We start from the raw sequence: 226,691 nt of genomic DNA, 5'->3' as shown, positions 1-226,691 counted from the left end.
TCGGCAAAGGCTTCCGCCAACCGGTCTGCCAGGGCCTTGACCATGATGGCATTGTAGTCATCATTGGCGTCCTTAAACTCCTGGGAGAATTCCTCGGCGCCGACGCCGGCGGTCACCGCGAAGCCGCCCACATAGTCGCACTGGTCCGACCCTTCCGGCATCACGAAATCCGACAGCGCCCGCATGGCCTGGCCCGAGGCCTTGTCATCCTGCTGGCGCAGGTGATGGAGGACTGTCAGCTCCTCGCGACAGCTCTCGTCCCGGTAGACCACGATATCGTCACCACGGCGGTGGGCCGGCCAGAACCCGATAACGCCCCGGGCCTGCACCCGCTTCTCGTCGATCATCCGCCGCAGGATCTGTTGCGCGTCATCGAACAGGGTGCGTGCGGCTTCACCGCGCTTGGGGTCATCGAACACGGCGGGATACTTGCCGGCAATATCCCAGGAAATAAAGAACGGCGTCCAGTCGATGTAGTCCAGCAGTTCGTTGAGGTCGTAGTCATCGAAGGCGCGAACGCCGGTGAAAGCGGGCTTCACCGGTGTGAATCCGTCGAAGCCGATCTCCGGCGCGCGCTCCCGGGCTTCCGACAGGGATACCAGCTTGGTGCGTTCCCCCCGGTTCTTGCGGCGTTCGCGGATTGCGTCGTATTCCTTCCGGGTTTTCTCCACGTAGTCGGGCTTGCCGTTGCGGCTGAGCAGGGTGGATGCCACGTTCACACAACGGGAGGCGTCCGATACGTACAGTGCCAGGTCATTCTTGTACTGTGGCTCGATCTTGACCGCGGTATGGGCCTTGGACGTGGTGGCGCCGCCGATCATCAGCGGAACCTGGAAGTCCAGGCGCTGCATCTCCCGGGCCACATGGACCATTTCATCCAGGGATGGGGTAATCAGCCCGGAGAGACCGATAATATCCACGTTTTCGGCTTTGGCTGTTTCCAGGATCTTCTCGCAGGGCACCATCACGCCCAGGTCAATGACCTCGTAATTGTTACATTGCAGTACCACGCCGACGATGTTCTTGCCGATATCGTGGACATCACCCTTTACTGTGGCCATGAGAATCTTGCCCTTGGCCTTCTGGCCCTCGGACTTTTCGGCCTCGATGTAGGGGATCAGGTGAGCTACTGCCTGCTTCATGACGCGGGCACTCTTGACCACCTGGGGCAGGAACATCTTGCCGTCGCCGAACAGGTCGCCCACTACGTTCATGCCATCCATCAACGGACCTTCGATAACCTCGATGGGGTGCTCCGCCCGCTGACGGCACTCTTCCGTATCGTCAACAATGTAGGTGGTCACGCCCTTGACCAGGGCATGTTCCACCCGTTTCTCCACCGGCCATTCCCGCCAGGCCAGGTCTTCCTCACGGGTCTTGCCGCCCTGGCCCTTGTAGCGCTCGGCAATCTCCAGCAGGCGATCGGTGCCATCGTCCCGGCGGTTGAGGACCACGTCCTCCACCAGTTCCTTCAGCTCCGGGTCGATCTCGTCGTAGACCACCAACTGGCCGGGATTGACGATGCCCATGTTCATGCCCGCCTTGATGGCGTGGTACAGGAAGACGGAGTGGATGGCCTCGCGCACCACGTCGTTGCCCCGGAAGGAGAAGGACACGTTGCTCACACCGCCGGAAATGGAGGCGTGGGGCAGGTTGTCACGGATCCAGCGGGTGGCGTTGATGAAATCCACCGCGTAGTTGTTGTGCTCCTCAATGCCGGTGGCGATGGCGAAGATGTTGGGGTCGAAGATGATGTCGCCGGGGTTGAAGCCGATGCCCACCAGCAGGTCATAGGAGCGCTTGCAGATCTCGGTCTTGCGCTCGAAGGTATCCGCCTGGCCGTCCTCGTCAAAGGCCATAACCACCACGGCGGCGCCATAGCGCATGCAGTCCCGGGCCCGTTTGAGGAATTCCTCTTCGCCTTCCTTGAGGGAGATGGAGTTGACCACCGACTTGCCCTGGACACAGCGCAGACCTGCCTCAATCACCTCCCACTTGGAGGAATCCAGCATGATGGGCACCCGGGAAATATCCGGCTCGGAGGCCACCAGATTCAGGAACGTTACCATGACGTCCTTCGAATCCAGCATGCCCTCGTCCATGTTGATATCGATGATCTGGGCGCCGTTCTCCACCTGGTCCCGGGCCACGCTGAGGGCTTCCTCGTACTGCTCCTCCTTGATCAGGCGCAGGAATCGCTTGGAACCGGTAACGTTGGTGCGTTCACCCACGTTGATGAAGAGTGTGTTCTCGTCGCCGGTAAAGGGCTCCAGGCCGGACAGGCGCAGGGCCTTGGGGCGCTCGGGAATCTGCCGGGGCGGATACTTGGCGACGGCGTTGGCAATCGCCTCGATATGATCCGGGCGTGAGCCGCAACAACCGCCGATGATGTTCAGGAAGCCGTCCCGGGCGAAGCCTTCAATAACGTCCGCCATTTCCTCCGGGGTCTGGTCGTATTCACCAAACTCGTTGGGCAGGCCGGCGTTGGGATGGGCGCTGACGTAGGTTTCCGCCTTGGCGGACAGCTCCTCCACATAGGGGCGCAGGGCGTCGGCGCCCAGGGCGCAGTTCAAGCCGACAGTCAGTGGCCTGGCGTGGGCGATGGAATTCCAGAAGGCCTCGGTGGTCTGGCCGGACAGGGTGCGGCCGGAGGCATCGGTAATGGTGCCGGAGATCATCAGCGGGAGTTCGATACCGGAATCCTCGAAATACTGCTGCACCGCGTAGATGGCGGCCTTCGCATTGAGGGTGTCGAAGATGGTTTCGATCAGCAGCAGGTCACAGCCCCCTTCGGTGAGGGTCTGTGCCGCTTCGTAGTAGTTATCCACCAGGGTCTGGAAGTCCACGTTCCGGTAGCCCGGGTTGTTGACGTCCGGGGAAATGGAAGCCGTGCGGGAGGTGGGGCCAATGGCGCCCGCCACAAAACGGGGTTTGTGGGGCTCGCGGGCGGTGAACTCATCGGCGATTTGCCGGGCCAGGCGGGCGGATTCCCGGTTAAGTTCCGGCACCAGCTCTTCCATGCCGTAGTCCGCCTGGGACAGACGGGTGGAGTTGAAGGTGTTGGTCTCGATGATATCTGCGCCCGCGGCCAGATAGTCGCCGTGGATACGAGTCAGCAGGTCGGGCTGGGTCAGGCAGAGCAGGTCGTTATTGCCCTTGACCTCCCGCTCATAATCCCGGAAGCGCTCGCCGCGAAAGGCGGCTTCATCCAGTTGCTGATTCTGGATCATGGTACCCATGCCGCCATCAAGGACAACAATACGTTCCTTGAGGGCCTGGTGGAGCTGGGCAAGTCGGGTCGCGCGATCGGTCATGTTCTGGGTTGTCCGGGCATAATGAGTGTACGGTTTCGAGCCGGGCATAATACCAGAATTGACCGATCGAGTCCTGCCGGGCGCGACCGGGGTCATTCGATCCCGGGCCTTGAAAACCACAGGCCGGGGCCTTATTGACTTAAAATCCGACCAAAATACTTGGTCTTTCAGGAACCCGGGTTCTCCGTTAAAATGGACCCACACTTACTGACAGGTTGAAGAAATGGCATTGGTAACCGTTACCGACTCCGCAAGAGACTATCTTGCCGAACTGATCAACAAGCAGGATGTGGAAGGCATGGGCGTGCGCATCTTCGTGACGCAGCCGGGTACCAAGCATGCCGAAACCTGCCTGGCCTACTGTCCGCCCAATGAAGTGGTCCCCACCGATGAGCAACTCGACCTGGGCAAGTTCACCCTGTATCTGGATCAGAATTCTGTCCCGTTCCTGGAAGAGGCCCATGTGGACTACGCCAAGGACCAGATGGGGGGGCAGTTGACCATCAAGGCACCCAACGCCAAGGTGCCCAACATTGACGAGGATGCGCCGCTGCCGGATCGCGTGAATTATGTGCTGGCGTCGGAGATCAACCCCGGGCTGGCGTCCCATGGTGGTGATGTTCAACTGGTGGAAATCGTCGACGAGTCCGTGGCCGTGCTCCGCTTCGGTGGTGGTTGCCAGGGCTGCAGTGCCGTCAGCCTGACCCTGAAGCAGGGCGTCGAGTCCACCCTGAAGGAGCGTGTTCCGGAGATCAGCGCAGTACGCGACGTCACCGACCACTCCTACAAGGAGAATGCCTACTACCAGTAAAGAGCCCGTCAGGGCTGATAGCTGGCGGTACCATGACCCTACAGTTTTCGGGCTGTGGGGTTTTTTATGGCCTACAGGCAGTTGGTGGGGCGGGGCAGCCCGGCAATACGGCAGGCGGTCTTGGCCGGGGCGCCGGAGAAGAGCTGCATCAGGTAGATGCTGTTGCCCCGGTCTTCTCCCAGGGTTTCCCGAACCGCCTTGACGAACAGCCGGTTGGAAGGGGGCGCCATTTCATGTTCCCTGTAAAAATCCCTCAGCAACCATATGATTTCCCAGTGTTTCTCCGTTAGCTCAATACCGGATTCATCAGCGATGGCCCTGGCCACCGCTTCGTCCCATCGCCAGGCGTCCTCCAGGAAACCTTCATTGTTTCGTTCGGGTAGTGCCACGGATGCCCCCTACCAGCTGATAATACGTGAGAAACGGTCGGTGAGTTGGACCATGCCCCGGTAGTCTACCAGCGGTATGCCACCGCCAACGCCCCGGGCCTCGCAATCGGCGGCGAGCGCCTGGGTTGATTCCGGTAGTCGGATATTGTCGTCCACCAGGGCGAGCACGGCATTTTCGGTCAGCAGCAACAGGTCCCCCTCAGCCATACCCACGAAACAGGCGGTAAATCGGGGATGTCCCGGTGTCTTGTTGAGGATATGGAGCGTGGGCGTGTTCTCGGTCTGGTTGCTCATAACTGCACTACCTGAAGGAACTGCCGGTAGAAGGCTGTATCCGGGGTGACGGACACGGCCTCCGGGGTCGGCTCGTTGAGGTCGAAACGGGCCATGGCGGAGGCGTCGGCATAGAGCTCCGACACCCCGAACATCCTGGCCGCTCCCAGGTTGCGGCTCACGGTCTTCTGCCGGATCGCATCACCGTCCTGGCCAGGGCGCAGCCAGTTAACCCCTTCACCGCGAAACAGCAGAGCCACCGGTCGGTCAAAGGCAGCCAGGGAGAAAGCCATGTCCAGCGTCTCGCGGCCATGCCAGTCGCCGTAGGGTGCCCGGTCGATCACCATCAGCAGCGTATCGTCCATCTCAGACGCCTCCGTGAAAATAGATAACGCGATCGGATGAGGTCTGGGCCTCCACCCATTCCCCAAGGCCGGCGATAGAGAAGCCGCTGGCCAGGTTGGAGGCCGGCCGCTCATACCGGGAGGCTTCCTGCTCATCCAGCAGGCCCCGGCGCAAACAGGAGGCTATGCAGGCCACGGCAGGAATCCGGTGTTGCGCCAGCAGGGCCTGCCACTCGGCGGTCCAGTCGGTTTCGTCCGATGGCGGGGTATTCAGGGCGGATGAAAGGTACACCCCATCACCATAGAGGAACAGGCGGTCACAGGTATGGCCAGTGTCGAGCAGGGCCTGACAGAAGGCGAGCGCCGTTGCCGGGGCCTGGCTGCTATACGGGGCACCGGTCACGACCAGGGTATAGCCGGGTGCCTGGTGTTCCTCGGTGTGGGGCATGGTGTGTCTCCTGGGATCCATGGGCGTTATTGTGCCATAAAGCGGCTGGTAGCAGGATTTCGGCCGGGCTGACGAAAAAGGCCCCGCGTTGCGGGGCCCTTAAGCGTACGAATAATGGCGCCGGAGCGTTTATTCGTTGAATGCCCCAAGGAGGTGGAGCAGGGACACGAACAGGTTGTAGATGCTGAGGTACAACCCAACCGTCGCCATCACGTAGTTGGTTTCGCCGCCGTTCACGATACGACTGGTGTCGTACAGGATGAAGCCGGACATCAGCAGCACGATGGCCGCGCTCAGGGCGAGGCTGAACATGCTGATATCAACGCCAAACAGGCTGGCGACCAGGCCACCCAGCATGGCAGCGATCACCACAACCATGCCTGCGACCAGGAAGCTGCGCATGAAGGAGAAGTCCTTCTTGGTGGTCAGCACGTAGCCGGACAGGGCAAAGAACACCAGGGCCGTGCCGCCCAGGGCCTGCATCACGACGGTGCCGCCATTGGACATGGCCAGGTAGTGGGACAGTAGCGGCCCAAGAGAAATGCCCAGCAGACCGGTAAAGGCGAATACCACACCGATGCCGGCGGGGCTGTTGGCGGTACGGGGAAGTACCAGCCAGATCAGCGCCAGGGCGCCGAGGGAGCACATCAGGCCGATGCCATGGCTCAGGTTGAGCGCCATGGCCACGCCCGCCATGACCGCACTGAATACAAGCGTCATGGCCAGCAGCATGTAGGTGTTACGTAGCACCTTCATGGCATCGGTGCTGATTCCGGTACCAGCACCGGCACGGGTGGCCGCGTAGGTACCCTGATTCTGGTTGACGTTAAAACGCCTGTTATCCATGTTCATCTCCGTCATCTGATCGATCGGTGTTACATCCGTACCGCCATAGTAATGGTCGGTGCTTAACTTTCAATCCTCAACATTATGCCATTGAGACATTTCACAGCGGAAATGGTTTCATGACATCTGCCTGATTTTTGTGAGTTGTCGTCTGTCCTCATTTTCAAACTGATAATGGGGGCAGGCGGCCAGTTTATCAATAGGTCAGACCACCAGGGTGGGGCACCTGGCCATGCTGGCCACCCGCTGGGAGACACTGCCCAGTATCATGCCATCCTTGTCGCTATGGGTACCACGGGAACCCACCACAATCAGGTCCACATCATGCTGTTTGGCAAACTTGACGATGGTCTTGGATGGCCTGCCGCCCTTGACGAAGCCGCGGACGCTCGGCGCGCCCGCCTGTATGGCATACTGCTTGGCATACTCAACCACATCCCTGGCGTACTCGGACAGGGCCTCATCCGGAATCTGAAGCTCCTGCGGGCGCACCATGGACAGTGACGCCTCAAACAGGCTGTGGTGTTTGTAGACGCAGATCAGGTACAGCTCGGCGCCGGTCAGTTTCTGGAACTCCACCGCCTTCTCAACCGCATCCAGTGCCGGCTTGGAGCCGTCCACGGCTACCAGGATTCGTCGAAACATGATCACCTCCTCAGCGCAAACCAGCGCTTTTTGATCAGCGGAATGCCACGTCCCGTAGGAACAGCGCGATTTGCGGGAAGGCAATGATCAGGCCTGCCGCCGCTATGAGCATGATGACAAACGGTGGCGTCCCTCGGATAACTTCCCAGTAGGGGCGTTTGAAAATCGCGATGGCCGTGAAAATATCGCAGCCGAAAGGCGGTGTGGCGGAGCCAATAGCCACCTGCAGCGTTATCAGCACACCCACCAGTACCGGGTCGAGCCCGGTGGCCTGGATGGCCGGTGCGAAGATGGGCGTCAGCACCAGGATCACCACGATAGGATCCACAAACATACAGGCAATAAAGAACGACACGCAGATTGCGATCAGTACGCCCACGGGACCGGCTTCGTTGACACCAACCGCTGCCAGAATGGCCTGTGGAATCTGGGCGAACGAGATGATATAGGAGAAGCCGTTACCGGCGGCCACCAGGATAAAGACCACGGCGGTAATCAGGCCGGTGGACTTGGCGATGCGGTAGATATCGATGGTCTTGAGAGAGCGGAAGATCACGAATTCCAATAGCAGGGCGTAGAGCACACAGACCGCTGCCGCCTCGGTGGGACTGAAGATACCGCCATAGATACCACCCACGATAATCACCGGGAAGAACAGTGGCCAGAGGGCCTCCCGTACGGAGCGGGCCCTGTCGCCCCAGCTTGACTTATCTTCAGTGGGCACCTTGTTGCGGATGGCATAGAACAGACAGTAGGCAGAGAACATCACAAGGATCATGATGCCCGGGCCGATACCGGCAATGAACAGTTCGGCAATGGAGGTTTCTGAAATAACCCCGTAAATAATCATGCCGATACTCGGGGGGATCAGGAACGCAATATCACTGGCGTTGATGATCAGGGCCAGTGTAAAGGAGTCCGAGTAGCCGGCCTTGAGCATCTTGGGTCGCAGGGGCGAGCCGATGGCCACCACGGTGGCCTGGGTGGAGCCGGAGACAGCGCCGAACAGGGTGCAGGAGGTTGCCGTGCTGATGGCCAGGCCGCCTTTCACATGACCAATGAAGGACATGACCATGGCGATCAGCCGGTCCGCCGAGTGGCCGCGGGTCATGATGTCCGCCGCCAGGATAAACATGGGTACGGCGATCAGGGAGGCAGGCCGGATGCCGCCCATCATCTGCTGGACCAGGGTGGTCATCTGGCCAAAACCATTGAACATTTCGTAGAAGCCGACCAGTGCCGCGGTCAGCAGGGGAATCATCATCGGGAAGCCCAGCAGGAGCAGCACGATCATGATCACCAGTAGTAACGTTGCCATGTGTGATTCCTTTTTTCTTGCTCTTGCGGTGGTCAGACTTCGGTTTCAGTATCGGCGTAGCCGTCGAGCACCGACGTCGACAGGTAGACGTCCTTGGACACAAGGTTCTTGATGGCGGTCAGAACGTACTGCACGCCCGTGATGGCAAAGCCTATGGGAACCCATACATAGATGATCCAGATGGGGATCCCAAGGGCAGGCAGGACGCGACCACGGTCATACAGGTTAAGGATGTACTCCACCGAGTAGTAGCAGAGAAAGAACATCACCATGGAGGTAAACAGGGCGATGACAATCATCAGGATCTTGCGGCCCTTGGCGGGCAATGTGTCGTAGATGGCCGACATACGTATGTGACGCCCGTGGCGGGCGGCATAACCGAGGCCGGCAAAGGTAATCAGTATGATCAGGATGCGGTTGATCTCACCGGAGAAAAACAACCCCTCTCCGAAGGCAAACCGGGCAACGACGTTGATACAGGTATTAAGGGCCATCAATAGCACCCCGATGGCGAGCATCACGGCCTCTATCTTGGCTATTATCAGGTCGACAACGCCCAGTGGGCCAGGCAGGCCGGATTTGTAGCCTTCCGCTTCGTCCGGTTCAGTGGCTGAATTGGTCATGGTGAGAACTCCGTTTTAAATCCAGAAGAAAAGCCAGCCCCGGGGCACTACCCCGGGGCGGCTCAAGGATCAGTTGCTCTGGACCTCTTCCAGGTCTTCCTTGAATTGCTCAAGCAGTTCCTTGCCTCTTTCGCCGGTCATTTCGATAAAGGTTTCCTCTACCTGCGGCGCACGCTTGCGGAAGGCTTCGATCTGCTCGTCGTTCAGTTTGGTGACGGTCACGTCATCGCTGGCTTCCTGGATCTTCGCAAGGGATTCGTCCGCCAGACCGTCGATATGAGTGATGATCTTGTCGAACGCATAGTCCGCTGCTTCCTGAACCAGTTTCTGGTCTTCCTCGGACAGGCCCTCATAGAAATCCTGGTTGGCCATGATGGCGGTGGTGAACCAGCCGTGACCGGTAAAGATCAGGTTGGGGGATACTTCATACAGGCCGCCGGACTCAATCCAGAAGATGGGGTTCTCCTGACCGTCGATCATATTGGTCTGCAGGGCGCCGTACACCTCACCCCAGGGCAACGGTGTCGGGGTGGCACCGAACGCCTCGTAGGTGGCCGACAGCAGCGGGTTGGTCATGACGCGGATCTTCTTGTTCTGCAGATCTTCGGGTGACGTGGCCTGCTCGTCCAGGGTGATGACCATCTCCCCTTCGGGGTACATCTTCAGCAGTTCCAGGCCCTGTTCCGAATAGAGCTCGGGAAAGTCCTCGTTGATGGCCTCACTGGTGCGGAAGAACTCAACAACGGTCTCCATGTCCGTGGGCATCAGATACGGAATGAAGAAGATCTGCGCTTCGGGAATCAGCGAACCGGTAAACCCGGGGGACTGGTTGACGAACTGCAGGATGCCGTTCTGGGTCTGCTCCATGATGTCGTCAGACTCACCCAGCTGTCCGAACTCGAAGATCTGGATGGTGTGATCGGAATTCTCTTCGACATAATCCTTGAAGTGTTCGGCGTAAACGTCCTGAACGTCTCCGTCGTATTCTTCGTGGGCATAACGCCAGGTTGCGGCGTTAGCGACACTGGTGGCGGCGATGGCCGTTGCCAGGGTCAGGGAGGATGCTCCTACGACTTTTCGAAACATTGTGCTCTTGTTCATGCCTTTCTTCTCCATCGTCCTCAAGAGGCACGGCTGGGGTATGACCGGCTTTATTATTGTATTAAGTGGGCCTGGATATCGGGCGCGAGAAACCCGAAGCCAGCCGTGGCAGTTTTGATTAACGCCTATTTAGACTGGCAAAACATTGATAATAAGGCAAGAAAACCACTGCAAAGGAAACGCAACTAATTGCTGTTTTGTGCTTGAATGGGCGGTTCTCAGGGGCCGTTATGGCATACCCTTGACGTTGCCGGAATGCCGTTATGGCAGCTTTCGGGGCGATGCGGCCTGGATGGTTCGGCGACAGTCTTCAGAGTGGGAGGAACGTTTGTGACGAGGTGGATTGCGATACTCTGTACCGGTTTTTTCCTGTCGGTGGCAGTGAATGCCCAGGCGCTGACAGGGGATACGGTGAGCCGTTTTATTGCTTCCATGGAGGAGCTGCAGACGGACGAGTCCTTCTCCGGCCAGTTTATGGAAGCCTGGGAAGCGAGCCGGGAGGCACAGGATGATCCACGGTCACTGCTGTTGTCGGATGCGGTCGCGTTCATGGAGGGCTCGGAAGGTTATGCCACCCTGCAAGCGGTGGTGAAAGAGCACGGTTTTGACAGCCCCCAGGCCTGGGGGCGGGCAGGGGACCGGGCCCTGTTGGCACTGACGCGGCTGGATATGGCGGACAGCATCTCCGAGATGCAGGAACGACTGGTCGGTATGCGTCGGGAGGTGAACAATAGCACCCAGTTCTCCGATGAACAGAAACAGCAGATGCGGGCCATGATTGAAAGGACCGCCAGGATGCTTGAGCGCATGGAGCAGGTGCCTTCGTCGGACCTGGAAGCCGTCGAGCCACACCGTTCCGAACTGAAGCGGGTGCTGGAATACGATCTGGGGAACTGAGTTGCTGTTAGGTGTTCGAGGGAAGCGTTAAAAAAGAAGGAAAGAAAAATGGCGGTGGGCCAGGGATTCGAACCCCGGGAAGGCTACTAACCTTCGGCGGTTTTCAAGACCGCTGCATTCAGCCACTCTGCCAGCCCACCGTTTATCCATATTGTCACTGCCATTGCGACAGCGACGTGCATGATACCGGAATGTTCTGATGTGTCAACGCCCGGCCATAACGGCATTTTCCGCTTCCCGTGGACGCTTTGACCGTTGGTTGGGCGCCCTGTATCCGGGGGGCTGAGTCGATTTGCGCCATTGGCTCAGCCCGTCCAGCGGCAGTGCAGCGTGCCGTCGTTCCGCCATTGGCTGGTTGCCAGCAGCCGTTCGAACAGCATCCGCCCGGACTGGCAGTCGGCAACGTCCGACCACTGGAATTCGATCTGCTCCCCTGGACGTTTCTGGGCCAGCCTGCCGCAATCCAGTGCCGGAATAATCCCCGGTACCGGATAACCGCCAATGGTCTGGCGATCGTTGAGCAACACCATCGGCTTGCCGTCCCCGGGGATCTGAATGGTGCCACGGCAGACCCCACGGGAGGTGATGCCCCCCGGGGATTCCAGGGCGGGGCCCTCCAGCCGGTAGCCCATACGGTCGGACTGCTGGCCGATGGTGTACCACCCGTGGATGAAGCGGGCCAGGTCGGTGTGGGAAAAGGCGTCCCGTTCAGGGCCCGGCATCACCCGCAGTGGAGCATCGGCGGTCAGGTTCGGCCTCAGGTTGGCGGGCACCTCCCGTGCCCGGTAGTGTTCGGGGGCGGTGATGGGGCCTGACGCCATTACCGGCAGGTCGGCGCCGTCCTCCAGCAGACCCAGTCTCGCCAGGCCCTCCCGGGCAACGGCGGAGCGGCTGCCACAGAAAATGCGGGTCTGCCAGCCTCCGGCAACCGCGAGATAGGTGAGCAGGCCCGACCGTGGCCTGTCCAGCCGGAGCCGGTCCCCGGGCGCCATGGTAAAGGCCCGCCAGTGGCCCACTGGCTGGTCGTTGATCGTCGGCCCGCAGTCGGCGCCGGTGATTGCCAGCAGTAATGGCTGACGGGCGGTGGCGGTGAATCCGCCAAAGGTGATTTCCAGGCAGGCCGCATTGGGCGGGTTGTCCAGCAGGTGGTTGGCCCAGCGGTAGGAGGCCAGGTCGGCGGCCCCGCCGGGCGACAGTCCCTGGTGCTGATAGCCATGGCGCCCCAGGTCCTGGACCGTGGTTCGTGGCCCGGCGTGATCGATACTCAGGCCTGTCATGGCGTCGAATCCTCCCTGAAGGGGGTGTCGTCCCCGCCCAGGGACAGGAAGGTCTCCCGATCGACGGGCCGGAAGCGCACAGAGTCTCCCACGGTCAACAGGGCCAGGTCTTCCTCACTGAACAGTTGGGTGGGGCAACGGCCAATCAGCCGCCAGCCTCCGGGGGACGATGACGGATAGACTGCGGTTTGCCGGTTGGCGATGCCGACGCTGCCGGCGGGTACTTTCACCCGCGGTCGTTCCAGCCTGGGTTGCGCGATCCCGGGGTCTACCAGGCCCATAAACCCGAACCCCGGACTGAAGCCCAGCGCGTAGACCTGGTAGGTGCCGGCCGTGTGGCGTTCGATGACCTGGTCCACGGTCAGCTCACAGGCGCTGGCAAGGGCTTCCAGGTCGGGGCCCACCGACGGGTGGTACCAGACCGGCAATTCGATGTCCCGGCCACTGGTGGCCTCCGGTTTCGCTGGCAAGGTGTCGGGAATCGAGCGCAGGAGGTGGATCATCCGCCGGAAGTCGGCCAGCCCCGGATCGTAGTAGACCGTAATGGAGGTATAGGACGGAACCAGATCGGTGAGCATATCGCCCAGCCTGGTTCCTATGGCGTCACACCAGACCCGGATGACGGCGGTCAGTGCGGGATCAATGGTGTCGCCGAAGGAAACCAGTACCGCATCCTCTGAGATCGCCTGGATCGCTGGAACCGGGCCGGTCACCATGGGTCAGATGTCGGTGCTGGCCCGGTGAAGGGCCTTGCGGATGGCCCGGGTGGCGGCCAGGGCATGGACGTTGTCACCGTGCACGCAAAGGCTGTCGGCCTTCAGGTTCAGCCACTGTCCGGTGAGGCTGTGAAGGCCGCCGTTGCTGGCCAGGGTCATGGCCTGGGCCAGGATCGTGTCCGGATCCTCGTGGACCGCGCCGGGCTGCTTGCGGGAAACCAGTCTGCCGTTATCGTCATAGGCCCGGTCGGCGAAGGCCTCGAAGATCAGGGGCAGGCCCACCTGCTCCGCCAGGGCCCGGTGGTCAGCAGCGTGCACGGACACCGGCATCATCAGGGGCAGCCCGTCCTGATAGGCGGCAACCGCCTCCATCACGGCCCGTAAGGTGTCCTGGTCTTTCATCATGTCATTGTTGAGGGCGCCATGGGGCTTGATATACTCGACCCGGCCTCCCTCGGCGCGACAGATCCCCTCCAAGGCGCCCACCTGGTACCAGATCAGGTGGCGGATCTCCTCGGCGGAGTGGGGGATGGAGCGACGGCCGAAGCCCACCAGGTCATGGTAAGAGGGGTGGGCGCCGATCTGGACGTTGTGGGAGAGGGCCAGGCGAACGGTACGGGCCATGATGGAGGGATCGGACGCGTGGAAGCCGCAGGCGATGTTGGCCATGTCGATGTAGGGCATGACCTCCTCATCCTGGCCCATGGTCCAGGCGCCAAAGCTTTCGCCCAGGTCGCAGTTCAGTTTCATGGCGACAGTCCCTTCCTCTTATGGGAGATTCCAGTTCCAGTTTACCACCCGAGCTGTTTCCTGACTGCCTCCGCACGTTGCTGGCGGGCATCCAGTTCGTCCGGGTCATTGGCTGGAGGTTCCCAGCCCTCCAGGTTGTTTTCGATCAACTGGACCAGGGCATCGATATGTCCCTCGGTGGCATTGAGGGCGGGAATGTACTCGAAGGCCTTGCCGCCGGCCTTCATGAAATACTCCCGGTTCTCCTCGTTGATTTCCTCGATGGTCTCCAGGCAATCGGCGGAGAAGCCGGGGCAGAATACGTCCACGGACCCCACGCCCCGGGACGGCAGGGATTTCATGGTTTCGTCGGTGTAGGGTTTCAGCCATTCCTCCCGGCCGAACCTGGACTGGAAAGTGGTCATGTAGTCATCGGCGGAGAGTCCCAGCCTTTCCGCCAGCAAGCGGGAGGTCTTGTGACACTCGCAATGGTAGGGATCCCCCCGGTCCAGGTACTTCCGGGGAATACCGTGGTACGAGAGGATCAGTCGGTCCTGACGACCATGCTGGCGCCAGTGCTCCTCGATATGTCGGGCCATGGCTTCGATGTAGGGGGGGAAGTCATGGTAGTGGCTGACAAACCGGAAGTCCGGCAACCAGCGCCGCCGGGTGAAATCCGCCGCAATGGCATCGAAGGTGGACGCCGATGTGGATGCCGAGTACTGGGGGTAGAGCGGCAACACCAGCAGCTTGCGGACCCCCTGCTGCTGCATCTGGTCCAGCACGCTGGCAATGGAGGGATTGCCGTAGCGCATGGCAAAGCCCACCACCAGGTTGTCCCCGTACTTCTTCTGCAGGGCGGCGCGGATACCTTCGCACTGGTTGGCGGTGTGAACCAGCAGGGGAGAGCCCTCCGGCTGCCAGACCGAGCGGTAGGCCGCCGCGGAACGCGCTGGCCGGATGCGGAGGATGACACCGTGCAGGATCAGCCACCACAGCGGCCGGGGTGCTTCCACTACCCGTGGGTCCCACAGGAACTCGCCCAGGTATCGGCGAAGGGCACTGGTGGTGGGGGCGTCGGGTGTGCCCAGGTTGGTGACGAGTATACCCAGCCGTGAGGGCTGGTTGTGGCGGAATTCTTCCTCACCCTTGAAGCTCATGGGGCTGGTGGTCCTCGGCAAACGTGTTGGTCGGTTCAGGGCATGACAGCGCCCGGTTATACGGCGCGTCGGCAGGCCGGGATCAGTTCTGGTGGGTCTCGGCCTGTTGCTGTAGTCGCGGAATCAGGCCCCGCAGGTCGTAACCGGCCTGGCCGGCCCGCTGGATGATCGGCTCAAGGGGCATATGGCGGGCGGAACTCAGGGCCCAGAGCACGCTGCAGCGGGTACCGGAGCGACAGAAGGCCAGCACCGGCTTCTCGGCCTGCTCGAACATGGGGGCGAAGGCATCCACGTCCTCGTCCAGGATATTGCCGGACTCCACGGGCAGGTAGACCCAGGTGATGCCGTGATCACGGGCGGCCTGTTCCAGTTCCGCCATGGCGGGCTGGCCGGGTTCCTCGTGATCCGGACGGTTGGCCACCAGGGTGCGGAACCCAAGCCGGGCGATGTTGGCCACGTCGTCCGGGCTTATCTGCGGCGCGACGGAAATGGAGTCATCAATCTTGCGTATATTCACGGGCACTCGTCTCCTGGTTGATACCGGTGACAGGACCAACGGTCACTGGGCTTGACTGTGACAGGAATTCTACAGAAAACCATGGGGCAGCACAGCCAGCGGCGCCGCTAATAGTGCCTATCGAAGTGATTGGTCAGGGCTTTCATACCATGTCAGACAAAAAAAGGCCCGGCTCAAAGGCCGGGCAGAGGCGTGCGAGTAGTATCCATGAAAGACTTCCAGACAAACCGACATCAGCAGGGATGCCGGTCAGTTTCAGTATTGACGATATTTTGAACAGTTCAAGGAAAGACTTGGCTACTTTCAAACTGTTTTTGAATATAAATAGCACTCTTATAGTTAAACTGTATGGCGCCACTGGCACCGGCATGGTCACTGATTTGTGCGGAGGGATGTAATACACTAATCCAATTGGATTCACTCTGAAGGAAGTCGTGTTTATGACCGACCGCAAACGTCCCTCCCGGGAACCCCGGACATCGGCCCCGAGGACCGATGAAGACCCGCAACTGGCCGGACGCATCCGTGACTCGGCGCGGCAGATCTGGCTGGCGGGCCTGGGCGCCTATACCAAGGCGGAAGAGGATGCCGGCCGGTTCTTCGAGCGACTGGTGAATGAAGGCGAGGAACTGGAGAGCAGGACCCGTGGCCTGGTGGAACGCCAGGTGAAGGCGGTGGAACACCGGGTGGAGGATGCCCGTGACCGGGCCACCGGCACCTGGGACCGCCTGGAAACCCTGTTCGATGAGCGTGTGGCCGGTGCCCTCCGGCGCCTGGGCATTCCCCGCCGGGAGGATATCGAAGCCCTGGAGCAGCGGGTGGCGGAGCTGGAGCAGGAACTGTCCGAAATCAGGAATGCTGGCGGCAAGGATGCTGCTCCTCTGCGTGGAAGCCTGGGGGCCAGGGACGAGGAAGAATAGGCTCCGCTCAGTCCCGCCGGTAGTCTCCGGCCAGCAGCCGTAACTCGTCGGCTGTCTCCTTGTTCAGGTAGGGCATGAGCAGGTAGAACACCTGGTAGACGCCCCGGGCGGGATCCATCCCATTACGATTGCCCAGTTGCTTCAGGCTGTCGAAGCTTTCCCAGTAGCACACAGTGAGGGTCAGTTGCTCGCACAGGGCATCCCGGGCATCCCGTTCTATGGACATCAGCCCCTGCCGGCTCAGGCTCTCACACAGGATGTGGAACCCCTTTTCCTTGCGTTGCAGTATCCGGCGGAAGGCCTTCTTCAGCTCCGGGTAGCGGGACAGGATGTTGACCAGGTCGTGGTACAGGAAGCGGTAGTGTTCCAGGGTCTCGAACAGCAGGTGCAGGAAGAAACCGAGCTGGTCCAGCCCCACGTCCACATCCGGCGGAATCGCCAGCAGGTCATCCATGGCCGCGCGGTAATGGCTGAACAGCTCGTCGACGATATCCGACTTGCTGCGGAAGTGGTAATAGAGGTTGCCGGGGCTGATATCCAGCTCATCGGAAATCAGCAGGGTGGTGACGTTGGGCTCGCCCAGCTCGTTGAACAGGGTCAGGCTGGTGGACAATATCCGGTCACGGGTCTTTACCTTCACCGCCGTCTCCCTGGCCCTCGGGTTCTAGAGATCAAAGCACGCCCAGACCGGGCAATGATCCGATGGTCTTTCCATGCCCCGTATCTCGTAGCTGACGCCGGCAGAGCTGGCTCTGGGCAGTAACCACTCGCTGGCCATGATCAGGTCAATACGCAGGCCGCGCCTGGGATCACGCTCGAAACCGCGGCTGCGGTAGTCAAACCAGCTGAAGGTGTTGTCCTCGTCCGGATGCAGGTGACGGAACACATCCGTGAGCCCACGACTCTCCACTTCCGACATCCAGCCACGTTCCTCCGGCAGGAAACTGCATTTGCCGGTACGCAACCAGCGCTTGGCGTTATCGGCGCCGATGCCAATGTCCAGGTCCGTGGGGGAGATGTTCATGTCACCGATAACCAGCAGGTGCTCGCCCCTTGCCTTGAGCTCATCCACCAGTCGCATCAGGTCGTGATAGAACTTCTCCTTGGCGGGGAACTTGACCGGATGATCACGGCTTTCGCCCTGGGGGAAGTAGCCATTGATCACCGTCAGGGGCTCGCCGTTTACCGTGAAGCGCCCGCGAATCAGGCGTCGCTGGGCGTCCCCGTTGTCCCAGGGATAGCCCTTGTGGACCTCTTCCGGTTCCTGCTTCGAGAGCAGGGCAACGCCATAGTGGGTCTTCTGGCCGTGGAAATGGACGTGGTAGCCCATGGCTTCCACCTCGGCGACGGGAAACTGGTCATCATTCACCTTGGTTTCCTGCAAGCCGATAATGTCCGGGCTGAACTGGTCGACAACCGCCTGTAGCTGATGCAGTCGTGTTCGTATGCTATTGACGTTAAAGGAAACGACTTTCATGGATTCGGTTCTGCCATTCGTGGGGAGTGCTCGCGCAAGTCTACCATAGCCACGACAATCGCCAAGGTGGCGGTCAGGATCGGGGCAGCAGGGCGCAGCCGGGGCGGGTGGTGGCCTGGTACTGTATCGATACCCGGTAGTTTTCGTCCTGGTTGCGTCGGATATTGCCCAGACCCTGGTAGTGGGTGAGCAGGCCGTCGTCCCCGTAGCCCAGGCGGATGGGATCCACGGCCAACCGCATGATCAGGCCTTCCGGGCGGATGCGGAAGCTGTGGTGGGCGCCGTTGATGGCTTCCGGTGCCGGTTCGACGACGAAATCATAAGCCTCGCCCCGGGTAGGCGCCAGGAACCGGAAAGTCACCGAATCGCCGGTGGTGAGGGTGGTCCAGTTGGCGCGGATGAAATGGTCGAACCCGGCATCGATCACCAGATCGGGGCCCGGATTCAGGGTCCAGCTTCCGCCTTCCTCCCCTTCAATAGACCAGTCTATGGCAAGGGTGTCGCCCTTCCGGACTATGTTGAGACGTTCGCCAAACGAGGGCTGGCGGAAGTCCACATCCGGGGTCTGCAGGCTGTTCGGGTAGGTCAGGGCCTTGGTGGCGAATGCCTTGTCGTCCTCGGGGCGGACATAGCGGACATCCTGCCGGTCCGGCTGCCACCACCCATCCGTGCAGGTGCCGGAAACCTCATGGAATTCCTGATAGATGACCCGGTTACTGTCAGGGGCCGTTGCCGTGCCCTTGAAGGCCAGGCCGGGGGCTTCGTCCGCCAGGGAATGGGTGGTGGCTATCATCACCGCCAGGGCACCGGCGGCTGCAAGAATACGCTTCATATCAGTGTCTCCCTGAAGTACCGCCGCTGGATAGACATCAACAGCGGGAAGATGACACCCCAGCCCAGTGCGAGGACCGCCAGGGTCAGGCCCGGGTCCGGCATGTCAACGGCGCCCAGGCGGCTGGCGGCGTAGTAGGCCATTGGGCCGGCAACCGGCGCGAATATTAGTGGCAACCAGGTCCGCTGGTGCATCCAGGCCAGGGAGTGGGCCAGGGTGGTCATGAACATGGCCCAGATGGCTACGAGCCAGAGCGGCGTCCAGGCGCTGCCGGCACTGTCCTGGAGGATGCCGGTGCGGAACCAGAGCCCGTCGAGCAGTGAGCCCAGGACCACCCCCAGCAGGATAAAGCGTCCCTCGGCCCGGGCATGGTCGCTCACCACCGCCAGGTGGAAGGCTACGATGGCCACGGCAATGGCCACTGCCCAGGGGTTGGTGAGGATCACGCCCGCCAACCAGCCCGCCTGGAACAGGAGGAAATTGACGAGCTTGAACGCGGTGTCACGGGACATACCGGTCAGGCGCGGCCCGGGTCCGCCAGCAGGTGGGGGCGTTTGTTCTCCGGCTTGGCCAGCAGCAGCTGGTTGACGCCGATAGCCCGCTCGTCAAAGCCGGCCTCGCAATAGGCAAAGTAGAACCGCCAGAGTCGACGGAAGGACTCGTCGTAACCCAGTTCGTCCAGGGTGTCGGTTTGTGCCAGGAACCGGTCCCGCCAATCCCGGAGCGTGCGGGCATAGTGGAAACCGAAGTCCTCGGCGTGGGTCATGACCAGGTCGGTTTCCCGGCGCATGGCATCCAGGATGGCGCCGAAGGACGGGATGAAGCTGCCGGGGAAGATATAGCGCTGGATAAAATCCACATTCCTGAGGGCCCGCCGATAACGCTGCTCGGGCATGGTAATGGCCTGCACCAGGGCCAGTCCGTCCGGTTTCAGCAGACGGCTGATCTGACCCAGGTAGCTGTCGAGGAACTGGGGGCCCACCGCCTCGATCATCTCGATGGACACCAGTTTGTCGAACTGGCCCTCAAGGTCCCGGTAATCGTCGAACAGCAGGGTGATCCGCTCCTCCAGGCCTTCCCGGGCGACGTTTTCCCGGGCCAGGGCGAGTTGTTCGCTGGAGATTGTGGTAGTGGTGACATGGCAGCCATAGTGTTTGGCGGCGTGGATGGCGAAACCGCCCCAGCCGGTGCCGATCTCGATCACCCGATCTCCGGGTTTCAGGTCCAGCTTGCGGCAGATCAGGTCCAGCTTGTAGGTGGCGGCCTCGTTCAGGAAGGCCTCCTCGCGGGGATAGACCGCCGAGGAGTACATCATGGTCGGGTCCAGGAACAGCCGGAACAGGTCGTTGCCCAGGTCGTAGTGGGCGGAAATGTTCTTGCGGGACCCCTCCCGGGTATTGCGGTTAAGCCAGTGCAGCGCCTTCAGGGCTGGTTTGCTGAGCCAACTGAACCGATCCTCGAAGGCATTCATGCGATCCACGTTTCGGGTGAAGAACCGGAGCAGGGCGGTCAGGTCCGGGGTGCTCCAGTCGCCGGCAACGAATGCCTCGGCGGCACCTACGCCGCCACCGGTGAGCAGGTCCCGCCAGACCGAGTGGTCATGCACATCAAGGCGGGCCACCGGCCAGCGTCGGTCGCCGTCCCCAAGCACCTGCTCCTGTTGCCCCGGTTCCCGGATCACCAGCTCACCGGAACCCAGTTGCCGGAGCTGACCCAGAACCAGGTGACGGGCAAGGCGGCTGATGACCGGCGGTCTTGCCTCGACGGTGTCCGGGGAAATCTTGTCTATGTTCTCCATGAACTGATCCTCGTGGAACCTGAATCTTTCGAACTCTTGGCCGTTGCTTCCCTTCCACGATCCTCCCGGCCCTGGCCCCGGTGGGGGTGATCCCCCGGGAGCTTGTCCGGATGGGTATGGAAGGGGACGCCCTTGAGCCGGAGCCTGAGGGCATGCCAGTAGATGCCGGCGATCACCCTGAAGGACTCCAGGGGAAACTGCCTCAGGCTTCGGTGGATACTTTTACGAGTGACCGGGGTGCGTTGGACCACCAGGGTGGCGTCGAAAACCCGTTGACGGGTGTCGTCTTTGCCGGAAGGCCGGTTAACGTTCATGTGGATACGCAACTCTGGGCCCCGGAAGCTGAAGGTCCACCGGTAGTCCTGGTCCATGGGGTTGAACGGGGAGACATGGAAACGCTTGGCGAAATTCGCCTTGATGGTGCGCCAACCCTGGTTCGTGGTGGTGACATCCGCCACCTCCAGGCAGTAGACATGCCGCTGGTGCCAGGGGGTGTTGGTGATCTGGGCCAGGATCACCGCCGGTACGGCCCCTTCCGACGGGGTGTCCCCGGCCCGGTAGCAGAAGTAGAAACTGACCGGGTTGAACACGTACCCGAAATACCGGGGGTGGGTGATCAACTCCACGGGGCCGTCCGGCCGCCAGCCGGTGGCCCCCTCGACACGGTCAGCCACTGCCTGGCGCAGGTCGGGATGGCCCGGGTCCAGGTAATCCCCCCGCCGGAGGGACATCCAGTTGAAGCGTCCCACCGATACCAGCGGGCTGACGTCTCCAAAACGGGACCACTCGTCCAGGTCCAGGGCCAGCATGCCTGTGTGGTAACGGAACTCGTGCCCCACCGGCGAGTGGCGGCGATGGCGAACGGTGCCGCTCAGCCAACTGCTGGCGTAGTGCCCCGGTGTTTTCACAGGGAGACTCCAAAAGCGGATGTCACCCGCAGGGCGCTCTGCACGCCATCTTCATGGAAACCGTTGAACCAGTAGGCGCCGCAGAAGTGGGTGCGGTTGCGGTTACCGATCTCGTGGTAACGCTGCTGGGCCGCGACGCCGTCCAGGGAAAACACCGGATGGGCGTAGGTGTAGCGCTCGATGATGCGGTTTTCATCAATGTCACGGCTACGGTTCAGGGTCACACAGAAGGTTTCCGGTGCCTCATGGAAGTTCTGAAGGATATTCATGTTGTAGGTCACCGACACCGGCTGGTCCCCCCGCTCAGGCAGGTAGTAGTTCCAGGCGGCCCAGGCCCGGCGGTTTGAGGGCAGCAGGGTGGCGTCGGTATGCAACACCACATCATTGTTCTGGTACGGGATGGCCGACAGGATCTCAGTCTCTGCCGCTGAGGCATCCCCCAGTAGGGCCAGGGCCTGGTCGCTGTGACAGGCCAGGATCACCTGGTCAAAGCGCTGATTCTCGCCCTTCACCCGGACGGTCACGCCGTCATCATCCCGGTCAATGCGCTCCACGGGGCTATCCAGGTGTGTCCGCTCGCCCAGCCGGTCCATCATGCGATCGATATAGCGGGCGGAACCGCCGGAAATCACCCGCCACTGGGGACGGTCGTCCACCGACAGCATGCCGTGGTTATTGAAGAACTGCAGGAAGAAGCGTACCGGGAACCGTGTCAGCACCATCTCCGGGGCGGACCAGATGGCAGCCCCCATGGGCACGATGTAGTGATCCCGGAAATAGCGGGAGAAGCCGTGGCGGTCCAGGTAATGGCCCAGGGTTTCTGTGTCGTCCAGTGAGTCCGTCTGCAGGTCGGCCCGGGTCTGGCGGTTGAAGCGCAGGATTTCCCGGATCATCCGCAGAAAGGGCGGATTGACCAGATTACGGCGCTGGGCGAACAGGGTGTTGAGGCTGGTGCCGTTGTACTGCAGCCCGATGGTGGGTGCATTGACGCTGAAGCTCATGTCGCTGTCTTCATAGGCCACCCCGAGCCGGTCCATCAGCCTGATAAAACCGGGGTACGTCCAGTCATTGAAGACGATAAACCCCGTGTTGACCGGCCAGGTCCGGCCGCCAGCGGTTACGGGGCGGGTGTTGGTGTGGCCGCCGGCCTGTCTGCCAGACTCGAACAGGTGTACGTCGTGGTGCTCCGCCAGCAACCAGGCGGCTGTCAGCCCTGAAACGCCGGCGCCGATAACGGCAATACGCTGGGATATCTGGGTCATGTCTGTTGTTGGTTCCCGGAAGTGTCGCGTGCCATGGCCGCGGCCATGCGGTCAACCAGCGCCTGGGGCAGGTTGCCGAGCAGTCGCAGTGTCCACGTAAATTTACGTGGAAATTCAATGTTGCAGTGGCCTTTTTTAAGGCCGTTTATAATCCGCTTGGCGGCATTGTCCGCCGTGACAAGGAAGGGCATCGGAAAGTCGTTGCGGTCTGTCAGCGGCGTCTTCACGAATCCGGGTGACACCAGGAAGACGTCAATGCCTTCCCGGGCCAGATCCGCCCGCAGGGAATGTGCCAGATAGGCCAGAGCCGCCTTGGATGCGCCATAGCCTTCCGCCCGGGCGAACGGAAACCACCAGGCCGATGACCCGACGATGACCAGGGCCGCGGGCCTGCCGAGCCGCCGGGTCCGCCGGAGCCGGGGCAGGGCCTGTTCAATGCTGCGTACCGTACCCATGACGTTGGTTTCGATGTTGCGGCCAATCAGCTCGCTATCGAAGTGTTCAATATCCAGGTACTCGCAGGTGCCGGCGTTGAGGATGGCAATATCGACCGGCTCGCCGCTATCGAGTATCGAACCCACCCTGGCCAGCTCCCCGGCATCCGTGGTATCGGCAGGCGCGGTCCTGACCCGGTCGGCATCAAGCCTGGCCAGTTCGTCCAGGGCGGATTGGCGACGACCGGTGACCACCAGTGAATGTCCCTCCCGGATCAACTGACGGGCCAGGGCCTCGCCAATGCCCGAGGTGGCGCCGGTCAGCCACACGTTGGACGCTTTCCCGAGAAACCGGCTCATGACGCAAAGCTCCGGACCAGACGAACGGCGGAGCCCAGCAGGGGCAGGTTCTCGTAGAGCAGTTCACCGGCGTCAAAATAGTCCCGGTGGTAGCGCACCCGGCCTTCGGCAATGGTCAGCCGGCTGATGCCATGAACGGCCAGTTCGCGGCCACGGCGCAGCCTGGGGTGTTGCAGGTGCATGGTCCATTCAATGCAGGCCTGGTCACCGGACACCAGGGTATCGTCGAATTCGAACCGGCAGGCGGTAACATTGGTGTAGACCTTGTCTAAGTAGGCCTGTAGTTCCTCCAGCCCCTCCACGGAGGAAAACGGATCGACAAACCGGACCTGTTCGCTGTAGACCTCAGCCAGGCCGGTGACCCGACCGGCTGAGAGCGTATTGAACAGGCGCTGGAAGCGTTCCACCGTAACCGCAACAGACTCGTGCTGGCGGATATCGGTGGCGGCAGCGGATGAGGGGTGCCTGGTCATAGGATCCTCCGTTGCTGATCAAGGCGACGGGCTTCTTCCCGGACGCGCTCTGGCAGGGGCTTGAGCCCATGGATAATACCGGCTTTGGAGAGTAACCATAGCCCGTAGTAGGTCAGGTCGATTTCATACCAGCGAAAGCCCTGACGGGCCGACTGGGGGTAGCGGTGGTGGTTGTTGTGCCAGCCTTCGCCAAACGTTACCAGTGCCAGCCAGAAATTGTTGCGGCTGTCATCCGGAGTATCGAAACGGCGCGATCCCCAGACGTGGGACAGGGAATTGATGGACACCGTGGCGTGGAACAGCACCACCGTGGACACGAAGAAACCCCAGACCAGCAGTTGCAGGCCGTTGGTGCCAAGTCCCGGGGCCCAGGCAGCGAGCGCTTCACCAAGTCCGTAGATGGCTAAGGCACAGGCCGCCGGTACCAGGGCATCGAAACGGTTGATGAATCGCAGTTCCGGATAGCGCAGCCAGTCTTTCACCCGGCGCTCATCGGTGCGGAAGCCGGCATCGCAGGTAAACCAGCCGACATGGGACCACCAGAACCCGCCATGGTGGGGGGAGTGCAGGTCGTCCTCAAGGTCGGAGTGCTGATGATGGTGGCGATGGTGGGCGGCCCACCACAGGGGACCACGTTGGGCGGCGGAGGCTCCCAGCAGGGCAAACACAAACTGCCATCCACGGCTGGTGCGGAAAGTCTTGTGGGAGAAATAGCGGTGGTAGAAGCCGGTAATGGCGAACATGCGGATGGCGAAGAACGCCAGCGCGAACCCCAGGGCGAGGGCGCTGACACCCGTCAGGAAGGCCAGGAGGCAGGCTGCATGCAGGGCAATGAAAGGCAGTACCCGCACCAGGTTGAACTGTCGTGATGTCTGGTCGAGCTGATCCGAACCGGCTTCGGAATCGAACCATCTCAGGATGTTATTGAGCCAGGAATGCACTCTGGTCATGCTGTTACAACCTTGTCCGGTACATTGATACGATGGCAGCGAATGCTGCGCCCTTAACTACGTTGGTTACCAACGTTCTGGATGTTCAGGAAACCATGTTTGATTCCCACAAGACCCAATCCGTAATACGTCGTGTCGCGATTGTTGGTTCAGGGCTCGCCGGTCTGGTCACTGCAACCAGGCTTCGTGCCGCTGGTGTCGAGGTGACACTGTTCGAAAAGAGTCGTGGCCCCGGTGGCCGCATGGCCGCCAAGCGATTGCCGGAGCCCGCCGGTGGTTCGGCGGACATCGGCGCCCAGTACTTCACCATCCGCAACCCGGAGTTCCGGCAGTTCCTGGACCAGTACGCCGGACCGTCCGCCTATGGTGAGTGGAATGGTGTTTTCCGCTACCAGGACAGTGAGCAGGGCTGGCAGGATATGCGGTCGGCCCAGCGCTACGTGGGGATTCCCAGAATGTCCGCGATTACACGGGCGATTTCCCGGGATCTCGACGTGCGGTCCGGCATTCGTATCGCCCGGCTGAAACGGGACAGCGATGGCCTCTGGCAGCTCCGGGATACTGACGGCAAGGTCTATGAGCGGTTTGATGCGGTGGTACTGACGCCGCCACCGGCGCAGACAGTGGAATTGCTGTCCGGCAGTGGCCTGGCGGAGCTTGCTGGCGATCTGAACATCCGGGTCAGCCACATGCAGGCCTGCTGGACGGTAGTGCTCCATTTCCCGGAGGGTGCCGGAGCAACCTTCCAGGCGTTGATGCCGGACAGCCGCCGGTTGCACTGGATTGCCAACAACTCCAGCAAACCCGGCCGTGACGACGAGGGCGAGTGGTGGGTGCTTCACGCGGACCCGGACTGGTCCGATGCCCATACCGATACGGCCCCCGAACAGGTCCGCGAAGAGTTGCTGGAAGAGTTCCGGGCCTGCAGCGGCATTACCGCCCTTCACCGGGAGTCCCTGGTGCACCGCTGGCTTTATGCCCGCCCCCGGGCCCGCACCACGCCGGGACACCTCTGGTTTTGCGACAGTCGCCTTGCCATTGCCGGCGACTGGCTTGAGGGTGGTCGCGCGGAGGGCGCCTACAACAGCGCCTCCGGGCTGGTCGGCCGGCTGGAATCGGAAGGCCTTATTCCGACGTCCCGGTAACTTCCCGGGGGCGCAGGTAGAAATGGGTGATGGTGCCATCCGCAAATTTACTGAAGAAGGCGCTCACATCGGTGATCCGTCGCAGGCGCCGGGTGCGGGAAATCGGGTCACGGACCAGCACCTGGATGCCGTCGAAGCTTTCTCCGATGCGGGAGAATTTGGCCCGCATGGTGCACGTCACCACATCCCCGGGTGGCAGTGACAGCTCCCGGGCGAGCCAGTGCCGGTGGGCGCCCAGTTCGTCCGGCTCCAGGTTCTCCCGGGTGTCCAGGTGGTGCAGCTTGACCCGGTCCACGATGCACCGGGAATAGCTGGCGGGCCGTCGCCGGGCGATGCGCCGGAAGGCCTCCCAGAAGAAGCTGTCGGTGAGATCGGAAAAATAGCCGATGTCACTTAGGCAGATGTTGATCCAGTCGAAAATCTCCGGATCTTCCAGGGCTTCGTTGATGGCCTCCCGCAACAGCCAGTCAAAACCCAGCGCCGTCTTGTGGGCATAGACCTTGCGGTACATCTGGTAGCGGCTGTAGACGAAATCCTCCAGCGCCCCCAGCCCCTTGTGGGTGATGGCCAGGCCCAGCCAGGGCGTGCGGGTATCCCAGCCGAACCGCAGGTTGCTCAGCAGGTGATCCAGGTTGAACCCGCCGATGGTCACCGACGAATGGAAGCCGTCCCTCAGCATGTAGTCGGCCCGGTCAGCGTCGATCTCGCCGGACACAATGGACGACAGCATCCCCATCACCAGCTTCGGAATATCGGCGTTACGCAGCCGGCCCGAATCCGAATCTTCGCCGGCAATGAATTCCCAGAAGGTGTGGGCATGGCGGCAGAACGCCTCGCTGGGGGTGACCTCGGTGGTCTCCATGATGCCCATCACATCCTCCAGGTATAGCCCCGCCTGCTCCAGGTCAATGCTGGTCAGGATCTCGTGGGCAACTCGTACTGAATAGTGCTCATGTTCCAGCTCCGCCGGAGGCTCCCGGAAATACCGCGTGAAATCCGCCCCTTCCCAGAGCTGTTCAAACCGGTTCGGCTGGGCCATCAGTTCATGGATGCGCCGTGCCTGGGTGAACTGGTGAGAGAAGCTGGAATGGCCGCTGTCATGGAGCAGACAGCCCAGCCGGATGGTCTTGGAGAGGTAATCGATGGCGTCAAGCTGGCTGAGGGTCAGGTCCACCTGTTCACTGAGCTGACGCTCCCGCAGATAGGCATCAATCATGGCGCGGAACATGCGCCCGCCCACATGCATCACGCCCACGCTGTGCAGGAAGCGGGAATGGGTGGCGCCGGGAAAGACCAGGCTGAGGATATCGTTCTGGCAGATATTGCGCAGGCGCTGGAACAGGGGATGGTCGATGACCCGTATTTCGTGGCGGTAAAGGGGGATGCCGCCGTGAACCGGATCCATGATGATCTTGTCATAAGCACCGAGAAGGTCATTGACCGCCTTGCGCATGATTAAACCTCGCCGGGAAAACAGGTTGGGTACTTGTTATATCACAGCACCATGCCAGAATACCCAGTATGCGGTAACCGGTGATCCCGGCATAATTGAAACAATGAAGGTCGAAGCATGGCAGCGCGCACCGAGCGCATACTGATTATCGATCCCGACGAATCCGCTCGTGGGGAGCTTGACCGCTATCTGGTCTCCCGCGGTTTCTATGTACACGGTTACGGCAGTATATCCGGTGCCCGTCAGCTCTTTGACGACCGTCCTCCGGACGTCATCTTTGCGGACCTGCCTCCGTCTACCATCCGGGAACTGACCACCTGCCTGCGCAGCGACGGTGCCTTTATCCCGCTGATTGCCTGCTCCCACGCCACCGATGCCGCCGAGGTTATCGAGGTGCTGCGGGCCGGGGCGGTGGATTTCATCCTCAAGCCGGTAACGGACCGGTCGATGGTGGAGGAAGTGCTGGGGCGCATTTTCGATCGGGTTCGGGTGCACCGGCTCAACCAGCTTTACCGTCAGGAACTGGAGGAGGCCAACACCGACCTGCGCGAGGGGATCTCCGAGCTCAGGGCCGATCAGCGGGCCGGGCGCAAGGTCCAGCTCAAGATGTTGCCGGATCACCAGGTCATGCTCAATGGCCTGGCCATTGACCACCTGATCAAGCCGTCCCTGTTCCTGAGCGGCGATTTCCTGGACTATTTCCGGATCTCCGAGGACCTGACCCTGGTGTACATCGCCGACGTTTCCGGCCATGGCGCCAGTTCCGCCTTCGTCACCGTATTGCTCAAGAACCTGACCAACCGGCTCCAGCGCAACCTGCGCCGGGGATCGTCGGACGACATCCTGTATCCGGAGCGCTTCCTGCAACGGATTAACTCTGAATTGCTGGATACCGGGCTGGGCAAACATGTCACGGTATTTGTGGGGCTCATCTCATCCTCGGCCAGAACCCTGCGTTACGCTGTAGGTGCGCACTTTCCGATGCCCATGATCTCGTTCAGGGATGGGGAAACGCGGTTCCTGGAAGGGTCCGGCCTGCCGGTGGGGCTTTTCGATGAGCCGGAATGGGAGGAATATGAAATCCCCCTGCCGGGGCCGTTTCACCTGTTCCTGTTTTCCGATGGCATCCTTGAGGTTCTGAAGGCGGAGAATCTGGATAAAAAGGAACAGCTATTACTTGAACTCGTATCAGGAGGCCGTCACACTATCGCATCGCTGAGCGACGCCCTGCACCTGGAAGGGACCGCAGAGCTCCCAGACGACATCGCGATCGTGTCGGTATCCGATATCACAGTGACCGATTCCGATTTGCATGGCGTATCTGTCACTGATGCCGGGAAGCCGGCGGGTGTCGGGTGAGTCAAGCTCACCGGGCGTTTCCGTTTTGTCGAATGACTGGCAGTAGAAGACATGGCTGGCTATAAGATTCTGCAGGCTGAGAAGCAGGGGATTTACGTCCTCAAGTTTATCGGTGAAATCCGTCTCAACCTGTGCTCGACGCTGGATAACCTGGTGGAGTCCATCACTTCCGATCCGGCGTTCAAGACCGTGGTGATTGATCTGACGGAAACCGAGGTGATCGACAGCACCACTCTGGGGTTGCTGGCCAAGATCGCCATGGCCGCCAAGAAGCAGAGTCATTTTCTGCCGACGCTGATCTCCACCAATCCGGACATCACCCGCATCATTACGTCGATGGGGTTTGACCGGATTTTTATTATTGTGCGGGAACCGGCGTCGCGCATCGAAGAACTCGAGGAGATTCCCGTACTCCGTGCCAGTGAGCAGGAAGTCCGGGACAAGGTACTGGATGCCCACCGCGTACTGATGGGCCTGAACAGCCGTAACCGGGAGGAGTTTCACAACCTGGTACGCGCCCTGGAGTGCGAAGACACCGGCTGATTCAGCGTGACATGCCCCAATCAGCCACGCGCGGGCCGAAACGGAAGCTCTATGTCTGAAAACAACCCGCCCGGCGACGGGCAATCGTCCCCCTCATCCCCACAGGCATCACCCGGGGGCAAACGACACGTTGCCGTCCTGGGCGGCGGCAGCTTCGGCACGGCCACGGCCAAGGTGCTGGCGGAAAACGGCCATACCGTCCACTTCTGGATGCGCGACGAAAACCAGGCCCGGGAGCTGGCGGAGAAGCGCACCAACAGCCGCTATATGCCAGGCGTCGAGATTGAAGGCGACCTGCAGCCCACCACTGATTTCGCCACCGCCGTTGCCGCCGCGGACACGGTGTTCGTGGCCATCCCCAGTAAGGCCTTCCGAGAGGTTATCCGGACCCACGCCGGCGAGTTCCGCCCCGGGCAGATCGTGATCAGCCTGACCAAGGGTATTGAGCGGGAAGGGTTCAAGCTGATGAGCGAGATCCTCCAGGAGGAAATCCCCCGTACCCGTATCGGTGTCCTCAGTGGTCCCAACCTGGCGGCGGAGATCGTCAACCGGGAGCTCACCGCTACGGTGATTGCTGCCAAGGATCCGGACGTCCGTCGGGAGGTCCAGGCCCTCCTGGGCTGTGAGTATTTCCGGGTCTATGCCAATGTCGACGTCTATGGGGTTGAGCTTTCCGGCGCCCTGAAGAACATCTACGCCATCGTCGCCGGGATGGGCGCCGCCCTGGACCTGGGGGAGAACGCCCGTGCCATGCTGCTGACCCGTAGTCTGGCGGAGATGAGCCGTTTCGCGGTCAGTCTGGGGGCCAACCCCATGACCTTTATGGGGCTGGCCGGTATCGGTGACCTGGTGGTGACCTGTACATCGTCTAAGAGCCGCAACTACCGTGTCGGCTACGCCGTCGGCAAAGGCACGGCACTGGACGACGCGGTGGCCGAGCTGGGGCAGGTGGCCGAGGGCATACACACCCTGCTGCTGGTGAAGGAAAAAGCTGAGTCTGTGGGGATCTACATGCCCCTGGTGAAGGGGCTATACGATATCCTGTACGGCGGGGCCTCCATCAAGGCCGTGATCAGCGGCCTGATGACTGCGGTCCAGAACTCCGATGTGGAGTTCATTCTGCCGCGAACCCTGGCGGGGCAGGGCTGACCATGGACCTGCTGGTGATGCGCCATGGTGAGGCGGGCTGGCATTCCATCGACCAGGAACGGGAGTTGACCGAGTCCGGCCGCAAGGGGTGCGCGCTGGTTGCCCGCCAGATCGCCAGGTCCCACTGGCGCCCCCGGGAGATCTGGGCCAGTCCCCTGGTACGGGCGCGCCAGACAGCCGCCATTGCGTCGGAGATCCTCAATTGCCGGGTCACGGAGAAGCCCTTCCTGACCCCCGAGGACGACCCCGGTCTGTGCCTGGATGCCCTACTGGAGGAGCCGGTAGCCAACCGGATCATGATCGTGTCCCACATGCCCCTGGTAGGTGCCCTGGCAACGCTGCTGGTAGACGGTCATCGCCATGGTATTCCCTTTATGACCAGTCAGGCGGTGGCCCTGGACATGCCGGTGGTGGGCCCGGGCTGCGCCGACCTGCGGGAGCAGTTTCTGCCCTGACAGCCCGCCCTTTGGCTTCGGGCCTTGTAACCCACCACAAAAAACCCCATTTCCACATCATGTCGTACCCCATACTTACGTATCCCTATGATCAGGAGGACACCCATGAGCCAGGATCCCAAGCGTCTGGAGGAGCAGGTGAGGGCGGCCGCCGTTGAAGCCGGCGATCTCCCGCCCATTGAAAAATGGCACCCGGACCTGTCCGGTGACATTGATATCCGTATCGCCCGGGACGGTGCCTGGTATCACGAGGGAGAGCCGATCCAGCGCGAGGCGATTGTGAGGCTGTTCTCAACCATCCTGCGACGGGAGGAGGACGGTCACTACTATCTCGTGACCCCGGTCGAAAAGTGGCGCATCCGGGTGGAGGATACGCCATTGCTGGCCCACACTCTTGAGAAGGAGGGAGAGGGCGAGCGGCAGACGCTGGCGGTAACCACCAATGTGGGCGAAAAGCTGCTGCTGGGCACCGAGCATCCGCTGGAAGTGGGGCAGTACGAGGATGGCAGCCCCCGTCCCCTGGTCCGGGTTCGCCGGGGCCTTGAGGCAAGACTGGTCACCGCGGCCTATTATGAACTGGCAGACCTGTTGGTCGAAAACGAGGCAGCCGGAGGGGCGCCGTCACTCGGTGTCTGGAGCGGTGGGGAATATTTTCCGGTGGGTAACGGTTGAAAAGCTGTCCGGCGTCTCCAACATTGGGGGTAACACGGTAGAAATGGCCGTCTGACACTTGTTAGACTGGTATTTCTGTTTTGTTATCGAACCCGGCTCTCACATGAGAGACCCGGTTGTCGTTAGTTCCTCTGTGCAGTCCGACTGTTCAAGATCACTTTCGATCAACCGAATACACATTTTACAGTCATTACGACATGCAAGGAGAAACCATGGCCCAACCTCGCGTTGTTACCATTCATTACACACTGACCAATGATCAGGGAGAAGAGCTGGACTCCTCCCGCGTGGAAGGTCGTGAGCCACTGTCGTATCTGGAGGGTGCACAGAACATCATCGGCGGTCTCGAGAACGCGCTGAATGAGAAGGAACCTGGCGACCAGGTCAAGGTTTCCGTTGACCCCGCAGAAGGTTACGGCGAGAAAAATGACGAGCTGATCCAGCCGGTTCCCCGCTCCGCTTTCGAGGGTGTGGACACCATCGAGCCGGGCATGCAGTTCCAGGCGCAGACCCCAGGCGGTCCCCAGATCGTTCGGGTGGTCGAGGTAAACGACGAAACCGTCACCATCGACGCCAACCATCCGCTGGCCGGTGAAACCCTCCACTTTGACGTGGAAGTGGTTGAAGCCCGTGACGCAACGGATGAAGAGCAGGAGCACGGTCACGCGCACTAAGCCGGACCCGGTTTCCTGTACAGAAAGCGGCCTTATGGCCGCTTTTTTTATGCTTTTTCAAAGGCACAAAAAAGGACCCCCGAAGGAGTCCTTTTGGTTGCCGAACCGGTGTTACATGTTCGGGTAGTTCGGACCACCGCCACCTTCCGGTGTTACCCAGGTAATGTTCTGGGCCGGGTCCTTGATGTCGCAGGTCTTGCAGTGGACACAGTTCTGGGCGTTGATCTGGAACGTCTTGCCACTGCCATCTTCCGCTTCCACCACCTCGTAGACACCCGCCGGGCAGTAACGCTGTGCCGGTTCGTTGTATTTCGGCAGGTTCTGCTGGATGGGGATATCCGGGTCCGTCAACTTCAGGTGGATCGGCTGGTCCTCTTCATGGTTGGTGTTGGAAATGAACACCGAGGACAGCTTGTCGAAGGTCAGGGTATTGTCCGGCTTCGGATAGTCGATCGCCTTGCACTGGTCCGCCGGCTTCAGGGTGGCGTAATCCGGCACGGTATCGTGGAACGTCATCGGCAGCGGGCGGCCCAGGATATTCTGCTCGATAAAGGCAATGGCACCACCGCCAACCATGCCGAATTTATGCATGGCCGGACCGAAGTTGTGCTCCTTGAACAGCTCCTTGTACAGCCAGCTGTTCTCGAAACGCTCCTGGAAGCTGCTGATCTCCTCACCGGCCTTGCCTTCCTTGAGCGCTTCAAAGACGGCTTCTGCACCCAGCATGCCGGACTTCATGGCAGTGTGGGAGCCCTTGATCTTGGAGAAGTTCAGGGTGCCGGCATCACAGCCCAGCAGCAGGCCACCCGGGAAGCTCATCTTCGGCAGCGAGTTCAGGCCGCCCTTGGTGATGGCGCGGGCGCCGTAGGACACGCGCTTGCCGCCTTCCAGATACTTCTTGAACTCCGGATGCGTCTTGAGCCGCTGCATTTCATGGAACGGGCTCACGTGGGGGTTGCTGTAGGACAGGTCGGTGATCAGGCCAACATACACCTGGCCATTTTCCAGGTGGTACAGGAAGGAGCCGCCGGTGGTGCCGGACTCGTTCAGGGGCCAGCCGGTACTGTGAACCACCAGTCCCGGCTCGTGTTTCTCCGGATCGATATCCCACAGTTCCTTGATGCCGATACCGTAGTGTTGTGGGTCCTTGCCTTCGTCCAGCTTGAAGTCGTTGATCAGGCGCTTGCCCAGGTGGCCGCGACAGCCCTCGGTGAACAGGGTGTACTTGGCGCGCAGCTCCATGCCCGGCATGTAGCCTTCCTTCTCGCTGCCGTCGCGGGCAACGCCCATGTCACCGGTGATGATGCCCTTGACCTGGCCATCCTCAACGATGGTTTCGGCTGCCGGGAAGCCCGGGTAGACCTCAACGCCGAGTCCTTCGGCCTGCTCGGCCAGCCAGCGGCACAGGTTGCCCAGGCTGATGATGTAGTTGCCTTCGTTGTGCATGTTCTTGGGCACAAAGGCATTGGGGATCTTGGTGGCCTTGTCCTGACTCTTCATCAGGAAGATGTCGTCACGGGTGACCGGCGTGTTCAGGGGCGCACCTTTCTCTTTCCAGTCCGGGAAGAGTTCGTTCAGGGCGGTGGGCTCGAATACGGTACCCGCGAGGATGTGGGCGCCGATCTCGGAGCCTTTCTCCACCACGCATACGGTCAGTTCCTCGCCGGCTTCCTGCGCCAGTTGCATGGTGCGACAGGCTGCCGAAAGGCCCGCGGGCCCTCCGCCGACGATCAGAACATCAAATTCCATGGATTCGCGTTCCACGTTGGTCTCCTCAAACTTCTCATCAGTTGAACAGAAGGAATCTGGCACGTTCGGGTGCTGACCGAATTCAGCCCAGGGCAGGTGGCGCTGGGCGCACGCTGCTCGCAACCCTTCATCTTTTATTAAAGCAGAACCACAGACCTGACGGCTTCTGCCGTGGCCTTTGCCCTCAGGGCAAAACGCCTATGATACCGGACACCCGGCTGTATAACGACAGTTTACCCCGCATTTCATTCAGTTCAAACGACCGTTTGAATGCGGGAGCCTTTTCTGGCATGTTACCACCGCATTACCGAATGGGGCGCAGCTCTGCCAGGGAAAGGTCGCAACCGGATAGCTAGTAAAGGGAACTATACCATATTTTGCGAAACAGTGTTTCGAAAACAGGCCCGAAAATGCCTTTCAGGCCTCAAAATCAGAACAGGTGGTAGCATTATCCGGATGTGAATGCGTCTCAATACGGCATTAACTATTGACCCGCCCGGTCTTTGCCGTCAGTATTATGGCGCCCTGACAGCAGGTCCCATGGAGTTTTTGCTGTTTGAATCAACGTTCGGGCGCCTTTTCCAGGCGTTCGAAGCGACAGGAATCATGAATACTCTGGTGTCGCCCCAGGCGGGTTAGTCGAGAGTCTTTCTGATTACGAGTCATTAAACCCATCGTAGAAGAACGAGGAATCTATGAAGGTTCTGGTCGCGGTAAAACGAGTTATCGACTACAACGTGAAGGTACGCGTCAAGCCGGACAACTCCGGTGTTGATCTTGCCAACGTCAAGATGGCGATGAACCCTTTCTGTGAGATCGCGGTTGAAGAAGCGGTCCGCCTCAAGGAAAAGGGCGTTGCCAGCGAGATCGTCGTGGTTTCCATTGGTCCCAAGGCTGCTCAGGAGCAGATCCGTACAGCCCTGGCACTGGGTGCGGATCGCGGTATCCACGTTGAAACGGACGAGGAAGTCCAGTCACTGGAAGCTGCCAAGCTGCTGAAGGCGGTTGTCGAGAAGGAAGAGCCCAAGCTGGTTATTCTCGGCAAGCAGTCCATCGATTCCGACAACAACCAGACCGGCCAGATGCTGGCCGCGCTGACCGGAATGGGGCAGGGCACCTTCGCTTCCGAGGTTGTTGTTGAGGGCGAAAAGGTCAACGTCACCCGTGAAGTGGACGGCGGCCTGATGACCCTCTCCCTGAACCTGCCGGCGGTTGTAACCACCGACCTGCGTCTGAACGAGCCGCGTTACGCTTCCCTGCCGAACATCATGAAGGCCAAGAAGAAGCCGCTGGATGCCACCACCCCGGCCGACCTGGGTGTTGACATGGCTCACCGTCTGGAAACCGTCAAGGTTGAGGCTCCGGCCGCACGTCAGGCTGGCATCAAGGTAGAAGACGTAGCCCAGCTGGTCGACAAACTGAAGAACGAAGCGAAGGTGATCTAAATGAGCATCCTGGTATTTGCTGAACACGATAACAGCAGCCTGAAGCAGGCTACCCTGAGTGTCCTGGCCGCGGCCAAGGAAATCGGCGGCGATATCGACGTTCTGGTTGCCGGCGAGAACTGTGGTGCGGTTGCCGAGCAGGCTGCCAAGGCCGATGGCGTCAACAAGGTACTGGTTGCCGACAACGCGGTCTATGGCCACAACCTGGGTGAGAACCTGGGTGAGCTGGTCGCCGAGGTAGGCAAGGGCTACAGCCACATCCTGGCCGCTGCCGGCACCACCGGCAAGGACTTCATGCCCCGCGTTGCGGCGCTGCTGGACGTTGCCCAGGTTTCCGACATCATGGGCGTTGTAGACGCTGACACCTTCGTTCGTCCGATCTATGCCGGTAACGCCATAGCGACCGTCAAATCCAAGGACGACACCAAGGTGATCACCGTTCGTCCGACCGCGTTTGATCCGGTTGCCGGCGAGGGTGGTTCCGCTGCCGTCGAGAACCTGGATGTGGTCAAGGACGCTGGCGTTTCCTCCTTCGTGAGCGAAGAGCTGGCCCAGTCCGACCGTCCTGACCTGGCAAGCGCTGACATCGTGATCTCCGGTGGTCGCGGCATGCAGAACGGCGAGAACTTCAAGATGCTGGAGCAGGTTGCTGATCTGCTGGGCGCTGCTGTGGGTGCATCCCGCGCCGCCGTTGACGCCGGCTTCGTGCCCAATGACATGCAGGTTGGTCAGACCGGCAAGATCGTTGCCCCGCAGCTGTACATTGCCGTGGGCATCTCCGGTGCCATCCAGCACCTGGCGGGTATGGGCGACTCCAAGGTGATCGTTGCGATCAACAAGGACGAAGAGGCGCCGATCTTCCAGGTAGCCGACTACGGCCTGGTTGCCGACCTGTTCGAAGCTGTACCCCAGCTTGAAGAGGAATTGAAGAAAGTTCTGTAAGAACCTGCTTCAGAAAGAAAAAGGGGCACCTGAGGGTGCCCCTTTTTTGTGTCTGGTCCTGCTATTTTCCCGTGGTTGTTGGAACCCGCTCTGCTATGCTGGGATGCTCTGGACCAGGCCTGACAGCTTGCACCCATACCCCATCAGCGACAGGAGAATCGCATGGAACCCCGGTACGATATCGTACTCTTCGGCGCCACCAGTTTTGTGGGCAGGATACTGACGAGACGCATGGCGGAGCGTCATGGTTTCGGATCACTGGACGATAACGGCGGCGTTCGCTGGGCCATAGCCGGTCGCTCCAAGGCAAAACTGGATCAACTGAAGGACGAGCTTGGCCCCGGCGCCGTGGACCTGCCCATGGTGATTGCGGATGCGGCGGACGAAGACTCCCTGGCCGCCCTGTGTGAACAGACCCGGGTGGTGGTCTCCACGGTGGGACCGTATGCCCTGTATGGGGAGCCCCTGGTCCGGGCCTGCGTGGACAGTGGCACCGATTACTGCGACCTGACCGGCGAGGTGCAGTGGATCCGGCGGATGATCCAGCTCTACGAGGACCGGGCCAAGGCCTCCGGCGCTCGTATCGTCCATTGCTGTGGCTTTGATTCAGTCCCGTCGGACCTGGGGGTCTGGCACCTGCAACAGGAGGCTGTTGCCCGCTTCGGGCAGCCCTGCCAGCAGGTGAAGATGCGGGTCAAGGCGGCCAAGGGGGGCCTCTCCGGCGGTACCGTCGCCAGCCTGATGAACGTGGTGAAGGAAGCCGCCTCCAACAAGGCCCTTCGCAAGGAACTGGCCAACCCGTTCTCGATCTGCCCGCCGGACCATCGCTCTGCCGTACGCCAGCCCAACGTGAAGTTCGCGGAGTTCGACCCGGAACTGGAATCCTGGGTGGCACCCTTCCTGATGGCGGCGATCAACACCCGGGTGGTGCACCGCTCCAACGCGCTGCAAGATGCTCCCTACGGGACAGAGTTTCTCTATGACGAGGCCACCATGACCGGTCGGGGGCTGAAGGGCAGGGCCACGGCCATGGCCCTGGCCGGCGCCATGGGCGGGTTTGCCCTTGCCACCGCCATCAAGCCGACCCGCTGGGCTCTGGAGCGCTTTGTGCTACCGGAATCGGGAGAGGGCCCGGACGTGAAATCCCAGGTGCAGGGCTTCTACGATCTGCGTTTTATCGGCCTTACCGAAGGCGGCCAGACCATCATCACCAAGGTGACCGGCCAGGGCGACCCGGGGTATGGTTCCACCAGCCGTATCCTCGCCCAGGCGGCAGAGTGTCTGGCGTTCGATGTACCCGAGGATGCCCCGGGTGGTTTCTGGACACCAGCCAGCCTGCTGGATGGCAAGCTGCTGGAGCGACTTAAAAACAATGCCCGGATGACCTTCGAGGTATTGTCAGCCAGCTAGTCCAGGTTGATAGCCATGTCGGCATCGGGCAGTGTGTCGGTGTCGTGGGCGGCCAGGATGCAGGTTCGATTGGCCAGCCAGGGCTCAATCCGGACCTTGATCCGTTCCCGGGTCGCCTCGTCCAGGCCGGTAAAGGGCTCATCCAGTAATAGCAACCAGCCGGGGCGGAGCAGGGCCCTGGCCAGGGCCACCCGACGGCGCTCACCGCCGGACAGGTGCCGCCCCTGGTCGCCGATCCAGGTATCCAGCCCCCGGGGCAGCCGTTGCACCAGTTGTGTCAGGCCGACAGCCTCGATGATGGCCCATAGTTCCTGTTCCGTGGCATCGGCCCGGGCCATCAGCAGGTTGGCCCGCAGACTGTCGCTGAAGAAGTGTGTGCGCTGGCTCAGATAGCTGACACCGCCACGCCAGGATGGCAGCGTCGCCGGATCAAGCGGTTCACCGGCCAGATGCACCTGGCCCTCCACCGCACCGGATACCCCCGCGAGATAGTCCAGTAGCGTCGACTTGCCGGAACCGGACCGACCCACCAGTGCCAGTCGCTGCCCGGGCTGTAGTGTCACCGTCAGCGGCGGGAACAGGTGCTCGTTATTGCGCACGGCAACCGGCGACGACAGGGCGACCACTCCCGGTGATACGGGAGGTACGCTTTCCCGTGGCTGGGGCCGACCTTCCCCGTTCAGGCGGGTGGCCGCCCCCAGGGTGGCGCCCAGTCGCCCGAAGGCGGCCGGCAGCCCGGTGAAGGCCTCGCCAAGACCGAGCACCGCCAGGGTAAACAACAGCGCCACCGGCCCGCTTAATGCCCCATCACGCCACAGCGCCAGACCGGTCCAGAGCGAGAGGACCACCGCCAACTGGATGGCCAGCAGGGTGATGCCATTGGCCACGGCGGTGCGGGACTCGATGGACTGCCTTGCCCGGTCCAGGCGGCGGCTGCGGTCCAGCAGGGAGCGGGCCTCATCGGTCCAGTGATGGGCGGCCTGCAGTTCCGCCATCCCCTCGATGGCATCCACCAGTTGGCCTCGGAGCGCTTCTTCCTGATATCCCTGGCGGCGGCTGATCCCCAGGGTGGATCGCGCCAGCAGCCACAACACTGCCGGCAGCAGGGCCAGCGGAACCAGCGCCAGCAGCAGAGGCGGCGCCACGGCCACCATGACACCGGCCAGCAGCACCAGGCCTGCCAGTGCCATGGCCGGCGGCGCCACCAGTTGCAGGTAGAGGGTATCCAGGGTATCGATGTCCCGAGTCAGGCGATTGAGCCAGTCCACCGCCCGTTTCCGGCCCAGGGTGTCCGGTGATGAGGCTGCCAGACGCTGGAAGAACACCACCCGGATATCCGCCAGTAGCCGCAGCACCGTATCGTGGTTGTAGAGGCGTTCCAGGTAACGGGACACCGTCCGGCCCAGGGCGAAGAACCGGATACCGCCGCCGGGGGCGTAGATATTCAGATAGGCGCTTCCCCCGGAGGCCAGGATCAGCCCGGTCAGGGCCGTGGCGGTGATGAACCAGCCGGAAAGCGCCAGCAGGCCAACACCGGCGAGTATGGTGGCGAACATCAGCAGCCCACCGACCAGCAGGCGCTGCCGATGCCGCAGGATCAGCCGCAACCAGGGATAGAGTTCAGCCATCGGCCAGCCTCCCGTCCGCCAGTGCCAGCCGCCGGTCCGCCACCGCCTTGAGGGCCTGGTGATGACTGGCGATCACGATGGTGATGCCGAGGTCCCGCAGTGACCGGATGGCGTCGATGACCTGTTGCTCACTGCGGGCATCCAGCCCGGCGGTGGGTTCGTCCATCAGCACCAGCCGGTGGCGGGCCAGGAACAGGCGCGCCAGGGCCAGGCGCCGGGCCTGCCCGCCGGAGAGGCCAGCGCCGCCCTCGCGGATGGTGGTATCGAGGCCGTCGGGGCGATTCCTGACCAGTTCCCCCAGACCCACCCGGGCCAGGGCCTCCAGCAGTTCATCGTCCGAGGCATCCGGTGCCCCCAGTCGCAGGTTGCCGGCCCAGGAATCAGCGCGGACAAACGGCGTCTGACCCAGCCAGCCGAAGGGTTCCCCGCCCGGTTGCTTCCCGAAGGTACTGACATAGCCCGCGGACGGCGCCAGGAAGCCCGCCATGGCATTCAGCAGAGTGGTCTTGCCGCTGCCGGAGGGACCTTCCAGAAGCACCAGTTCCCCCGCCCTGATCTCCAGAGACACCCCAGCCAGCCCCGTGCGGCCATCCGGATAGGTGACGTTAAGCTGGTGGACATGGACCGCCGTATCGGGAGCTGTACTGGTGCCTGGCTCCACCTCCGGTGCCGGGTGAGGGCGGTCATCCAGCCGTGCCTGGAGCTGCGCGGCGGCCCCGAGGGCGGTGGCCCGGTCGTGGTAGTGTTGGGCCAGTTGCCGTAACGGCTGGAAGAACTCCGGCGCCAGCAGCAGGATGAACAGCCCGGAGAACAGGGTCAGGTCCGGGGAGGGGCCATACTGGATATATCCCAGCAGCCCGAAGCCGATATAGATGGCGATCACTGCGATGGCCACCGAGGCAAAGAACTCCAGTACGGCGGAGGACAGGAACGCCACCCTCAGGGTCTTCAGGTTGATCCTCCGGTACTCGTCCGTGGCCCGGGCGATCCCTTCGGTGGCCGGTTCCGTGTACTGGAACAGTTGCAGTGTGGTCAGCCCCCGTAGCCGGTCCAGGAAGTGACCCGACAGCCGGCCCAGGGTTTCCATGTGCTGCTGGTTCAGCTTTTCCGCCCCCATGCCCACCAGCGCCATGAACAGGGGGATCAGTGGTGCGGACAGCAGCAGGAACAGCGCCGCCAGCCAGTCCAGCCAGACCACGGTAGCCAGGATCATCACCGGCACCACCACACACAGGATCATCTGGGGCAGGTAGTGGGCATAGTAACCGTGGAGGGCATCCACCTGATCGATCCATTCCGCCGCCAGGGTACCCGCTGACTGCCGGGCAAGCTGCACCGGGCCTGACGCGCCCATGTGGTCCAGCAGTTCCTGCCGCAGGCGGCCCCGCACCTCGTCGCTGGCCCTTGCCGCCAGGTGGTTCTGGTAACCGGTGGCCACCGAACGCACCAGCAGGGCCACCAGTACCACCCCGACCACCGGGAGCAGTTGGCCGGTACTGGCCTCCTCCACCAGCGTGCCGTGGGCAATCCACGCGATGCCCGCCAATTGGACGATGGTCGCCAGTGCCGCAACGGCCCCGGCCAGGGCGGCCAGGCGAATGGAGACCAGGGCGGGGCGCTGGCGTTCCTTCAGCCAACGCGCCGCCTCACGGGGAGAGCCAGATGCCACCTAGTGGTAGCCTTCGCCAGCCTTGACCTTGCCCCGGAACACCCAGTAGGTCCAGGCGGTATAGCCCAGCACCACGGGAATCACGAACAACAGCCCCAGCAGCAGGAACAACTGCGAGCCGTAGGCGGATGAGGCATCCCACAGGGTGTAGTCCGGCGGCACCACGTAGGGCCACTTGCTGACGATCAACCCCAGGTAGGTGAAGATAAACAGGCCCATGGTGGCCACAAAGGGCATGCCATCCTGGTGGCGTCGGGTGGAGCGGAAGATCATGTACGCGCATACCAGCCCCAGGGCCGGGAAGATCCAGATCAGCGTCAGGTTGTTGAACCAGCGGTCACGGACGAACTCATCCACAAAGGGTGTCCAGATGCTGATGATGGCAAACACCGCCAGTACTGCAACCAACAAGGGGGTCACCAGCCCGCGGGCCCACTGCTGGATGTAACCCTCGGTCTTCAGCACCAGCCACGTGGCCCCGAGCAGGCTGTAGCCCGCCAGCAACCCAAAGCCGGTCAGCACGCTGAAGGGAGTCAGCCAGTCCAGGGCGCCGCCGACATAGACACCATTGGCGGTCTCGAAGCCCTCGATATAGGCCCCCACCACAACGCCCTGGGCGAAGGCGGCAATGGTGGAACCACCGGCAAAGGCCCAGTTCCACAGGTAGCGGGAGGTGTTGGCCTTGAAGCGGAACTCGAAGGCCACGCCCCGGAAGATCAGCCCCGCCAGCATCAGGAACACCCCGATATAGAGCGCCGGCAGCAGGATCGAGTACACCATGGGGAAGGCCGCCAGCAGGCCGGCACCACCCAGCACCAGCCAGGTCTCGTTGCCGTCCCACACCGGGGCCACGGAGTTCATCATCACATCCCGGGCGTCCTCGTCCGGGGCGAAGGGAAACAGGATGCCCACGCCCAGGTCGAAGCCGTCCATCAGCACATACATGATCACGCCAAAGCCGATGATAAAGGCCCAGATCAGGGCCAGATCGAACAGTTCCATATCAGTATCCCCCCTGGCGGACGACGTCCTCGTTGAACTCGAATGGCACATGGGCGGCGGACAGCGGTCGCTTGGGATGATCGGATTCGTGGGTATCATCCTTCGCTTCCATGCCGTCGTGGAGCACCCGCATCAGGTAGTAGACGCCGGCGGAGAACACCAGGGCATAGACCACGATATAGCCAATCAGGGTAAACAGCGCCATGCCGCCGGTGAGGGACGGCGTCAGGCCCTCGGCGTGGGTCATCATGCCGTACACCAGCCAGGGCGCCCGCCCGGTCTCGGTCACGAACCACCCCGCCAGTACCGCAACGAACGGGGTGAAGGACATCAGACGCAACCCGTTCAGGAACCAGCGGTTGGTGGCATAGCGCCCGCCGGGGCGCAGGAAAAGACCGGCCAGGGTAAAGGCGATCATCAGCACACCAAGCCCGACCATCACCCGGAAACTCCAGAACACAAGGGCCACGGGGGGCTGTTCCTCCGGCGGAGCCAACTCCAGCCCGGGGACCTCACCCTGTACGTCATGTTTCAGGATCAGGCTGGCCATACCGGGAATGCCAACCTCGAAATGATTGGTCTGGCTGTCCTGGTCGGGCAGGGCGAACAGCAACAGGGGAACGTTGGTATCCGTCTCCCAGTTACCCTCCATGGCGGCCACCTTGACCGGCTGGTGCTCCAGGGTATTCAGGCCGTGGAAATCACCGATAACCGCCTGCAGGGGCGCAACCAGCAGGAGGAACCACAGGCACATGGACAGCGCCTTGCGATTGGTTTCCACCTCACGGCCCCGCAGCAGGTACCAGGCACTGACCCCGGCCACCACAAAACTGCCGGTCAGGAACGACGCCACCACCATATGGGCGAAGCGGTAAGGGAAGGACGGGTTGAAGATGGCCTCGGACCAGGACAGCACATGGAAGACCCCGTCCCGGAATTCCACCCCCTGCGGGGTGTGCATCCAGCTGTTGGCCGACAGGATCCAGAACGAGGAGATGAATGTGCCCACCGCCACCATGATCGCCGCCAGCAGGTGGACACCCGGTGGCACCTTGTCACGCCCGAACAGCAAGACCCCCAGGAAAGCCGCCTCCAGGAAGAAGGCCGTCACCACCTCGTAACTGAGCATGGGGCCGATGAAGTTGGCGGTGGCCTGGGCAAAGTTCGACCAGTTGGTGCCGAACTGAAACGACATCACGATCCCGGACACCACCCCCATGCCGAACACCACGGCAAACACCTTGGTCCAGAAGGTGGACAGTCGCGTCCAGACCGGATTCTCCGTCTTGAAGGCCAGGGCCTCCAGGGTGGCAATGAACGACGCCAGGCCGATGGTAAACACGGGAAAGATCGCGTGGAAGGAGACCACGAACGCGAACTGGATTCGCGATAGCAACAGGGGATCGAGCTCCATTGGAACCTCCGGTAACCACAGTAGTGAGGGAAGAATACTTCCACCCAAGCAAACCGCCCGATGATTGTGCAGTTCTTGTTGTACCGGCAGATGCTTACGATGCTAACCCAACCATAGCTCAATCCCAATGGGACGGAATGTCGCAGGGGTTGATATACCGCAAGATCGTGGTGGAATGCCCCCCCAGGGGCGGATGAGGTGAACGGGGCCACCGGCGAGTCCAGCGTCACCGCCCCGGAATTGCGTTGATCCGCAAGGCCTTATACAATCCCGCCTCCAGCATTCCTTCCCCCTGCCCGGGTGGTGAAATTGGTAGACACTGGAGACTTAAAATCTCTTGACCGTTAGGTCGTGCCGGTTCGAGTCCGGCCCCGGGCACCATTCGAGCACTCAATACAGAAGAAAAAAACTTCTATCAGTTCCAGGGCAACTGTTAGTCGGATCGAGTAGCCACCTTCTCGGGCGGCGACTACCCGATCAGGTAACGGGCAAGCGGTTAAGGGGCTCTAAAAGGCAATTGCTTCAAGCAACCTCTTCCACCGCCGCATCAGGCGCATGGTTTTGCACCGACTTGGCACCGCTTTCAGCCCCCTGTTTTGATGAGTATCCCTGGCTGGCAAGGATGACTTCCTGATTACCAGCTTTGAGGTTGAAGTACCATTTCCCTCCATTGCCCTCGAAGACGGTAAAGCGTTCCTCAATTGCGGCGTTCTTTTTTACGGATTCGATACCGTTGGCGGCGCCAGACTTCGATTTATAGCCCTGGGAGGCGCCGATGGTCTCGCCGTTACCAGCTTTCAGGCGGAATCGATATTCTCCTGCCTTATCTGTGTACAGCTCGAACTTTCCGTTTGCCATTTTGTTGTCCTTATTGGTTTGATCAAGCTATTTCGGTTGGGATGTGGTAAGCGGCCATGCCGCTTCATTTGATGCTAGCACACGATTCCCAGGTTTCGAGTTTGCGGCTCAACGGCACTTCCCTTAAGGATAATGAAGGATGTTTCGATGGACAGGGAGGCCAGAAATAAGAGTGCAAGAACCGTCTCGTCGGAATGGACGATTTTTGACCAAACAGTTGATTGGTCACGTGGCCGGATCTAATGTGTCAGGGTACAACCGGTTTCGGAGTGAAACGCTCCGTGCCCCTGCTTACGACAACAATAACGCCCAGGGAGTCGTGCCATGTCCAAACCAAGCCTTTTCTGTACCCTGTCTGCCAGCCTGTTGATGGGGGGAGCCGCGTTGGCGACCACTGCCCATGCCGAGACACTCAGCTATGCCCTGGGTTATCCCCCCGGGAGTGATTCGGCCAAGGCCGCCCAGAACTATGCCGACCGGGTGGAGGAGTTCTCCGGCGGCTCGCTGACCGTCAAGGTGTATCCGCTGTCGCTGCTCAACTTTGCGGAAACGTCCGCTGGTGTCCGGGATGGTATGGCGGACATTGGTTACCTGCTCAGCCCGTACTTCCCGTCCGAATATCCCCACACCAACCTGTTGGCGGAAGCGGCGATGCAGCTGCAGCTTTTCGGCAAGGAGATACAGGGCAAGGAAGGGCCTGCCTATATCGGCGCCCTTGCCGAGTACATCTTCTTCCAGTGCGAGGAGTGCCTGGAGGACTTCCATGCCCAGAATCAGGTCATTACCGGCATCGCCTCAAGCTCCAACTACATGCTCAACTGCAGTGAACCGGTAACCAGCCAGGAGGACCTGGAAGGCAAGCGGCTGAGATCGTCGGGTTCGCAGTGGTCCCGCTGGGCGGAGCGTTTTGGCGCCAGTCCGGTCACGCTTTCCGGCAACGAAGCCTATGAGGCCCTGGACCAGGGCGTTGTGGACTGTGTGGTTATTTCCGCGCCGGACCTTGAGAACCTTGGCATCATCGAGGCGACCACGGATATCACTACCGACGTACCCGGTGGCGTGTTTGCGGGGGCTGAGATCACCAATACCAACCGGGACCGCTGGCAGAGCCTGACCGACGAGCAACGCAAGGCCATGCTGCATGCCGGTGCCTATATTTCCGCGGAGATTCCGTGGGTGTATCACCAGCGGGAAGCTGAGGTGCTGAAGCGGGCCCGGGAGGAACTGGGCATCGAGCTGCACACCGCGTCGGAGGACCTGGCCGCCACCACCCGGGAGTTTGTACGTGAGGATATGGAGGTGATCGCCCAGTACTACGCCAAGACCTATGGTGTGGAAAACGGTGCCGAGATGCTTGAGGAATTCCGGCCGGTACTGGAGAAATGGGTGGACCTGGTGAAGGACGTGGATAGCCAGGAGGAACTGGCGGAACTGTACTGGGAAGAGGTCTTCTCCCGGGTCGATCCTTCCACCCACGGGATGTAACGACCGACCAGCCTGCATAAAAAAGCCCCGGCGTGTCGCCGGGGCAGCATTTCTCTTTCTCAGACCGAGTTGTTGTTGTACCTGCGGATAGCACCACCTCCCTGTGGCGCGCAGTACCATTCTAGGCCAGCAGGCCGGGCAGGCCGCCGGTGCCGTGGCCGGTGTAGCCGAAGCTGTCGATGTTGACGTCCAGCATGTTGGCGATGGACACCAGCAGCTTGCTGTGGGCGTCGCCGGCAAAGTCCACGTAGCGGCCGGTCTGCAGCGCCCCGCCGGCGTTGCCTGCCAGGATGAACGGCATGTTCCGGTGGTCGTGGGCGTTACTGTCGCCCAGTTCCGAGCACAGGAAGATGACCGTGTTGTGGAGCAGGCTGTTGCCGTCGGTATCCGTGCGGCTGGCCAGGTTCTCGATCAGGTAGCGGAACTGGCGCATGTGGTACTGCTTGTACTGCACGAACTTGTCCGCGGTGTCGCTGTCCCGGTTGCCGTAGTGAGAGGTGTCGTGGTGGCCCTGGTCGATGCCCTCCACCCGCAGCGGACTGACCGGGTGGGACCACATCAGTGAGGCTACCCGGGTCATGTCGCAGGAGAAGGCCTCGGTGATCAGGTCCATCTGCAGGCGCCCGATGGTCTGGTAGTGCTCGTCCAGGTGGATCTTGGGCGGGTAGCCGTTCCAGCCCTCGGGCACGGTGAAGTTGTCACTGTTGAAGCCCCCGGTGTTGCACACGCCGGCTTCCGCCCCCGCATCCAGTATCCGGGATTCCACCTCGCGCAGGCTCTGGGTGTGGAACTCCAGTTTCTCCCGCTCGTTCTGGCCCAGTTTGCTGTTCATGGCGTTGAGGTCCGCCAGCACCCGGTCGAGGATGCTGCGTTTGCGGCGGTCCGCCAGCGGCTCGCCACCCCCGTTGCCACCGCCACCGAACATGGTGTCGAAGGCGTTGATGGGGTTGTCGTTGGGGGTGATGGGCACGTTGCCGGAACTGAAGTTGAACACGTTGCCTTCACCGTTCTGGAAGGTGGCGGCGACCCCCAGGTTCATGGACTTGAACGGTGTGGCGGAGCCAAGGCGCTGGGCCAGGAAGTAGTCCAGCGACTCGGTGTGGTTGCCGGTGAGTACCTTGGCAACACCGCCCTCGTGGGTGTGGCCACCTTCGTACATGTTCAGGCCGCTGGCGAACAGGCAGTGCTGCCGCACGGACTCCAGCGGGCTGGTCATCTCGTTAAGCTGGAAATCAAACTCGCCGCCGGTGGGGTGGAACCGCTCGGGGATACACCCGTCCGGGATGTACATGAAGACGGCACGCTTGGCGATGGCGCCCTGCGCTGTCGCAACCCGGGCCCAGGGCATCGTCGCCAGGGGCAGCGCGAGCGCGCTGCCACCAAGGCCTTTGAGAAACTGACGTCTGTTGGAATGCATGACGATCTCCTTATTGATCTCTGCGCAGGGCAAAGGTCTGCAACTGAGTGATGCCCACCATCAGATCCTTCAGCCGGTAGTCATTGGCTGCGAACAACCGGGTCAGGTTATCGATGGTGTTTTCATCCGATGACGTTTCGATATAGCCACGGGCGAACCGGTAGAACTGGGTGGCCAGGCAGCTCTTGCTGCTGTCGGTCTGGGCCAGCACCTGCTGCATCTCGCGCACGCCGTCGTAGGCCACGCTGGACTCCTCGAGCAGGCTTTCCAGGCCGTAGATCTCACCGTAGGTGTTGACCTGCTTGCCGTTGTCGGTGGTGCGATAGCCACCGGCACCGTCAAAGGCGGCGAAACCGAAACCAACGCCGTTGATGTACAGGTGACAGGTCTGGCAGTCCGGGTCGCCGGTCTTCTCCTCAAACCGCTCGCGGGTGGTGTAGTTCGGGTCCGGGTCCGGGAAGCTGGTGTCCAGTTCCTCCGGGGGCGGTGGCAGCTCCTGGCACATCAGGCGCCGGCGCACGAAGTTGCCCCGGGGAATGGGGGCCGACTCGTTGGCGTGGCCATGGGAGGCCATGACCGCACCGGTGGCAAGGATGCCGCCACGGGTGCCGGTGGTGTCGGTTACCTTGCGGATGTTGTCACCACTGACGCCGGACAGGTTGTAGTAGTTGGCCAGGGCCTGGTTCACGAACACATAGTCGGCGTTCAGCAACTCCTGGAACTGGCCGGTGGAGTCGTACATCACGTGGGTGAAGAAGGCACGGAGCTCCTGGTGCATGGCATCGCGAACCTGGCCGTTGAAGCGCGGATAGATGTTCGGGTCCTTGCTACCCATGGAGGCCGGGTCGGACTCCAGCCACTGCTCGGCGAAGTGCCCCATATGCACGCGGGCCTGCTCGGTTTCCAGCAGCCGACGGGCCTGGGCGGCCAGTTGTTCCGGGGTTTCCAACTGGTTGCTGGCCGCCGCGGACAGCAGTGTGTCGTCCGGGATGGTGCCCTGGAAGATGAACGACAATTGCGACGCCAGCTCGTACTGGGTCAGCTTGTAGACACCATTGCCCTGGGCTTCGCCCAGCTCGCTGATGTAGAGGAAGTTGGGTGAGATCAGCATGGCCTCGATCACCGCGGTCATTCCGCTGTTGAAGTCGCCCTGGTCCTGGAACAGGCCCAGGTAGCCGCTACGTTCCTCGTCGGTCAGCGGACGGCGGAAGGCTTTCAGGCCGAAGTTGTCGACAAACTGCTCGTCGCAGCCGTCGGCGTTCTCGTCACAGGGGAGCAGGGTGCCCTTCTGGTTGCTGACGGCGTCGTCGGCCAGTTGTTCGGCGGCCCGCATGTACTCGTCGAAGTGACGGGCGCTGACGAAGTTCTTGGCGGCGTTGTTGCTGAAGCCCTTCACCCTGGCTTCCGTGGGGAAGTTGTTGGTGATGTTGGCCGCATCAATGCCCAGAAGGTCGGATACCGCGTTCTCGTACTGGTAGCGGGTCAGCAGGTTGAGCTGGCGCGGGCCGGCGGTCTCGTCTTCCAGGTTGACCGGATCGCCATCACCCTGGTCGCTCCAGAAGTTGTCGGCGATGTGCTCGCCCACGGCCTGGGCGCAGTCACCCACGCAGCGGCCGGCATTGCCCAGGGGCATGGTGCTGTCGATATAGCTGACCAGGGAGTCCAGTTCGGTGGACTGGGTCAGCGAGACACCGACAGCGCCACCGGTGCCGTCAGCCCCGTGACAGGAAGCGCACTGGGTGGCATAGATCTCGGCGCCGTCCAGCTCATTGCCGTCGTCTCCGCCATCATCGTTGCCACTGCCGTTGTCGCCCCCGTCATCGCCGGAACCATTGTCTCCGCCGTCGTCGTTGCCGGAACCGTCATCGTTGCCCGGATCGCCGCCATTGTCGTTGCCGCCGTCATCGTCGCCGGGGTCATCGCCCGGATCGGTGCCGGGATCATCGCCGCCATCATCCCCGGGCATGTCGTCGGACGGCTGGGCGTTGACGATGACATTGCCGGAGGACATGGATGGCACGCTGTCGTTCACCGCGATCACGCGGTAGGTGTAGTTGCCCTCGGCGTCAAGCTGTTCCATCCATTGGGTCTGGTTGGCATCCACGGCGTCCCGGGTTTCCCAGTAGCCATCGCCCTGGCGACGCTTGATGACAAAACCGGTTTCGTTGCTGCTGAGGTCCTGCCAGCTTAGGGTCACCGTGCTGTTACCTTCGGTGTAGGACGCATCCACGATGGACGGCGCTGCCGGCGCGTCACCGACTTCCACCGGCATCAGGTTGTCGGCGTCGTCGCCACTGATGGCCGAGAAGCTGAGGTTGAAGTACACCGGTACGGTCTGCCCGATGGCGGACAGGCCGGCAAGGCTTCGCAGAGTCTCGATACCGCCGACCAGCTCGAAGTCACCGCCCTGGATCATCACCGGGCGTGCGGAGCGTACGGCCACACGGTCGTCGGCGGTGCGGATCACCATGACCTCGGCGGTGGTGTCCTGGCTGATGCCGTTCAGGCTGAGCCGGCCGTCCAGGGTCATCATTTCCGCCTCGCCCGGTTGCAGGCTGGTTACCGTCGCCATATCCACCTGGGTGGTGAAGGTCAGGGTGGGCAACAGGCCGCTGGCAAACAGGTGATCACGGATACGTTCATCCCGTATGTCGATACCGGTGTCCACCGTGTTCAGGTCAATGGCCAGGGTAGCCTTGCCGCTGGTGTCCACGAAGGCCTGCAGGTTCTGGAAGCTCTGGGCCTCGGCCACATCGGTGTTCTTGACGGTGACGAACGAGAAGTCGGATTCGGCTCCGTTCAGGGACCAGCCCATGACCGGCTCGTCCGGTGAATCATCTCCGGGCGAGTCATCGCCAGGGTCTGACCCGCTGCCGTCCGCCGGGCTGCCGCAGCTTTCCCCGTTGAGGAAGAACTCGGTGGGCAGGCTGCCGGACGGGTTCTCGATATTGAAGCCGAAATCAAACTGGCCGCCGCTGGTGACCGTGCCGTTATAACCGGCATCGATCACGCCGATCTGCTGGCCCTGTTGCTCGAAATGGCCTTTCCAGAGGTTGGCAATGGTTTCGTTGCCGGGGAAAGTCCAGGACAGGTCCCACTGTTCAATACGCGGCCCGTTGTACTGCACGGTCACCTGGTGGGTGGCACCGTTGCCCCAGTTGTTGATTTCCTGATAGTCCACGGTACAGAGCTCATTGGCCAGCGCGGCATTGCCGGCCATCGCCCCCGCGGCCAGTGTCAGCAGGTTTCTTAGTAAGGGTTTCATAAAAGCCTCTCTCATGCGGTGTCAGGAGCGCGTCACGGGGTGGTGGGCTCGTCGGCTTCAAAGAACAGGGCGAAATCCACCGGCACGGCAATGCTGATGGAATCCAGGCCGGCCACTTCCCGCAGTGCCTCCACGCCGCCCTCAAGGCCGAACTGGTCGGCGGTAATGATCAGCGGTTGGGCACTGCTGACGAGGAACCGCTGGCTGCCCAGGTGCTGGACGCGGAGCTGGCTGTTGATGTCACGGGTTTCACCGCTGATCTGTACCTGGGCCGGAACATCCAGGGTCATCACTTCGCCGGCGGACAGGCCCTGCACCTGCGAGAGGTTGTCGCCCAGCTCGATGGCCACCGTGGCGGTGGGCGTCTGGCCGGTGTTGAACAGCATCTCCTTCAGGCGCTGGTTGCGGATATCGATACCGGTTTGGACGGTGTTCAGGTCGATATCCAGGGTGGCGGTACCGTCGTCGGTCACGGAGCCGGAGATGGTGCCGAAGCGATGGCTTTCCACGGTGTGGGTATTCTTGGTGGTGACAAAGCCGAGGTAGGAGTCGCCGGTATCGAGGGTCCACGCAGTGGGTTTGGCCGGATCATCGTCGCCGGGATCACCGCCATCGCCGGGTTGGTCGCCGCCGTCGCCCGGGTTGTCACCGGGATTGTCGGGCTGGTCGGGGTCGTCCGGCTGGTCCGGGGTGTCGTTGAGCTCCTCGTCGCAGGGCTCTCCGTTGAGGTAGAACTCCACCGGCACCTCACCGGACGGGTTACGCACGTTGAAACCAAATTTGATCTCCCCACCCTCGGACAGGCGGGCGTTCCATAGCAGGTTTTCGACAACGACGTCCTGTTCGTTCTGGGTATGGGTGACGTTGAAGATGGAATCGATGGTATCCCCGCCGGGGAACGTCCAGCTCAGCTCCCAACCGGTGACATCCGGGCCGTTGTAGGTCATCTGTACACGGTGTACGGCACCGGTCTGCCAGCTATGCTGGATCCTGTAGTCGACCTCGCAGAGCGAGTCGGCGACGGCTGTGCCGGTCATCGCCGTGCCGCACAGCAGTAGTGCCAGTCTGGATTTAGTCTTCATAGCGCACGTTTTTAATCCTGTACCTGGTGGTTAAACACGACTACCGCGATAACGCGGGTAGCAAACGTTGGCCCTTACTGCCGGAACAGGCCCTGGAAAACTGCAGGGGGTACTGCGTCTGCAATTGAATTCGGGTTACAGCGTGGGCAGGACTTGCGCCCGCCCTACGACCTGACTTCCCGCCGGCGGGCGGGACGGTCAATAACGAAATACTTGATGGGATCCAGAAACAGCTTGAACACCAGTAGCATCAGCAGGCAGGTGCTGCTGAGCATCAGGAAATAGAACGCCAGGATGTTTTCCATACCGGTGTTGAAGTTGAGGGACCGGGCAATGCCCAGCACCAGGGGGAAGCCCCAGGAAATGATGGAAATGCTGGAGAAGGTGAACATCATGGCCTTCTCGTCGACGGTGACCCGGTGGAACATCTGATGCCCCAGGTTCCGGTCAAGGATGGGGAATACCTTGTGGTGCAGGAAATAGCCGTTGACGGTCAGGACCACCACAATGACCAGTTTTGCCCAGATCTTGGGGTTGCCCAGCAGTTCGGGCTGGTGCTGCCAGTAGATCCAGAGGAAGGCCAGGCCGGTCACCCACAGGATGAACAGGCCGGTACTGACCAGGCGGGCGATAAAGTGGAACAGCACCAGCTTCTCCCGGGTGATGCGCTCCAGGTAGAAGTAGCGGAAGGCAATGATATCCAGGGTCAGGGCGCCGCCGACGCCCAGTGCAAGACCAATCAGGTGGCCGGCAATGAACAGGGTTTTCAGCGTTTCAACGGAGGGCAGATCCATCTCGCGACATCCTTGGCTTGACTCCCTTGGCCCGGGACATCCTTCTCCGGGTCGACCTGGCAACATTCACATAAATGAAATATTATTCATTAATGACAGTCACTTACGACCGGTCAGCAATAAAAACCGCGGGAAGTATAAGGATATACGCAAGAGCAGGGACAGGGGAGAAACCGGAGGCTGTGAGACTGTTCAACCGGGCAGCGGGAAAGTGATACCTAATCAACCGTGGGACAGGTCGTATGGTCGTTCAGGTTTGTGATTAACCTGTCTCCGATATTTACATGATTTTCCTCGAAAAAGTCGGCGTTCATCTCCAGTACGTTCCGGTGACCGACCCCGGGAATCCAGCTTGGGCACTGAGTGGCGGATTCGGTCTCGCAGGGCACCATGGTGTCCATGGCCACGATGACACCGTCTTCATCCAGCCATGCGATATCCAGGGGGATCAGGGTGTTGTACATCCAGAAGCCCGCCCTGGGGCCCCGGTTCTCCTGGTAGACGAACAGCATCCCGCCGTTGTCCGGCAGGGAGGTGCGCTCCATCAGTCCGAAGCGATGCTGGAGCGGTTCAATGGCCTGCTCCAGCTTCACGGGGATGGCTTCGGATTCGGTGACCAGACAGGCCTGGTAGGGTTCCAGGAACTGGGGAGGCGGGGCCTGCTCCGCCATGGCGACAGGGGTAGCCAGCAGCATTGTCGCTATCCAGGTTGTCCGCCAGTTCATGAGCAGTCTCCGGTCAGGGTTTGAGTCGGTAGCCGGTACGGAAGATCCAGGCAATCAGCACCATGCACAGAGTCAGGAAGACGATGATCATGCCGACACTGATACCGATATGGATATCAGAAACACCATAGAATGCCCAGCGGAACCCGGAAATCAGGTACACCACCGGGTTGAACAGGGTGATGGTCTGCCAGATCTCCGGCAGCATGTCGATGGAATAGAAGGTGCCGCCCAGGAACACCAGGGGCGTGACGATCATCAGCGGAACAATCTGCAGTTTCTCGAAGCCGTCAGCCCAGACACCGATGATAAAGCCGAACAGGCTGAAGGTGACCGCCGTGAGCACCAGGAAGGCGATCATCCAGAACGGGTGCAGCACGCTGTAGTCCACGAACAGTCGTGCCGTGGCCAGGATGATCAGCCCCAGGATAACGGACTTGGTGGCGGCGGCCCCCACGTAGCCAATGACCACCTCGATATAGGATACCGGCGCCGACAGCACCTCGTAGATGGTGCCGGAGAAGCGGGGCATGTAGATGCCGAAACTGGCGTTGGAAATGCTCTGCATCAGCAGCGTCAGCATGATCAGTCCGGGGATGATGTAGGCGCCATAGCTGATGCCGTCGATATCGCCCATCCGTGACCCGATGGCGGAACCGAACACCACGAAGTACAGCGACGTGGAGATGACCGGGGACGCGACACTCTGCATCAGGGTGCGCCACATGCGGGCCATTTCAAACTTGTAGATGGCGAGGATGCCATACACGTTCATAGTGATACTCCAGTTCTGTCACGGGGCCGGTTCAGTCGTGGTGAACCAGACCGACGAAGATTTCCTCCAGCGAACTCTCCCGGGTCTGCAGGTCCCGGTATTCCACACCCAGTTCGCCCAGGGACCGAAGCAGCAGGGCAACCCCCGTCTGTTCCCGTTGGCTGTCGAAGGTATAGATCAGCTCATAACCGTCCTCGGACAGTTCGATGGGCTGGTCCTTCAGTTCCGGCGGAAGCTCATCCATGGCGGTCTGCAGATGCAGGCGCAGTTCCTTGCGGCCCAGCTTGGACATGAGCGTGCTCTTGTCTTCCACCAGGATCAGCTCACCATTGCGGATGACGCCGATGCGGTCGGCCATCTCCTCCGCCTCCTCGATATAGTGGGTGGTGAGGATGATGGTGACACCGCTTTCCCGGAGTTTGCGGACCATTTCCCACATATCCCGGCGCAGTTCCACGTCCACCCCGGCGGTGGGCTCGTCCAGGAACAGGATGTCGGGTTCATGGGACAGGGCCTTGGCAATCATCACCCGGCGTTTCATGCCGCCGGACAGGGACATCACCCGGTTGTTGCGCTTGTCCCACAGGGACAGGTCGCGCAGGATTTTCTCGATATGGTCCGGGTTGGGGGCCTTGCCGAACAGGCCGCGGCTGAAACTGACGGTGTTCCAGACCTTCTCGAAGGAGTCGGTATTCAGTTCCTGGGGCACCAGGCCGATCTTGGTGCGGGCCTCGCGGAATTCCTTCAGGATGTCGTGGCCCGCCGCCGTCACGGAACCGTGGCTCGGGTTGACCAGCCCGCAGATGATGCTGATCAGTGTGGTCTTGCCGGCGCCATTGGGGCCGAGCAGGGCGAAGATCTCACCCTTCTGGATCTCCAGGGTGACGTCCTTCAGGGCCTGAAAGCCGTCACCGTAGGTCTTGCTGAGGTTCTGGACCGATAATTCCGGGTGCACAGCGGGTACTCCGTCAGCAGGTTTGGAAAAGGCAGGCATTTTCGCACGTTATGGGGTATCAGGGCACCCCGTATAGCCCCTTATAGTTTTGCATGCTATGGGACTTGTCGTTCCGTTGGTGCATTCCGGGCCGAAAGGGCATAATGCCGTCGCCGGGCCCTCCCTCTGTCGGCCCATTGGTGTTAATCGGGATCCTGAATGATACGTGGTCTGTTGATGGTAGTGTTGGTAATCGGGCTGGGAGCCCTTGCCGTTATGGGCCCGCGCTGGTTTGAGTCCAGGTCGGCGGGGGCCAGTGACGCCGGCGACAGACCCGACTGTCATCCGCTACAGGAAGCTTGCCGCTGGCAGACCGATTCCGGCCAAGCCTCTGTCCGCATAGAGCGCCTGGCGGGCAATGAACTGGAACTGACGGCTACCTTGCCGACCGCCCCGGACCGGGTCATGGTCCTGTTGACCGGGGAGACCATGTACATGGGCGAGTATCCCCTCAGGATGGAAACGACCGATGAAACAGGCCATTACCGGCTTCGTTTTGTTCCTCCTTACTGCACCACAGGCGATGCCATGACATGGCGAGCAAGCCTGCGTGCCGACGGCGCTCCCATGGGCATACCTTTCAATGTCCTGTTCTAGCCCACAGAGTAACGGCTTTCAGCAGGTGGGCATGGTCTGCAGGGCCAGTCTACCGCGGATCCTGCGGGACAGGGAGTCGATGCCGATGTTCAGTAGCGCGGTCACCAGGATCAGGATCATGGCCTTGTCGAACTGGATGTTCTGGATCGCGCTGTCCACGTAGAAGCCCAGGGTGTAGATCCCCAGGATGCCGAGGATGGCGGTTTCCCGCATGATGATTTCCCACCGGTAGAACAGGAACGCCAGGAACGACGGGTACAGTCGCGGTACCAGCTCGTAGCCGTAGCGGGTGATGCCACGGGGCGCATCCGGCCTCAGGTACAGGCCACTGGACTGACGGCCGATCAGGTGCCCGATGATACCGCCGTTGTGCAGGGACAGGGCCACCACCGCCGGCAGCATGGATGGTCCCCAGAGCTGCAACAGGATGTAGGCCAGGATGTACTCGGGGGTTGAGCGGGCAATGACCAGCAGCACATGGCCGCCCGTGCGGCTCACCCGGTTGCCGAAGTGCCTGGAGATCAGTGGGAAGGCTGCCAGCGCCACCAGTCCGGTCGCCACCAGGGCCATCTGGGTCAGCAGCAGGGTGTTCCAGATGCCCGGCAAGGCCTGGTCGATCACCAGTTCCGACAGCCACGGCCAGAGTTCATCGCTACCCACGCCTTCCCTCAGTGGCGCGGGCACGATGTCCTCGGTAAAGAACCGTTTAACGTTGCCCCACACGATGGGCAACCCGTCCCCCAGGAAAAAGGGCGCGGCGACAATGTAGAAGGGCAGCAGGCGGGGACGTACCCACAGGGGAATGGTGGCAATCAGCCCATAGAACAGCAACAGCACCGCGCCGGCCTCGGAATAGTGCCCCTGGGAGAAGGACGATTCCAGGAAGAAGCCGAGGGTGGGCAGTCCCACGAAGCCGAGGATGGCACTGGAGCGCAGGCCACATTCCAGGCGGTAGGAGGTATAGGTACGCAACTGGTCCCAGCAGTCCGGGATACGGGCATAGACAAAGGCTGATAGTGCGCCCACGCCGGGCGGCAACAGGGTCCGGGGCTCGGGATCGGCCTCGTCCAGGATCTCGGAGTACACCTTGGCGAAGATGCCGGAGTAGGGGATGGCGATGGCCAATACTCCGGTGAGCGGGTGGAAACCGAAGAACTGCAGGAAAATCAGCGCCCAGAAGAGTTCGTGGATGGCCCGGATAAAGGCGCAAAAGGTGCGTACCAGCCGGATCCGGTAGATCAGCGCCAGCCCGAAGCCGCAGATGCTGCCAATGGTGACGCCGACAAAGGCAAAGGAGACGGTTCGCAGCAGCGCGGTGGCCAGGCCTTCGCTGGAAAAGAAATCCGGGGTTATCATCCCCCAGAAAAACCGGAACAGGTCCTGCCAGGGATTGGCGGTGGTAATGGCGATATCCGAGAACGCCAGGCATACCAGGGCCAGGACCAGGAAACCGAAACTGGTGCGGGCGGTTCTGGAGCGGCTCAGGGGCACATTGGGCCAGGCTGGCATGGGCGTCTACCGTCAGTCGTAGAGTGGTCGGATATCCGCGGGCGTCAGCTCGTGGCTGGGTGCGTCCAGGGCTATCTCGCCGTTGCGGATGCCCACCACCCGCGTTGAGTATTCCAGGGCCAGGTCCACGTCGTGCAGGGCGATCAGGTAAGTGGAGAACCTGGACGTCAGCAGGGACATGACTCGGTGTGCCAGGGGGCCGTCCAGGGCGGATACCGGTTCATCCCCCAGCAGGAAATCCGCCTTGTGGAACAGTGCCCGGGCAATGGCGGTCCGTTGGCGCTGTCCGCCAGACAGGGCGGCGGCGGGGGTCCACAGTTTTTCTTCCATGCCCAGTTGTTGCAGGATCGCTGTCACTGCTTGCCGGTCCGCCTGGAAGGGGCGAACCAGGGACACCAGGTTGTACAGGCTGTTGTGCTGGTCCAGCCGGGCCATGAAGACATTATGGAAAACCGGCAGCGCGTTCACCAGGCCCAGTTCCTGGGGCACCAGGGCGACCTGGCTGGCCACCCGATCGTGGATCAGCCGGATCAGGGTGGACTTGCCGGCGCCACTGCGACCGACTAGGGCGACCTGTTCGCCGGGCCGTATGGTGAGGGACAGCGGGCCCACCACCCGCTGCCCTCCGAAAAAACCGGACAGGCCGTTAAACTCCAGGTCAGTTTCCATCAACGTAGCAGGCCAAGTTCCTCGGCGGTGTCCTCAATGGCGGAATAGTCGTCATTGGAGGCGGGAATGAAGCCTTCCCGGGGGAACCGTTTCAGCAGATCCGGATCGTCCATGTTCAGCAGGGCCTCGGTGACACGCTCCTTGAAACCTTCGCCAAAACGCTCGTTGACGTCACCACGGATGGTCCATTGATAATCGGCGTACTCCGGGGTTTCCCAGATCACCTGAACCTTGTCAGTGTCCACCTCGCCGTTCTCGACGGCGGTTTCCCAGACCTTGAAGTTGAGCGCGCCAACATCATAGGTGCCGGCTTCCACCAGGCGGATGGTGCGGGTGTGGTTGCCGCTGAAGCCGACACGGGAGAACACCTCGTCGGGCGCTTCGGAGAACGCTTCGCGAAGGTAGTACTCGGGCATCAGTCGACCGGAAGTGGAGCCCTTGGAGCCGAAGGTGAAGGTTTTGTCCCGCAGGGCATCGGACAGTTCGCTGGCCGGTTCCAGCCCGGATTCGGTATTGGCGATGAAGTAGCTCCGGAATCGGGTGTCCTCCACGCCCTGGGCAATCGCCTCCGAGCCCGGTACCAGCCGACGGGCCTGGACCCCGGACAGGCCACCGAACCAGGCCAACTGCACCTGGTTGTTGCGGAAGGCGGATACGGCGGCAGCGTAGGATTTCACCGGGACATAGCGTACATCGACGTCGAGCTGCTCCTCCAGGTAGGCCTCCACGGCGCCAAAACGCTCAACCAGCTGGGTTTCATCCTGGTCCGGAATGGCGGTGAAGACGAATGTCTCCGCAGCGGCGGATAGGGCAAAGGTCTGCATGGCGGCGGCTATGGTAGCCAGGCCAAAGAGTTTTCTGAGCATAGGAGTCATTCCTTGAAGTGACGGGGTCAGGCACCAATGTGCCGGTTGTAATGATACTCTACGATAGCCTGACTGGATTAGCCTAACGTAGAAATCATCAGACACATTCTGAATGGTAGCAACTTAATGAAACTACTGCTATTGACGCCGGCGCCGGAGGGCTCCCTGTCCGGCAACAGGGCCACCGCCGAGCGTTGGGCCGGACTGCTGGAACAGGCGGGGCACCGGGTTGTTGTCGGGACCGACTATGATCCCTGGGAGGCCGACGGCGCTGATCTGCTGATTGCACTCCACGCCTGGCGGAGCCGGGAGACCGTCGCCCGCTGGCGTCGGGAACAGCCCGGCAAGCCCGTTGTTGTCGCCCTGACCGGGACCGACCTGTACCGCTACCAGTTCACCAAGCCCGAACAGACCCTGCCAACCATGGAGCAGGCCGACCGGTTGATCGTGCTGCACCGCCTGGCGGCCCGGGATGTTCCCCACCGCTTGCAGGGGCGGGTCAGTGTGGTGTTGCAGTCAACGGAACAGCCTGACGCCCCGGTCAGCCCGTCACCGGACCACTTTGATGTGTGTGTGATCGGACACCTGAGGGACGAGAAAGACCCCCTGAGGGCCGCCCTGGCCGCCCGGCAGCTACCACCGGCCTCGGCCATCCGGGTGTTGCAGGCGGGGCGGGCGCACAGTGAGGAATGGGCGCAGGCCGCCCGTCGGGAAATGGCCGATAACCCGCGTTACCATTGGCTGGGCGAACTGGACCGGAGTGCCACCCGACGCCTGATGGCCAGCAGCCGGATCATGGTCATCAGTTCCATCATGGAGGGAGGGGCCAACGTGGTGTCCGAGGCGTGCCGTGCCGGCTTGCCGGTACTGGCTTCCGACATTCCCGGTAACCGGGGCCTGCTGGGGGAGCAGTACCCGGGGCTCTATCATGTGAGGGACGAGGCCGCCCTTGCGCAGCGGCTGGCCAGGGCGGAGAACGACGCCGACTGGCTGGCCGGCCTGGCGGCCATTGTCAGTGACCTGGCGGAGGATTTCACGCCCCGGCGGGAACAGGCGGCCCTGGAAGAGGCCATCGCCCGGGCGATCAGTCCCTCAGGGTGATGGGTTCGATGGCTTCCCCCTGGGCCGTCACCTCGCCGATGATGGCGGTCAGGGGATAGCCCAGGGATCGAAGCTCTTCCACGCAGGCCTCGGCCCGGTCAGCGGGCACGCTGGCCAGCAGACCACCGGCGGTCTGGGGGTCGAAGATCAGTGGGTAGCGGGGATGGTCAACCCAGCGGGCCTGGTCCCGGATACCCCGGCGCAGGCGGATGTTGGCCGGTTGCAGGGAACTGAGGATGCCCTCGGCGGCGGTTTCCTCGGCACCCGGCAGGATGGGGATGGCAGACAGGTCAAGCACGGCGTCCACTTCCGATGGCCGGGTCATCTCCACCAGGTGGCCCAGCAGGCCAAAACCGGTGACATCGGTGCAGGCCCTGGAGCCGTAACGGAGCAGGCAGCGGGCCCCCTCCAGGTTGGACTGCATCATCGAGGCGAGGGCGGCGTCGATCCAGCGCCCCCGGGCTGCCAGCCTGGCATGGGCGGCGAACAGGGTGCCGGTACCGATGGCCTTGGTGAGGATCAGTTTGTCGCCAGGCTTCAGCCCGCCCTTGCTCATCACCTGATCCGGATCGATCAGGCCGTTCACCGCAAAACCCAGTGCCAGTTCCTTGCCCTCGCCGGTGTGGCCGCCCACCAGGGCGCAGCCGGCTTCGTTGAGCACTTCCACCGCTCCGGACATCATCTGGAACACCACGTCTTCCACCTTCGACTCGATGCCGTAGGGCACCGTGGCCACGGCAGTGGCACTCTGGGCCTCGGCGCCCATGGCGAATACATCCCCCAGGCTGTGGTTGGCGGCCACCCGGCCGAACACGTAGGGGTCGTCGATAAAGGCGCGGAAGAAGTCCACTGTGTGCACCACGGCCTTGCCGGGAGGCACCGTCAGCACGGCGGCATCGTCCGGGGCGTGGAGCCCCACCAGGATATCGTCCCGCTCGATGGGGCGCAGTTCCCCCAGGGCCCGGGACAGCACGGTGCTGCCCACCTTGGCGCCGCAGCCACCGCATCGCATGGCCACCGCCGAGATAGCCTGGGAGGCCTCCTCGGGGTTCTGGGCGGCGGCGGTGTCGGGCAGGGCGGCGGATTCCTCCATGGCCGGCAGCTCATTGAATTTCTTCATGAAGCGGCGGTCGATCCAGTCCTTCCAGCGCCACACCAGGCGCCCCTGCATGAAGCGGTCACCCTTTGAGGCGATGGCGTACTTGTCACCGGTGCTGATCAGCGCCAGCCAGGTCTTCTGCGGGATGAACGGTTTGGGCTTTTTTCCGATGGCGGCGCGACGGAGGTTTTCCGACAGGGGCGGCCCCTGACGCACGGCGAACACACCGGCTTTCTCACGGGGGTGGTCCACCACGTTGGCAATATCCCCGGCGGCGAAGATGTCGTCATCGGTCTCGGTCTGAAGGGTGTCCCGGCAACGTATAAAGCCACCGTCGTCCAGGGCCAGGCCCGTGTCCCGCAGCCATTCAGGGCCACCGGCCCGGGTCACCCAGAGCACTTCATCCAGGTCGAAGGCGTGGCCGTTATCGGTACGCAGGTGTCCCGCCTCGACAGCGGTCACGGCGCTGCCCAGGTGGGTGTGCACATGCCGCTGTTTCAGGGTTCGGGCAAACGCCTGTCGCACCCGGTCGTTATGGGTGGGGAGAAGGTCACCAGCCTGGTCGAAAAGGTGGAAGGAGAGCTGGTCCGGGTCCTTGCCCCGGGCCTGGTATTCATGGCGCAGGCGGTGCTGCATGGCCAGGGTCAGTTCGACCCCGCCGGCGCCGGCGCCGACAACGCCGATGGCCATGGGGCCCTGGTGGGTCTCGGCCCGCTCCAGCAACGCCAGCCAGCGCTGGTTGAAGCCATTGATGGGCTTGACCGGCACGGCATACTCTCCGGCACCGGGCACTTCACCCACCTGCGGGGTAGAGCCGATATTGATGGACAGCAGATCATAGGGTACCGACGGACGCCCCCGGCAGATGATCCGCTTGTTAGTGCGGTCGATGTCGACGGCCTCGTCCCGGTAGAAGCGGGCACCGGCAAATTCCGCCAGGTTGCTCAGGTCAATGTGGCATTCATCATAGGTGTAGTGGCCAGCAACGTAGCCGGGCAGCATGCCGGAGTAGGGGGTGTGCGTGTCGCGACAGATCAGTGTGAGGCGAACCCCCGGCACTGGTTTCATCGCAAAACGTTTGAGGACTCCAACGTGGCTGTGGCCACCACCAATCAATACGATGTCACGCAGTACCGGTTGTTCCGCTTCCTTCATCCGATCAGTTTCTTCGCTTCGTTAGGCCAGTCACTGAAGCCTTTCATGCTGGAGAACTGGTTCAGTTTCTCCTGCTCGGCTTCGGTGGGGCTGGCAATCTGGTTAATGGAGGTAATGCCAGCACCCTGCAACTTACGGGCGGTGACCGGGCCAATGCCCTTGATACGGGTCAGGTCGGACAGGTCGTTACCCTTGGCGGCCGCCTTTACGGTGGCGCCGGTCTTGCGGGCGCCGGCCCTGGTGTTGGTGGCTGCTTTCCTGGCACCGGATTTCGCCTTGGTGGCGGTCTTCTTTCCAGCCTTGCTTGCCGTTTTGGCTGTGGTCTTGCCCGCCGATTTCGCGGTCTTGGCTGTTTTCCTGGTTTCCTGCTCCAGGGACTTGGTAACCGCCTCCTGGCCCCGCTTGGCTTCGCGCTGGGCAATGCCGAGGCGGTCCATCACCGAGTCCTGGATTTTCTGGAACTCTTCCATCCGGCGGTCCAGCTCATCGTGAAAACGCTTCATTTCGCGCTCACGGAGCTCGTCGATCTCCTTCATCAGCTTGCGGACCGGCTCCTGGATCTGGTTCTGGAGTGAATCAAGCTGTTTGAAGGCGTCGTCCACCAGTCTTTCGATCTGCCCGGAGGTCTTCTCGAATTCCTTGTTGACCTTTTTGACGATCTTTTCGACGTTGGGGCGTTTGTTGTCGGTCTTACTGCTCTTGCTGGTCTTGGCCATGGTACCGCTCCCTGTTCACGGGTTGTGACGAGCTAACGGATAGTCCGTTAAGGTAGCCGGTCGGATGACCGACCGACGGAATTTGTGGCAGTGCTGACCCTGAATGGACTCCCTCCGGCCCGCAAAAGAGCAGGAGGGGTTCAGGCGGTTGCACCCAGGCTGGGATTTTCGCGGCGGGAAAGCAGGGACTTCTTGCGGTCAAGTACGTCGCGAATGCGCTCGAACTGCTCCGAACGCTCAGCCTTCGGGCGGTAGTCACTTGCAATAAAATCAATATGATAAAAGAAATTGCTACAGTACTTTCTTCGCTCGGTGATCAGCCCGGTCAGGCCGTTTGCCTGGAGGTTCTCGAACGGCATATCCATTTCCAGGTCCAATCCGAGGGTTTCGCCCGGTTCAAACACCTTATCGGTTTTCAATACGCAACCGAACTGATTCAGATCAAACAGACTGGCTTCTACCAGTTCCTTGCGGAATAGCCCTTTCTTCAGGGTGAACCGCGCTACCAGGTCTGGCAGGGGGGTGTGGTAAGCATTGTCTGACATTGGCATGGCTCATTTCCCTGGGCGGCGCAGACCGCCAACAACATTTATTATACTCGACGCGTCAGGGAGTCTTTGAATGGAGCCTGACGGATGACACTCAGGATCTATTCAGGGACTCCCCGGATATTATGGTTGTGTTCCCAGTGCGTAAACTTTAGTCACCGGAAAACGGTTTGGCAACAGTTTCAGTATCGTAGCGGGTGCACTTAATGTGCGTTGCCGCCCGTTTCACGACAAAGGATGAGGCGCGGTCTCAGCTATCATCCTCTACGATATCATGATCCTTGTCGTTCGTGTGTAAGGTGTACAAATCCGTGCGCCGGTCCTTGAGGTTGGTTACCGAGCCCTCGTTGCGAACCAGCTTGAGTTTTTCCAGGTCCAGGTCGGAGAACATAATCATCTCGGTGTTGGGGGTGGTTTCCGCCATCACCGCGTCGTGGGGGAAGGCGAAATCCGACGGTGAGAACACCGAGGACTGGGCATACTGAACGTCCAGGTTCTCCACCTTGGGCAGGTTGCCGACACTGCCGGTAATGACCACGTAGCACTCGTTCTCGATGGCACGGGCCTGGGCGCAATGGCGAACCCGCAGGTAGCCGTTCTTGGTGTCGGTCCAGAACGGCACGCAGATGATATCCACCTCCTCGGCGGCGGCCATGCGCCCCAGTTCCGGGAACTCGATGTCGTAGCAGATCATGATGGCGACGCGTCCGGCATCGGTATCGAATACCTCGAATCGGCTTCCTCCCTCGATCACCCAGTCCCGGCGTTCATGGGGCGTAATGTGGATCTTCCGCTGCTCGTCCACCCGACCGTCGCGATGGCACAGGTAGGAGACGTTGTAGACCCGGTCATCCTCGATCAGGGGCATGGAGCCGGTGACAATATTGATGTTGTAGCTTACCGCCATCTCGGACATTTCATTGCGGAACTGCTCGGTGAAACCGGCCAGGAAACGGATGGCCCGGGTCTGGTCCATCTGGTCGGTGAGCCCCATCAGCGGTGCGTTAAAGAACTCCGGGAACAGGGCGATATCGCTCTTGTAGTCGGACAGGGCATCGACAAAGTATTCCACCTGTTTCAGCACTTCCTCTACAGAGGTGAATTCCCGCATCTGCCACTGGACCGCCCCCATGCGCACCTGGGTCCTGCGGGTGTTGAGCACCGTGGAGGGCGGGGTATAGAGGATGTTGTTCCACTCGAGGAGTGTGGCGTAACCCAATGATTTTTCATCCTCCGGCAGGTATTTGTGCATCAGCCGGGTGACCTGGAAATCATTCGAGAGCTGGAAGGTCAGGATGGGGTCGTAAATCTCCTTGCGATCCACCCGCTGGATGTACTCCGCCGGCGTGTACTGACTGGCATACTTGTGGTAGTTGGGGATACGGCCACCCGCCAGGATGGCCCGCAGGTTCTTGGACCGGCAGAGTTCCTTGCGGGCCTCGTAAAGGCGGCGACCCAGGCGATAGCCCCGGTAGTCCGGATGGATGAACACATCCAGGCCGTACAGGGAATCGCCATTGGCGTTGTGCCAGATCTTCTCGTTGCGGAGGATCAGGTCGTCATAGGTGTGGGGGTTGCTGAAGCGCTCGTACTTCACGCAGACCGTCAGCGCGACCGCCACCAGCTCACCACTGTCCTCAATGCAGATCTGGCCATCCGGGAACTGGTCGACCAGCGCCTTGATGGTGTCCCGGGGCCAGGCACCGCCAATATCGTTGTAGACCCGGTCCATCAGCACCTTGAGTTGCTCATAGTCACTGTCTTCAAGGTTGCGCAGGCTCAGGTGCAGTTCTTCATGTGCCATGGCGATGGTGGCTCCTGTTCGATAGGGGGTGTTCAAGACCCATTGTAGACACTGACCGGGATTGGCGGTGTCGCCAGCCTCTGTATCAGGGTGCCGAAAACCGTGATGGTATCAGAAGTTTGTTAAAGACTTCGTCCCCGTGGCCGACATGCATTCCAGTAACGCCTTCCAGCCTATTCACCACGGGAGAACGCCAGTGAATCTGTCCTTCGGCCAGAAACTGCTGATCGCATTCGGTATTTTGCTTGTCCTTGTAGTCGGTAGCTACGCCGTTACCGGCGACCACCGACTGACCGCCACCACAAGCCGCTATGTCGAGTCCATGGCGGCGGATACCGCCAGCCAGGCCACGGCGAGTATCGCGGAGTGGCTCAACACCCGACTGAAGATGACCGAGGGCGTTGCCGGGGCGCTGGCGTCGGCGGAAGACGACGGGCAGGCGAGGGCCATCCTGCAGTCCGCCAACGTCGGTGGCGGGTTCAACAACGTCTATGTGGGACGCACCGATGGCAAGATGCTGATGCCCGACCGTGAAGCGCAACAGACCCTGCCTGACGGTTACGATCCCCGTACCCGCCCCTGGTACAAGCTGGCGCAGGAGCTGGGTCGGGCCTCTATTACCAAGCCCTACAAGGACGCCTCGTCGGGGCAGATGATCCTGTCGACCCTGGCGCCGGTGAGCTCCGGGGAATATCGGGGCGTGGCCGGGGCGGACATTACCCTGGATGTGGTGGATGAGCTTCTGGGTAGCGTCAACCTGGCGGATACCGGTTATGTCGCCCTGGTCGGTGGTGACGGCACGGTGCTCTACCATCCAAACAGTGATCTGGTGGGGGAACCCATTTCCGGGTTTCTGGGGCAGGAGCCTCGGTTCGGTGGTGAAGCCAGTACCGTGGTCATTGAGGAGACTCCGTGGCGGGTAAGCTTCCACGAGATTGAGCAGGCCCGTGGCGTGAACTGGCGCCTGGCCATGTTTGCCAATGAGGATCTGGTGAACGCGCCGGTCCGCAAGGCCCGCACCACAGGCCTTCTGATCCTGGTGGTCGGCCTGGTGGTTGCCCTGATCCTGCTGCACCTGGGTATCCGGGTGCTGATGCGACCGGTACATCGCCTGAACAATGCCATGGCGGATATTGCCAGCGGCGACGCGGATCTGACCCGCCGGCTGGATGTGGAGACCAAGGATGAGTTCGGGCGACTGGCCGGGAGCTTCAACGAGTTTGTGGCCAACATCCAGGGGGTTGTCCGGGACGCCCAGCGGGGCGCCGGTGAACTGCATGAGTCAGTGGCGGCCCTGCGCCAGACTGCCAGCACCAGCCGCAGCAGTGTCGAGGGCCAGCAGCAGGAGGTGGACATGATTGCCACGGCGATCAACGAGATGTCCGCCGCCGCTTCGGAAATTGCCCGCAATGCCCAGCAGACCGCCGATGCAGCCCAGACAGCCGATTCCGATGCGCGGGAGACGGTGGGCACGGTGTCCCAGTCCCGGGACGCGGTGGACCGGCTGGCGGAAGAGATTGGCAGTGCCGCCCAGGTGATTGAGCGCCTGGGCCGGGATGTGAATGAGATCACCACGGTACTGGAGGTCATCCAGGGCGTGGCCGAGCAGACTAACCTGCTGGCCCTGAATGCCGCCATCGAGGCCGCCAGGGCCGGCGAGGCGGGCCGTGGTTTTGCGGTGGTGGCCGATGAGGTCCGTAACCTGGCCCAACGCACCCAGAAGAGCACCGGTGAAGTGGGCGCCGTGATCGAGCGTCTCCAGGCCGGGGCCTCTGAAGCGGTGCGGGTGATGGAGGCCTCAACCGAGGTATCCTCGGAAAGCGCGGCGAAGGCCCAGCATGCGATGGATGCCCTGGACCGGATTGCCGCCGCGATCACCTCCATCAACGAGATGACTTCCCAGATCGCCACCGCGTCGGAGGAACAGACCTCGGTCACCGAGGAACTGAACAGCTCGATCACCCGCATTGCAGAGAAAGGTCAGGATGCCGCGGAGGCTGCGTCCGAGAACGACCAGTACAGCAACCGGATCGATTCAGTGGCGTCTGACCTGAACGACAAGGTCCGGCGTTTCCGGGTCTGATCGAGGGCGGGACGCTAAGGCGTGTCCTGTCGGGCAAGGCCGTTGGAGATCCGCCGCCGCAGGGTCTCCAGCACTTCCCGGCCGATGGGCGCCGAGTCATCACTAAGGAGAGGGTTTTCCAGTACCAGCAGTTTGCGCCGGTCGAGATTCAGCGACTCCACGGCACGACCATAGTAGGTGGCGAGGTGCAGTGCAAAGCTGCCGTCGGAGATGGCCCTTTCCAGGCCCAGCTGGATCCTCTGGGCGGTATCGTGATCATCCGGACCGACGAAGAAGTAGGATGGCATGGGGTAAGCAAGCAACAGGTGAGGTTCTATCACCAGGTCGCTGTCATGCACTCGTTCCAGGTCAAACAGCACTTCGCTCACGCCCCGTGCAAAGCAGTCAAACCGGTTCCGCTGCAGCATGTTAAACAGGGTTTCAAACCGCGTATTGGTAATCACCTTGACGCCGTTGGCCTTCAGGATCTCGCTGTCCGGCCAGTGGGTGCCCTGGCCGATGCTGATGTCACGGGCCACCAGGTCGTCCAGGTCTTCCACACCCCGGAACCGCAGAAGGTTATCCTGCCTGACCACACAGACCCGCAATCCCAGCAACCCCCCGTCAATAGGCAGGGGGATGGCGTAGAGGTTGTCTTCCCGCTCAGGAGAGGTAGCCACATTGGCGATGGTGATCAGCCGGTCATCCGCCTCCTGGAGCTCCACCAGAGCGCGTCCCTGGACCATTTCCGGCGATCGCAGAATCCGGTACGGGCCGTACTCCGGGGTCTTGTCGAAGGCCAGCCGCAGTACCGCAAGCACGGCCGGGCTGTCGTAGTTGCGATACCAGAGCCGGTAGACGATCGGGTCGGTACTGTCCCGGGCGGCGGACGGGTTGCCGATGGGTAGCAGTATCAGAAGGGCAAGGAGGATAACACGCTGGAATTGACAGGATCCTGGTAGGGCCATTGAGTCTTCCGAACTGCTGGGCGGTACGCGCGCACTGCGGCATCGAATTATTGGTTATTCAGACAGTGTAGTCGTTTTCCGGCTGTTGCAGCATATATTGTGCAAAAACACGCATTTCCGCCGTCGGGGTGGGCTTATGACCTCGGTGGAAGACTGTCCAGTACGGCCAGGAAAACTGCCCCGTAGCGCTCCAGCTTGGCGCTGCCAACGCCACTGACTTCCGACATTTCCTCCAGGCTGGCCGGGCGCCGCTCCAGTATCTCCATCAGGGTGGTGTCGTGGAAAATAACGAAGGGGGGCACACCCTGTTCGTCCGCCAGTTCCTTGCGTTTCTGTCTGAGCGCCTCCCAGCCTTCCGGGTCTGATATGGACTGGGTACGGGAACGGCGGTCTCCATCCTGGCGCCGGGTCACCTTGCGTTCCGGATCCCGGCGAAGCTCCAGGGCGGCTTCACCCCGCAACACCGGGCGGCAGATTTCGGTCAGTTGGAGGGCGCCATATCCCTCCGGATCGGCCCGCAGGTACCCATTGGCCACCAGTTGCCGGAACACGGATTTCCACTGGTTGACCGACAGCTCGGTACCGATGCCCCAGGTGGACAGGGTCTGGTGCCCCGCCTGCCGGATACGGTCGTTCTCCGATCCTCGCAGCACATCGATCACGTAGTTGACGCCGAAGCGCTGTCCGGTCCGGTAGACGCAGGACAGGGCCTTGCGCACCGCGTCGGTGCCGTCCCAGGTCTCCGGTGGTACCAGACAGGTGTCGCAGTTGCCGCAGGGGGCGTCCAACTGGTCGCCAAAGTAGCGCAGCAGGGCCTGACGACGACAGGTGGTGATCTCGCAGAGGCCCAGCATGGCATCCAGTTTCTGGCGTTCCACCCGTTTGAAGTGGTCATTGCCCTGGGAGGCCTCCAGCATCTGCCGTAGCTTGATCACATCCTGCAGGCCGTAGACCATCCATGCCGTGGAGGGGTTGCCATCCCGGCCGGCGCGACCGGTCTCCTGGTAGTAGGCTTCCAGGCTCTTGGGCAGGTCCAGGTGGGCCACGAAGCGGACATCCGGTTTGTCAATGCCCATGCCGAAGGCAATGGTGGCCACCACGATCACGCCGTCCTCCCGCAGGAAGCGTTCCTGGTTGCGGGCCCGCTCCTCGGCGGGCAGCCCGGCATGGTAGGGAAGGGCAGTGTAGCCTTTCTGTTGCAGGAGTCGGGCGGTGGCGTCCACCTTGTTGCGGGACAGGCAGTAGACAATGCCGGAATCGTCAGGATGCTCGGCCTTGATGAAGTCCAGCAACTGCTTGTTGGCGTTGGTCTTGGGGGCAATGCGGTACTGAATGTTGGGGCGGTCGAAACCACTGATAAAGTGCCGCGCGTCGGTAAGGGACAGGCGCTCGGCGATTTCCTTGCGGGTGCGCTCGTCGGCGGTGGCGGTCAGGGCGATGCGGGGCACATGGGCGAAACGCTCCGCCAGGATGCTCAGGCCCAGGTAATCAGAACGGAAATCGTGCCCCCACTGGGACACACAGTGGGCTTCATCAATGGCGAACAGTGACAGCGATGCATCTTCCAGCAGGCTCAGGGTACGGGGCTGGAGCAGCCGTTCCGGGGCGCAGTACAACAGGTCCAGTTCCCCCCGCAGCAGTGCGTTCTCCGCGTCCATGGCCTGCTCCATGCCCATGGTGGAGTTCAGGAAGGCGGCCCGCACCCCCAGTTGTTGCAGTGCGGCTACCTGGTCCTGCATCAGTGCAATCAGGGGCGAAATCACAATGCCCGTTCCGGGCCGGACCATGGCGGGAATCTGGTAGCAGAGGGACTTGCCGCCGCCGGTGGGCATCAGCACCAGCGCGTTGCCACCATTGACCAGCTCCCGGACGATATCACCTTGCAGGGGACGGAAGGACTCGTAGCCGAATACCTCGTGCAGCACCTGTTCCGGGCTGGCGGAGGGCATCACCGGCTTTTCGGGGCTGAGCTGGTCGAAGTCGGTGTAGGAGTCCATGGATGGCTCGCCGGGTTCGTGAATGAACGCGGGATGATATCAGAATGGGGATTGGTTGTCGGGAGGAGGCATCTGCGGCGCTGCCGCGATACAATAACGCGGTTTTTCGCACCGGCCAACCGGGCCGGGCCTTGTTTATTCGATAAAAAAGGCAACAAGAACAGGACTCTAATGCAGGAATTTGATGCCATACGTCCCTATGGGGATGACGAGGTCGAAGGCGCTGTACGGCGGCTGTCCAACGACCCCGATTTCTTGTTGATGGTGGGGCGGTTCCGCTCCCCCATGCTTGCCCGCTGGCTTCCGGGCCTGCTTCGCAAGCGCGTGAAAAGCTGGTTGAGGAAAGAATTCGGCAGTGCCCGGACCATCCGGGATGTCCAGTTACGGGTGCAGGCGTACGTGACCGACCTGGTGGGCCGGACCACCACCCGCCTGACGTCGTCAGGGCTGGAGCGACTGGATCCGGACACCCCGTACCTCTTCATCTGTAACCATCGGGATATCGTGTTTGATCCGATGGTGGTCAATCACCTGTTACATCTGAACAGTTTCGAGACCACCCGCATCGCCATCGGTGACAATCTGCTCAAGAACCCGGTGTTCGCTGAGATGATGCGCCTGAACAAGAGCTTTGTGGTGCAGCGGGACATCCAGAGCCCCCGGGAAATGCGGCAGGTGTTCCTGACCCTGTCCGGGTTCATCAACCACAGCCTGGATGATGGCCACAGCATCTGGATTGCCCAGCGGGAAGGGCGCGCCAAGGATGGGGTGGATCAGACCGATCCCGCCATCATCAAGATGTTCTACATGAGCCGCAAGAAGGAGGGGCTGGACTTCGCCGAGGCCATGAACCGCATGCGTATCGTGCCGGTGTCCATTGCCTACGAGTACGACCCCTGTGACGTGGACAAGGCCCGGGAGCTGGAAACCCGCGAGCGGACCGGTACTTACACCAAGGCGGAGAACGAGGATTCCGAGCAGATCGTCAAGGGGCTGACCGGCTTCAAGGGTCATGTGCACGTGCACTTCGGCTCACCGATCAGTGATTCGCCCGACAATGCGAAGGACCTGGCGGCCCTGATCGATACCGAGATCCGTGCCAACTACCACCTGCATGCTTCCAACCTGGTGGCCTATAACATGAAAGGGGTACACCCGGCGACTCACGATACCCCGGACGTGGTCGGCGAGGAGGTGGTGACCGCCGAGAGCTGGACCCCGGCAGAGCTGGAAGCGGCGGAAGAGGAACTGGAGCGGCGCATTGAGGCCTGCGACGAGGCCATCCGCCCCTACCTGATTTCCATGTATGCCAACCCGGTGCTGAGTTCGCTCAATGCCCAGGAGGCTAGTGTCCCGCAGTAGGTTAACGAATTACCCAGACGGGACACCAGGGAACCATCCACCAACTGACTTTTTACCGATTGATGACGAGGTGTTATGAACCAACTTGAGTACATCCAGCAGGACACCGGTGAGAACCCGGATGCATCCGTTATCTGGCTCCACGGCCTTGGCGCGAACGGCCATGACTTTGAGCCGGTGGTACCGGAGCTGGGTCTGCCACAGGGCGCTTCGGTCCGCTTTATCTTCCCCCACGCCCCGGAAATTCCGGTGACCATTAACGGCGGCATCCGGATGCCGGCCTGGTATGACATCAAGTCGCTGGAACTGGGCCGCACCGTGGACAAGGATCAACTGGTGGCGTCCGCCCAGGCGGTGGCGGCCCTGGTGGAGCATGAGATCGATCGGGGTGTGAAGTCCGAACGCATCGTGATCGCGGGCTTCTCCCAGGGGGGCGCGGTGGCCTACGAACTGGGCCTGAGTTACCCGAAGCCCCTGGCGGGCATCCTGGCCCTGTCCACTTACTTTGCCACGGCGGATACCGTGCAGTGTTCCGACGCCAACCGGAACATTCCCATCAGTGTGTTCCATGGCACCCATGACCCGATGATACCGGAGGCCCTGGGCCGGGCATCTGTTGAGAAGCTACAGGCCATGGGCTACCAGGCGGATTACCAGACCTGGCCCATGGAGCATGCTGTATGCCTGGAGGAGATCCACGCCATCGGCGAGTTCCTGCGGAACGTCCTGGTGCTCCGATAACGGGATGGTGGAGTTACTGATCCTGTGAACCACTTCTGTCACCTGTTCCTGGCCCGTCCGACGCTGGAATCCCGGGTGGGCAACCTGCTCGGGGATTTCGCCCGGGGGTTGGATAGCCGGGACCTGCCGGAACAGGTGAGGGAAGGCCTGGAACATCACCGGGCCGTGGATGCCTTCACTGATTCCCATCCGCAGGTGTTGGCCAGCAAGGCGCTCTTTTCCGCCGACCGTCGCCGGTTTGCGGGCATCGCCCTGGATATCCTCTTTGACCATTACCTGCTGCGCCATTGGGAACAGTTCGGACATACTGATAAAAATCGTTTTATCAAAGAATTATATGCGGATCTTGAAGCGGGATCTTACCTGATGCCGCCAGCCATGGAGCAGGTGACCCGGCGTATGGTGGCGTATGACTGGTTCAATGCCTACGAAAACCTGGATACGGTGGGCCAGGCCATGGACCGGGTCGCCAGCCGCATCCGGTTCCGCCATGGCTTCGAGGGTATTATTGACGAGATCCGCCCGATGGACGACGAGCTGGAAGCCCGGTTCCTGGCTTTTTTTCCGGACCTGCTGGCGTTCAGTCGTTCCAGGCTGGAGCCGTAACCCCGGATAGCCTCTGCGGCGCTGTCCAGGAGCATGCGCCAAGAAATACGACAGATGACATGCCGGTGCAGTTTGCTATCGTAGGCAGCGTTTTCACGGTATCCAGGCAGGTCAGAGTGACCCGCAAGGAATCCACTTCCCAGGGAGCCGGGCATGTTTACCAGACTGGAATCACTACGCGGGCTGGCCGCCATCATGGTGGTGATCTACCACACCCCGTTCTATATCGAACAACCGTCTCTCTCCCTGATCCGTAACAGCTACCTGTTCGTTGACCTGTTCTTTGTGCTCTCCGGTTTCGTTATGGCCTATGCCTATGGCGACAAAATCCGTGGGGGGATGGGCTTCGGCCAGTACATTGCCCTTCGCCTGGGGCGCCTGTACCCGCTGCACCTGTTTACGCTGATGCTCTGGGTGCCCTATGTGCTCATCAAGCAATACCTGTACGAAACCGGCTTTGGCGGTACCAGCCAGCTTGATGAGAACAACCTGTTCACCTTTATCACCAACCTGCTGATGATCCACGGGCTGGGGGTCAACGAGTCCCTGAGCTGGAACCAGCCGAGCTGGAGTATCAGTACGGAGTTCTTCGCCTATATCGTGTTCTTCGTGACCGCCATTACCGTGGACCGCGGGCGGCGGTTGTGGGTGCCGCTGGCATTGTCGGCCGGGTTGTACGCCGCCATTTTCCTGGTGATCCAGCCCGAACAGCTGAAGATCACCTACGACCACGGTTTCATACGCTGCCTGGCGGCCTTCTACCTGGGGATATTCGTCTACCGCGTGAGGGCCTATGGCACCCTGGACAGGCTTTCGTTTGGCCCACTTTCGGCGGTGGAGGGGCTGACCATGGCCGCCATCATCGTGTCTGTCTCCCTCTCCGGCAACCGCTATGCGGCGATCATGGTGGCCATACTCAGTTTTGCCCTGGCGGTGTTTGTGTTTGCCACCCGCAACGGCGGCGCGGTCAGTCGGCTGCTGGACATCGACCTGGTGCGCAAGATCGGGGTGTGGTCTTTCTCCATCTACATGACCCACCGCCTGATCCAGTTTGGCGCCTCCAACGTGTTCGAGTTCATCCTGGAGATTGATCCCAGTGAACCGATGGGGTGGCCTTCGGTGCCCCTGAACCTGCTGTTGCTGGTGGTGGTGATCGGGTTTTCCCGCTACACCTACGAATGGGTGGAGAAACCCTGTCGGGACTGGGTCAAGCACCGGGTCCAGCAGCGGGACCTGCAAAAAGCAGCGGCCTGACGGGGCGCCCCAGTCAGGCCCGGTACAGGGCCGGAGGCCTGACTGGAGCGCCCCTGGTAACATCTTCAGGCCAGCAGGCCCTTCACTTCCCGGCTGTCGCTGGCGAAGAGAACGCCCGCCTCACGCATATCGGTCAGTGCTTTTTCAACGGACGCTTCGGCGATGCCCCGGCTGGCGGCCAGGTTGAGGATCACCTCGAACCCCGCCGCCCTGAGCTGCATGACGGTGGTGGCCACGCAGTAGTCCAGGGCCAGCCCGCCGACGATCACCGTGGTCACGCCCCGGCTTTCCAGGAACTCGATGACGCCGGTGCTGCGGGTGTCACCCAGGTCGTGGTAGCAGGCTCCGTAGGGGTGGCAGTCCACGTCCAGCCCCTTGCTGACCATGAAGTCATAGCCGGTAATGGGGTGGGGCAGGCCATCCAGCAACTCGAAGCCCCGGGTGCCCATCATGGCGTGACGGGGCCAGCGGACGTCGATGTTGTCGCCCTCCACCGGGGAGAACACGTCGGCCGGATCGTCGGCAATCCACCGGGCATTGTCCGGGTGGGCATCCCGGGAGCCGATCCGGAACCGGGCCAGGGCGGCATTGGTGTTCAGTTCATCGACGATTTCATCGCCTCCTGGTACCGGCAACTCGTCCGGGCACAGGGGAGTGAAGGTCTTCTGTGCATCCACATCGAAGGCAGCGATGACTCTGTTCATGGCGTTTCCTCCCTTGGTCAGTTGGACGAAGCGGCCACAAAGGGCCCCATGGCGGCGGGCGGGTCCGCGCGCTTGTGCTCCGTCCTCAGGTACTGCGCCTTGATCCTGCGCAGGTCGGCCTCGGCAATGTCTTTTCCTTCCAGGAAATCGTCGATCACGTCGTAGGGCATTCCCAGGGCCTCTTCATCGCAGCGTTGTGGCCGCAGGTCCTCCAGGTCGGCCGTGGCCGGCTTTTCATAGAGTTCCGGGCTCGCGCCCAGGGCCTTGGCCAGCAGCCGCACCTGGCGCTTGTTCAGACCCCGCAGTGGCAGCAGGTCGCAGGCGCCGTCGCCCCACTTGGTGAAGAACCCGGTTACGGCTTCGGCGTTGTGGTCGGTACCCACCACCAGGCCGTTGTTCAGGGCGGCGATCTCATACTGCGCGGTCATGCGGACCCGCGCCTTGACGTTGCCCCGTTCGAAGTCGAGGTTGGCCTCCGCGGGACGTTGATCGGCTTCTTCGGCGGCACCGATCACCGCGCCGTGCAGCGCATCGACGGCCGGGCGGATGTCCACGGTGTCGGTCCGGTCAGGGCGGATAAAGCTGATGGAGGCCCGGGCGTCACTCTCATCGGCCTGGATGCCGTAGGGCAGGCGTACCGCAATAAAGGTGGCATTGGGGTCGTCCGCCTTCAGACCCTCGATGGCCAACTGGCAGAGCCGGCCCGCCACCAGCGAATCCACGCCGCCGCTGATACCCAGTACCAGGCGGTTACGACCGGCATTGAGCAGGGTTTGCTGCAGGAAGGCTACGCGTGTGTCGATCTCCTGCAGCCAGTTCCGTTCCTCCGTAGGCTGGACGGCCCATTCCCGAAGGATATCCGTAGCGCTCAAGGTCGTGTTGTCGCTCATCATTGTCTCCTTACTCCACGTTGAACCGGGCCTTGAGGTTGGCCAGGTAGACCGGGTCGTTGCACATGCTCTTGCCCGGTTCGTCACTGATTTTCGCGACCGGCATGCCGTCGCATTCCACCATCTTCATCACGATGTTCAGGGGCCGGTACGCCTCGCCGTCAGGCCGGGTGAAGTCCCCCAGGTCGTTGGTCAGGAACGTGCCGATGCCGAAGCTGGTCTGTATCCGTCCCTGGAAGTGTTCAGCGATATCCAGGGCCCGGTCGAAATCGAGGCTGTCGCTGAACACCAGCGTCTTGGTCTTCGGGTCGATGCCGAAGTCCTGGTAATGGCGGATGAACTTCTCGCCCCACACAAACGGGTCGCCGCTGTCGTGACGCACCCCCGAGAACAGGACGGAGAACAGGTAATCGAAGTCCTTCAGGAAGGCATCGGTGGTAATGCAGTCGGTCAGGGCAACCCCGAGCCGTCCCCGGTAGACCTGGTTCCAGACCTCCAGGGCCTCCTTCTGGGACCGGGACACGTTCACGAAGGCCTGGTGCGCCTGCAGGTATTCGTGGGCCATGGTGCCAATTGGCGTCAGGCCGTATTCCCGGGCCAGGTGGTAGTTGCTCGAACCGATAAAGTTGTCCGGCATGGCGCGGGTCAGGTAGGCCACCACATCCCTCTGTACGTTATAGGAGAACCGTCGCCGGGTACCGAAATCCGCAAACCGGAAGTTGCTGATCCGCCGGCGGTCCAGCTCCGCCTGCAGGTGGGCCACCTTGCGGTAGAGCACTTCCCGGAACACTTCCTCGTCCACCATGCCGTAGCGGTTACGGTTGCGGACCTCGCTGACAACCGCCAGTACCGGAATCTCGAACAGGATGGTATAGAGCCAGGGACCTTCCGCCCGGATCACCAGCTCGCCATCCTCCACCCGCACGGTGACATAGCGGCGGGGATCAAAGCGGAACTGGCGCAGGAAGTCGATGTACGCCGGCTTCAGGAAGGGGATGCGGCTCAGGTACAGGAGCTGGTCATCGGTGAAGGTGACACCTTCCAGGGCGTAGATGCCTTCCCGGATCTCACCGGCGAACTCCGCCAGGTTTTCGTCCGTGCGGCAGCGGAATTCGTACTTCACCTGTATCGCCGCGTACTTCTCGAACACCACCTGCTGCATGTGCAGTTTGTAGGCGTCGGTGTCCATGGCACTGGTGATCAACTGGTCACGAAACAGTTCCTTGCTGACGGTGGTGTTCATGGGGTCGGCTTCCTTTCGTCAATTCATTTGACCATTAATCTATAGCGGCGGTTTTTAATTGTCAAACAGTTTGACTAAAAAAATGCGATTGCTATCCTGTGGTCTATCACAATACCAACCGGAGACACTGAATGGTTGTTACCCTCGACTTTATTTGCCTGCGACTGAACCCGGATTCCGGGCAACCGGAAGTCATGCTCCAGCAACGCCAGCGGGGCCCGGAGAAGGGCCGTGATGCCCTGGTGGGAGGCTGGGTGTGGGAGCAGCCGGTAGAAGAAGGGGGAGAGTTCGATGAGACCCTGGACGATGCGGTTACCCGCATCATGCGGCAAAAGGTCGGCCCGATGCCGAGCTACCTGGAGCAGGTGAGGGTGGAAGGCAGCCTTCAGCGGGATCCGACGCTGGGGTGGTCGGTCACCATCCCCCACCTGTGTCTGTTTAACCGGGACGACACCGAGTCCCTTCAGACCCGGGAGGGCATTCGCTGGGCCCCGCTGGCGTCGATCCTCCAGGGTGGGTGCCCCTTGCCGTTCGACCACCGTACCCTGGTGGCCAACGCCTACGACGCCTTCCTCAACAAGATCAAGTACTCGTCACTCCTGCTCTACCTGTTACCGGAGAAGGTGGCGGTCAGCCAGATCGTGGATGCCTATGACACCTTTGGCATCCGGGTGACCAAGCAGACGGTGTTCAGCCGATGGGTGAATCCCGGCCTGTTGGTGGATACCGGCGAGAGAAAATCCCTGGGCGCCCGGGGGCAGGCCTCCAAGCTTTACCGGCTTGAGGAGGATGCTCTGTCCTACTTCGACAGTGAGATCGGCAAGAGCTACGGGACACGGTCAGCCAGGACCGCAACCGCGGACTGAACAGGAGCACCCGAAAACCGGCACCGTGCCTGGAAGGATCGGTTCTCCCGGAATCTGGAACCGCCCTGATATCCGTCGATATTCCTGGCCGGGCCTGCCTTTTCTTGCAAATGCAAATGATAACGGTTACCGTTCGTACCGAATTCGTTGGCCCGTTTTACTGTTCGAGACGGCCAGCAGGCACAATCCACGAAGAACGGAACCAGATTATGACGTTGTTGAATTCCAGGTCATTGCTCCTCGCGTCGGGCATCACCGCTCTGGCGCCGGCCATCGGCCATACCCAGGAAACCGGTAGTGAGGACTCCGCCGCCTCTGCCATGCCGGAACTGGTGATTTCCGCCACCCGTAACCGTGCCACGGTCAACCAGACGCCCCAACGGACCAGGATCATCTCGCGGGAGGAAATCGAGCAGCAACTGGCCATTTCCGATGACCCCGGGCAGGTGCTCAGCAACCTGATTCCGTCCTATTCACCGGGCCGGCAGAAGCTCACCAACGCCGGTGAAACCCTGCGGGGCAGGGCGCCGCTGTTCATGGTGGATGGTGTACCCCAGACCAATCCGCTGCGGGACAGTGCCCGGGACAGCTACACCATCGATATGGACATGGTCGAGCGGATCGAGGTGATCTACGGTGCCAGCGCGGAGCATGGCCTGGGCGCCACCGGCGGTATCATCAACTTCGTCACCCGGGAGCCGGAGAGTGGCAGCCTGAAGCAGTCGGTAACGGCCAAGGTGACCACCGATGACGATGTCAGCTCGGATGGCCAGGGTTACAAGCTGGGCTACCGGCTGAGTGGGCAGTCCGGTCAGTGGGACTACCTGGCCGGGGCCAGCTTCCAGGAGCGGGGCGTGTATTACGATGGCAAGGATGAGCCCATCGGCATTGCCTATCCCGGTGAGATCCAGAACTCCCAGAGTTACGACCTGCTGGCGAAGGTGGGCTACTGGATCGATGATAACCAGAATGTCGAGTTTTTCGTCAATCGCTTCGACCTGGAAGGGGGCGACGACTACCGCCCGGTGTCCGGTGACCGCGACAACGGTGTTCCCACCACAGCGGAGAAAGGGGACCTTCCCGGAGACCCTGGCTACAACGAAGTCACCACTGCACGGCTGTCCTACAGTCACGCCGACTGGCTGGGCAATGAGGTGGACGCACAGCTATACAGCCAGGCCTTCCGGGCCCAGTTCGCCACCACGCCGTACTTCCCTTACGAGGATGGAAACGGTAACACCCAGTATGACCAGACCCGGAACGAATCCGACAAGCTGGGGGCGAAGTTCACCCTGACCCGGGGCGGCCTGTTCAATGACCACCTCAGCCTGACCACCGGCCTGGACCTGCTGCAGGATGAAACCCAACAGGTGCTGGTGCATACGGACCGGGTGTACGTGCCGAAATCCCGCTTCCGCAATGTGGCGGCGTTCCTCCAGGGTGACATCAAGGTGACCGACCGGCTCAGCCTGCATACCGGGGTGCGCCAGGAGCATGCGGAACTGGACGTGGACACCTACCAGACCATCGACCGCAGCAACGTCACCCAGGACAACGTGACCGTGGAAGGCGGCAAGCCGGACTTTGACGAGACCCTGTTCAACGGTGGCCTGATCTACCAGGTGACGGACTGGGCCCAGGTGTATGCCAACTACTCCGAAGGTTTCGGCATGCCGGACGTGGGTCGTGTACTGCGGGGTATCAGCACGCCTGGCCAGGATGTGGACACCCTGCTGGAGTTGCAGCCCATCGTTACCGAGCAGCGTGAAATCGGCGCCCGGTTTGACTGGGATCGTTATGAGCTGGAAGTGAGCTACTACGAGTCGGACTCCGACTATGGCGAGCGGCTGACCGAGGAAAACGGCGTCTGGGTCGGTAATAGGGAAAAAACCGAGATCAAGGGGGCGGAGATCACCGCCAGTGCCCGGGTCACCGACCAGCATAAACTGGGCGCGTCCTACACCTACACGGACGGTGAATCGGATACCGATGGCGACGGCGATGTGGATACCGAGCTCACCGGCATCAATATTCCACCGCAGACCGTGAAGCTGTCCTGGTCCGCCGCCTGGGCGCCGGTGCTGTCCAGCCACCTGCAGTACAGTCACTTCCTGGATCGCAACGTGGATAACGACGAACTGGACTTCGACGGCTACGGCCTGCTGGACGGCTCTGTCGTCTACCGCAGCCCGGTGGGCCAGGTATCCCTGGGCATCGAGAACCTGCTGGATACGGACTACTTCACCTACTATTCACAGGCCGCCCGTGTCAGTGATGACTACTATTTCCGGGGCCGTGGCCGGACGGTCAGCCTGGGTTACCAACTCGATTTCTGAGGGTTGGGAGCCTGTGCGGCAACGCTGCCCGCACAGGCTCCACTGTACCTTGCCTTTCTGTATCGGGGCCGCTCAGGGCCCCTTTTTTATTGCCTGGTTCCCGCCTACCGTCTCATCCGATAAAGCAGGTACACGAAGAACGGCGCACCGATCCCCGACACGAAGATCCCCGCCGGCAGGTCCCTTGGCAGGAACGCCATCCGTCCCACCAGGTCCGCACACACCAGGATAATGGCACCGTTGAAGGCCGTCAGCATCACCAGCCCCGGATGCCCCGAACGCACCATGCGCCGGGCCAGGTGAGGGGAGATCAGCCCCACGAATCCCAGTGCGCCCACATGGGCCACCGAGGCCCCGGTCAGGGCGACGGCCACCAGCAGGAACAGCAGCCGGTGGCGCTGCACGGCGCTGCCCAGTCCCAGGGCCGCGATATCGCCCATGGCCTGGATATCCAGGTGGCGGGCCTTGGCCAGCACGATGGGCAGGCAGACCAGCAGCCAGGGGGCCAGACCCAGCACATCGTGCCATTGAGCAGCGTACAGGCTGCCGGTCAGCCAGATAAAGGCGGTCATGGCGGTGGTGTCGGGGCTGATCACCAGCAAAAGGGTGGTCAGGGCGTCCAGGCCCGCCGCCAGGCCAACCCCCACCAGCACCAGACGCCCCGGGCTGATGCCCTTGTACCAGGTCAGCGTTACCAGCAGGCCGGCAACGGCCAGGGCGCCGGCCATGGCGGCAGGCACCAGCCAGGCCGCGCTGGACAGCCACAGGCACAGTACGGCAGCGGCGGAGGCCCCGCTGGAGATGCCAATCACGTCCGGTGAGGCCAGGGGGTTGCGAACCAGTCCCTGCAGGATCAGGCCGGCGATGCCCAGGGAGGCCCCCGCCAGGATCGCCATAAGCACCCGGGGCAGCCGTATTTCCATCACCACCAGCCGCAGGCCGGGATCGTCCCCGGCCACCAGGGCCGACATCGCCTCCAGCCACGACGCCGGATGGCTGCCCGTGCCCAGGGACAGGCCGGCCACCAGTACCAGCGCCAGGCCCATGGCCGTGGTGACCGTCAGGGTGTGCGGATTCAGTTTCAGTGACCAGCGGTCGTCAGGGGCGCGGAGCACCATTGGTCGTGTCATGTCAGGCTCCGGGTCTTGCGGGCCAGGTGGAGGAACAGTGGTGTTCCCAGCAGGGCGGTGACCACCCCCACCGGGATTTCCTGGGGCGGGATCACCAGCCGGGCGACGGTGTCGGCGATCAGCAGCAGGGCCGCCCCGATCAGCGCGGAGGTGGGCAGCAGCCAGCGGTGGTCAGTACCGAAGATGGCCCGGGCGATATGGGGCACGATCAGCCCGACAAACCCGATCAGCCCGGCAATGGCCACGGCGGTGCCGGCCAGGGCGATCACCAGCACCACGCAGAGCAGCCGTGTGCGAACCACATTCAGGCCCAGGCCCTGGATCACCTCGTCATCCATGCCCAGCAGGTTGAGTTGACGTGCGATCAGGAGCGTTATCACGATGGCCACTGCGATGATGGGCAGAAGGGCAGCCACCGAATCCAGTGAACGACCGGATACCGATCCGGCGAGCCAGAACAGCAGACTCTCCAGCCGGTCCTGATTCATGATCAGCAGGCCCTGGGAAAAAGACACGAACAGGGCCGTGATGGCGACACCGGCCAGTACCGTTCGTACCGGCGAGAGCCCCTGGCCAGGTTCCTGGCCGAGGGTGAAGACGAATCCCGCAGCCACCCCGGCCCCGAGGAAGGCGAGCCAGATCAGGTCCGATGGCAATGACAGAGAGAACAGGGTGGCGCCGGCCACCACGAAGAACAGGGCGCCCGCGTTGATGCCGAGGATGCCCGGCGACGCCAGGGGGTTGCGGGTGAGGGACTGCATCAGCACTCCGGCAACGGCCAGTCCGGCGCCCACGGCAACCGCCACCACGGTCCGGGATACCCGTTCGGACCGGATGACCAGGTGCTGTATGTTGCCGGCATCATAGGCCAACAGACTGTCCAGCAGGGTGCTGAGGGTCACCGGAATATTGCCGTACACCAGGCTGGCCACCGCTGCCAGGGCCAGGAGCAGCAGGCAGGTCAGGCCGCCGGCGGATCGGGCGAGGGGGGAGTTCAGCATAGGATGCAGCCTTCCGAGACACCGTCCTCAAGCCCGTAGTGGTCGTACAGGTCGTCCAGCAGACGATGGGCGGCGATAATGCCGGCGCCCATGTTCCAGGTCACCGGGTCCACCTGGAACACCTGGTTACGGCGCACGGCACTAAGGTTTTCCCACAGCGGGTGGGAGGTCCAGTCCTCGTAGGTCCGCTGTATGGCCGGATCATCCAGCATGAAGATAAACACGGCGTCGGCATCCATGGCGGGAATGCTTTCCTGGCTGGTCAGCTTGATGCCCCAGCTCTCCTTGCGGTGGGCCGGAGGCGCCAGGAAACCCAGTTCGTCCAGCACCTGCCTGGCGAAACCCTGGTAATAGATACGGGCATGGTCGCCACGAAAGCTCAGGATGGCCACTTCCATGGGCCATTGGTCCCCCAGCTTCTCCCGGATACGGCCCTGGAAGTCTTCAACTCTGGCATCCCACTGATCCAGCAGGGCCTGGGCCCTGTCGGTCCGCCCGGTAGCCTGGGCAACCATCCCGAGCAACGACCGGAAGTCATAGACATCTTCCGCAATCACGGTGGGGGCGATCTGGTCGAGTAGGGGATAAACCTCATAATGGCGATACCGGGCGCCCACGATCAGATCCGGTTGCAGCCAGGCGATGCCCTCCAGGTCGGGCTGGGTCTCCATGCCCAGCATCCTGGGCTGGCCCAGGCGGTCGCCCAGGTAGTCGTAGATGGGCTTCTGTGTCCAGGATTCCACCATGCCGACCGGCCGGATGCCCAGGGCGGCGAGGCTGTCGGACGCCCCCTGGTAGAGGGACACCACCCGCAACGGGGTGCCAGTGATGGTGGCGGTGCCCAGCGAATGTCGCACTTCCACGGCATGATGATTAGCTCCGGATACCACGGAACCGGCACTGAAGGTAAGCAAAAACAAAAGGATAAGAGTGGGTCTTAAAGTGAAAAGCACGGGCGGGTCGAATGGCTCCAGGGCAGCACAGTTATTGTAAATGAGAATTGGTAATAATATCATTGCTCCATCGGATAAAGCGATACTATCCATTCATAACGACCCAGCCATAGCTGCCCACACTTTATGAACCAATCCACGACGCCACGTGTTCTCTACGGTGACTCCCTGACCGTTGGTTATGGGGAACGCCCCGTCCTGGCGAATGTGGATTTCACCCTGGAACCCGGCAAGCTCACCGTACTCCTGGGGCCCAACGGGTGCGGCAAGTCCACCTTGCTGAAAACCCTGGCCAGGACCATGACACCGGACGGGGGACGGGTGCTGCTGGATGGCAACGATATCCATCGCCAGTCAACCCGGGCCGTGGCGCGTATGCTCGGGATACTGCCGCAAAGTCCCACGGCACCGGATGGCCTGACGGTCCGTGAGCTGGTGGCGCTCGGACGCTTTCCCTACCAGTCCATGCTGCGCCAGTGGTCCCGCCGCGATCAGGAAGCGGTGGAGGCTGCCATGGCGGAGGTGGCTGTCACCCAGTTCGCCGACCGACCGGTGGATAGCCTCAGCGGGGGCCAGCGACAGCGCTGCTGGATCGCCATGGTGCTGGCCCAGGAGACCGGCCTTCTGCTGCTGGACGAACCCACGACGTTTCTCGACCTGAAGGTCCAGGTGGATCTGTTGGAACTGCTGGCCACCATGACCCATAAAGGCGGCCGTACCTTGCTGGTGGTGCTCCACGATCTGAACCTGGCCGCTGCCTATGCCGACACGCTGGTGATGATGAAGGCCGGCGAGATCCGCCATCGAGGGACGCCATCGGTCACCTTCACCTCGTCCAACCTGAAAGAGGTGTTCGACCTGGACGCCCGGATTGTCGCCGATCCGGATTCGGGCCGCCCGGTCTGCATCCCGATACGACCGGGTTACGTCGCCGCACCGGAACCAACCGAAGCCAGTGTGGTAACCGGATAATGGGTAACCCGAAGCAGTTCTGCGCCGTTGAAAGCGTCAGGGCAGGGGATCCGTTACCGGGCACGGCCACCCATCCTGAACGCAACCTGCTGCTGAGCTGGCCCCGCCGCTACTGGGAGCGCAACCTGCGTCACGCCAGCAATATGGCGCCATCGCTGGTTACCCAACTGGACGGGCTTGCCGCCGGCGGTCGGCGGGTCAACCTGATCTACCGTCGTCATGAGCCGGAGGATATCCATCGGATACTGCTGTTTCCGGAAGGCCTGGCGTTTGACGTTACACCGGGCCAGCTTGAGGACTTCCTGGAGCATGTGCAGCAGGGTAGTGATCTTGCGTCATGGGCAGGCCATCCGGTGAACAACCCGGTGATGCTGTGCTGCACCCATGGCAAGAAAGACAAGTGTTGCGCAAAATTCGGGTATGACACCTACCGGGCGCTCCAGGGCGAGATCGCACAGCGGGAGCTGCCGGTGGATCTCTGGGAAAGTTCTCACCTTGGGGGCTGCCGGCTGGCGGCGAGCCTGATCACGTTTCCATCCAGGCGTAAATATGGCCGCATCGGCCGTGATCACACGCGGGCGTTACTGGAGCACGAAATCCGTGGCCAGGCCTACCTGCCGTGCTATCGGGGCAACGGCGGGCTGACGCCGGCACAGCAGTGCGCCGAAACCGCAACACTGGAATGGCTGGCACGCCATGGGCTCAACGCCGAAGCCCTTGTGGTTGAGCCAGTCCCACCGGAACAGACTGGCGAGGATGTGGAGGTTCGTGTCCGCTGGACGTCCGGCTCCGACACTGGTGTACTGGTTGCCCAATGCGCACAACGGGAAATACAGCGTGTGGATACCTGCGCCGATCTGGAGGAGGGGCCTACCAGTTCCTGGTGCTGGATGGTGTCGGCGATTACCCTGGAGCCTCCCGGGGTCACCAACGCCTCGCAGATTTCCTGTTCGGAAAAGAATTGAGTGTGCCCCGGTCGCCGGGCAGAAGGAGCGACCGTCGACAACAACAAATCAGTAGAAAGGATGCCTATGAAACGCTTGCTAGTGCCTGTTGTGTTCGTCCTCGTCGCGGTTGTTCTCTGGGTGCTGTTCTGGCCGTCGCCGGTGGATTCCGTAGCCTATCAACCGCCCAAGGCACCCCCGATGACGGGGCCACTGGCACCCAATAACACGTTGCAGCAGGCCGATCTACTCGCTGTGGGTGAGTTGGTCGGGCCCGAAGACGTGGCGGTGGATGATCAGGGCAGGGTATACGGCGGCACTCACACCGGCTCCATCATGAGAATCGGTCGGGATGGCAGCGTCGAGGACTGGGTTCAAACCGGCGGGCGTCCACTGGGACTGGAATTTGATGCAGCAGGGAACCTTATCGTCTGTGATGCCTGGAAGGGGCTGTTGTCCGTCTCCCCGGAGGGGGACATTACCGTGCTCGCCACCGAGGCCGATGGCGTATCCTTCGCCTTTACCGATGACCTGGACATTGCGGCGGATGGCACCATCTATTTCTCCGATGCGAGCAGCCGCTTCCATCAGCCGGACTACAAACTCGACCTGTTGGAGGCGCGCCCCCACGGCCGCCTGCTGAAGTACGAGCCCTCGACCGGTGAGACCACGGTGTTGATGGAGGACCTGTACTTCGCCAATGGTATCGCGGTGGATCCGGACGAAGCGTTTGTCCTGGTCAACGAGACCTATCGCTATCGGGTGCAGCGTTTCTGGCTCAGTGGCGAGAAGGCAGGGCAAAGTGAACTCTTCGTCGATAACCTGCCAGGATTTCCGGACGGCATCTCCCGGGACCCAAGCGGGCGTTTCTGGGTGGCCCTGGCCACGCCGCGTAACGCGACGGTGGATCGCATTCATCCGACTCCCTGGATCAAGAACGTCGTGGCCAAGCTGCCCGACGCGATCCAGCCGCAGGCGCAACGCTATGGCTTCGCCCTGGCCCTGGACGAAAACGGCGAGATCCTGACCAGCCTGCATGATCCCTCCGGGGAGCACCTGCAGGAAATCACGTCCGTGGAAGTGTATGGCGACGACCTGTATTTCGGCACGTTGCACAACGACCGGATCGGTCGCTTGCCGTTGAGTGAGGTCACCGGTCTGTAGGTCAACGCTGGTATACGGGCCGAGAGACTACTGGTCGTTCACTTTCTTCAGCACATGAGCCAGGTCTTCAGGCAGAGGCATTGGTTCAAATGGACTGACGTTGACGCGCCCCGTATTGCCAATCGGAACCCAGATACGGGAAAACAGCAACGCTGCAATGGCCCGGGTCAGTTGTCCCAGTACCTCCCGAAAGTCATGGGTGCGCCAACCGAGTCTGAGCATGCGCAGATGAGTCGCAGCATGGGCCAGAGCAAATCGCTGGCTGAGGATATGGGCCCGTTCCAGGTGGGTGAAGGCCTTCGGGAAATTACGCAGTCCCTCAGCCTTAAGCGCGGCAACAAGCTCCTCGTGGTAGAAGTGCTTCAGTTCACTTTGCATAGCTTGTCCTTTACATGGATGGAAAGGCTTCTCAGGCTTAGAGCTATGGAATAGGTTAAAGGTTGTAGTTGCTACAGGGTCAACGTGGATGATGAGAAAAGCAAAGGGGATATGGGGTGTTGAGATCCTGGTCAGGGGCTTATGGGTTAAACGACGCGATACACGTTATTTAACATAATATACATTATGCGCAGTAGCGTATGATGTGGCGGGGCTACCTCGTTCTGATCTGTGAGCTACCACAGAAAGTGCTTAAGATTTTCCAAAATAAGTGCTTAATTTCCACAGAAAGTGCTGATTTTGTCGTTCGGTTCGTATCACACTGTTTTTCTGGGAATTTTCTTTTTCGCCTTCGTCCAACTCTTGGTCGCACCCCAACCGTGAAACGAGTATCTTCTCCAATTTGTAAACATCCCTGTTTTAGTTGCACCGTTGATTAGAGTTTTCCGCTGTCCGCTCGTTGGTGTTTCGCCAGATATTCCCATGGCGTCAGATCTTCCAGTGAATCGTGGGGGCGTTCGTCGTTGTATTCGGCCATCCACGATTCGGTCAGTTGCCGAACTTCGGTGAGATTCCGGAAGACATACATATTCAGGATTTCGTCCCGGTAAGTTCGGTTGAAGCGTTCCACGTACGAGTTCTGAGTTGGCTTGCCGGGTTTGATGAACTCCAGCGCAACCCCGTGCTTTTCTGCCCAATCCGCCAGAGCGATGGAGATGAACTCGGGGCCGTTATCCATTCGCAGTCTGGCCGGGTAGCCTCGCCAGGCGATGATGCGCTCCAGGACTCGGATGACCCTTGGGGCCGGTAGATTCAGGTCGATCTCAATCGCCAGCACCTCCCGGTTAAAATCATCGACCACGTTAAACGTCCGGAACCGCCGGCCACAGAATAGGCTGTCGCGTTGGAAGTCGCTTCTTACCTCGTCGTCACTTGTTCAGGTTGAGAGCGCAGTACAGCCGATGTACCCGCTTGTGATTCCAGCTGTGCCCCCATCGACGCAGCACTTTGAACAGCTTGGAAGCCATAGGCTGGGTAGCGTTTGAACAAGAGTCCGATCGGGAATCCAGTGAATGACTGCACCAGCACATAATCGGGAAAAACCCTGCATTCTGGTCATCGATGACGAACCGCAAATCCGGCACTTTCTGCGCATCAGCCTGAAAACGGAAGGATACGAGCTGCTTGAAGCAGAGAATGGTGAGACCGGGCTGGGGCTTTGCGCGAGGCATTCGCCGGACCTCGTGATTCTGGATTTGGGGCTTCCGGATATGGATGGCTCTGAAGTGCTTGCCGGTCTGCGAGAGTGGTCATCCGCACCCGTGATTATTCTTTCAGTGCGCGACCGGGAACTGGAAAAGGTAAAAGCTTTGGACCTCGGCGCTAACGACTATGTGACCAAACCTTTTGGCGTCGATGAGCTTCTCGCACGAGTTAGGACCCAGCTGCGTATCCACCAGCAAAGCAACAACCCTGTTGCTTCCGATACCTCCGCCATTTTTGATAACGGTGAACTACATATCGACCTCGCCCTGCGTAAAGTCAAGGCCAGTGGTGAGCTTGTCAGGCTGACACCCAAGGAATTTGCCGTACTGAAGGTATTGCTGCTTGCGTCTGGAAAGATCGTCACACAATCACAATTGCTTAAGGATATTTGGGGGCCGACTCACACCACTGATACCCACTATCTGCGCATTCTGATCGGGAGATTGAGACACAAGCTGGGGGATGACCCTACGGAGCAACGGTATATCCAGACTGAACCCGGGGTTGGATACCGATTTCTTGAAACGTCAGATAAGTCCTGAACCGGATTGGCGGAACGGCGATTTTGGTATTTATTGAAATCCAGGCGACACAGTTGGAGGACCCGGCTCCTGAGTTGGATGACAAATTTAGTACTTTATGTGGTCGTCCAACGATATCGAAGGTTTTGGCGGTATCCTGGCCAGCCATCTGCCCCACTACTCCAACCTGATGCAGAGCTATGCTTCGCAGAAAGGCGAGTAAATCCGAGCCACGTTTCCTGCCCACAAGGATGTGAGTACTTTCTAATCCATCCTGCTCATCGTAATGTCCATCACGATGAGCAGCTATAGTGCGAAAACCCACCAAGCTCAAAGAGCTCAGGTGACTTCAGCCTGTAGTATTTCTTCTCTACATCCTCCGTTTGCTCGGCGTATGGCTGCGTCATCACGTCCTGCAGTTCTCGCAGCAAAGCGTAATTCCCCGCTGCCGCTTGCTGATAGGCAGGCACAACGAACCACTCCCTCAAACTGTACTTCGGGTTGACGAGCTTCATCTGACTGGAAAGCTCCTCACGGGTCCCCGGTCGAGTGAGCGATTGCCAATGTGTGAGCCACGCTGCCCAGCGCTTGTCTATCCCTTCGGGGTCTGCAGCATAAGTCGGGCCCCTGTAGAAGCTCTTTTTGAGTGGCTCAATGTCATCTGGCAACGACGAGAGTTCCCGGAAGAACATGGTGTAATCAACAGGCGTTTGCATCATCAGCGTTGCCAGCTCGCGGAACAGATCCGCGTCAAAAGCGTCGAGTCCGAGCTTGGCAGCCCACATCTTCTCCATTTGCGCTTGCATCACCTTTGGGAAATCACTTTGAATCTCTTCCAGTTGCCGCAGACAGTCTGGATGCCCTGCCAACAAAGGCCGAACCGCCGAACAAAACGAGTGGAAGTTGCGTTCGGCCGCTGCTGGTTGATTGAGGAACGCGAAGTGATGCCCGCCACCGGTCCATGGTTGGTACTGCGGATCAAATACATCGCAGAATCCGAATGGTCCATAGTCGAGCGTGAAGCCGCCCGCCGCACAGTTGTCGCTGTTGAAGTTACCCTGGCAGTAGCCAACACGGATCCAGTTCGCCACAAGCGACGTCAGTCGGCTGCGGAACTCACGTGCAAGCAACACGACTTTTTCAGCAGTGGCCAGTGACTGGTCGATAACGTCACCGTACTCACGATCGATCAGGTGCAGGATGACCTTCTCGAGCTCCTCCATCGCCTGCGTGTGTTCCTGCTTGCGGGCACGACGACTAAAGAGCTCGAGCTGCCCTACCCGAATGAACGACGGCGCAACACGCGTTGAGATGGCAACTGGCTCGGATATAAGGACATCGGGATCTATTGAGCGTGAGCCCTCGGAATACCACGGACGCCTGACTTCCTCGGTTTTCGACACGTACAGACTCAGGGCCCTTGATGTGGGCACACCGAGCGCGTGCATATGCTCCTGTGCCAGGAACTCCCGTACGCTGGAGCGTAGAACGGCCCGCCCGTCCGCGCCGCGGCAGTAGGGTGTGCGCCCTGCCCCTTTCAACTGCATTTCCCAGCGCTGTCCATTGATGACAGCCTCGAGTACCGAAATAGCGCGACCGTCGCCGTAGCCATTGCCGGTCTGGAACGGGCATTGCTGGTAGAATTCGGTGCCGTAGATGGAAAGTGCGTAGCCACACGCCCACCCGACATTGCGCAGAGGCTCCGGAACCCGGGATAAGTCGCCGGAGAACATGCGGACGAAGTCGTTGGACTGCGCCATGCTGTCGGCAAAACCCAGTTCGCGAAACAGATTCTGCCCATGCGCGACGTATTCGGGGTTTTTGATCGGCGTGGGCTTGACCGGAACATAGTGGCCCGAGAACACCTGCCGTGGCGCGTGGTCAGCTCCGTTTGCTTTCCCCTCAGGATCGCAGTTGAGCGTGTCCATGAGCGAATAGTCTGCCAACGTTGCGAGATCGTCGAGGGTCGCGACCGTTGTGGGCGTTTCCCGGTGACGTCGCGTTATCATAGGAATTCCTCATGCGTTGGTCTGACTATGGGTGATAGTTTGAGTGTACATGGTTAAGTCAATTCTTCAGGCGTCCAAACGCATCCATCACTCAGCCGAAAATACTCCAGAAGGTTATCCGCCACCCGCTGCCCCATGGCCAGCCGGGTCTCGATGGTGCCGCTGGCGTAGTGGGGCGTCAGCACAACATTATCCAGTTCCAGCAACGCTTTCGGCACGCGGGGCTCATCCGCCAGAACGTCGAGCCCGGCCGCCCGGATGCGGCCCTGTTGCAGGGCACGGATCAGTTCGGACTGGTCGACGGCGCTGCCACGGCCCACGTTGACCAGAATCCCCTCCGGTCCCAGGGCATCCAGCACCTGCGCGTTCACCATGTTTTCCGTGGCCGGGCCACCGGGAACGATGACCACCAGAAAGTCGCTGGCCTCAGCCAGTGACACCACCGAATCATGATAGGTATAGGGAACTTCGGGATTACGGTTCCGCTGATGGTAGGCAATGGGCATATCAAACGCGACAGCCCGCTTCGCGAGCGCCTGCCCGATCTTGCCCAGGCCCAGGATTCCAAGACGCTTGCCGGTCATCCGGTTACCCAGGGGCAGGCCCTTAAGCCAGCGACCGGCGCGAACATTGCGCTCGGCCTGCATTAGTCGTCGGGTCGTTGCCAGCATCAGGGCAATGGCCCCGTCCGCCACATCGTCGGTCAGTACCCCCGGCGTCGTTTCAACCCGGACCCCCCTGGCCTCCGCAATCTCCACATTGAGGGCATCCGTACCCACTCCGGACGAGGAGATAATCTCCAGGTTCGGCAGCGCCGCCAATAAGGCTTCCGGCGCCCCCTGGGCGGCATTTGTCAGCAAACCCCGGATGGCCCCTCCCACTTCCTGCAACATCGCATCGGCTTTATCCTTGTCTCCCGGCAGCGTATGAAACCGAAACCGGTCTTCCAACTGGGGGATAACATTGGGGGGCAAACGTCCGGCTACCAGGATATCGATGGCCATTGCCAAGGTCCTTTTTTATCAGAGAATGAAACCACGAGCATAACGGAGCTATGGCTTTTCGGAGCCGCTAACGATCAAATACCGATATCCTTGTATGCAGACTTTCCGTCTGTCCCGTTTAGTTCGACATCAAGGTCCTGTATCTGTTGAATAATTTTAATCAGCTTCTTACCCGATTTGGTCAGTGAATATTCGGTGCGTGGCGGAACTTCAGGAAAGGTCTCCTTGCGCATCAGACCGTACGCAGTGAGTTTTCGAAGTCGCTCTGACAGGACCTTTGTTGAGATTCCCTCGATATGCCGTTCGAGAGCCCCCGGTCGGTTAATGCCCTTTTCGACCGCAAGCAGGACGGAAACCGACCACTTGCAGCCTACAACGTCCTCCAACTTGCGATACGAGCTGCGAGCCTTCAAGAAATTTTCTCCCTCAATTTCAACAAAATACACCAAAAGGTGCCCAGCCCACCGATTTGTGCCCGCTAGTCAGCACTCTCAGCCCACTCTATCTTTTGGTTGTGCGCACGCCAATCAGCCAATTAATCATAGGAGTTCAGAGATGAGTAGCAAAGCCATCTTCTACCATGCAGGGTGCCCGGTATGCGTCGCCGCCGAGGACAATGTTGCCAAGGCCATTGATCCCTCCCGATACGATGTCGAGGTGGTGCATCTTGGCAACGACAAGGGGAGGATCGCGGAGGCCGAGGCGGTCGGTGTGAAGTCGGTCCCGGCCCTGGTCCTTGAAGGTACACCCTTCCACATCAACTTTGGCGCGAGTATTTCAGATTTGAAGTAGTCCACTCGTGTACTCGCGGCGCCTCCCGTTCGTGGGGCGTCGCACTTTGTTGCCTGATGCTCTCAACCAGGCCCACACTTTTGGTCTTGAGTGCCCTGCCCCTCTACACCATTGGCGTCGAGGTACCCAGTGTGCAGTCCGCAAGGGCGCCGGCAACGGCATCGGCGTCTTCGACAGGAAGATTCCCGACACTGATCCTGATACCGGGCCCTGACCGCAGCCGGAAAGGCTGGCCAGCCTGAATCCGGTAGCCGCGCGCGGTCATGCGTTCAACCATCGCCGTTTCATTCTTCACGGGAAGCCACAGATTGACACCGGAACCGGAACTGACCGGGAGCCCATGCCGGCGCAAAGCATCAACCAGCGCCTTGTGACGCGAGGCATAGGTGGCCCGGGCGGTCTGTAGCTGCCTTTCAGTATGTTCGCTGCGGAGGAGCTGCACGGCAATCCGTTGTACCAGACGGCTGACCCAGCGAGGCCCCAGGGCGAACTGCCGGGCCATCCGGTTGACTGTATCCGGATCGCCGGTGGCAACGGCCAGGCGCAGGTCCGGACCGAGGAACTTGGAGACGGACCGTACCAGCAACCAGGCGGGTGTGACGGGATCAATCGCCGGTGGTGGCGCTTCGGACAGTGGGCCCCAGTGATCGTCCAGGATCAGGAGGGTCCGCGGATGATCCCGCAACGCGACCTGAATCCGCTCAAGACGCCCGGCGGGGAGATCAATACCGGTCGGATTCTGGGCACGCGGCGTCAGCACAACGGCGGCCACACCGGCACCGAGCCTGGCGGCAAGCTCCTCCGGAATAACCCCCTGATCGTCAAGGGGCACTGGCTCCACCACGAGGCCAAGAGATCGCAACAATGCAAGCAGTGGCGGCCAGACAGGATCCTCGACCAGGACCTTTTCACCGATCTGTGCCCGAACCCGCAACGCCCGTTCGATGAGATCCAGGGCGCTATGCCCAAGCATCATTGAGTCTGCTGGTACTCCTTCACGCGCCAACCTGTCCCGGAACAGGTCAAGCAGTTCAGGGTCCTCACCGGACCGGTCGTATCCGGTCTGGTGCCAGTCCACTTCCGCCGCGGCCCGCTTCAGGGACGGCAGCAACGTGGGGTCGATATTACCGGAAGCGAGATCAACGGTACCGGGGAAAGCGGGCGCCTCACCGAGAGTCTCTCCTTCCTCGTGCAGCGGCATTACCCGGGTTCCCCCCCTGCCGCGCCCGTAGACCCAACCGCGTTCACGCAGCCGGGAGTATGCCTGCGCCACGGTATTTCGATTAACGTCCAGCATCACTGCCGCCTCACGGACGGACGGTAGGGAATCACCTTCGGTCAATCGTCCGCTTTGAATTGCATGCTCGATGCTTTCGGCAATCTTGACAGCCGTTTTTCCTTCCAGATAATCTTTACTCATGACATTATTTTATTTGGCATAGGACATTTGTCAACATGAAAGTCGCGCATGTTATCCGTCATATCCATTTCGAGGACCTTGGCCTGCTAGCCCCAATTCTGGCCAAGCACGGTTACCACTACCACTACTGGGATGTCGGAGTGGATGACCTGACCGAGCTGGAGCAGATGACACCGGATCTTCTGATCATCCTCGGGGGGCCCATTTCCGTCAACGATATCGACGCCTATCCGTTTCTGGCCATGGAGCAACGCCTGGTCGGACGTCAGATCGCAAGCGGTCGCCCCCTGTTGGGCATATGCCTGGGTGCCCAGGTCATTGCACGCGTTATGGGTGCCAAAGTCGAGCCCATGACCTCCAGGGAAATCGGATTCGCGCCGCTGGCCCTGACTGAAGCCGGTGACCAATCCGTTCTGGCTCCTCTGGCCGAGGCGGAAGCGGTACTGCACTGGCACGGCGAGGTCTGCCAGATTGAAGGGCAGCTACCCGCCCTGGCCTGCACACCCGCGTGCACGAACCAGGCCTTCCTGTGCGGCTCGCAAATCCTGGGATTGCAGTTCCATCTGGAGGTGCCTCTGCAGGGCTTCGAACGTTGGCTTGTTGGCCACTGCCATGAGCTGGCATCCATCAACACTGACGTGGCGGCAATGCGGGCGGCAGCGCAGAGGTACCTGCCCAGGCTTGAGCCCATTGCCAGGGAAGTCTTTCACAGGTGGTTGACGCAATGTGCCCACCAAAACACAGGACTGACAGGCCCTGGAGGCGATGTCAGTACCTGAAGGACTCAGTGACAGCTGGCGAAGTCTTGCAGCCCGTCGCCTTGAAACAGGTCAGATCGAAGACTGGAGCAATCGTCTGGGGGAGCGGAAATGATGGCCTATACCGTCGTCTCGGTTTTCATATTGATGATGTCAAAACAGAAGCCACAACAAAGGATTGGAGACAAAACATGAATCAAAGCAGCAACCTATCCCCTCTTCTGCAGCAATCCAGCACGCTGGAAGCGGCCAGCGGTGAAGGCTGTTATCTGGTGGATGAGTCCGGTCGAAGGTACCTTGACCTCACCTCCGGTATTGGGGTCCTGAGTACCGGCCACTGCCATCCCACCGTGGTAAACGCCATTCAGGACCAGGCGGAAAAGCTGATTCACGCCCAGTATGCCATTGTGCGCCATTCTCCACTGTTGAACCTCGCCGAACGGCTCGATGGACTGACCCCGTCCCGTATCAACTCATTCTTCTTTTCCAACGCCGGCACCGAAGCCGTTGAAGCTTCAGTGCGCCTGGCACGGCAGGCCAGCGGCAAGACCAATATCATTGCGTTCCAGGGGGCCTTCCATGGCCGCACCATGGGCGCCCTGTCGCTGACCTCCTCGAACGCCAAGGTTCGGCATGGCGTCCAGCCCATGATGGGAGGCGCGGTTATCGCCCCCTTCCCGGACCAGTACTGGTATGGATGGAGCGAGGGCCGAACAACCGATTTCTGTCTCCGTGAGCTTGATCGGATACTGGTAACCCAGAGCACGCCCGAGGAAACCGCCGCCATCATTATCGAACCCGTTCAGGGAGAATCGGGGTTTGTCCCGGCACCCGCTGCCTTCCTGCAAGGCTTGCGTGAGCGCTGTGACAGACATGGCATTCTGCTGATTTTTGACGAAGTCCAGTGTGGAAATGGCCGAAGCGGAAGTTACTGGGCCCACACGCCCTCCGGGGTGGTGCCAGACATTCTCGTGTCCGCAAAAGGGCTGGCAAGCGGCATGCCCCTGTCCTTTATGGGTGGCTCCAGGGAACTCATGGCAAAAGGCTGGCCCGGATCCCAGGGAGGGACCTACGGCGGCAACGTCGTGGCCTGCGCGGCCGCCCTCGCCACCCTCGATGTGATTGAGTCCGAGCGCCTCGTGGATAACGCGCGCGAGACCGGCCGTTTTCTCAGGCAACAACTGGAAGCGCTCTCTGGGCTATGCCCCATTATTCATGATGTTCGGGGCATCGGCTTGATGCAGGCGGTCAACATTGTTGATCACGATGGCCAGCCCAGCCCCTCGCGTGCTGAAGCGCTTATAAAGGCCTGCGAGGAGGAAGGCCTGCTGTTACTGCGTTGCGGCGTGCACGGCAACATCGTTCGCTGGCTTCCTCCTCTTATTGTTAACCGGCAGCAGCTCCATGAAGCGATTGAGATATTTCAGAGTGCCTGCAACCGGATCTAGGAAGTTGAAGCTGCCCTTCCCCATCATACACCGCTGTCTTCCATGCCAGAGAAATCCGGACGCACGCCCGTGAGATCTTCAGAGAGTTGCCACAATCGTTCGGCGAGATCTTTATCGCGTGCGGCATCGACAGGTTGCACCACTGTCGGATAGCCCTTCATCTCGTTCCGACCATCCGGGCCAATGAACTGACCGCTACCCGATTCCGGCGCTGTGGCAGCATAGAGTTGAGGCAGTACGCCCATTTCGGCTGGCTGCGCAAGAAAACGGTTGCCGAATCGCAAGAGCATTTTGAGGATGCCGCTTGGGCCACTCATCTGCAGATTCGTCGCTGAATAACCGGGATGTGCCAGCACGCTCTTGATCGACAGTCCCGTAGCGGCGAGACGGCGGTCGAGCTCCAGTGCAAACAGGACATTGGCAAACTTTGACTGCGCGTAGTAGGCAACACGGCTGTAGTTGCGGCTACCTGTCAGGTCGTCGAAGTGGATGCGGCCCCGTTTGTGTAGATCGGAACTGATGGTGACAACCCGGCTGTCGCGTCCCTCCCGCAACATTGGGAGCAAGAGTCCTGTTAGCGAGAAATGCGCCAGATGGTTTACGCCAAACTGCAGTTCATGGCCTTGCCGGGTCAAAGAGTGAGGCGGCATCATGACACCAGCGTTGTTGACCAGCACGTCCACGCGCTTTTTCCCATCGAGCAGTTGGCCGGCAAATGCCTTCACTTCATCCAGGTCGACCAAGTCGAGGTGATGCAACTCGACGCTGCCTCCGGGATGCGTTGCCAGGATGTTGGCACGGGCCCGATGCCCCTTATCCATATCCCGGGCCGTCATGATCACATGGGCACCGTGCCTGGCCAACTCCAGACTGGTGAGGTAGCCGAGCCCGCTGTTGGCTCCGGTAACCAGCACAGTGCGGCCCGTCTGATCGGGAATGTCACTGGAGTTCCACCGGTGCCGATTCGCGGCGGAAGTGACCAACTGCTTGGGGTTTACATTCATATTCATGTCAATACCTTTCCTTATGTTCAGGGGAACGTAGTGTTATGCGTTGGCGCCACCGTCCACCACGAACTCTGACCCGGTGACGGATCGTGCACTGGGGCCGGCAAGCCAGCTCACCAGGGATGCCACCTCATCAGCATTGTTGTAGGTTTTTATGGCACGCAGACTGCGTTGCAGGTCAGAGGTTTTCCCGTCCGCCGGATTCATATCGGTATTGGTAGCGCCCGGATGCACCAGGTTAACCGTAATCCCCCGATCGCCGAGATCTCTGGCCATGCCTCGGGTCAGACCTATCAGAGCGGACTTGCTCATTGCATAGAGACTGATGCCAGGCCCGGGTACGTGAGCGGCCAGGTTACTGCCAATATTGATGATGCGGCCGCCGTCGGTCAGTTGCTCTACAGCCGCCTTGCTGGCAACAAACACGGAACGGGTATTGATCTCCATGGTGCGCTCATACTGTTCCAGGGTGAGATCAGTAATCGGCGCCACATCAAGCACTCCGGCATTGTTGACCAGTATGTCCAGACGCCCGAGCTCCTTCGCAGCAGAGGACACCGCAACGGCGACCGCCTCTGGGTCCCGACTATCCGCGCGGATCGCCAGGGCATGGCCGCCCTGCTTTCGTATTGAATCGACAAGTGCTTCGGCCGCCTCCGCGGAGCGGTTATAGGTAAGCGCTACAGCGGCCCCCTCAGCGGCCAGTTGCCTTACGATGGCGGAACCGATGCCACGTCCGCCACCGGTAACAAGAGCAGTTTTTCCACGTAAATTCGTCATACCCAATCCCTCTATTTATTTAACGATCGATACATATTAAAATGCCCGACACAGGTGATGTCAATTATTTTTTAATGATCGATACATTAAAGGTGTGAACTGATGGCAGGACGTGGCAGACCCCGTGGCTTCAATCGGGAGGAAGCGCTCAACCGCGCTATGGAAGTATTCTGGAGCAAGGGCTATGAGCACGCTTCCATGGCTGATCTGACAGCGGCCATGGGGCTCAGACCACCCAGTGTCTATGCTGCGTTTGGCAGTAAGGAGGGGTTGTTCAGGGCAGTAGTCGACCACTACGCAGAAACCATGGCTAGTGGGATCTGGGCTCATCTTGAGCAAGCACCCACCGCACGGGAGGGTATTCGCGACTTTCTATACGCCACGGCAGAGGCCTTTAGCCACCACCAGCCCGGAAGAGGTTGCATGATCGTGATGGCGGCACCGCAGAGCGACGGCGCTCCCCTTGCCGTTTGCAAGGAACTTCGGGGCCGTCGTCAAACCAATATTGATCAGCTACATCAACGTATCCAGAGGGCCAAAGCTGAAGGAGAGCTGCCTTCCAGTCTGGACTCCCAGGCGATCGCCAGGTATTTCGCAACGGTGCAGCATGGTATGTCGATTCAGGCCGCCGACGGGGCTGACTACGACACCCTCAGGGCAATTGCAGACTGCGCCATGGCGGGTTGGGAGGCGATGACGGGGTAGAGCTCACCTGTGTAGTGGTCAACTGATCCCGTGCAGGCGGTGTCATCACACCAGGCCTGGTTAAGGCGTTCTACTGCAAATTTACGATCCAGATGGTGCCCGGAATCATTGAACCACTACATCCACCGGTTCAGCCATTACCGGCGAGCAACTGCTCGAAGGTAGTGACGGTTCCGGGGTTGTCCGGCTCATAGCCCGGGAGATCGTGGATGCGGTCGATGAAGGCTTGGGAACGTATCAGTTCGATCAGATGGGACAGATCGCCCTGCTCCAGACGGTCTTCACGGCATAGCAGCAGGTAATGTTCGCAGGCCATCTCCACGAAATCGAGATTGAACTGGCTGGCGGCCGCTTCCACGCCGAAGCCCACGTCCGCCATTCCGGACGCCACGAAAGCAGCAACGGCGGTGTGGGTGAACTCATGCTGGGGCGAGCGGTTGATGCTGTCCTCTGCAAGCCCGGCCTGGCGCAGCAGCAGGTTGAACAGGATACGGGTGCCGGAGTGTCGGTCGCGACCGATAAAGCGGAGCCCGGAGTTGGCCAGCTCGGCCAGGCTGCTGACTTTCACCGGGGCGTCCTTTCGCACCATCAGGCCTTCGCGCCGGGTGACAAAACGAATCAGCCGGAACCGGTTGCCGGCCAGTTGGTGTTGGTAGTGGGCCATGATTTCCCGGGCGCGTTCCGGGCAGGTGGGAAAGTGAAAGCTGGCCAGGTCGCATTCGCCCCGGTTGAGGGCGGTCAGTGCTTCCTCCGGGTTGCGGTATTGCAGGTTGATTTCAACCTGATCGGAAAATTCCGGCAGCACGGCCACGGCATAACCGTGGCTGGCGTGCAGGCGAAGCACCGGGTGCTGCCCCGCCAGCAGTTGCTGGATCTGGTCGTTGAACTCGGAGGCCATGCTGTCGATCTGGGGGCCCAGCCGTGCCTTGACCCGCTGGTCGGCCCAGAGCAGCTTTTCACCCAGGGCAGACAGTTCGGTGCCGTGACCCTTGCGCATCACAACCAGTGGTAAGCCAAAAGTGTCGGCGGCCCGGTTCAGGAGGTTCCAGGCGTGCCGGTAGGAAATGCCGGCGGAGGTGGATGCGGAGGTGAGCTTCCCGCTATCGCGGATGCTTTCCAGCAATCGAAACAGCACCGGCTCAAACAGATCCCCTTCATCGGTACGGAAAACCCAGGCAGGTGAGATGGAAAGCTTCTTTTTATGCATGTGAGTTCATATTCCGTAGGGCGCAATGGAGTGCTAGCGTATAGATATTGCAGTTTATGCACTGTACCAGAATAAAAACAGATAGGAATGATCATGCATATGTCAGAGCAGATAAACCAACATCCGGGTGGCGCCACGATGCCCGGCATCGGCGACTGGACACCTGACATGATCCGGGACGAAGTGGACGCCCTGAAGCACAAGCCCGGCGCCCTGCTCCCCATCCTTCATGCCATCCAGAACCGGGTCGGCTACATTCCCGAAGGTGCAGTGGCCATCATTGCCGAAGCGCTGCAACAGACCCGCGCCGAAGTGCACGGGGTGATCAGCTTCTACCACTATTTCCGCACGCACCCGGTTGGTAGCAAGGTGATTCACGTCTGCCGCGCCGAGGCCTGCCAGTCCATGGGCGGTCGTGCCCTGGAAGCCCACATCAAGGCCCGTCTGGGTGTGGATTATCACGGCACCACCGCCGATAACGAATTCACCCTGGAACCGGTGTACTGCCTGGGTAACTGCGCCTGCGCACCCTCTATCCGTGTGAACGATGACGTTCACGGCCGGGTCACTCCGCAGAAGTTTGATTGCCTTGTGGACAAGCTCACCACGGCCACGCTGGATATCCGGTAGTGACAGGAGCATTATCATGGCGACAAGAGTTTATGTGCCCTGCGACACCACCGCGCTGTCCATGGGCGCGGACGAGGTGGCAGGGCTGATTGAGCACTACGCGGGTACCCGGGACGTGGATATCGAACTGGTGCGCAACGGCTCCCGTGGCCTGTTCTGGCTGGAACCCCTGGTGGAAGTCGAGACGGCCACCGGGCGTATCGGTTACGGCCCGGTCGAACCGGACGATGTACCGGGGCTGGTCGAGGCAGGCCTGTTCGAGGGCCAATCCGATCACTCGCTGTTTCTCGGCCCGGTGGCGGACATCCCCTACCTCAAACGCCAGCAGAGGCTGACGTTTTCCCGCATTGGCATCACCGATCCGCTGTCCATCGCCGACTATCGTGCCCATGGCGGTTTCGACGGGCTGGACAAGGCCGTGTTGCTGTCTCCCCAGGCGATTGTGGATGAAGTGAAAGCCTCTGGCCTGCGCGGCCGCGGTGGTGCGGCCTTTCCCACCGGCATCAAGTGGCAGACGGTGCACGATGAGCCCTGGCAACAGCAGAAGTACATTGTCTGTAACGCCGACGAGGGCGATTCCGGCACCTTCGCCGACCGGCTGGCGATGGAGTGCGATCCCTACATGCTGATCGAGGGTATGGCCATTGCCGGGCTGGCGGTGGGCGCAACCCACGGATTTGTTTATCTGCGCTCGGAATACCCCGTGGCACATCGCATCCTGGATGAAGCTATCCGGCGTGCCGAGGCTGAGGGCTACCTGGGCGAAGATGTCCGGGACAGTGGCCGTGCCTTCCACCTGGAGGTGCGGCTGGCGGCGGGCGCCTATATTTGTGGCGAGGAAACGGCCCTGCTGGAAAGCCTGGAAGGCAAGCGTGGCATGGTGCGGGCGAAACCGCCCCTGCCGGCCATCAAGGGCCTGTTCGGCCAGCCGACCGTGGTGAACAACGTGCTGTCCTTCGCTGCAGTACCTTTCATTCTCGCCAAGGGCGGTCAGGCCTATGCGGATTACGGTATGGGTAAATCCCGGGGCACGCTACCGATCCAACTGGCAGGCAACATCCGTCAGGGTGGCCTGATCGAGCTGGCGTTCGGCGTCAGCCTGAAGGATATCCTGGAAGACTTTGGCGGTGGCACCTTCACCGGTCGGCCCATGAAAGCCGTCCAGGTGGGCGGGCCGCTGATGGCTTACATGCCCGAGAGTCAGTGGGACACGCCCATGGATTACGAGGCCTTTGGCCAACTCGGCGCGGGTATCGGCCACGGCGGTGTCGTGGTGTTTGACGACACCGTGGACATGGGCGAGCAGGCCCGTTTCGCCATGGAGTTCTGCAACGTGGAGTCCTGCGGCAAGTGCACACCCTGTCGGATCGGCTCGGTGCGTGGTGTTGAGGTGATCGACCGACTCCGCGCCGGCAAGAACCGCGAGGCCAACCTGGTCCTGCTGGAAGAGCTGTGCGAGACCATGGTTGACGGCTCTCTTTGTGCGATGGGCGGTATGACACCGTTCCCGGTTCAGAGTGTGATGAAACATTTTCCGGACGACCTGTCAGCCTGACCGACTCGAGTGGAGGCATCAACAATGTTGCACTATTACGACCCGAGTAAGACCGATCCCGGCAGGAGCGGCCTGAACCCGAACATCGACTATGGGACGCCGCCGAGTACCTCTGAAACCCTGGTCAGTCTGTCCATCGACGGCACCGACATTGCAGTGCCCGAAGGCACCTCGGTGCTGCGGGCGGCAACCCTGGCGGGCATCAATATCCCCAAACTGTGCGCGTCGGATAATCTGGAAGCATTCGGCTCCTGTCGCCTGTGCGCGGTGGAAATCGAGGGTCGCCGGGGGTATCCCGCGTCCTGTACCACGCCGGTTTCCGAAGGCATGGCGGTCACCACCCAGAACGGCAAGCTGGCCAAGCTCCGGCGTAACATCATGGAGCTGTACATCTCCGACCACCCGCTGGACTGCCTCACCTGCCCGGCCAATGGCAATTGCGAGCTGCAGGATGTGGCCGGTGCCGTGGGCCTGCGGGAGGTGCGCTATGGCTTCGAGGGTGAGAACCACCTGGATGCGGACGTGGACGACTCCAACCCGTACTTCAGCTTCGACCCCAGCAAGTGCATCGTCTGCTCCCGATGTGTGCGTGCCTGTGAGGAAGTACAAGGCACCTTTGCCCTGACCATCGAAGGCCGCGGTTTCGACTCCAAGGTGGCTGCCAGCCAGAACGATCCGTTCATGGATTCCGAGTGCGTGTCCTGCGGTGCCTGCGTACAGGCCTGCCCCACCTCCACGCTGATGGAAAAGAGCGTGATCGACGCCGGCCAGCCCGAGCACAGTGTGGTGACCACCTGCGCCTACTGCGGTGTGGGGTGCTCGTTCAAGGCGGAAATGAAAGGCGACCAGTTGGTACGCATGGTGCCCTACAAGGGTGGCGCCGCCAACCATGGCCACTCCTGCGTGAAAGGACGCTTTGCCTTCGGCTATGCCACCCACAAGGATCGCATCAAGGAACCGATGATCCGGGACTCGATCAACGATCCCTGGAAGGTTGTGTCCTGGGACGAGGCTATCGGGTTCTCGGCGAAGAAGCTCAGGGACACCCAGGCCAAATACGGCCGGGAAAGCATTGGTGGCATCACATCCTCCCGCTGCACCAATGAGGAAACCTACCTGGTGCAGAAACTGATCCGGGCGGCGTTTGGCAATAACAACACCGATACCTGCGCGCGGGTGTGTCACTCCCCTACCGGCTTTGGCCTGAAGACCACTATGGGCGAGTCCGCCGGTACCCAGACCTTCGATTCGGTGATGAAAGCGGACACCATCGTTGTAATTGGTGCCAACCCCACCGATGCGCACCCGGTGTTTGCCTCCCTGATGCGCCGTCGCCTGCGCCAGGGGGCAAAGCTGATTGTGATCGACCCGCGCCGTATCGACCTGCTGAAAACGCCCCACGGCACCGAGGGCCTTCACCTGCCGCTACGCCCGGGCACCAATGTGGCCATGATCAATTCCCTGGCCCATGTGATTGTGACCGAAGGCCTGGAAGACAAGGCATTTATCGAAAGTCGCTGTGATCCGAAGCCGTACAATCAGTGGCGTGAGTTTATCGCTGAAGAGCGCAACTCTCCGGAAGCCCTGGAGGCCGTGACCGGCGTCCCCGCCGAACGGGTACGCGAAGCCGCCCTCGCCTACGGCGAGGCGGGCAACGGTGCCATCTATTACGGCCTGGGCGTCACCGAGCACAGCCAGGGCTCCACCATGGTAATGGGCATTGCCAACCTGGCCATGGCCACCGGCAATATTGGACGTGAAGGTGTCGGCGTTAACCCACTACGGGGCCAGAACAATGTTCAGGGTTCTTGTGATATGGGCTCCTTTCCCCACGAACTTCCCGGTTACCAGCATGTAGGCGATCCGGCCGTGCGGGCCAGGTTCCAGGACGACTGGGGCGTGGCCATCGACGACGAACCGGGGCTGCGGATTCCCAATATGTTCGATGCTGCCATTGCCGGCAGCTTCAAGGCCATGTATGTGCAGGGCGAGGACATTGCCCAGTCAGATCCCAACACCCAGCATGTGGAAGCGGCTCTCAGATCGCTGGATTGCCTGATCGTGCAGGACATCTTCCTGAACGAAACCGCCAAGTACGCCCACGTGCTGCTGCCGGGCTCCACCTTCCTGGAGAAGAACGGCACCTTTACCAACGCCGAGCGCCGCATCAACCGGGTACGCAAGGTAATGGCGCCGGTGGCGGGCCTGGAAGACTGGGAAGTGACCATGGCCCTGTCCAACGCCCTGGGCTACCCCATGCACTACAACCACCCCTCCGAAATCATGGATGAGATCGCCCGGCTGACGCCAACGTTCACCGGCGTCAGTTACGAGAAGCTCGACGAGCTCGGCAGTATCCAGTGGCCCTGTAACGAGGAACACCCGGACGGCACGCCGACCATGCACATGCTCGACTTCCCGATCGGCAAGGGCAGGTTCGCGGTGACCGAGTATGTCGCCAGCGAGGAGAAAACCAACCGCAGGTTCCCGTTGCTGCTGACCACCGGCCGTATCCTGAGCCAGTACAACGTGGGCGCTCAGACCCGTCGTACCCGGAACAGCGAGTGGCACCGTGAGGATGTGCTGGAGATCCATTCCAGCGACGCGGAACTCCGGGGCATTCGCGAAGGCGACTGGCTGGGTATTACCAGCCGCGTGGGACAGACGGTTCTGCGGGCGAGGATCAGTGACCGCATGCTGCCTGGGGTGGTCTGGACCACCTTCCATCACCCGGGCAGTGGCGCCAACGTGATCACCACCGACAGCTCCGATTGGGCCACCAACTGCCCGGAATACAAGGTGACGGCGGTGCAGGTGGAGAAGGTGTCCCAGCCGTCGGAATGGCAGCGCCATTTCGAGCAGTTCGACCAGCGCCAGCTCAAGTTACTGAAACCTGCGGCCAGCCCCACGGAGACGCCAGATGCCTCGGCGCTCAAGTAATCCGGAGTTAGCTGCCATGGCAGCCACAGGCCCCGATTCGCCCAAAGATTTCCCGGCGGTCCGTCAGACTGCCGTGGAGGTTTGTGGTGGCATTGAGGGCGCACCAGCGCAGGACCTTGTGGCCGAAGAAGTGCCCGTGGCGATGGTGTACAACGGCGTCTCCCACGCGGTAATGATGGCCTCCCCCTGCGATCTGGAGGACTTTGCGCTGGGCTTCAGCCTCACTGAAGGCGTCCTGGACCGCTCGGACCAACTGTTCCAACTGGATGTGGTGATGGCGGAAGACGGCATTTCCATCGAGATGCATATAGCGGGCGAGTGTTTTGCACGGTTGCGGGAACAGAGACGGAACATGACAGGACGGACCGGCTGCGGGCTGTGTGGCACCGAGTCCCTGGCCCACGCCGTCCGGGCGATACCCCGGGTACCGGTTCAAACGGTACCGGATGACAATCTGGTACAGCAGGCTCTGCGCAATCTTCGGAACCACCAGCCCCTGCAGAAACAGACCGGGGCCACTCACGGCGCCGCCTGGTGCAACAACCAGGGCCGCATTGAGCTGGCCCGGGAAGATGTCGGTCGCCACAACGCACTGGACAAACTGATTGGTGCACGTATAGGGGAACGCGGCGATACAGCCTTTGATGACGGCTTTGCGCTGATTTCCAGCCGTGCCAGCTTCGAGATGGTGCAGAAAAGCGCCAGTGTTGGTATCGGTTGCCTGGTCGCGGTCTCTGCGGCCACGGCCCTGGCTGTCGGAGAGGCGCGAAAGGCTGGTATGACGCTGGTTGGTTTTGCCCGTCCCGGACGGCACGTGATCTACAACCGTGGCGATGACCAACCTTCTGAGGAATGCGAGGATGAGTGACCAGAAGCTGCAGAATCTGATCAGGATGATCAACCAGATCAGCGACAATAACCTCCACCATGGCGATGAAGATCAGGCCGCCGAGGTGGTCGCGACCCACATAAAGAAGTTCTGGGCCCGAAGCATGAAGCAGGACATTATCGATTACGCGGAATCTGACGGGATCGAACTGTCAACGGTTTCCAGGCTGGCGGTCAAACGACTGACGGTGCCCCAGCCATCCTGAATCCGGTCTGGCCTCTGCCGTTTTTGGACGACTTGGTGTCGTATTGGATTTATCTCCCCCGGCCAATCAGGGTCACATTGAACCAAAGCCGAAGCGCGGCGCTGGCGTTCATTGTGGGTAAAGGGGAACAAGATGGCACAGCTACCAGAACGTGCGAAAGTCGTCATCATTGGCCAGGGCGGTATCGTCGGGGCATCGGTAGCCCACCACCTGATTGAGCAAGGTTGGGATGACATCGTAGGGCTGGAGAAATCCGCCATTCCCACAGACATCGGCTCCACCTCCCACGCCTCGGACTTCTGCTTCACCACCTCCCACGACAAGCTGAACATCTACACCACCAGGTACAGCCAGGCCTTTTATGAAAAACGTGGCAATTATGTGAAATGCGGCGGCATGGAGGTGGCTCGCATCGACGATGACGAGCGCATGGACGAACTCCGCCGCAAGGTAGGCTCCGGGAAAGCGTTTGGTACCAACGTCAGCATGATCTCGCCCAGGCAGGCGAAAGAGCTGTTTCCGCTGGTGGATGAGAGTCAGATCCAGGGCGCCATGTGGGACCCGGACGCAGGGTTGGTAGTGCCCCGTTCCCAGAAAGTCGCCGGCGACCTGGTGGAGGAAGCGGTCGCCACCGGTAAGCTGCAGGCTTTTGCCTACACCCCGGCCATCCGCATTGATGTCCAGGACGGCCAGGTACGCGGCGTTGAAACCCACAAGGGCTACATTGAAACTGAATACGTGGTGCTCTCAATGGGCATATGGGGGCCACTGATGGCAGGCACCGCCAATGCGCCCCTGCCGCTGATGCCACTGGAACATCCCCTGCTCTTCTTCGGCCCCTGGGAGGAACTGGCCGGCACCGGCAAACACATTGTCTATCCGCTGTTCCGCGACCAGGGCAACTCTGCCTACGTGCGGGATACCGGCGACCCTGCTACCACCGAAGGTGGTCGTGTTGAGTGGGGCTATTACGAAGCGGAAAACCCGCGACTGGTCTACCCTGGTGCCATCGCCGAGCCCGGCGAGGCGCGAATGTCACCGTCCATGCGGGATCTATCCCTCGAACAGGTCATGGACGCCTACGAAAAAGCCATCGAAATGACCCCGATCCTGGGCGAGCTGGGCTGGGAGGAAAAGCATTCCTTCAATGGCCTGCTGTCGGTGACGCCCGATGGCGGCTCATTGATGGGTGAATCCCCGGAAGTGCGCAACCTGTGGTTCTGCGAAGCGGTCTGGGTCAAGGATGGTCCTGGCGCGGGCAAGGTTCTGGCGGACTGGATGACCCATGGCTCGCCGGACATGGACCCTCACAGCATTGATATTGCCCGCCACTACCCGCTGCAGAAAACGCCGGACTATGTGTACAACCGCTGCTACGAAACTGCCAAGAAGATCTACACACCGGCGGTTCATCCCCGGGAGCCCTACCTGACCGGCCGCAGAATGCGGACCAGCCCGTTCTACCTGCGGGAAGTTGAGCTGGGCGCCTATTTCATGGAGGCCGCCGGCTGGGAGCGTGCTCACGGTTACGCTGCCAATGAGTCCACCCTGCTGGCGAAATACCGCGACCGCATCCCGGTACGGGAACATGAGTGGGACGCACGGCATTTCTGGGAAGTGTCCAACGCCGAGCAGCTGGAGATGAGCGAATCGGTGGGCATGATCAACCTCTCCCACTTCGCCATCTTCGACGTCTCCGGGAACGACGCGGAAACACTTCTGGAATACCTGTCGGTGGCCAAAGTTGGCGGCACCACACCCCATGGTAAAGGCGTCTACACCCACTTCCTTGATGCCTGTGGTGGCGTCCGTTCTGACCTGACCATTATTCGCCGGGGCGACAACGAGTACCGGGTGGTCTGCGGCGGCGATACCGGCCACCGGGACCATTGCTGGATCAAACGCATCGCGCGGGAGAAAGGTCTGGACGATATCCACCTGCAGGACCGTACCGACGAGCTGGCAACGCTGGGGCTCTGGGGCCCGAAGGCCCGGGAAACCCTGGCGCAATTTGTCACCGACCCGGACGAACTGTCGGCAGAGAACTTCCCCTTTGCCACTGCGCGAGAGTTGAACGTTCAGGGGGTTCCGGTCTGGGCCTTCCGGATCTCGTATGTCGGCGAGCAGGGATGGGAACTCTACTTCCCGTTCAGTTACGGCCTGAGGGTCTGGGACCTGCTCTACGAAGCCGGCGTCACCCCGGTGGGCATCGAGACCTACGCCAATACCCGGCGCCTGGAGAAGAGCCTGCGCCTGCAGAATGTGGACCTGGAAACCGAATACAACCTGTACGAAGCCGGGCTACAGCGGCCCAAAGTCAAGGACGCGGATTTCCACGGCAAGGCCGCTTACCTTGAACAGCGGGATTGGACCCGTCAGGCGGCGTACCTGTGTACCATGACCATGACCGACCACCGGGACGCCAATGGCGTGCTGCGCTATCCGGTTGGCCAATGGCCCATTCTGGACCCGCAGACCGGCGAGGTTCTGGTGGACAGCCATGGCAGGCGCTCCTATAACACCAGCGCGGCATGGGGACCTTCGGTGGGCAAGATCATCCTGCTGGGCTACATCCCCGTTGAGTATGCCCAGGAAGGGCGGGAACTGCTTCTGGAATACTTCCAGGAGCACTACCCCATCCGTATCGAGGCAGTGGGATACCGGGCGCTGTTTGATCCGGACAACGAACGGGTCAGGTCCTGACCGGTAGTCTGTTGTCGCGGCTGGCGATCAACATTCGATGATGTTGACAGCCAATCCGCCCCTCGCCGTTTCCTTGTATTTATCCATCATATCGAGACCGGTTTCCCTCATGGTGTGGAGTGCCTTGTCGAGGGAGACATAATGCTTGCCGTCACCCCGCAAGGCCATAATGGCGGCGTCGATGGCCTTCACCGAGGCCATGGCGTTACGCTCGATGCAGGGTATCTGCACCAGCCCGCCGATGGGGTCACAGGTCATGCCCAGGTGATGTTCCATACCAATTTCGGCGGCATTCTCCACCTGCTCCGGTGACCCGCCCGTAGCCGCCGCCAGGCCGGCAGCCGCCATGGCGCACGCCGAACCAACCTCTCCCTGGCAACCCACTTCGGCCCCGGAAATGGACGCATTTTCCTTGAACAGAACGCCAATCGCCCCGGCGCTCAGCATGAAACACACGATGCCGTCTTCATTCGCCTGTGGGCAGAACTCCCAGTAGTAATGGAGCACCGCCGGAATAATGCCCGCTGCGCCGTTAGTGGGGGCGGTTACAATCCGCCCCCCGGCAGCGTTCTCCTCGTTGACCGCCAGGGCATAAAGATTGACCCAGTCCAGTGCACTCAAAGACGGTGAAATGAGATCCACTCGCTGCTTGTCCATCAGCGACCGGTACAATGACGCCGCCCTGCGCCGGACCTTGAGGCCGCCGGGTAACTCCCCCTCGTGACGAATACCGCTCTGCACGCATGCCCGCATCACTTGCCATAACTCTATAATACCACTACGAATTTCTGCAGGGGTGCGCCAGGCCTGCTCATTGGCCAGCATGATGTCGGCGATGGTCAGGTCATGTTCCCGGCAAAGGGCCAACAGCGTCTTGCCGCTGCTGAACGGGTATGGCTGCGAAGTGTCGTCCTCTCGAATTCTCAAGGGGTTGTTGACGGTTGCATCCACCACGAATCCACCCCCGACCGAGTAATAGGTTCTTTCGCACAGGCACTGCCCCTCTTGGTCAAACGCCTGGCAGATCATGCCGTTGGGATGCTCCGGCAATGATTTCCGGCGGTAGTACACAATGTCGCTGGATTCCCGGAAGCGAAGCTGGTGTTGTCCTGCCAGAGACAACCTGCCGGTGTGTCTGATTTGCTCCAGACGGGCCGGCATTTCCTCAGGGTTGACCTGGGTGGGCCGTTCTCCCTCCAACCCCACGATCACAGCCGGACCAGTACCATGGCCCTTGCCAGTGGCACCGAGAGAGCCATACAGGGACACCTTGAGCCGGTGCACAGATGCCAACAGCTGCTCCCGTTCCAGGGCCTCGGCAAACCGGCGCGCGGCTTCCATGGGCCCGACCGTATGGGAGCTCGACGGACCAATGCCTACCTTGAACAGCTCAAACAGACTGACAGACAATTCATTGACTCCTGCCGGGGGACCTGTCCCAACAGTAACGCCGTCAATTGCCTGCCGCATGCTCGCCGACGACATTGAAAAGTTGATTTACGACAATCTGGAAAATCGCGTCGGGAGCATCCTCAGGCATGGGATGTCGCATGTGGACCATTGCCAGCCTGACCACCGACTTCGAATGGAGTTACAATGGAGTTGATCACTTATTGCACGATCAAGGTGCAACAACTAGTGTTCAGGTTGAAGTGGTCAAAACGGGCATTCCGTGCACGGGCTGTCGCAACAGGCCCAGGCGGGGCAAGGGGGTTAATCATGGCCACTGATACAGACTCGCACGCAAACAGACCCGCCCAGCAACCTTACCGAGTGGGCTTCCTGCTGATCGAAAACTTCACCCTGATTGCACTTTCCACCGCTGTTGAGCCCCTGCGCATGGCCAACCAGCTCGCCGGCTCCGAACTCTACTCCTGGAAACTGCTCACGGACGGAGGTGGCTACGCCCGCGCCAGTGATGGCATCACCATGGTGCCAGACGGCTCCATTCAGGAAGAACACAGTTTCGACCTGGTGATTGTGGTGGCCGGCATTGATGTCCCGCACAGTTTTTCACGCACGGAAGTCAGTTGGCTGAAACAGATGGCCCGGCGACATGTCCTGCTGGGGGCTGTTTGTACCGGTCCCTATGTCCTGGCCAGTGCCGGCCTGCTGGACGGCCACTCCTGCAGTGCCCACTGGGAATGTCTGGAAGCCATGCAGGAGGGCTTCCCCCGGGTCCAGACCAACAATCGACTGTTTACCGTCGAGCGGGAACGCATGACATGCACCGGCGGCACTGTACCCATGCACATGATGCTCAGTTTCCTGGCACGGCGCCATGGCAAGGAGCTCAGCAACGCGATTTCCCACATGTTTGTCTGCGATCGGGTACGGGAAGATAGCGAACAGCAGCCCATGCCGATGCATCCCCGACTGGCCTGTGCGCAACCCAAGCTGGCAGAGGCTGCCCAACTGATGGAGGCCAACATCGAGGAACCCATCGAACTGCAGGAACTGGCAACACTGGCGGGCATATCGCGCCGGCAGCTTGAACGGCTGTTCCTCAAGCACATGGGCTGCACTCCCTCACGCTATTACCTTCGGGTACGCCTGAACCGTGCACGCCGGCTGCTGAAGCAGACCTCCTGTTCGATTGTGGAAATTGCCTCCATGTGTGGCTTCATCTCCGCCACTCACTTCAGCCGGTGCTATCGTAAAGTCATGGGGCGGGCTCCGAAACATGAGCGGATGGACGCCGATACCCCAGTAGCGACCGATACTGCCCTGGCAGAGGCCAGTTTTTCATCCCCCTCTCTGCAGGCGCTCAGGCGCGCTCGCACTGAGCCGACCTACGGTACCTTTCTGGGCCGGGGGCATGGCTCGGGCGAGGACACCGGCTCAGGTTAGCCCCACCACCAGGCCATTTTCATCCAGGGCAATGTCCAAGGCCGCAGGGCGCCGCGGCAGGCCCGGCATGGTCATGATGTCGCCGCAAACCGCCACCACAAACCCCGCGCCGGCGGCCAGACGCACCTCCCGCACCGGCAGCATGTGACCAGACGGCGCGCCCTTTATCGACGAATCCGCCGAGAAGCTGTACTGGGTCTTGGCGATACACACTGGCAGATGGCCGAAACCCAGGTTTTCGTACTCCTCCAGCTGCCGCTTGGCCACCGTTGTAAATTCCACACTTCCCGCATGATAGATACGGGTGGCTATAGTACGGATTTTGTCCGCCAGCGGCAGGCTGTCCTCATAGAGGAACTTTACCTCCGGTGTGCCTTCGCCCATCTGGTTGAGCACAGCCTGAGCCAGGTCCGTGGCGCCCTCGCCACCGGTTGCCCAGTGGTCAGCGGGCACGGCCTTTACCCCCAGCTCTTCACTGATTGATTGAACCAGTGCCATCTCCTCCTCGGTGTCGTCCGGGAAACGGTTGATGCACACCACCGGAGTCAGTCCGAACTGCTGAAGGTTGCGGACGTGTCGCTCCAGATTGGCAGCGCCATCCCGCAGCGCAGCCAGGTCGGGAATCGCCAGTTTGCTGTGGGCAACACCGCCTTGCATCTTGAGCGCCCGAATGGTGCAGACAACCACGGCGGCATCAGGGCGCAAACCTGTGTGCCGACACTTGATATCAATGAACTTTTCAGCACCCAGGTCGGCACCAAAGCCAGCCTCGGTCACTACGATGTCGTTCAGGGCCAGCGCCGCACGAGTGGCCGTCACGGAATTACAGCCGTGGGCGATATTGGCAAACGGCCCACCATGGATAAACACCGGATTGTGCTCCAGGCTCTGTACCAGGTTTGGCTGCAGGGCCTCTTTCAGCAGAACGGACAGCGAACCTTCCATGCCCAGATCGCGAACGGTCACCGGGGTCCTGTCGGAACGCCGGCCAACGATGATATTCCCCAATCGCTGTTTCAGGTCCGCACGCCCATCGGCCAGGCACAGGATCGCCATGATCTCGGAAGAGACGGTAATATCGAACCCGGTTTCACGGGGCACGCCATGGGCGGCACCACCAAGGCCGCACACCATATTGCGCAGGGAGCGATCGGTGATGTCCAGAACTCTTCGCCAGCTGACATGGCGCGGGTCCAGGCCGGCTTCATTACCCCAGTGAATGTGGTTGTCGATCAGCGATGCCAACAGGTTGTGGGCACAGGTAATGGCGTGGAAGTCGCCATTGAAGTGCAGGTTGATATCCTCCATCGGAATCACCTGGGCCCGGCCACCGCCGGCGGCCCCGCCCTTCATGCCAAAACAGGGGCCGAGAGAGGGCTCCCGCAGGCAGACGGAAGAGCGCACCCCCAAACGGTTGAAGCCGTCGTTCAATCCCACGCTGGTGGTGGTCTTGCCCTCGCCGGCCGGGGTCGGGGTAATGGCGGTCACGAGCACCAGCTTGCCCCGGGGCGCGGTAGCGGAAGTATCCACATACGCCATATCCAGTTTGGCTTTGTAGTGACCAAAGGGCACCAGACTCTCCCCCGGCAGCCCGAAACGCTGCTGGGCCAGCAGAAGTATGGATAGAGGCTGGACCGAGCGGGCGATCTCGATGTCGGGAGTGCCCGGCGGCGGAAACTCCGCGGGCACCGGTGTTGTAGGTGTCAGTTTACTGTACTGAAGACTCATGGAGCTGGCCTCTCTGGTCCTCAATGGACCCGCTGTGCTCTTTAATCCATTGCGCCGACTGGCGCAGACCGCCGAATGGGAAAAGATGGATGCCCCGCAGCAGGGTATCCGGGTTGTCCAGGCAATACCGGACCAGCGCACGCACCATGTCATCCGGTGTCCAGGCACGCAGCATTTTGGCGCTGCCCGGACGCCGCAGCATCAGGCGGGCGGATGCGCCTACCCCACACTGGGCAGCGTAGGCGATGAGGGTTTTCACCCGCGTCGGCCCGGCCATGCCAATGTACACCGGCACCTCTTCCAGGATATTGCCCAGGCTTTGCAGCCAGTCGATCACCACATCAGCGCCAAATGTGAACTGGGTCACCACCCACAGCCGTGTCGAGGTAGTGCGGGCGTATTCGCGCTTGATACGGAGGGCCTGGCTCAGGGTGGCCCGGTCTGCCATGGGGTGCCCATCCGGATGAGCGGCCACACCGATACCGTGAAAACGGAACTGGGCCAAAAGGCCTGATTCGAGAACGGCGAGAGTATCCGGAAAGGGGCCGGCGACCGCCTCACTGTCGCCGGCAATCAGCAACAGCCGGTCAACCCGGATTTCATCCATTTGTGACAGCCAGTCCCGTAGTTGCCCGCTGCTCTCCGCCATTCGCACTGGCACGTGAGGTATCGGCTGCATACCAAGATCCAGGAGATACCGGCAGGCTTCAAGCGTGTCGCTGAACTGGCCCTTTGGAAGGAACGGCACGTAGACGCAAGTACCCGCGGGCAGATGATTCGGCAGATACTCCGTTGTCAGTATCTGGCGCGGCGTCGCCTCGATAGAGGCCGAGCGCACCAGGGCACGGAACCGTGCTTCGGCCTCCTCATTGCCGGGATGAAACGTCTGTTCTCCTCTCACCAGTTTCATAAACCACGCCCCCTTGTTGCCCGTGTGCACCAGCAGGGATCAGGCGGCTGCTATCACCTGCCCTGCCGGTTCTGCTAGTCGGCGAAGTCGATACCCTTCGCCCGGGCTCGCTCACGGGCGTTGGGGTTCACCGATGGCCGGAAGGGCACTTCCACCACCTCCGCCTCAACCTCGGTTGAGCCGTTGGCTGCGGCGTACTCCGCCGGCAGGTGAACCGTCAGGCGTGTACCAATGGCGCGCATGTCAAACGGCACATAGGCCAGCGCGATGTTGGTTTCCAGTTCTGGTGAGTACCAGGGCGAGGTGACATAGCCTTCCGGATCACCGTCATCAAGCCTGCTGATCAACCAGAAATCATTGGCATAGTCGGTCACCTGGCCGCCACCGAAGCGGATACCCACCATGATGTGGCTGAAGGGAGGGCTACCGGCATCGATCTGCTCGCGAACCTTCTCAAGCTTCTGCTTGCCGATGTAGTCCGCCTCCTTGTTGCGCGGTACCTGGTAGGCCAGGGCGCACTGGAATGGCAGGGTTTCCTGGTCCACATCCTGGCCCCAGGAAAGAATGCCTGCGGCAATGCGACGGTGGTGCGCCGGGGCAATCACCCTCAGATTGTGTGGTTCACCGGCGGCAAGCACGGTGTACCAGAGATCCTCAGCGTATTTGGTGGCTTCCTTGAGGTATATCTCGTACCCCTTTTCGCCGGTGAAACCGGTCTGGGAAATGACCACGTCATGGCCGGCAACCTGGCCCTCCATCAGCCCGTAGTAGGGAATCTCCTTCACCCCCTCGCCGAACAGATCGACCATAAGTGCCTCGGATTTGGGACCCTGGATCTGGACCGGAGCCACATCGATTTCCGCAATGCTGACATCGAAGCCCATACCAACGTTCACGCCCCGCAGCCAGAACTCCAGGTCGCTGTCGGAGAGGGAAAACCAGAACTCGTCCTCTGCTACCCGCAACAGCACCGGGTCATTGAGAATACCGCCGTCCTCGTTGCACAGGATGACGTACTTGCCGCGCATGGGTTTTATTTTTGTGGCGTCACGGGTGATCACGTAGTTGACGAAGCGCTCCGCATCCGGGCCCTTGACCTGGATCTGGCGCTCAACCGCTACGTTCCACATGGTGACATCGTTTATCAGGGACTCGTATTCCACCATGGCGCCGCCGTCTTCCGGGCGGACATAGCCCCGGGGGTGGTACATGCGGTTGTAGACGGTAGCCCGCCAGCAGCCAGCCTCATAGGCCAGATGCCAGTACGGCGACTTACGGACCCTTGTGGAAATCAGCATTTCCACCGGCGTGGGGCCGGACTGGCGCAGGTTGATGGGAACGCGACGATCAGACTGATCGACGCTTTCAGGCTGGCGCGCAGCACTAGCCCGTTGTCGCGGATAATCCTGAAGTGCGTGTTCGAACTTAACGGCCATTGCTATCTCCCTCTACCGGGTTGTTGATAGCCCTAATGTGATCCTGTTCGGGTTTATCGGGTTGAACCAATACGACACTGGCATAACCAAAAACGGCAGAGGAGAACCTGCAACCAATGCCGGGTAGGTTTTCGCATAGCGGGTGATTATCAGCTAGATTGAGGACAGGCCTTCACCCATGTCGACTTCTGCCCGTTTCCGGGTAACGGCCGGCAAAGACTCTGCTCTGCCTGGGCGCGGCCCGACAACCTGGAGGGCAATATGCAATTCGAACACCTGGTTCAGGTAAACGACCTGACAGACCAGTCCATCAAGGACATGACGAGAGATGACCTGTGGGAAGGTCTCGTTCTACGGGCCACCTCCCCTCACCATTTCATCATAGGGCTGGGCGAGTACGAGATTGAGTGGCAGGGCAACCACCGCCTGAAGCGCAGCCTCCAGCTACCGGGCCTTGTGGTGGACGATGTGGTCACCCTGGATGAGGGCCAATCCGTGCACTATGAAATTGTACCGACGGAAACGGTACCTGGCGGCAGCCTCACCATGACGATTGAGGAGCCGGAACCCGAGGCCCTGCTGGTCCGATTCAGTTATTGCACCCACTACCCCGAAGGTCTCGGTGATGAACTCCCCTATGACCTTTTCGTCCAACAGGCCTACATAGCCGCCGACATCGATACCATCCAGGTGATCCGCAATCGTGTTGCATCTGCTTAGCCGTTTCGGGCTTATCCGCAGAAAGTGGACCCTAGGCCTGCTCTTCCGGTAAGCGGAAATCCACCTCATCCATCGATTCGGCAATAAAATCCAGATACGCCCGGACGGCGGGTAACAGTCCACGACGGGATGGAAAAACGGCGTGGAAAATGCCCCCGCGCGGGCGCCAGTCCGGCAAGACACTGACCAGTCTTCCTTCCACCAGGTCCCTTCCCCCGACAAGCAACGGCATTTTGACGATTCCAAGACCTCCAAGCGCTGCCTGTCTTAGGGTAAACACATCATCAGTCACCAGTTTCGGCTGGTGGTGTATCTGCACCGATGCGCCATCGGGGCCGTCCAGGTTCCAGACATGCTGGCCATTCCATTGCTCGAAATCGATGCTCGGCAGCCCCGTCAGGTCATTGGGCGTCGAGGGTTTGGGTAACGACTCAAGAAGGCCTGGCGCTGCCATAAGACACTGCGGACTTTTGGACAGCACTTTCATGGTCAGGCTACTGTCCTCCAGCGGCGGAAAGCGGACTCTGAGGGCGATATCGAAGCCCTCCTTCATCACATCCACCCGTCGACTGGTCGCCTCCATTTCGATCTTGACCTCCGGATACTTCTGCATGAAACGGACAACCAGGGGGGCAATAAGAAAATAGATCAGCCCGGGCGGACAACTCAGGCGAATGGTGCCCTTGGGTTCCGCGAGGGAACGATCGATGACTTCCTGGGCCGCCTCTGCCTGAACAAGCATGGCAACACAGTGACGGTAATACTCCTTACCCAACTCCGTGACGGTAAATGTCCGGGTAGAACGGTTAAGCAGGCGGGTGTCCAGCCGGTGTTCCAACCTGGCGATCCGGCGGCTGAGCTTGGATTTTGGCAGCCCCAGAGCCCTGCCCGCCGGCGCGAAGCCGCCCATGTCCACCACCTTCACGAAGTAATACAGATCGTTCAAATCCTGCATGTAACGCCGTCCTATAAATGGAACGCAGAGTATAACTTTCGGTGTCTTTCCAGGTCATCCGGCCTGACCTATTGTGAATACATCATCCACTGGTCAGAAAACGGAGGCAATCAATGAAACAGATCCTGACAACCTACAGTCCTCCGGTCGGCCACTGGGTGGGAAACGGGTTCCCCGTGCGCTCGCTGTTCTCCTATAACCGCATGGGCCCGCAGAACCTGTCGCCCTTTCTCCTGCTGGACTATGCCGGCCCAACGGTCTTTCCTCCTACCCGGAGCAAACGGGGAGTTGGCCAACACCCCCATCGGGGCTTCGAAACCGTGACTCTGGTGTATCAAGGTGAGCTTGAGCACCGGGACACGTCGGGCGCGGGCGGGTTGATCGGCGACGGTGATGTCCAGTGGATGACCGCAGGTTCAGGCATCCTTCACGAGGAATTTCACTCCCGGGCCTTCTCCGAGAACGGCGGGTCACTGGAGATGGTTCAGCTCTGGGTAAATCTGCCGGCCACAGCGAAGCGCACGCCGCCTGCCTACCAGACACTGCTGGACAAGGACATTCCGAGGGTCTCCCTGGGCGACGATGTAGGCCAGCTGCGTGTCGTGGCGGGGACTTACCAGGGGCAGCAAGGCCCCGCCCGGACCCATACGCCGGTGAATGTCTGGGATCTGGGGTTACTGCCCGGAGCCAGGCTGTCGCTGTCCGTCCCTGAGGGGCACACCACCCTGCTGGTCGTGCTTAAGGGCACCGTGCAGGTTAACGGCACGGAAGTTCTGCGGGATGCAGAATTCGCGGTGCTGGACCGTAACGGGAAGGAGCTGACGATCGATGCCAATAACGATGCCCATGCGCTGTTGCTGACCGGTGAGCCAATCAATGAACCCGTCGTCGGGCATGGCCCTTTCGTCATGAATACACAGGATGAAATCCGGCAGGCTATGGAGGATTTCCAGAACGGGAAGTTCGGTCTGCTACACCGCTAGTGCGCCAAGCCGGCACTGGCGATACAAAAGGCCGGACGATCGGCCGACAACCACCCGAGTGAAATGAAGGAGTATGCAATCATGGCTTTTCAATACAAGCGATTGGATAAAGACGATGTCGCGTTGCTGCTGGTCGACCATCAGTCCGGTCTGCTTTCCCTGGTCAGGGATTTCTCCCCGGATGATTTCAAGAACAACGTCCTGGCATTGGCGGACATCGCAAAGTTCTTCGACATTCCCACCATCCTCACCACCAGTTTCGAGGATGGGCCGAATGGACCGATGGTCCCTGAACTCAAGGACGCTTTTCCGGACGCGCCCTACTTCCCTCGCCCCGGCCAGATCAATGCCTGGGATAACGAGGACTTCGTGAATGCCGTCAAGGCAACCGGCAAGAAGCAGCTCCTGATTGCCGGTGTGGTCACCGACGTGTGCGTGGCCTTCCCGACCCTGTCCGCGATTGAGGAAGGTTACGACGTGTTCGTGGTCACCGATGCCTCGGGTACCTTCAATCAGGTGACCCGGGATGCAGCCTGGAACCGTATGCAGGCGGCAGGCGCTCAACTGATGAACTGGTTCAGCGTTGGCTGTGAGCTACACCGTGACTGGCGAAACGATATCGAAGGTTTCGGCGGTATTCTGGCCAACCACCTGCCCCACTACTCCAACCTGATGCAGAGCTACGCTTCGCAGAAAGGCGAGTAAACCCGAGCCATGCTTCCTGCCCACAGGGATGTGAGTAGGGACTGGCTTCACCAGTCACCAGCTCCAGGTAACTATCGATGAGTGATGAAAACACGAATAGTCCCGCTCCGTCCGTGCACTATGACTCAGGCCGGTCCATCATCATTCGCCATACCGTGCGTCAGGGGCAAAGGGAACGGTACGAAACCTGGCTAAGGCAGATAATCCAGGCGGCGGCTGAGTTTCCCGGACATCAGGGTGTCCATATTGTCCGACCAACAGAGGGCAATGACACGTTCGAGATATCAGTACGTTTTTCCTCGAAAGACGACGCTGAAACCTGGTTGAACTCGGACATTCGAAGAGAGCTTGTTTCCGACATATCTCCGGTATTGGCCTCGGATGAGCAAGTGGACATCAAAAGCGGCATTGATTTCTGGTTCACACCGCCCTCGTCGTCGGCGAAGCAACCGACGCGATGGAAGCAATGGCTCATCACTACGGCTGTCATCTGGCCACTGACGATGATTGTGCCGGAACTGTACAGGCCGCTTTTCCAAACCGTCCCGGATCTGGCCCTCTGGGGAATCCGTCACGGTATCATCGCCGCAACCGTCGTCGCTCTGGTGGTGTATCTGATCATGCCAAGGGTCGTTCGAATGGTCGCGGGGTGGTTGTTTCGTTAACGCTTCCGGCCCTGAACCACGCATTGTGACCATAGGCACACGCGATGAGTCACAGCTTCATCAGAGGAGGCTGCGGATGCAATGATCGCGGAAACAAGATCATTGGGAGGCGGATCTAATCATTCCGGGCTCTGGTATTGACCTTTGCCCGCAATTCAACAAGTTGTTTTACTCATGGATTCAGCTGGCTTTCCGTTGCAGCGCCCAATCACAAAAGGTTTCAACCGGCATGGGTTTGGCAAAGTGGTACCCCTGCAGGCGATGACACCCCAACTTGTGCAGGAGCGATACCGTCTCGGCGTCCTCTACCCCTTCGGCCACGGTTTCCAGATTCAGAGTGCGCGCCAGTTTCAGGGTGTTCTCGACAATCCACAAATCATTGCGACTGGAACACATCTGACTGACAAAGCAGCGGTCAATTTTTAGCTCGTGAATGGGTAGACGGCTCAGATAAGCCAGAGATGAATAACCCGTACCAAAGTCATCCAGGGCGACCTTGCAGCCCTTATCCGCAATCAACAGCAACGAGCCGATCACGGCGTCCATGTTGTGCATCATGGAGGTTTCGGTTACCTCCAAAATCAGACGGTCCATGGGAATAGCGTGTTCCTTTGCGCCGGCGAGCAAAAAAGCAACGAAGTCACTGTTGATCAGGTTCTGTACCGACAGGTTGATGCTGCAGGTGATGTCCAGTTTTTGCTGCTGCAGTCGTTTAATGGTTTTCCATGACTCCCTGATCACAAAACGTGACAGCAAATCCATCAACCCGGCATTTTCGGCAATCTCGATCAATTCCCATGTCGGGACCGGGCCAAAGCGTGAACTCGTCCAGCGCAGCAATACTTCCGCCCCTACCAGTCGCTGGCCGGACCCATTCATCTGCGGCTGCAGATACAACTCCAGCTCTCCCGCTTCGATGGCGGCAGGCAGGGCACTCAACAAGGCCAATCGGCGGCGTGCAAATGCCGAGATACCCTCGTTATACACCTGCACAGGCACCTTGTCCCGAGCACTGCTATCCCTGGCGGCAGAGGCATGCTGGAAAAGCACTTCAGCTTTGTCACCATGCTCGGCATGAATCGCCACACCGCAGTACAGGTTCATGAACAGTGGCAATCGAACGGAGTTCACCGACACTTCGTGATGCCCCGCCATTTGTTCGACAAAGAGCTCAAGTTCAGTATCGAGCTTTTCGAAATCTATCAGGAAGGCGATTGATCCAAAGTCGGGGATAGCGAGGTAGGCAGGCCCCGTATTCTCCAGACGAATAACCGATCCAGGGCCACCAAGGGCCTGATTGATTTTATGCACCAACTGCAGAAACATCTTCTCGGCCAGACTATGGCCCATGCTCGACGCAATCTCCTTCACCTGTGGATAGTGCACCAGGACCAGCGCCACCCGGGTGTTACGGTCAACACTTTCCTGCAAACGCTGTTTGAGGAGCGACGCATTCGGCATCTGGGTCAGCGTATCGTGCATGGCCTGCTCCAGGGCCTTCAGGTGCAGCTTTCTCACCTGTTGTTCCGCTTGCTGCTGCCGACGCAGTGCGGCCATCTTATGGGACCTCTCTTCCTTGATGCGATGTGCCAACGCGAAGGACAACAAAAGCACTTCTGCGGCAGAGCCGGCGGCCATGGCGTGGTTGGTAATGGCGTTCACCGGAAACACATCGAAAACCGTCAGCAGGTATAGAAGCCCTCCTCCGGCAAAAGCCGCCCACGCCAGCACAAAATAACGGGCTATGGCGACACCTGCCAGCAAGCTGGCCACGCCCACGCTGATCAAAACCACCAGCACCAGAGCCCCAAGGAGTCCTGCCAGACGCGTCCCATTCAGGGGATCAAACAGGGTGTAGACGATAAGCACCGACGCCAGGCCGGCCGCCACTTTCATGGTGCCGTCCAGGCGTGGAGAAAAGCCGGGCCACTTCAGGAACTGGCGCGCAAACAACACGGCACACAGAGAAGTAAGTCCGGTTCCAATCGGCAATACATAACGCGTGAGGAGCGGGTCCTGGTACCAGACAAAAGCGCTGCCCACGCCTGAAATACTGAGCATCACAACACTAAGGGCAGCGACATACAGCACATAGTAACCATAGGCCGCATCGCGAATGGACAGAAACAGGACCAGGTTGTAAATCGCCAGCGCAAAAAGTATCCCGAAGTATCCGCCCCAATAGAGGCTATGTGCCATGAAACGATCAAACAGGTAATCTTCACGCCATAGTTCGACCGGGACCTGCAGCGATGTGGATGACGCGGCCCGAAGCACCAGGTCCAGATTTCCGGTGAGCCCTTGCGGAACAGGCAGTCCCACACTGTAGGCAGCCAGGTGCCGGTGGGTCTCGTGCACATCCTGACGGCTGTTTTGGTAGAGCACGGGTAAACGGCCCTCCCGCAAGACAAACAGCTCCACCTCTTCCAGCAACGGATAGGGAATCACCAGATACCACTGCCCACGGGTGGATGCCGGGATTTGAACCGACATTTTTACCCAGACAGGCGCACTCGTGAAGCCCAGGTTCAGCACACCATCATCCGGGTTGGCGGTCCATTCCCCCTGCCCCAGGATGTCCTGCAGGGTCGCGTCGCCACTGTCGTCTACCGAATAGGTTACCTGGTCATTCAGTGAATAATGATCACGGTCACCCCGGATCACCACTTCCGCGTCCAAGGCGGGGGACAAGACCAGGGAAAACGCCAGGAGGATCCAATATGCACGCACTGATTGCTTCATAGTTCATGCCCTGCCCCCCCTACTCATCAAGGGGCCTGATCAGACGGCCAGTGAAGCCCATTTTCTCGGCCTGGAGACAAAACGAGTGAAAGTCACCGCCTTCGAGCTGGGGTTGCCGTAGCAACACCAGGGCCTCCACCAGGCAGCCAGGTATGTCGCGGTTGTTCCACGCCGGCAGGCGCGGCCACATCAGGAACTCGGTATGGGAGAGGACCACTTTTTCTACGGCAATCTCCCTTTCCTGCAAGCTCTCCCGGACCGGCAGGCTGATGCAGGGATGGGTATCGTCTGCGATCAACGAACCGGTAGGCATGTGTTGGTAAAGATCGAGCACCACATCGCCATGGGATGTAAGACCAATATATAGCTTCTGATCGTGCAGCCGGGCTACGTTCGAGGTGCGCAATACCATCCCCTCGCCTACGGGGCTCTCTTCATCCTGTTCATAGCGAGGATCGAACGCGATCACCGTGGAGTACAGGCGGGTAAGGTCGTCGCAGACCGCATTGCCTATACGCCCGGCACCGCCCAGCACCACGATACTGTCCTGTTGGGAATACTGCGGGCGGGACCGCATTTGCCGGGCCACATCCCAGATCATGTAACGTGTGCCAAGACTGCCTTCGACGAGCGGATCTGAAATGTCGATGCCGGCCTTCTTGACGAAGTTGGGTAACCGGCCGACCAGGGCAATGCGCTTCACATGGGGGAAGTCCTGTTGCAGTTCTCCGATATAACGTCGAACTTTGTCGGAGTCGGCCTGCAATTCGTGTTCAAGGGTTTGCGAGGCCACCACTAACCCTCGCGTTTCCTGGTTGCGGATGAAACCCAGCACCAGATTGGGCGGCATACGTTTCGCCATTCTGGGCGTGAAATAGGTTTCGGCATCTCTTTCATTGCCATACACGGCAAACACGAAATGCGGTCGTATGAGAGCAATGATTATCGAACGCAGAAAAGTGTTCGCGGCGAATATGCCAAATCGGCGGCTGCCCCGCCAAAGCCCGCGTTTATTGCGTGCCCATAGTTGCTGCCAGACGGGCGCCTGGTCATAGAGTTCTTTGAGTTCCTGATCCGAGAAGCGTTTTCTGCAGAACTGCAGGCCGATATGAGACTTGCCCATGTGCGCGACCACGGCCGGCAGGGTCATCTGGTGTTTGCCCCGGAATGAAATGTCGATCACTTCGCCTGGGCGAATAAATAAGTGATTGGGCCGTTTTAACCGCAATCCGCTGGAGGATATATCCAGCGTGCTCGTGACGACTGTTTCATCCGCATAACTGAGATCCACCGGAATACGGATCCCAGACCGCATATGCCTGCGATATTCTCCATGCAACTTACTCATGGACAGGTCTCTCCATAGGTGCGTATGACGCGGGCATGTCGTCTTCAGTCTGGACCAATCCTAGGCATGCCGCCATTGGCGTAGCTAAATAGACGCAATAAGGCAGAGACGGGTCTCTATCGGAAAATTCCGGTTGGATTATCCATCTAGCACCGATTCGCACACTTTCATTTTTTCGATGTTAAGGACAACAGAACCGACGTGCGCCATTGCGATATGTGGGGCGGCAAGCGGAGCTTTTTCAACTCATGTCATCCATGGACTTCTTTATCCCGAGAGTGCTATTGGCGGCATCCCGAACCTCCCCAGGAGGGTTTTGCCCGTGTGAATCCACCTCTGGTTTAGCCTCCGAATGGGCCGCTGTGCTGTGGATGCGATGATCGCGGGACCGGGTTCGTTGCGGGACTGATCTAGTAATTGCGGGCTCTGGTATCGACCTTCGCCCGCAATTCACAAAGCAAAGCATGACTTTCCCGAAGGTGCTGGATTCTGTCAGCCACAAGCTCCATCTGCTGGTCCAGAATGTCAGTCAATTCATCGCAGGGTTCAAACTCCCCCCGCGTATCAAGCGCACAGGGAAGAAATTGCTGGATCACGGGCAATGTCATTCCGGATGCCCCCAGCATTTTGATGCGCTCTACCGTGTCCCGATCAGCCGAGCCATAGTCCCGATACCCGCTACTTGTCCTGGCAGGTGTCAGCAATCCCTCGGCTTCGTAATACCGTAGCATGCGGACACTGACACCTGTTTGCTGCGCTAACGCTCCAATCTTCATGAATACCTCTTGACCCTGACACCGCTGTCATAGTTTAGGGTCTTCGTACCGGTTTCACCAGGTCAACTATGAGGAGCACAGAGATGTCGAAGACAACACCATTCAAGACAATGATTGATGGGCGCGAAGCGTTAATGTCAGACCTGCCTCCCCTCGCCTTTTCGGGGTTTGCGCATTTTACCGCTATGCAGGTTCGTAACGGGGCGGTGCGGGGGCTGGATCTTCATCTGCAACGCCTGAGTTCGGCGTCGGTGGAAATGTTTGGGCAGGCACATTCCGATGATGACATAAGAGCCTTTCTTCGCTCAGCCGTTGAGGGCGGGCCAACCGACCTATCGCTGACTGCAACCGTTTTCTCACGTCGTGGTGAATTTACTCCGGTAGGTGCATCAAACGATCCAGCAATACTTGTTCGCACTGCGCCGGCCGCCAATGGTCCTGTCGGACCTCTGTGGCTGGATGCTGTTACACATGAGCGCCCTTTACCAACTATCAAGCACGTCGGCGAAGCGACGAAAACCTACTATCTCCGGAAAGCCGTCGAGAAAGGCTTTGATGATGCGGCCTATCTGGACAGACATGGCCACGTCAGCGAAGCAACCATCTGGAATCTGGCTTTCTGGGACGGTCAGACCGTTATATGGCCCCAGGCCGAACTGCTCGATGGGATCACGATGCAGATCGTCAAGCGGCAATTGGAAGCACTTAACATCCCTCAAAGGGGGGAACCTCTGACATTGGAAACGGTTCAGGGGTTATCAGGTGGAGTCGTTATGAACTCCTGGACCCCGGGTGTTCCTGTCAGCGGGATTGGTAAAGTGACATTACCGATTTCAGCCAGATTCAATGACTTGCTTCATCAGGCCTACCAAATGGAGCCCGAGGTACGCATTTGATTCCTGTGGGCTCATGTGTCGTAACGAGCGGCGTAAACCGCCGATATGTTCCTGCTGAACTGGTTTCAGGCGCAGCTGCTAGAGTTGGGCAGTCACACAATCTGGTTTACAGCCTTTACTCCATGGATTTCTTGATCCCGAGAGTGCTATTAGCGGCATCCCGAACCTCCCGATACCGGTCTGCGTTGTGGCTCAATGTCTCGATATCATGCTCGGGAAACATCTCCTTCAGCTTTTCCTGGGCGTGTTCTTTCGAGAATAGGGATGGGAGCATTTGCTCCACGGCGCGTAGCATCACCTCCGGCGAAACCGACGCCCCCGGCGATGCCCCCAGCAGGGTCCCGTAGGTTTTGTCATCGGACACGAGGATTTCCGTGCCCATCTGCAGGTCACCGTCCTTGATGATCTGCACGCGCTGCCCGGCGTCCATGACCTTCCAGTTGAACTTGCTGCTCATTCCCGGAGCGAACTCATCCAACTGCCTGAGCATGCTTTTTTCACCCGTGAACGTCTCTGACACCAGGTACTTGACCAGAGGGAAGTGTTCGAGGGTGACATTGAGCAACCCGGGAATATCATGCAGGCGCATGGCACGAAGGTAATCGAAGAAACCGCGGCCTTTCTCAAGGACCGGTTTGAACGATGCAAAGGGTCCGAACAGCAGATAATGCTGACCGTCCGACACACGTAGATCCAGGTGGGGTACGGACATGGGCGGAGCACCCACTTTTGCCTTGCCGTAGGTCTTGGCGCGATACTGCGCCGCCTGCTCCGGCGTAATGGCCGCCTTCAGGAAACGACCGCCCACGGGGAATCCGGTGAACCGGCGGCTGAACGGGAGATGGCTCTTTTTCAGGAGCGGAAAAGCGCCCCCGCCCGCACCCACGAACAGGCTATCGGCCTTGTGCCGGGTGGCTTCTCCATTCTTCTCGGCTTCGATCAGCCAGCTTCCGGCCGGGCTGCGATGGACACGTTTTACATGGGTGCCGTACTCTATACTGACGCCCAGACTTTCGGCGTACGTGGCCAGGTGCCCGGTAAGCTTGCCGAAATTCACATCCGTACCTGTTTCAATGACGGTTGCGGCCATTTTCTCGTGACGTGGCCTGCCTTCCATCAGGAACGGAATCCAGCTCTGGATTTCGTCAAAATCCTCGGAGAAGCGCATCTGCTCGAAGAAATGGTGAGCGGACATTTCATTAAAGCGCAGCTTCAGTTCCTCAATCGACGGTTCGGACACAATGGTGCAGTGCCTGGTCTGATTGATGAATGTCTTTGGATCCTTGATGGCGCCCTGTCTGACCAGATACGCCCAGAACTGCTTGGCAATATTGAACTGGGCATGGATCTTCAGGGCCTTTTCTACCGAAATGACCTCTTCATCCACGGGGGTGTAGTTGAGCTCACAGTTTGCTTCGTGACCCGTGCCGGCATTATTGAAAACCCAGGAATTGCCCGCCCCGGGGCCATCCAGTCTTTCCAGAATGGTGATGTCCAGCTCTGGCGCAAGCTCTTTCGCCAAAGTGGCAAAGGTGGTTCCCATGATACCAGCACCAATGATGATTACTTTCATAATGTTATCTCGGCATTCTCGATTTGGAGTGAAGTGGCAATGTCGTTTCAGAGTTTATTAATGAGGCTGCATGGTGTCACCGCTAGACGATACCAGTCAGCATAAGCAAAGATGGTAGGTCTGCAAAAGTCTGGCCCTCGCGCCAGACGACTATGGTCTGTTAATGGGCGTCTCTGGCCACGGGATCGTTGAATTCTGGCTCGCATCTCTGCAGACTTTCTACTTGGTTTATGGCCCGAAGGTTGGAGGGACAGTTATGGCAAAGATCCTGGTAAGTGCCTGCCTCCTTGGGCATGAAGTCCGCTATGACGGTGGTGATCTGGCGGTCCGAGATCCGCGATTCCGGGTGCTGCTGGATATCCACCAACTGATCCCTTTCTGTCCCGAAGTGGCCTCAGGCCTGCCCATCCCACGAGCTCCAGCGGAGATCATTAACGGTGATGGTCGGGCGGTGTTGTCTGGCCACGCCAGAATCATTGATACCGATCGGCATGATCTGACCGAGCATTTCCTGGCAGGCGCTCGACTGGCGCTGGCACACTGTCAGGCGGAGCAGATTGAATTTGCGATCCTGGCGGAAAAAAGCCCTTCCTGCGGCAGCAATGTTATCTATGACGGGAGCTTTACCGGTACGCAAATTCCCGGGGTTGGATGCACAACTGCCCTGCTCCGGGAGAACGGTATAAAAGTGTTCAGTCAAAATGACATAGATGATCTTGTTGCTATATTACCTTAAAAAGGCCCGCCTGGCTGATGCTGCGAACGCCTTTGGATCAATCCGCCGCGTCAGGCGCACGTAAGGCCTTGCTGTAGAATCCGGACGGATCGAAGCAGCATACCCGCTTCTTGCCTTCAGCCAGCATGTCACAGGCATCGCGGATTCGCTTTGCCCGGGTCTTGGCCTGCTTGGCAGAGACAACCCAGTGAATCCAGTCCAGTCGAGCGATGGTCGTGGTGCCATCCCATACCTGGCGAGCCTCCGGTGCAGCCGCGAGTGCTTCCGCAAGATCCGGTGGCACCTCGGGCTCCGGCTCCTGTTCCACAGGGCGGATTTCCAGCGTGACCGTATCGCCAACGTCCACGCCTGCCGTGTCCCTTAGTTCCCGGCTGACCCGGAGCCAGTGGCTCAGTTGGCCATCCGGTTCCAGGGTTTCCTGGAACCGGTGGCCGTTGAGAGCACCTGCAACCGTAGTTCTGCCTCGCCTGGGGAGACCATCACTGGCCTCTTTGGGAAGGATGACGAACGCCCAGGAGTCGTCATCGCCGGGCTTGGCCGGTCGGAGCAGTTTTACCTGGAATGTCGTTGTGTCAGTTGAGGTCATGTCTGTATCCGCCATGTAGTCCACTCAGGGCATGATTTCAGGCGTTGAGTCCGAACGTCTGCCCATGCTCGTCCCACTCCGAGTCTGGCACGATCACGATCTTACCCAGGTAACCACTGCCACGATTGACGAAGTAACGCTCCGCTTCGTGCAGCTCCGATAGCTTGAAGGCTGCATGGAGCACCGGTTTGAGCTGGCCTCCCCGGATCCACTCCACCAACTGCTCCGCCTCCTCCCGGGTACCATGGGACACGCCGAATATCTGCACCTGGTACAGGTAGATGCGTGTCCACATGATCTCCGAGAGATTGCCGGCGCTGGCACCCGCGATGCTGAGTCTCGGGTAGTCCTTTCGTGCGTTCATGTCGAAGATCATCGTGTCGATAAAACGATCCGTCATCTCACCGCCGGCCAGATCCATAACCGCGTCAACGGGAGAGCCGCCGGTAACCGCCCTGACCCGGTCCTCGAACCGCTCCATGTCGGAGCGGTCCAGTACGGCCTCGGCCCCCAGGGCTTTCAGGGCATCGGCCTTGCTCTGCTGGCTCAGGGCGTAGGGAATGGCCCCGACAATCCGGCAGAGCTGGATCAGCGCGGTGCCCACGCCACCACTGGCCCCGGTGACCAGTATCCGTTCCCCCGGCTTGATACGGGCGGAGGTCATCATGTGATAGGCGGTCTGATAGGAACACATGCCCATGGCCGCCAGTTCGGCATCGGCCAGGTCCGGGTTGGGTATGTGGTGGAACTGATCGGACGGCACTGCTACATATTCCGCGAAACCGCCGTCGGCGCCATGGCCGTAGTAGTCCGGTGTCAGGTTGATGTCCCGGCGTTCGTCGGCGTAGATGTTGAAATCCAGCAGGCCCCGTTCGCCAATACGGGTCTCATCCACGCCCTCACCCACTGCGACGACCCGGCCGACAATGTCCGCGCCCTGAATGCGGGGAAACGTCAGCGTGGGTTCCCCGCCCATGGCGAAGGAGGTGACATCGCCCTTTTCCTTTGTCGGGTACAGGCCCTCCCGGGCCTTGCGGTCAGTGTTGTTCTTGGCGGTCGCCGTTACCTTTACCAGGACCTGGCCGGAACCCGGCTCGGGCGTTGGCATGTCGTCACGATACTCCAGCTTGTCCACATCACCATGGCCCGTTAGCACCATCGCCTTCATGGTTTCCGGAATCGCGATTTTGCTCATGTTGAAGCACCTCTGATCGCTGGTGGTGTTCGGTCGTTAGCCTGAGTGAAAACGATAGCAAAGCCGGGAGTGATCGCCTATCGGATTTGCCTCCTTCCAGGTCGATCAGCTACCCCGGAACCGGAGTGGTTCCACGCCCTGATTGGCCAGTTCCGGAAAATCGTCGTACATGGTCAGCGGGTCGGTATTCTCCCGAGTGGCCAGGAACTCAGGGCGCTGGGATTTTGCGGCATAGGGCGATTCCAGGGTGTTGTCGACGCTGTTGTAGACAAAGAACAGGTTGGACCGGGGCCAGGGAGACATGTTCTTGTTCGAGGCGTGCAGGGTGTTGCACTCGAACAGCAACAGCGAGCCTGCGGGCCCCTTGGGAGCCTGGATGCCGCCCCGATTGGCCAGCATCGCCAGCGCGTCCTGGTCCGGAACCCCGAGCCGCTGCGTCTTCAGGGAATCCTTCCAGTTGAGGTCCGGGGTCTCCCCGAAACAGGGAACGAAGTAGTGATGGGAGCCCGGGATCAGCATCAGCGGTCCGTTGAATTCGTTATTGTCCGTCAACATCAGCGAAGCGCTGACCGCCCGCATCCTGGGCATGCCATCCTCGCTGTGCCAGGTCTCGAAATCCGAGTGCCAGTTGAAACCGCTGCCCTCGAAGCCGAACTTGTCGTTGATCCTGGACTGGTGGATGTAGACCTCGCTACCCAGCAACTGCCTTACCATGCCCAGGATACGGGGGTCCCTGGTGAGGCGACTGAAGTGTTCGGAGAGCTGGTGCATGGCGAAGACCGAACGGATGTCTCCACTGGCCGGGTCCTGGATCACCTGGTCCGAGGCCATTAATTCGCTGTCCTGGGCCATTTCGCGCAGTTCGGTAAAGAACGGCGCCATCCGTTCCTGGTTGAAGAATCCCTCGAACCAGAGGAAACCATCCCGTTCGTACCGCGACAGGGCGACCTCATCCAACGGGCCGTGCCAGCGGAACTCGTTTCGGGCATGAACGACCGGATCGATACGGACGAAGGGATTGATCCGTTCATCGGAATCTTTTAAACGTGAAGGGAAAGGATCGTATCTGCTCATGGGAACGACTCCTCCTCAGATGGAATCCAGAGAGGGCCCTCAGGCCGGCGGTGCTTCCAGTAAAGGACTGCGGCCCCGGGCCGGTCAAGTTGCCTGTCGTCCATGTTCTGACTCACAGTTTGATGACATGGGGATGACTTTTCGGGCTCTTTGACAAATCGCTAATAACCATGAGTCGTTGATACAGTGTAGGATGCTGCCATACACTTCCTTGCTTACATAATTTTGCAATCCCGGGAAACACAACGCATGCCATACGCCAGAATTACCGGTACAGGATCCTATCTGCCGGAAAAGGTCTTAACCAACAAGGACATGGAATCCATGGTCGACACCACCGACCAGTGGATCCGGGAGCGGACCGGGATTGCACAAAGGCATGTGGCCGCCGAAGGACAGACCGCGGTGGATCTGGCTGAACAGGCATCACTGCGGGCCATGGAGGCGGCAGGTGTTGCCGCCGACGACATCGACCTTATCGTCTTTGCCACGTCCACGCCGGACAAGATCTTCCCCAGTTCCGCCTGTATCCTGCAGGCCCGTCTCGGCGCCCAGGGTTGTCCGGCCTTCGATATCCAGGCAGTGTGCAGTGGCTTTGTCTATGCCCTGTCCACAGCGGAAAAGTTCATCCGCACCGGTGCCAGCAAGAAGGTGCTGGTGGTGGGGTCAGAAGTCTTCTCCAGGATCGTCAACTGGGAAGATCGGGGCACCTGCGTGCTCTTTGGCGATGGCGCCGGCGCGGTGATCCTGGAAGCCAGTGAGGAAACCGGCATCATTTCCGCCAAGATCCACGCAGACGGTCGCTATGAAGACCTGCTGCATGTTCCCTGCGGCATTTCTTCCAACTACGAGCAGGTCAAGGCCGGCAATGCCTTCATTGAGATGAAGGGCAATGAAGTGTTCAAGATGGCGGTCAACACCCTGGGGCGGATTGTCGACGAGACCCTGGCCGAGACCGGTATGGACAAGTCCGAAATCGACTGGCTGGTGCCCCACCAGGCCAATCTCCGCATTATCTCGGCAGCGGCCAAAAAGCTGAACCTGCCCATGGACCAGGTGGTGGTCACGGTGGACAGGCATGGCAACACCTCCGCCGCCTCTATCCCCCTGGCCCTGGACGTAGCGGTCCGGGACGGACGGATAAGGAAGAATCAGGTACTGATGCTGGAAGCGTTCGGGGGCGGCTTTACCTGGGGTTCGGTCCTGCTGCGTTACTGAACCTCTGATCCGACCGGCATGCTCCCAAGGCGCCAAACAGAGGGGCAGTATTCCCGCGCGGTTTTCCTTGAGCCCCATTAAGGGACTCCATTAGACTGATTGACAGAACCACAAGAAAAAACGTCTGTTGGAGGTCGCCATGTCCGATCAGCCATTCCAGTCATTCTCTGAATTCTACCCCTATTACCTGGACGAACACCGGGACAGGAACTGCCGGCGCCTGCATTTTGTTGGTAGTCTGCTGGTCCTGGCCGTACTTGCATCGGTACTGCTGACCGGAGCCTGGTGGTGGCTGCTGGCCATTCCGGTTATCGGTTACGGCTTCGCCTGGGTGGGCCATTTCTTCTTTGAGAAGAATCGCCCCGCCACCTTCAAGTACCCGCTATACAGCCTGATGGGCGACTGGGTGATGTTCCGGGACATCCTGATCGGGCGAATTCCCTTCTAGACACGTAGTGATCCATCAACATTTTTACCGACTAACGAAGTCGGTTGTTCAGGGTATCCACCAGCTCCGCCCAGTCGGCATCCTCCTCCAGTTCCTCGGTCAGGAAGCGTCGCTGGCCTTCATTCCAGAAGCCGGCATCCGAAAGGCGGGTGTTGTCTGGTATGGGGCGATGAGTGGCAATAAATTCCTCGATTGAGTTGCTGTCGTCCGGCAGACCAAGCTGCTTGAACAGTTCCGACAGGGTATGGATGCCTTGTTCCATGGAGTCCTCTCATCTTGCTGCTATGGATGGCGTTGTTCTCTTTCCAGTGTAGTCGCTTCTCCGACGGATCGAACCTGCCGGAGGCGGGATTTCACTTGAACGAAACATGCAAACATAGGATGATTGGACGACCAACCTAAGGATGTTAATGCCATGGCAGAACTCACCCGTATCCGGCGCGGCTCCCTGGTCGACACCGCTATCGAGAGTCTCCGGGATGCAATACAAAAAGAGCACTGGCGAATCGGCGAGCGATTGCCGGTGGAGGCTTCACTGTCGGAAGCCCTGGGCGTGAGCAGGAATACGGTCCGTGAAGCGGTGCGGGTCCTGGTGCATGTGGGCATGCTGGAAACCCGCCAGGGGGACGGGACCTATGTGCGGTCGATCCGGGATCCTGGCGAGGCCCTGCGCCGGGCAGGCCGGTCACGGCTCAGGGATCAACTGGAAGTTCGCATCATGCTGGAGGCGGAAGCGGCCGGCCTTGCCGCTGGCAGGCGTACCTCCGGGGATCTGCAACGAATGACCGACGCCCTGGACCAGCGGGCCCGGGCCGGGAACAATCTGGCTGAACGTGTCACCCATGACGAGAAGTTCCACCACGCAGTGGTGGAGGCGGCCCACAACCCTGCCCTGCTGGAGATGTACCGCTATTTTGCCCAGTCGGTGACCGAAACCATTGAACGCACGGAACAGGATGCCGACCTTCCGGAGCCCTCACAGGAGGACCATGAACTGCTGCTGGCAGCCATCCGACAACAGAACCCAGAGCGGGCGGTGACCCTGGCCAGGGCGCTGCTTGCTCCCAGCCTGGCGGCCCTGGAAGGGAGCAATTCCCCATGAGATTAAGGCTCGACCCGTTCACCCTGTTGTTGCTGGGTGCCATTGTTCTGGCGAGCTTCCTGCCGGTTCGTGGCGATCTGGCGGACGTTCTGTCCGTGGTGGGCACCGTCGCGGTGGGGCTGTTGTTTTTCCTGCACGGTGCGGCCCTCTCCCGTCAGCAGATCCTGGACGGGGCCACCCACTGGCGGCTTCATATCGTGATCACCGCTCTCACCTTCGTGTTCTTCCCCCTGATGGTGTTGCCCATCAACGGGCTGAGCAGCGTCGCGCCCCAATGGATGCCGGAGGACCTGGGCCTGGGGTTCCTCTACCTTGGCGTATTGCCCTCGGCGGTATCGTCGTCCATTGCCTATACCGCCATGGCGCGGGGCAATGTGCCCGCAGCCATATGCAGTGCCGCCGCCTCCAACGTTTTCGGCATGATGCTCACGCCGTTCCTGCTGATATTGCTGGTGAGCACCTCTGGCAGTGGCGACTTCTCGGTATTGGAAGCACTGAAGGATATCGTGCTGCAGCTACTGCTGCCATTTGCGGTGGGTCATGCCCTGAGGCCCTGGCTGGGCGGGTTCCTGGCGCGTCACGAGAACCTGGCATCCCGTTATGACCAGTGTGTGATCTGGCTGATCGTCTACTCCGCGTTTTCCCACTCGGTGGTCAGCGGCCTCTGGGTACAGCTACCGCTGAACGCCATTGTGCTGACCGTCGTGCTGTGCTTTGCCCTGCTGGCCTTCTTCATGGTGGTGGCTCACCTGCTGGTCAGGCGATTCGGCTTCAGCCTGGAGGACGAGGCTGCCGTGGTGTTCTGCGGGTCGAAGAAGAGTCTCGCATCGGGCCTGCCCATGGCCAAAGTGCTGTTCTCTGGCCATCCGGGATTCGGCATGATTGTGCTGCCGATCATGTGCTACAACCAGATTCAGGTGATCGTCGGGGCCATGCTGGCCCAGCGTTACCGGCGCCTGATCGACGCCGGGCAGGAGACATAGCGCGGCGGGATCAGCCGCCTCCGCCGGTCAGGGCGCCAAAGAGGCTGGTCAGTATAACGATGCCCACAATCCAGCCGATCACCGCCGGCCAGAAGTTGGTCATCTGGGGACGCTGATGTTGTTCCCCCTCGCCTTTCGCATCATCGGAATCGGGGAAGTTCATACCCTGATAGCGACCGGCATCGTCCAGGGTCAGTTCATCCTCCTGGCCCTCGCGTTCCAGGGCATCGGTCATTCCGTACCACCCGAACCAGTCACCGAGGAAACGGGCTACGGGCGCTGCCAGCCTGGCCTCCTCGGCCAGGGGGCGTAAGCGGGGCTCAAGTTCCTCACCTATGGCCGCACGGATCGCATCCTGATCTGCGGGTGGCTCGGTCAGTATGGCCCGCCAGATCGCCACATCGTTCAGTCGGCCACTGTCGTTGAGCATGGCATTCACCTGAATCACCACCTCCCGCACAACCTGCCTGTCGGTTGCGGACAGCGGGCCACTATGGGCGTCCGCCTGCCAGGAAGAAGGGTTAGCTGACGGCTGTTCGCGGGGGACGGCTGTTTCCGCCGGCTCGCGGGCCGGTTCCGGCGCGTCGGCGTGGCCGGCCTCCCCCATCGCCTGTTGGTAAGCCTGGCGAAGCTGTTGGGCTTCGTCGCCTTCGGCGAATTTGCTCTGCCGCTCATAGGCATCGCGAATCCGGGTACTGTCCCGGGTTGGTTCGATACCGAGTATTTCCCAACAATTCATGTATCAGGTGTCTCCTGGTGTCAGGCGTGAGGGCCTGCATTGTAAAACATTGATAACTTTACCAGAGTGTATGCCAGCTAACCTTGAAAACTGTTGCTGGTTATCGCAGAGTCGCACCATTGGTGCGCCATGTTTCGTGCGTGTCAATGGCATCCGTATTCGTTATGATGCCAATTCCTGGACTAATCTGAAAACAATATCGTGGATAAACGTCCTGAGTGCGGACGCCGCCTGTCCTGCCCTTCGCTCCAGTCCGACACGGGAAGGCCTTTGGCAACATGACAACAATACGTGGTTTAGAAGTATCCGTTCCCAGGCTGTCGATAGCGACCATGATGGTGGTTTTCTGCCTACCACCTGTTTCCCACGCCGATGCCCCGTCCGTACCTGCTACCTGGCTGGGCCTTGGGGATGATGCCGGGGTCGCCAGCGAGGATAGCTACAGCGTACCCGAAGTGCTCACCACCGCGAGACTGAGGCAGCCGAAGGCCCGGGTGCCCGGCACCACCACGGTTATTTCCGGCGAAACCATACGCGACCTGGGGTTCACGGCCCTGGCGGATGTTTTTCGCCTGGTACCGGGGATGACCGTGGCGGCCGTCGGCAGCAATCAGCCCGTTGTCAGCTACCACGGCACCGTCGCCTATGAACAACGGCGCCTGCAGGTGTTGATAGACGGTCGCACTGCATACCAGCCCAGCCTGGCGGATGTGGACTGGAACGCCATGCCGGTGCCCATGGAACTGATCGACCGCATCGAGGTCAGCCGTGGGCCGAATTCTGCAGCCTATGGTAACAACGCCTTCCTGGCATCCATCAACATCATCACCCTGTCGCCGGAGAATACGGCGGGTACCGCCTTTCATGCCCTGGGTGGCGACCTGGGTATAAGGAACTACACCGCCTACCATGGACGCAACCACGACGACTACAGTTGGCGCGTCGCCTGGCAGCATCGTGAATCCGACGGTTTCGACTACCAGCTTGATAGCACCGATAACTTCCGGGAAGTGCCGATCCGGGACGGTTTCGAGTTCAATCAGTTCTATTACGACGGCATTGTTCACCCATCGCCCGGCCATTCCCTGGAACTGCGGGCGGGAGTCACCGACGGTGTCGATCAGGATGATCCCCTGAAGATGGGAGAAGACTTTTTTGTCCAGGACGATCCAGAGCCCGACGAAGACGTCCGGGACTATTATCTGCAGGCGAGTTACGACTATACCGGTTTTGAGCGTCACCTGGTGGAATTCCAGACCAGTTTCCAGAGTTATGACCGGCACAAGAACTGGGTCAGTTGCGTTCCGATCGTGGCGGGGCAACCATCGGTCTGTGCCCGGTTCAATGAGGATTTCCAGCAACAGCGGCTGGAGTTCGAGCTGCAGGACACCTGGTCCCTGAACCCGGATCTTCGCCTGGTGAGTGGTCTTAGCTACCGGGACGACGGCTACGAGTCTGAAACCTTTTTCAACGGGAGTGGCAGCATCTACCAGTCCCGGATTTTCGGCAACCTTGAGTACACCCCCATCCACTGGCTGACCCTCAACGCCGGCGCCAACTGGGAACACACGTCGCTGCTGGACGACAACTTCCTGTCACCCAGGCTGGCCGCGAACTTCCACCTGACGGAAAACCAGACCGTGCGCCTGGTCTATTCCCGGGCGGTACGTACACCTGACGCCCTGGAACAACGGGCCGACTGGGCCTACACCCCGCAGGATGTCAGTCCGGCGGCCTATACCTGGCTTGAGGGCGAACGGGTTGACGCGGAATTCGATGCACAGTGGCCCGTGGACTTCTCGGATTTCTACAACCGGGCCGGCGGAGATCTGGAGGAAGAACGGATCACCAGCCGGGAAATCAGCTACTATGGTCAGTTCCGGCTTGGCCAGGGCATCCTCTCCACCGAGGTGCGCTATTTCTATGACGAACTGAGGGACCTGGTGGCCGGGGTGATCAGTGTGGACGATTTCGACCTGGGTAACCGGGTGGCCATTGACCAGCAGGGTATCGAGCTGGAAACCGCCCTGGACCTTGGCAACACCCGCCTGCGCCTGAGTTATGGCTACCTCGACCAGGACAGTGAGTACACCGCCAACGATGGGGTGCCGGTGGATGAGCAGCAGGATATTGTGGCTCTGGAAGGCCGATTGTCTGTCCGCCACTCCGGCAGCCTGTCCTGGATCCAGCGTTATCCGGGAGACTGGAACACGGCCGTGGCTTGGTATGTGGCTGACGAATTCCGTTCCGGCCCCTACCAACGGGCGGATTTCCGGCTGGCAAAAACCGTCCACGGAACTAACCTTAGTTACGATGTCGCTTTGATTATGCAGCATTATCTCAACGACAACCCTGTCTTGAGTCGCGACAACAATTACAAGGATCGCAATCAGTTCTTCCTGGAAGCAGGTGTGCATTTCTGACACCGCTTGTCTGGCAGGTAACTGACGATAACCAGGGTGGGTATGGGCAGTAGTTTCTCCCGTTTCAGACGAACAGGCCATGGGTCAGGCCGGCACCGGTTGCCGAAAGGTGTCCTCCTTGCCCTGTTGCTGTTTTTCTGCTTGCCGTTACGCGCCGATGTTGTCTACATCCAGGGATCCGCGAACCCGACGTTTAACCTTCGGTTCACAGAACTCCTGCAGGAACAACTGGGAGAAGACACTGAAATCCGGTCGTTCGGTTCCATGGGCAATTTCCAGGGCCCGCCCGGGCCCGTTGTTACCCTGGGCCAGGAGGCCCTGAACCAGGTTCTGGAACAGGGCACCCACCGGGCGATACTGGCGTTGCTTGTGGGGAAGCCGTTCCTCGAGGACGTGTCATCGGACCTGCCCACATCTTTTTCGGCGATCTATTACGACCCCCCGTTGCTGCGCCAGGCGCTGATCGGCAAGGTTATCCTGCCCCAGGCGTCACGCATGGCACTACTGGCCCGCCGGGAAGAGGCCAACCAGTACGATACACTGATCGGGCAACTGGCCGATTACGGCATTGAAGCCAGGGTGTTCATGGTCAGCGGCGAGGATGCCCTGATACCGGCCCTCAACCGGGCCCTGAGCTTTGGCGACTTCCTCCTGGCCACTCCGGATGAGGCCATCTATAACGCCCGTACCATCAAGCACATACTCCTGACGACCTATCGCCGTAATCGCCTCGTTATCGGGCCTGGCCATGCTTTCGTCAGGGCTGGTGTGCTGGCCTCATCCTATGTGCCACTGTCCGACTATACCGGGGCTGCCGCCGATTACATCCGTGAGTGGCAGAGAACAGGGTCACTGCCCTCCCCGGCCTATCCAGAGACATTCAGTATCGAAATCAATCGGCAGGTGGCTCGGTCGCTGAATATTCCCTTGCCGGACCGTCAGCATATCGTTGAAGACGTTAAGCGAATGCTTGAACAGACATCGTCGCCGGAGGGGGCACCATGAAAGAGTCCTCCACGAAACGCAGCCTGGGCACCCAGCTGTTACTGCTGGGCGCCATTCCCGCCATCCTGATGTTTGTCGGGCTGATGGTGTTCTTCACCAATGCCCGGCTTTCCGACGCGCGCCAGGATCTGTTCGACTCCACCCAGAAACTGGCGGATAACATGGCGCCGGCACTGGAATATTCGGTGGTATCCGGCAACCGGGAAGTTCTCGACAGGATCCTTGTGGAATCCATAAGCGGGACCAGCCTGGAATGGATCCGGGTGACCGATATTGTGGGAACGGAACTGGGGTTTGTCGGCCGTGACGGCATCGAACAATGGCCCGGGGAAGACCAGGAACGGCCGGGGGTTCGTCGTTTCAGCGCTGATATCCTCCAGCATCCCGTGGATCTCGGTAGCGACAGCGGTGCCGAGTGGTTTGAACCCGACTTCCGTCTGTCCGGCGGCGCTGTGCGGGTCGGCTCCGTAGAGGTGGCGGTCAGCGAACAGCAACTGGCGGAACGCCGGACCCATATCCTGCTGACGTCAGGTGTGGTGGGAGTCTCGCTGCTGGTGTTCACACTGCTACTGGTAAACCGCATGTCGGCAACCCTGCTGGACCCGATAAGAGCCCTGGCGGAGCGTGTGCTCAACATGACACAGCGCGAATACCGGGAAACCCGTCCCGTTCGCGCCAAGGTGGCGGAGATTGCCGAACTGGAAGAAAACCTGAACCAGCTCGCCCGTAATCTCGAACACCTGCAGGAATCCCGTGACCATACCCTGGCCCTGTCCGAAGGTGCCCGGGAGAAGGCTGAAGCCGCGAGCCAGGCCAAGTCCGAGTTCCTGGCGGTTATGAGCCATGAACTGCGCACTCCCCTCAATGGGGTGCTGGCCATGGTGGACCTGGTATCCGAGGAATCGATGTCCGAACGCCAGGCAGACTACCTGCAGACCGCCCGGCGGTCGACGGAGGATCTGCTGACACTGATCAATGACATCCTCGATGTGTCCCGGCTGGATCAGGGCAAACTGCTACTGGAGAACCGGCCGTTCAATCTCCGGGAGCTGGCCGAAAACTGCCTGGCGAGCTTCCGCCATACCGCCGAGGAACGGGGGCTGTCACTGGCGTTCCGAATGACCGGTCCCTGGCCGGACTCCCCGGAGGTCGCCGGCGATGCCGTGCGTTACCGCCAGGTACTGGCTAGCCTGCTGGATAACGCCATCAAGTTTTCCAATGACGGTCAGGTACTGGTGACACTGGACTGGCACCAGGAGGCGGATGATTGTGTGTTTATCAGTTGCGAAGTCCAGGACAGTGGTGATGGCATTCCCGCCGAGCACCTGGCCATGGTGTTCAACAGCTTTGAGCAGGTGGACACGTCGATCTCCAGGCATTCAGGAGGCACCGGCATCGGGCTGTCACTGGTCCAGAAACTGGTGGAACTGATGGGCGGGCACGTCGGCCTGAGCAGTCATAAAGGCGAGGGATCCAACTTCCGTTTCGAAGTGCCGTTCGAACTCCCCCCGGCCTTCCCCATCCAGCCGGACGATCCACTGACGGAAGCCGGCCCTGCCCCCCGTTCACCAGAGGAGCGTAAATCCCGTCGTGCTCCCCGGGCCCTTGTGGTGGAGGACAACCCCGTCAATCAGCGGGTCGCCAGGACCTTGCTGGACCGTCTCGGGTTTGAAGCCGAAGCAGTAAGCAACGGCCACGAAGCGGTGCAGTCGGTGACCGATCAGGAAGGCCGATACACCGTAATACTGATGGACTGCCACATGCCGGTGATGGACGGCTTCTCCGCCACTCAGGCGATACGTGACTGGGAAAGCCGTGAACGCCGTCGCCAGACTCCGATCATCGCCCTGACCGCCGACGCGCTGCCCGGTACCGAGAACGCCTGTCGGGAAGCGGGGATGAACGACTACCTGTCCAAACCGGTCCGCAAGCATGAGCTGCGGACCGTACTCAGCCGCTGGGTGCCATTGTAGGTAAAGGCAGGCGGGGTGACACCGGCCCCGATTCAGGCGACCGGGGTCCGCATGGTGACGAACTCCTCCGCGGAGGTGGGGTGGATGCCCAGGGTGCTGTCGAAATCCGCCTTGGTGGCACCGCACTTCAGGGCGACACCCATGCCCTGGATGATCTCGCCAGCATCCGGTCCGACCATGTGGGCGCCCAGGACCCGGTCTGTGTCGCCATCCACCACCAGCTTCATCAGGCTGCGCTCATCGCGACCGCTGAGGGTATGCTTCATGGGGCGGAACTCGGACCGGTAGATGACCACCTTGTGGCCAGCCTCTCTCGCTTCCGCCTCGGTCAGCCCGACGGTACCAATGCTGGGCTGGCAGAACACGGCGGTGGGAATGTTGCGGTAGTCCATTTCCCCTTCACCATCCCCAAACAGCCGGCGCGACAGGACCATGCCCTGTGCCAGGGCGACCGGCGTCAGTTGGGGGGTGCCGATGACGTCACCCAGGGCGCTGATGGAAGGAGCGGCGGTGTGAAAGGTTTCGTCCACCCGGACATGGCCGGAGGCCGTGAACTCTACCCCGAGGGCTTCCAGCCCCAGGCCGTCCGTCAGGGCACGACGGCCTGTAGCCGCCAGTACCAGCCCGGTCTGCATCACACTGCCGTCGGACAGACTGACGGCGTAGCCGGTCCCCGACTCTTCCACGGCATTGATGGTCGTGTTGAAACGTAGCCGGATACCTTTCTTCTCCAGCTCACCCACCATGAACTGGCGGATATCGTCATCGAAGCCCCTCAGGAAAAGCTCGCCCCGGTAGACCAGGGTGGTTTCCACGCCCAGCCCGGCCAGAATGCCGGCAAACTCCACGGCGATATAGCCACCGCCCCAGACCACGGCCTCCCGGGGTAACTGCGGCAGGTAGAACATCTCATTGGATGACAGGATCAGCTCCCGACCGGGGATATCGGGGGTGGAGGGCCAGCTTCCGGTGGCCACGGTAATGTGGTCCGCGCTCAGTTCCCGCTCTCCGATGGCCACGGTATGACCGTCCTTCAGGGTGGCGGTGCCCTGGATAATGGTGACACCGGCGCCTTCAAGGAGCTGCTGGTAAATGCCATTCAGACGCTCGATTTCCGCATTCTTGTTGGCCACCAGGGTCGGCCAGTCGAACCGAACCCCGTCACCGGGAACCTGCCAGCCATAGCCGGCGGCGTCCTCAAGGTCTTCCCGGACATGGGCCCCGTAGACAAACAGCTTCTTGGGAACACACCCCACATTGACGCAGGTCCCTCCCAGATATCGGGACTCAACGATGGCAATCCTGGCGCCCTTCTGAGCCGACATGCGGGCCAGACGTACGCCGCCGGAACCGGCACCAATGACGATCAGATCAAAATCCCGGGATTCGGACACGTGGACTCCTGTTCAAGTTTTTCTGGATATTATTCGCTGGCAGCCAACGGCGGAGCGTCTGCATCCCTGAACAGTACAAAATCCTCGTAGTCCCCTAACCGGATGGTGCCAAGGCTGCGAAACCCTTCCGATTCGTAGAACGGCAGGTAACGACTGTTGCCGGTATCCAGCACCAGACCATTGCCCCGTGGATTCTGGGCACACAGCCTTTCGACGGCGGCAAGCAGCATGCGGCCGAAGCCGCGATTCTGATACTTCGGATGCACTCCCATCAAGGGCAACTGGAATGTGTCGCCCTCCGGCAGCATGCTACGGATCTTTTCGTGATAGTCCAGATACCGCCTTGTGGACGCGAAACCCGCGGTCAACACCATCCGCAGACGCCAGCTCAACTGCTCGGCCAGATTGAGCCGTAACTCAGGCGCGCCGATAAAGGCAACCGCCACCAGGGTGTTGTCCGCCATGATGCCGATGGCTTCCTGGTTCAGTTCGAAGTACAGGTTCAGCAGTTCGCGGATGGTGGCACGGACCCGTTTCTCGTACCCGGGTTTGCGGTGGTCGAACAGGTACTGAAAGGTGGGTTCGTGCCGATAGGCCTGAAACAGTATGGACTTGGCCTCGTTATAGGCGCTGTCGTCCAGCCGGACGAGGGAAGGTTCGCGAACAGGTTTTTTGTCGTTATCGGTCGCTGTCATGCCTTCTGCCATTACCGTGGTTCCGTTGGAGGTCGCAAGGGTCAGCCGTTGCGGATACTTTGTCCCATATTCATTCAGATTGCCAGTGTGAGACGAACGGACACGACGCCTGGAGTGTCCCGGCGATCCATGGCCGCCTGGTCGATGAGGATGCCGTGGTTGCTGCTCAGGCCCTCAAGCCATGCCGCCACCTGGGTAAAAGGCACATCCTCCAGCCAGACCCGGATGGCATCGTCACCACTGGGTTCGAACCGCTGCAGATCCAGTCCGGCCTCCCGGGCGGTGGAGGTCACGGTCGCCATCAGTTCACGGCCATCCGCCGGCTTTTGCGCGCTACTGGTGGCGTTGCCGGTTTTTCCGGACAGCTCCCGGAGGGTAAGGCGGTTCTCATGCATCCACGCCAACAACTCCTCGGCATTCTCCCGGGCTGTCAGAGCCTGGTCATGGTATTGGTCGATGGGGCGCCAGATGGCGAAATAGACCAATGCCAGCATGATGGCGAGGGTCATCAGCTTGAGGGCTTGCTGGTCACGCCGTGGAAGATGGTCGTAGCGTGTGACCAGTCGCTTGACCGACGGACTTTCCATAAGTTTGCTGAGCACGGTTAACCTCCTGATACCGTCAGACGGGCACGGGTGCCATCGGAATCGTTGACCACCGAACCGACGCTGGCCTCAAGGCCCTGATCCGCAATACTGGAGCGCAGCGCATTGAGTTTCTCGTAACTGTCGGCACGGACATCCACCACCAACTGGCCGCGGGAGCTGGTGTAGTTGACGGAATTGAACTCGATGGTCTGGTTGCCCGCCAGTTGCCGGTATTGCTGGCCGGTATGTTTCATCAGCGGCAGGAAGCCGGCATCGGCCCCCTGCTCACCCGCCACTCGCATCTGCGCCTCCACCATGCGTCGGACATTACGGGGGGTGGCACGGCGGTCATCCGGAAACGCCTCGTGGTAGATGGCCATGGCCTGCTCTTCCACGGCGGTGGCCTGCTGGTTGTAGTAGTAACCCATGGCGAGCTGACCGCCGAGCAGCAACACGAACCAGGTGGCGGCAATGGCGATGGCCGGCTTCCAGGGCCGAAGCGCACCACCCTCACCGCTGTCGGGGGCGTATTGGCCCTGGCAGAGGTTGATGGGATTCGCTGCATGATGGTAGTGGGCGCTGGCGAGAAGCTCGATAATGGCCCCCTCCATGGGCTCCCGGTGTACACTCAGCCGAGGCGTACCGACCAGGGCCGACACCAGTTCCTCATTGGCGGCGAAAGCATCATCGGTGCCATAGACCACCACCTGTACCTCGGCTGCCACCTCGTCTTCCTTGGGAATGGCCAGGGTCTGGGCAAAGACGGCCAGGTTCTCGGCCCGCATGGTCATCCATTCACCACGGCGGGAGGCCACCAGTACCAGGTCCTCGCCAAGACAGACGGCCCAGTCGTTCTCCTTCAGTGGCACCAGTGCCGCATCCGGGTAGATCGCCTCCAGTTCCACACCTTCCCAGTCGAGGAAGGCGTTCAGCCACAGGCCCATGCGCTGGTGGTCAATGGCAGCGACCCGGTAACCCTCCCCGCCTTCGTCCTGGCCACCAAGGGCCAGGTGCACCGAATCCACATCCTGGGCGAGCTGTTCCTCCACCGCGAAGGGAAGCGCCTGGCGGATAAACCGCGCCTGTTTGGCGGGGATGTCGGCGAAGCAGAACAGGGCTTCGTCCCCGGGGATCAGTCCGATCAGGCGCACCCCGTCCAGGGAGTTCTGACTCAGGGCATCCTCGATGGCCTCCCGGGGTTCCCCTGCGCCGGTGCTCTGCAGGTCGCCACTGGCGTCCAGCAATACCCAGTCGAAGCGGGGCTCCGCCGCCGGATTGTCTGCGGCGTAGGGCACAGGCCTGGCGTAGAGGTGATATGACATATCGTGCGTCCTTGTGTTCTATTCCTCGGTCACCCCGTAGGGCTCCTTGGTGATTCTGTGCTTTTGCCCGGTGTCGCGGCTGACCACCGAAAACTCCCCTTCCCGGGTGCGATAGACCGTACTGACCAGATTGACCACGCGTTCATCCCACGTAATCCGGGATACCACATCGAAAAACTCCGAACTCACCTTCAGCCCCTGGGGTTTCAAACCCAGCCCGGCGAATTCCGGCAGCGCGGTAAAGTCGCTGGTCGTCAGGAACCGCTCCTTTTCCCGACGCTCGATAACCGCCTCGGCCTGGGCGTCAGTAATCTGTTGGTGGAGAGAGCGGATGACCTCTTTTGAAGCCATGTTAACATTGATTCCGGTACCGGAAACGGGAAGTGCCGCAACATGTGGGCGTAGTGCCTGGTAGATTTTCTCGGTCATCCCTTCGATCAGTCGTAACTCGGTAACACTGGCAAAAGGCTGGTTACCGGCCCGGTATGGCGGATCCTTCATCAGGTACTGGCCATCCTCCGCGCCATAGGCGGATATGGGCTCCTCATCCGGATCGACCCAGTCCACAAAGGCATCCACATGGACATCGGTAATGCCCAGCACCATCAGCAGGCGCAGCAGTCGTTCCCGGGTAGTCTGGTCAATGGCGCCGGTGGGGCTGACCAGGTCGTTCAGGTTGATCCGTCCGGACAGGTCGTCGATCTGCACCTCGGCCACGCCACCATCGTCCAGGGGCAGTACGGCTGAGTGTTTCCACCACAGCTCATCGGTGCTGTCGACCTGTTCATTGTTCTCCCGGTCAGTCTCCAGGTCCTGGAACAGGATCTGTTTGGCGAAGGCCTCGGCCCCCAGCGCCACGTTATAGCCCTGGCTCTGGGCCAGGAAATGGCCGGCACGGAACACCCTGACACTTTGCTGCTGGACCATACCCGCCGCCATCATGACCACCAGGGCCATGGCCAGCAGGACCATGATCAGGGCCATACCCTGTTGCTGACGACGGATGGACGGCTGCTGAACCGGGGAAAGCGAGGTCACGTTCCACCCCCCGTCTGCCCATTGTCTGCGTTCTCCCCGTTCTCGTCGCCGTCTTCGGCCTCCTCCTCGTCACCCTGCTGGTTGCCCTGGGTGATGTTGGTCTGGGCCTTGGTGACATCGAAATCGGGCATCAGGAACAGTCGTGACAACTCTCCGAAGCGGTCATGTTCTAGTGTCACCTCCACCGCCATGGGCAGGGGGATGACGGGAGCACCGGGGCCGCTGGGAATACCCTGATTGGGGGGCGGCCAGGCATCCTGCCAGTCGCGGTTCTCGTCCATGAAGCGAACAGTGAATGCGGTGACATTGGAAAGTAGCAACTGGTCCCGGCTTTCCTCTTCCTGGGGCTGGTCCAGCATCACCCAGTAGCGGCGGCGAACCTCGTCCCCGGTGTACTCCCAGGCGCTGCGCTGAAGCTCGCTGCGTTGCTTGCCCAGGGGATTGCGCCACCCCTGGTGCGTCACCAGCAGTTCGAACTCCTCCCCCTGGGAAGTCATCGCCGGCTCGTAGTCGCCATAGATATTGCGAATCGGACGACTGACCACCTGTCGCAGGTCCCTTTCCAGCAACAGGAAGGTTTTCTGGAGGCCTTCGAACTCTTCCGACACCGCATCCACGCGGTCACGGGAGGTCACCACACTGGACATCACCTGCCACACACCAATCCCGATGACGGCAGTGATGGAAACGGCAATCAGCACCTCCATCAGCGTGAAGCCGCGCTGTTGCGCCCCCTTCCCGGGAAAGGTTCTGGCTGTCATGGTGGGCCGGGGGGGAATCACAACGTCTGCTCCGAGTCCCGGATGAACCCGGACAGGCTCTGGATCTGGGCGGGATCGCCCTGGCTCCGGTAGGCTTCGATATTCACTTCGACCCGACGCATCGTGGGTACGTCGGTGTCTGACACTACCGTTACTACGCGCCAGCGGCGACCAGCGTACTCGACTTCTTCGCTGTTTTCCGAGACGGAGGGGAACTCCTCCTGCAGCCGAAGTTCATTCATACGATTCCCGGCCAGCCAGGAGGCCAGGGTCAGGTCCCGTACCCGCTCATAGCTTCCCATGTACTGGCTGCCCACCTGCGAAGCTGCGGTGGCAATCAGCCCAAACACCATCAACGCCACCAGCACTTCTATCAGGGTAAAACCGCGCTGTCGCATCAGAAATCGTCCCCGTCATCACCTGGGGTTTTCATGTCAATCTCGTTGAGGCCATCGGATTCCAGGCGGTAGATCTGATCCGGCGACATGGTTGCCAGGAACTCCAGCTCAAATGGCGTGGTTTCACCGCTGGAGTAGAACACGATATCCGGGCGGAGCCGGTTTTCCTCGTCCTCGTCGTCCTCTCCCTTCGCCAGGCGGGGAATATCCCCGTCGGTAAACAGGGTGACACTCATCCATTCCGGAAAGCCCCTGCCCTGGAACAGCCGTGCACTTTCGCTTGCCCATTCCCGCTCCAGTTCGTCAAACACCACGAACCGGTACCCCTCTTCATCAATGACCAGCCCCAGCTCCTCGCTATTAAGAATGGCCTGCTCCGAGGCCGTCTGCATGAGCACATAGAGTTCGCGGATCTTGCTGGTCATCTCCCGCTGTTCCCGGCCGCCGCCGAGATTGACAATGGCCAGGGAGGCCAGCAGTCCCACCAGTACCAGCACCACCAGGATTTCGATCATGGTGAAGCCGGACTGGCGGGGTTCGCGATGGCTCAACGGGCGGCCTTTATGAGTCCAGATCGTGGACACTGATGTCCGCTGCGTCACCATCACCGCCTTCCTGGCCATCGGATCCGTAAGAGTAAAGGTCGTAGGCACCTTCCGCACCCGGGCTCATGTACTGGTACTGGTTACCCCATGGATCTTCCGGAACACTTTTGAGGTAGCCGTCCGGGTTCCAGTTCTTGGGTTCCGGCGAGCCGCTGGGACGGTTGACCAGTGCCTCCAGCCCCTGCTGGGTGCTTGGGTAATGGCTGTTATCGAGACGGTAGAGATCCAGGGCGTTGGCAATATTGCTCATCTGGGTCTTGGCGATGGTAACCTTCGCCTGGTCACTGCGCCCCATGATATTGGGGGCAACCACCGCGACCAGAAGGCCGAGGATGACCATGACCACCATGATCTCGATGAGGGTGAACCCTCGCTGGTTCCGTTGTTTCATCGTCATTGCTCTCTTTCCTGTTTCAGGGTTCGACTTGGCTTGATTGGAATCGATTATTGTTATTCGACCTTAGGCAAACGATCCGGTGGATGGTTCACCCTACAAGGTTACTCATGTTCAGGATCGGTAACATGATGGCCAGCACAATGATGAGTACCACCACGCCCATTACCAGGAGCATGAGGGGCTCGAACAGGCCGACCATGGCCGCGATCTTCGACTGGAGGGTATTCTCCTGCATGCGGGCGGTGCGCTCCAGCATACTGTCCAGTTCGCCACTGGCTTCGCCGCTGGCGATCATGTGCAGCATCATGGGCGGGAAATAGCCGGTCTGCTCCAGTGCCTTGTGAAGGCTGCCCCCTTCGGACACCTTTTGTGCGGCGTCCCGGAGCTTTGCCCGCAGGTGATCGTTACCCAGTACCTCGCCGGCAATGCGCATGGCCTCCACCAAAGGTACACCGCTGGTGGTCAGGATACTGAGGGTGCTGGCATAGCGGGCAGTATTGATGCCCCGGACCATGCCCTTGGCCAGGGGGATTTCCAGCAGCGATTTGTGGAAACGGCGCCGGTTGCCTTCCGTACGCAGGGAAATACTGAACGCCACGCCCCCGATAATCATGGCCAGCAATAGCCAAATGCCGTAGCTGGACAGGAAGTCCGACACATTGAGCATGGCCTGGGTCAACGTTGGCAGGTCCTGCCCCTGCTTGACGAAAACCTCGATGATATCGGGCACCACGTAGGTCAGCAGGAACACCACGATGGCGATGGCCACCACGGTCAGGATGATGGGGTAGATGGCCGCAAGCTGGATCTTCTGGCGTGCCTCCTGCCGGGCCTCGGTGTAATCGGCCAGCCGGTTCAGGACCAGGTCCAGGTGGCCTGCGTGCTCGCCCGCCGCCACGGTGGATCGATACAGGCGGGGAAAGGCCCGGGGAAACTCGCCCAGGCTGTCCGCCAGGGTATAGCCCTCCATGACCTTGGCCCGGATGGCAATCAGCATGCTCTTCATGGCCGGCTTCTCGGACTGCTGGGCCGCCGCTGACAGGGCCTGCTCAATGGGAATGCCGGACTGGATCAGGGTGGACAGTTGCCGGGTCACCAGCGCCAGGTCGGAGGCACTGAGGCTGCCCCGGCGGCTGAAGGACGCGCTCTTGCCCTGTTTTTCCGTGGCCGGCTCCACCGCCAGGGGGGCCATGCCCTTTTCCCGCAACTGCTGGCGAACCGCACGGGCGCTGTCCGCCTCGATCACCCCACTGGCCTGCTTGCCGCGCTTGTCCAGCGCCTTGTAATCGTAGGCTGGCATCAGCGGCTCCGGTGGGTTACACGGAGGACCTCTTCCACCGTGGTCACGCCGCTGAGGATCTTGTCGACCCCGTCCGCGTGGATACTGGGCCCGGACTCACGGGCCACCTTTTCCAGGTCCAGCTCGCCGGCACGCTTGTGAATCATCGAACTCATGGCATCGGTGATCTCCACCACCTCATAGATACCGATACGGCCTTTGTAGCCCAGGTTGTTGCAGTGCTCGCAGCCTTTGGACTTGTAGATGGTGGGCGGATTGGCCGGATCGGCCTGGATGAAATCGCATTGCTCCGCCGAGGGCACGTAGGGCTCCTTGCATTCCTGGCACAGCACCCGAACCAGCCGCTGGGCCACCAGCCCCACCAGACTGGAGGAGATCAGGAATGGCTCGATGCCCATGTCCATCATCCGGGTAATGGCGCCCACCGCGGTGTTGGTGTGCAGGGTCGACAGTACCAGGTGACCGGTCAGACTGGCCTGTATGGCGATTTCCGCCGTTTCCAGGTCACGGATCTCACCGATCATCACCACATCCGGGTCCTGGCGCAGGATGGCCCGCAGCCCCCGGGCGAAGGTCATGTCCACCTTGGTGTTGACCTGGGTCTGGCCAATGCCCGGCAGGTTGTATTCAATGGGGTCTTCCACCGTCAGGATATTGCGGCTGCGGTCGTTGATCTCCTGCAGACCGGCGTAGAGTGTGGTGGACTTACCGGAACCGGTGGGGCCGGTAACCAGCAGGATGCCGTAAGGGCGCTTGACCATCTTGCGCAGGGATTCCAGGTCGCGCCCCTTCATGCCCAGGGATTCCAGCTTGATATTGCCGGCATTCTTGTCCAGCAGACGCAGCACCACCCGCTCGCCACTGGCGGACGGCATGGTGGACACCCGGATATCCACCTCGCGGCCGGCCACCCGCAGGGCGATTCGACCGTCCTGGGGAATCCGCTTCTCGGCAATGTCCATCTTGGCCATAACCTTGATACGGGACACCAGCAGGGGCGCCAGCGCCCGCTTCGGCTGCACCACTTCCCGCAGCACCCCGTCCACCCGGAACCGGACCACCAGCCGCTTCTCGTAGGTTTCGATATGAACATCTGAGGCACCGGACTTCACCGCCTCCGTGAGGATGGCATTAATCAGGCGGATAATCGGAGCATCGTCCTCCTGCTCCAGCAGATCCTCTGTCTCAGGAACTGACTCCGCCAGGGAGGCCAGGTCCATGTCGTCGCCAATGCCTTCCACCATCTGCATGGCTTCGGCGGAATCGTTCTGGTAGGCGCTGTTGAGGGCCGCATCGAAATGATCGGGGTCAATGGACTCGAACCGGGCACGCCCTCCGCTGATCCGGTTGGCTTCGGCCAGGGCACTGTGCGGGGCACCGGGGCGCACCAGGATCACCGTATCGCCTGAATCGTTGCGGGTAAGGATCACCCCGTTGCGTTTGGCGAACGTGAAAGGAAGACGGCCCAGCGGAGCATCCTGCGGCTGGATTTGCGTTTCAGTAGTCAAGATCATCCCCGTGTGTCAGTACGAATGGTCGCCCGGGGGCAACCCCGATCAAGTGACAGCCATTCCTATTATTATTCCCTGTAGCTGTGAAGGCTACCACAGGTTTAAGCGCCCGCTGAATAACTCAATACACTATAATGGCCGCTAACCTGTTACATTGTGATGGGCGTCTTTTTAAGGAAGAACGGCGGCGTTTTTTGATGAAGGTCACCGGGTTGTGCGGCACTGCCCATCAGCCGAGGAGGCCCGTCAGGCGCTTCCAGCCAAGCAACGATAAGGATAGACATGTCTGCTTTAACTGCCAGGCTGCCCCTGATAACCGCATTGCTACTCTCCGTGGCCATGGTTGGCACGCTGGGGTGGCAGGGATACCGGTTCTGGGAACAGGAACAGACCCAGCAGGGCCAGTCGACGGCCCAGACCGCTGAGGTGACCCGCCCTGCCCGGCAACAGCCCCAGGTGCAGCTCGAGAACGTCGAGATGTTCGGCCAGGCTGCTGCCGAAGGCGCTACTGCCGACCAGAACACCGAAGACCTCCCGGAAACCAACCTGCGCCTGTTCCTGCGTGGCGTGCTTGCCGGCAACGAGAAACAGCCTGGTAGCGCCCTGATCGAGGATGACAGGAACCGTACTGAGGTCTATATCATTGGTGATGAACTTCCGGGAAATGCCAAGTTGCGCTCGGTTCACGCCAACCGGATCATCATCGAGCGCGGCGGCAAACTGGAAAACCTGTACTTCCCGGAAACGGACGATTCCCGGGGGGTAGAGCTGGCAGCCATAGACAATGGCGTCCAGCCGGACCCGGCCCAGGCCCAGCGGAACGGAGCCGGTCCGGCCACCAGCCAGTCCCGGGCACCATCCACACCCGAGGCCACCGACGAGCGACGCAGACAGATACGCCAGCGGCTGGAAGAGCTGCGTCAACGGCTCAGGGACCAATAGCAATGAGGTAGCTTCATGGGACAAAAGCGGCCAGCGCCCAGACGCAGCTCCCTGCTACTGGTCGTTGTGTTCTCCGCTTTTGTCACCGCCTTCGAGCTGGGCCCCGAACTGCTCCGGTATATTGAACAGGAATACGGCACCGACGCCCGTGCACGGTTGGAAGACTGGGAGCGCCTGCACGCCATTGCCAAGTCCGCCCCGCCCCGCCGGCAGGTAGAACTGGTCAATTCTTTCTTTAACCGCACCCCCTTTGTCAGCGACCTGAAGCACTGGAACCAGGAGGACTACTGGGCGACACCGGTGGAGTTGCTCGCTACCAACGGCGCTGACTGCGAAGACTTCTCCATTGCCAAGTACCTCACCCTCCGCGCCCTGGGTATCCCCGACGACCAGCTACGGATCGTCTACGTAAAGGCCCTGGAACTCAACCAGGCCCACATGGTCCTCGCCTGGTATCCCTCGCCCGACGCTGACCCTCTGGTGCTGGACAACCTGATCAACGATATCAGACCCGCATCCCGGCGGACCGACCTGGAACCCGTCTATAGTTTCAACGGCGAAGGCCTGTGGCGCATCAGCGGCAGCCGCACCAAACGCTCCGGCACCGCCGAACAGCTCAGCCACTGGCGCTCATTACAGGACAGGCTGACTGAAGTCATGAAGTAGTCCGATTCCCATTCCAGCGCTTGCAGATTAGCCACTTCTGCTTTACGTTAACGTAAACGTATGCAAGAAACGAAACCATGACCTCAAAACCCCAGTACACCATCAGCGACCTGGCCCGGGAATTCGACGTCACCACCCGAACCATTCGCTACTATGAAGAATCCGGCATGCTCGCCCCGCTGCGGGACGGACAGACCCGACTCTACAACGACGCCGACCGGGTCAAACTAAAGCTCATTCTCCGGGGCAAGCGCCTGGGCTTCAGCCTGTCCGAATCCCGGGAGCTCATTGAGATGTATGATCCGGATTCCGATAACCTTCATCAGATCAATGCATTACTTAATAAAATTCAGAAACGACGTGAACAGCTTGAAGCCCAGCTGCACGATATCCGGCTTATGCAGGACGAACTGGACGAGGCCGAGGCGAAGTGCCTGGAGGCCTTATCGGATTGTGAAGAGGCCTGACCTTAACTAACACAAGAGGCATAACAACAATGAGCCACTACACCACCCTCAACTTCAACCACGGCGAAACCCTGGACACCCTGAGGGACCAGGTCCAACGCTTCGCCCGCGACCAGATCACCCCCATCGCGGACAAGACCGACCGTGACAACCAGTTCCCCAACGACCTCTGGCCCAGACTGGGCGACATGGGCCTGCTGGGCATGACCGTCAGCGAAGAGTACGGCGGCAGCAACATGGGCTACCTCGCCCACGTCATCGCCATGGAAGAAATCAGCCGTGCCAGCGCGAGCATCGGCCTCAGCTACGGTGCCCACTCCAACCTCTGCGTCAACCAGATCCACCGCAACGGCACCGAGTCCCAGAAACAGACCTACCTGCCTGGACTCGTCAGCGGCGAACACATCGGCGCCCTGGCCATGAGCGAACCCAACGCCGGCTCTGACGTCGTCAGCATGAAGCTGCGGGCCGACAAAAAAGGCGACCGCTACATCCTCAATGGCAGCAAGATGTGGATCACCAACGGCCCGGACGCCCATACCTACGTCATCTACGCCAAAACCGACCCCCAGGGCGGCCCCCGGGGCATCACGGCCTTCATCGTCGAACAGGACTGGAAAGGCTTCAGCCGGGGCCCCAAGCTCGACAAACTGGGCATGCGCGGCTCCAACACCTGCGAACTGATCTTCGAGGACGTGGAAGTACCCGAAGAGAACATCCTCGGCCAGGAAGGCGAAGGCGTGAAGGTACTCATGTCCGGCCTGGACTACGAGCGGGTGGTGCTGTCTGGCGGCCCCACCGGCATCATGCAGGCCTGCCTCGACGTGGTGGTGCCCTATGTGCACGAACGAAAACAGTTCGACCAGCCCATCGGCGAGTTCCAGCTTATCCAGGGCAAACTGGCCGACATGTACACCGAACTGGCCGCCAGCCGCGCTTACCTCTACGCCGTAGCCCAGGCCTGTGACCGGGGTGAAACCACTCGCAAGGACGCCGCGGGCGCCATCCTTTACACCTCCGAGCGGGCTACCAAAATGGCTCTGGAGGCCATCCAGATCCTCGGTGGCAACGGCTACATCAACGACTACCCCACCGGTCGCCTGTTGCGGGACGCCAAGCTCTACGAAATCGGCGCCGGTACCCAGGAAGTCCGCCGCATGCTGATCGGCCGGGAACTGTTCCGGGAATCCAACTGAGGTCGCCATGGCAATACTCCACAGCACCATCAACACACAGTCCGAGGAATTCCGTCAGAGGCGGGAAGCCATGGATGCGCTGGTCGCCGACCTGCACACCCGCCTCGAACGAGTGGCCGAGGGTGGCGGCAAGGCCATCCAGGAACGGCACCTGAGCCGGAATAAGCTGCTGCCCCGTGATCGCATCAACCGCCTGCTGGACCCGGGATCGCCCTTCCTGGAAATCGCCCCCCTGGCCGCGGACAACGTCTACGATGACGATGTGCCTGCCGCGGGCATCATTGCCGGCATCGGCCGGGTCGAGGGCGTGGAATGCCTGATCGTGGCCAACGATTCCACCGTCAAGGGCGGCACCTACTATCCGCTCACGGTGAAGAAGCATATCCGCGCCCTGACCATCGCCGAGGAAAACCACCTGCCCTGTATCTACCTGGTGGACTCCGGCGGCGCCAACCTGCCCCAGCAGGATGAGGTGTTCCCGGACGCCGAACATTTTGGCCACATCTTCTACCGCCAGGCCAACATGTCCGCCAAGGGTATTCCGCAGATTGCCGTGGTCCTCGGCCTGTGCACCGCCGGCGGCGCCTATGTGCCGGCCATGGCGGACGAAAGCATCATGGTGAAGGGTCAGAGTTCCATCTTCCTGGCCGGCCCGCCCCTGGTGAAGGCCGCCACCGGTGAATCCGTGTCCGCCGAGGAACTGGGCGGCGCCGACGTGCACTGCAACATCTCCGGCGTTGCCGATCACCTGACCCATACCGAAGAGGAAGCCCTGGAACGGGCCCGCCGCTGCATCGCTAACCTGAACCACGAGCCGAAACACCACCTGACCACACAGCCGGTGCGGGACCCGCTCTATCCGCCGGAGGAACTTCACGGGGTGGTGCCGGCGGACCTGAGGACGCCCTACGATGTCCACGACGTTATCGCCCGACTGGTGGACGGTTCCGAGTTTGACGAGTTCAAGGCCGGGTACGGCGCGACCCTGGTGTGTGGCTTTGCCCACCTGTATGGCCATCCCGTGGGTATCGTTGCCAACAACGGCATCCTGTTCTCCGAGTCGGCCCTCAAGGGCGCCCACTTCATCGAACTGTGCAGTCAGCGTGGTATCCCGTTGATCTTCCTGCAGAACATCACTGGCTTCATGGTGGGCAAGCAGGCGGAACATGGCGGCATTGCCAAGAACGGCGCCAAGATGGTCACCGCCGTGGCGTGCGCCCGGGTGCCGAAGTTCACGGTCATCATCGGCGGCAGCTTCGGCGCCGGTAATTACGGCATGTGCGGGCGGGCCTATAACCCCCGATTCCTGTGGATGTGGCCCAACGCCCGAATTGCCGTCATGGGCGGTGAGCAGGCCGCCGGAGTGCTGGCCGACGTCAAGCGGGCCGGCCTGGAGCGCAAGGGCCAGAGCTGGAGCGATGACGAGGAGCAGGCCTTCAAGCAGCCGGTCATCGACCAGTTCGAGGAGCAATCCAGTCCCTATTATGCCTCCGCCCGCCTGTGGGACGACGGCGTCATTGATCCCGCCGATACCCGCCAGGTACTGGGCCTTGCCCTGACCGCCTCCCTCAATGCCCCCGCCGAAGACACCCGCTTCGGCGTGTTCCGGATGTAAGGAGCTTCCCATGACCGAATCCGCTGTTACCAGCCATACCGATCAACGCGGCGTCACCCGCATTACCCTGAATCGTCCGGACAAGCGTAACGCCTTTGATGACCGCATTATCACCGAGCTGACCAACGCCATTGGCGACGCCGGTGGGAACGACGACTGCCGGGTGGTGGTGCTGGCCGGGGAAGGCAAGCATTTCTCCGCCGGTGCCGATCTCAACTACATGAAACGGACTGCCGAGCTGAGCCAACAGGAGAACATCGACGACGCCCGTCGCCTGGCCGGCCTGATGCAGACCCTCGACCGCCTGGACCGCCCCACCCTTTGCCTGGTCCAGGGGGCGGCCTATGGCGGTGCCCTGGGGCTGATCTGCGCCTCGGATATCGCCATCGGCACCGAGTCCAGCCGTTTCTGCCTCAGCGAAGCCCGCCTCGGCATTACCCCGGCCGCCATCGGCCCCTACGTGGTGCGTACCCTGGGCCAGCGCCATGCCCGGCGGTATTTCCAGACGGCGGAGGTGATCGAGTCCGACCGGGCCCAGGCCCTGGGCCTGATCCACGAACGGGTACCGGATGACCAACTGGAGGCACGGGCGGAAGACCTGATCACCGCCCTGCTCCGCAACGGCCCCGTGGCCATGGCCGCCGGCAAGGAACTGGTGACTCAGGTATCCGGTGGCCCCGTCTCCGACGACACCCTCCAGTACACCGCGGAACTCATCGCCCGGCTGCGCACCGGCGGCGAGGGGCAGGAAGGTCTGGCGGCCTTCTTTGATAAACGTACTCCGGACTGGGCGGTAACCTCATGACGCACCCGATCACAACACTGCTGGTGGCCAACCGGGGGGAGATCGCCCGGCGCATCTTCCGGACCGCAGAAGCCATGGGCCTGTCCACCGTGGCGGTATATTCCGACGCGGACGCGGGCGCGCCCTTCGCCAATGAAGCGGACATTGCCCTCCACATCGGGCCGGCGGAAGCCACCCGAAGCTACCTGGACATTGACCGCATCATCACCGCCGCCCGCACCAGCGGAGCGGACGCCATCCACCCTGGCTACGGTTTCCTGTCGGAGAACACCGACCTGGCCGCCGCCTGTGAGCGCGCCAACCTCCGATTTATCGGGCCGCCTGCCGAAGCCATTGCCGCCATGGGTTCCAAGAGTGCGGCCAAGGCACTGATGGCAGAAGCCAGCGTGCCCCTGGTGCCGGGCTATCATGGCGACGATCAGGATCTCTCCGTATTCGAGGAGGAAGCCAAACGTATCGGCTTTCCGCTGCTGATCAAGGCGAGTGCCGGCGGTGGTGGTAAGGGCATGCGGGTGGTGCGGGACGCCAGCGAATTGCGTTCCCAGGTGGAAGCCGCCCAGCGGGAGGCCCGGTCATCCTTTGGTGACCCCCGGCTATTGCTGGAGCGCTACCTGGAAACCCCTCGTCATGTGGAGGTCCAGGTACTGTTCGACCAGCATGGCAAGGGCCTTTATCTGTTCGACCGCGACTGCTCCGTGCAGCGCCGGCACCAGAAGATTATCGAGGAGGCCCCCGCGCCGGGTATCCCTGAGGATGTCCGCCAGGCCATGGGCGAGGCCGCCGTGCGCTGCGGCGAGGCCATAGGCTACGTCGGCGCCGGTACGGTGGAGTTCCTCTATGAGCCGGAAAGCCATGAGTTCTTCTTCATGGAGATGAACACCCGCCTGCAGGTGGAACATCCCGTCACCGAGATGGTAACGGGCCTGGACCTGGTGGAATGGCAGATCCGCATCGCCAATGGTGACGCCCTGCCCTGGGCCCAGCAGGACCTGGCCTGTACCGGCCACGCCATGGAAGCCCGCATCTACGCGGAAGACCCGGACAACGACTTCCTGCCCCAGACCGGGGTACTCCATACTCTCCGTGAACCAGTGGACACGGATTTCGTCAGGGTGGATTCCGGCGTATCGACAGGGCTGGCCATTACCCCCTGGTACGACCCCATGCTGGCCAAGGTCATCGCCCGTGGAAAAAGCCGGGAAGAAGCCCGCCTCAATCTGATCCATGCCCTGAACCGATACCACGTGGACGGCGTGGTACTGAATACGGAGTACGTCAGTCGCGTGTTGCAGCAGGACGCCTTTGCCCGGGGGGAACTGACCACCCGTTTCGTGGAAGTCCACCGGGAGGCACTGGCCAGCCCCCTGTTCTCCCCGTGGGCCCGGAGTCACCTCAGCCTGATGGGTTGGCTGGACAACGTCGGGGCGTTAACGGTGACCGATGACCGGGATGTCTGGAACAACCTGAAAAGTTTCCGCTTGTCCGGCACCAGCGGTCAGCCGTTCGAACTGGACCTGGAGGGCAACCGCCTTCACGGCCACTACCGGATCGAGAATGGGCACGACTCCCGCGGCTGTGTGTTAGCGACCTTTAATGACGAGGAAACCCTGGTCCGCTGGTCGCGAATGGACGATGGCACGCTGGATGTCCGACTCTCCGGTCGCCGCGTCAGGCTGGATACGGTGTCCAGGGGCGATGAACTGGCGGTGTTTGCCGATGCCGCCACCTGGCATGTGCGGGTCAACCATCCGGAGGTGGTCGAAGGCACGGCAGCCGCCGAAACCGAGCTGATGGCCCCCATGCATGGCCGGGTAACGGGGGTATCCTGCCAACCCGGGGATGCTGTGAAGGCAGGGCAGGCCCTGCTCACCATGGAAGCCATGAAGATGGAACATACCCTGAAGGCCGGTTTTGATGGCACCGTGGAGGCCATTCACTGTCAAACCGGTGATAGTGTGGAAGCCGCACAGGTGCTGGTAACCCTGGAAAAGTCGGAGGAGTGAACCATGGGCGATGATCGGGTAACCCTGGTGGAAGTAGGCCTCCGGGATGGCCTGCAGAACGAGAAGACGCCGGTCTCCCCGGAGCAGCGGGCTGAGTGGTTCGATGCGCTGGTGGGTGCCGGCCACCGCCGGATCGAAGCCGGCAGCTTTGTGTCTCCCAGATGGGTGCCGCAGATGGCGGGGACGGACAAGGTGATGTCACTGATCCGCAAACCGGATCATGTCACCGCCGAGGTGTTGGTACCCAACCTGAAAGGGCTGGAAGCGGCCCTGAAGACGTCGGCTGAGGTGGTGGCGGTGTTCACCGCTGCCTCGGAGAGTTTCAACCAGAAGAACATCAACTGTTCCATCGATGAAAGTATCGAGCGGTTCCGGCCGGTGGTGGAAGGTGCCCGGGCGGCGGGCCGACGGGTTCGCGGTTATGTGTCCTGTGTGGTGGGCTGCCCCTATGAGGGCCGCATTGCCCCGTCACAGGTGGCCCATGTCATCCAGCGCCTGCTGGCACTGGGGGTGGATGAGATTTCCCTGGGCGACACCATTGGCGTCGCCCGCCCCCGGGAGATCCATGCCCTGCTGGATGCGGTGATCCCGGATACCGGCACAGAAAACCTGGCCCTGCATTGCCATGACACCTATGGCCAGGCCATCGCCAACATTACCGCCGGTCTGGAGCGGGGCATCCGTATATTTGATTCCGCCGTGGCTGGTCTGGGCGGGTGCCCCTATGCGAAGGGGGCGACGGGGAATGTGGCGACGGAGGATGTGCTCTACCTGCTGGAGGGCGAGGGGTTTGAAACTGGGGTGGACCTGGGGAAAATCGCGGCGTTGGGGGCGTCGATCTGTCGGGATCTGCAGCGGGAGAATCCATCGCGGGCTGGGAGGGCGTTAACGTCCTGATTATCTTACTTGGGAGCACGTTATCCCATAATCTGCGAGGCCCACCCGGGAGCCGTCGGTACAAATACTTCCCATACCCCATCCTTCCAGGAGGCCACCCGAACATAGGGTTTGACAGTGCTTGAGTTGTCCACCAGGTGAAGCTCATCGGCCAGGCCGACGGAATCGCGGATATTGGCAAACGTCCGGGGAACCCGGCTGTTGACCTTGTCCTCGGGCACCCTATGGCCGCCGGCAGTGACGCGGGAGGCAACCCGGGCGTTGTGCAGCCCGGTATCTCCCAGGTGGAAATAGAAGATATGGATACGAAAGCCCGCTGCCTTCGCGTTGGCAATGAAATCGAGTTTGGAGGGGTGGGAGTACACGGTCTCGAAACAGAACGTCTGCCCTTCCTCCAGCAGACGGAAGCGCTCTTTCTCGGCGATCAGGGCGGCTTCGTAGCTGTGGGCCTCCGGCTCGGCCGGCCAGAGCGTCCTTGCTATATTGTCCGCGTTGATAAGAGGGATGTTGTGGCGCTTTAAGAAACGCTCGTAGAAAGTTGATTTTCCTGCGCCATTGCCCCCGGCGAGAAGCCAGAGTTCAGGCTGCATGGCCCTGGCCGTTCAGGGGCTCGAAGCGACCGTTGCGGAACTGCCCGGTAATCTTCTGGCCGTCCGGATAGATGGCCTCCAGGTATCCCGGATGACGGTCGGACGCCTGATAGACAATCCGGTCACGGGTGATATGGCGAGACAGCTCACCGGATGCCCGGTCAACCTCCACATCGGCCCAGATATCGTCACTGGTCACCGACTCCGGCAACACCGGCTCCACCTTCACCTTGCGAATACCCTGGCTGATGGCAATCAGGTCCTCCGCACTCACCTCCCCGGCAATGGCCCGCCCGATCTCGGCCCAGAACTCAATCTGCTTGGGCGTGGACCGACGCTGCACCTGGGCTTCCGCAGCCGCCTGGCGAACCAGGGTGTCTTCAAGTCTTACCGGCGTAGTCATGGTACCTCCACGGTATGGTCGACGGTTTGTTTCAGATTACCACCTTTGTAGCAACTTGCAACAGCCGTTGTGCGCCAGAACGTTCTGAGGATGGAACCAAGTACTTTTATATTCACCGATTTACTGCGAAGATCGATAGAAAATCAGGCACTCTCGCTGCTCGAAGAGGATCTGCTTTTCCCGGACCGTCGAGCGCCATGAACGGCGCCCGTAGAGCTCTATGACCGCCATGGAAGGCGGGAATGCCGATTTTGCAGGAGCAAAAATCGGCCACGGATGTACTTGCTGGGCGTGTCCAGGAAAAGTATACCGAACCAGAGCCTCTGGCACGGAGTATCAGGCGCGATAACCAGAACAAGAGAGCAACCCGATGCGCAGATGGAACGGCTGGGGTGACGACAGTATCCAGCCACAACTCCCCAAGAACGGCCTCACCTTCCTGCAGGACCGCATCGGCACAGCCGCCCGCCTGCCCGAAGCCCTCCTCGAAGACGTCATCGCCAAGGTGCCGCCCTCACGACTCCCCGATCACCCCCTGATCTCCAAAGACCCCGAAACCCGCATCCGCCATGCCCGGGGCCAGAGCCTGCCAGACTGGCTGGCCCTGCGAAGCGGCCACATCCACACCTACCCCGACGGCGTTGCCCGCCCGGGAGACACGGCACAGGTCCGGGAACTGCTGACATTCGCCCTGGACAACGGTTTCCATGTCATCCCCTATGGCGGCGGCACCAGCGTTGCCGGCCACATCAACCCGATGGCCGGCGACACCCCCGTACTGACCATCAGCCTGGCGCGAATGAACCGCCTGCTGGACCTGGACACCGAAAGCCAGATCGCCACCTTCGGCGCCGGCACCCCGGGCCCATTGGTGGAGTCCCAACTGCGGGCCCGCGGCTACACTCTGGGCCACTTTCCCCAGTCCTTCGAGCTGTCCACCCTCGGCGGCTGGATCGCCAGCCGCTCCAGCGGCCAGCAATCCCTCCGTTATGGTCGTATCGAACAGCTCTTCGCCGGCGGCACGGTGGAAACCCTGTGCGGCACACTGGAAATACCCACCCTGCCTGCCTCCTCCGCCGGACCGGATATCCGGGAGATGGTCCTGGGTTCCGAGGGACGTCTGGGCATCATCACCGAAGCCAGGGTCCGGGTGAGCCCTCTGCCGGAGCGGGAATCCTTCCACGTCATGTTTTTCCCGAGCTGGCACCTGGCCCGGGAGGCGGCCCGGCGCATGATCCAGGCGAGGCTGTCACTGTCCATGCTGCGCCTGAGTAATGAGAAGGAAACGGAAACCCAGCTCGCCCTCTCCGGCCATCCCTTCCAGATTAGCCTGCTGGAGCGTTACCTGGGGTTGCGCGGCGCCGGATCCGGCAAGTGCATGATGACTTTCGGTATCACCGGCAGTCGCCGGCAATGCCGGTTTGCCCTGGAAGAGGTGCGAGGTTTCTGCAAACCCTTCCGTTGTGTCTACATGGGCACCGGCATGGGGCGGAAGTGGGCCGAGAAACGCTTTGCCATGCCCTACCTCCGGGAGAACCTGTGGCAACAGGGCTATGCCGTGGACACCCTCGAAACCGCCACCGACTGGGACAACGTGGATACCCTGATGACCCTGGTGGAAGACAACCTGCGACAGGGGCTGGTGGAGGAAAGCCAGCCAGTCCACGTCTTCAGCCACCTGTCCCACGTCTATCCCCAGGGCAGCAGCATCTATACCACCTATGTGTTTCCGGTGGCCGACAATTACGGCAACACCCGGGCCCGCTGGCGACATCTGAAAGACACCACCTCCGCACTGATCGTCAATAACCGGGGCACCATCTCCCATCAGCATGGTGTCGGCAAGGACCATGCTCCCTGGCTGCCGGTGGAGAAAGGCGAGCTGGGTATGGCGGCGCTGCGGAGCCTGGTCCATACCTTCGACCCCGGGGGCTGCCTGAATCCCGGCACCCTCCTCCGTGAGGACATCGATACCGACGAGCAGTCCGGGTCATGAGCCTGGCCAATCTCGCCCCCCACCATGACGTCATCGTGATTGGCGGCGGCATTACCGGGGCCGGCATTGCCCGGGAAGCAGCCGCGGCAGGGCTGGACACCCTGCTGGTGGAACAGCGGGACTACGCCTGGGGCACCTCCAGCCGGTCCTCCAAGATGGTCCACGGTGGACTGCGTTATCTCGCCGGAGGACACCTGGGCCTTGCCCGTAATGCCGTGCGGGAACGTCAGCGACTGCTGGCACAGGTACCGGGGCTGGTGGACCGGATGCGCTATGTCATGCCCCACTACCGTAAGGGCTTCCCCTGCCCCCGGCTGTTCCAGAAGGTGCTGTGGCTGTATGACCTGCTTGCCGGTGAACACCACCGTCAACGAATCGACCCCATCGAAATGCTCCAGTGGCTTCCGGGCCTGTCGACTGACGGCCTGAAGGCGGCATCCGGATTCAGCGACGCCGTCACCGACGATGCGAGGCTGGTCCTGCGGGTGCTGGACGAGGCCCGGGCCCTGGGGGCTGTCACCCGCAACTATACCCGGGCCGTCCGGGTAACGAAGCCCGACGATGCCCCCTGGTCCGTCACCATCGCCGATAACGCCGGGGAGAGCACCCTGTCCGCCTCGCTGGTGGTCAACGCCACCGGGGCCTGGGCGGAAGACCTCTGGCGTGAGGGCCACGGCAGGGAACATATCCGCCCGCTACGGGGCAGTCACCTGCTGTTGCCCTTCGAGCGCCTGCCGGTCTCGGTCTCACTGACCCTGCCGCACCCGGACGACAAACGCCCCGTGTTCATGTTCCCCTGGCTTGGCCGAACCGTGGTCGGCACCACGGACCTGGACCACGATGACGACCTGGCCCAGGAGCCCCGCATCACCCAGCCGGAGATCGCCTACCTCTTCAGGGCCATCGAACGGGCCTTTCCCGCAGCCCGCATCACCAGGGACGATATCCTGTCCACCTGGGCCGGCGTTCGCCCGGTGGTTACCCGGAACAACCGGCGATCTCCTTCCGCCGAGAGCCGCGAGCACGTGATCTGGGACGAAGGCGGACTGATCTCCGTGGCCGGCGGCAAGCTCACCACCTTTCGCAGCATTGCCCGGGACGTACTGTTGATCGGCTCCCCAAGGTTCCGGGAACTGGTGCTGCAGGACGAGGACGCGCCGATTTTCCGGCCCCCTCCGTCCATGGAGCGGCCGCGGTCGATTCCGCACCTCACCTGGCGCCGGTTACAGGGCCACTATGGCCCATCGCTTGGGAATGTGCTGGCGGCGGGGCCGCTGGAAGAGGTTCCCGGCACCTGCTATCTATGGGCAGAACTGCACTGGACCGCACGGCAGGAGTCCGTGGTGCATCTGGATGACCTGTTGCTACGGCGCACTCGGCTGGGATTGATCCTGCCGGACGGTGCCCGGGCCCTGCTGTCAGTCCTTCGCCAGCGACTATCTGCCGACCTGGGCTGGTCGGATGACCACTGGCAGGCAGAAATCGAGCGCTACCTGCACCTGTGGCGAACATCCTATTACCTGCCAGGGGAGCGGGAGACGGCATGGCCCAGCCCCTGATCCTCGCCATCGACCAGGGGACCCAGAGCGTACGGGCGCTCCTGTTCGACACCACCGGAGCGCTGGTGGGTCGGGGTTACCAGCCCATCGAGGCCTACTTCTCCGACCATCCCGGCTGGGCGGAACAGCATCCGTCGTATTTCTGGGACAACCTCGGGCAGGCCTGCCAGGCGCTCTGGGAAAGCACGGAGGCCACAGCGGACCAGGTGATTGGCGTCACCGTGACCACCCAGCGCGGGACCGTGGTAACACTGGATGATCAGGGTCAGCCATTGCGCCCCGCCATCCTCTGGCTTGACCAGCGGCACGCCACGATTGAAGGTCCGCTGCCCGGCCCCTGGGGCTGGCTGTTCCGGGCCACGGGGCTTGAGGACACCATTAACCAGTTCCGCCGCAATGCCCAGGCCAACTGGTTGAGCCAGCATGAATCGGACACCTGGCGAAAGACCCGACACTACCTGTTGCTGTCCGGCTACCTGAGCTATCGCCTCACTGGCCAGTTCCGGGATTCGACGGCAGCCCAGGTCGGCTATCTCCCCTTCGACTTCCGCCGCCATCAATGGGCCGGCCAACGGAACTTCAAGTGGCAACTGATGCCGGTCCGAAAAGACCAGTTACCGGACCTGGTCCGCCCCGGGGAGCCGCTGGGCCAACTGACACCGGAGGCCGCCAGTCACCTCGGGCTGGCGCCGGGGTTACCGGTGATCGCGGCAGCGTCGGACAAGGCCTGCGAAGTGTTGGGCAGCGGTGGCGTGACGCCGGACACCGCCTGCCTGAGCTACGGCACCACCGCCACCATCAATGTCAGCAATCCACGCTACGTGGAGCCCGCCCGGCTGATGCCACCCTACCCCTCGGCCATTCCCGGGCACTATTCCACCGAAGTCATGATCTACCGGGGGTACTGGATGGTGAGCTGGTTCAAGCGGGAGTTCGGCCTGCGGGAGCAACGCATTGCCGAGCAAAGGGGTATCGAACCGGAAGCCCTGTTCGACGAACTGGTCAACCAGGTGCCACCGGGCTCCATGGGCCTGATGCTGCAGCCCTACTGGTCCCCGGGCGTACGGCACCCGGGCCCTGAGGCCAAGGGAGCCATGATTGGTTTCGGCGATGTGCATACCCGCGCCCATATTTATCGGGCCATCCTGGAAGGCCTGGCCTACGCCCTGCGGGAAGGAAAGGAACGCATCGAACGGCGTAGCGGTACGAAAATAACAACCCTGAGGGTCGCCGGCGGTGGTTCTCGCAGTAATGCAGCCATGCAACTGACGGCGGATATCTTCGGCATGCCCGCCGAACGCCCCCACACCCGGGAAACGTCAGGGCTGGGTGCAGCCATTGTGGCGGCCGCCGGCCTGGGCCTGCACCCATCGGTGGAAGTCGCCGCTACCCGGATGACCCGGGTGGCCGATGTATTCGAGCCGGATCAGCAGGCCTGCGGACTCTACAACCAACTATACCGGGACGTATACCTGCGGATGTACCGGCAACTGGCACCGCTGTACCGCAATATCCGCAGGATTACCGGCTACCCCCGATAGGGCTGCCCCCATCTCAATACCGAGCCTGGTTTTGTAGCCAAGAGCCCTTGACCCTGACGTTGGAACGCGAGTTTAACCAACAGTCCTGTTCAGCGCTTATCAGGTGGTGCAGATAGAAAATAGTGAGCTATATTTGCCAGAACAGAAGACAGGTCAGACGGTTCGTCATAACCATGAGCCTGGAACGGGCCTGTTGCAACGCATGCTGGTGGTCATTCTTTCTTGGTTTCCATTAGAAACCTGGCTGTGAAAGGACTAAGCTAAATGGAAGATGTATCCAGATTCCCCCATTTCAGCTTGTAGCAGACTCCGTATCCTGAAACCTTTATGACCAGGGAAGATCCATGTCTGATTCAAAAGCCCGCTTTGGCCTGAAACTCCTTGTAGCGTTGAGTCTTGTGATAATCATCCTTGCCGCCATTTTCTGGCGGGTCATGACCGACGATGCCGCGCTGTCCGAGCATATTGCCTCCGGCAATGGGCGTATCGAAGCCACGGAGGTCGACATTGCCACTCGTCTCGCCGGTCGACTGAAGAGCTTCTCCGTTGCGGAAGGCGACTTGATTGAGGCGGGCCATCCTGTAGCGGAGATGGATACCGATGAACTGGAAGCCAGGTTGGCTGCAGCCGAGGCTGCCCTGAACCAGGCGGGCGAGAGTAAACGCTATGCGGAGGCTGTTGTACACCAACGGGAAAGCGAACTGCGCCTGGCGCGGGCTGAGTTGGCTCGCTTCGAGAGCCTGATGAAGAAAGGTCATGTCTCCCGGGAACAGTTTGATCAGGCACAAACGTCGGCCGAGACAGCTGCCGCAGCGTTGCAGGCTGCCAGGGTGCAGGTTGCTTCTGCCGATGCAGGTATTGAGGCGGCACGAGCCAGTATTCGTGAAATTCAGACAACCATTGATGACAGTCACCTTGGGAGCCCGATAGGTGGACGTGTGCTGTATCGGTTAGCCGAGCCCGGTGAGGTCCTTGCCTCTGGGGGCAAGATTGCAACAGTGGTGGATGTGACCGACGTCTACATGACCATTTTCCTGCCCACATCGCAGGCGGGCAAAGTCAGGGTTGGCTCTGAGGCACGGATTGTACTCGACGCCCTTCCTGATTATGTACTCCCCGCGAGGGTAAGTTTTGTTGCAGCAGAGGCGCAGTTTACGCCGAAATCTGTTGAGACCCGGAGTGAGCGTGAGAAGTTGATGTTTCGGCTCAGGATTCGCATTGATGCGGAGCTGCTGCAAGCCTACCGTGATCGGGTGAAGACCGGGGTGCCTGGTGTCGCCTATGTCCTGCTCGATGAAAGCCAGGATTGGCCCGCCCATTTACAGGTAACCTTGCCCAATGACTGACATGGTTGCCCGCCTGGAGGGCGTAAGCCACGTTTATGGTGAGTGTCAGGCACTCACCGATATCCGCATCGAGATGCCTGCCGGATGCATGATCGGCCTCATAGGGCCGGATGGCGCGGGAAAGTCCACGCTGATGGGGCTGATCGCCGGCGCCAGAAAACTGCAATCCGGGTCTGTGGAAGTGCTTGGCGGCGATATGGGGAATCTGCGATTTCGCAATCGGCTCGCGCCTCGCATTGCCTACATGCCCCAGGGATTGGGCAGTAATCTTTACCATACTCTGACTGTCGACGAGAACATTGGCTTCTTTGCTGATCTCTTCGGACTGACCGGTGAAAAACGAAAGCAACAGATACCCCGACTACTGGAGGCCACCGGGTTGCTTCCGTTCAGGGATCGGCCGGCAGGCAAATTGTCGGGAGGCATGAAGCAGAAGCTTGGCCTTTGCTGCTCCCTGATCCATAGCCCCGAGCTGCTGATTCTGGATGAACCCACCACCGGTGTCGACCCTCTGTCCCGTGCCCGTTTTTGGGACCTGATTGATCGAATCCGCGCTCAACAACCCGGGATGAGTGTCCTGGTTGCCACCGCCTACATGGAAGAAGCCGAAAGATATGACTGGTTGGCGGCCATGAATGACGGCGCCATTCTGGCGACCGGCTCGCCGGTGGAGTTGCGCGAGCAGACCAGCACCCGGACGCTGGATGAAGCATTCATCGCCCTGTCTTCAGGAATAGCCCCCGAGACCGCCGGAAACGAAAAGGAGGCGGAACCTCCCGCCACTGCGTCCGACACGCAGGCGACCGAGACCGTCCCGGCAATCGAAGCAAACCATCTGACAGCCCGGTTTGGTGATTTTACTGCCGTAAACGACGTCAGTTTTTCGATTTCCAGAGGCGAGATATTCGGCTTCCTTGGTTCTAATGGCTGCGGCAAGACCACAACCATGAAGATGTTGACCGGGCTATTACCTCCTTCCGAAGGCGACGTTTCACTCTTTGGCAAGCCTCTGGATGCCAGGGACCTGAGCACAAGGCGGCGTGTTGGTTATATGTCCCAGGGGTTTTCCCTGTATGGCGAACTGACAGTCAGGCAGAACCTGGAACTGCACGCACGCTTGTTTCACGTGCCGAAAAAGCAGATCGGTGCCCGGGTAGATGAGCTGGCGGCGGAATTCGGACTTGCCGATGAAATGGATCAATTGGCGAGCCATCTGCCCCTGGGGGTTCGACAGCGGCTCTCACTGGCCGTGGCTGTTGTACACGGGCCCGAACTGCTGATCCTCGACGAACCGACTTCGGGGGTGGACCCTGCCGCCCGGAACCAGTTCTGGTCATTGCTGTTCCGCCTGTCCCGTGAAGATGGGGTCACCATTTTTATCTCTACCCATTTCATGAATGAGGGTGAGTGGTGTGACCGGATTTCCCTTATGCATGCTGGTGAGGTGCTGGCGTCCGACAAGCCAGAGGCCCTGATTCAGCAGGCTGGCGAACAGACCCTGGAAGGGGCGTTCATGAGAACCCTCGAGGAGGCTACTGGAGCCGAGGACATCGGCAGTGGGGCTGTGCTCACCAGTGAGCAAAAGGACGAGCCTGACTACCGACAGTTCAGTATCCGGAGACTGTGGGCCTATGGGCACCGTGAGGCTCGGGAGCTGATCCGGGATCCGATCCGTATGGCATTTGCCTTTATCGGCTCCGCCCTGCTGATGCTGATTCTGGGTTACGGCATCACCCTGGATGTAGAAGATTTGTCTTTTGCGGTACTGGATCAGGATCAGTCTCCCCAAAGCCGGGATTACGTCACGGCCTTCTCAGGATCGCGATATTTTATCGAGCGACCTCCCATCGTGGACATGGCCGAACTGGAACAGAGGATGCAGGTTGGTGAACTGAGCCTGGCACTCGTGATTCCACCTGGCTATGGCAAGGACCTGAAGCGTGGGCAGGATACGGAGATCGGCGTTTGGATTGATGGTGCCATGCCATTTCGGGGAGAGACTATTGCTGGCTATGTTGAGGGTATTCACTACAGCTACCTGGTGGAACTGGCACAACGAACCTATGGATTGGTCCCCTCATCAAACCTGGTCTCTATAGAAGGCCGGTACCGGTACAATCAGGATTTCCGGAGTCTGGACGCGATGGTGCCGGCGGTCATTCCCATCCTGCTCATTTTTATTCCATCCATCCTGATGGCTCTGGGAATCGTTCGTGAAAAGGAGCTGGGGTCGATCACCAACCTTTATGTTACCCCGGTAACACGTCTTGAATTCCTGCTGGGCAAACAACTCCCGTACATTGCTTTCAGTATGATCAGTTATGTCAGCCTGGTCATGCTGGCGGTGTGGGTATTCGAGGTGCCACTGAAGGGTGGATTGTGGGCACTTTCTCTAGGGGCCCTGTTGTATGTGATGGTAACGACGGGGATTGGTCAGGTGATTTCGGCCTTTGCGTCCACCCAGATTGCCGCACTGGCGGCGACGGCGATCATTACCCTCTTGCCCACCGTCCAGTTTTCGGGTCTGACGGAGCCAGTGTCCTCCCAGGAGGGGGTCGGCGCCCTCATTGGCCAGTTCTGGCCAGCAACCTGGTTCCTTCAGATCAGCCGTGGGGTTTTTACCAAGGGGCTTTTCTTCAGCGACCTTCAACAGGAACTACTGAGTCTTGCGGCCTTCATCCCGGTGCTGATATTGATATCGGTCATTCTGCTTAAGAAACAGGGGCGCTAGTCGTGAAATCACTGGCGAATATCTGGAATATGGGACTCAAGGAGTTGCGCAGCCTTTGGGGCGATAAGGTGCTGCTATTATTTGTTCTGCTGGCGTTCACCCTGATCATCTATACGGCGGGCTCGGCCGGATCCATGGAGCTGCACAATGCCCCGGTTGCCGTGGTGGATGAGGACCAGTCCGCGCTTTCCGGGCGCGTCATCCAGTCGCTCCAGCAACCCTGGTTCCTCGAGCCAGACCTGATCCGATACGACCAGATTGATACCATGCTCGACAGGGGGTCACATACGTTCGCCCTGGTCATACCCGAAGGATTTGAACGGGATGTGCGAAAAGGTCACATTGTCAGTGTACAACTGAATATCGACGCAACCCGAATGAGCCAGGCCTTTATCGGGGCCAATTACATTCAATCGTTTGTCACGACCGAAGTGGCGGAATTTATCCAAGCGGGTAGCGGCTCAACGGAACTCCCGATTAACCTGGTGAGTCGGGTGAGTTTTAACCCTAACCTCGAAGGTTCCTGGTTTGGTGGAGTGATGGAGCTGATTACCGAGGTTACCCTGATCAGCATCATTCTGACCGGTGCCGCCCTGATCCGGGAACGAGAACACGGCACGATCGAGCACCTGATGGTGATGCCGCTGCGCTCCTACGAGATCATGGCGGCCAAAGTATGGGCCAATGCACTGGTGGTAATGATTGCGGCCACGCTATCGATAACCGTGGTTATTCAGGGCTGGCTAGGGGTGCCTATAGCCGGATCCGTTCTGTTGTTTCTCTTCGGAGCGTTGATTCATCTGTTTTCCACGACGGCCATTGGCATTCTGATTGGCACGGTTGCCCGAACCATGCCCCAGTTTGGCCTTTTGCTGATACTGATCATACTGCCACTACAGCTACTCTCAGGCGGTATTACACCCCGGGAGAGTATGCCGGAACTGGTTCAGGACATTATGCTGCTGGCCCCGACGACCCACTTTGTGAGTCTGGCACAGGGCATTCTATACCGTGGTGCCGGTATTGACGTAGTCTGGCCCCAGTTCCTGGCTCTGACGTCTATCGGAGCCGCATTTTTTGGGGCAGCTATGGTGCTGTTCCGGCGTCATATGTCTGCGTAAAGGCACCTTGTCCAGGCCGCCCCTTATCACATGTGCGGATAATGTTCTGGGCTTAATGTGGGTATCTTTCGGGTGAGAAACTCAACCACAGCAGGACGGCGTTTGGTGTTGATTTATATAGAAAAAAATGGAGGCGCGGGTCGGAATCGAACCGGCGTACACGGAGTTGCAGTCCGCTGCATAACCACTCTGCCACCGCGCCGGGAAAGCCGTTTAAAGGGCTTTTGCTCTCAGGTGGGCATTGAGAGACTTGGATTGTGATTTCCAGCCGGCGGTACCGGAGAGAAATTGGAGCGGGAAACGAGATTCGAACTCGCGACCCCAACCTTGGCAAGGTTGTGCTCTACCAACTGAGCTATTCCCGCTCTTCAGAGGCGTTGCCTCGTCAACGGCTGGGTATTCTACGGATTACGCCGGGGCCGTCAACACTTTTTATCAAGTTTATGTTTTAGTGAGGCTTTCATTACCGGATAGACACTTCCTATCGCGACGAATCCGCTATCATTCAGTTAACAGTCATTTGTCTGTACAGGAACGTTGAATGCCGACAGCCGGCAACAGCCTGACAATCAAGGACGGTACAGTCATCCTCCATGATGACTGGGTGTTGTCCCGTTTCACGGAACTCAGGCGGGAGGTCCACTCGGCCCTCTCCGACACCGCCCAGACCGTGGAACGGGTCGACTGGTCGGACCTGCGGCAACTGGACAGCGCCGGCGCCAGCCTGATTGCCGAACTGCTGGGCAGCGAACGCCTGGCACAACTGGCGGAATCTGACCCGGAACTGGCGACCGAGCGCAAGGGCCTGCTGCTGACGGTGGCCCATGCAACATCCACCGAAAGCAGCCCACCGGTGCCACCCTCCGGACTGCTCCATTTACTGGCGGTGGTCGGGCGCTGGATCAGCGGTTTCGCCAGGGACCAGAAGCTGTTAACTGGGTTTATCGGCCAGACCCTCACCACAATACTGGCCATGCTGCCCCATCCCGCTCGCTGGCGGCTCACCTCCCTGGTGGCCCATATCCAGCGTACCGGCCTCAATGCCCTGCCTATTGTCGCCCTGCTCACCTTCCTGGTGGGGGCAGTGGTTGCCTTCCTGGGGGCCACAGTGCTGGAACGGTTTGGCGCTACCATCTATACCGTCCATCTGGTCACGTTCGCGTTCCTGCGGGAATTTGGCGTGATTCTCGCGGCCATCCTGCTGGCCGGTCGTACCGCCAGTGCCTACACCGCTCAGCTCGGGTCCATGAAGGCCAATCAGGAGATCGATGCATTGCGGGCGTCCGGCCTGGACCCCATAGAGATGCTGGTGGTACCCAGGGTGCTGGCCATGGTGATCAGCCTGCCCTTTCTTACCTTTGTGGGCATGATCAGCGGGATTGTCGGCGGTGCCATGGTCTGCCTGTACAGCCTCGACATCTCGATCACCCAGTTCCTGTCGATCATCGAACGGGAGGTCCCCCTGAACCACTTCCTGGTGGGGCTTGGCAAGGCACCGGTCTTTGCCTTCGTGGTGGCCGTGATCGGCTGCCTGGAAGGCCTCAAGGTCAGCGGCAGTGCCGAATCCGTCGGCCAACACACCACGTCCAGCGTGGTCCAGTCGATATTCATGGTGATCCTGCTGGACGCCATCGCGGCCCTGTTCTTCATGGAGATGGGATGGTGACGGAACCGTTGATTGCAGTCAGGGGGCTGGAGAACCGCTTCGGCGACCACAAGGTCCACGAGAACCTGGATCTGGACCTGTTCCCCGGTGAGATCCTGGGTGTGGTGGGCGGCTCCGGTACCGGCAAGTCGGTGTTGTTGCGAAGCATCATCGGACTCCATCGGGCCAATAGCGGCACCATCCGGGTGTTCGGTAACGATCTGATGACTCTGCCACCGGAACAGCGATCCCGTACCGAGCGTCGTTTCGGTGTGCTGTTCCAGGGGGGCGCGCTGTTTACCTCCCTGACATTGCAGGAGAACATTGCCCTGACGCTGATCGAGCACGCCGGCCTGAGCCGCCGGAATGCGGAACACCTGGCCCGCATGAAACTGGCCTTGGTGGGTTTGCCCCCTGAGGCCGCCCTCAACTACCCGGCCGAGCTGTCCGGCGGCATGGTCAAGCGAGCCGCCCTGGCCCGTGCCCTGGCCCTGGACCCGGAGGTGTTGTTCCTGGACGAACCCACCGCCGGCCTGGACCCTATCGGCGCAGCCAGCTTTGATGAACTGCTGCGAACCCTTTGCAATGCCCTGGGCTTCAGCGTGTTCATGGTCACCCACGACCTGGACACCCTTTACGCCACCTGTGACCGTGTGGCGGTGCTGGCCCGGGGCAAGGTGCTGGTCGCCGATTCCCTGGATGTGGTAGAACGACATCCAGACCCATGGATTCAGGACTACTTCCATGGGCCCAGAGGCCGCGCCGTTGCCGGAGCCCATCGCAAACCCGTAGAGGAGGACCGCTGACGTGGAACCCAAAGCCCACCACGTAGTGATCGGTATCTTTACCCTGGCCACCCTCGCCGCCATCCTGCTGTTTGCACTCTGGCTTGCCGATACGGACAACAACCGTGACTACAGGCACTATATGGTTGATTTTCACTATGGTGTCAGCGGTCTTTCCGAGGGCAGCCCGGTCCAGTACAGCGGCATTGAGGTGGGCAATGTGGTCGATCTGAGCCTGGATTCTGAGGACCCCCGACACGTCCGCGCCCTGATTCGGGTGTACAGCGATATTCCGGTGCGGGAGGACACCCAGGCCTCACTGAGCCTGGCCAACATTACCGGTGCCATGACCATACAGCTCCGGGGTGGCGACCCGAACAGCGCCAGGCTGGAGGGCGATCGCGATAACCCGCCCTACATTGAAGCCGAGCCCTCACAGTTCAGCTCCCTGCTCAGTAACAGCGAACACATCATTGAGAAGGCAGACCGGTTCATCACCAATGCGAATCGTTTCCTGTCAGAGGAGAATGCGGAAAACCTCACTGTGACCCTGAAAAACTTCAGGACGGCCACCGATACACTGGTGGCGGAGCAGGACAACCTGAACCGGGCCCTGGTGAGTGTCTATGATGCCGCTGAACGGGCCAGGACCACCTTTGAGCGTTACCAGGGCCTGGGGGATTACCTGGGCGAACTGCTGGAGAACCAGGGGGACCCCACCCTGAACGCCACCCGGGAGGCCGCCCAGGCCCTGAACCGGGCCGCCGTCAGGATCGATACCCTGGTGGCGGAGAACGAGGGCTCCGTCAGCCAGGGCCTGCACAGCCTGGGAGAGCTGGCCCCGGTCATGCAGGAACTCCAGGCCACCCTGCGCAATCTGAGTCTGCTCACCCGGCGGTTGGAGGAAGACCCTGGGCGCGCCCTGCTGGGTCAGGACTCCATCCAGGAGGTGTCGCCATGAGTCTCTGTGTTTCGTGGTTGTACCGGACAGCAGTCCTGGGCCTGATGGTGGTCCTGGCGGGATGCAGCGTCGCCCTGTTCCCGGAAAAACACCCACTGCGGATATTCACCCTGCCCTACGACTACCGGCCTCCAGCCGTTTCAGACGTTGGCCAGGAGGCATTACCGGCGCTGAAGGTGGTGCGCCCCCAGGCCAACGGTGTCCTTAGTGGAGAGCGCATTGTGATCGAGCCACGCCCCGACGAGCTGGCGGCGTACAGCACTGTCCGCTGGATGACCGACGTGCCGCTGCTGTTGCGTGACCATGTAGTACGGGCCCTGCGGGATGATCCACGAATTGCCACCGTGGTATCGGACACCAGTGGCTCTGGCAGCGACATCACGCTGACCTCCGAGCTGAAGGCCTTCCAGGAAGATCGAATCGATGCTAGCGACAAAGCGGTCCGTCTGTACCTGCAGGCACAACTGGTGGAGAACGGTAGCCGCCGTACGCTGGCAACCCGGGATTTCCATATCCGGGTGCCGGTGGATGGCGACGATATCGAAGCAGCGATCAGCGCGTTCGGGCAGGCTTCGGATCAGCTATCGAGGGAGCTGGCCGACTGGGTGGTCGCGGCGCTTGCCGACTACTGAGACCCGTTGTCCTTCGGAAAGAGGTCAGGCCAGGCTGCCTGCAGGTAGAGCACCATGGACCAGAAGGTCAGTATGGCCGCCAGGTACAGCAATGCCGTACCAACGTACGAAATCATTACGCCCGGCGGCACAGCCAGCAACAGGACGATGGCCACCATCTGCGCCGTGGTCTTGATCTTGCCGATGTAGGAGACGGCCACACTGGCGCGGCTGCCAATCTCCGCCATCCATTCCCGCAACGCCGAGATCACGATCTCCCGGCCGATAATGACCATGGCCGGTATGGTCAGGATGTAGTTGGCATGTTCCTCGATCAGGACCGTGAGGGCCACTGCCACCATCAGCTTATCCGCCACCGGGTCCAGGAAGGCTCCGAATGGTGTGGACTGGTCGAGCTTGCGGGCCAGGTAACCGTCAAGCCAGTCGGTGGCACCGGCAATGGCGAAAAGCGCCGCACTGGCCACATAGCGCCAATCCACGGGAAGGTAGAACACCATCACGAAGACCGGAATCATCACGATGCGTGAGAGCGTCAATACATTCGGCAGATTCATGAATCCCTTACTCGTCGTGTAGTGCGGCGTAGATGGTTTCAGCCAGGGCCTTGCTGATGCCCTGCACCTTGGCAATTTCGTCGATGCCGGCGTCCCGCAGGCCCCGCACACTCCCGAAGTAGCGTATCAGGTCCCGGCGACGCTTGGGCCCCACCCCTTCGATGCCTTCCAGCGTGGACTGGCGCCGCTTCTTGTCCCGGCGGGCCCGGTGTCCGGAAATCGCAAAGCGATGACTCTCGTCCCGGATATGCTGGATCAGGTGCAGCGCCGGCGAGTCCGGAGGCACCCGGAAGACCCGGTCCGTCAGGGCGTCGATCAACTGCTCCATACCGGCCTTGCGGGTGACGCCCTTGGCGACCCCGATCAATGGTATATCACGGATCTCCAGCTCCTCGAAGACTTCCCGTGCCATCCGCAGCTGGCCCTTGCCGCCATCAATCAGCACCAGGTCCGGACGCTTGCCCTCACCGTTCACCATTCTCCGGTAGCGGCGGGTCAGCACCTGCCGCATGGCGGCATAGTCGTCGCCAGCGGTCACCCCTTCGATATTGTAGAGCCGGTAGTCGCTCTTGAGGGGCCCATTCTCGTCGAAAACCACACAGGATGCGACCGTGTTTTCGCCGGAGCTATGGCTGATATCGAAGCATTCCATCCGCGACGGCGTCTCCGGCAAATCCAGCAGGTCACGCAGCGCCAGCAGGCGACGATAGACTGTCTCCTTGCTGGCCAGGTGGGTCATCAGGGTCTGGCGGGCATTGGTCTGGGCCAGTTCCAGCCACTTGCGCCGCTCTCCCCGGACATTGCCGCGGATCCTCGTCTCGCGACCGGCCTGCTCCGACAGGGCCCGGGACAGCAGCTCATGCTCTTCCGGCAGGGTGGTGACCAGGATATCCCGGGGGATCTCCCGGCGGGTGGCACCACCGAAGTAGAACTGACCAAGGAACGCACTCAGCAGTTCCTCATCGCTCTGTTCAATGGAGAAGCGGGGAAAATAGTCCTTGGTGCCCAGTACCCGTCCACCCCGGACAATAATGACCACCAGGCAGACAATTCCGGCATCCTGGGCCATGGCCACCACATCGGCGTCGCCGCCTTCGCTGTCGATGGCCTGCTGTTCCTGAACGTGACGCAGGTGGTTGATCTGGTCCCGGCAGGCGGCGGCCTTCTCGAATTCCAGGTTGGCCGAGGCCTTCTCCATGGTGTCCATCAGGTCCCGGATGATGGCAGGATTCTTTCCCTCCAGGAACATGGTGGCGTGTCGAACGTCTTCCTGGTATTCCTCCGGCGTCACATAGCCGACACACGGAGCCGTACAACGGTTGATCTGGTACTGCAGACAGGGCCTTGTCCGGTTTCTGAAATAACTTTCAGAACAGTCTCTTATGCGGAAAATCTTCTGCAGGATATTAAGACTTTCCTTGACCGCGCCAGAGCTGGGATAGGGACCAAACCAGGTCCCCTGCCCCTTGCGACTGCGCCCCCGCCGGAACGTCAGCGACGGATAGTCGGAATGGTGCGAAAGGTAGATATACGGGTAGGACTTGTCGTCCCGCATCAGGATGTTATAGGGCGGGCGCTCCGACTTGATCAGATTCTGTTCAAGCAGCAGAGCCTCGGTTTCGCTGCCGGTGACCGTAACTTCGATATGGTGGATGCGGGACACCAGGGCCGCGGTCTTGGGAGCCAGCCCGGTCTTGCGGAAATAGCTGCCAACACGCTTCTTGAGGTTACGGGCCTTGCCCACATACAGCAGCCTGCCCTCGCCATCGTACATCCGATAGACGCCGGGCCGTTCCGTTAGCCGCTTGAGGAATGCCTTGCTGTCGAATTCCTGGCCCTCTGGCTGTGGCTTGTTAGCCGGGTCAGACCTTGTCGGCATCCAGCAACCCGAACCTTACCGCCATCAGGGCCAGTTCCACATCGCTGGAAATCTCCAGCTTCTCGAAGATCCGGTAGCGGTAGCTGTTCACCGTTTTCGGACTCAGGCACAGTTTGTCGGAAATGTCCTGCACCTTCTGGCAATCCACCACCATCATCGCAATCTGGAGCTCCCGCTCAGACAGGCGATCGAACAGGGATTCATCCTGATCCTCGGCATCACCACCCAACTGTTTGAGAGCCATCTTCTGGGCGATCTCAGGGCTGATATAGCGCTGGCCGGAGTGGGCCTTGCGGATGGCCCGCACCATCTCGTCAATATCGGCCCCCTTGGTGATATAGGCAGTGGCGCCTGCCTGCATGACCCGGGTGGGATAGGGATCGTCGGCACAAGCCGTTACCACGATCACCCGTATGGAATCGTCCAGCCGCAGGATCTTGCGGGTTGCCTCCAGGCCCCCGATACCGGGCATGCGGATATCCATCAGCACAATGTCCGGGCGGTTATTGCGTACCGCCTCTACGGCCTCTTCACCGGACGAGGCTTCGCCGAGCACCTGGATATCCGGGTTGTCGGCCAGCATCCGGGTAATCCCGGAACGAACCAGTTCGTGGTCGTCTACAACCAGTACGCTGATCAATGTTCACCTCTTGCCTGGATCAATGCTGCGATGCGCGGTGGAATACACCGATTGTACCGCCAGTCGAAACGGACGAATAGCCTACGAATTAACACCTTTGGAAAACTGTAGCTTTTTTATTCGCGTAATCAAAACCTGTGGTTGCCAAGCATCAATAATCGAACCCTCCCCGACCATTGTATCGATAACCCGGCGGGTTTCATAAACTCTGGGCCGGTTATCCGGAATCGGGCGACAAAGCGGACGCTGGTCCACAGCGTCCGATTTTGGCAGATTTCCTTGCATGTATGACAGGTACTTCTTTGCGACAGAGATCACTCGGGACTTGTCTCCACCATGCCTAAACCGGAAACGTCATGATACGGTGGAACGGCTATAAACAGAACTGGATTCGGGTTATATCCTCTTATTAATCCTGTTTATGGGTATGGGGCCGCCCCAGTCCCGCGGTGTTCTCCACGGGGTCAAACCAGACCACCAGGTCTCCACGCCGGACGGCGGCCATCACCCGGTCCTGTTCCTGCAGGGGGCTTTCCTGGTCGTTGAGGCCGTGGTAACGGGTGCAGTATTCCTGGACCAGGCCTTCCAGCTGATCGTCCGTCAGCAGGCTGGTATCCACCACAAAGGATTCCTGGCGGGGATCCGCCTGGGAGACTTTTTCGGTGTGGTCCATGACGGCGCCTCTATCCGGGAAAATGAGGACCTATCATAACCCACTCAGCAGGCTCCTAGAATTCCCGGACGCTGAAACGGGCGACGATCTCACGGATGGAGCCGGACTCCAGGCGCAGGGCATCACTGACTTCCCGGGTCTGGGATACCGATCCCACCAGCCGTTCCGCGCTCTGGGTCAGGCTCTGGGAGCGACGCCCTACCCGGTCGATGTTGTTCCGCTGGGCATGTATCGCACCATCGATATCCTGGCTCAGGGACTCCAGCCGGGAGAAGTGCTCATTAAGACTCTCAAGATGCACTCTCAGATTATTGAGTTCGTTGCGGTTTTCATCCCCTGCACTGCGCATTTCATGCAGCCGCTGCTCGATGCCCTCAACATTGCCCACCAGGTCGCCCACCCACTGGCGGATTTCCCCGGTGGAGTCCGACGTACGGCGGGACAGGGTACGCACTTCATCGGCAACCACTGCAAAACCACGGCCGTGTTCACCGGCACGGGCCGCCTCAATGGCGGCATTCAGCGCCAGAAGGTTGGTCTGTTCGGCGATGTCGGCGATCACGCCCACCACCTGCTCCACCTTGCCGGTGGACGACGACAGGCCCCGGATGGCATCCGACACCTCACCAATCACCCGGACAGTGTGGTCGGCGGCCTCCTCTGAGCGCGCCAGCCCCTGCTGGATGCCACGGTTGCCCTCCGCCGCAGTGGCAATGGTGGAGCGGGAATCCCGGGCGGCGATTTCCACGTTGTCTGCCTGGGCGGTAATCTCGTCCATGGAGGCGGACACGTCGGACACCTGGTCCCGGGTCTGCCGCGAGGCCTGCTGGACGGTTTCCGCTTCCTCCTCCAGAACACGGGCCCGTTCATCAAGGGATAACGCTGCCTTGCGAGTATCCTGTATGAACCTTTCAAGGCGGGCCACCAGGCCACCAATGGCGGTGCTGACACCGGCTACCTCGTCACGGCCGGACACCACCGGGGGTTCCCGCAGGTCCGAGTTGGCTTCCATGTACCGCAGGGCGGCTTCCGTGCGGCGCAACCGGAGGATCACGGTATGCCGCAGCCACAGGGTCATCAGTAACACCGTGCCCAGGAACACCAGCGAACCGGCCACCAGGTAGCCACCCTGGCGCTCCATAAAGGCCAGCAGGTTGTCGGCGCTGGACTCGATGGCTTGGCGCCGTTCCAGTTGCTGCTCCCGTATCGCCGTGAGCATCGGATCCACCGCGGGCACCAACTCGAAATCCACAACCTGCCCCACCTGATAGTAGGACCTGGCCTGAATACCTTCGGCCATGGCATCCAGCAGGGCTTCCACTTCGCCATAAGCCTGCTGATGGGATTCAGCCCAGGGGGCCAGATCAGGGTTGTCAGCGATCGCCTGCCAGTGCTCCGGCAGACTTTCCCGAATAGCCCCGAATTCCCCGTTGATCTCGTCCCACAGCAGTAACTGGGCCTTGATCTTGTAGGCCAGGTCCTGGATCTGGCGCAGGTCCTCCTCAAGGTCGGTCAACTGCCACGACTGGTGGAGTTCCCGGTTGACCAGGGCGTCCGTGGCATTGCTGGCCTGGCCGATGATGGACCAGGAAATCGCTGCCAGCGCCGCCAATGCCGTTACAGCCAGAAACGCAAAGAAGAAGATACGGGCACGGACGGTGGCAAGCATGGATCACTCCGGGTGGAAACCTGATGTCGGCACCCTATGGCACTTAAATGACAGTTCTGTTTCAGGTGCCGGAGCAAGTCCCGGATTTCTGGTGAAAAATTGTAAAATCAATGGCGCGCGCAGCGGATGTGGGCAAAGCAATGGCGACCGGGTTAAGATGTGCGGTTTCCCGTCACCGCTGTTTACGGAAACTCCATGAATCCGACGCTGTTCCGACAGACCCTGCCGATCCTGTTCGGGTATCTGCCCCTGGGCATGGCCTTCGGGGTATTGTTCACCACCCAACTGGATTACGCCTGGTGGTACGCGCCACTGATGGGCATCACCATCTTTGCCGGCGCCGGCCAGATCCTCTCGGTCAGTCTGATTGCGGCCCAGGCGGGACTGCTGGAGGTGTTCCTGGCCATGTTCGTGCTCAACGCCCGCCACCTGTTCTATGGGTTGTCACTGCTCGGTCAGTTCCGGGGAGCGGGCTGGCGCAAGGCCTACCTGATCTTTGGCCTGACGGACGAAACCTATTCCCTGCTCACCAGTCGACCCCGGCCCGGCCCCCGGGAGCAGGAACAGCGCAATGACTTCATGATCACCCTGCTGAACCAGTGCTACTGGGTGGCCGGTTGCGCCATCGGCGCCCTGCTCGGTGACAACATCAGCTTTGACAGTACCGGCATTGAGTTCGCGTTGGTGGCCCTGTTTATCGTGCTGACCATTGAGCAATACAAAGCCCTTGGGGAAGCGTTTCCCCTATGGACGGGCGCCCTGGCAGCGGCAGTAGCGGTGACGCTGCTGCCAGATGCCCACCAGCTGATTGGTGCAGTGGTGCTGGCCACCGGCGCCCTGCTGCTTCAGTACCAGCGCAGGAAATCCCCCAGCCCGGAGCAGAGCCATGGATAACACAACCTATATCCTGGCCTTCATCGCGGTAGCCACCGCAGCCACCTTTGCCACGCGGGTGATACCGTTCCTTTTCCTGTCCCGGCATCACGAGCATCCGCTACTGTTGCATATAGGCCGTTACCTGCCCGCCGCCGTCATGGCCCTGCTGGTGGTGGTTTTCCTGATCCAGTCCGCCAGTTGGAAAGCTCCGGCGTTCGGCATTGACGCCCTGCTACCCTGTGCCGTTGTGATTGCCCTGCACCTATGGCGTCGGAACGCCCTGCTGTCCATCGTGGCCGGTACCGCCGTGTACATGGTCATCCAGCAGGCCGGTTTGTTCACATCCTGACCAACGAGGATTTTTTCGGTCCAACGGTTGCCAAACCCCGAAAAAACCATTACAGTTTGCGCCCTCAAATGAGCGACGAGGTCGCTGATTTGGAACAGTTTATTGGAGAGGTGGCCGAGTGGCTGAAGGCGCACGCCTGGAAAGTGTGTATACGTTAATAGCGTATCGAGGGTTCGAATCCCTCCCTCTCCGCCAATACGAAACCCCAGCAGAAATGCTGGGGTTTTTTATTGGCTGATTAGGTGGGTAGGAAGAACCCTCGCGGGTTCGACCGGAGGCTGCAACGCAGCCGGAGGAACGTCGGAGCAACGCGACGACGGCCCCGAAGGGGTGAGGCACGAAGTGCCGAATAATCCCTCCCTCTCTTCAAGCGCACCAATTCTTGATCTTAACGGACCTACCAAGTACTTTGCCTTATCAGGACAACCACAACGTCAAAGTTACAAGGATGTGATGTCATATGCGCACCGTAGAGCTATCCCGCTCCCCGGAGACGCGGCAGTTTGGCCCCCTCCAGGGCAAATGCTGCATCATGCCGGGAGATTCTATTTCCGGCACCCTGTTTTTTGGCGGTGCAGGCATCGATGGTAGTTACATCCAGAGCATCGTTTCGGAAATGCATGATGCTGGCATTTCGAGTGCCGTGTTCGTAGACCGGGACAAGTGGTCTGGTGGCACAGTGCTGGATGCGCTGGTGGGTGTCCGCTTTGCCCGGGAATACGACCCCAATTTCCCTCTAATGCTACGGGCCAACTCCCGGCCTGGCGAACAGTTCAATCTGGTCGGTTACTCCTATGGCTCCCTACTGGCCGCACAGGTCGCAGCCAAATACGGGCTGAAAGGTACGACTGTTCACCATCTGGTCCTGATCGGCGCACCTATCAGCCAGACCTTCCTGAATCTTCTGAGGAAAACCCCGGCCATCAAGAAAATCATTGTGATGGACCTCGACGAACACGGCGACCCCATATACGCCGGTATTCCCTACCACGAAGTTGCCTCATCCTCTCCGCTACTGGGATATCAGATGGCCCGGCAGAAAGGCCACTTTTACTATTCCGTGGATGGCGAAACCGGTAAGCGGAGGCATGGGGAACTAGCCAGCTATCTCTACGATCAGGGGTTGAGATGACATCGCAGAGAACGGAGTCAAAAACCCTGTTTGTCGGCCTCCTCCTGGGTTGGCTCGCGGTAACGGGGATGGGGCTGACCAACGCCTTTGTTCTCTGGGTAAACTGGCCCTTTATCGTATCCGGCAATGGTGCTGGCGTGTTCAGCGTGGTGTTCTTTATATTCGCCTTGATGGTCACTGGCGTGGTCTGGTCAATCTCGTTCTGGCTCTACAGAAACAAGGTGCTGGCCGTTCTGTACTGGCTTATCTGTCTCGCACCGTTACCGATTTTCCTGTTCTACCCGGTATGGTTTCAGGCGCCGAACCTGTCTTGAAGCTCTGCGTTCAGCAGTGGGAAGAGTTCTTCAGGAATTCGCCAACCATGGAATGTCTCAGGGAGTTACCACACCTGTGATGACGACGAGGACTCAATGGCTGGTTTTGCTCTGCCTGCTGGCAACTCTGTTGTCTGGTTGCTCTGAATCCAACAGCACGCCGGACCGTGAAGGAGAGGTATTCTTAATACCACACGGATATGTTGGCAGAATATTCATTGTGCATAATGTGCCCGGGGGAGAACCTCTTGAATACGAGAACGGTAGCCGCGTATACCGCATCCCCGATGATGGCTTTCTGTTATCTCAGACAGATCCCAACGTAGGTTGGATTGAAGCAGATCAACTCCGGTACTTCTATGTAGATAAGGAAGGAAATCGTACCGAAATCCTGGGGCGCTGGAGCGGTGCTGTACACGACACTCAGCAAAATCGATCAGATACCCAACTGCGAATATTTGACGGAGGGCTGGGTGAGTTCCAGATCGGAAGTTCAGACTGCGACCTCATGCAAACGGACATCTATGTTGGAACATTGCAGGATCTTCTGAATCAGACCGACAACTATGATCTTTACAGCGAAAGAGGCATAGAAGGTGTTGATCCGGCAGTTGTTCAAGAGGCATGCGAGGCCAGCTCCTCCCAGTAACATCGGGGCTGTTGTTCTGAGCCCTAAAGCTTGCTGATAACCCCCACCCCCTTCTCACAAGGCCCAAGATACCAGCCCCCAAACAGGTTGTAGTGATTCAGGAAGTGATAGAGGTTGTAGATCTCCCGCTTGCGGGCATAGTCGCCATGAAGTGGCCGGATTTCGTTGTAGGCTTCATAGAATTCCGGGCCGAAGCCACCAAACATCTCGGTCATGGCGATATCGGCCTCCGAATCACCGTAGTAGACCGCCGGATCGATCAGCCACGCCGTGGTGTCGTCGAACAGGGCGTTGCCGGACCAGAGGTCACCGTGCAGCAGGCTTGGGCCGGCGACCCGTTCATTTAGCCATTCCGCCAGCAGGCTGCCCTTTGATTCGAGCAACTGGGCAAACCTGTCGCGAACGCGCTGGTCCTTGATCAGGCCTACCTGGAAGCCTAGACGACACTCCACAAAGAACTCACCCCAGCAGTCACTCTCACGGTTCTTCTGGGGATTGAGGCCGATATAGTTGTCCCGGTGAAAGCCATAGCCCGCCTGGGGAAGCGCATGGATCCGGGCCAGGCCGTGGCCAAGCTGACGAAGCACGTCGCCGGTCTGTCGCAGTGGCACGATTCCGGTCATTTCCAGCCGTTCTTCGCTGACGGAATAGATCTCCGGCACCCGCACCCCGGTAACATCAGCCATGGTGATGGCATCACCCAATAGCTCCAGACCTTCCGCTTCCCTGAACAGGGCATCGGCAAAACCGGTTTCATTCTTTTTGGTATGCACTGTACGCCCCCCTGAAACCAATGGCGTCCATGCTGCCACTCCCTGTCTGCTTTTGAATGATGGATACCGGGAACCCCGGGTAGCCTATGAGAATCCGCGCTGGCAGTGCATGACGATGGTCAATAACCAGGTTGTCAGTTGAGCCGCCTTGCGGATCGGAAGGCCCGGATAATCAGGGATATGATCCAAATCACAGACTGTAATGGTGGTCGACATGACTGGCCTGACAACCGATAATTGTTCCATTGTAACCGCTATAATCGATAAAAACGGTAGTTAAGGATTATTCAAATATGGACATGACCTCCCCGGCGCCCCTTTCCCCCTGTTCCACCGATTCAGTTGTCGAGAACCCTCATCCACTGCAATCCATTGAGAACGATCCGACGGTCCAGTCCCGGGCCGACGCCCTTTTTACGGACCTGTTGTCGCTATCACGGTCCACCGATAAGGACCGTGCCCAGGCCCGGGCCACCGTGGATTCCCTGGGGCATGCGCTACAGAAGGAGTCCGCCAGGCAGAGCCAGCTCCTGCAGGCCCCGGTACAGCAGCTCGCAGGCCGTGCGGAAGACGGCGGTGAAGTGGCCAACGCCCTGATTGATCTGAAGGTTCAGGTGGAATCACTGGATCCGGCCGGATTCGACCTGAGTCCCGGCTGGTGGAGCCGGCTGGCAGGTCGGCTGCCTTTTATCGGCACGCCCCTGAAGCGGTATTTCAGTCGCTATGAATCTGCCTCCACCGTGATTGCCTCCATTGTCAACTCACTGGACGCCGGCAGGAAGCAACTGGAGCGGGACAACATCACCCTGAAGGCGGATCAGAGTGATATGCGCCAGCTCACCGACAAGCTTGCCCGCGCCATTGAGGTGGGCAAACAGGTGGACGCCCAACTGGAGCGCTCGATGGAGCGGGACCACGCCGAGGATGAGGACCTGTGCGCCTTTATCCAGGAGAACCTCCTGTTTCCGCTACGCCAGCGCATCATGGATCTCCAGCAGCAGTTGGCGGTCAACCAGCAGGGTATCCTTACCATTGAGGTGATCCTGCAGAATAATCGGGAACTGATCCGTGGCGTGGACCGGGCCACCCAGGTGACCGTCAGTGCCCTCCAGATCGCCGTGACCCTGGCACTGTCCCTGGCCCACCAGAAGGTGGTCCTGGACAAAATCGACGCAGTCAACCGGACCACCGATGAACTGATCGCGGGCACGGCCAGCCAGCTCCGGGCACAGGGCGCCGACATCCAGGCCCGGGCGGCCTCATCGCAACTGGATCTGGAAACGCTGAAGCGTTCGTTCCAGGATATCAACACCGCCCTGGACGATATCGCCGGTTTCCGGCAGCAGGCCCTGCCCGCCATGGGTCAGGCAGTGTCGGAAATGACCCGGTTGACCGACAAGGCCGCCAGTCGCATCAATACCCTGTCGGAATCCCGGGGGTCAAAACTCCGGCTTGAACCCGACCTGAACTGAGGGCCGGTTGTGGCAGTACCTTCCAACGACCTGTCCAGGCGGTTGATCGCCTATTTCCATGACTGCCTGGAGGGGGAGTTCGCCGTCTCCCATCAGGGTACTTCGGATCCCTTTCTTGGCGCTCAGCATCATGTGCGAACTTTTATGTCATGCGAAGGTAGCGAAGCACTGACCGGTAGTTCAGGAGGTCAGTGTTTGCGCGTCGGCCATTTCTCCTCGTTGTTCAGAGAGGGATCGCTCGAAAATTTTATTGCTCGATATCGCATGGTCAGACAAGATTACCAGCTAATGGTTGGCCTCATTGGTTGCAGGCTCTTCAATACCGGCCTCAATTCGAATAATTTCACCCCAGACACACCTCTGTTCGTTGGCAGGATCGAAGATTTTCCTGTCAAGATGTACGGCAACCAAGAGAAGAAGCTGATCGATTTCTGTGATCTGGCGGTTAATCCGGCAATTGTGAATGACTTTCCGGATACTTCAGGGCTGACTCTGCCCCTTAGTAACAGCCAATGGGAAAAACTGCGCGATAAACTTGGACGAGATTATCGTCTAATGCTTGATAGTGCACTTCTCCCCAGTGTATGGCTTTGGCTTTGCAGGCGATCGCGTATCGCCAGTAGCGTACTCCACGAACTTAAGAGTCTATCGTCAGGACATTCTGATTTATCTGATCCGGTCGCCGTGCTTACGGGCTGCCCAAGAACCCAAGATGACCCGGAAATACGAAGTACGCCAAGTCTCCTTCCTAATAGCGTGACCAAGGCCCAGGAACAGGCAATACTCAACGGCGCCAGATTTCCCTTAAGTGTGATCAACGGACCACCCGGAACCGGCAAGACCCACACCATTGCCTGCCAGGTGCTGGATGCGGTCATTAACCAGCGCAGCACCCTCGTCGTCTGTAGCAATGATCAGTCGGCGGATGTCGTCCGCGACAAGATTGCCGCTATGCTCGAGGGAGCGGAACATGTTGTCCTTCGCCCTGGCCGCGGCAACTATCAGCAGGATCTGGTGGACCAGATCAACCAGTGGCTCGAGGGCGATCAGGAGCCCCCGGAGGATGAGGCCACCCTTGCACGGACCGCCGAACGGCTGGAGCGCACTTCCCGGCGCTTTCGCCATGCCGAAGGGTCGTTCTTCCGGGCTGTTGCAGACGCCGAGCGGTCTACCGAGGCCGGCGTCGGGCCCAGTGCCTGGCTGAGGCGTTGGTGGTCAGCCCTTCGCACCTGGCGTTCGCCCTTGCTCACCCAGCGCTGGCAGGAACTTCAGATGTCGATTTCCGATCACCAGGCCTGCATGCACGATTATCTCCTGCAACAGCTTGATGCCCGGCTCTCCGGGCTGCTGGCCAATCACCGCGATGCCCTGGCCACCCTTTCCATGGCCCTGCGCTCCAGGGCGAGCCATCGGCGCAATGAGCGCTTTGAGGCTCTGGACTGGTCAACCCTCACCCAGGTCTTCCCGGTCTGGATCGTGTCCGCGGGTGACCTGAGCGACGCGGTCCCCATGACCACCGAGCTTTTCGACCTGGTCATTGTGGATGAGGCTACCCAGTGCAATCTGCCCCAGGCGCTGCCGGCCCTGCAACGGGGCAAGCGGGCCGTGATCGTTGGCGATCCCCGGCAACTCCGGCATTACTCCTTCCTGGCCCGCAAGGTTCAGGAGGAAGCGGTTCTCAGGCATGACCTTAAGAACGCCACACTGGATCTCGACTACCGTTCCCGGTCTCTGCTCGACTACGCGATAGACGCCCTGCCTCACCGCAACGCCTTGTCGTTCCTGGATGAACATTTCCGTAGTAACCCGATGCTGATCGACTTCAGCAATGACCGTTTCTACCAGAAACGCATCAAGATACTGACCACCCATCGCCAGAACCAGCCGGACCAGCCGCTGCAGACCATGGCGTGCCCGGTAGAGGAGAAGGACAATGTCAACCTGGCGGAGGTGGAACGGGTGGTGGAAACGCTCCACACCCTGATCAACCAGTACCGGGACTCGTCGAGCCCGCCCGGTATCGGGGTGCTTGGAATGGTCAGGGCCACGGCGATGATGCTTGAAGACCGCATTACCAGGGAGATCTCCCTGGAGGACATCAGCCGCCACCAGTTACGGGTCGGCACGCCCTACGCCTTCCAGGGGGATGAGCGGGATATCATGCTGGTGGCTTCCTGCGCATGGCCAGGTCAGGTCCACGGCACACAGCGTTACCTGGAACGGGATGACGTCTTCAATGTGGCGATCACCCGGGCCCGCCAGCGTCAGGTGTTCTTCCATGGTGAGGGGCTTATCGAGGCGGAGCCCGAACGGCTGGCGAGCCGGTACGTTCGCCACGGGCAGCAGTTCCGCAAGGATCATGCTCACCACGAATCAACGGCAACAGCCAGTGATCCCATTCTTGAGACGCTGTCCACCTGGTTTGCCAACCGGGGGCTGAGGGCCCGCCCCAACCTGCCGTTTGCCGGCCAGGTAGTGGAACTGGCCGTGGAAACGGAGGAACAGCTTGTGGCCATTGACCTTGTGGGTCGCCGGGACGCCGGCTGTGAAGTCGGCAAGGCCTGGGACGCCGCCCGCTACCGGCTGCTGGAACGGGCGGGACTGGTACTGGCTCCCATCGCCCGCCAGCACTGGCTGAAGCGGCGTGATGAGGTACTGGCGGACCTGGAACACCGGCTTTCCATTGACAAACACGGTGCTCCGCTGAACCAGCCCCTGAAATCGCCGCTCTATCGTCGACTGAAGGAGCTGGGCCCAGTGAACGGTTCCGGCGGGCCGTCACCCGCTGAACTCTTCGACCGCCTCCACAAGGCGGGAAACCTGGTGGAGTTCTGGTTGAAACAGCACTTCGCCCCCGATGAACTGACCTACCAGCGCTATAATCAGACCCGGATCTCCCTGCTCCGCCAGGCCGAGCGCAAACTCGAGGGCATCTGCCTGATCCTGGAGAGTTTCCGGGAGCTCGGCGCGCCCGAGGATTTGCAGGAAGCGATCACCAGCCGGATCGCGGAATGCGATCAGGCGGTGAGCTCGCTGGTGAACCTGGCCCGGGAACTGGCCGAGCTGGGAACCACTGACATGGCCTCTACCATGGATGAGCTGCAGCGTCTCACGGACAGAGTCTCCGACTATCGGCTCAATTGACAGAGTTGAGTGCAGTCCTTAACGTTAGCAGGCTCCACAACCACCCGGTGCCACCATGACCCTTGCCGAGATCTTCCTCAGGACCCTTGAGACCACCCTGCCCGTTTTTGCCATGGTCTTTATTGGTCTAGGTCTGCGTAAGCTCCGCTGGATCGACTCCGACTTTGTAAACACCGCATCAGCCCTGGTCTTCCGTGCCACGCTGCCAACGCTGATCTTCCTCAGCATCCTGCGGGCGGATCTGGACACGGCCCTAAACCCCGGTCTGCTCGGCTTTTTCCTGCTGGCCACCCTGGGCAGTTTCGCACTGGCCTGGCTGTGGGCGCTGTGGCGGGTGCCGAGGCCAGACCGGGGCGTCTACGTCCAGGGCTGCTTCCGTGGCAACTGCGGCATTGTGGGGCTGGCCCTGGCCGCCAGCATGTATGGCGACTACGGCCTGTCTGCCGGGGGTATCCTGCTGGGGCTGGTGATTATCTCCTACAACATCCTCTCGGTCGTGGTCCTGCTGACCTACCAGTCAGAACAGAAGCTCCGCTGGGGGCACATCCTGGGTGATATCGCACGCAATCCACTCATCCTGGCGGTCGTCATAGCCGTGCCCTTCGCCTGGTGGGATATCGTATTGCCGCAATGGGTCATGACCAGTGGCGACTACTTTGCCTCCCTCACCCTGCCCCTGGCTCTGCTCTGCATCGGCGCCACCATCTCCGTCAACGCTATTCGCAGCGACAGTGGCCCGGCCTTCGGGGCCGCCGGTTTCAAGATGCTGACCCTGCCAGCCCTCTGCACCGGCGCTGCCTATCTACTGGGATTCGAGGGGCGGGAGCTGGGCCTGATGTTCCTGTACTTCGCCAGTCCCACTGCCGCCGCCAGCTTTGTGATGGTAAAAGCCCTGGGCGGAAATGCCCGCATGGCCGCCAATATTGTCGCCATGACTACACTTCTGGCCAGTGTCACCATCACCCTCGGAGTGTTTGTCCTGGAGAGTGCGGGAGCTATCTGACCGCCATTCAGCTTCCTGTCCCGCCAAGCCAGGCGGCACCACGCACGCCACTGGAATCGCCATGGGTCGCGCGGACCACCGGGGTATCGCACTCTCCCCCGAACACATGGTGTCGCAGCCGTTGCGGCAATGCCTCGTAGATCGCCGCCACATTGGACATACCACCCCCCAGTACGATGATGTCCGGGTCCACCACATTGATCACCGCTGCCAGCCCCCGGGCCAGTTGATCCAGATATTGGTTCAGGGTTTCCCGTGCCTGTTTCTGACCCTCCCGGGCGGCGGTAACGATGGCGTGAGTGGTGGCGGTCTCACCCCAAAGCAGCCGGTGGGTCAGGGCCATGCCAGTGCCGGAAAGGAAGGTTTCGTTACATCCATTACGCCCGCAGAAACAGGGACGCGCGTGGAGTTCTTCATCCGGTGTCCAGGGCAAGGGAATATGGCCCCACTCCCCGGCAACGCCATTGGGGCCGGTCAGCGGCCTGCGGTTGACACTGATACCGGCACCACAGCCGGTTCCCAGGATGGCAGCGAACACCACCTCATGGCCGACGCCGGCGCCATCGGTGGCTTCCGACAGGGCCAGGCAGTTGGCATCATTGGTGAGAGTCACAGGTCGGTCCAGCAACCTGGCCAGGTCATCCGCCATGGGTTGGCCATTGAGCCAGGTGGAGTTGCCGTTCTTGACCCGACCGGTCAGCCGGGAGACGGAACCGGGAATACCCACCCCCACCGATAGCCCCTGGTAACCGGCGTGACGTTCCGCCTCAGAAACCAGCTCCGCGATGGTTTCCAGGGTGCCTGGATAGTCATTGCGGGGTGTGGGCAGGCGTTGGCGGAAGTGCTCGTTGCTGTGGTGATCCAACAGGATCACCTCGGTCTTGGAGCCGCCCAGGTCAATGCCGATCAGCCAGTCTTCCTTCATGGGCACTATTCACCGGTTGAACAGGTTTAGCAGGATGGTCAGCACCACGCTGATCACGATCATGGAGGTGATGGGAATGAACACCTGCGTACGGTCCGACCGCCAGTGGAGATCCCCCGGCAACTTGCCGAACCACTGCACCAGACCGGGCGCAAAATGGAGAATCAACCCGATCACCACCAGAACCACTCCGGCGAGGATGAACCAGCGTGCCATGGATGAAGGCCTCCCGTTCCAGCTCGTAGTGCTCGCGTTACGGTTTACAGAATGCAGGAAGGACCACCCTGACGCAAAACGCCCCGGCATGGTCAGGATTCCTGCTCCCGGGCTTTTCCTTCCCGGATGGTTTCCCGGGCTTCCTGTCGATCCTCGCCGTCAGCCTCGGGAGCCTCGTGTTCGTCGGCCCGGGAGGGGCAGTAGCACAGGGTTACCAGGATCGGGAAGTGATCCGAGCCAAAATAATCCAGTCGCTCGATGTGACCGACGGTGAAATGCTCGCTGGTGAAGACGTGGTCCAGGGGCCAACGCAGGAACCAGTGCCCGGCGTGGAAAGTACTGAACATGCCCCGCCCGCGCCGGGGGTCCAGCATGCTGCTTACCTTACAGAACAACCGTGTGGTACGTGACCAGGCCACATCGTTCAGGTCGCCGGCCACCACCGAGGGGTGCCCCGCCTCGCGGATCTCCCGCCCTATCAGCAACAGCTCCGCATCCCGCCACAGGGATTCCTTGCTCTCACTGGGCGCCGGTGGTCTGGGGTGGACCGCATGGAAACGGATCCTGTAGCCAGCAGGCAATTTCAGCCAGCCGTGGATGGAGGGAATATCGTCCTGGATCAGATACTTCACTTCCGATTCTTCCAGGGACAACCGGGAATACAGGTGCATGCCGTAGAGGTTGTCCAGGGGAATACGGATGATACAGGGCCAGTCACCAAAGGCCTCGTCCAACCGGTCGCCCCACCACTGGTCCGATTCCAGGGTCAGTAGCACGTCCGGCTCCCGGTCCCGGACCTGGCGTATCAGGTCGTCGCTGTTCCGATTGGAGGTCAGCACGTTGGCGACCATCAGGGTGAAACACCGGTCTTCCTGCCCTGGCTCGGCAGGCTGGACCTGCAACGGCCAAAGACGGGTCCAGGGAAGGATACGAAAAAGCTGTACGGTAAGCACGAACAGCCCCACCCCCAACACCCACCAGCGCCAGGGCGTGTCGGCAAGGGGCGACAGCACCATCACGGCCAGCGCCAGGGTTGCTATCTGGAGGCGGGGAAATTCACAGGCCCTGGCCCACCAGTCATGTATTGGCACCCTTCCCAGTACCGTGACCGCGAGCAGTACCAGGGCGGCACTGAGAAGAATAGGTCCTGTCATCTGGTCTCCCGACTACAGTGGGTTCAGCAACTGCCTTTGTCATCCCCGGCACTGAAGACCGCCATACACCCTGACGTCTTCCCTGCGTTCATCCATCACCATAGCAAATTATGACTTTTTCAGCGTGCTCTCCGGGAGCCCCCAGCCGGCCGGAACTACTGTCTCAGGCCGTGAGCCAACCAGCAAACAACCCATACAGCGGAATACCCAGCATGACATTGAACGGAAATGTCATACCAAGAGACGCCAGCATCGCCATGCCGATATCGGCATCAGGAATGGCGTGTCGCACTGCCACGGGTGCCGCAATATAGGACGCACTGGCGGTCAGGGTTGCCAGGATCACCAGGTTGCCCGTTTCAAGACCGATCCACGCCCCTGCCAGAAGCCCCGGCAATGCCATTAGCGGCGGCGCTGCTACCGCAAAAACCAGCAGTTTCCAGTCCCCCAGCCGCAGGCGACGAAGGGTTTCAGAGGCCACCAGTCCCATCTCGAGGAGGAACAGAGCCAGGATCAGTGAAAAGGCCTCAGTGAGTGGGGCAGTCACCTTGTCGCCGTCGGCGTAACCATAGAGCATGCCGATAATGACACCCCCAACCAGAAGAACCACGCTGCGGTTGGTGAGGGTTTCCTGCCATAACGGGATCGAACCTGTATCACGGGGCCTTTCACCGGAGAAACGGCGGTAGAACCAGAGCCCCATCAGAATAGCGGGCAGTTCGAGCAATACCAGGTACAGGGTGACCTCTCCGCCCGTTGGCAATGAGCGTGCCTCGACCCAGGCCATAGCCACTGCAAAGGTTCCCGCGCTGACGGAGCCATAATGGCAGCACAGGCTGGCGGCATTGGCCACATTCAGACCAACCACGTATCGCAACACCGGAAACAGCACGAATGGCAACACAAAGCCGAGCGCCGCGACCACCGCCAGTTCAGCAAAAAGTTCGACACTGAGGTTGCCGTGCAGCGCCATGCCACCTTTCAATCCGATGGTGAGCATCAGCAACAGACTGAGCACGTCGTAGGCGGCCTTGGGAATTTCCAGGTCTGATCGCAGGGCCCCGGCAACCAGGCCCAGCAGGAAGAACATTACAACAATATCCGGCATTTGAAATCTCTGAGGTAGGTGGCTCAGAAGAGCCATTCAGGCTCTGCCTGGTAACGTGCGAAAAAAAAGGCCCGCGGTGGGCCCTCAAAGGTTCAGTGTGTCGGTCACTCAGTTCGCTGCAATGGGCCGATAACGCGTCTGACCTATCAATGCAGGATCTGCAGTGTGTCGTTCGGACGCCTCCACCGTGGACGAAACTGCCCCGGCGGGCACCTCAAATACGTGGTAGGCCTCCGGGCCGAAAGGGTCAAGTGCCGTGCCGAGGTATTGATAGTTTTCGGGCACCGGCTCACCGGAGAACGCGACCCGGAACCGTCGCTCCACGGTGGGAGTCGTCACTTTCAAAGGCTGTTCGATCCAGAGATAAACCCCCTTCTCCGATACCAGATATTCGCACCGTACCACTCGGAATCCGTTCTTCAGGGTGAGACGGGTAGTTTCCTTGCCTGCATTGATACGGAATTTGTGAATGGTTTTCATGGGCGGTCTCCTGTGTCATCGACAGGCCAATACTGCATTGCGGGAAGCTCGCAATGAATCAACTTTTCTGAGCAGTATTGTTCGCTTTTTTCGAACCACTCTGCAGGTCCGGCCGTGGCTGGACGATGGCCTCCACTGCTGGGTGATGGACGCGGCCAGCGCGAGTCACCGCATAGAGTATATCCTGCACATCATCAATACGGGCTACGGTTTCCACCTTGTATTGCCGGCAGACCTCATCGGCAATCGCCGTGGGGGCAGCAAAATAGCCCAGCCCTTCCCGTCCGAAAACCTTGATAAGAGCGCTATCATCCACCTCCGCCACCACCCGCACCTTCACCTGTTTGCGGGCAAACCAGTTCATCAGTTCCGTAAAGTAGGGAGCGTCCACCGAAGTGGCCAGAAACGGCGCACCGTCGAGGCTTCCTGGAAATCCCTCTCGCAGGGATGTTGACAGTGGTGCGGAGGCAAACAGGGAGATGGATGAACTCGCAAGGCGGTGGGCCAGGAACGAACCGGCCTGACCGGGGCCGGGTTGCCGGTCGGTAAGCACCACTTCCAGCTCTTTTCTTGCCAACCGCTCCAACAAGCTGTTGTTGTCACCGGTCCGGCAGTGCAGGCGCACTTCGCGACTCAGCCCCAGGGCCGGCTCCAGCAGGTGGTAGGCGATTAGCTTGTGAATCGATGCCGACAACCCGACGGTCAGCGAGAGCGGGCGGTTCTCGGGAGGCCGACGGACCATTTCAGTCAGGGATTCAGCAACCCTGAACATATCATCCGCATAGCCATACACCGCGTTGCCAAAATCTGTCAGCTTCAGGGATCGGTTCCTGCGCAGGAACAGCGGACCACCCAGTTCGTTCTCCAGGGTTGCGAGCTGGCCGCTAAGGGTCTGAGGGGTAAGATCGAGTATTTCACTGGCGCGCTGAATGCCCCCCTCCCGGGCGATCACCCAGAAATAATAGAGATGACGGAAATTGATCGGGTTCATCCGGATTGTTCCATGGCCACGCTGATGTCAGCCGGATTCCGGTTCAGTGATCGTGGGGAATCCGGTGGCTGTTGCCAGTCGTTACTGTTTACGGCGGTAAATAATACCGGGATGACACTGGACCATTTCGTACAGGTGGGACAAGCCGTTGAGCGATTCCGAAGCCCCCAGTATGAGGTAGCCCCCCGGATTCAGGCAACTGTGCATCCTGGTGAGGATGTCCCGTTTATGTTCCCCGGAAAAGTAGATCAGTACGTTGCGACAGAAGATCAGGTCGAACCGCCCCAGCACGTAACGGTCCATCAGGTTCAGCTCCCGGAATTCCACCATACGCTGCACCTGGGGCTTAACCTTCCAGCCGCCACTGGGCAGGGCGGTGAAGAAATGCCGAAGCCGTTCCTGGGAGAGACCACGGCCCAGGGCCAGCATCTCATATTCTCCCCGCTTGGCCGTATCCAGCACCGAGCGGGAGATGTCAGTGGCGGTGATCCTCACCTCGTTCTTCAGCCGACCGGGCTGGAATCGCTTGTATTCCTCGATGGCCATGGCAATGGAATAGGGTTCCTGTCCGGTGGAGCAGGCAGCAGACCAGATCCTCAGGGGCTGGGTGTTGCCCCTTGCCGCCAGCTCCGGCAGCAGTTTTTCGGAGAGGATACGGAACGGATGGGTATCCCGGAACCAGAGGGTTTCATTGGTGGTCATCGCATCGATGACCGTTTCCTTCAGTTGCGTGGATCCGGGGCGCTGCAGACGTTGCAACAGGTCGCCCAGGGACTCCAGCGCATTGTCCTCAAGAAGCCGGCGTAAACGGCTTTTCACCAGGTACTGTTTGTTATCACCCAACAGGATGCCAGACGCATCCTGCAGGAATTTCTTGAAGGCATCATATTCCTGGGGAGTGATGTCTGCTTTCATCAGATCTCTGCGGTCGATTGAAATGTCAGACGGGAGTGCCGATGCCGGCAGGCCCGTTATTCACGGTCGAGTATTTCCATCACCCGCTCAGCAAGCTCGTCGGGGCTGAACTTCGCCATGAAATCGTCAGCCCCTACCTTCTGCACCATTGCCCGATTGAAAATACCGCTCAACGACGTATGGAGCATAATGTACAGGTCTTTGAGTGCCGGGTCATTTTTGCATCTTGCGACCAGAGTGTAGCCGTCCATTTCGGGCATCTCTACATCGGAGATCACCATGGAGACGTGGTCCGTGATCCGGCTGCCGTCGGCGATGATCTCTTTCAGGTACTCCAGCGCCTGCTTGCCATCATTGCGGGACTCCACCTCCAGACCAATGGCGGTCAGGCAGCGGACCATCTGGCGCCGGGCTACCGATGAGTCATCCACGACCAGAATCGGACGGGAAGCACTGCGGTCCCGGGTATTGCGGGAGAGAACTTCCTCACCCACATCTTCCTTGAGGGGGGACACCTCGGACAGCACCTTTTCAACATCGATTACCTCAACCAGGGCATCGTCCAGACGGGTCACCGCCGTCAGGTAGACTTCCTTTCCGGCACCCTTGGGGGGTGGCATGATGTCCTCCCAGTTCATGTTCACGATCCGGTCGACTCCGGATACCAGGAATCCCTGGGTGCGCCGGTTATATTCGGTGATGATCACGAAGCTGGTGGACACCTGGTCGTGCGGCAGCGCCGGCCCGCCGATTGCCATGGACAGATCGATGATGGGAATGGTCTCTCCACGGATATGAGACACGCCCCGCACCACCGAGCGGCTGTTGGGAATGGAGGTCAGCCTGGGACACTGCAGCACTTCCTTGACCTTGAAGACGTTAATGCCATAAAGCTGACGCCCCCGGAGGCGGAACAGCAACAACTCAAGGCGATTCTCCCCCACCAGCTGGGTGCGTTGGTTAACACTGTCAAGGACGCCTGCCATTCGAAACTCCCGGAAACTGTGCTGGCAGCTCACCGCCCCGGAGAATCCTCAAGGGCAGACCGGGCACAGTAGTTGCTTAGTTATAGATATATGGCCAGGAAAGTGGACGGAGCGACAAGAACCCGACGATCCAGCTTCCTTAATGCCTCAGTCGTCGCATTGTAGCGTCGCCCGGGGCTGAGGTATGTAACGGCTGGTATCCGGGAAAGTTTAGAGCCTCTGCAGGAGCCCGGCTCCACCGACAACCACGTTTTCTGGCGCCTTTTGAGACAGCATAGGACAAAGCCGGCCAAATGCGCAGTTTAATTGCCATCATCCTTATCGCCATCAGTGCCAGTACCGCCCTGGCGGCTGACTCGACGGGTCCGGATGACATTCTGGCCGCCGGTCGGGCCTTCATGGAGGATTTCGTCCGCCAACAGGAGGACGAAGGACTCGAGGCAAGTTTCACCCTCGGCAGTCTGGATCCGCGCCTCAAGCTGGCCCCCTGCGCGGACGGGCGGATTGACGTTGAGTTCAGTAGCGACCCAATGGAATCCACCCAGCCATCCCTGCTGGTTTCCTGTCAGGGTGAGCGGCCCTGGCGGATGTACCTGTCGGTATCCCTTGAAATTCACGGCGATGCCCTGGTAGCAGCCAGACCCCTGAACCGGGGTGACCGGATTACCCGCGCCATGGTAACCACAGAGCGGGTTCAGGTGAACTCAGTGCGGCAAGGAACCATCACCCGGCTGGATAACCTGGTCGGACTGGAAATGAAGCGCTCCGTCAGGGCCGGTACGCCCTTCACGCCGCACCTGGTGATGACGCCGGATGCCGTGGCACGGGGCGACCATGTTATGATTACTGCCCGCAACCAGGGGTTCGCCGTGAGTACCCGGGGCAAGGCACTGGCCAACGCCCGGATCGGCGAGCAGGTGCTGGTGGAGAACCTGTCGTCGTCCCGGACGTTGCGGGCCCGGGTAGTGGCACCGGGTCAGGTTGAGGTGGCCATGTAGTAGGCGGCATGAACAGTACGCGGCAAGAACCTGCCGGAACAGGCATCGGATTGCCGGCAGCAAGCCGCTGCTAAGGGGATAGAGGGTAACCGGTTCACACCCCCACAAAAGATGAACAAAGTTTTACTCAAGAAAGGGCCAAACCCGTCGATAAACGGGCAAGACCCAAATTTCGACCGCCACGGAGCGGCAAGCAGCTAGAGAAGGTATCGTCATGGCAGTTAACTTTAACGGCATTGGCAACAATCAGGTTAACTCCCCCAAAACCACCACGGACAAGGCCCCTGACGCCAAAACCGGCAACCAGCCGGCGCCCGCCGAACAGGCCGGCAAGCAGGCCCAGTCCGCCCGTGGCGAGAACGTCAACCTGAGCAAACAGGCCAAGGAGCTCAGGCAGATGGGAGAGAAACTGGACAGTTATCCGGAAGTGGACGACAGCCGCGTGGAAGCTATTCGCGCTGCACTGGCGGACGGTTCCTACAAGGTGGATGCGGAGAAAGTGGCCCAGAAAATGCTTGAGATGGATAAAAGCATTTTCGGGTGAGGTAAACCATGGCCACCGTAGACAGACTCCAGGCACTCCTTAACCAGGACCTGGACCAGCTCCGGCAACTCGCAACGCTGCTGGAGGAAGAGAAGGCCCTGTTGGCCAATGCGGATGTCCGCGCCATCGAGCCGCTGACGGAACAGAAGAACACGCTCCTGACCAGTATCCGGGAACGTGCCCGCCAAAAGGTGCACCTGCTGGTCGAAATGGGATTCCGGCCGGATCAGGGGCACCCCTCCCGCTTTATCCGCAGCGCCGGACTCAGCGATCTCTACCGGAGCTGGGAACAGGCCCAGGCCGCCCTCGCCGACTGCCATACCCTGAACCAGCAGAACAGCAAGGTGGTCAGCCACCTCCAGGCACGGCTTGCAAAGCTCACGGATATCTTCCGCGGCAGTTCCGGGCAGCAGAAACTGTACGGTGCCAGTGGCCAGCAAACCTCCGTTGGCCAGAGAAACATCCTCGCCAGCGCCTAGTGTCCGACGGCAATCAGGCGCACAAGAATCCAGACGAATTGGTAATTTGCCCGGCAACCGGGGGTCACTGGCCCCACGGTTTCTGGTAAACTTCGGGCGGTCATTCACCGAACGGAGCTCGTCATGGACCGCCTGCGCATTCACACCCCTGCCGCCAGCCTGAACCACTTCGCGGCGATCATCACGCTGCTGCTGGCCATGCTTGGATGGACCCTTTCCGCCCAGGCCCAGGACGCATCCGCTGACAATGACGATCTGCCCCAGGTGCGGGTATCCACCACCGAAGGCGCCTTCGACATTCGCCTCCGGCCGGACATCGCCCCCGACACCGTGGCCAATTTCCTTGATTACGTGGAGCAGGGCTTCTACGACGGCACCACCTTCCACCGGGTGATTCCCGGCTTTATGATCCAGGGCGGCGGCTTCGACAGCGACCTCCGCAGGAAAGCCACCGACGACCCCATCAGGAACGAGTCCCGGCAGACCGCCAAGAACCTCCGTGGCACCATTGCCATGGCCCGGACCCAGAATCCGGACTCCGCCACCTCCCAGTTCTTTATTAACCTGGCGGACAATCCGCACCTGAACGCCACCCGCTCACGACCCGGCTATGCCGTGTTTGGCTCCGTGACCCAGGGAATGGGGGCGGTGGACGCCATCGCCAACGTACAGACCACCCGCGCCAACGGCATGGCCGATGTACCGGTGGAACCGGTCGTCATCCAGTCGATCCGACTTATCGACAACGAGCAGTAGCCCATGGAACCACTCGCCCCATCCCTGCCTTCCATTGAACCGGCAACCCTGGAGTGGCGCGACGGCCAGCCTGTGTCCGCCCGCTTCGGTGACGTGTATTTCAGCCGGGAGAACGGACTGGAGGAAACCCGCTATGTGTTCCTGGGTCAGAACCGCCTGCCCGACCGTTTCGCCAGCCTGAACGAGGGCGACACCTTTGTGATCGGGGAGACAGGATTCGGCACCGGACTGAACTTCCTGGCGGCCTGGCAGGCCTTCCGGGACCATGCCCCGTCCGGTGCCAGCCTGCATTTTGTCTCCGTTGAACGCTACCCCCTGAAGGCCGACGACCTTCGTCAGGCCCTTGCCCTCTGGCCAGAACTGTCGCCATTGGCCGAGACGCTTCAGCAGCAGTATCCGCCGCTGGTCACGGGCTGTCACAGACTGGTACTGGACAGTGGCCGGGTCCGCCTGACCCTCTATCTGGGCGATGCAGTGGACGCCCTGGAAGATCTTTCGTTCCGGGCCGATGCCTGGTTCCTGGACGGCTTCGCCCCGGCCTGCAACCCGGACCTCTGGGAACAACGGATTATTGAGCTGGTTCACGGCCACAGCCGCCCCGGAGCCACCTTGGCCACCTTCACCTCCGTTGGCCGTATCCGCCGGGGGTTTGCCGAGGCCGGATTCCGGATGGAGAAGGTCGCCGGATTCGGCCACAAACGGGACATGATTCGGGGTGAACTGCCCGATAATGGTCGCCAGACCTGTGAAGCCCCCAGGTCTGTCCTGGTGGTGGGCGCAGGACTGGCCGGCAGCCTGCTGGCCCGCAACCTGGCGGAACGGGGTGTGCGGGTGACCGTCGCCGATCAGGCCGAAGGACCCGGCGCCGGGGCGTCCGGCAATGCCCAGGGCGCCCTGTATGCCAAGCTGGGCGTGCAGTTCAATGCCCAGACACAACTCAGCCTGGCGGCCCTGCTCCACGCACAGCGCTACTACCCGCTGAATACTCCTGACGTCTGGCACCACACCGGCCTGTTGATGATGGCCGGGTCGGAGCAAGAGCAGCAGCGTCAACAGAAGTTCCTGCAACAGAACCAGTATCCCGAGAGCGTCCTGCGCCCGGTTTCCGCCGAACAGGCCGCCACGCTCACCGGCGCGCCCTGCCCCGAAGGCGGGCTCTGGTTCGGGCAATCCGGCTGGCTGGAGCCGGCACGCCTGTGCCGTACCCTGCTGGAGCACCCGAATATCCAGGCCGAGTTCGGCTTCCGGGCCACCCGCCTGCTGCCCTGCAACAGCCGCTGGTGCCTCTCCGGAGAAGGTCGGCAGGACCTGCTGGCCGATGCAGTGGTCATTGCCGCCGGCCATCAGACACGTTCACTGATGCCGGTACTGGGCGACTACCGCATGAAAGCCATACGCGGCCAGGTGACGGCGCTGCCGGTTGCCTCCCTCACGGCCCAACCCCGGGCCGTGGTCACCGGAACCCGCTACCTGAATCCGCCAATGGATGGTCAGGTGATCACTGGCGCCACCTTCGACCTGCATGATCCCGACCCACAGGAACGGCTCAGCAGCCACCAGGAAAACATCGATGCACTGGCCGACATGTTGCCGGGTGTACTCAGTGAAGAAAACCCGGCGTCCTCAGCTTCCGGACGGGTCTCCTTCCGCTGCACCACCCATGACTACCAGCCAATCGCCGGCCCCCTGGTCAATGGTGAGGCGCAGGTACTGGACGGCGCCTGGCTGTTCACCGGCCTGGGTAGCAAGGGGCTGATGTGGGCCCCGCTACTGGCGGAATACCTGGCGGACTGTCTCTGTGACCAGCCGGTTGCCCTGCCCCGGTCCCTGGCTGCGAGGGTTGATCCCAAGCGCTGTCTCGCCGAGCCGGTGGCAACCAGCCGCATTGCCTGATTTGCGTTCCAGTTTTTTCCCTGTTGGCCGATAAAGGGGTATAACGTAGTCATATCCGGCTACCCGGACCATCAGGAGCAGTAATGGCCATTCACGTCAGCGAACCCGGACGACCAACGGGAACCCGTCTGCCCGAAATTTTCCGCAGCAGGCGCGTGGGCAGCCTGGAGGAAACCAGTGCATCCCATGCGCTGCGGGAAAGCAGTGAAGAGATCTCCGATGGGGCCTTCCAGCAGGCCCGGGAAGTCCATGCCCGGCGTGCCGTAGCCCACTACAGCCAGGCGGAGGATGCCGAGCCGGAACCGGAACGCGCCTATCTGCCGGTCAGCCGGGTCTGCAGCCCCTGGATTCACTCGCTACCGGCGGAATCCACCCTGGCCGATGCCCTCGATGAGATGGAACAGCACGCGATACACCATATAGTGATCACCGCCGACGGTGCGGTCGGTGGCCTGGTGGATACCCGCTGGATACTGGCCTGGCTCCATGAGAACCATCATCACGACATTTCTCAGAGCTTCCAGAACATTGAGTTGCCGGCGTTCCTGACTGCCTCCCCGGAGACCGATGCCCATCAGCTCGCCCGCCTGATGCTGGCCCACCAACTGGACGCCGCCCTGGTGGTCGGCGCCGATGGCAGCCCCACCGGCATTATCACCAGCACGGATTATCTGCGGCTTTACGCAAGTTTGAGTCAGCAGGAGGGCGAGGTTTAGCTTCTTTTTAGTTGGCTATAGCTTCTAGGTCAGTTTGTAGCCTGCCAGGAACTCACCAAACTCCTGTTCATCCATGACCTTCACACCCAGCGACTCCGCCTTGGCCAGCTTGGACCCCGCCGCCTCGCCAGCCACCACACAACTGGTCTTCTTCGAGACACTGCCGGCCACCTTGGCCCCCAGGCTCTCCAGCTTCTCCTTCGCCTCGTCCCGGGTCATTTCAGAGAGGGTTCCCGTCAGAACCCAGGTCTCGCCTTTCAGGGGCAAAGCAGCAGGTTCGGCTACTTCAACGGACTGCCACTGCACGCCGCGCTCCCGTAACTCATCAATGGTCTCCTGGTTATGGGGCTGCCGGAAAAAGCTGTGGATATGTCCGGCCACGATCGGCCCCACGTCCGGCACTTCCTCCAGATCCTCCTCGGAGGCCGCGGCAATCTTCTCCAGGGTACCGAAATACATGGCCAGGCCCTTGGCCGTGGCCTCCCCCACTTCCCGGATACCCACGGCATAGAGGAAACGCCAGAGCTCCGGAGTGCGGGAGTCATCAATCGCCTTGAGCAGGTTGTCGGCGGATTTATCCCCCATCCGGTCCAGCCGCACCAAGTCGGCCTTGCGGAGCTGGTAGAGATCGGCGACGGTGTTGACCATCTCCTTCTCCACCAGCATGTCGATCCACTTCTCCCCCAACCCCTCAATATCCAACGCCTTGCGGGACGCATAGTGACGGATCGCCTCCTTGCGCTGGGCCGGGCAGTAAAGGCCGCCGCTGCAACGGGCCACCGCTTCGTCCTCAATCTGAACGACTTCGGAGCCGCAGACCGGGCATTGCTCAGGTAGCTCAATCTCCCTGGCGTTGCCCGGACGTTTCTCAGCGACCACCTTGACCACCTGGGGAATGACGTCACCGGCGCGCCGTACAAAGACCGTATCGCCGATGCGTACGTCCAGCCGCCGTATCTCATCCATGTTGTGGAGGGTGGCATTGCTCACCGTGACACCGCCCACAAACACCGGCTTCAGCCGGGCCACCGGGGTGACAGCACCTGTTCGGCCCACCTGCCATTCCACGGCCTCCAGTACCGTCAGTTCCTCCTGGGCCGGGAACTTCTGGGCAATGGCCCAGCGCGGCGCCCGGGAGACGAAGCCCAGCTGTTGTTGAAAGTCCAGACTGTTGACCTTGAAGACAATGCCGTCGATTTCGTAGGCCAGACTGTCGCGCTTTTCGAGCAGGGATTCGTAAGCCTCCAGGCATTCATCGGGGCCGGTGGCCAGACTCATCTCCGGATTAATGCGAAAGCCCCAGTCGCGAACCATCCTCAGGCAGGCATAGTGAGTATCCGGCAGAATCCCTTCATCGGGCACTGCCACGCTGTAGGCGCAAATCTCCAGAGGGCGGCGGGCGGTGATCTTCGGATTCTTCTGGCGAAGGCTGCCGGCAGCGGCATTGCGGGGATTGACGAAGGTCTTTTCTCCCTGGTCGGCGAGCCTGCGGTTCAGCTCCTCAAACCCTGCCCGGGGCATGTAAACTTCGCCGCGCACCTCCACCACGTCCGGCAGGTCTTTCCCCCGCAGGCGGAGCGGCACGGACTCAATGGTGCGGATATTGGCGGTGATGTCCTCGCCGGTGTAGCCATCGCCCCGGGTGGCGGCCTGGGTCAGCAGCCCCTTCTCGTAGTGGAGGCTGACCGCCAGCCCGTCGAGCTTGGGCTCGCAGACATACTCCACCGGGTCGTCCGTCGGCAGACGGTCACGGACCCGTCGATCGAAATCGCGCAGTTCATCGTCGGAAAAAGCGTTGTCCAGGGACAGCATGGGCAGGCGATGGACCACTTCGGCGAAAGTGTTATCGCCGGTGGCACCCACCCGCTGGGTCGGCGAATCCGCGGTCACCAGTTCCGGGTGGTCCGCCTCCAGTGACTGGAGTTCGCGCATCAGGCGGTCGTATTCCGCATCCGGGACCGCCGGTTCATCCAGCACGTAGTAACGGTAATTGTGGTCGTCAATGACCTGACGGAGTTCCTGGATACGGCGTTCAACAGACGAGGTCTGGCTCATGTCTCTTCTATTCCGGGATGGGCCCTGGTCGCGGTAGGTCAGTGCCTGGAGCGGCGCTTGCGTTCGTATTCGCGGATCCGCTGACGGCAGTGCTCAATGGTCTGGGCGGTCATCACGCTGCGGCGTTCGTCCTTCAGCTCGCCTCCCAGGTTGCGTACCACAGCCTGAGCGGTCTCCAGCATGAAGTCAAAGGCCTGCATGGAGTTGGTCGGACCAGGCACGCTCATGAAGAAACTGATGCCGGGGGTGGACATCTCCTCCATCTCATCGGGAATGAAGGTGCCGGGCTCCACCGCGTTGGCAACGCTGAACTGAACGGGGCTGGTGGTTTCCGGCGTTTCGTGACGGTGGTAGATGTCCAGGTCGCCGTGTTCCAGTCCGCAGGCTTCGAACAGCTTTTTCAGGGCCTTGCCGGAAAAATCATCCTGTTCCCTTGCCAGTACGTTGATCACCAGCACTTCCTCCGCCGGCGGTCGGTTGGCACCGGCCTTGGGCTGGCCCTCGCGGGGCTCCGTTGCCGCCCCGCCACGACTGGCGGTGTCCTCCTCCACATCAGTGACGGTGGGTGGTTCCGGGTCCTTCCGGCGGCCCATCCTGCGGGGCTCGGGACGGCGTGGCTTGCGCACAGTGCGCATTTCGCCAGCCACTTCCTCATCGCCTGCCGGGTCGTCCTGCCGGGCGGTGACCGGTTCTTCCGCCAGACCGGCTGCCTGCTCGGGTTCCGGCTCCGACTCGGAGGCGGTAAAGGAAGGAACATCGGATTCTGGCTCGGGCTCCGGCTCCGCTGTCTCCGGTCCCGGGGGCTCGGAAAGGTCGGTATCAGAGGGCACCGCGGCGGTCACGTAGCCACGCTCCTCCAGAGTGTCCCGGGACACCGGGCGGGCGCCCCCGTGGGGCAGCTCCGGGTTGTAGTCATCATCCAGGGGAGAATTCTCGATATCATCCGCGCCCATGCCGCTGGAAATGGCGATGGCGTCCTTGCGGGCACGCCGCATACGGCGCAGGCCATCCAGTACGATGGCGATAATAATCAGGGCACCAATGGCAATTAACCATTCCCGAAGCGACATAACTACCCGATCCTGTCTGTGGTCCTTGACAAAGCCCCGAACGATTTCCGGACAGCGGCGACTGTTCAGTGGCCCTCAAACCCGTAACTCTAAGAAAAGACCACCGCGAATACAACGCGATAGGCTGTCAAGTGGCGGTTTTTTCATGTCGCCGCCGGACATGGGCCAAATATTGATCAGGCTTCGGCCAGCGCGGCGGCCTCGTCCACGTCCACGGATACCAGGCGGGAGCAACCCGGCTCATGCATGGTGACCCCCATCAACTGGTCCCCCATCTCCATGGCAATCTTGTTGTGGGTAATATAGATGAACTGCACCTGGGACGACATTTCCTTCACCATATTGGCGTAACGGCTCACATTGGCATCGTCCAGCGGCGCGTCCACCTCATCCAGCATACAGAACGGCGCCGGGTTGAGCTGGAAGATGGAGAATACCAGGGCAATGGCGGTCAGCGCCTTCTCCCCGCCGGACAGCAGGTGGATGGTGCTGTTCTTCTTGCCCGGCGGCCTGGCCATGATGGCAACACCGGTTTCCAGCAGGTCTTCCCCGGTCAGTTCCAGGTAGGCGTTACCGCCCCCGAACACCTTGGGGAACAGCGCCTGGAGGCCGCCGTTGACTTTGTCGAAGGTCTCCTTGAAGCGCTGCCGGGTTTCCCGGTCGATCCGGCGGATGGCGTTGTCGAGGGTTTCCAACGCCTCCATCAGGTCTTCGTGCTGGCTGTCCAGATAGGTCTTGCGCTCGCTCTGTACCTGATATTCCTCGATGGCCGCCAGGTTGATGGCGCCCAGGCGCTGGATGCGGTTGCCGATCTTGTCCAGCTCCTCGGCCCAGGCCTGCTCGGTGGCCTCTTCCGGCAACTGTTCCAGGATATCCGCGAGCTTGACGTCCAACTCCTGCAATTGCTCCAGGTGATTGGTGGCGCGAATCTCCAGGGCCTGGGATTCCATGCGCAGCTTCTCAAGCTGGCCACGGATATCCTGTGCCCGGTGTTCCGCCTGACTGCGGAACTGCTCTTTCTCACGCACATCCCGGTCGATTTCCTCCAGGGCGTCCCGGGCCACCGACAGCTTCTCTTCCTCCGCCAGCCGGCGATCCAACAGTCCTTCAAGCTGCATCTCCAGGTCCTCGATGGGTGCTTCCGCGCTCTCCCGGTTCTCACGCAGGATCTCCAGCCGTTCCTCAAGGCGCTGGTCCTGGAGCCTGGTCCTTTCCAGGGTTTGTTGCAGGCCATCCTGCTGGCTGGTCAGTGACTGGATCTGGAGCTGTAGCTGGTGGGCGTGGTCGCGGTCGCTACGAGCCTGATGGCGCAGGTGGTCCAGCCGTTCACGCAGGTCGTCCCGCTGCTCCAGCAGGCGCTCCTTTTCCGCCTCCGTGTCCTCGTTAGCCGCCAGGGACTGGTCCCAGGTGAGCCGGGCCTCTTCCAGTTCCTCCTGCTTCACCGCCCGCTGCTCGCGGATATCCGCCACGTCCTCATCAATCCGCTGCAAACGGTCGTTGATCTGCTCGGCCCGCGCCTTCAGGCCGCTGACCCGGGAGGTCAGCGACGACAGCTCGCTCTGGATATCGTTGGCGGTCTGCTGGGCCTGGTCCCGCTGCAACTCCGCATCCGAGGTTCGCTCCTGCAGGTCGTCGAGACGTTCCCGGGCCTCCGCCAGCCGGGTTTCCGCCTCGTCCAGGGCAGAGGCCAGTTCCTCCACCTTCTGCTGGCGTTCGATAACGCCGGTGCGGGAACGGTCGGACTCCGGCATGCGCAGCCATCCACGACCGAGCCAGATGCCTTCGGGGGTAATCAGGGTTTCATGGTCACCAAGCCCCGGCTGTCGCTCCAGCGCTTCACGAAGGGTGTCCACGGTCTTCACCTGCCCCAACCAGGGGGCAAGGCTGCTGCCGTTGCGGACCCTGGCAGCCAGGGAATCCGGTGCCATCTCCCCGGTTGCCGGGCCCTTTTCCACCAGGGCCACGCCACGGGGGGCGTCATCCAGCTGTTGGGCCAGCGCGTCGAGGCTGTCCACCTCGACCCCCTGCAGGAGATTCCCCAGGACTTCCTCCACGGCAAATTCCCAGCCCGTGTCGGTCTGCAACTGGCGGGCAATACGCGGGGCATTGGCTAGCCCGGCGCCGGAGAGCCATTGCTGCAGGGTATCGTCGTCCGCACCCAGTTGTTCGTCCAGCAGGGCCTGCTGGGATTCCAGGGACGCCCGCAGGGATTGGTCCCGCTGGCTCAGTTCGCTGACCTGCTGTTCCTGGTCCCGCAGGCGGGCCTTGAGGTCCTGCAGGCGGTCGGTTGTTTCCTCGATGGTGTCCGCGGCTTCCTCCCGGCGGAGATTCAGCTCGGTTTCCTGCTCCAGCAGTTCGTCCAGTTCGGTGCGATCGAGCTGGTCATCCAAAAGGGCCTTTTCGTCCTCGAGCCGCCGCTGGCGGGTCAACAGGTTCTCGATTTCCTGCTCCAGGGTGCGGATGCGGTTCTGGGACAGCTCGGCTTCCCGCTTGGTGTCCGAGGAGCGGGCGCTGAAGGCTTCCCACTGGTGCTGCCAGTCACTCATGGCCTCTTCGGCGGACTGTAGCTGCATGGCGGACTCCTCCGCCTGGGCGGCGAGGGTTTCCTGTTCCGGTTCCAAGCCGGTCAGCTCGTCGCGGATGGCGGTGAGCTTTTCGTCATCCTGGGCCAGTTCCCGGGCGATCTCGCTGCGGCTGGCCAGTGCCTGGTCAAGTTCCGTGGCCACCTGACGGCTGCGTTCACGCTGGTGTTCAAGGCTCTGTTCCACCCGGGCGATATCGGCCCCGGCCTCGTAGTATCGGGCCTGGTTGCGGTTGAACTCGTCGGTGCGCTGCTGGTGCTCGTCCCGCAGCTTTTCGAGGGAACTTTCAAGGTTCACCCGTTCAGTGAGGTGTTTCTCCAGTTCCAGCTCCGTTTCCTGCAACTGCTCCCGGCGCTGCTTCAGGTCGTCGTCCAGACCCTGCCATCGCAACACGGTCAGTTCGGCCTTGTACCGGCGCTCGGTGCCCTTGAGCTCCTTGTAGCGCTCCGCAGCCTGCGCCTGACGTTGCAGATGCTGGAGCTGGCGTTCAAGTTCATCCCGAAGGTCCGTCAGACGCTCGAGGTTTTCCCGGGTACGGCGGATGCGGTTCTCGGTTTCCCGACGGCGTTCCTTGTACTTTGAAATGCCCGCCGCTTCCTCGATGTAGACCCGCAGTTCCTCCGGCTTGGCCTCGATCAGCCGGGAGATCATGCCCTGTTCGATAATGGCGTAACTGCGCGGGCCCAGGCCGGTGCCCAGGAACAGGTCCGTGATATCCCGGCGGCGACACTTGGCACCGTTCATGAAATAGTCGGACTGGCCTTCCCGGGAGACACGACGGCGTACGGAAATCTCGTTGAAGCGGGCGAACTCACCGGGGGCGGAGCCGTCGGAGTTGTCGAAGATCAGTTCGATGGATGCCTGGCCCACAGGCTTGCGGGCGCTGGAACCATTGAAGATGACGTCCGCCATGGATTCGCCACGAAGGTACTTGGCGGAGCTCTCCCCCATGACCCAGCGGACCGCATCGATAATATTGGATTTGCCACAACCGTTCGGGCCGACCACAGCCGTCATGTTGGACGGAAACGGGACCGTGGTGGGGTCGACGAAGGACTTGAAACCCGCGAGTTTTATGGACTTCAGGCGCATGTTGTTCCGGATCTTCCCTAACGGCTTGGTGGCTGTCTGGCGCGCGTTACAAACGGTGCAGTTTACCACAGGGATGTGGTATGCCCAGCCCGACCGTATCGCATTTCCCTCCGGCAGGCGACGGCCCCGACAAAAATTTGCCGCTCAAGACTACGGTACTGAAATTGAGCTGGCTTCAGAGTGCCAACACACTGTTTCTTCCGGATATAAGACTAGTGGCATGTTATCTGCTTAATGCAGGAAAATTCTCGTAAAGGCACTAGCAATGGCAGGCAATAACCGCCCCTACCCCCATGCCCCGCAAACCCACCATGGCCGTCTGGCCGAACTACGCCAGGCGAGGCAGGCCTGGACCCAGGCCGAGGACCCGGTGGCCAGGCTCTATCGACGGAGCAGCACCACCCTGTCCCTGGAACACCTGTTGGGCATCTTCGCGGAGGAACTGGCAAGGGCGATTCCCTATGGGCAGCTCGTGTACCGCCACCGGCTGGGATGTCAGGATTTCGTCTACAGCACCGGCATGGGGGGATCCCATCGCTGCGATTACCAGTTGAACCTGGAGGGCGCCAACTATGGTTCCCTTGCGCTGACCCGTCGGCAGCGGTTCCATGAGGATGAACTGGAAATCATCGAATACCTGCTGGGTATCGTCATCTGCCCGTTACGCAATGCCTGCCAGTACGCGCTGGTGGAACAGGCGGCGCTGACCGACGCCCTCACCGGCATCCCCAACAAGCGGGCGCTGGATATGGCTCTGGCACGGGACTGCAGTATCGATGATCGCCACGGGGACCGCTTTACACTGATTCTCTGTGATCTTGACCATTTCAAGGAGGTCAACGACACCTACGGTCATGTGATTGGCGACCTGCTATTGCAGGCGTCCGCCGATGCCCTGAGGGAGGCCACCCGGGACGGTGACAGTATTTTCCGCTTTGGAGGGGAGGAATTCGCCATACTCCTGCCCCACACCGATTGCCGGGATGGCGAGGACGTGGCCGACAGGATTCGTGCCGCCATCAACAACATCCGTATACCCTGTGGTGATCGTCAGGTACAGGTGACCGCCAGCGCCGGTGTTGCTTCCCACCGTCACGGCGAGACCCCCAACCAATGGGTGGCGCGGGCGGATGACGCCCTGTACCGCGCCAAGGATGCCGGCCGGAACTGCACCCGTATCGCTCATGTGGTGGGCAGCACCGGCACAGAAACGGTCTGAAGAGACGGCTTGCGGGTCAGGCGTTGCCGGGACCGTTGCGATGTCTGGAAGGTTTTCCCGGGGCCGGGGAACGTGCCGGTTTGTGACGCTGCCCGCCACTGTCATCCACCTGCCAGCGACGGGCACCCCCCGGTTTCTTGTTTCCTCTCGAGGGCGCCTTGCGGCGGCGCCGCTCCTGCTCGGCCTGCTCCCCGGGAGTCTTGGTGGGCACTTCAGACAGGGGCAGGTCAACCGACCGGCTCAGGTCATTGACCCCCTTCTGGTCCAACTCTTCCCAGCGCCCAACCGTCAGCCGGCTGGGCAGGAATACCGGTCCGTAACGCACACGCTTGAGGCGACTGACCCGAACGCCCTGTGACTCCCACAGGCGCCTGACCTCCCGGTTGCGCCCCTCCATCAGGGTCACGTGAAACCACTGGTTCTGGCCCTTGCCGCCTGCCGGGGAAATATCCGAGAAGGCTGCCACGCCATCCTCCAGCAGCACGCCGTCCAGAAGCCGCTGGATCATGGCATCGTCCACCGCACCGAAAATGCGGACGGCGTATTCCCGGTCTATCTCGCTGGACGGGTGCATCAGCCGGTTGGCCAGTTCACCGTCGGTGGTGAAGAGCATCAACCCGGTGGTATTGATATCCAGACGGCCGACACCGATCCAGCGCTGGTCCTTGAGCCTGGGCAGGCCGTCGAACACGGTCGGACGGCCCTCCGGGTCATTGCGGGTGGTCACCTCACCCTCGGGCTTGTTGTAGACCAGTACACGCCGCACCACCGCATCGGCGGACCGGCTCTCCACCGCTTTGCCGTCGACGGCGATACGGTCGCTGGACAATGCCCTTTCGCCGGGCTGGGCCACCTGTCCGTTGACCGTCACCCGACCGTCCTGGATCCAGGCATCGACTTCCCGGCGGGAGCCGACACCGGCCCGGGACAGGAGTTTCTGTAGCCGTTCGGGCTGGTCGCCCGTGGCCGGGGTTGCCGTTCTGGACGGCCTGGGGGGGCGTTGCGACGCCATGGAACGATCCTTACTGGATTAGTGAAGTGTTGTGTTGCTGTCCGATTCGTCACCGGAACCCTGACTCCCGGCCGGCGCCGGGGTTTCGTCATCCCCGTCCGTCGGGGCGGCGTCCGTGGCTTCGAACTGGATCTCGGCCTGCATTTCCTGCTCGATCTCGCGGCCGATTTCCTCCAGGTCCCGGATCTCCGCCAGGGGAGGCAACTCCTCAAGGCTGGTCAGGTTGAAATAGTCCAGGAACTGGCGGGTAGTGGCATACATGGCCGGACGCCCGGGAACATCCTTGTGGCCCACCACCCGGACCCATTCTCGTTCCTGCAGCGTGCGGATGATATTGCTGCTTACCGTAACACCCCGGATATCCTCGATCTCGCCCCGGGTGATGGGTTGGCGATAGGCGATCAGGGCCAGGGTCTCCAGCAGTGCCCGGGAATAGCGCTGGGGCTTCTCCTCAAACAGGCGCCCTACCCACGGGGCATAGTCCTGGCGGACCTGGAAGCGATAGCCGCTGGCCACTCTGCGCAGTTCGAAACCGCGGTTGGCACAGGACTCATCCAGCAGCATGAGCACGTGTTCCATGATCTGGCGTGCCGGCCTTTCATGCTCCTCGAACAGGTCCCGCAACTGGTCAATGTTCAGGGGCCGTCCCGCTGACAGCAGTGCGGCTTCGACGATATTCTGCACTCGCTTGAGGTTTTCTTCATTCATGGACTGCGGCCTCAGTTACTGGTTCGCGCACGGACATGGATGGCCCCCAGGGTTTCCGCCTGCACGATCTCGATCAGTTCTTCCTTCACCAGCTCCAGCATGGCCAGGAAGGTCACCACCACGCCAAGCCGGCCTTCTTCCCGGGTGAACAGGCTCTCGAAGGCCATGAACCGGTCCGCCGGCAGCATTGCCAGGATCGATGACATGCGCTCACGGGTGGACAGCCGTTCCCGCTCCACATGGTGGCTGGTGAACAGATCCGCGCGCTGCAGCACCCCCTGCAGGGCCAGCAGCATGTCCCGTAGCTCCACCGGCGGGTGCACATCACTCCGGGGCAGCTCGGGCAGCGTGGCGGAGTTGGGGAAGGTATCCCGCTCCATCCGCGGCAGGTTGTCCACATCCTCGGCGGCCTTCTTGAAACGCTCGTACTGCTGGAGGCGCCGGATCAGTTCCGCCCTGGGGTCTTCCTCCTCGTCGTCTTCCGCTTCCTGGCGCGGCAGCAGCATCCGTGACTTGATCTCCGCCAGGGTGGCCGCCATCACGAGGTATTCCGCCGCCAGTTCGAACCGCATGGCTTCGACGGCGCTGATGTATTCCATGTACTGGCGGGTGATCTCGCTGACGTCGATATCGAGGATGTTCATGTTCTGGCGTCGGATCAGGTACAGCAGCAGGTCAAGGGGACCCTCGAAGGCCTCCAGGAAGACCGCCAGGGCGTCCGGCGGAATGTAGAGATCCTGGGGGATATCGGACAGGGGCTTGCCATCCACCCTGGCCACAGGGGGTTGCTCCGGTGGGGCGTCCGCCGCGGGCGCCTCCGGGATATCGTCAGAGCCGGTCACACGCTCAGTCAACTGTCACCCCCTGGTCCGGTCACCGGTATACCACACCCATGGCTTCACGGACTTCCTCCAGGGTATCCCTGGCGGCGTCCCGGGCCTGGTCGGCCCCCTCCATGATGATCGCATGGATCAGGTCCGGATTGGACTCGTATTCCATGGCCCGCTCATGCAGGGGCCGCTGTTCCTCGACAATGGCGTCAATCACCGGTTTCTTGCAGTCCAGGCAGCCAATACCGGCGCTGCGACAACCGGTCTGCACCCACTCGCGGGTGCTGTCGTCGGAATAGACCTTGTGGAATTCCCACACCGGGCATTTCTCCGGCTCCCCCGGATCGGTCCGGCGTACCCGCTGCGGATCCGTTGGCATGGTCCGGATTTTCTGTGCCACCGAGTCCGGGGCCTCCCGTAGGCCGATGTCATTGCCGTAGGACTTGGACATCTTCTGCCCGTCCAGGCCCGGCATCCTGGAGTATTCGGTCAGCAGCGGCTGGGGTTCCGGCAGCAGCACCTTACCGCCGCCTTCGATGTAACCGTAGAGGCGTTCACGATCCCCCAGGGAGATGTTCTGCTGTTCCCGCAGCAGTGCCCTGGCGGTCTCCAGCGCCTCCAGGTCACCCTCTTCCTGGTATCGGCGTTTGAGGGACCGGTACAGGCGCGCGTTCTTTTTGCCCATCTTGACGATGGCGGCTTCCGCCTGTTCCTCGAAGCCCGGTTCCCGGCCGTACAGGTGATTGAACCGGCGGGCGATTTCCCGTGCGATTTCCACGTGGGACACCTGGTCCGCGCCCACCGGAACCTTGCCCGCCCGGTAAAGCAGGATATCCGCGCTCTGCAGAAGTGGATACCCTAAAAATCCGTGAGTTGCGAGATCTTTTTCACGTAATTTCTCCTGTTGATCCTTGTAGCTGGGGGCCCGTTCAAGCCAGCCCAACGGGGTGATCATGGACAACAGGAGGTGGAGCTCCGCATGCTCGGGCACTGACGATTGCACAAACAGCGTGGAGGACCCCGGGTTTATACCGGCCGCCAGCCAGTCGATAACCATTTCCCACACGTTCTCGCGAATATGGGACGGATCATCATAGCTGGTGGTCAACGCATGCCAGTCAGCCACGAAGAAGAAGCATTCGAATTCGTGCTGCAGCTTCACCCAGTTCCTGAGTACACCGTGATAATGCCCGAGATGCAGGCGACCGGTGGGCCGCATACCGGACAGCACCCGTTGCTGGGAATCAACAGAACCCAATGCACGAACTCCTTATGGTCACAATTGACCGGTCATGATAAATCAGTCCGCCCGGCGATGACAGAGATCACGACGCCCTTCGGCGCCCCGGAATGAAAAACCCCCGCTCCGGTCACACCGGGCGGGGGTTCTGTCTTCCATCGGTTGGCGCCCGTGGGCTTACCAGCCAGTGGCTTCCTTCAGGGCCTTGCCGATCTCGGCCAGGCTGCGCACGGTCTTCACACCGGCGTCCTGCAGGGCGGCAAACTTCTCGTCCGCAGTGCCCTTGCCACCGGAAATGATGGCACCGGCGTGACCCATCCGCTTGCCGGGAGGCGCGGTAACGCCCGCGATGTAGGACACCACCGGCTTGGTCACGTTCTCCTTGATGTAGGCCGCAGCTTCTTCCTCGGCGGTACCACCGATTTCACCGATCATCACGATGGCCTCGGTTTCCGGATCTTCCTGCAGCAGCTTCAGGATATCGATGAAGCTGGAGCCGGGGATCGGGTCACCGCCAATGCCTACGCAGGTGGACTGGCCGTAGCCGAAGTCGGTGGTCTGCTTGACCGCTTCGTAGGTCAGGGTACCGGAACGGGATACGATGCCGACCTTGCCCTTCTTGTGGATATGACCAGGCATGATGCCGATCTTGCACTCGTCGGGGGTGATCACGCCCGGGCAGTTCGGGCCGATCATGCGGGCGCCTTTCTTGTCGACATACTCCTTGGCGTACAGCATGTCAATGGTGGGAATGCCCTCGGTGATGCACACGATCAGCTGGATACCCGCGTCGGCGGCTTCAATGATGGCGTCCTTACAGAACGGCGCCGGTACGTAGATCACGGTGGCTTCCGCACCGGTCTTCTCTACCGCTTCGCGCACGGTGTTGAACACCGGCAGGCCCAGATGCTCGGTACCGCCCTTACCCGGGCTGACACCGCCGACCAGCTTGGTGCCGTACTCAAGCGCCTGCTCGGAGTGGAAGGTACCCTGGGCACCGGTAAAGCCCTGACAGATAACCTTGGTGTCTTTGTTGATCAGGATGCTCATTATTTACCCCCTGCGGCTTTAACGACCTGCTCTGCAGCATTGGACAGGCTGGTTGCGGCAATGATGTTGAGGCCGCTCTCTTCGAGGACCTTGGTACCCAGTTCAGCGTTGTTGCCTTCCAGGCGTACCACCACAGGAACCTTGACACCCACTTCCTTCACGGCACCAATGATACCCTCGGCGATCATGTCACAACGGACAATGCCACCGAAGATGTTGACCAGTACCGCCTGGACGTTGTCGTCGGACAGGATGATCTTGAACGCTTCGGAGACCCGCTCCTTGGTGGCACCGCCACCCACGTCCAGGAAGTTGGCGGGCTGGCCGCCGGACAGCTTGATGATGTCCATGGTGCCCATGGCCAGGCCGGCACCGTTAACCATGCAGCCGATGTTGCCATCGAGGGCCACGTAGTTGAGTTCCCAGTTGGCGGCTTCCGCTTCGCGGGCATCTTCCTGGGAGGGGTCGTGCATTTCCTGGATCTGCTTCTGGCGGTACAGCGCGTTGCCGTCCACGTTGATCTTGGCATCCAGGCAGTGCAGGTTGCCTTCGCTGGTGATAACCAGGGGGTTGATTTCCAGCAGCGCCAGATCCTTGTCTTCGAACAGCTTGGCCAGGCCCACGAAGATCTTGGCAAACTGGCCAATCTGCGGGCCTTTCAGACCCAGCTTGAAGGCCAGCTCACGGCCCTGGTACGGCTGCGCGCCAACCAGCGGGTCGATCTCGGCCTTGAGGATCTTCTCGGGAGTTTCCTCGGCCACGGTTTCAATTTCGACGCCACCCTCGGTGGATGCCATGAAGACAATGCGGCGGGTGGCACGGTCAACCACGGCTCCCAGATACAGCTCCTGATCGATATCGGTCAGGGACTCGACCAGAATCTTGCTGACCGGCTGGCCTTTCTCGTCGGTCTGGAAGGTCACCAGGTTCTTGCCCAGCCACTGCTCGGCAAAAGCCTTGATGTCGTCCTTGTTCTTCACCAGCTTGACGCCGCCAGCCTTGCCGCGACCACCGGCGTGAACCTGGGCCTTTACCACCCAGCCGTCACCGCCGATCTTGTCAGCAGCCGCAGCTGCCTCGTCAGGAGTATCACAGGCATAGCCCTTGGATACAGGCAGGCCGTATTCAGCAAACAGCTGCTTGGCCTGATATTCGTGCAAATTCATAGTCAAGTGTCCCGCTTTTTGATGGAGGATAACCACATACGGAAATGAACCCGCTGGAACCCATTGAAACCAGCCCGGGCACCAGGCACGGTCTGACTTCGATGCGCTCCGTCATGCGAATTCGCTTCGGCCCGCCGGGGATCGCCTCAGCGGGCCTAAACGCCGCTCCGGGCACGGTGTATTCTCACCGTATCGGGCCGACACCATTGCCCGCCCAGCCCGGAACGTGAGCGCTATTTCTTCTTGCGACGGTTGGCCTTGTGAATAGCGCCACCGTCGACCGCCAGGGCCGCTTCGTGCACGGATTCCGACAGGGTCGGGTGTGCGAAGCAGGTCAGCGCCAGGTCTTCGGCGCTGGAGCCGAATTCCATGGCAATCACGCCCTGGGCCACGAGCTCGGATGCCTGGGGACCCACCACGTGGAAGCCCAGAATCCGGTCGGTCTTCTCGTCGGCAATGATCTTGACCATGCCGAACGGAGCGTTTGCGGCCATGGCACGGCCATTGGCAGAAAACGGGAAGGTACCCACCTTGTAGGCCTCACCTTCGGACTTCAGCTCTTCCTCGGTCTTACCGACCCAGGCCACCTCGGGAGAGGTATAGATGATGTTCGGGATGCAGTCATAGTTGACCGCAGGCTTGTGGCCGGCAATCCGCTCGGCGACCATGGCACCCTCTTCCGAGGCCTTGTGGGCCAGCATGGGGCCGCGCACCACATCGCCTACGGCCCAGACTCCGGGCACATCGGTCTTGCAGTGTTCATCCACATAGATAAAGCCACGCTCATCCATGTTGATGCCGGCATCGGCCGCCAGCAGGTTCTCGGTATTGGGGCGACGGCCAACGGCAACGATCAGCTTGTCGAATTTGAGCTGCTCCTTGTTCTTGCCATCTTCGTAGTCCACGTAGACCAGCTTGCGCTTCACCTCGGCCTTGGTCATGCGGGCGCCCAGCTTGATGTCCAGGCCCTGCTTCTTGAACTGCTTGAGGGCATCCTTCGCCACCTGCTGGTCTACCGCCGGCAGGAAGGTATCCATGGCCTCCAGCATGGTCACCTGGGAACCCAGGCGGGCCCATACGCTGCCCAGCTCAAGACCGATAACCCCGGCCCCGATCACGCCCAGGCGCTTGGGCACTTCATCGAATTCCAGCGCACCCTCGGAGTCCACGATGTAGTCACCGTCGAACGGCGCCGGCGGAATCTCGATGGGTTTGGAACCGCTGGCGAGGATCACGTTGTCGGCATCGTAGACCTTGGTGTTGCCATCCTTGTCGGTGACTTCCACCTGACGGTTGGCCAGCAGCTTGCCGTGGCCATGGATGGAGGTGACACCGTTGGACTTGAACAGGCCGGCAATACCGCCGGTAAACTGCTGGACGATACCGCCCTTGCGCTCCATCATCTTGCCGATATTGATCTTGAGATCGTTCAGCTCAATGCCCTGATCCGCATAGCCGTGCTGGGCCTCCTCGTATTTATGGGAGATTTCCAGCAGGGCCTTGGAAGGAATGCAGCCCACATTCAGGCAGGTACCACCCAGTACCTGCTGCTTGCCGTCCTCGGAAGTCCAGGACTCCACACAGGCCGTTTTCAGCCCCTGCTGGGCCGCTTTGATGGCGGCCACGTAACCACCAGGGCCCGCGCCAATGACAATGACATCGTACTTGTCAGACATGTTCTATCCCGTTATCTGGTGGAAGCCCCGGGGGCTGTCGCCTCCCGGGGCTCCGGAATGGGTTTGTGGTGTTCAGACGTCCAGCAGGATGCGGGTCGGATCCTCGATCATTTCCTTGATGGCCACAAGGAACTGCACCGCTTCCTTGCCGTCGATCATACGGTGGTCGTAAGACAGTGCCAGGTACATCATCGGCAGGATCTCGACCTGGCCGTTCACCGCCATCGGGCGCTCCTGGATCTTGTGCATGCCCAGGATGGCAGTCTGCGGCGGATTCAGGATCGGGGTGGAGATCAGCGACCCGAAGATACCGCCGTTGGTGATGGTGAAAGTACCGCCGGTCATCTCGTCAATGCCCAGCTTGCCACCTTTCGCCTTCTGGCCGTATTCGACGATCTTCTTCTCGATATCCGCCAGGCCCATGCCATCCACATCACGGAGAACCGGAACCACCAGACCACGATCCGTGGATACGGCCACGCCGATATCCTGGTAACCATGGTAAACCATGTCATTGCCGTCGATGGAGGCATTCACCGCCGGGAAGCGCTTGAGGGCTTCCGTCGCAGCCCTGGCAAAGAAGGACATGAAGCCCAGCTTGATGCCGTGGCGCTTTTCAAACGCTTCCTTGTATTCCTTGCGCAGCTCCATGACCGGCTTCATGTTCACCTCGTTGAAGGTGGTGAGCATGGCTGCATCGGTCTGAGCCTGCACCAGGCGCTTGGCGATGCTGGCTCGCAGACGGGTCATGGGAACACGTTTCTCCGGACGCTCGCCGGCGGGCAGCTCGGCGGCCGGAGTCGGCTGGGCCGCGGCAGGAGCACCACCGGAGGACTTGCCGCTGTCGATATGGGCCTGGACGTCTTCCTTGGTGACGCGGCCACCCTTTCCGGAACCCTTGATGCTGTCGGGGTCTACATTGTTCTCCTCGGCCAGCTTGCGGGCCGCCGGGCTCAGGATCGCCTCGCCGGACGTAGCCGGGGCGCTCTCGCCGGCAGACGCTGGCGCCTCCTGCTTGGCCGCGGATGTCTCTTCCTTGCCGGAGTCGCCCTTGTCCGCAGGCTTGCTTTCGCCGGCGGCACCTGCCTTGAACTTACCGATGACCTCACCGCTCTCAACGGTATCGCCCTCGTCCTTGACGATCTCTTCGATGACACCATCCGCGGGCGCAACCACTTCCAGAACCACCTTGTCGGTTTCGATGTCGACAATCAGTTCGTCACGTTCGCAGGCTTCACCGGGTTTCTTGTGCCAGGTCGCAACGGTACCCTCAGCGACCGATTCCGGGAAAACGGGGGCTTTAATTTCTGTTGACATTTCAAATCCTTACGTTTGGTATCTGGTCACAGTTCAAAGGCGTCATCTACCAGCTTTTTCTGCTGCTCGACGTGGACCGACATGTAACCTGCAGCAGGGGCGGCAGAGGCATCACGGCCGGCGTATTCCAGGTACAGCTTCGGGTTCAGCCGAGAGAGTGCAGCCCGCATGTGGTGCTGACTGCAATACCAGGCCCCCTGGTTCATAGGCTCTTCCTGGCACCACACCGCATTCTTGAGCTTGGTGTACGGTGCCAGCAGCTCGTCCAGGTCGTCACCCGGGAACGGATACAGTTGCTCGATCCGGAAGATCACCACATCATCGCGACCCTCGGTTTTCTTCTTCTCCAGCAGATCGTAGTACACCTTGCCGCTACAGAGGATCAGACGAGTCACCTTCTTGGGATCGGAAGGCTCCTTCTCGGGCAGTATGGTCTGGAACGTGCCCGAGGTCAGGTCATCCAGATCCGACGTGGCCTCTTTGTGACGCAGCAGGCTCTTGGGCGTAATGGCTACCAGGGGCTTGCGCAGGGGGCGTTTCACCTGGCGGCGCAGCATATGGAACACCTGGGACGGCGTGGTCGGAACACATACCTGAATGTTGTGCTCCGCAGCCAGCTGCAGGAAGCGTTCAAGCCGTGCGGAAGAGTGCTCCGGCCCCTGCCCTTCATAACCGTGGGGCAGCAACAGTGTCAGACCACACAGGCGGCCCCATTTGTGCTCGCCACTGGTCAGGAACTGATCGATGACCACCTGGGCGCCGTTCGAGAAATCCCCGAACTGGGCTTCCCATACGATAAGCGCATCGGGTGTCGTGGTGGCGTAACCGTACTCGAATGCCATCACCGCTTCTTCCGACAGCAGGGAGTCGTAGATCTCGAAACGCGGCTGATTGTCAGACAGGTTCGCCAGCGACGTATAGGTATCGCCGTCCTTCTGGTTATGAAGGATGGCGTGGCGGTGGGAGAAGGTGCCGCGACCAACGTCCTGGCCGGTGATACGAATCGGGTGACCCTCGTCCAGCAGGGACGCGTACGCCATCATCTCACCATAACCCCAGTTGAGACCGAGGGCACCGGCAGTCATCTTCTTGCGGTCTTCAACGATCTTCTGCACCTGGCGCTGGACCGAAAAGCCCTCGGGCACGTGAGTCAGCTTCTTACCCAGGCGCTGAATGTTCTTGAGGGTGACGCTGGTCTTGCACTTCGCGGTCCACTCATGGCCCAGGTACGGCGTCCAGTCCACGTAGAGCTCGGTATTGGGCTCCTTGACCAGGGATTTCACCACGTGCTCACCATTATCGAGGGCATCCCGATAATCGGTCTCCATCTGCTTGGCGTCGTCCTCGGACAGCACGCCCTCCTCCACCAGCTTGCTGGCATACAGGTGGCGCGTGCTCTTGAGCTTGCGGATCTTGTCGTACATGACCGGCTGGGTGGACGAGGGCTCATCCGCCTCGTTGTGGCCACGGCGACGGTAACAGACCAGGTCGATGACCACGTCACGCTTGAATTCGTTGCGATAGTCCATGGCCATCTGGGTGACGAACATCACCGCTTCCGGATCATCGGCATTCACGTGCAGGATCGGCGCCTGGACCATCTTGGCCACATCGGTGCAGTACTCGGTGGAGCGGGCGTCTTCCTGCTTGCTGGTGGTGAAGCCCACCTGGTTGTTGATGACGATGTGGATAGTGCCACCGATACCAAAGCCCCGGGTCTGGGACATCTGGAAGGTTTCCATCACCACGCCCTGACCGGCAAACGCGGCGTCACCGTGCATGATGATCGGCACCACCTGGGAGCCGTCGGTGTCGTTGCGGCGGGTCTGGCGGGCGCGAACGGAGCCTTCCACCACCGGAGAGACAATCTCCAGGTGTGAGGGGTTGAACGCCAGCGCCAGGTGTATCTCGCCGCCCTCGGTCATGACGTTGGAGGAGAAGCCCTGGTGGTACTTGACGTCACCGGAGCCGGAATCGGCCATCTTCTTGCCTTCAAACTCGTCAAACAGATCCTTGGGGTTCTTGCCCAGGGTGTTGACCAGCACGTTCAGGCGTCCACGGTGAGCCATGCCCAGGACAATTTCCTTGGCACCGTAGCTACCGGCACGCTGGATCAGCTCGTCCAGACAGGGGATCAGGCTTTCACCACCCTCAAGGCCAAAGCGCTTCACACCCGGGTATCGGGAACCCAGGTATTTTTCCAGGCCCTCGGCAGCCGTCAGCCTCTCAAGAAGATGCTTGCGGGTCTTGGCCTCATAGGTGGGACTGGACCGCACCGGTTCCATCCGCTGCTGGAACCAGCGCTTGATCCGGGTGTCTACCACATGCATGTACTCGGCACCGATGCTGCCGCAATAGGTCTGGCGCAGTTCATCAATGATATCGCCGAGTTTCATCCGCTCGGAGCCGAAGTTCAGGGACCCGGTCTGGAACTCGAGATCACGGTCCGCTTCCGTCAGTTCGTGGAACGACGGGTCCAGATCCTCCGCCCCGGGACGCTGCCAGACACCCAGCGGGTCAAGCTTCGCTTCCTGGTGACCACGGAACCGGTAAGCATTGATCATCTGGAGAACGCGGATCTGCTTGCGGTCGGCGTCGGTGGTGGCGGAGGCGGGAACACCGGCGCCATTGTAGAAGCGCTGGTTGCGGGATATGTGTTCGAACTGTTCGCGGATGGTGGAGTGGGCAATGTCACGGGTATTACCGTCGACGCCCGGCAGCTTGTCGAAATAGCTTCGCCACTCTTCGGGAATGGCGTTGGGATCGGTCAGGTAGGTTTCAAAAAGCTGCTCAACATAGGCAAGATTCCCACCCTGTAGATGGGACGTCTGCCATAACTGCTCCATTATGCTTTCATGCATTTTGAATAGCTCACCTTGGACTGGTGCGGGGGAGCTTTTTATGGTCGGCCAGGGATATTTCTCAGTCAATACGGGTTTTTACCGGATCGACAACAGCCACCACAACGCTCACGGATGTTTTCCGTTCCCCGGTGGTTTTTATACTGAATCGCGCCGCGGCAGCACTTTTTGGGCGCCGCCTGCGGCCCGATAGCTTGCCCTACCGGCCCTCACCTGCCAATCCGCCTTTGGTAGAAGGCTATCCGGTCAGGTGGAATGCAAGCCGGGAGGTCTGGCACTTCCCGAACAGTATAGCGGTACTCCTGGAAACCGCTGGTTACGTCGCCCGCTGAAGCAGCAGGTTACGAATATGGCCAATCGCCCGGGTCGGGTTCAGACCCTTGGGACAAACACTGACACAGTTCATGATGCCGCGGCAGCGGAACACGCTGAACGGATCATCCAGGTCAGCAAGTCGTTCCGCCTGGGCGGTATCCCGACTATCCGCCAGGAAGCGGTAGGCCTGCAGCAGGCCCGCAGGGCCAACGAACTTCTCCGGGTTCCACCAGAACGACGGACAGGAAGTGGAGCAGCAGGCACAGAGAATACACTCGTACAGGCCATCCAGCTTCTCGCGGTCTTCAGGTGACTGCAGGCGTTCGATGGCCGGCTCCGGATTGTCGTTGATCAGGTACGGCTGCACCTTCTCGTACTGCTGGTAGAACAGGTTCATGTCCACCACCAGGTCACGGATCACCGGCAGCCCCGGCAGTGGGCGCAGCACCAGCTTGCCATTCTTGACCACTTCCGACACCGGTGTGATACAGGCCAGGCCGTTCTTGCCATTCATGTTCATGCCATCGGAGCCACAAACCCCCTCACGACAGGAACGACGATAGGCCAGAGTCTCATCCTGTTCCTTGGCGATGGCCAGGATGTCCAGCACCATCAGATCCTTGCCTTCCGGAATCTCGATCTCAACATCCTGCATGTAAGGGGCGTTGTCAGTTTCCGGATTGTAACGGTAAAGGCTTACCAACATTATTCATGTCCCCCTTAATAGGTCCGAATCTTCGGCTCGAACGTCGGAACCGTTTTCGGAGCGAAGTTCACATCGCGCTTGCCAACCCGCTTGTCCAGCGGGAAGTACAGGGAGTGCTTCAGCCAGTTTTCGTCATCACGCTCGGTGAAGTCGTTACGGGCATGGGCACCACGGCTCTCTTTACGCTCATTGGCGGCAACGGCGGTGGCGTAGGCCACTTCGTACAGGTTATCCAGTTCAAGCGCTTCGATCCGCGCCGTGTTGAAGGCGTTGCTGCGGTCGGTCAGCTTGGTGCGACGCACCCGCTCGCCGATTTCATCCAGTCGCTTGAGCCCTTTCTCCATGCTCTCACCGTCACGGAATACACCGAAGTACAGTTGCATGCAGTCCTGCAGGTCCTTGCGCACAGCCGCCACATCCTCACCTTCTGAGGTATTGTTGAGGCGGTCGATGCGGGCCATCGCCTTCTGGATTTCCTCGTCGGTGGCACCGTCGGTCTCGAAACCATCGCGGATCATCTTCTCGATGTGCAGACCGGCAGCACGGCCAAATACCACCAGGTCCAGCAGCGAGTTGCCACCCAGACGGTTGGCGCCGTGCACGGATACGCAGGCTGCCTCACCACAGGCAAACAGGCCGTCAATGGGCGCGTCGTTGCCGTTCTCGTCCTGGGTCAGGGCCTGACCGCCGACGTTGGTGGGAATCCCACCCATCATATAGTGGCAGGTGGGGACAACCGGAATCGGCTCCTTCACCGGATCCACGTGGGCAAAGGTCCGTGACAGTTCACAGATGCCCGGCAGACGCAGGTTCAGGGTTTCCTCACCCAGGTGATCCAGCTTCAGCAGCACGTGATCCTTGTCGGGGCCGCAGCCACGGCCTTCCAGGATCTCCAGAACCATGGAGCGGGCCACCACATCACGACCGGCCAGGTCCTTCGCGTTCGGTGCATAACGTTCCATGAACCGCTCGCCCTCGGCGTTGATCAGGTAGCCGCCCTCACCCCGGCAACCTTCGGTCACCAGAACCCCGGCACCGTGGATGCCGGTGGGATGGAACTGCCACATCTCAATATCCTGCACCGGGAAACCGGCGCGGAGCGCCATGCCGATACCATCGCCGGTATTGATCAGGGCGTTGGTAGTGGAGGAGTAGATACGGCCAGCGCCGCCGGTAGCCAGCACGGTGGCCTTGGCCTTGATGTAGGCAACCTCACCGGTCTCGATCTCAATGGCGACAACGCCAACCACCTGGTTCTTGCTGTTCTTCACCAGGTCAACGGCATACCACTCGTTAAGGAAGGTGGTGCCGCCCTTGAGGTTGGCCTGATACAGGGTGTGCAGCAGGGCGTGACCGGTACGGTCGGCAGCGGCACAGGTACGGGCCGCCTGGCCACCCTTGCCGTAGTCCTTGGACTGGCCGCCGAACGGACGCTGGTAGATACGGCCCTGTTCTGTACGGGAGAACGGCAGCCCCATGTGCTCAAGCTCGAACACGGCCTGAGGGCCAACGGAACACATGTATTCGATGGCGTCCTGGTCACCGATGTAATCGGAACCCTTGACGGTGTCATACATGTGCCAGCGCCAGTCGTCGTTGGGATCGGCACTGGCAATGGCGCAGGTGATGCCGCCCTGGGCAGACACGGTGTGGGAGCGTGTCGGGAACACCTTGGTAATACAGGCGGTGTTAAGACCGGACTCGGTCAGCTGCAGGGCAGCCCGCATGCCGGAACCACCGCCACCAATAACGATCGCGTCGTAGGAAATGGTCTTGATATTAGCCATCTATTAAAGCCCCCAAAGAATCTGAATGCCCCAGACAACATAGACAAACATTACCGTGCCGCAGACGGCCTGGAACAGGAACCGCGGCAGAGTCGCCTTGATGTAGTCGGTAGAAACGGTCCACAGACCGACCCATGCATGACCACCGAGAGCGATCAGGGTGCCCAGACTGAAAATGCGGAACCAGGTCTGGCTGAACAGACCGGCCCAGGCTTCGTAATTGACATCGGTCGTCAACATGAATCCGAGCAGGAAGATGGTATAGAGGGCCAATACGTAGGCGCTTACGCGCTGGACCATCCAGTCGTAGACGCCGCTGCGACCTGGATTCGTGATGCTGTTTACTGCCATACCCATACCCCCGCGAGAATGATCAGGATTACCGAAATCACCACTGTAAGCTTGGCCGCGAGACGACCGCTGTGGAGTTCCTCGCCGATGCCCATGTCCATCAGCAGGTGCTTGATGCCCGCTACAAGGTGGTACAGCAGGGCCGACAGGATGCCCCAGATGATCAGCTTCGCCAGGAAGCTGTCCAGCAATTCATTGACGCGATTGAAGCCAGCTTCCCCGGACAGCGATACGTCCAGCCCGTACAGCAGGAAGGCGACACCCACAAACAGGATGACGCCGCTGATACGGTGGATAATGGAAGTAATGGCAGGTAGCGGAAAATGAAACTTGCCGAGATCGAGATTAACTGGTCGTTTGCTATTCACAGCGCTCTCACACTCTCTCTTTACTCCGCGTTGCCGGACTGGCCGGGGCGGATGGTTGGTATGAAGGATGACCGTGTCGGCACGCCGTTGTGTCCGCACAGATTGGTCGGGAGGGAGAACATCACCGCAGACGTCGTTGCAGGCGTTCCATAAGGTATGTCCCCGTTTCCGGGCTAGGGATTATAAGGAGTGCCCCCGGGAATTACAAACCGGCAACGCCGGAAAACCCTGTCAGATCAGGCCATCCACTCAGCTATTGTGGTAATTGACAAAATCAATTCGAGACGCAATTACCACCCGTCTCAACGCCACCCGGCCCGCTTTGATACTTGAATTTACCAGCCGGGCGCCTCCATTTTAGATCACAATGAGGTATCATGCCCGGATCGAATCCGTATCTTTTATCTCGCCGCGCATTGACAAAAAAAGCCAACACCCTATATTTTGCCGCCGGTTTACCAATAATACGCGCCTTCCCGCGCTACTAACGCTGAAAACAGGAGAGCACCATGACCGACAGGAAAGCCACGCTCTCGGTGGGTGACAAGTCCATTGAGCTTCCGGTTTACTCGGGTACCGTCGGGCCAGACGTCATTGACGTTCGCGGCCTTGTCCAGGAAGGCGTTTTCACCTATGACCCGGGCTTCGTATCCACAGCGGCCTGCGATTCCGCCATCACCTACATTGATGGCGCCAAGGGTGTCCTGCTGCATCGGGGCTACCCCATTGACCAGCTTGCCGAGTCCTCCGATTACCTGGAAGTGTGCTACCTGCTCCTGAACGGCGAACTGCCTACCGCGGAAGAGAACAAGCAATTCCACAACACCATCAAGAACCACACCATGCTCCACGACCAGATGCGCAATTTCTTCCACGGTTTCCGCCGTGATGCGCATCCCATGGCCATCATGTGTGGCGTGGTTGGCGCGCTGTCCGCCTTCTACCATGACCAGATGGACGTGACTGATCCGCGTCAGCGGGAAATCACCGCCCACCGCCTGATTGCCAAGATGCCCACCATTGCGGCCTGGTGCTACAAGTATTCCATTGGTCAGCCGTTCATGTACCCGCGCAATGACCTGGACTACGCCGAGAACTTCCTGCAGATGATGTTCGGCGTGCCCTGCGAGGAATACAAGCCCAGCCCGACCCTGGCCAAGGCCATGGACAAGATCTTCCTGCTGCATGCGGACCACGAGCAGAACGCGTCCACCTCCACCGTTCGCCTGGCCGGCTCTACCGGCGCCAACCCCTACGCCTGTATCGCCTCCGGCATCGCTGCCCTGTGGGGCCCGGCACACGGTGGCGCCAACGAGGCGGTACTGGACATGCTGGCCGAGATCGGCGACGAAGCCAACATCGAGAAGTTCATTGCCAAGGCCAAGGACAAGGACGACCCCTTCCGTCTGATGGGCTTTGGTCACCGGGTCTACAAGAACTTCGACCCCCGCGCCAAGGTCATGCGTGAAACCGCCCATGAGGTGCTGGAAGAACTGGGTCTGGAAGACGATCCGCTGCTGAAGATCGCCCAGCGCCTGGAGAAGATCGCCCTGGAAGACGAGTACTTCGTGGAGCGCAAGCTGTACCCGAACGTGGACTTCTACTCCGGCATCATCCTCAAGGCCATCGGCATACCGACCTCCATGTTCACGGTCATCTTTGCCATGTCCCGCACCATCGGCTGGTACAGCCACTGGAACGAGATGGTCTCCGGCAACTACCGGATCGGTCGTCCGCGTCAGCTGTACACCGGCCCCGAGAAGCGGGACTATCCGAAGAAGTAAGTGCCCTGCCCCTTAAGGCAGATGCTATTGAAAGGCCGCTGGGTTCGCTCAGCGGCCTTTTTTTGACCTGGAAGCTGGGTGTAAGACGCCTGCCCAGGCGCTTTCATCAAACTTCCCCTCTCCACCCCCCCCCCCA

At 60.6% G+C, this 226,691-nt stretch carries 205 protein-coding genes, 5 tRNA genes and 1 pseudogene (1 of these 211 running past the window's edge); 88 read left to right on the top strand and 123 right to left on the bottom strand.

The window, feature by feature from the left end; translation table 11 throughout:
• Positions 1 to 3,314, bottom strand: partial view of a methionine synthase gene (gene metH / locus ACJO2E_RS07665; protein ID WP_406963294.1) — the 5' portion only. The gene continues 385 nt to the left of window position 1, outside the view; only the first 3,314 of its 3,699 coding nucleotides appear in the window; its start codon is at positions 3,312 to 3,314; its stop codon lies beyond the left edge, outside the window.
• A gap of 223 nt (positions 3,315 to 3,537) precedes the next feature.
• Between metH and nfuA the strand changes: the two genes are divergently transcribed.
• Positions 3,538 to 4,125, top strand: coding sequence for a Fe-S biogenesis protein NfuA (gene nfuA, locus ACJO2E_RS07660; protein WP_406963293.1), 588 nt, complete (start codon positions 3,538 to 3,540; stop codon positions 4,123 to 4,125).
• 71 nt (positions 4,126 to 4,196) lie between these two features.
• Here nfuA and ACJO2E_RS07655 read toward each other — a convergent pair whose 3' ends face one another.
• From ACJO2E_RS07655 to ACJO2E_RS07615, 9 genes are all read right to left on the bottom strand, one after another.
• A complete protein-coding gene (locus tag ACJO2E_RS07655; RefSeq protein WP_406963292.1) occupies positions 4,197 to 4,514 on the bottom strand; it encodes a TusE/DsrC/DsvC family sulfur relay protein in 318 nt (105 codons plus the stop codon).
• Positions 4,515 to 4,523: 9 nt separating this feature from the next.
• A complete protein-coding gene (locus ACJO2E_RS07650) occupies positions 4,524 to 4,808 on the bottom strand; it encodes a DsrH/TusB family sulfur relay protein (RefSeq protein WP_406963291.1) in 285 nt (94 codons plus the stop codon).
• Complete coding sequence (locus tag ACJO2E_RS07645; protein WP_406963290.1) at positions 4,805 to 5,152, bottom strand: DsrE family protein; 348 nt, start codon at positions 5,150 to 5,152, stop codon at positions 4,805 to 4,807. The genes ACJO2E_RS07650 and ACJO2E_RS07645 overlap by 4 nt, the downstream gene beginning before the upstream one ends.
• 1 nt (position 5,153) lies before the next feature.
• On the bottom strand, positions 5,154 to 5,579 hold the full coding sequence (gene tusD / locus ACJO2E_RS07640; RefSeq protein WP_406963289.1) for a sulfurtransferase complex subunit TusD: 426 nt from the start codon (positions 5,577 to 5,579) through the stop codon (positions 5,154 to 5,156).
• Positions 5,580 to 5,708: 129 nt separating this feature from the next.
• On the bottom strand, positions 5,709 to 6,425 hold the full coding sequence (locus ACJO2E_RS07635; protein ID WP_406963288.1) for a Bax inhibitor-1/YccA family protein: 717 nt from the start codon (positions 6,423 to 6,425) through the stop codon (positions 5,709 to 5,711).
• 204 nt (positions 6,426 to 6,629) lie between these two features.
• Positions 6,630 to 7,070, bottom strand: a complete 441-nt coding sequence (locus ACJO2E_RS07630; protein ID WP_328189926.1) for a universal stress protein — start codon at positions 7,068 to 7,070, stop codon at positions 6,630 to 6,632.
• Between the two features lie 34 nt (positions 7,071 to 7,104).
• Entirely contained in the window at positions 7,105 to 8,388 is a 1,284-nt protein-coding gene (locus ACJO2E_RS07625; protein WP_406963287.1) for a TRAP transporter large permease, read from the bottom strand.
• Positions 8,389 to 8,420: 32 nt separating this feature from the next.
• Positions 8,421 to 9,011, bottom strand: a complete 591-nt coding sequence (locus tag ACJO2E_RS07620; RefSeq protein ID WP_406963286.1) for a TRAP transporter small permease — start codon at positions 9,009 to 9,011, stop codon at positions 8,421 to 8,423.
• 69 nt (positions 9,012 to 9,080) lie between these two features.
• Positions 9,081 to 10,112 (bottom strand): TRAP transporter substrate-binding protein, encoded by a 1,032-nt coding sequence (locus tag ACJO2E_RS07615; RefSeq protein WP_406963285.1) that lies wholly within the window; start codon positions 10,110 to 10,112, stop codon positions 9,081 to 9,083.
• Positions 10,113 to 10,442: 330 nt separating this feature from the next.
• Here ACJO2E_RS07615 and ACJO2E_RS07610 point away from each other — a divergent pair, with 330 nt between their 5' ends.
• Entirely contained in the window at positions 10,443 to 11,009 is a 567-nt protein-coding gene (locus ACJO2E_RS07610; protein ID WP_406963284.1) for a hypothetical protein, read from the top strand.
• A gap of 49 nt (positions 11,010 to 11,058) precedes the next feature.
• Here ACJO2E_RS07610 and ACJO2E_RS07605 read toward each other — a convergent pair.
• The 6 genes from ACJO2E_RS07605 to ACJO2E_RS07580 all read right to left on the bottom strand — a co-directional run bounded on the left by ACJO2E_RS07605 (position 11,059) and on the right by ACJO2E_RS07580 (position 15,408).
• Positions 11,059 to 11,149, bottom strand: a tRNA-Ser gene (locus ACJO2E_RS07605).
• Positions 11,150 to 11,314: 165 nt separating this feature from the next.
• Positions 11,315 to 12,286 carry a 5-oxoprolinase subunit C family protein gene (locus tag ACJO2E_RS07600; protein WP_406963283.1) on the bottom strand — a complete coding sequence of 324 codons (972 nt, stop codon included), beginning with the start codon at positions 12,284 to 12,286 and terminating at the stop codon, positions 11,315 to 11,317.
• Entirely contained in the window at positions 12,283 to 13,002 is a 720-nt protein-coding gene (gene pxpB / locus ACJO2E_RS07595) for a 5-oxoprolinase subunit PxpB (protein ID WP_406963282.1), read from the bottom strand. Before pxpB ends, ACJO2E_RS07600 begins: the two co-directional genes overlap by 4 nt.
• 3 nt (positions 13,003 to 13,005) lie before the next feature.
• Positions 13,006 to 13,752, bottom strand: a complete 747-nt coding sequence (locus tag ACJO2E_RS07590) for a 5-oxoprolinase subunit PxpA (protein ID WP_406963281.1) — start codon at positions 13,750 to 13,752, stop codon at positions 13,006 to 13,008.
• A gap of 41 nt (positions 13,753 to 13,793) precedes the next feature.
• Positions 13,794 to 14,891 carry a ferrochelatase gene (hemH, locus tag ACJO2E_RS07585; protein WP_406963280.1) on the bottom strand — a complete coding sequence of 366 codons (1,098 nt, stop codon included), beginning with the start codon at positions 14,889 to 14,891 and terminating at the stop codon, positions 13,794 to 13,796.
• A gap of 82 nt (positions 14,892 to 14,973) precedes the next feature.
• Positions 14,974 to 15,408 (bottom strand): protein tyrosine phosphatase family protein, encoded by a 435-nt coding sequence (locus ACJO2E_RS07580; RefSeq protein ID WP_406963279.1) that lies wholly within the window; start codon positions 15,406 to 15,408, stop codon positions 14,974 to 14,976.
• 440 nt (positions 15,409 to 15,848) lie between these two features.
• On the opposite strand from ACJO2E_RS07580, the gene ACJO2E_RS07575 reads away from it, so the two are divergent.
• Positions 15,849 to 16,328: a phasin family protein gene (locus ACJO2E_RS07575; RefSeq protein WP_406963278.1), complete on the top strand. Its 480-nt coding sequence runs from the start codon at positions 15,849 to 15,851 to the stop codon at positions 16,326 to 16,328.
• 7 nt (positions 16,329 to 16,335) lie between these two features.
• On the opposite strand, the gene ACJO2E_RS07570 is transcribed toward ACJO2E_RS07575, so the two are convergent.
• The 10 genes from ACJO2E_RS07570 to ACJO2E_RS07525 form a co-directional block, all read right to left on the bottom strand.
• The gene (locus tag ACJO2E_RS07570) at positions 16,336 to 16,968 is read right to left on the bottom strand and encodes a TetR/AcrR family transcriptional regulator (RefSeq protein WP_406963277.1); all 633 of its coding nucleotides are present in this window, start codon (positions 16,966 to 16,968) and stop codon (positions 16,336 to 16,338) included.
• Between the two features lie 24 nt (positions 16,969 to 16,992).
• A complete protein-coding gene (gene xthA, locus ACJO2E_RS07565; RefSeq protein WP_406963276.1) occupies positions 16,993 to 17,805 on the bottom strand; it encodes an exodeoxyribonuclease III in 813 nt (270 codons plus the stop codon).
• Positions 17,806 to 17,878: 73 nt separating this feature from the next.
• Positions 17,879 to 18,637 (bottom strand): hypothetical protein, encoded by a 759-nt coding sequence (locus tag ACJO2E_RS07560; RefSeq protein WP_406963275.1) that lies wholly within the window; start codon positions 18,635 to 18,637, stop codon positions 17,879 to 17,881.
• Positions 18,634 to 19,149: a DUF2878 domain-containing protein gene (locus ACJO2E_RS07555; RefSeq protein WP_406963274.1), complete on the bottom strand. Its 516-nt coding sequence runs from the start codon at positions 19,147 to 19,149 to the stop codon at positions 18,634 to 18,636. The genes ACJO2E_RS07560 and ACJO2E_RS07555 overlap by 4 nt, the downstream gene beginning before the upstream one ends.
• Before the next feature lie 5 nt (positions 19,150 to 19,154).
• Positions 19,155 to 20,435, bottom strand: a complete 1,281-nt coding sequence (locus ACJO2E_RS07550; protein WP_406963273.1) for a class I SAM-dependent methyltransferase — start codon at positions 20,433 to 20,435, stop codon at positions 19,155 to 19,157.
• Complete coding sequence (locus ACJO2E_RS07545) at positions 20,423 to 21,343, bottom strand: DUF1365 domain-containing protein (RefSeq protein WP_406963272.1); 921 nt, start codon at positions 21,341 to 21,343, stop codon at positions 20,423 to 20,425. Before ACJO2E_RS07545 ends, ACJO2E_RS07550 begins: the two co-directional genes overlap by 13 nt.
• The gene (locus tag ACJO2E_RS07540) at positions 21,340 to 22,605 is read right to left on the bottom strand and encodes an NAD(P)/FAD-dependent oxidoreductase (RefSeq protein WP_406963271.1); all 1,266 of its coding nucleotides are present in this window, start codon (positions 22,603 to 22,605) and stop codon (positions 21,340 to 21,342) included. Before ACJO2E_RS07540 ends, ACJO2E_RS07545 begins: the two co-directional genes overlap by 4 nt.
• Complete coding sequence (locus ACJO2E_RS07535) at positions 22,602 to 23,399, bottom strand: SDR family NAD(P)-dependent oxidoreductase (protein ID WP_406963270.1); 798 nt, start codon at positions 23,397 to 23,399, stop codon at positions 22,602 to 22,604. Before ACJO2E_RS07535 ends, ACJO2E_RS07540 begins: the two co-directional genes overlap by 4 nt.
• Positions 23,396 to 23,872, bottom strand: a complete 477-nt coding sequence (locus ACJO2E_RS07530; RefSeq protein WP_406963269.1) for a nuclear transport factor 2 family protein — start codon at positions 23,870 to 23,872, stop codon at positions 23,396 to 23,398. Before ACJO2E_RS07530 ends, ACJO2E_RS07535 begins: the two co-directional genes overlap by 4 nt.
• Positions 23,869 to 24,822, bottom strand: coding sequence for an acyl-CoA desaturase (locus ACJO2E_RS07525; protein ID WP_406963268.1), 954 nt, complete (start codon positions 24,820 to 24,822; stop codon positions 23,869 to 23,871). Before ACJO2E_RS07525 ends, ACJO2E_RS07530 begins: the two co-directional genes overlap by 4 nt.
• Positions 24,823 to 24,917: 95 nt before the next feature.
• Between ACJO2E_RS07525 and ACJO2E_RS07520 the strand changes: the two genes are divergently transcribed.
• Positions 24,918 to 25,967, top strand: a complete 1,050-nt coding sequence (locus ACJO2E_RS07520; RefSeq protein ID WP_406963267.1) for an NAD(P)/FAD-dependent oxidoreductase — start codon at positions 24,918 to 24,920, stop codon at positions 25,965 to 25,967.
• On the opposite strand, the gene ACJO2E_RS07515 is transcribed toward ACJO2E_RS07520, so the two are convergent.
• Positions 25,948 to 27,420 carry an HD domain-containing protein gene (locus tag ACJO2E_RS07515; RefSeq protein WP_406963266.1) on the bottom strand — a complete coding sequence of 491 codons (1,473 nt, stop codon included), beginning with the start codon at positions 27,418 to 27,420 and terminating at the stop codon, positions 25,948 to 25,950. The genes ACJO2E_RS07520 and ACJO2E_RS07515 overlap by 20 nt on opposite strands.
• 117 nt (positions 27,421 to 27,537) lie before the next feature.
• Here ACJO2E_RS07515 and ACJO2E_RS07510 point away from each other — a divergent pair, with 117 nt between their 5' ends.
• From ACJO2E_RS07510 to ACJO2E_RS07485, 6 genes are all read left to right on the top strand, one after another.
• Positions 27,538 to 28,779 carry a PP2C family protein-serine/threonine phosphatase gene (locus tag ACJO2E_RS07510; protein ID WP_406963265.1) on the top strand — a complete coding sequence of 414 codons (1,242 nt, stop codon included), beginning with the start codon at positions 27,538 to 27,540 and terminating at the stop codon, positions 28,777 to 28,779.
• Between the two features lie 51 nt (positions 28,780 to 28,830).
• Positions 28,831 to 29,322 carry an STAS domain-containing protein gene (locus ACJO2E_RS07505; RefSeq protein ID WP_328190008.1) on the top strand — a complete coding sequence of 164 codons (492 nt, stop codon included), beginning with the start codon at positions 28,831 to 28,833 and terminating at the stop codon, positions 29,320 to 29,322.
• A 51-nt stretch (positions 29,323 to 29,373) separates the two neighbouring features.
• Entirely contained in the window at positions 29,374 to 30,471 is a 1,098-nt protein-coding gene (locus ACJO2E_RS07500; protein WP_406963264.1) for an NAD(P)H-dependent glycerol-3-phosphate dehydrogenase, read from the top strand.
• Between the two features lie 2 nt (positions 30,472 to 30,473).
• Entirely contained in the window at positions 30,474 to 30,926 is a 453-nt protein-coding gene (locus ACJO2E_RS07495; protein WP_406963263.1) for a SixA phosphatase family protein, read from the top strand.
• Positions 30,927 to 31,031: 105 nt separating this feature from the next.
• Positions 31,032 to 31,598: a DUF1285 domain-containing protein gene (locus ACJO2E_RS07490; protein WP_406963262.1), complete on the top strand. Its 567-nt coding sequence runs from the start codon at positions 31,032 to 31,034 to the stop codon at positions 31,596 to 31,598.
• Between the two features lie 212 nt (positions 31,599 to 31,810).
• Positions 31,811 to 32,272, top strand: coding sequence for an FKBP-type peptidyl-prolyl cis-trans isomerase (locus ACJO2E_RS07485; RefSeq protein ID WP_406963261.1), 462 nt, complete (start codon positions 31,811 to 31,813; stop codon positions 32,270 to 32,272).
• Between the two features lie 111 nt (positions 32,273 to 32,383).
• On the opposite strand, the gene ACJO2E_RS07480 is transcribed toward ACJO2E_RS07485, so the two are convergent.
• Positions 32,384 to 34,036: an electron transfer flavoprotein-ubiquinone oxidoreductase gene (locus ACJO2E_RS07480; protein WP_406963260.1), complete on the bottom strand. Its 1,653-nt coding sequence runs from the start codon at positions 34,034 to 34,036 to the stop codon at positions 32,384 to 32,386.
• A gap of 680 nt (positions 34,037 to 34,716) precedes the next feature.
• Here ACJO2E_RS07480 and ACJO2E_RS07475 point away from each other — a divergent pair.
• From ACJO2E_RS07475 to ACJO2E_RS07465, 3 genes are all read left to right on the top strand, one after another.
• A complete protein-coding gene (locus tag ACJO2E_RS07475) occupies positions 34,717 to 35,466 on the top strand; it encodes an electron transfer flavoprotein subunit beta/FixA family protein (protein ID WP_406963259.1) in 750 nt (249 codons plus the stop codon).
• The gene (locus ACJO2E_RS07470; RefSeq protein ID WP_406963258.1) at positions 35,467 to 36,408 is read left to right on the top strand and encodes an electron transfer flavoprotein subunit alpha/FixB family protein; all 942 of its coding nucleotides are present in this window, start codon (positions 35,467 to 35,469) and stop codon (positions 36,406 to 36,408) included. It abuts the gene before it with no gap.
• Between the two features lie 162 nt (positions 36,409 to 36,570).
• Complete coding sequence (locus tag ACJO2E_RS07465; RefSeq protein ID WP_406963257.1) at positions 36,571 to 37,818, top strand: saccharopine dehydrogenase family protein; 1,248 nt, start codon at positions 36,571 to 36,573, stop codon at positions 37,816 to 37,818.
• Here the strand turns inward: ACJO2E_RS07465 and cydC are convergent.
• From cydC to ACJO2E_RS07445, 4 genes are read right to left on the bottom strand one after another with little or no spacing between them, the layout of a single operon-like run.
• Entirely contained in the window at positions 37,815 to 39,446 is a 1,632-nt protein-coding gene (gene cydC / locus ACJO2E_RS07460) for a thiol reductant ABC exporter subunit CydC (protein WP_406963256.1), read from the bottom strand. The genes ACJO2E_RS07465 and cydC overlap by 4 nt on opposite strands.
• Positions 39,439 to 41,115, bottom strand: a complete 1,677-nt coding sequence (gene cydD / locus ACJO2E_RS07455; protein ID WP_406963255.1) for a thiol reductant ABC exporter subunit CydD — start codon at positions 41,113 to 41,115, stop codon at positions 39,439 to 39,441. The genes cydC and cydD overlap by 8 nt, the downstream gene beginning before the upstream one ends.
• Complete coding sequence (gene cydB, locus ACJO2E_RS07450; protein WP_406963254.1) at positions 41,116 to 42,117, bottom strand: cytochrome d ubiquinol oxidase subunit II; 1,002 nt, start codon at positions 42,115 to 42,117, stop codon at positions 41,116 to 41,118.
• Position 42,118: 1 nt separating this feature from the next.
• Positions 42,119 to 43,531 (bottom strand): cytochrome ubiquinol oxidase subunit I, encoded by a 1,413-nt coding sequence (locus ACJO2E_RS07445; protein ID WP_406963253.1) that lies wholly within the window; start codon positions 43,529 to 43,531, stop codon positions 42,119 to 42,121.
• Positions 43,532 to 43,825: 294 nt separating this feature from the next.
• On the opposite strand from ACJO2E_RS07445, the gene ACJO2E_RS07440 reads away from it, so the two are divergent.
• Positions 43,826 to 43,912 (top strand) — tRNA-Leu (locus ACJO2E_RS07440).
• Between the two features lie 141 nt (positions 43,913 to 44,053).
• Here ACJO2E_RS07440 and ACJO2E_RS07435 read toward each other — a convergent pair.
• Positions 44,054 to 44,389 carry a YegP family protein gene (locus ACJO2E_RS07435; protein WP_406963252.1) on the bottom strand — a complete coding sequence of 112 codons (336 nt, stop codon included), beginning with the start codon at positions 44,387 to 44,389 and terminating at the stop codon, positions 44,054 to 44,056.
• Between the two features lie 324 nt (positions 44,390 to 44,713).
• Here ACJO2E_RS07435 and ACJO2E_RS07430 point away from each other — a divergent pair, with 324 nt between their 5' ends.
• A complete protein-coding gene (locus ACJO2E_RS07430; RefSeq protein WP_406963251.1) occupies positions 44,714 to 45,874 on the top strand; it encodes a C4-dicarboxylate TRAP transporter substrate-binding protein in 1,161 nt (386 codons plus the stop codon).
• Between the two features lie 121 nt (positions 45,875 to 45,995).
• Here ACJO2E_RS07430 and ACJO2E_RS07425 read toward each other — a convergent pair whose 3' ends face one another.
• The 7 genes from ACJO2E_RS07425 to ACJO2E_RS07395 all read right to left on the bottom strand — a co-directional run bounded on the left by ACJO2E_RS07425 (position 45,996) and on the right by ACJO2E_RS07395 (position 54,887).
• A complete protein-coding gene (locus ACJO2E_RS07425; RefSeq protein WP_406963250.1) occupies positions 45,996 to 47,291 on the bottom strand; it encodes a DUF1552 domain-containing protein in 1,296 nt (431 codons plus the stop codon).
• 10 nt (positions 47,292 to 47,301) lie between these two features.
• Positions 47,302 to 50,556, bottom strand: coding sequence for a DUF1592 domain-containing protein (locus ACJO2E_RS07420; protein WP_406963249.1), 3,255 nt, complete (start codon positions 50,554 to 50,556; stop codon positions 47,302 to 47,304).
• A gap of 32 nt (positions 50,557 to 50,588) precedes the next feature.
• Complete coding sequence (locus ACJO2E_RS07415) at positions 50,589 to 51,638, bottom strand: cellulose binding domain-containing protein (protein WP_406963248.1); 1,050 nt, start codon at positions 51,636 to 51,638, stop codon at positions 50,589 to 50,591.
• Positions 51,639 to 51,802: 164 nt separating this feature from the next.
• The gene (locus tag ACJO2E_RS07410; RefSeq protein WP_406963247.1) at positions 51,803 to 52,432 is read right to left on the bottom strand and encodes a hypothetical protein; all 630 of its coding nucleotides are present in this window, start codon (positions 52,430 to 52,432) and stop codon (positions 51,803 to 51,805) included.
• A 218-nt stretch (positions 52,433 to 52,650) separates the two neighbouring features.
• The gene (locus ACJO2E_RS07405) at positions 52,651 to 53,157 is read right to left on the bottom strand and encodes a DUF192 domain-containing protein (RefSeq protein ID WP_406963246.1); all 507 of its coding nucleotides are present in this window, start codon (positions 53,155 to 53,157) and stop codon (positions 52,651 to 52,653) included.
• Between the two features lie 13 nt (positions 53,158 to 53,170).
• Positions 53,171 to 53,932 (bottom strand): ABC transporter permease, encoded by a 762-nt coding sequence (locus tag ACJO2E_RS07400; protein WP_406963245.1) that lies wholly within the window; start codon positions 53,930 to 53,932, stop codon positions 53,171 to 53,173.
• A gap of 31 nt (positions 53,933 to 53,963) precedes the next feature.
• Entirely contained in the window at positions 53,964 to 54,887 is a 924-nt protein-coding gene (locus ACJO2E_RS07395; RefSeq protein ID WP_406963244.1) for an ABC transporter ATP-binding protein, read from the bottom strand.
• Between the two features lie 198 nt (positions 54,888 to 55,085).
• Between ACJO2E_RS07395 and ACJO2E_RS07390 the strand changes: the two genes are divergently transcribed.
• Positions 55,086 to 55,523 carry a hypothetical protein gene (locus tag ACJO2E_RS07390; protein ID WP_406963243.1) on the top strand — a complete coding sequence of 146 codons (438 nt, stop codon included), beginning with the start codon at positions 55,086 to 55,088 and terminating at the stop codon, positions 55,521 to 55,523.
• Between the two features lie 18 nt (positions 55,524 to 55,541).
• Here the strand turns inward: ACJO2E_RS07390 and ACJO2E_RS07385 are convergent, their stop codons facing one another.
• Genes ACJO2E_RS07385 through ACJO2E_RS07375 form a run of 3 tightly spaced genes read right to left on the bottom strand, consistent with a single transcriptional unit; the run spans position 55,542 to position 58,567 of the window.
• Complete coding sequence (locus ACJO2E_RS07385; RefSeq protein WP_406963242.1) at positions 55,542 to 57,032, bottom strand: PhnE/PtxC family ABC transporter permease; 1,491 nt, start codon at positions 57,030 to 57,032, stop codon at positions 55,542 to 55,544.
• Between the two features lie 12 nt (positions 57,033 to 57,044).
• On the bottom strand, positions 57,045 to 57,701 hold the full coding sequence (locus tag ACJO2E_RS07380) for a phosphonate ABC transporter ATP-binding protein (protein WP_406963241.1): 657 nt from the start codon (positions 57,699 to 57,701) through the stop codon (positions 57,045 to 57,047).
• Positions 57,701 to 58,567, bottom strand: coding sequence for a putative selenate ABC transporter substrate-binding protein (locus tag ACJO2E_RS07375; RefSeq protein WP_406963240.1), 867 nt, complete (start codon positions 58,565 to 58,567; stop codon positions 57,701 to 57,703). Before ACJO2E_RS07375 ends, ACJO2E_RS07380 begins: the two co-directional genes overlap by 1 nt.
• Before the next feature lie 126 nt (positions 58,568 to 58,693).
• Here ACJO2E_RS07375 and senB point away from each other — a divergent pair, with 126 nt between their 5' ends.
• The gene (gene senB / locus ACJO2E_RS07370; RefSeq protein WP_406963239.1) at positions 58,694 to 59,668 is read left to right on the top strand and encodes a selenoneine biosynthesis selenosugar synthase SenB; all 975 of its coding nucleotides are present in this window, start codon (positions 58,694 to 58,696) and stop codon (positions 59,666 to 59,668) included.
• Here the strand turns inward: senB and selD are convergent.
• From selD to ACJO2E_RS07350, 4 genes are all read right to left on the bottom strand, one after another.
• Complete coding sequence (selD, locus tag ACJO2E_RS07365) at positions 59,652 to 61,922, bottom strand: selenide, water dikinase SelD (protein ID WP_406963238.1); 2,271 nt, start codon at positions 61,920 to 61,922, stop codon at positions 59,652 to 59,654. The two genes, senB and selD, sit on opposite strands and share 17 nt — an antisense overlap.
• Complete coding sequence (locus ACJO2E_RS07360) at positions 61,919 to 62,638, bottom strand: helix-hairpin-helix domain-containing protein (protein ID WP_406963237.1); 720 nt, start codon at positions 62,636 to 62,638, stop codon at positions 61,919 to 61,921. The genes selD and ACJO2E_RS07360 overlap by 4 nt, the downstream gene beginning before the upstream one ends.
• 140 nt (positions 62,639 to 62,778) lie before the next feature.
• Positions 62,779 to 63,189: a hypothetical protein gene (locus ACJO2E_RS07355; protein WP_406963236.1), complete on the bottom strand. Its 411-nt coding sequence runs from the start codon at positions 63,187 to 63,189 to the stop codon at positions 62,779 to 62,781.
• 247 nt (positions 63,190 to 63,436) lie between these two features.
• Entirely contained in the window at positions 63,437 to 64,990 is a 1,554-nt protein-coding gene (locus ACJO2E_RS07350; RefSeq protein WP_406963235.1) for a GNAT family N-acetyltransferase, read from the bottom strand.
• A gap of 196 nt (positions 64,991 to 65,186) precedes the next feature.
• Between ACJO2E_RS07350 and ACJO2E_RS07345 the strand changes: the two genes are divergently transcribed.
• On the top strand, positions 65,187 to 67,073 hold the full coding sequence (locus ACJO2E_RS07345) for a methyl-accepting chemotaxis protein (RefSeq protein ID WP_406963234.1): 1,887 nt from the start codon (positions 65,187 to 65,189) through the stop codon (positions 67,071 to 67,073).
• Positions 67,074 to 67,087: 14 nt separating this feature from the next.
• Here ACJO2E_RS07345 and ACJO2E_RS07340 read toward each other — a convergent pair whose 3' ends face one another.
• A complete protein-coding gene (locus ACJO2E_RS07340) occupies positions 67,088 to 68,020 on the bottom strand; it encodes a transporter substrate-binding domain-containing protein (RefSeq protein ID WP_406963233.1) in 933 nt (310 codons plus the stop codon).
• Positions 68,021 to 68,154: 134 nt separating this feature from the next.
• Positions 68,155 to 69,969, bottom strand: a complete 1,815-nt coding sequence (gene recQ / locus ACJO2E_RS07335; RefSeq protein WP_406963588.1) for a DNA helicase RecQ — start codon at positions 69,967 to 69,969, stop codon at positions 68,155 to 68,157.
• A 219-nt stretch (positions 69,970 to 70,188) separates the two neighbouring features.
• Between recQ and ACJO2E_RS07330 the strand changes: the two genes are divergently transcribed.
• The 4 genes from ACJO2E_RS07330 (at position 70,189) to ACJO2E_RS07315 (ending at position 73,980) form a co-directional block, all read left to right on the top strand.
• The gene (locus ACJO2E_RS07330) at positions 70,189 to 71,379 is read left to right on the top strand and encodes a lysophospholipid acyltransferase family protein (RefSeq protein WP_406963232.1); all 1,191 of its coding nucleotides are present in this window, start codon (positions 70,189 to 70,191) and stop codon (positions 71,377 to 71,379) included.
• Between the two features lie 75 nt (positions 71,380 to 71,454).
• On the top strand, positions 71,455 to 72,120 hold the full coding sequence (locus ACJO2E_RS07325) for an alpha/beta hydrolase (protein WP_406963231.1): 666 nt from the start codon (positions 71,455 to 71,457) through the stop codon (positions 72,118 to 72,120).
• Positions 72,121 to 72,144: 24 nt separating this feature from the next.
• Positions 72,145 to 72,726 (top strand): acyl carrier protein phosphodiesterase, encoded by a 582-nt coding sequence (locus tag ACJO2E_RS07320; RefSeq protein WP_406963230.1) that lies wholly within the window; start codon positions 72,145 to 72,147, stop codon positions 72,724 to 72,726.
• A 153-nt stretch (positions 72,727 to 72,879) separates the two neighbouring features.
• On the top strand, positions 72,880 to 73,980 hold the full coding sequence (locus ACJO2E_RS07315) for an acyltransferase family protein (RefSeq protein ID WP_406963229.1): 1,101 nt from the start codon (positions 72,880 to 72,882) through the stop codon (positions 73,978 to 73,980).
• 65 nt (positions 73,981 to 74,045) lie between these two features.
• Here the strand turns inward: ACJO2E_RS07315 and ACJO2E_RS07310 are convergent, their stop codons facing one another.
• From ACJO2E_RS07310 to pncB, 3 genes are read right to left on the bottom strand one after another with little or no spacing between them, the layout of a single operon-like run.
• Positions 74,046 to 74,684 carry an isochorismatase family protein gene (locus ACJO2E_RS07310; protein ID WP_406963228.1) on the bottom strand — a complete coding sequence of 213 codons (639 nt, stop codon included), beginning with the start codon at positions 74,682 to 74,684 and terminating at the stop codon, positions 74,046 to 74,048.
• A gap of 17 nt (positions 74,685 to 74,701) precedes the next feature.
• Positions 74,702 to 75,574: an NAD(+) synthase gene (nadE, locus tag ACJO2E_RS07305; RefSeq protein ID WP_406963227.1), complete on the bottom strand. Its 873-nt coding sequence runs from the start codon at positions 75,572 to 75,574 to the stop codon at positions 74,702 to 74,704.
• Positions 75,575 to 75,584: 10 nt separating this feature from the next.
• Entirely contained in the window at positions 75,585 to 76,817 is a 1,233-nt protein-coding gene (gene pncB / locus ACJO2E_RS07300; RefSeq protein ID WP_406963226.1) for a nicotinate phosphoribosyltransferase, read from the bottom strand.
• Between the two features lie 131 nt (positions 76,818 to 76,948).
• Here pncB and ACJO2E_RS07295 point away from each other — a divergent pair, with 131 nt between their 5' ends.
• Positions 76,949 to 77,683 (top strand): NUDIX hydrolase, encoded by a 735-nt coding sequence (locus ACJO2E_RS07295; protein WP_406963225.1) that lies wholly within the window; start codon positions 76,949 to 76,951, stop codon positions 77,681 to 77,683.
• Positions 77,684 to 77,892: 209 nt separating this feature from the next.
• The gene (locus ACJO2E_RS07290) at positions 77,893 to 80,019 is read left to right on the top strand and encodes a TonB-dependent receptor (protein ID WP_406963224.1); all 2,127 of its coding nucleotides are present in this window, start codon (positions 77,893 to 77,895) and stop codon (positions 80,017 to 80,019) included.
• A gap of 104 nt (positions 80,020 to 80,123) precedes the next feature.
• Here ACJO2E_RS07290 and ACJO2E_RS07285 read toward each other — a convergent pair whose 3' ends face one another.
• Genes ACJO2E_RS07285 through ACJO2E_RS07275 form a run of 3 tightly spaced genes read right to left on the bottom strand, consistent with a single transcriptional unit; the run spans position 80,124 to position 83,013 of the window.
• Positions 80,124 to 81,149, bottom strand: a complete 1,026-nt coding sequence (locus tag ACJO2E_RS07285) for a FecCD family ABC transporter permease (RefSeq protein ID WP_406963223.1) — start codon at positions 81,147 to 81,149, stop codon at positions 80,124 to 80,126.
• Positions 81,146 to 82,150, bottom strand: a complete 1,005-nt coding sequence (locus tag ACJO2E_RS07280; protein WP_406963222.1) for a FecCD family ABC transporter permease — start codon at positions 82,148 to 82,150, stop codon at positions 81,146 to 81,148. The genes ACJO2E_RS07285 and ACJO2E_RS07280 overlap by 4 nt, the downstream gene beginning before the upstream one ends.
• On the bottom strand, positions 82,144 to 83,013 hold the full coding sequence (locus ACJO2E_RS07275; protein ID WP_406963221.1) for an ABC transporter substrate-binding protein: 870 nt from the start codon (positions 83,011 to 83,013) through the stop codon (positions 82,144 to 82,146). The genes ACJO2E_RS07280 and ACJO2E_RS07275 overlap by 7 nt, the downstream gene beginning before the upstream one ends.
• 216 nt (positions 83,014 to 83,229) lie before the next feature.
• On the opposite strand from ACJO2E_RS07275, the gene ACJO2E_RS07270 reads away from it, so the two are divergent.
• From ACJO2E_RS07270 to ACJO2E_RS07260, 3 genes are all read left to right on the top strand, one after another.
• Positions 83,230 to 84,075 carry an ABC transporter ATP-binding protein gene (locus ACJO2E_RS07270; protein WP_406963220.1) on the top strand — a complete coding sequence of 282 codons (846 nt, stop codon included), beginning with the start codon at positions 83,230 to 83,232 and terminating at the stop codon, positions 84,073 to 84,075.
• Entirely contained in the window at positions 84,075 to 85,040 is a 966-nt protein-coding gene (locus ACJO2E_RS07265) for a ferredoxin family protein (protein WP_406963219.1), read from the top strand. The genes ACJO2E_RS07270 and ACJO2E_RS07265 overlap by 1 nt, the downstream gene beginning before the upstream one ends.
• A gap of 66 nt (positions 85,041 to 85,106) precedes the next feature.
• Positions 85,107 to 86,183, top strand: a complete 1,077-nt coding sequence (locus ACJO2E_RS07260; protein WP_406963218.1) for an SMP-30/gluconolactonase/LRE family protein — start codon at positions 85,107 to 85,109, stop codon at positions 86,181 to 86,183.
• 27 nt (positions 86,184 to 86,210) lie between these two features.
• Here the strand turns inward: ACJO2E_RS07260 and ACJO2E_RS07255 are convergent, their stop codons facing one another.
• Together ACJO2E_RS07255 and ACJO2E_RS07250 are read right to left on the bottom strand one after the other, a co-directional pair.
• The gene (locus ACJO2E_RS07255) at positions 86,211 to 86,561 is read right to left on the bottom strand and encodes a DUF3703 domain-containing protein (RefSeq protein WP_406963217.1); all 351 of its coding nucleotides are present in this window, start codon (positions 86,559 to 86,561) and stop codon (positions 86,211 to 86,213) included.
• A gap of 439 nt (positions 86,562 to 87,000) precedes the next feature.
• A pseudogene (locus tag ACJO2E_RS07250) lies at positions 87,001 to 87,605 on the bottom strand (IS3 family transposase); the annotation flags it as partial.
• A 29-nt stretch (positions 87,606 to 87,634) separates the two neighbouring features.
• Here ACJO2E_RS07250 and ACJO2E_RS07245 point away from each other — a divergent pair.
• Positions 87,635 to 88,369, top strand: a complete 735-nt coding sequence (locus ACJO2E_RS07245; protein ID WP_406963216.1) for a response regulator — start codon at positions 87,635 to 87,637, stop codon at positions 88,367 to 88,369.
• Between the two features lie 272 nt (positions 88,370 to 88,641).
• Here ACJO2E_RS07245 and ACJO2E_RS07240 read toward each other — a convergent pair whose 3' ends face one another.
• The 3 genes from ACJO2E_RS07240 to ACJO2E_RS07230 form a co-directional block, all read right to left on the bottom strand.
• Positions 88,642 to 90,357: a protein adenylyltransferase SelO gene (locus ACJO2E_RS07240; RefSeq protein ID WP_406963215.1), complete on the bottom strand. Its 1,716-nt coding sequence runs from the start codon at positions 90,355 to 90,357 to the stop codon at positions 88,642 to 88,644.
• 53 nt (positions 90,358 to 90,410) lie between these two features.
• Complete coding sequence (locus ACJO2E_RS07235; protein WP_406963214.1) at positions 90,411 to 91,361, bottom strand: 2-hydroxyacid dehydrogenase; 951 nt, start codon at positions 91,359 to 91,361, stop codon at positions 90,411 to 90,413.
• A 74-nt stretch (positions 91,362 to 91,435) separates the two neighbouring features.
• Entirely contained in the window at positions 91,436 to 91,774 is a 339-nt protein-coding gene (locus tag ACJO2E_RS07230; protein ID WP_406963213.1) for a winged helix-turn-helix transcriptional regulator, read from the bottom strand.
• A 142-nt stretch (positions 91,775 to 91,916) separates the two neighbouring features.
• Between ACJO2E_RS07230 and ACJO2E_RS07225 the strand changes: the two genes are divergently transcribed.
• A complete protein-coding gene (locus tag ACJO2E_RS07225; protein WP_406963212.1) occupies positions 91,917 to 92,153 on the top strand; it encodes a thioredoxin family protein in 237 nt (78 codons plus the stop codon).
• Between the two features lie 103 nt (positions 92,154 to 92,256).
• On the opposite strand, the gene ACJO2E_RS07220 is transcribed toward ACJO2E_RS07225, so the two are convergent.
• Positions 92,257 to 93,573, bottom strand: a complete 1,317-nt coding sequence (locus tag ACJO2E_RS07220) for an aminotransferase class I/II-fold pyridoxal phosphate-dependent enzyme (protein ID WP_406963211.1) — start codon at positions 93,571 to 93,573, stop codon at positions 92,257 to 92,259.
• A gap of 35 nt (positions 93,574 to 93,608) precedes the next feature.
• Here ACJO2E_RS07220 and ACJO2E_RS07215 point away from each other — a divergent pair, with 35 nt between their 5' ends.
• The 3 genes from ACJO2E_RS07215 to ACJO2E_RS07205 all read left to right on the top strand — a co-directional run bounded on the left by ACJO2E_RS07215 (position 93,609) and on the right by ACJO2E_RS07205 (position 95,779).
• Entirely contained in the window at positions 93,609 to 94,352 is a 744-nt protein-coding gene (locus ACJO2E_RS07215; protein ID WP_406963210.1) for a glutamine amidotransferase, read from the top strand.
• The gene (locus tag ACJO2E_RS07210) at positions 94,339 to 94,446 is read left to right on the top strand and encodes a hypothetical protein (RefSeq protein WP_406963209.1); all 108 of its coding nucleotides are present in this window, start codon (positions 94,339 to 94,341) and stop codon (positions 94,444 to 94,446) included. The genes ACJO2E_RS07215 and ACJO2E_RS07210 overlap by 14 nt, the downstream gene beginning before the upstream one ends.
• Positions 94,447 to 94,522: 76 nt before the next feature.
• Positions 94,523 to 95,779: an aspartate aminotransferase family protein gene (locus ACJO2E_RS07205; RefSeq protein ID WP_406963208.1), complete on the top strand. Its 1,257-nt coding sequence runs from the start codon at positions 94,523 to 94,525 to the stop codon at positions 95,777 to 95,779.
• Positions 95,780 to 95,802: 23 nt separating this feature from the next.
• Here the strand turns inward: ACJO2E_RS07205 and ACJO2E_RS07200 are convergent, their stop codons facing one another.
• Together ACJO2E_RS07200 and ACJO2E_RS07195 are read right to left on the bottom strand one after the other, a co-directional pair.
• A complete protein-coding gene (locus tag ACJO2E_RS07200) occupies positions 95,803 to 96,789 on the bottom strand; it encodes an oxidoreductase (RefSeq protein ID WP_406963207.1) in 987 nt (328 codons plus the stop codon).
• A gap of 36 nt (positions 96,790 to 96,825) precedes the next feature.
• On the bottom strand, positions 96,826 to 97,566 hold the full coding sequence (locus ACJO2E_RS07195) for an SDR family NAD(P)-dependent oxidoreductase (protein ID WP_406963206.1): 741 nt from the start codon (positions 97,564 to 97,566) through the stop codon (positions 96,826 to 96,828).
• Between the two features lie 102 nt (positions 97,567 to 97,668).
• Here ACJO2E_RS07195 and ACJO2E_RS07190 point away from each other — a divergent pair, with 102 nt between their 5' ends.
• Entirely contained in the window at positions 97,669 to 98,271 is a 603-nt protein-coding gene (locus tag ACJO2E_RS07190) for a TetR/AcrR family transcriptional regulator (RefSeq protein WP_406963205.1), read from the top strand.
• 130 nt (positions 98,272 to 98,401) lie between these two features.
• On the opposite strand, the gene ACJO2E_RS07185 is transcribed toward ACJO2E_RS07190, so the two are convergent.
• The gene (locus ACJO2E_RS07185) at positions 98,402 to 99,478 is read right to left on the bottom strand and encodes a substrate-binding domain-containing protein (protein WP_406963204.1); all 1,077 of its coding nucleotides are present in this window, start codon (positions 99,476 to 99,478) and stop codon (positions 98,402 to 98,404) included.
• A gap of 138 nt (positions 99,479 to 99,616) precedes the next feature.
• Between ACJO2E_RS07185 and ACJO2E_RS07180 the strand changes: the two genes are divergently transcribed.
• From ACJO2E_RS07180 to ACJO2E_RS07155, 6 genes are all read left to right on the top strand, one after another.
• Positions 99,617 to 100,108: a formate dehydrogenase subunit gamma gene (locus ACJO2E_RS07180; RefSeq protein WP_406963587.1), complete on the top strand. Its 492-nt coding sequence runs from the start codon at positions 99,617 to 99,619 to the stop codon at positions 100,106 to 100,108.
• Positions 100,109 to 100,124: 16 nt separating this feature from the next.
• Positions 100,125 to 101,663 carry a formate dehydrogenase beta subunit gene (locus tag ACJO2E_RS07175; protein ID WP_406963203.1) on the top strand — a complete coding sequence of 513 codons (1,539 nt, stop codon included), beginning with the start codon at positions 100,125 to 100,127 and terminating at the stop codon, positions 101,661 to 101,663.
• Between the two features lie 24 nt (positions 101,664 to 101,687).
• A complete protein-coding gene (gene fdhF / locus ACJO2E_RS07170; RefSeq protein WP_406963202.1) occupies positions 101,688 to 104,603 on the top strand; it encodes a formate dehydrogenase subunit alpha in 2,916 nt (971 codons plus the stop codon).
• Between the two features lie 16 nt (positions 104,604 to 104,619).
• Positions 104,620 to 105,471: a formate dehydrogenase accessory sulfurtransferase FdhD gene (gene fdhD / locus ACJO2E_RS07165; RefSeq protein WP_406963201.1), complete on the top strand. Its 852-nt coding sequence runs from the start codon at positions 104,620 to 104,622 to the stop codon at positions 105,469 to 105,471.
• On the top strand, positions 105,464 to 105,697 hold the full coding sequence (locus ACJO2E_RS07160; RefSeq protein WP_406963200.1) for a formate dehydrogenase subunit delta: 234 nt from the start codon (positions 105,464 to 105,466) through the stop codon (positions 105,695 to 105,697). The genes fdhD and ACJO2E_RS07160 overlap by 8 nt, the downstream gene beginning before the upstream one ends.
• Positions 105,698 to 105,829: 132 nt before the next feature.
• Positions 105,830 to 108,400, top strand: a complete 2,571-nt coding sequence (locus ACJO2E_RS07155) for a GcvT family protein (RefSeq protein ID WP_406963199.1) — start codon at positions 105,830 to 105,832, stop codon at positions 108,398 to 108,400.
• Between the two features lie 27 nt (positions 108,401 to 108,427).
• On the opposite strand, the gene ACJO2E_RS07150 is transcribed toward ACJO2E_RS07155, so the two are convergent.
• Positions 108,428 to 109,810: an L-serine ammonia-lyase gene (locus tag ACJO2E_RS07150; RefSeq protein WP_406963198.1), complete on the bottom strand. Its 1,383-nt coding sequence runs from the start codon at positions 109,808 to 109,810 to the stop codon at positions 108,428 to 108,430.
• A 309-nt stretch (positions 109,811 to 110,119) separates the two neighbouring features.
• Between ACJO2E_RS07150 and gbdR the strand changes: the two genes are divergently transcribed.
• On the top strand, positions 110,120 to 111,250 hold the full coding sequence (gbdR, locus tag ACJO2E_RS07145) for a choline metabolism transcriptional regulator GbdR (RefSeq protein WP_406963197.1): 1,131 nt from the start codon (positions 110,120 to 110,122) through the stop codon (positions 111,248 to 111,250).
• Here gbdR and ACJO2E_RS07140 read toward each other — a convergent pair.
• The 3 genes from ACJO2E_RS07140 to ACJO2E_RS07130 form a co-directional block, all read right to left on the bottom strand.
• Positions 111,242 to 112,978 (bottom strand): formate--tetrahydrofolate ligase, encoded by a 1,737-nt coding sequence (locus ACJO2E_RS07140; RefSeq protein ID WP_406963196.1) that lies wholly within the window; start codon positions 112,976 to 112,978, stop codon positions 111,242 to 111,244. The genes gbdR and ACJO2E_RS07140 overlap by 9 nt on opposite strands.
• A complete protein-coding gene (locus ACJO2E_RS07135) occupies positions 112,959 to 113,888 on the bottom strand; it encodes a methylenetetrahydrofolate reductase (protein ID WP_406963195.1) in 930 nt (309 codons plus the stop codon). The genes ACJO2E_RS07140 and ACJO2E_RS07135 overlap by 20 nt, the downstream gene beginning before the upstream one ends.
• A 74-nt stretch (positions 113,889 to 113,962) precedes the next feature.
• A complete protein-coding gene (locus ACJO2E_RS07130) occupies positions 113,963 to 115,324 on the bottom strand; it encodes a glycine cleavage T C-terminal barrel domain-containing protein (protein ID WP_406963194.1) in 1,362 nt (453 codons plus the stop codon).
• A gap of 261 nt (positions 115,325 to 115,585) precedes the next feature.
• Here ACJO2E_RS07130 and ACJO2E_RS07125 point away from each other — a divergent pair, with 261 nt between their 5' ends.
• Positions 115,586 to 116,044: an SRPBCC family protein gene (locus ACJO2E_RS07125; protein ID WP_406963193.1), complete on the top strand. Its 459-nt coding sequence runs from the start codon at positions 115,586 to 115,588 to the stop codon at positions 116,042 to 116,044.
• Positions 116,045 to 116,075: 31 nt separating this feature from the next.
• Here ACJO2E_RS07125 and ACJO2E_RS07120 read toward each other — a convergent pair whose 3' ends face one another.
• Positions 116,076 to 116,999 (bottom strand): LysR substrate-binding domain-containing protein, encoded by a 924-nt coding sequence (locus tag ACJO2E_RS07120; protein WP_406963192.1) that lies wholly within the window; start codon positions 116,997 to 116,999, stop codon positions 116,076 to 116,078.
• A 113-nt stretch (positions 117,000 to 117,112) separates the two neighbouring features.
• On the opposite strand from ACJO2E_RS07120, the gene ACJO2E_RS07115 reads away from it, so the two are divergent.
• From ACJO2E_RS07115 to ACJO2E_RS07105, 3 genes are all read left to right on the top strand, one after another.
• The gene (locus ACJO2E_RS07115) at positions 117,113 to 117,982 is read left to right on the top strand and encodes a pirin family protein (protein WP_406963190.1); all 870 of its coding nucleotides are present in this window, start codon (positions 117,113 to 117,115) and stop codon (positions 117,980 to 117,982) included.
• Positions 117,983 to 118,063: 81 nt separating this feature from the next.
• Positions 118,064 to 118,687 carry an isochorismate family cysteine hydrolase YcaC gene (ycaC, locus tag ACJO2E_RS07110; RefSeq protein ID WP_406963188.1) on the top strand — a complete coding sequence of 208 codons (624 nt, stop codon included), beginning with the start codon at positions 118,064 to 118,066 and terminating at the stop codon, positions 118,685 to 118,687.
• A 77-nt stretch (positions 118,688 to 118,764) separates the two neighbouring features.
• On the top strand, positions 118,765 to 119,352 hold the full coding sequence (locus ACJO2E_RS07105) for an antibiotic biosynthesis monooxygenase (RefSeq protein ID WP_406963186.1): 588 nt from the start codon (positions 118,765 to 118,767) through the stop codon (positions 119,350 to 119,352).
• A 180-nt stretch (positions 119,353 to 119,532) separates the two neighbouring features.
• Here the strand turns inward: ACJO2E_RS07105 and ACJO2E_RS07100 are convergent, their stop codons facing one another.
• From ACJO2E_RS07100 to ACJO2E_RS07090, 3 genes are all read right to left on the bottom strand, one after another.
• Positions 119,533 to 122,094 carry an EAL domain-containing protein gene (locus ACJO2E_RS07100; protein WP_406963184.1) on the bottom strand — a complete coding sequence of 854 codons (2,562 nt, stop codon included), beginning with the start codon at positions 122,092 to 122,094 and terminating at the stop codon, positions 119,533 to 119,535.
• A 19-nt stretch (positions 122,095 to 122,113) separates the two neighbouring features.
• On the bottom strand, positions 122,114 to 123,442 hold the full coding sequence (locus tag ACJO2E_RS07095) for a PilZ domain-containing protein (RefSeq protein WP_406963182.1): 1,329 nt from the start codon (positions 123,440 to 123,442) through the stop codon (positions 122,114 to 122,116).
• 410 nt (positions 123,443 to 123,852) lie between these two features.
• Positions 123,853 to 124,218: a MerR family transcriptional regulator gene (locus ACJO2E_RS07090; RefSeq protein WP_406963180.1), complete on the bottom strand. Its 366-nt coding sequence runs from the start codon at positions 124,216 to 124,218 to the stop codon at positions 123,853 to 123,855.
• Positions 124,219 to 124,301: 83 nt separating this feature from the next.
• Between ACJO2E_RS07090 and ACJO2E_RS07085 the strand changes: the two genes are divergently transcribed.
• Entirely contained in the window at positions 124,302 to 125,114 is an 813-nt protein-coding gene (locus tag ACJO2E_RS07085; RefSeq protein ID WP_406963178.1) for an aminotransferase class IV family protein, read from the top strand.
• 115 nt (positions 125,115 to 125,229) lie between these two features.
• Here the strand turns inward: ACJO2E_RS07085 and ACJO2E_RS07080 are convergent, their stop codons facing one another.
• Complete coding sequence (locus ACJO2E_RS07080) at positions 125,230 to 126,687, bottom strand: malate:quinone oxidoreductase (RefSeq protein WP_406963176.1); 1,458 nt, start codon at positions 126,685 to 126,687, stop codon at positions 125,230 to 125,232.
• A gap of 256 nt (positions 126,688 to 126,943) precedes the next feature.
• On the opposite strand from ACJO2E_RS07080, the gene ACJO2E_RS07075 reads away from it, so the two are divergent.
• Positions 126,944 to 127,423 (top strand): 2-thiouracil desulfurase family protein, encoded by a 480-nt coding sequence (locus ACJO2E_RS07075; RefSeq protein WP_406963174.1) that lies wholly within the window; start codon positions 126,944 to 126,946, stop codon positions 127,421 to 127,423.
• A 37-nt stretch (positions 127,424 to 127,460) separates the two neighbouring features.
• Here the strand turns inward: ACJO2E_RS07075 and ACJO2E_RS07070 are convergent, their stop codons facing one another.
• The 3 genes from ACJO2E_RS07070 to thpD all read right to left on the bottom strand — a co-directional run bounded on the left by ACJO2E_RS07070 (position 127,461) and on the right by thpD (position 130,278).
• Positions 127,461 to 128,009, bottom strand: a complete 549-nt coding sequence (locus tag ACJO2E_RS07070; protein ID WP_406963172.1) for a YdeI/OmpD-associated family protein — start codon at positions 128,007 to 128,009, stop codon at positions 127,461 to 127,463.
• Positions 128,010 to 128,046: 37 nt separating this feature from the next.
• A complete protein-coding gene (locus ACJO2E_RS07065) occupies positions 128,047 to 129,204 on the bottom strand; it encodes an alcohol dehydrogenase catalytic domain-containing protein (protein ID WP_406963170.1) in 1,158 nt (385 codons plus the stop codon).
• Between the two features lie 105 nt (positions 129,205 to 129,309).
• Positions 129,310 to 130,278, bottom strand: a complete 969-nt coding sequence (gene thpD / locus ACJO2E_RS07060) for an ectoine hydroxylase (protein ID WP_406963168.1) — start codon at positions 130,276 to 130,278, stop codon at positions 129,310 to 129,312.
• A gap of 249 nt (positions 130,279 to 130,527) precedes the next feature.
• Here thpD and ACJO2E_RS07055 point away from each other — a divergent pair, with 249 nt between their 5' ends.
• Together ACJO2E_RS07055 and ACJO2E_RS07050 are read left to right on the top strand one after the other, a co-directional pair.
• Positions 130,528 to 131,496 (top strand): beta-ketoacyl-ACP synthase III, encoded by a 969-nt coding sequence (locus tag ACJO2E_RS07055; RefSeq protein WP_406963166.1) that lies wholly within the window; start codon positions 130,528 to 130,530, stop codon positions 131,494 to 131,496.
• Positions 131,497 to 131,635: 139 nt separating this feature from the next.
• A complete protein-coding gene (locus tag ACJO2E_RS07050; protein ID WP_406963164.1) occupies positions 131,636 to 131,944 on the top strand; it encodes an Mpo1-like protein in 309 nt (102 codons plus the stop codon).
• A gap of 31 nt (positions 131,945 to 131,975) precedes the next feature.
• Here ACJO2E_RS07050 and ACJO2E_RS07045 read toward each other — a convergent pair whose 3' ends face one another.
• A complete protein-coding gene (locus tag ACJO2E_RS07045; protein WP_406963163.1) occupies positions 131,976 to 132,206 on the bottom strand; it encodes a DUF2789 domain-containing protein in 231 nt (76 codons plus the stop codon).
• Between the two features lie 153 nt (positions 132,207 to 132,359).
• On the opposite strand from ACJO2E_RS07045, the gene ACJO2E_RS07040 reads away from it, so the two are divergent.
• Together ACJO2E_RS07040 and ACJO2E_RS07035 are read left to right on the top strand one after the other, a co-directional pair.
• Positions 132,360 to 133,046, top strand: a complete 687-nt coding sequence (locus tag ACJO2E_RS07040) for a FadR/GntR family transcriptional regulator (protein ID WP_406963161.1) — start codon at positions 132,360 to 132,362, stop codon at positions 133,044 to 133,046.
• Complete coding sequence (locus tag ACJO2E_RS07035; protein ID WP_406963159.1) at positions 133,043 to 134,029, top strand: bile acid:sodium symporter family protein; 987 nt, start codon at positions 133,043 to 133,045, stop codon at positions 134,027 to 134,029. Before ACJO2E_RS07040 ends, ACJO2E_RS07035 begins: the two co-directional genes overlap by 4 nt.
• Positions 134,030 to 134,039: 10 nt before the next feature.
• On the opposite strand, the gene ACJO2E_RS07030 is transcribed toward ACJO2E_RS07035, so the two are convergent.
• Complete coding sequence (locus tag ACJO2E_RS07030; protein ID WP_406963157.1) at positions 134,040 to 134,768, bottom strand: J domain-containing protein; 729 nt, start codon at positions 134,766 to 134,768, stop codon at positions 134,040 to 134,042.
• Positions 134,769 to 135,046: 278 nt separating this feature from the next.
• Here ACJO2E_RS07030 and ACJO2E_RS07025 point away from each other — a divergent pair, with 278 nt between their 5' ends.
• The 3 genes from ACJO2E_RS07025 (at position 135,047) to ACJO2E_RS07015 (ending at position 140,169) form a co-directional block, all read left to right on the top strand.
• Positions 135,047 to 137,191, top strand: a complete 2,145-nt coding sequence (locus tag ACJO2E_RS07025; RefSeq protein WP_406963155.1) for a TonB-dependent receptor plug domain-containing protein — start codon at positions 135,047 to 135,049, stop codon at positions 137,189 to 137,191.
• A gap of 126 nt (positions 137,192 to 137,317) precedes the next feature.
• Positions 137,318 to 138,196 carry an ABC transporter substrate-binding protein gene (locus ACJO2E_RS07020; protein ID WP_406963153.1) on the top strand — a complete coding sequence of 293 codons (879 nt, stop codon included), beginning with the start codon at positions 137,318 to 137,320 and terminating at the stop codon, positions 138,194 to 138,196.
• Entirely contained in the window at positions 138,193 to 140,169 is a 1,977-nt protein-coding gene (locus tag ACJO2E_RS07015; RefSeq protein WP_406963151.1) for a hybrid sensor histidine kinase/response regulator, read from the top strand. The genes ACJO2E_RS07020 and ACJO2E_RS07015 overlap by 4 nt, the downstream gene beginning before the upstream one ends.
• A 32-nt stretch (positions 140,170 to 140,201) precedes the next feature.
• Here ACJO2E_RS07015 and gorA read toward each other — a convergent pair whose 3' ends face one another.
• The 11 genes from gorA to gspE form a co-directional block, all read right to left on the bottom strand.
• The gene (gene gorA / locus ACJO2E_RS07010; RefSeq protein WP_406963149.1) at positions 140,202 to 141,563 is read right to left on the bottom strand and encodes a glutathione-disulfide reductase; all 1,362 of its coding nucleotides are present in this window, start codon (positions 141,561 to 141,563) and stop codon (positions 140,202 to 140,204) included.
• A 29-nt stretch (positions 141,564 to 141,592) separates the two neighbouring features.
• The gene (locus tag ACJO2E_RS07005) at positions 141,593 to 142,258 is read right to left on the bottom strand and encodes a GNAT family N-acetyltransferase (protein WP_406963147.1); all 666 of its coding nucleotides are present in this window, start codon (positions 142,256 to 142,258) and stop codon (positions 141,593 to 141,595) included.
• A 74-nt stretch (positions 142,259 to 142,332) separates the two neighbouring features.
• Positions 142,333 to 142,860 carry a type II secretion system protein M gene (locus tag ACJO2E_RS07000; protein WP_406963145.1) on the bottom strand — a complete coding sequence of 176 codons (528 nt, stop codon included), beginning with the start codon at positions 142,858 to 142,860 and terminating at the stop codon, positions 142,333 to 142,335.
• A gap of 2 nt (positions 142,861 to 142,862) precedes the next feature.
• Positions 142,863 to 144,167: a type II secretion system protein GspL gene (gene gspL / locus ACJO2E_RS06995; RefSeq protein ID WP_406963143.1), complete on the bottom strand. Its 1,305-nt coding sequence runs from the start codon at positions 144,165 to 144,167 to the stop codon at positions 142,863 to 142,865.
• Positions 144,168 to 144,185: 18 nt separating this feature from the next.
• Positions 144,186 to 145,205 carry a type II secretion system minor pseudopilin GspK gene (gene gspK, locus ACJO2E_RS06990; RefSeq protein WP_406963141.1) on the bottom strand — a complete coding sequence of 340 codons (1,020 nt, stop codon included), beginning with the start codon at positions 145,203 to 145,205 and terminating at the stop codon, positions 144,186 to 144,188.
• Entirely contained in the window at positions 145,202 to 145,966 is a 765-nt protein-coding gene (gspJ, locus tag ACJO2E_RS06985) for a type II secretion system minor pseudopilin GspJ (RefSeq protein ID WP_406963139.1), read from the bottom strand. Before gspJ ends, gspK begins: the two co-directional genes overlap by 4 nt.
• A gap of 17 nt (positions 145,967 to 145,983) precedes the next feature.
• Positions 145,984 to 146,364, bottom strand: coding sequence for a type II secretion system minor pseudopilin GspI (gene gspI, locus ACJO2E_RS06980; protein WP_406963137.1), 381 nt, complete (start codon positions 146,362 to 146,364; stop codon positions 145,984 to 145,986).
• Positions 146,364 to 146,915, bottom strand: coding sequence for a type II secretion system minor pseudopilin GspH (gene gspH / locus ACJO2E_RS06975; protein WP_406963135.1), 552 nt, complete (start codon positions 146,913 to 146,915; stop codon positions 146,364 to 146,366). Before gspH ends, gspI begins: the two co-directional genes overlap by 1 nt.
• A gap of 10 nt (positions 146,916 to 146,925) precedes the next feature.
• Entirely contained in the window at positions 146,926 to 147,360 is a 435-nt protein-coding gene (gspG, locus tag ACJO2E_RS06970) for a type II secretion system major pseudopilin GspG (RefSeq protein ID WP_406963586.1), read from the bottom strand.
• 94 nt (positions 147,361 to 147,454) lie between these two features.
• Positions 147,455 to 148,666 carry a type II secretion system inner membrane protein GspF gene (gene gspF, locus ACJO2E_RS06965; protein WP_406963134.1) on the bottom strand — a complete coding sequence of 404 codons (1,212 nt, stop codon included), beginning with the start codon at positions 148,664 to 148,666 and terminating at the stop codon, positions 147,455 to 147,457.
• Positions 148,666 to 150,180, bottom strand: coding sequence for a type II secretion system ATPase GspE (gene gspE, locus ACJO2E_RS06960; RefSeq protein WP_406963133.1), 1,515 nt, complete (start codon positions 150,178 to 150,180; stop codon positions 148,666 to 148,668). Before gspE ends, gspF begins: the two co-directional genes overlap by 1 nt.
• A gap of 279 nt (positions 150,181 to 150,459) precedes the next feature.
• Between gspE and ACJO2E_RS06955 the strand changes: the two genes are divergently transcribed.
• The 8 genes from ACJO2E_RS06955 to ACJO2E_RS06920 all read left to right on the top strand — a co-directional run bounded on the left by ACJO2E_RS06955 (position 150,460) and on the right by ACJO2E_RS06920 (position 158,768).
• Entirely contained in the window at positions 150,460 to 151,119 is a 660-nt protein-coding gene (locus tag ACJO2E_RS06955; RefSeq protein WP_406963131.1) for a type II secretion system protein N, read from the top strand.
• Positions 151,120 to 151,134: 15 nt separating this feature from the next.
• On the top strand, positions 151,135 to 151,785 hold the full coding sequence (locus ACJO2E_RS06950; RefSeq protein WP_406963129.1) for a transglutaminase-like cysteine peptidase: 651 nt from the start codon (positions 151,135 to 151,137) through the stop codon (positions 151,783 to 151,785).
• A gap of 77 nt (positions 151,786 to 151,862) precedes the next feature.
• Complete coding sequence (locus ACJO2E_RS06945; RefSeq protein WP_406963127.1) at positions 151,863 to 152,252, top strand: MerR family transcriptional regulator; 390 nt, start codon at positions 151,863 to 151,865, stop codon at positions 152,250 to 152,252.
• A 29-nt stretch (positions 152,253 to 152,281) separates the two neighbouring features.
• Entirely contained in the window at positions 152,282 to 153,448 is a 1,167-nt protein-coding gene (locus tag ACJO2E_RS06940) for an isovaleryl-CoA dehydrogenase (protein WP_406963125.1), read from the top strand.
• Between the two features lie 7 nt (positions 153,449 to 153,455).
• Entirely contained in the window at positions 153,456 to 155,063 is a 1,608-nt protein-coding gene (locus tag ACJO2E_RS06935) for a carboxyl transferase domain-containing protein (RefSeq protein ID WP_406963123.1), read from the top strand.
• 10 nt (positions 155,064 to 155,073) lie between these two features.
• Positions 155,074 to 155,868, top strand: a complete 795-nt coding sequence (locus ACJO2E_RS06930; RefSeq protein ID WP_406963121.1) for an enoyl-CoA hydratase-related protein — start codon at positions 155,074 to 155,076, stop codon at positions 155,866 to 155,868.
• Positions 155,865 to 157,871, top strand: a complete 2,007-nt coding sequence (locus ACJO2E_RS06925) for an ATP-binding protein (RefSeq protein ID WP_406963119.1) — start codon at positions 155,865 to 155,867, stop codon at positions 157,869 to 157,871. Before ACJO2E_RS06930 ends, ACJO2E_RS06925 begins: the two co-directional genes overlap by 4 nt.
• A gap of 3 nt (positions 157,872 to 157,874) precedes the next feature.
• The gene (locus ACJO2E_RS06920; protein WP_406963117.1) at positions 157,875 to 158,768 is read left to right on the top strand and encodes a hydroxymethylglutaryl-CoA lyase; all 894 of its coding nucleotides are present in this window, start codon (positions 157,875 to 157,877) and stop codon (positions 158,766 to 158,768) included.
• Positions 158,769 to 158,788: 20 nt separating this feature from the next.
• On the opposite strand, the gene ACJO2E_RS06915 is transcribed toward ACJO2E_RS06920, so the two are convergent.
• The gene (locus tag ACJO2E_RS06915) at positions 158,789 to 159,358 is read right to left on the bottom strand and encodes an ATPase (protein ID WP_406963115.1); all 570 of its coding nucleotides are present in this window, start codon (positions 159,356 to 159,358) and stop codon (positions 158,789 to 158,791) included.
• On the bottom strand, positions 159,348 to 159,761 hold the full coding sequence (locus ACJO2E_RS06910) for a TA system antitoxin ParD family protein (protein WP_406963113.1): 414 nt from the start codon (positions 159,759 to 159,761) through the stop codon (positions 159,348 to 159,350). The genes ACJO2E_RS06915 and ACJO2E_RS06910 overlap by 11 nt, the downstream gene beginning before the upstream one ends.
• 370 nt (positions 159,762 to 160,131) lie before the next feature.
• Here ACJO2E_RS06910 and ACJO2E_RS06905 point away from each other — a divergent pair, with 370 nt between their 5' ends.
• From ACJO2E_RS06905 to ACJO2E_RS06880, 6 genes are all read left to right on the top strand, one after another.
• Complete coding sequence (locus ACJO2E_RS06905) at positions 160,132 to 161,757, top strand: FAD-binding oxidoreductase (protein WP_406963111.1); 1,626 nt, start codon at positions 160,132 to 160,134, stop codon at positions 161,755 to 161,757.
• Positions 161,754 to 163,316: a glycerol-3-phosphate dehydrogenase/oxidase gene (locus ACJO2E_RS06900; RefSeq protein ID WP_406963109.1), complete on the top strand. Its 1,563-nt coding sequence runs from the start codon at positions 161,754 to 161,756 to the stop codon at positions 163,314 to 163,316. The genes ACJO2E_RS06905 and ACJO2E_RS06900 overlap by 4 nt, the downstream gene beginning before the upstream one ends.
• Positions 163,301 to 164,857, top strand: a complete 1,557-nt coding sequence (locus ACJO2E_RS06895; RefSeq protein ID WP_406963107.1) for an FGGY-family carbohydrate kinase — start codon at positions 163,301 to 163,303, stop codon at positions 164,855 to 164,857. The genes ACJO2E_RS06900 and ACJO2E_RS06895 overlap by 16 nt, the downstream gene beginning before the upstream one ends.
• 344 nt (positions 164,858 to 165,201) lie before the next feature.
• The gene (locus ACJO2E_RS06890; protein ID WP_406963105.1) at positions 165,202 to 166,203 is read left to right on the top strand and encodes an HlyD family secretion protein; all 1,002 of its coding nucleotides are present in this window, start codon (positions 165,202 to 165,204) and stop codon (positions 166,201 to 166,203) included.
• The gene (gene rbbA / locus ACJO2E_RS06885; RefSeq protein ID WP_406963103.1) at positions 166,196 to 168,934 is read left to right on the top strand and encodes a ribosome-associated ATPase/putative transporter RbbA; all 2,739 of its coding nucleotides are present in this window, start codon (positions 166,196 to 166,198) and stop codon (positions 168,932 to 168,934) included. The genes ACJO2E_RS06890 and rbbA overlap by 8 nt, the downstream gene beginning before the upstream one ends.
• Positions 168,935 to 168,936: 2 nt before the next feature.
• Positions 168,937 to 170,055 carry an ABC transporter permease gene (locus ACJO2E_RS06880; protein WP_406963101.1) on the top strand — a complete coding sequence of 373 codons (1,119 nt, stop codon included), beginning with the start codon at positions 168,937 to 168,939 and terminating at the stop codon, positions 170,053 to 170,055.
• Between the two features lie 128 nt (positions 170,056 to 170,183).
• Here the strand turns inward: ACJO2E_RS06880 and ACJO2E_RS06875 are convergent.
• Both ACJO2E_RS06875 and ACJO2E_RS06870 read right to left on the bottom strand, forming a co-directional pair.
• Positions 170,184 to 170,257: transfer RNA gene (locus tag ACJO2E_RS06875), tRNA-Cys, on the bottom strand.
• An 87-nt stretch (positions 170,258 to 170,344) separates the two neighbouring features.
• Positions 170,345 to 170,420: transfer RNA gene (locus ACJO2E_RS06870), tRNA-Gly, on the bottom strand.
• Between the two features lie 176 nt (positions 170,421 to 170,596).
• Here ACJO2E_RS06870 and ACJO2E_RS06865 point away from each other — a divergent pair.
• The 4 genes from ACJO2E_RS06865 to ACJO2E_RS06850 are packed head-to-tail and all read left to right on the top strand — an operon-like array spanning position 170,597 to position 174,078.
• Positions 170,597 to 171,721 (top strand): MlaE family ABC transporter permease, encoded by a 1,125-nt coding sequence (locus ACJO2E_RS06865; RefSeq protein ID WP_406963100.1) that lies wholly within the window; start codon positions 170,597 to 170,599, stop codon positions 171,719 to 171,721.
• Positions 171,715 to 172,506 (top strand): ABC transporter ATP-binding protein, encoded by a 792-nt coding sequence (locus tag ACJO2E_RS06860; RefSeq protein ID WP_406963098.1) that lies wholly within the window; start codon positions 171,715 to 171,717, stop codon positions 172,504 to 172,506. The genes ACJO2E_RS06865 and ACJO2E_RS06860 overlap by 7 nt, the downstream gene beginning before the upstream one ends.
• Position 172,507: 1 nt before the next feature.
• On the top strand, positions 172,508 to 173,446 hold the full coding sequence (locus ACJO2E_RS06855) for an MlaD family protein (RefSeq protein ID WP_406963096.1): 939 nt from the start codon (positions 172,508 to 172,510) through the stop codon (positions 173,444 to 173,446).
• Complete coding sequence (locus ACJO2E_RS06850) at positions 173,443 to 174,078, top strand: ABC-type transport auxiliary lipoprotein family protein (protein ID WP_406963094.1); 636 nt, start codon at positions 173,443 to 173,445, stop codon at positions 174,076 to 174,078. The genes ACJO2E_RS06855 and ACJO2E_RS06850 overlap by 4 nt, the downstream gene beginning before the upstream one ends.
• Here ACJO2E_RS06850 and pgsA read toward each other — a convergent pair.
• The 5 genes from pgsA to ACJO2E_RS06825 form a co-directional block, all read right to left on the bottom strand.
• Complete coding sequence (gene pgsA, locus ACJO2E_RS06845) at positions 174,072 to 174,632, bottom strand: CDP-diacylglycerol--glycerol-3-phosphate 3-phosphatidyltransferase (protein WP_406963092.1); 561 nt, start codon at positions 174,630 to 174,632, stop codon at positions 174,072 to 174,074. The two genes, ACJO2E_RS06850 and pgsA, sit on opposite strands and share 7 nt — an antisense overlap.
• Positions 174,633 to 174,639: 7 nt before the next feature.
• Positions 174,640 to 176,511, bottom strand: coding sequence for an excinuclease ABC subunit UvrC (uvrC, locus tag ACJO2E_RS06840; protein WP_406963090.1), 1,872 nt, complete (start codon positions 176,509 to 176,511; stop codon positions 174,640 to 174,642).
• Positions 176,495 to 177,151 carry a UvrY/SirA/GacA family response regulator transcription factor gene (uvrY, locus tag ACJO2E_RS06835; RefSeq protein ID WP_406963088.1) on the bottom strand — a complete coding sequence of 219 codons (657 nt, stop codon included), beginning with the start codon at positions 177,149 to 177,151 and terminating at the stop codon, positions 176,495 to 176,497. Before uvrY ends, uvrC begins: the two co-directional genes overlap by 17 nt.
• Before the next feature lie 409 nt (positions 177,152 to 177,560).
• Positions 177,561 to 177,824, bottom strand: coding sequence for a hypothetical protein (locus ACJO2E_RS06830; RefSeq protein WP_406963086.1), 264 nt, complete (start codon positions 177,822 to 177,824; stop codon positions 177,561 to 177,563).
• A 55-nt stretch (positions 177,825 to 177,879) separates the two neighbouring features.
• A complete protein-coding gene (locus ACJO2E_RS06825) occupies positions 177,880 to 179,493 on the bottom strand; it encodes a methyl-accepting chemotaxis protein (protein ID WP_406963084.1) in 1,614 nt (537 codons plus the stop codon).
• Positions 179,494 to 179,688: 195 nt separating this feature from the next.
• Here ACJO2E_RS06825 and ACJO2E_RS06820 point away from each other — a divergent pair, with 195 nt between their 5' ends.
• The 6 genes from ACJO2E_RS06820 (at position 179,689) to ACJO2E_RS06795 (ending at position 182,813) form a co-directional block, all read left to right on the top strand.
• Positions 179,689 to 180,387, top strand: coding sequence for an AzlC family ABC transporter permease (locus tag ACJO2E_RS06820; protein WP_406963082.1), 699 nt, complete (start codon positions 179,689 to 179,691; stop codon positions 180,385 to 180,387).
• Entirely contained in the window at positions 180,380 to 180,718 is a 339-nt protein-coding gene (locus tag ACJO2E_RS06815) for a branched-chain amino acid transporter permease (RefSeq protein WP_406963080.1), read from the top strand. Before ACJO2E_RS06820 ends, ACJO2E_RS06815 begins: the two co-directional genes overlap by 8 nt.
• Positions 180,719 to 180,822: 104 nt before the next feature.
• Positions 180,823 to 180,913, top strand: a tRNA-Ser gene (locus ACJO2E_RS06810).
• 265 nt (positions 180,914 to 181,178) lie between these two features.
• Positions 181,179 to 181,850, top strand: coding sequence for an alpha/beta fold hydrolase (locus tag ACJO2E_RS06805; protein WP_406963078.1), 672 nt, complete (start codon positions 181,179 to 181,181; stop codon positions 181,848 to 181,850).
• Between the two features lie 68 nt (positions 181,851 to 181,918).
• Positions 181,919 to 182,164, top strand: coding sequence for a hypothetical protein (locus tag ACJO2E_RS06800; RefSeq protein ID WP_406963076.1), 246 nt, complete (start codon positions 181,919 to 181,921; stop codon positions 182,162 to 182,164).
• Positions 182,165 to 182,243: 79 nt separating this feature from the next.
• Positions 182,244 to 182,813, top strand: a complete 570-nt coding sequence (locus ACJO2E_RS06795) for a DUF6843 domain-containing protein (protein ID WP_406963585.1) — start codon at positions 182,244 to 182,246, stop codon at positions 182,811 to 182,813.
• Between the two features lie 23 nt (positions 182,814 to 182,836).
• On the opposite strand, the gene ACJO2E_RS06790 is transcribed toward ACJO2E_RS06795, so the two are convergent.
• Positions 182,837 to 183,625: a fructosamine kinase family protein gene (locus ACJO2E_RS06790; protein ID WP_406963074.1), complete on the bottom strand. Its 789-nt coding sequence runs from the start codon at positions 183,623 to 183,625 to the stop codon at positions 182,837 to 182,839.
• 254 nt (positions 183,626 to 183,879) lie between these two features.
• On the opposite strand from ACJO2E_RS06790, the gene ACJO2E_RS06785 reads away from it, so the two are divergent.
• The 3 genes from ACJO2E_RS06785 (at position 183,880) to ACJO2E_RS06775 (ending at position 189,205) form a co-directional block, all read left to right on the top strand.
• On the top strand, positions 183,880 to 185,058 hold the full coding sequence (locus ACJO2E_RS06785) for a toxic anion resistance protein (protein ID WP_406963072.1): 1,179 nt from the start codon (positions 183,880 to 183,882) through the stop codon (positions 185,056 to 185,058).
• An 810-nt stretch (positions 185,059 to 185,868) separates the two neighbouring features.
• On the top strand, positions 185,869 to 188,202 hold the full coding sequence (locus tag ACJO2E_RS06780; RefSeq protein ID WP_406963070.1) for an AAA domain-containing protein: 2,334 nt from the start codon (positions 185,869 to 185,871) through the stop codon (positions 188,200 to 188,202).
• A 55-nt stretch (positions 188,203 to 188,257) separates the two neighbouring features.
• Positions 188,258 to 189,205 carry an AEC family transporter gene (locus ACJO2E_RS06775; protein WP_406963069.1) on the top strand — a complete coding sequence of 316 codons (948 nt, stop codon included), beginning with the start codon at positions 188,258 to 188,260 and terminating at the stop codon, positions 189,203 to 189,205.
• 7 nt (positions 189,206 to 189,212) lie between these two features.
• On the opposite strand, the gene ACJO2E_RS06770 is transcribed toward ACJO2E_RS06775, so the two are convergent.
• From ACJO2E_RS06770 to ACJO2E_RS06735, 8 genes are all read right to left on the bottom strand, one after another.
• The gene (locus ACJO2E_RS06770) at positions 189,213 to 190,130 is read right to left on the bottom strand and encodes an ROK family protein (protein WP_406963067.1); all 918 of its coding nucleotides are present in this window, start codon (positions 190,128 to 190,130) and stop codon (positions 189,213 to 189,215) included.
• A 9-nt stretch (positions 190,131 to 190,139) separates the two neighbouring features.
• Positions 190,140 to 190,346: a DUF2905 domain-containing protein gene (locus ACJO2E_RS06765; RefSeq protein ID WP_406963065.1), complete on the bottom strand. Its 207-nt coding sequence runs from the start codon at positions 190,344 to 190,346 to the stop codon at positions 190,140 to 190,142.
• 92 nt (positions 190,347 to 190,438) lie between these two features.
• The gene (locus ACJO2E_RS06760; RefSeq protein ID WP_406963063.1) at positions 190,439 to 191,500 is read right to left on the bottom strand and encodes an endonuclease/exonuclease/phosphatase family protein; all 1,062 of its coding nucleotides are present in this window, start codon (positions 191,498 to 191,500) and stop codon (positions 190,439 to 190,441) included.
• 163 nt (positions 191,501 to 191,663) lie between these two features.
• Complete coding sequence (locus ACJO2E_RS06755) at positions 191,664 to 192,608, bottom strand: sodium-dependent bicarbonate transport family permease (protein ID WP_406963061.1); 945 nt, start codon at positions 192,606 to 192,608, stop codon at positions 191,664 to 191,666.
• 108 nt (positions 192,609 to 192,716) lie between these two features.
• Complete coding sequence (locus tag ACJO2E_RS06750; RefSeq protein WP_406963059.1) at positions 192,717 to 193,088, bottom strand: DUF7352 domain-containing protein; 372 nt, start codon at positions 193,086 to 193,088, stop codon at positions 192,717 to 192,719.
• Between the two features lie 58 nt (positions 193,089 to 193,146).
• Positions 193,147 to 194,079, bottom strand: coding sequence for a LysR family transcriptional regulator (locus ACJO2E_RS06745; protein WP_406963057.1), 933 nt, complete (start codon positions 194,077 to 194,079; stop codon positions 193,147 to 193,149).
• An 81-nt stretch (positions 194,080 to 194,160) separates the two neighbouring features.
• Positions 194,161 to 194,994, bottom strand: coding sequence for a CheR family methyltransferase (locus tag ACJO2E_RS06740; RefSeq protein ID WP_406963055.1), 834 nt, complete (start codon positions 194,992 to 194,994; stop codon positions 194,161 to 194,163).
• Between the two features lie 56 nt (positions 194,995 to 195,050).
• Complete coding sequence (locus ACJO2E_RS06735) at positions 195,051 to 195,980, bottom strand: chemotaxis protein CheV (RefSeq protein WP_406963053.1); 930 nt, start codon at positions 195,978 to 195,980, stop codon at positions 195,051 to 195,053.
• 293 nt (positions 195,981 to 196,273) lie between these two features.
• On the opposite strand from ACJO2E_RS06735, the gene flgA reads away from it, so the two are divergent.
• The 6 genes from flgA to ACJO2E_RS06705 all read left to right on the top strand — a co-directional run bounded on the left by flgA (position 196,274) and on the right by ACJO2E_RS06705 (position 201,366).
• On the top strand, positions 196,274 to 196,978 hold the full coding sequence (flgA, locus tag ACJO2E_RS06730; protein ID WP_406963051.1) for a flagellar basal body P-ring formation chaperone FlgA: 705 nt from the start codon (positions 196,274 to 196,276) through the stop codon (positions 196,976 to 196,978).
• A 214-nt stretch (positions 196,979 to 197,192) separates the two neighbouring features.
• On the top strand, positions 197,193 to 197,522 hold the full coding sequence (gene flgM, locus ACJO2E_RS06725; RefSeq protein WP_406963049.1) for a flagellar biosynthesis anti-sigma factor FlgM: 330 nt from the start codon (positions 197,193 to 197,195) through the stop codon (positions 197,520 to 197,522).
• An 8-nt stretch (positions 197,523 to 197,530) separates the two neighbouring features.
• The gene (locus ACJO2E_RS06720; protein WP_406963047.1) at positions 197,531 to 198,001 is read left to right on the top strand and encodes a flagella synthesis protein FlgN; all 471 of its coding nucleotides are present in this window, start codon (positions 197,531 to 197,533) and stop codon (positions 197,999 to 198,001) included.
• 123 nt (positions 198,002 to 198,124) lie between these two features.
• Positions 198,125 to 198,757 carry a peptidylprolyl isomerase gene (locus ACJO2E_RS06715; protein WP_406963045.1) on the top strand — a complete coding sequence of 211 codons (633 nt, stop codon included), beginning with the start codon at positions 198,125 to 198,127 and terminating at the stop codon, positions 198,755 to 198,757.
• 3 nt (positions 198,758 to 198,760) lie between these two features.
• On the top strand, positions 198,761 to 200,650 hold the full coding sequence (gene mnmC / locus ACJO2E_RS06710; RefSeq protein WP_406963043.1) for a bifunctional tRNA (5-methylaminomethyl-2-thiouridine)(34)-methyltransferase MnmC2/FAD-dependent 5-carboxymethylaminomethyl-2-thiouridine(34) oxidoreductase MnmC1: 1,890 nt from the start codon (positions 198,761 to 198,763) through the stop codon (positions 200,648 to 200,650).
• Between the two features lie 83 nt (positions 200,651 to 200,733).
• The gene (locus ACJO2E_RS06705; protein WP_406963041.1) at positions 200,734 to 201,366 is read left to right on the top strand and encodes a CBS domain-containing protein; all 633 of its coding nucleotides are present in this window, start codon (positions 200,734 to 200,736) and stop codon (positions 201,364 to 201,366) included.
• 24 nt (positions 201,367 to 201,390) lie between these two features.
• On the opposite strand, the gene ligA is transcribed toward ACJO2E_RS06705, so the two are convergent.
• The 3 genes from ligA to smc form a co-directional block, all read right to left on the bottom strand.
• Positions 201,391 to 203,421, bottom strand: a complete 2,031-nt coding sequence (gene ligA, locus ACJO2E_RS06700) for an NAD-dependent DNA ligase LigA (protein WP_406963039.1) — start codon at positions 203,419 to 203,421, stop codon at positions 201,391 to 201,393.
• Between the two features lie 38 nt (positions 203,422 to 203,459).
• Positions 203,460 to 204,491 (bottom strand): cell division protein ZipA, encoded by a 1,032-nt coding sequence (gene zipA, locus ACJO2E_RS06695; RefSeq protein WP_406963037.1) that lies wholly within the window; start codon positions 204,489 to 204,491, stop codon positions 203,460 to 203,462.
• Between the two features lie 176 nt (positions 204,492 to 204,667).
• Positions 204,668 to 208,165 (bottom strand): chromosome segregation protein SMC, encoded by a 3,498-nt coding sequence (smc, locus tag ACJO2E_RS06690; protein WP_406963035.1) that lies wholly within the window; start codon positions 208,163 to 208,165, stop codon positions 204,668 to 204,670.
• Positions 208,166 to 208,430: 265 nt separating this feature from the next.
• On the opposite strand from smc, the gene ACJO2E_RS06685 reads away from it, so the two are divergent.
• Entirely contained in the window at positions 208,431 to 209,384 is a 954-nt protein-coding gene (locus tag ACJO2E_RS06685) for a GGDEF domain-containing protein (protein WP_406963033.1), read from the top strand.
• Positions 209,385 to 209,400: 16 nt separating this feature from the next.
• Here ACJO2E_RS06685 and rluB read toward each other — a convergent pair whose 3' ends face one another.
• From rluB to sdhC, 13 genes are all read right to left on the bottom strand, one after another.
• A complete protein-coding gene (gene rluB, locus ACJO2E_RS06680) occupies positions 209,401 to 210,396 on the bottom strand; it encodes a 23S rRNA pseudouridine(2605) synthase RluB (protein WP_406963031.1) in 996 nt (331 codons plus the stop codon).
• An 18-nt stretch (positions 210,397 to 210,414) separates the two neighbouring features.
• Positions 210,415 to 211,104, bottom strand: a complete 690-nt coding sequence (scpB, locus tag ACJO2E_RS06675) for an SMC-Scp complex subunit ScpB (protein ID WP_406963029.1) — start codon at positions 211,102 to 211,104, stop codon at positions 210,415 to 210,417.
• Positions 211,105 to 211,115: 11 nt separating this feature from the next.
• The gene (locus tag ACJO2E_RS06670; protein ID WP_406963027.1) at positions 211,116 to 211,958 is read right to left on the bottom strand and encodes a segregation and condensation protein A; all 843 of its coding nucleotides are present in this window, start codon (positions 211,956 to 211,958) and stop codon (positions 211,116 to 211,118) included.
• Between the two features lie 19 nt (positions 211,959 to 211,977).
• Positions 211,978 to 213,192: a tryptophan--tRNA ligase gene (locus ACJO2E_RS06665; RefSeq protein ID WP_406963026.1), complete on the bottom strand. Its 1,215-nt coding sequence runs from the start codon at positions 213,190 to 213,192 to the stop codon at positions 211,978 to 211,980.
• A 159-nt stretch (positions 213,193 to 213,351) separates the two neighbouring features.
• Positions 213,352 to 214,224, bottom strand: a complete 873-nt coding sequence (sucD, locus tag ACJO2E_RS06660; protein WP_406963025.1) for a succinate--CoA ligase subunit alpha — start codon at positions 214,222 to 214,224, stop codon at positions 213,352 to 213,354.
• On the bottom strand, positions 214,224 to 215,390 hold the full coding sequence (sucC, locus tag ACJO2E_RS06655; RefSeq protein ID WP_328189845.1) for an ADP-forming succinate--CoA ligase subunit beta: 1,167 nt from the start codon (positions 215,388 to 215,390) through the stop codon (positions 214,224 to 214,226). The genes sucD and sucC overlap by 1 nt, the downstream gene beginning before the upstream one ends.
• A gap of 233 nt (positions 215,391 to 215,623) precedes the next feature.
• Positions 215,624 to 217,066 (bottom strand): dihydrolipoyl dehydrogenase, encoded by a 1,443-nt coding sequence (lpdA, locus tag ACJO2E_RS06650; protein ID WP_406963023.1) that lies wholly within the window; start codon positions 217,064 to 217,066, stop codon positions 215,624 to 215,626.
• A gap of 72 nt (positions 217,067 to 217,138) precedes the next feature.
• Positions 217,139 to 218,383: a 2-oxoglutarate dehydrogenase complex dihydrolipoyllysine-residue succinyltransferase gene (gene odhB, locus ACJO2E_RS06645; protein WP_406963021.1), complete on the bottom strand. Its 1,245-nt coding sequence runs from the start codon at positions 218,381 to 218,383 to the stop codon at positions 217,139 to 217,141.
• Positions 218,384 to 218,409: 26 nt separating this feature from the next.
• Positions 218,410 to 221,244, bottom strand: coding sequence for a 2-oxoglutarate dehydrogenase E1 component (locus ACJO2E_RS06640; RefSeq protein ID WP_406963019.1), 2,835 nt, complete (start codon positions 221,242 to 221,244; stop codon positions 218,410 to 218,412).
• A gap of 316 nt (positions 221,245 to 221,560) precedes the next feature.
• Positions 221,561 to 222,265, bottom strand: coding sequence for a succinate dehydrogenase iron-sulfur subunit (locus ACJO2E_RS06635; protein WP_406963017.1), 705 nt, complete (start codon positions 222,263 to 222,265; stop codon positions 221,561 to 221,563).
• Between the two features lie 14 nt (positions 222,266 to 222,279).
• Entirely contained in the window at positions 222,280 to 224,052 is a 1,773-nt protein-coding gene (sdhA, locus tag ACJO2E_RS06630) for a succinate dehydrogenase flavoprotein subunit (RefSeq protein ID WP_406963015.1), read from the bottom strand.
• A 3-nt stretch (positions 224,053 to 224,055) separates the two neighbouring features.
• Positions 224,056 to 224,409: a succinate dehydrogenase, hydrophobic membrane anchor protein gene (sdhD, locus tag ACJO2E_RS06625; RefSeq protein WP_328189839.1), complete on the bottom strand. Its 354-nt coding sequence runs from the start codon at positions 224,407 to 224,409 to the stop codon at positions 224,056 to 224,058.
• The gene (gene sdhC / locus ACJO2E_RS06620) at positions 224,394 to 224,771 is read right to left on the bottom strand and encodes a succinate dehydrogenase, cytochrome b556 subunit (RefSeq protein WP_406963013.1); all 378 of its coding nucleotides are present in this window, start codon (positions 224,769 to 224,771) and stop codon (positions 224,394 to 224,396) included. The genes sdhD and sdhC overlap by 16 nt, the downstream gene beginning before the upstream one ends.
• Positions 224,772 to 225,280: 509 nt before the next feature.
• On the opposite strand from sdhC, the gene gltA reads away from it, so the two are divergent.
• Positions 225,281 to 226,555 (top strand): citrate synthase, encoded by a 1,275-nt coding sequence (gene gltA / locus ACJO2E_RS06615; protein ID WP_406963011.1) that lies wholly within the window; start codon positions 225,281 to 225,283, stop codon positions 226,553 to 226,555.
• Positions 226,556 to 226,691: the final 136 nt, after the last annotated feature.

Origin of the sequence: Marinobacter shunpengi (assembly GCF_045449695.1) — a bacterium.
In the GTDB taxonomy this organism is placed as follows: domain Bacteria; phylum Pseudomonadota; class Gammaproteobacteria; order Pseudomonadales; family Oleiphilaceae; genus Marinobacter.
Note: the sequence above shows the minus strand (reverse complement) of the source record. Positions and strands in the feature narration are given on the sequence as shown.

Excerpts from the sequence above, each read along its gene's own strand:
- ACJO2E_RS06755 (WP_406963061.1), bottom strand. The coding sequence starts at position 192,608 with ATGCCGGATATTGTTGTAATGTTCTTCCTGCTGGGCCTGGTTGCCGGG.
- ACJO2E_RS07445 (WP_406963253.1), bottom strand. The coding sequence starts at position 43,531 with ATGGAGCTCGATCCCCTGTTGCTATCGCGAATCCAGTTCGCGTTCGTG.
- ACJO2E_RS07030 (WP_406963157.1), bottom strand. The coding sequence starts at position 134,768 with ATGAATTGTTGGGAAATACTCGGTATCGAACCAACCCGGGACAGTACC.
- ycaC (WP_406963188.1), top strand. The coding sequence starts at position 118,064 with ATGGCTTTTCAATACAAGCGATTGGATAAAGACGATGTCGCGTTGCTG.
- ACJO2E_RS06770 (WP_406963067.1), bottom strand. The coding sequence starts at position 190,130 with ATGAAGGAAGACTGGCTGATCGGCATTGACCTGGGCGGCTCCAAGACC.
- ACJO2E_RS07160 (WP_406963200.1), top strand. The coding sequence starts at position 105,464 with ATGAGTGACCAGAAGCTGCAGAATCTGATCAGGATGATCAACCAGATC.
- ACJO2E_RS07135 (WP_406963195.1), bottom strand. The coding sequence starts at position 113,888 with ATGAAACTGGTGAGAGGAGAACAGACGTTTCATCCCGGCAATGAGGAG.
- ACJO2E_RS07540 (WP_406963271.1), bottom strand. The coding sequence starts at position 22,605 with ATGACCCAGATATCCCAGCGTATTGCCGTTATCGGCGCCGGCGTTTCA.
- ACJO2E_RS07375 (WP_406963240.1), bottom strand. The coding sequence starts at position 58,567 with ATGCTCAGAAAACTCTTTGGCCTGGCTACCATAGCCGCCGCCATGCAG.
- ACJO2E_RS07475 (WP_406963259.1), top strand. The coding sequence starts at position 34,717 with ATGAAGGTTCTGGTCGCGGTAAAACGAGTTATCGACTACAACGTGAAG.
- ACJO2E_RS06635 (WP_406963017.1), bottom strand. The coding sequence starts at position 222,265 with ATGTTGGTAAGCCTTTACCGTTACAATCCGGAAACTGACAACGCCCCT.
- cydC (WP_406963256.1), bottom strand. The coding sequence starts at position 39,446 with ATGGCTGAACTCTATCCCTGGTTGCGGCTGATCCTGCGGCATCGGCAG.
- hemH (WP_406963280.1), bottom strand. The coding sequence starts at position 14,891 with ATGAGCTTCAAGGGTGAGGAAGAATTCCGCCACAACCAGCCCTCACGG.
- ACJO2E_RS07405 (WP_406963246.1), bottom strand. The coding sequence starts at position 53,157 with ATGAACTGGCGGACAACCTGGATAGCGACAATGCTGCTGGCTACCCCT.
- ACJO2E_RS06905 (WP_406963111.1), top strand. The coding sequence starts at position 160,132 with ATGCGCAGATGGAACGGCTGGGGTGACGACAGTATCCAGCCACAACTC.
- ACJO2E_RS07195 (WP_406963206.1), bottom strand. The coding sequence starts at position 97,566 with ATGACGAATTTACGTGGAAAAACTGCTCTTGTTACCGGTGGCGGACGT.
- ACJO2E_RS07125 (WP_406963193.1), top strand. The coding sequence starts at position 115,586 with ATGCAATTCGAACACCTGGTTCAGGTAAACGACCTGACAGACCAGTCC.
- ACJO2E_RS06890 (WP_406963105.1), top strand. The coding sequence starts at position 165,202 with ATGTCTGATTCAAAAGCCCGCTTTGGCCTGAAACTCCTTGTAGCGTTG.
- ACJO2E_RS07265 (WP_406963219.1), top strand. The coding sequence starts at position 84,075 with ATGGGTAACCCGAAGCAGTTCTGCGCCGTTGAAAGCGTCAGGGCAGGG.
- gbdR (WP_406963197.1), top strand. The coding sequence starts at position 110,120 with ATGGCCACTGATACAGACTCGCACGCAAACAGACCCGCCCAGCAACCT.
- ACJO2E_RS07315 (WP_406963229.1), top strand. The coding sequence starts at position 72,880 with ATGTTTACCAGACTGGAATCACTACGCGGGCTGGCCGCCATCATGGTG.
- sucC (WP_328189845.1), bottom strand. The coding sequence starts at position 215,390 with ATGAATTTGCACGAATATCAGGCCAAGCAGCTGTTTGCTGAATACGGC.
- ACJO2E_RS06955 (WP_406963131.1), top strand. The coding sequence starts at position 150,460 with ATGTCTGCTTTAACTGCCAGGCTGCCCCTGATAACCGCATTGCTACTC.
- thpD (WP_406963168.1), bottom strand. The coding sequence starts at position 130,278 with ATGAGCAGATACGATCCTTTCCCTTCACGTTTAAAAGATTCCGATGAA.
- ACJO2E_RS07415 (WP_406963248.1), bottom strand. The coding sequence starts at position 51,638 with ATGAAGACTAAATCCAGACTGGCACTACTGCTGTGCGGCACGGCGATG.
- ACJO2E_RS06715 (WP_406963045.1), top strand. The coding sequence starts at position 198,125 with ATGGACCGCCTGCGCATTCACACCCCTGCCGCCAGCCTGAACCACTTC.
- ACJO2E_RS07550 (WP_406963273.1), bottom strand. The coding sequence starts at position 20,435 with ATGGAGAACATAGACAAGATTTCCCCGGACACCGTCGAGGCAAGACCG.
- ACJO2E_RS06735 (WP_406963053.1), bottom strand. The coding sequence starts at position 195,980 with ATGGCAGGCGTCCTTGACAGTGTTAACCAACGCACCCAGCTGGTGGGG.
- ACJO2E_RS07355 (WP_406963236.1), bottom strand. The coding sequence starts at position 63,189 with ATGCCAATGTCAGACAATGCTTACCACACCCCCCTGCCAGACCTGGTA.
- ACJO2E_RS07510 (WP_406963265.1), top strand. The coding sequence starts at position 27,538 with ATGGCAGCGCGCACCGAGCGCATACTGATTATCGATCCCGACGAATCC.
- ACJO2E_RS07025 (WP_406963155.1), top strand. The coding sequence starts at position 135,047 with ATGACAACAATACGTGGTTTAGAAGTATCCGTTCCCAGGCTGTCGATA.
- ACJO2E_RS07155 (WP_406963199.1), top strand. The coding sequence starts at position 105,830 with ATGGCACAGCTACCAGAACGTGCGAAAGTCGTCATCATTGGCCAGGGC.
- ACJO2E_RS07535 (WP_406963270.1), bottom strand. The coding sequence starts at position 23,399 with ATGAGCCGGTTTCTCGGGAAAGCGTCCAACGTGTGGCTGACCGGCGCC.
- fdhD (WP_406963201.1), top strand. The coding sequence starts at position 104,620 with ATGGCAGCCACAGGCCCCGATTCGCCCAAAGATTTCCCGGCGGTCCGT.
- nfuA (WP_406963293.1), top strand. The coding sequence starts at position 3,538 with ATGGCATTGGTAACCGTTACCGACTCCGCAAGAGACTATCTTGCCGAA.
- ACJO2E_RS06740 (WP_406963055.1), bottom strand. The coding sequence starts at position 194,994 with ATGAAAGCAGACATCACTCCCCAGGAATATGATGCCTTCAAGAAATTC.
- lpdA (WP_406963023.1), bottom strand. The coding sequence starts at position 217,066 with ATGTCTGACAAGTACGATGTCATTGTCATTGGCGCGGGCCCTGGTGGT.
- cydB (WP_406963254.1), bottom strand. The coding sequence starts at position 42,117 with ATGGAACTGTTCGATCTGGCCCTGATCTGGGCCTTTATCATCGGCTTT.
- ACJO2E_RS07015 (WP_406963151.1), top strand. The coding sequence starts at position 138,193 with ATGAAAGAGTCCTCCACGAAACGCAGCCTGGGCACCCAGCTGTTACTG.
- ACJO2E_RS07050 (WP_406963164.1), top strand. The coding sequence starts at position 131,636 with ATGTCCGATCAGCCATTCCAGTCATTCTCTGAATTCTACCCCTATTAC.
- gltA (WP_406963011.1), top strand. The coding sequence starts at position 225,281 with ATGACCGACAGGAAAGCCACGCTCTCGGTGGGTGACAAGTCCATTGAG.
- ACJO2E_RS07280 (WP_406963222.1), bottom strand. The coding sequence starts at position 82,150 with ATGCTGAACTCCCCCCTCGCCCGATCCGCCGGCGGCCTGACCTGCCTG.
- ACJO2E_RS07080 (WP_406963176.1), bottom strand. The coding sequence starts at position 126,687 with ATGAAAGTAATCATCATTGGTGCTGGTATCATGGGAACCACCTTTGCC.
- fdhF (WP_406963202.1), top strand. The coding sequence starts at position 101,688 with ATGTTGCACTATTACGACCCGAGTAAGACCGATCCCGGCAGGAGCGGC.
- odhB (WP_406963021.1), bottom strand. The coding sequence starts at position 218,383 with ATGTCAACAGAAATTAAAGCCCCCGTTTTCCCGGAATCGGTCGCTGAG.
- ACJO2E_RS07085 (WP_406963178.1), top strand. The coding sequence starts at position 124,302 with ATGTCGAAGACAACACCATTCAAGACAATGATTGATGGGCGCGAAGCG.
- flgM (WP_406963049.1), top strand. The coding sequence starts at position 197,193 with ATGGCAGTTAACTTTAACGGCATTGGCAACAATCAGGTTAACTCCCCC.
- ligA (WP_406963039.1), bottom strand. The coding sequence starts at position 203,421 with ATGAGCCAGACCTCGTCTGTTGAACGCCGTATCCAGGAACTCCGTCAG.
- ACJO2E_RS07380 (WP_406963241.1), bottom strand. The coding sequence starts at position 57,701 with ATGGAAACTGACCTGGAGTTTAACGGCCTGTCCGGTTTTTTCGGAGGG.
- ACJO2E_RS07515 (WP_406963266.1), bottom strand. The coding sequence starts at position 27,420 with ATGCGCAAGGCGGTCAATGACCTTCTCGGTGCTTATGACAAGATCATC.
- ACJO2E_RS06860 (WP_406963098.1), top strand. The coding sequence starts at position 171,715 with ATGGTGACGGAACCGTTGATTGCAGTCAGGGGGCTGGAGAACCGCTTC.
- ACJO2E_RS06720 (WP_406963047.1), top strand. The coding sequence starts at position 197,531 with ATGGCCACCGTAGACAGACTCCAGGCACTCCTTAACCAGGACCTGGAC.
- ACJO2E_RS06895 (WP_406963107.1), top strand. The coding sequence starts at position 163,301 with ATGGCCCAGCCCCTGATCCTCGCCATCGACCAGGGGACCCAGAGCGTA.
- gspI (WP_406963137.1), bottom strand. The coding sequence starts at position 146,364 with ATGCGACAGCGCGGTTTTACCCTGATAGAAGTGCTGGTGGCGTTGATG.
- ACJO2E_RS07245 (WP_406963216.1), top strand. The coding sequence starts at position 87,635 with ATGACTGCACCAGCACATAATCGGGAAAAACCCTGCATTCTGGTCATC.
- ACJO2E_RS07220 (WP_406963211.1), bottom strand. The coding sequence starts at position 93,573 with ATGAGTAAAGATTATCTGGAAGGAAAAACGGCTGTCAAGATTGCCGAA.
- ACJO2E_RS07430 (WP_406963251.1), top strand. The coding sequence starts at position 44,714 with ATGTCCAAACCAAGCCTTTTCTGTACCCTGTCTGCCAGCCTGTTGATG.
- ACJO2E_RS07325 (WP_406963231.1), top strand. The coding sequence starts at position 71,455 with ATGAACCAACTTGAGTACATCCAGCAGGACACCGGTGAGAACCCGGAT.
- ACJO2E_RS07095 (WP_406963182.1), bottom strand. The coding sequence starts at position 123,442 with ATGAGTAAGTTGCATGGAGAATATCGCAGGCATATGCGGTCTGGGATC.
- ACJO2E_RS07090 (WP_406963180.1), bottom strand. The coding sequence starts at position 124,218 with ATGAAGATTGGAGCGTTAGCGCAGCAAACAGGTGTCAGTGTCCGCATG.
- ACJO2E_RS06825 (WP_406963084.1), bottom strand. The coding sequence starts at position 179,493 with ATGCTTGCCACCGTCCGTGCCCGTATCTTCTTCTTTGCGTTTCTGGCT.
- ACJO2E_RS07340 (WP_406963233.1), bottom strand. The coding sequence starts at position 68,020 with ATGGCCCTACCAGGATCCTGTCAATTCCAGCGTGTTATCCTCCTTGCC.
- ACJO2E_RS07175 (WP_406963203.1), top strand. The coding sequence starts at position 100,125 with ATGGCGACAAGAGTTTATGTGCCCTGCGACACCACCGCGCTGTCCATG.
- ACJO2E_RS07505 (WP_328190008.1), top strand. The coding sequence starts at position 28,831 with ATGGCTGGCTATAAGATTCTGCAGGCTGAGAAGCAGGGGATTTACGTC.
- ACJO2E_RS07465 (WP_406963257.1), top strand. The coding sequence starts at position 36,571 with ATGGAACCCCGGTACGATATCGTACTCTTCGGCGCCACCAGTTTTGTG.
- sdhD (WP_328189839.1), bottom strand. The coding sequence starts at position 224,409 with ATGGGTATGGCAGTAAACAGCATCACGAATCCAGGTCGCAGCGGCGTC.
- ACJO2E_RS07105 (WP_406963186.1), top strand. The coding sequence starts at position 118,765 with ATGAGTGATGAAAACACGAATAGTCCCGCTCCGTCCGTGCACTATGAC.
- sdhA (WP_406963015.1), bottom strand. The coding sequence starts at position 224,052 with ATGGCTAATATCAAGACCATTTCCTACGACGCGATCGTTATTGGTGGC.
- ACJO2E_RS07490 (WP_406963262.1), top strand. The coding sequence starts at position 31,032 with ATGAGCCAGGATCCCAAGCGTCTGGAGGAGCAGGTGAGGGCGGCCGCC.
- gspL (WP_406963143.1), bottom strand. The coding sequence starts at position 144,167 with ATGTCATATCACCTCTACGCCAGGCCTGTGCCCTACGCCGCAGACAAT.
- ACJO2E_RS07575 (WP_406963278.1), top strand. The coding sequence starts at position 15,849 with ATGACCGACCGCAAACGTCCCTCCCGGGAACCCCGGACATCGGCCCCG.
- ACJO2E_RS07040 (WP_406963161.1), top strand. The coding sequence starts at position 132,360 with ATGGCAGAACTCACCCGTATCCGGCGCGGCTCCCTGGTCGACACCGCT.
- pgsA (WP_406963092.1), bottom strand. The coding sequence starts at position 174,632 with ATGAATCTGCCGAATGTATTGACGCTCTCACGCATCGTGATGATTCCG.
- ACJO2E_RS07270 (WP_406963220.1), top strand. The coding sequence starts at position 83,230 with ATGAACCAATCCACGACGCCACGTGTTCTCTACGGTGACTCCCTGACC.
- ACJO2E_RS07330 (WP_406963232.1), top strand. The coding sequence starts at position 70,189 with ATGCAGGAATTTGATGCCATACGTCCCTATGGGGATGACGAGGTCGAA.
- ACJO2E_RS07100 (WP_406963184.1), bottom strand. The coding sequence starts at position 122,094 with ATGAAGCAATCAGTGCGTGCATATTGGATCCTCCTGGCGTTTTCCCTG.
- rluB (WP_406963031.1), bottom strand. The coding sequence starts at position 210,396 with ATGGCGTCGCAACGCCCCCCCAGGCCGTCCAGAACGGCAACCCCGGCC.
- ACJO2E_RS07390 (WP_406963243.1), top strand. The coding sequence starts at position 55,086 with ATGATACGTGGTCTGTTGATGGTAGTGTTGGTAATCGGGCTGGGAGCC.
- ACJO2E_RS06765 (WP_406963065.1), bottom strand. The coding sequence starts at position 190,346 with ATGGCACGCTGGTTCATCCTCGCCGGAGTGGTTCTGGTGGTGATCGGG.
- ACJO2E_RS07190 (WP_406963205.1), top strand. The coding sequence starts at position 97,669 with ATGGCAGGACGTGGCAGACCCCGTGGCTTCAATCGGGAGGAAGCGCTC.
- ACJO2E_RS07045 (WP_406963163.1), bottom strand. The coding sequence starts at position 132,206 with ATGGAACAAGGCATCCATACCCTGTCGGAACTGTTCAAGCAGCTTGGT.
- ACJO2E_RS06910 (WP_406963113.1), bottom strand. The coding sequence starts at position 159,761 with ATGACTACGCCGGTAAGACTTGAAGACACCCTGGTTCGCCAGGCGGCT.
- ACJO2E_RS07560 (WP_406963275.1), bottom strand. The coding sequence starts at position 18,637 with ATGAAGCGTATTCTTGCAGCCGCCGGTGCCCTGGCGGTGATGATAGCC.
- ACJO2E_RS07310 (WP_406963228.1), bottom strand. The coding sequence starts at position 74,684 with ATGAACAGAGTCATCGCTGCCTTCGATGTGGATGCACAGAAGACCTTC.
- ACJO2E_RS07205 (WP_406963208.1), top strand. The coding sequence starts at position 94,523 with ATGAATCAAAGCAGCAACCTATCCCCTCTTCTGCAGCAATCCAGCACG.
- sucD (WP_406963025.1), bottom strand. The coding sequence starts at position 214,224 with ATGAGCATCCTGATCAACAAAGACACCAAGGTTATCTGTCAGGGCTTT.
- ACJO2E_RS06935 (WP_406963123.1), top strand. The coding sequence starts at position 153,456 with ATGGCAATACTCCACAGCACCATCAACACACAGTCCGAGGAATTCCGT.
- rbbA (WP_406963103.1), top strand. The coding sequence starts at position 166,196 with ATGACTGACATGGTTGCCCGCCTGGAGGGCGTAAGCCACGTTTATGGT.
- ACJO2E_RS07400 (WP_406963245.1), bottom strand. The coding sequence starts at position 53,932 with ATGAACGTGTATGGCATCCTCGCCATCTACAAGTTTGAAATGGCCCGC.
- ACJO2E_RS06915 (WP_406963115.1), bottom strand. The coding sequence starts at position 159,358 with ATGCAGCCTGAACTCTGGCTTCTCGCCGGGGGCAATGGCGCAGGAAAA.
- ACJO2E_RS07295 (WP_406963225.1), top strand. The coding sequence starts at position 76,949 with ATGGTTGTTACCCTCGACTTTATTTGCCTGCGACTGAACCCGGATTCC.
- ACJO2E_RS07055 (WP_406963166.1), top strand. The coding sequence starts at position 130,528 with ATGCCATACGCCAGAATTACCGGTACAGGATCCTATCTGCCGGAAAAG.
- mnmC (WP_406963043.1), top strand. The coding sequence starts at position 198,761 with ATGGAACCACTCGCCCCATCCCTGCCTTCCATTGAACCGGCAACCCTG.
- ACJO2E_RS07360 (WP_406963237.1), bottom strand. The coding sequence starts at position 62,638 with ATGGCCAAGACCAGCAAGAGCAGTAAGACCGACAACAAACGCCCCAAC.
- ACJO2E_RS06945 (WP_406963127.1), top strand. The coding sequence starts at position 151,863 with ATGACCTCAAAACCCCAGTACACCATCAGCGACCTGGCCCGGGAATTC.
- ACJO2E_RS06930 (WP_406963121.1), top strand. The coding sequence starts at position 155,074 with ATGACCGAATCCGCTGTTACCAGCCATACCGATCAACGCGGCGTCACC.
- ACJO2E_RS07635 (WP_406963288.1), bottom strand. The coding sequence starts at position 6,425 with ATGGATAACAGGCGTTTTAACGTCAACCAGAATCAGGGTACCTACGCG.
- ACJO2E_RS06685 (WP_406963033.1), top strand. The coding sequence starts at position 208,431 with ATGGCAGGCAATAACCGCCCCTACCCCCATGCCCCGCAAACCCACCAT.
- ACJO2E_RS07350 (WP_406963235.1), bottom strand. The coding sequence starts at position 64,990 with ATGGCACATGAAGAACTGCACCTGAGCCTGCGCAACCTTGAAGACAGT.
- ACJO2E_RS07410 (WP_406963247.1), bottom strand. The coding sequence starts at position 52,432 with ATGGATCTGCCCTCCGTTGAAACGCTGAAAACCCTGTTCATTGCCGGC.
- ACJO2E_RS07260 (WP_406963218.1), top strand. The coding sequence starts at position 85,107 with ATGAAACGCTTGCTAGTGCCTGTTGTGTTCGTCCTCGTCGCGGTTGTT.
- ACJO2E_RS06760 (WP_406963063.1), bottom strand. The coding sequence starts at position 191,500 with ATGACAGGACCTATTCTTCTCAGTGCCGCCCTGGTACTGCTCGCGGTC.
- flgA (WP_406963051.1), top strand. The coding sequence starts at position 196,274 with ATGCGCAGTTTAATTGCCATCATCCTTATCGCCATCAGTGCCAGTACC.
- zipA (WP_406963037.1), bottom strand. The coding sequence starts at position 204,491 with ATGTCGCTTCGGGAATGGTTAATTGCCATTGGTGCCCTGATTATTATC.
- smc (WP_406963035.1), bottom strand. The coding sequence starts at position 208,165 with ATGCGCCTGAAGTCCATAAAACTCGCGGGTTTCAAGTCCTTCGTCGAC.
- ACJO2E_RS07590 (WP_406963281.1), bottom strand. The coding sequence starts at position 13,752 with ATGAAACTGAACTGCGACCTGGGCGAAAGCTTTGGCGCCTGGACCATG.
- ACJO2E_RS07615 (WP_406963285.1), bottom strand. The coding sequence starts at position 10,112 with ATGAACAAGAGCACAATGTTTCGAAAAGTCGTAGGAGCATCCTCCCTG.
- ACJO2E_RS07485 (WP_406963261.1), top strand. The coding sequence starts at position 31,811 with ATGGCCCAACCTCGCGTTGTTACCATTCATTACACACTGACCAATGAT.
- ACJO2E_RS07530 (WP_406963269.1), bottom strand. The coding sequence starts at position 23,872 with ATGACCAGGCACCCCTCATCCGCTGCCGCCACCGATATCCGCCAGCAC.
- ACJO2E_RS07650 (WP_406963291.1), bottom strand. The coding sequence starts at position 4,808 with ATGAGCAACCAGACCGAGAACACGCCCACGCTCCATATCCTCAACAAG.
- ACJO2E_RS06795 (WP_406963585.1), top strand. The coding sequence starts at position 182,244 with ATGACGACGAGGACTCAATGGCTGGTTTTGCTCTGCCTGCTGGCAACT.
- gspF (WP_406963134.1), bottom strand. The coding sequence starts at position 148,666 with ATGCCAGCCTACGATTACAAGGCGCTGGACAAGCGCGGCAAGCAGGCC.
- recQ (WP_406963588.1), bottom strand. The coding sequence starts at position 69,969 with ATGCCCTCCGCCAGCCCGGAACAGGTGCTGCACGAGGTATTCGGCTAC.
- ACJO2E_RS06705 (WP_406963041.1), top strand. The coding sequence starts at position 200,734 with ATGGCCATTCACGTCAGCGAACCCGGACGACCAACGGGAACCCGTCTG.
- ACJO2E_RS07525 (WP_406963268.1), bottom strand. The coding sequence starts at position 24,822 with ATGACCAGAGTGCATTCCTGGCTCAATAACATCCTGAGATGGTTCGAT.
- senB (WP_406963239.1), top strand. The coding sequence starts at position 58,694 with ATGAAACTACTGCTATTGACGCCGGCGCCGGAGGGCTCCCTGTCCGGC.
- ACJO2E_RS07180 (WP_406963587.1), top strand. The coding sequence starts at position 99,617 with ATGCCCGGCATCGGCGACTGGACACCTGACATGATCCGGGACGAAGTG.
- ACJO2E_RS07285 (WP_406963223.1), bottom strand. The coding sequence starts at position 81,149 with ATGACACGACCAATGGTGCTCCGCGCCCCTGACGACCGCTGGTCACTG.
- ACJO2E_RS07240 (WP_406963215.1), bottom strand. The coding sequence starts at position 90,357 with ATGATAACGCGACGTCACCGGGAAACGCCCACAACGGTCGCGACCCTC.
- ACJO2E_RS07425 (WP_406963250.1), bottom strand. The coding sequence starts at position 47,291 with ATGCATTCCAACAGACGTCAGTTTCTCAAAGGCCTTGGTGGCAGCGCG.
- ACJO2E_RS06775 (WP_406963069.1), top strand. The coding sequence starts at position 188,258 with ATGACCCTTGCCGAGATCTTCCTCAGGACCCTTGAGACCACCCTGCCC.
- ACJO2E_RS07225 (WP_406963212.1), top strand. The coding sequence starts at position 91,917 with ATGAGTAGCAAAGCCATCTTCTACCATGCAGGGTGCCCGGTATGCGTC.
- tusD (WP_406963289.1), bottom strand. The coding sequence starts at position 5,579 with ATGCCCCACACCGAGGAACACCAGGCACCCGGCTATACCCTGGTCGTG.
- ACJO2E_RS06925 (WP_406963119.1), top strand. The coding sequence starts at position 155,865 with ATGACGCACCCGATCACAACACTGCTGGTGGCCAACCGGGGGGAGATC.
- ACJO2E_RS07005 (WP_406963147.1), bottom strand. The coding sequence starts at position 142,258 with ATGACAGCGACCGATAACGACAAAAAACCTGTTCGCGAACCTTCCCTC.
- scpB (WP_406963029.1), bottom strand. The coding sequence starts at position 211,104 with ATGAATGAAGAAAACCTCAAGCGAGTGCAGAATATCGTCGAAGCCGCA.
- ACJO2E_RS07470 (WP_406963258.1), top strand. The coding sequence starts at position 35,467 with ATGAGCATCCTGGTATTTGCTGAACACGATAACAGCAGCCTGAAGCAG.
- ACJO2E_RS07385 (WP_406963242.1), bottom strand. The coding sequence starts at position 57,032 with ATGCCAGCCTGGCCCAATGTGCCCCTGAGCCGCTCCAGAACCGCCCGC.
- ACJO2E_RS06805 (WP_406963078.1), top strand. The coding sequence starts at position 181,179 with ATGCGCACCGTAGAGCTATCCCGCTCCCCGGAGACGCGGCAGTTTGGC.
- ACJO2E_RS07065 (WP_406963170.1), bottom strand. The coding sequence starts at position 129,204 with ATGAGCAAAATCGCGATTCCGGAAACCATGAAGGCGATGGTGCTAACG.
- ACJO2E_RS06920 (WP_406963117.1), top strand. The coding sequence starts at position 157,875 with ATGGGCGATGATCGGGTAACCCTGGTGGAAGTAGGCCTCCGGGATGGC.
- ACJO2E_RS06815 (WP_406963080.1), top strand. The coding sequence starts at position 180,380 with ATGGATAACACAACCTATATCCTGGCCTTCATCGCGGTAGCCACCGCA.
- ACJO2E_RS07500 (WP_406963264.1), top strand. The coding sequence starts at position 29,374 with ATGTCTGAAAACAACCCGCCCGGCGACGGGCAATCGTCCCCCTCATCC.
- ACJO2E_RS06750 (WP_406963059.1), bottom strand. The coding sequence starts at position 193,088 with ATGAAAACCATTCACAAATTCCGTATCAATGCAGGCAAGGAAACTACC.
- xthA (WP_406963276.1), bottom strand. The coding sequence starts at position 17,805 with ATGAAAGTCGTTTCCTTTAACGTCAATAGCATACGAACACGACTGCAT.
- ACJO2E_RS07235 (WP_406963214.1), bottom strand. The coding sequence starts at position 91,361 with ATGGCCATCGATATCCTGGTAGCCGGACGTTTGCCCCCCAATGTTATC.
- ACJO2E_RS07120 (WP_406963192.1), bottom strand. The coding sequence starts at position 116,999 with ATGCAGGATTTGAACGATCTGTATTACTTCGTGAAGGTGGTGGACATG.
- ACJO2E_RS07600 (WP_406963283.1), bottom strand. The coding sequence starts at position 12,286 with ATGACAGGCCTGAGTATCGATCACGCCGGGCCACGAACCACGGTCCAG.
- selD (WP_406963238.1), bottom strand. The coding sequence starts at position 61,922 with ATGAAGGAAGCGGAACAACCGGTACTGCGTGACATCGTATTGATTGGT.
- ACJO2E_RS07185 (WP_406963204.1), bottom strand. The coding sequence starts at position 99,478 with ATGCATAAAAAGAAGCTTTCCATCTCACCTGCCTGGGTTTTCCGTACC.
- ACJO2E_RS07520 (WP_406963267.1), top strand. The coding sequence starts at position 24,918 with ATGTTTGATTCCCACAAGACCCAATCCGTAATACGTCGTGTCGCGATT.
- ACJO2E_RS06800 (WP_406963076.1), top strand. The coding sequence starts at position 181,919 with ATGGGGCTGACCAACGCCTTTGTTCTCTGGGTAAACTGGCCCTTTATC.
- ACJO2E_RS07115 (WP_406963190.1), top strand. The coding sequence starts at position 117,113 with ATGAAACAGATCCTGACAACCTACAGTCCTCCGGTCGGCCACTGGGTG.
- ACJO2E_RS06785 (WP_406963072.1), top strand. The coding sequence starts at position 183,880 with ATGGACATGACCTCCCCGGCGCCCCTTTCCCCCTGTTCCACCGATTCA.
- ACJO2E_RS07130 (WP_406963194.1), bottom strand. The coding sequence starts at position 115,324 with ATGGCCGTTAAGTTCGAACACGCACTTCAGGATTATCCGCGACAACGG.
- ACJO2E_RS07140 (WP_406963196.1), bottom strand. The coding sequence starts at position 112,978 with ATGAGTCTTCAGTACAGTAAACTGACACCTACAACACCGGTGCCCGCG.
- ACJO2E_RS06900 (WP_406963109.1), top strand. The coding sequence starts at position 161,754 with ATGAGCCTGGCCAATCTCGCCCCCCACCATGACGTCATCGTGATTGGC.
- ACJO2E_RS07625 (WP_406963287.1), bottom strand. The coding sequence starts at position 8,388 with ATGGCAACGTTACTACTGGTGATCATGATCGTGCTGCTCCTGCTGGGC.
- ACJO2E_RS06745 (WP_406963057.1), bottom strand. The coding sequence starts at position 194,079 with ATGAACCCGATCAATTTCCGTCATCTCTATTATTTCTGGGTGATCGCC.
- pncB (WP_406963226.1), bottom strand. The coding sequence starts at position 76,817 with ATGAACACCACCGTCAGCAAGGAACTGTTTCGTGACCAGTTGATCACC.
- pxpB (WP_406963282.1), bottom strand. The coding sequence starts at position 13,002 with ATGGTGACCGGCCCGGTTCCAGCGATCCAGGCGATCTCAGAGGATGCG.
- uvrC (WP_406963090.1), bottom strand. The coding sequence starts at position 176,511 with ATGCCGACAAGGTCTGACCCGGCTAACAAGCCACAGCCAGAGGGCCAG.
- ACJO2E_RS06865 (WP_406963100.1), top strand. The coding sequence starts at position 170,597 with ATGCCGACAGCCGGCAACAGCCTGACAATCAAGGACGGTACAGTCATC.
- gspJ (WP_406963139.1), bottom strand. The coding sequence starts at position 145,966 with ATGACAGCCAGAACCTTTCCCGGGAAGGGGGCGCAACAGCGCGGCTTC.
- ACJO2E_RS07215 (WP_406963210.1), top strand. The coding sequence starts at position 93,609 with ATGAAAGTCGCGCATGTTATCCGTCATATCCATTTCGAGGACCTTGGC.
- ACJO2E_RS07645 (WP_406963290.1), bottom strand. The coding sequence starts at position 5,152 with ATGGACGATACGCTGCTGATGGTGATCGACCGGGCACCCTACGGCGAC.
- ACJO2E_RS06950 (WP_406963129.1), top strand. The coding sequence starts at position 151,135 with ATGGGACAAAAGCGGCCAGCGCCCAGACGCAGCTCCCTGCTACTGGTC.
- ACJO2E_RS06830 (WP_406963086.1), bottom strand. The coding sequence starts at position 177,824 with ATGGACCACACCGAAAAAGTCTCCCAGGCGGATCCCCGCCAGGAATCC.
- ACJO2E_RS07075 (WP_406963174.1), top strand. The coding sequence starts at position 126,944 with ATGGCAAAGATCCTGGTAAGTGCCTGCCTCCTTGGGCATGAAGTCCGC.
- ACJO2E_RS06640 (WP_406963019.1), bottom strand. The coding sequence starts at position 221,244 with ATGCATGAAAGCATAATGGAGCAGTTATGGCAGACGTCCCATCTACAG.
- ACJO2E_RS07210 (WP_406963209.1), top strand. The coding sequence starts at position 94,339 with ATGTCAGTACCTGAAGGACTCAGTGACAGCTGGCGAAGTCTTGCAGCC.
- ACJO2E_RS06940 (WP_406963125.1), top strand. The coding sequence starts at position 152,282 with ATGAGCCACTACACCACCCTCAACTTCAACCACGGCGAAACCCTGGAC.
- ACJO2E_RS06850 (WP_406963094.1), top strand. The coding sequence starts at position 173,443 with ATGAGTCTCTGTGTTTCGTGGTTGTACCGGACAGCAGTCCTGGGCCTG.
- ACJO2E_RS07435 (WP_406963252.1), bottom strand. The coding sequence starts at position 44,389 with ATGGCAAACGGAAAGTTCGAGCTGTACACAGATAAGGCAGGAGAATAT.
- ACJO2E_RS07620 (WP_406963286.1), bottom strand. The coding sequence starts at position 9,011 with ATGACCAATTCAGCCACTGAACCGGACGAAGCGGAAGGCTACAAATCC.
- ACJO2E_RS07035 (WP_406963159.1), top strand. The coding sequence starts at position 133,043 with ATGAGATTAAGGCTCGACCCGTTCACCCTGTTGTTGCTGGGTGCCATT.
- gspG (WP_406963586.1), bottom strand. The coding sequence starts at position 147,360 with ATGAAACAACGGAACCAGCGAGGGTTCACCCTCATCGAGATCATGGTG.
- ACJO2E_RS07070 (WP_406963172.1), bottom strand. The coding sequence starts at position 128,009 with ATGACCTCAACTGACACAACGACATTCCAGGTAAAACTGCTCCGACCG.
- ACJO2E_RS07255 (WP_406963217.1), bottom strand. The coding sequence starts at position 86,561 with ATGCAAAGTGAACTGAAGCACTTCTACCACGAGGAGCTTGTTGCCGCG.
- ACJO2E_RS07630 (WP_328189926.1), bottom strand. The coding sequence starts at position 7,070 with ATGTTTCGACGAATCCTGGTAGCCGTGGACGGCTCCAAGCCGGCACTG.
- ACJO2E_RS07495 (WP_406963263.1), top strand. The coding sequence starts at position 30,474 with ATGGACCTGCTGGTGATGCGCCATGGTGAGGCGGGCTGGCATTCCATC.
- ACJO2E_RS07420 (WP_406963249.1), bottom strand. The coding sequence starts at position 50,556 with ATGAAACCCTTACTAAGAAACCTGCTGACACTGGCCGCGGGGGCGATG.
- ACJO2E_RS07200 (WP_406963207.1), bottom strand. The coding sequence starts at position 96,789 with ATGAATATGAATGTAAACCCCAAGCAGTTGGTCACTTCCGCCGCGAAT.
- ACJO2E_RS07555 (WP_406963274.1), bottom strand. The coding sequence starts at position 19,149 with ATGTCCCGTGACACCGCGTTCAAGCTCGTCAATTTCCTCCTGTTCCAG.
- ACJO2E_RS07290 (WP_406963224.1), top strand. The coding sequence starts at position 77,893 with ATGACGTTGTTGAATTCCAGGTCATTGCTCCTCGCGTCGGGCATCACC.
- ACJO2E_RS06820 (WP_406963082.1), top strand. The coding sequence starts at position 179,689 with ATGAATCCGACGCTGTTCCGACAGACCCTGCCGATCCTGTTCGGGTAT.
- gspE (WP_406963133.1), bottom strand. The coding sequence starts at position 150,180 with ATGATCTTGACTACTGAAACGCAAATCCAGCCGCAGGATGCTCCGCTG.
- nadE (WP_406963227.1), bottom strand. The coding sequence starts at position 75,574 with ATGAGCGACAACACGACCTTGAGCGCTACGGATATCCTTCGGGAATGG.